Source organism: Streptomyces sp. NA02950 (genome assembly GCF_013364155.1).
In the GTDB taxonomy this organism is placed as follows: Bacteria; Actinomycetota; Actinomycetes; order Streptomycetales; family Streptomycetaceae; genus Streptomyces.
In genome coordinates this window covers 6,954,270-7,155,000 of record NZ_CP054916.1, presented here as the reverse complement: position 1 = coordinate 7,155,000, position 200,731 = coordinate 6,954,270, and the positions used below count along the sequence as shown (strand labels likewise).

At 71.2% G+C, this 200,731-nt stretch carries 181 protein-coding genes, 1 tRNA gene, 2 pseudogenes and 1 riboswitch (2 of these 185 only partly in view); of the genes and pseudogenes, 88 read left to right on the top strand and 96 right to left on the bottom strand.

Going from position 1 to position 200,731, the window contains the following annotated elements:
• Positions 1–20, bottom strand: the 5' portion of a protein-coding gene (locus HUT19_RS31480) for a DNA-3-methyladenine glycosylase (RefSeq protein WP_176183704.1). 643 nt of this gene lie to the left of the window's left edge; the window shows 20 of its 663 coding nt (coding positions 1–20); it begins with the start codon at positions 18–20; its stop codon lies beyond the left edge, outside the window.
• A 168-nt stretch (positions 21–188) separates the two neighbouring features.
• Between HUT19_RS31480 and HUT19_RS31475 the strand changes: the two genes are divergently transcribed.
• Positions 189–971, top strand: a complete 783-nt coding sequence (locus tag HUT19_RS31475; RefSeq protein ID WP_176183703.1) for a sporulation protein — start codon at positions 189–191, stop codon at positions 969–971.
• A 66-nt stretch (positions 972–1,037) separates the two neighbouring features.
• On the opposite strand, the gene HUT19_RS31470 is transcribed toward HUT19_RS31475, so the two are convergent.
• Positions 1,038–1,355 carry a barstar family protein gene (locus tag HUT19_RS31470; protein WP_254885878.1) on the bottom strand — a complete coding sequence of 106 codons (318 nt, stop codon included), beginning with the start codon at positions 1,353–1,355 and terminating at the stop codon, positions 1,038–1,040.
• An 84-nt stretch (positions 1,356–1,439) separates the two neighbouring features.
• On the opposite strand from HUT19_RS31470, the gene HUT19_RS31465 reads away from it, so the two are divergent.
• Both HUT19_RS31465 and HUT19_RS31460 read left to right on the top strand, forming a co-directional pair.
• A complete protein-coding gene (locus HUT19_RS31465) occupies positions 1,440–1,979 on the top strand; it encodes a YbhB/YbcL family Raf kinase inhibitor-like protein (protein WP_176183701.1) in 540 nt (179 codons plus the stop codon).
• Between the two features lie 105 nt (positions 1,980–2,084).
• Complete coding sequence (locus HUT19_RS31460) at positions 2,085–2,588, top strand: HNH endonuclease (protein ID WP_176183700.1); 504 nt, start codon at positions 2,085–2,087, stop codon at positions 2,586–2,588.
• A 113-nt stretch (positions 2,589–2,701) separates the two neighbouring features.
• Here HUT19_RS31460 and HUT19_RS31455 read toward each other — a convergent pair whose 3' ends face one another.
• From HUT19_RS31455 to HUT19_RS31445, 3 genes are all read right to left on the bottom strand, one after another.
• Positions 2,702–3,661: an SPFH domain-containing protein gene (locus tag HUT19_RS31455; protein ID WP_176183699.1), complete on the bottom strand. Its 960-nt coding sequence runs from the start codon at positions 3,659–3,661 to the stop codon at positions 2,702–2,704.
• A 152-nt stretch (positions 3,662–3,813) separates the two neighbouring features.
• Positions 3,814–4,239 (bottom strand): NfeD family protein, encoded by a 426-nt coding sequence (locus tag HUT19_RS31450; protein ID WP_176183698.1) that lies wholly within the window; start codon positions 4,237–4,239, stop codon positions 3,814–3,816.
• 81 nt (positions 4,240–4,320) lie between these two features.
• Positions 4,321–5,112, bottom strand: a complete 792-nt coding sequence (locus HUT19_RS31445; protein WP_176183697.1) for an ABC transporter ATP-binding protein — start codon at positions 5,110–5,112, stop codon at positions 4,321–4,323.
• A 108-nt stretch (positions 5,113–5,220) separates the two neighbouring features.
• Between HUT19_RS31445 and HUT19_RS31440 the strand changes: the two genes are divergently transcribed.
• Positions 5,221–6,024 carry a hypothetical protein gene (locus tag HUT19_RS31440; RefSeq protein WP_176183696.1) on the top strand — a complete coding sequence of 268 codons (804 nt, stop codon included), beginning with the start codon at positions 5,221–5,223 and terminating at the stop codon, positions 6,022–6,024.
• A 104-nt stretch (positions 6,025–6,128) separates the two neighbouring features.
• Here the strand turns inward: HUT19_RS31440 and HUT19_RS31435 are convergent, their stop codons facing one another.
• The 3 genes from HUT19_RS31435 to HUT19_RS31425 all read right to left on the bottom strand — a co-directional run bounded on the left by HUT19_RS31435 (position 6,129) and on the right by HUT19_RS31425 (position 8,388).
• Positions 6,129–6,371 (bottom strand): chaplin, encoded by a 243-nt coding sequence (locus HUT19_RS31435; protein WP_176183695.1) that lies wholly within the window; start codon positions 6,369–6,371, stop codon positions 6,129–6,131.
• A gap of 216 nt (positions 6,372–6,587) precedes the next feature.
• Complete coding sequence (locus HUT19_RS31430) at positions 6,588–7,238, bottom strand: response regulator transcription factor (protein ID WP_176183694.1); 651 nt, start codon at positions 7,236–7,238, stop codon at positions 6,588–6,590.
• Positions 7,231–8,388: a GAF domain-containing sensor histidine kinase gene (locus tag HUT19_RS31425; RefSeq protein WP_176183693.1), complete on the bottom strand. Its 1,158-nt coding sequence runs from the start codon at positions 8,386–8,388 to the stop codon at positions 7,231–7,233. Before HUT19_RS31425 ends, HUT19_RS31430 begins: the two co-directional genes overlap by 8 nt.
• Before the next feature lie 445 nt (positions 8,389–8,833).
• Between HUT19_RS31425 and HUT19_RS31420 the strand changes: the two genes are divergently transcribed.
• Positions 8,834–9,568: a transglycosylase SLT domain-containing protein gene (locus HUT19_RS31420; protein ID WP_176183692.1), complete on the top strand. Its 735-nt coding sequence runs from the start codon at positions 8,834–8,836 to the stop codon at positions 9,566–9,568.
• Between the two features lie 168 nt (positions 9,569–9,736).
• On the opposite strand, the gene HUT19_RS31415 is transcribed toward HUT19_RS31420, so the two are convergent.
• Complete coding sequence (locus HUT19_RS31415) at positions 9,737–12,415, bottom strand: FHA domain-containing protein (RefSeq protein WP_176183691.1); 2,679 nt, start codon at positions 12,413–12,415, stop codon at positions 9,737–9,739.
• A 223-nt stretch (positions 12,416–12,638) separates the two neighbouring features.
• Between HUT19_RS31415 and HUT19_RS31410 the strand changes: the two genes are divergently transcribed.
• Positions 12,639–14,210, top strand: a complete 1,572-nt coding sequence (locus HUT19_RS31410) for a streptophobe family protein (protein ID WP_217712294.1) — start codon at positions 12,639–12,641, stop codon at positions 14,208–14,210.
• Positions 14,211–14,550: 340 nt separating this feature from the next.
• Complete coding sequence (gene serB / locus HUT19_RS31405) at positions 14,551–15,786, top strand: phosphoserine phosphatase SerB (protein ID WP_176183690.1); 1,236 nt, start codon at positions 14,551–14,553, stop codon at positions 15,784–15,786.
• A 144-nt stretch (positions 15,787–15,930) separates the two neighbouring features.
• On the opposite strand, the gene HUT19_RS31400 is transcribed toward serB, so the two are convergent.
• From HUT19_RS31400 to HUT19_RS31390, 4 genes are all read right to left on the bottom strand, one after another.
• Positions 15,931–16,449, bottom strand: a complete 519-nt coding sequence (locus HUT19_RS31400) for a histidine phosphatase family protein (protein ID WP_176183689.1) — start codon at positions 16,447–16,449, stop codon at positions 15,931–15,933.
• 115 nt (positions 16,450–16,564) lie between these two features.
• A complete protein-coding gene (locus HUT19_RS31395) occupies positions 16,565–16,780 on the bottom strand; it encodes a hypothetical protein (protein WP_176183688.1) in 216 nt (71 codons plus the stop codon).
• Positions 16,781–16,980: 200 nt separating this feature from the next.
• Positions 16,981–17,097, bottom strand: coding sequence for an SGM_5486 family transporter-associated protein (locus HUT19_RS43370; RefSeq protein ID WP_254885877.1), 117 nt, complete (start codon positions 17,095–17,097; stop codon positions 16,981–16,983).
• Between the two features lie 72 nt (positions 17,098–17,169).
• The gene (locus tag HUT19_RS31390; RefSeq protein ID WP_176187512.1) at positions 17,170–18,495 is read right to left on the bottom strand and encodes an MFS transporter; all 1,326 of its coding nucleotides are present in this window, start codon (positions 18,493–18,495) and stop codon (positions 17,170–17,172) included.
• Positions 18,496–18,613: 118 nt separating this feature from the next.
• On the opposite strand from HUT19_RS31390, the gene HUT19_RS31385 reads away from it, so the two are divergent.
• Entirely contained in the window at positions 18,614–19,291 is a 678-nt protein-coding gene (locus tag HUT19_RS31385; RefSeq protein WP_176183687.1) for a FadR/GntR family transcriptional regulator, read from the top strand.
• Between the two features lie 171 nt (positions 19,292–19,462).
• On the opposite strand, the gene HUT19_RS31380 is transcribed toward HUT19_RS31385, so the two are convergent.
• From HUT19_RS31380 to HUT19_RS31360, 5 genes are all read right to left on the bottom strand, one after another.
• Entirely contained in the window at positions 19,463–19,786 is a 324-nt protein-coding gene (locus HUT19_RS31380; RefSeq protein ID WP_176183686.1) for a hypothetical protein, read from the bottom strand.
• Positions 19,787–20,000: 214 nt separating this feature from the next.
• Complete coding sequence (gene fabI / locus HUT19_RS31375) at positions 20,001–20,771, bottom strand: enoyl-ACP reductase FabI (protein WP_176183685.1); 771 nt, start codon at positions 20,769–20,771, stop codon at positions 20,001–20,003.
• Positions 20,772–20,776: 5 nt separating this feature from the next.
• Positions 20,777–21,481, bottom strand: a complete 705-nt coding sequence (gene fabG, locus HUT19_RS31370; protein ID WP_176183684.1) for a 3-oxoacyl-[acyl-carrier-protein] reductase — start codon at positions 21,479–21,481, stop codon at positions 20,777–20,779.
• Between the two features lie 343 nt (positions 21,482–21,824).
• Positions 21,825–22,400: a Uma2 family endonuclease gene (locus HUT19_RS31365; RefSeq protein WP_176183683.1), complete on the bottom strand. Its 576-nt coding sequence runs from the start codon at positions 22,398–22,400 to the stop codon at positions 21,825–21,827.
• A gap of 46 nt (positions 22,401–22,446) precedes the next feature.
• Positions 22,447–23,001, bottom strand: coding sequence for an ATP-binding protein (locus HUT19_RS31360; protein WP_254885876.1), 555 nt, complete (start codon positions 22,999–23,001; stop codon positions 22,447–22,449).
• A 151-nt stretch (positions 23,002–23,152) separates the two neighbouring features.
• Here HUT19_RS31360 and HUT19_RS31355 point away from each other — a divergent pair, with 151 nt between their 5' ends.
• The 9 genes from HUT19_RS31355 (at position 23,153) to tyrS (ending at position 34,783) form a co-directional block, all read left to right on the top strand.
• Positions 23,153–23,983 (top strand): helix-turn-helix transcriptional regulator, encoded by an 831-nt coding sequence (locus HUT19_RS31355; RefSeq protein ID WP_176183682.1) that lies wholly within the window; start codon positions 23,153–23,155, stop codon positions 23,981–23,983.
• Positions 23,980–24,198, top strand: coding sequence for a DUF397 domain-containing protein (locus tag HUT19_RS31350; protein WP_176183681.1), 219 nt, complete (start codon positions 23,980–23,982; stop codon positions 24,196–24,198). Before HUT19_RS31355 ends, HUT19_RS31350 begins: the two co-directional genes overlap by 4 nt.
• 132 nt (positions 24,199–24,330) lie before the next feature.
• Entirely contained in the window at positions 24,331–24,738 is a 408-nt protein-coding gene (locus tag HUT19_RS31345) for an SseB family protein (RefSeq protein ID WP_254885875.1), read from the top strand.
• Positions 24,725–25,246: a hypothetical protein gene (locus tag HUT19_RS31340; RefSeq protein WP_176183680.1), complete on the top strand. Its 522-nt coding sequence runs from the start codon at positions 24,725–24,727 to the stop codon at positions 25,244–25,246. Before HUT19_RS31345 ends, HUT19_RS31340 begins: the two co-directional genes overlap by 14 nt.
• Positions 25,246–29,724, top strand: a complete 4,479-nt coding sequence (locus HUT19_RS31335) for a putative T7SS-secreted protein (protein WP_176183679.1) — start codon at positions 25,246–25,248, stop codon at positions 29,722–29,724. Before HUT19_RS31340 ends, HUT19_RS31335 begins: the two co-directional genes overlap by 1 nt.
• A gap of 30 nt (positions 29,725–29,754) precedes the next feature.
• Positions 29,755–30,189 carry an SMI1/KNR4 family protein gene (locus HUT19_RS31330; RefSeq protein WP_176183678.1) on the top strand — a complete coding sequence of 145 codons (435 nt, stop codon included), beginning with the start codon at positions 29,755–29,757 and terminating at the stop codon, positions 30,187–30,189.
• A 162-nt stretch (positions 30,190–30,351) separates the two neighbouring features.
• Positions 30,352–31,893 carry a TldD/PmbA family protein gene (locus tag HUT19_RS31325; RefSeq protein WP_176183677.1) on the top strand — a complete coding sequence of 514 codons (1,542 nt, stop codon included), beginning with the start codon at positions 30,352–30,354 and terminating at the stop codon, positions 31,891–31,893.
• The gene (locus tag HUT19_RS31320) at positions 31,890–33,302 is read left to right on the top strand and encodes a metallopeptidase TldD-related protein (RefSeq protein WP_176183676.1); all 1,413 of its coding nucleotides are present in this window, start codon (positions 31,890–31,892) and stop codon (positions 33,300–33,302) included. The genes HUT19_RS31325 and HUT19_RS31320 overlap by 4 nt, the downstream gene beginning before the upstream one ends.
• A 59-nt stretch (positions 33,303–33,361) precedes the next feature.
• Complete coding sequence (gene tyrS, locus HUT19_RS31315) at positions 33,362–34,783, top strand: tyrosine--tRNA ligase (RefSeq protein WP_176183675.1); 1,422 nt, start codon at positions 33,362–33,364, stop codon at positions 34,781–34,783.
• A 238-nt stretch (positions 34,784–35,021) separates the two neighbouring features.
• On the opposite strand, the gene HUT19_RS31310 is transcribed toward tyrS, so the two are convergent.
• A complete protein-coding gene (locus HUT19_RS31310; RefSeq protein WP_176183674.1) occupies positions 35,022–35,303 on the bottom strand; it encodes a GlsB/YeaQ/YmgE family stress response membrane protein in 282 nt (93 codons plus the stop codon).
• Positions 35,304–35,515: 212 nt separating this feature from the next.
• Here HUT19_RS31310 and HUT19_RS31305 point away from each other — a divergent pair, with 212 nt between their 5' ends.
• Both HUT19_RS31305 and HUT19_RS31300 read left to right on the top strand, forming a co-directional pair.
• A complete protein-coding gene (locus HUT19_RS31305; RefSeq protein WP_176187506.1) occupies positions 35,516–35,920 on the top strand; it encodes a DUF3099 domain-containing protein in 405 nt (134 codons plus the stop codon).
• A gap of 193 nt (positions 35,921–36,113) precedes the next feature.
• Entirely contained in the window at positions 36,114–36,350 is a 237-nt protein-coding gene (locus HUT19_RS31300; RefSeq protein ID WP_176183673.1) for a hypothetical protein, read from the top strand.
• Between the two features lie 34 nt (positions 36,351–36,384).
• On the opposite strand, the gene moaA is transcribed toward HUT19_RS31300, so the two are convergent.
• The 3 genes from moaA to HUT19_RS31285 form a co-directional block, all read right to left on the bottom strand.
• Positions 36,385–37,374: a GTP 3',8-cyclase MoaA gene (gene moaA, locus HUT19_RS31295; RefSeq protein WP_176183672.1), complete on the bottom strand. Its 990-nt coding sequence runs from the start codon at positions 37,372–37,374 to the stop codon at positions 36,385–36,387.
• Positions 37,375–37,721: 347 nt separating this feature from the next.
• Positions 37,722–39,347 (bottom strand): cation acetate symporter, encoded by a 1,626-nt coding sequence (locus HUT19_RS31290; protein WP_176183671.1) that lies wholly within the window; start codon positions 39,345–39,347, stop codon positions 37,722–37,724.
• The gene (locus tag HUT19_RS31285; RefSeq protein WP_254885874.1) at positions 39,344–39,703 is read right to left on the bottom strand and encodes a DUF485 domain-containing protein; all 360 of its coding nucleotides are present in this window, start codon (positions 39,701–39,703) and stop codon (positions 39,344–39,346) included. The genes HUT19_RS31290 and HUT19_RS31285 overlap by 4 nt, the downstream gene beginning before the upstream one ends.
• 561 nt (positions 39,704–40,264) lie before the next feature.
• On the opposite strand from HUT19_RS31285, the gene HUT19_RS31280 reads away from it, so the two are divergent.
• Positions 40,265–41,806, top strand: coding sequence for a S8 family serine peptidase (locus HUT19_RS31280; protein WP_176183669.1), 1,542 nt, complete (start codon positions 40,265–40,267; stop codon positions 41,804–41,806).
• A 40-nt stretch (positions 41,807–41,846) separates the two neighbouring features.
• Here the strand turns inward: HUT19_RS31280 and HUT19_RS31275 are convergent, their stop codons facing one another.
• Positions 41,847–41,993 carry a hypothetical protein gene (locus tag HUT19_RS31275; RefSeq protein ID WP_176183668.1) on the bottom strand — a complete coding sequence of 49 codons (147 nt, stop codon included), beginning with the start codon at positions 41,991–41,993 and terminating at the stop codon, positions 41,847–41,849.
• A gap of 181 nt (positions 41,994–42,174) precedes the next feature.
• Between HUT19_RS31275 and HUT19_RS31270 the strand changes: the two genes are divergently transcribed.
• The 5 genes from HUT19_RS31270 to HUT19_RS31250 all read left to right on the top strand — a co-directional run bounded on the left by HUT19_RS31270 (position 42,175) and on the right by HUT19_RS31250 (position 46,971).
• Complete coding sequence (locus tag HUT19_RS31270; protein ID WP_176183667.1) at positions 42,175–43,170, top strand: DEDDh family exonuclease; 996 nt, start codon at positions 42,175–42,177, stop codon at positions 43,168–43,170.
• A gap of 63 nt (positions 43,171–43,233) precedes the next feature.
• On the top strand, positions 43,234–43,467 hold the full coding sequence (locus HUT19_RS31265) for a hypothetical protein (protein WP_176183666.1): 234 nt from the start codon (positions 43,234–43,236) through the stop codon (positions 43,465–43,467).
• 121 nt (positions 43,468–43,588) lie between these two features.
• On the top strand, positions 43,589–44,395 hold the full coding sequence (locus HUT19_RS31260; RefSeq protein ID WP_176183665.1) for an SURF1 family protein: 807 nt from the start codon (positions 43,589–43,591) through the stop codon (positions 44,393–44,395).
• Positions 44,396–44,423: 28 nt separating this feature from the next.
• On the top strand, positions 44,424–46,211 hold the full coding sequence (locus tag HUT19_RS31255; RefSeq protein WP_176183664.1) for a glycoside hydrolase family 15 protein: 1,788 nt from the start codon (positions 44,424–44,426) through the stop codon (positions 46,209–46,211).
• Positions 46,212–46,215: 4 nt separating this feature from the next.
• Positions 46,216–46,971 carry an SDR family oxidoreductase gene (locus HUT19_RS31250; RefSeq protein ID WP_176183663.1) on the top strand — a complete coding sequence of 252 codons (756 nt, stop codon included), beginning with the start codon at positions 46,216–46,218 and terminating at the stop codon, positions 46,969–46,971.
• A gap of 543 nt (positions 46,972–47,514) precedes the next feature.
• Here the strand turns inward: HUT19_RS31250 and amaP are convergent.
• From amaP to HUT19_RS31225, 5 genes are read right to left on the bottom strand one after another with little or no spacing between them, the layout of a single operon-like run.
• The gene (gene amaP, locus HUT19_RS31245; RefSeq protein WP_176183662.1) at positions 47,515–48,072 is read right to left on the bottom strand and encodes an alkaline shock response membrane anchor protein AmaP; all 558 of its coding nucleotides are present in this window, start codon (positions 48,070–48,072) and stop codon (positions 47,515–47,517) included.
• A 6-nt stretch (positions 48,073–48,078) separates the two neighbouring features.
• Entirely contained in the window at positions 48,079–48,666 is a 588-nt protein-coding gene (locus HUT19_RS31240) for a DUF6286 domain-containing protein (protein ID WP_254886248.1), read from the bottom strand.
• Positions 48,667–48,718: 52 nt separating this feature from the next.
• On the bottom strand, positions 48,719–49,048 hold the full coding sequence (locus tag HUT19_RS31235; protein ID WP_176183660.1) for an Asp23/Gls24 family envelope stress response protein: 330 nt from the start codon (positions 49,046–49,048) through the stop codon (positions 48,719–48,721).
• Positions 49,049–49,057: 9 nt separating this feature from the next.
• Entirely contained in the window at positions 49,058–49,249 is a 192-nt protein-coding gene (locus HUT19_RS31230) for a hypothetical protein (RefSeq protein ID WP_176183659.1), read from the bottom strand.
• A gap of 41 nt (positions 49,250–49,290) precedes the next feature.
• Positions 49,291–49,791 (bottom strand): Asp23/Gls24 family envelope stress response protein, encoded by a 501-nt coding sequence (locus HUT19_RS31225; RefSeq protein ID WP_176183658.1) that lies wholly within the window; start codon positions 49,789–49,791, stop codon positions 49,291–49,293.
• 215 nt (positions 49,792–50,006) lie between these two features.
• Between HUT19_RS31225 and HUT19_RS31220 the strand changes: the two genes are divergently transcribed.
• Positions 50,007–50,720: a hypothetical protein gene (locus HUT19_RS31220; RefSeq protein ID WP_176183657.1), complete on the top strand. Its 714-nt coding sequence runs from the start codon at positions 50,007–50,009 to the stop codon at positions 50,718–50,720.
• 76 nt (positions 50,721–50,796) lie between these two features.
• Here HUT19_RS31220 and HUT19_RS31215 read toward each other — a convergent pair whose 3' ends face one another.
• Both HUT19_RS31215 and HUT19_RS31210 read right to left on the bottom strand, forming a co-directional pair.
• Entirely contained in the window at positions 50,797–51,411 is a 615-nt protein-coding gene (locus tag HUT19_RS31215) for a two-component system response regulator (RefSeq protein WP_176183656.1), read from the bottom strand.
• On the bottom strand, positions 51,408–55,616 hold the full coding sequence (locus HUT19_RS31210; protein ID WP_176187504.1) for a HAMP domain-containing protein: 4,209 nt from the start codon (positions 55,614–55,616) through the stop codon (positions 51,408–51,410). Before HUT19_RS31210 ends, HUT19_RS31215 begins: the two co-directional genes overlap by 4 nt.
• A 234-nt stretch (positions 55,617–55,850) precedes the next feature.
• Between HUT19_RS31210 and HUT19_RS31205 the strand changes: the two genes are divergently transcribed.
• The gene (locus HUT19_RS31205; protein ID WP_176183655.1) at positions 55,851–57,752 is read left to right on the top strand and encodes a SpoIIE family protein phosphatase; all 1,902 of its coding nucleotides are present in this window, start codon (positions 55,851–55,853) and stop codon (positions 57,750–57,752) included.
• Positions 57,753–57,795: 43 nt separating this feature from the next.
• Here the strand turns inward: HUT19_RS31205 and HUT19_RS31200 are convergent, their stop codons facing one another.
• The 3 genes from HUT19_RS31200 to HUT19_RS31190 form a co-directional block, all read right to left on the bottom strand.
• A complete protein-coding gene (locus HUT19_RS31200; protein ID WP_176187502.1) occupies positions 57,796–58,602 on the bottom strand; it encodes an enoyl-CoA hydratase/isomerase family protein in 807 nt (268 codons plus the stop codon).
• An 88-nt stretch (positions 58,603–58,690) separates the two neighbouring features.
• A complete protein-coding gene (locus tag HUT19_RS31195) occupies positions 58,691–58,912 on the bottom strand; it encodes a helix-turn-helix domain-containing protein (RefSeq protein WP_176183654.1) in 222 nt (73 codons plus the stop codon).
• A gap of 365 nt (positions 58,913–59,277) precedes the next feature.
• Positions 59,278–60,876, bottom strand: a complete 1,599-nt coding sequence (locus tag HUT19_RS31190; protein ID WP_176183653.1) for an ABC-F family ATP-binding cassette domain-containing protein — start codon at positions 60,874–60,876, stop codon at positions 59,278–59,280.
• Between the two features lie 306 nt (positions 60,877–61,182).
• Between HUT19_RS31190 and HUT19_RS31185 the strand changes: the two genes are divergently transcribed.
• Positions 61,183–61,596, top strand: coding sequence for a VOC family protein (locus HUT19_RS31185; protein ID WP_176183652.1), 414 nt, complete (start codon positions 61,183–61,185; stop codon positions 61,594–61,596).
• Between the two features lie 45 nt (positions 61,597–61,641).
• Here HUT19_RS31185 and HUT19_RS31180 read toward each other — a convergent pair whose 3' ends face one another.
• From HUT19_RS31180 to HUT19_RS31170, 3 genes are all read right to left on the bottom strand, one after another.
• Positions 61,642–63,057 carry a hypothetical protein gene (locus HUT19_RS31180; protein WP_176183651.1) on the bottom strand — a complete coding sequence of 472 codons (1,416 nt, stop codon included), beginning with the start codon at positions 63,055–63,057 and terminating at the stop codon, positions 61,642–61,644.
• 109 nt (positions 63,058–63,166) lie between these two features.
• On the bottom strand, positions 63,167–64,294 hold the full coding sequence (locus tag HUT19_RS31175) for an alpha/beta hydrolase (RefSeq protein ID WP_176183650.1): 1,128 nt from the start codon (positions 64,292–64,294) through the stop codon (positions 63,167–63,169).
• Positions 64,295–64,413: 119 nt separating this feature from the next.
• Positions 64,414–65,100, bottom strand: coding sequence for a class II aldolase/adducin family protein (locus tag HUT19_RS31170; protein ID WP_176183649.1), 687 nt, complete (start codon positions 65,098–65,100; stop codon positions 64,414–64,416).
• Between the two features lie 994 nt (positions 65,101–66,094).
• On the opposite strand from HUT19_RS31170, the gene HUT19_RS31165 reads away from it, so the two are divergent.
• The 10 genes and pseudogenes from HUT19_RS31165 to cobC all read left to right on the top strand — a co-directional run bounded on the left by HUT19_RS31165 (position 66,095) and on the right by cobC (position 77,773).
• Positions 66,095–67,432 (top strand): inorganic phosphate transporter, encoded by a 1,338-nt coding sequence (locus HUT19_RS31165; protein WP_176183648.1) that lies wholly within the window; start codon positions 66,095–66,097, stop codon positions 67,430–67,432.
• Between the two features lie 13 nt (positions 67,433–67,445).
• Positions 67,446–67,718: a hypothetical protein gene (locus tag HUT19_RS31160; RefSeq protein WP_176183647.1), complete on the top strand. Its 273-nt coding sequence runs from the start codon at positions 67,446–67,448 to the stop codon at positions 67,716–67,718.
• Positions 67,719–67,922: 204 nt separating this feature from the next.
• Positions 67,923–68,075, top strand: a riboswitch (cobalamin riboswitch).
• A 156-nt stretch (positions 68,076–68,231) separates the two neighbouring features.
• Positions 68,232–69,245 carry a cobalamin biosynthesis protein gene (locus HUT19_RS31155; protein ID WP_176183646.1) on the top strand — a complete coding sequence of 338 codons (1,014 nt, stop codon included), beginning with the start codon at positions 68,232–68,234 and terminating at the stop codon, positions 69,243–69,245.
• Positions 69,242–70,774, top strand: a complete 1,533-nt coding sequence (locus HUT19_RS31150; protein WP_176183645.1) for a cobyric acid synthase — start codon at positions 69,242–69,244, stop codon at positions 70,772–70,774. The genes HUT19_RS31155 and HUT19_RS31150 overlap by 4 nt, the downstream gene beginning before the upstream one ends.
• A 46-nt stretch (positions 70,775–70,820) precedes the next feature.
• On the top strand, positions 70,821–72,980 hold the full coding sequence (locus HUT19_RS31145; RefSeq protein WP_176183644.1) for a putative cobaltochelatase: 2,160 nt from the start codon (positions 70,821–70,823) through the stop codon (positions 72,978–72,980).
• Positions 72,980–73,576, top strand: a complete 597-nt coding sequence (gene cobO, locus HUT19_RS31140) for a cob(I)yrinic acid a,c-diamide adenosyltransferase (RefSeq protein ID WP_176183643.1) — start codon at positions 72,980–72,982, stop codon at positions 73,574–73,576. Before HUT19_RS31145 ends, cobO begins: the two co-directional genes overlap by 1 nt.
• On the top strand, positions 73,570–75,036 hold the full coding sequence (locus HUT19_RS31135; RefSeq protein WP_176183642.1) for a cobyrinate a,c-diamide synthase: 1,467 nt from the start codon (positions 73,570–73,572) through the stop codon (positions 75,034–75,036). The genes cobO and HUT19_RS31135 overlap by 7 nt, the downstream gene beginning before the upstream one ends.
• Before the next feature lie 28 nt (positions 75,037–75,064).
• Positions 75,065–75,511 (top strand): annotated as a pseudogene (locus tag HUT19_RS43365) (cobalamin biosynthesis protein); the annotation flags it as partial.
• A gap of 380 nt (positions 75,512–75,891) precedes the next feature.
• Entirely contained in the window at positions 75,892–76,731 is an 840-nt protein-coding gene (locus HUT19_RS31125) for a sirohydrochlorin chelatase (RefSeq protein ID WP_176183640.1), read from the top strand.
• Complete coding sequence (gene cobC, locus HUT19_RS31120; protein ID WP_176183639.1) at positions 76,721–77,773, top strand: Rv2231c family pyridoxal phosphate-dependent protein CobC; 1,053 nt, start codon at positions 76,721–76,723, stop codon at positions 77,771–77,773. Before HUT19_RS31125 ends, cobC begins: the two co-directional genes overlap by 11 nt.
• Before the next feature lie 506 nt (positions 77,774–78,279).
• Here the strand turns inward: cobC and HUT19_RS31115 are convergent.
• Together HUT19_RS31115 and HUT19_RS31110 are read right to left on the bottom strand one after the other, a co-directional pair.
• Positions 78,280–79,197: an SCO1860 family LAETG-anchored protein gene (locus tag HUT19_RS31115; protein WP_176183638.1), complete on the bottom strand. Its 918-nt coding sequence runs from the start codon at positions 79,195–79,197 to the stop codon at positions 78,280–78,282.
• A 317-nt stretch (positions 79,198–79,514) separates the two neighbouring features.
• Positions 79,515–80,687 carry an amidohydrolase family protein gene (locus HUT19_RS31110; protein ID WP_254885873.1) on the bottom strand — a complete coding sequence of 391 codons (1,173 nt, stop codon included), beginning with the start codon at positions 80,685–80,687 and terminating at the stop codon, positions 79,515–79,517.
• A 435-nt stretch (positions 80,688–81,122) separates the two neighbouring features.
• On the opposite strand from HUT19_RS31110, the gene ectA reads away from it, so the two are divergent.
• The 4 genes from ectA (at position 81,123) to thpD (ending at position 84,407) form a co-directional block, all read left to right on the top strand.
• Complete coding sequence (gene ectA, locus HUT19_RS31105; RefSeq protein ID WP_176183637.1) at positions 81,123–81,665, top strand: diaminobutyrate acetyltransferase; 543 nt, start codon at positions 81,123–81,125, stop codon at positions 81,663–81,665.
• A gap of 138 nt (positions 81,666–81,803) precedes the next feature.
• Positions 81,804–83,069, top strand: coding sequence for a diaminobutyrate--2-oxoglutarate transaminase (gene ectB, locus HUT19_RS31100; protein WP_176183636.1), 1,266 nt, complete (start codon positions 81,804–81,806; stop codon positions 83,067–83,069).
• Positions 83,070–83,110: 41 nt separating this feature from the next.
• Positions 83,111–83,515 carry an ectoine synthase gene (locus HUT19_RS31095; RefSeq protein ID WP_176183635.1) on the top strand — a complete coding sequence of 135 codons (405 nt, stop codon included), beginning with the start codon at positions 83,111–83,113 and terminating at the stop codon, positions 83,513–83,515.
• Positions 83,516–83,519: 4 nt separating this feature from the next.
• Entirely contained in the window at positions 83,520–84,407 is an 888-nt protein-coding gene (thpD, locus tag HUT19_RS31090; RefSeq protein ID WP_176183634.1) for an ectoine hydroxylase, read from the top strand.
• Positions 84,408–84,546: 139 nt separating this feature from the next.
• On the opposite strand, the gene HUT19_RS31085 is transcribed toward thpD, so the two are convergent.
• Both HUT19_RS31085 and HUT19_RS31080 read right to left on the bottom strand, forming a co-directional pair.
• A complete protein-coding gene (locus HUT19_RS31085) occupies positions 84,547–85,593 on the bottom strand; it encodes an aminotransferase class V-fold PLP-dependent enzyme (RefSeq protein ID WP_176183633.1) in 1,047 nt (348 codons plus the stop codon).
• 180 nt (positions 85,594–85,773) lie between these two features.
• Positions 85,774–87,303 (bottom strand): aldehyde dehydrogenase (NADP(+)), encoded by a 1,530-nt coding sequence (locus tag HUT19_RS31080; RefSeq protein ID WP_176183632.1) that lies wholly within the window; start codon positions 87,301–87,303, stop codon positions 85,774–85,776.
• Between the two features lie 134 nt (positions 87,304–87,437).
• Here HUT19_RS31080 and HUT19_RS31075 point away from each other — a divergent pair, with 134 nt between their 5' ends.
• The 5 genes from HUT19_RS31075 to HUT19_RS31055 all read left to right on the top strand — a co-directional run bounded on the left by HUT19_RS31075 (position 87,438) and on the right by HUT19_RS31055 (position 92,357).
• A complete protein-coding gene (locus tag HUT19_RS31075) occupies positions 87,438–88,238 on the top strand; it encodes an IclR family transcriptional regulator (protein WP_176183631.1) in 801 nt (266 codons plus the stop codon).
• Between the two features lie 116 nt (positions 88,239–88,354).
• On the top strand, positions 88,355–89,371 hold the full coding sequence (locus HUT19_RS31070; RefSeq protein WP_176183630.1) for a hypothetical protein: 1,017 nt from the start codon (positions 88,355–88,357) through the stop codon (positions 89,369–89,371).
• Positions 89,368–90,639: a sensor histidine kinase gene (locus tag HUT19_RS31065; RefSeq protein WP_254885872.1), complete on the top strand. Its 1,272-nt coding sequence runs from the start codon at positions 89,368–89,370 to the stop codon at positions 90,637–90,639. The genes HUT19_RS31070 and HUT19_RS31065 overlap by 4 nt, the downstream gene beginning before the upstream one ends.
• Positions 90,636–91,313 (top strand): response regulator transcription factor, encoded by a 678-nt coding sequence (locus HUT19_RS31060; protein ID WP_176183629.1) that lies wholly within the window; start codon positions 90,636–90,638, stop codon positions 91,311–91,313. Before HUT19_RS31065 ends, HUT19_RS31060 begins: the two co-directional genes overlap by 4 nt.
• 63 nt (positions 91,314–91,376) lie before the next feature.
• On the top strand, positions 91,377–92,357 hold the full coding sequence (locus tag HUT19_RS31055; RefSeq protein WP_176183628.1) for an aldo/keto reductase: 981 nt from the start codon (positions 91,377–91,379) through the stop codon (positions 92,355–92,357).
• 16 nt (positions 92,358–92,373) lie between these two features.
• Here HUT19_RS31055 and HUT19_RS31050 read toward each other — a convergent pair whose 3' ends face one another.
• The gene (locus HUT19_RS31050; protein WP_176183627.1) at positions 92,374–93,594 is read right to left on the bottom strand and encodes a right-handed parallel beta-helix repeat-containing protein; all 1,221 of its coding nucleotides are present in this window, start codon (positions 93,592–93,594) and stop codon (positions 92,374–92,376) included.
• Positions 93,595–93,714: 120 nt separating this feature from the next.
• Here HUT19_RS31050 and HUT19_RS44380 point away from each other — a divergent pair, with 120 nt between their 5' ends.
• Entirely contained in the window at positions 93,715–94,131 is a 417-nt protein-coding gene (locus HUT19_RS44380; protein ID WP_368661718.1) for a hypothetical protein, read from the top strand.
• Here the strand turns inward: HUT19_RS44380 and HUT19_RS31040 are convergent.
• From HUT19_RS31040 to HUT19_RS31030, 3 genes and pseudogenes are all read right to left on the bottom strand, one after another.
• Positions 94,119–94,922 (bottom strand): polysaccharide deacetylase family protein, encoded by an 804-nt coding sequence (locus HUT19_RS31040; RefSeq protein ID WP_176183625.1) that lies wholly within the window; start codon positions 94,920–94,922, stop codon positions 94,119–94,121. The genes HUT19_RS44380 and HUT19_RS31040 overlap by 13 nt on opposite strands.
• A gap of 221 nt (positions 94,923–95,143) precedes the next feature.
• Positions 95,144–96,115, bottom strand: a pseudogene (locus HUT19_RS31035) (hypothetical protein).
• A complete protein-coding gene (locus tag HUT19_RS31030; protein ID WP_176183624.1) occupies positions 96,112–97,065 on the bottom strand; it encodes a 5-dehydro-4-deoxyglucarate dehydratase in 954 nt (317 codons plus the stop codon). The pseudogene HUT19_RS31035 and the gene HUT19_RS31030 overlap by 4 nt, the downstream one beginning before the upstream one ends.
• 221 nt (positions 97,066–97,286) lie before the next feature.
• On the opposite strand from HUT19_RS31030, the gene HUT19_RS31025 reads away from it, so the two are divergent.
• Positions 97,287–98,102, top strand: a complete 816-nt coding sequence (locus HUT19_RS31025) for an NAD(P)-dependent oxidoreductase (protein ID WP_176183623.1) — start codon at positions 97,287–97,289, stop codon at positions 98,100–98,102.
• Here the strand turns inward: HUT19_RS31025 and HUT19_RS31020 are convergent.
• Together HUT19_RS31020 and HUT19_RS31015 are read right to left on the bottom strand one after the other, a co-directional pair.
• Positions 98,099–98,350 (bottom strand): DUF397 domain-containing protein, encoded by a 252-nt coding sequence (locus tag HUT19_RS31020; protein ID WP_176183622.1) that lies wholly within the window; start codon positions 98,348–98,350, stop codon positions 98,099–98,101. The two genes, HUT19_RS31025 and HUT19_RS31020, sit on opposite strands and share 4 nt — an antisense overlap.
• Positions 98,347–99,156, bottom strand: a complete 810-nt coding sequence (locus HUT19_RS31015) for a helix-turn-helix transcriptional regulator (RefSeq protein ID WP_176183621.1) — start codon at positions 99,154–99,156, stop codon at positions 98,347–98,349. The genes HUT19_RS31020 and HUT19_RS31015 overlap by 4 nt, the downstream gene beginning before the upstream one ends.
• A 101-nt stretch (positions 99,157–99,257) precedes the next feature.
• Between HUT19_RS31015 and HUT19_RS31010 the strand changes: the two genes are divergently transcribed.
• Together HUT19_RS31010 and HUT19_RS31005 are read left to right on the top strand one after the other, a co-directional pair.
• Complete coding sequence (locus HUT19_RS31010) at positions 99,258–99,725, top strand: ATP-binding protein (RefSeq protein ID WP_176183620.1); 468 nt, start codon at positions 99,258–99,260, stop codon at positions 99,723–99,725.
• Positions 99,726–100,510: 785 nt separating this feature from the next.
• The gene (locus tag HUT19_RS31005; RefSeq protein WP_176187496.1) at positions 100,511–101,764 is read left to right on the top strand and encodes a TerD family protein; all 1,254 of its coding nucleotides are present in this window, start codon (positions 100,511–100,513) and stop codon (positions 101,762–101,764) included.
• A 57-nt stretch (positions 101,765–101,821) separates the two neighbouring features.
• Here HUT19_RS31005 and HUT19_RS31000 read toward each other — a convergent pair whose 3' ends face one another.
• The 3 genes from HUT19_RS31000 to HUT19_RS30990 form a co-directional block, all read right to left on the bottom strand.
• The gene (locus HUT19_RS31000; protein ID WP_176183619.1) at positions 101,822–102,904 is read right to left on the bottom strand and encodes an LLM class flavin-dependent oxidoreductase; all 1,083 of its coding nucleotides are present in this window, start codon (positions 102,902–102,904) and stop codon (positions 101,822–101,824) included.
• A gap of 64 nt (positions 102,905–102,968) precedes the next feature.
• On the bottom strand, positions 102,969–104,405 hold the full coding sequence (locus tag HUT19_RS30995; RefSeq protein ID WP_176187494.1) for an alkaline phosphatase PhoX: 1,437 nt from the start codon (positions 104,403–104,405) through the stop codon (positions 102,969–102,971).
• A 1,236-nt stretch (positions 104,406–105,641) separates the two neighbouring features.
• Complete coding sequence (locus tag HUT19_RS30990; protein ID WP_176183618.1) at positions 105,642–107,159, bottom strand: hypothetical protein; 1,518 nt, start codon at positions 107,157–107,159, stop codon at positions 105,642–105,644.
• A gap of 832 nt (positions 107,160–107,991) precedes the next feature.
• On the opposite strand from HUT19_RS30990, the gene HUT19_RS30985 reads away from it, so the two are divergent.
• The 3 genes from HUT19_RS30985 to dapA all read left to right on the top strand — a co-directional run bounded on the left by HUT19_RS30985 (position 107,992) and on the right by dapA (position 111,478).
• The gene (locus tag HUT19_RS30985; protein WP_176183617.1) at positions 107,992–109,842 is read left to right on the top strand and encodes an endonuclease/exonuclease/phosphatase family protein; all 1,851 of its coding nucleotides are present in this window, start codon (positions 107,992–107,994) and stop codon (positions 109,840–109,842) included.
• A gap of 141 nt (positions 109,843–109,983) precedes the next feature.
• The gene (locus tag HUT19_RS30980; RefSeq protein WP_176183616.1) at positions 109,984–110,457 is read left to right on the top strand and encodes a hypothetical protein; all 474 of its coding nucleotides are present in this window, start codon (positions 109,984–109,986) and stop codon (positions 110,455–110,457) included.
• A gap of 88 nt (positions 110,458–110,545) precedes the next feature.
• The gene (gene dapA / locus HUT19_RS30975; RefSeq protein ID WP_176183615.1) at positions 110,546–111,478 is read left to right on the top strand and encodes a 4-hydroxy-tetrahydrodipicolinate synthase; all 933 of its coding nucleotides are present in this window, start codon (positions 110,546–110,548) and stop codon (positions 111,476–111,478) included.
• A gap of 17 nt (positions 111,479–111,495) precedes the next feature.
• On the opposite strand, the gene dapD is transcribed toward dapA, so the two are convergent.
• From dapD to HUT19_RS30920, 11 genes are all read right to left on the bottom strand, one after another.
• Positions 111,496–112,491 carry a 2,3,4,5-tetrahydropyridine-2,6-dicarboxylate N-succinyltransferase gene (gene dapD / locus HUT19_RS30970; RefSeq protein WP_176183614.1) on the bottom strand — a complete coding sequence of 332 codons (996 nt, stop codon included), beginning with the start codon at positions 112,489–112,491 and terminating at the stop codon, positions 111,496–111,498.
• A gap of 181 nt (positions 112,492–112,672) precedes the next feature.
• On the bottom strand, positions 112,673–113,212 hold the full coding sequence (locus tag HUT19_RS30965) for a TetR/AcrR family transcriptional regulator (RefSeq protein WP_176183613.1): 540 nt from the start codon (positions 113,210–113,212) through the stop codon (positions 112,673–112,675).
• Positions 113,212–113,532 carry a multidrug efflux SMR transporter gene (locus tag HUT19_RS30960; RefSeq protein ID WP_176183612.1) on the bottom strand — a complete coding sequence of 107 codons (321 nt, stop codon included), beginning with the start codon at positions 113,530–113,532 and terminating at the stop codon, positions 113,212–113,214. Before HUT19_RS30960 ends, HUT19_RS30965 begins: the two co-directional genes overlap by 1 nt.
• 287 nt (positions 113,533–113,819) lie before the next feature.
• Positions 113,820–114,155: a metal-sulfur cluster assembly factor gene (locus HUT19_RS30955; RefSeq protein ID WP_176183611.1), complete on the bottom strand. Its 336-nt coding sequence runs from the start codon at positions 114,153–114,155 to the stop codon at positions 113,820–113,822.
• Positions 114,152–114,616: a Fe-S cluster assembly sulfur transfer protein SufU gene (gene sufU, locus HUT19_RS30950; RefSeq protein WP_176183610.1), complete on the bottom strand. Its 465-nt coding sequence runs from the start codon at positions 114,614–114,616 to the stop codon at positions 114,152–114,154. Before sufU ends, HUT19_RS30955 begins: the two co-directional genes overlap by 4 nt.
• Positions 114,617–114,626: 10 nt before the next feature.
• Positions 114,627–115,883, bottom strand: coding sequence for a cysteine desulfurase (locus tag HUT19_RS30945; RefSeq protein ID WP_176183609.1), 1,257 nt, complete (start codon positions 115,881–115,883; stop codon positions 114,627–114,629).
• The gene (sufC, locus tag HUT19_RS30940) at positions 115,880–116,644 is read right to left on the bottom strand and encodes a Fe-S cluster assembly ATPase SufC (RefSeq protein ID WP_176183608.1); all 765 of its coding nucleotides are present in this window, start codon (positions 116,642–116,644) and stop codon (positions 115,880–115,882) included. Before sufC ends, HUT19_RS30945 begins: the two co-directional genes overlap by 4 nt.
• A 7-nt stretch (positions 116,645–116,651) precedes the next feature.
• Positions 116,652–116,975 carry a bifunctional 3-phenylpropionate/cinnamic acid dioxygenase ferredoxin subunit gene (locus HUT19_RS30935; protein ID WP_176183607.1) on the bottom strand — a complete coding sequence of 108 codons (324 nt, stop codon included), beginning with the start codon at positions 116,973–116,975 and terminating at the stop codon, positions 116,652–116,654.
• Positions 116,972–118,141: a Fe-S cluster assembly protein SufD gene (gene sufD / locus HUT19_RS30930; RefSeq protein ID WP_176183606.1), complete on the bottom strand. Its 1,170-nt coding sequence runs from the start codon at positions 118,139–118,141 to the stop codon at positions 116,972–116,974. Before sufD ends, HUT19_RS30935 begins: the two co-directional genes overlap by 4 nt.
• 81 nt (positions 118,142–118,222) lie before the next feature.
• Positions 118,223–119,644, bottom strand: a complete 1,422-nt coding sequence (gene sufB, locus HUT19_RS30925; RefSeq protein ID WP_176183605.1) for a Fe-S cluster assembly protein SufB — start codon at positions 119,642–119,644, stop codon at positions 118,223–118,225.
• Positions 119,641–120,390, bottom strand: coding sequence for a metalloregulator ArsR/SmtB family transcription factor (locus tag HUT19_RS30920; protein WP_176183604.1), 750 nt, complete (start codon positions 120,388–120,390; stop codon positions 119,641–119,643). The genes sufB and HUT19_RS30920 overlap by 4 nt, the downstream gene beginning before the upstream one ends.
• A 231-nt stretch (positions 120,391–120,621) precedes the next feature.
• Between HUT19_RS30920 and HUT19_RS30915 the strand changes: the two genes are divergently transcribed.
• From HUT19_RS30915 to HUT19_RS30905, 3 genes are all read left to right on the top strand, one after another.
• On the top strand, positions 120,622–121,548 hold the full coding sequence (locus tag HUT19_RS30915) for an ABC transporter ATP-binding protein (protein ID WP_176183603.1): 927 nt from the start codon (positions 120,622–120,624) through the stop codon (positions 121,546–121,548).
• Positions 121,545–122,318, top strand: a complete 774-nt coding sequence (locus tag HUT19_RS30910; RefSeq protein ID WP_176183602.1) for an ABC transporter permease — start codon at positions 121,545–121,547, stop codon at positions 122,316–122,318. Before HUT19_RS30915 ends, HUT19_RS30910 begins: the two co-directional genes overlap by 4 nt.
• A gap of 258 nt (positions 122,319–122,576) precedes the next feature.
• Complete coding sequence (locus HUT19_RS30905; RefSeq protein ID WP_176183601.1) at positions 122,577–123,593, top strand: heme A synthase; 1,017 nt, start codon at positions 122,577–122,579, stop codon at positions 123,591–123,593.
• Here the strand turns inward: HUT19_RS30905 and HUT19_RS30900 are convergent.
• From HUT19_RS30900 to HUT19_RS30890, 3 genes are all read right to left on the bottom strand, one after another.
• Entirely contained in the window at positions 123,539–124,609 is a 1,071-nt protein-coding gene (locus HUT19_RS30900) for an amidohydrolase (protein WP_176187492.1), read from the bottom strand. The genes HUT19_RS30905 and HUT19_RS30900 overlap by 55 nt on opposite strands.
• 180 nt (positions 124,610–124,789) lie before the next feature.
• On the bottom strand, positions 124,790–125,158 hold the full coding sequence (locus HUT19_RS30895) for a hypothetical protein (RefSeq protein ID WP_176183600.1): 369 nt from the start codon (positions 125,156–125,158) through the stop codon (positions 124,790–124,792).
• 24 nt (positions 125,159–125,182) lie between these two features.
• On the bottom strand, positions 125,183–126,133 hold the full coding sequence (locus HUT19_RS30890) for a heme o synthase (protein WP_176183599.1): 951 nt from the start codon (positions 126,131–126,133) through the stop codon (positions 125,183–125,185).
• A 349-nt stretch (positions 126,134–126,482) separates the two neighbouring features.
• Between HUT19_RS30890 and tkt the strand changes: the two genes are divergently transcribed.
• From tkt to pgl, 5 genes are read left to right on the top strand one after another with little or no spacing between them, the layout of a single operon-like run.
• A complete protein-coding gene (gene tkt / locus HUT19_RS30885; RefSeq protein ID WP_176183598.1) occupies positions 126,483–128,576 on the top strand; it encodes a transketolase in 2,094 nt (697 codons plus the stop codon).
• A gap of 46 nt (positions 128,577–128,622) precedes the next feature.
• Positions 128,623–129,741 carry a transaldolase gene (gene tal / locus HUT19_RS30880; RefSeq protein ID WP_176183597.1) on the top strand — a complete coding sequence of 373 codons (1,119 nt, stop codon included), beginning with the start codon at positions 128,623–128,625 and terminating at the stop codon, positions 129,739–129,741.
• Between the two features lie 5 nt (positions 129,742–129,746).
• On the top strand, positions 129,747–131,273 hold the full coding sequence (gene zwf / locus HUT19_RS30875; RefSeq protein WP_176187490.1) for a glucose-6-phosphate dehydrogenase: 1,527 nt from the start codon (positions 129,747–129,749) through the stop codon (positions 131,271–131,273).
• Complete coding sequence (opcA, locus tag HUT19_RS30870; RefSeq protein WP_176183596.1) at positions 131,270–132,409, top strand: glucose-6-phosphate dehydrogenase assembly protein OpcA; 1,140 nt, start codon at positions 131,270–131,272, stop codon at positions 132,407–132,409. Before zwf ends, opcA begins: the two co-directional genes overlap by 4 nt.
• Positions 132,406–133,188, top strand: a complete 783-nt coding sequence (gene pgl / locus HUT19_RS30865) for a 6-phosphogluconolactonase (RefSeq protein WP_176183595.1) — start codon at positions 132,406–132,408, stop codon at positions 133,186–133,188. The genes opcA and pgl overlap by 4 nt, the downstream gene beginning before the upstream one ends.
• Positions 133,189–133,294: 106 nt before the next feature.
• On the opposite strand, the gene pgi is transcribed toward pgl, so the two are convergent.
• The 13 genes from pgi to HUT19_RS30800 all read right to left on the bottom strand — a co-directional run bounded on the left by pgi (position 133,295) and on the right by HUT19_RS30800 (position 149,365).
• Positions 133,295–134,947 carry a glucose-6-phosphate isomerase gene (pgi, locus tag HUT19_RS30860; RefSeq protein ID WP_176187488.1) on the bottom strand — a complete coding sequence of 551 codons (1,653 nt, stop codon included), beginning with the start codon at positions 134,945–134,947 and terminating at the stop codon, positions 133,295–133,297.
• A gap of 51 nt (positions 134,948–134,998) precedes the next feature.
• Positions 134,999–136,249, bottom strand: coding sequence for an MFS transporter (locus HUT19_RS30855; protein ID WP_176183594.1), 1,251 nt, complete (start codon positions 136,247–136,249; stop codon positions 134,999–135,001).
• Positions 136,250–136,426: 177 nt separating this feature from the next.
• Positions 136,427–136,762 carry an RNA polymerase-binding protein RbpA gene (locus HUT19_RS30850; RefSeq protein ID WP_009718803.1) on the bottom strand — a complete coding sequence of 112 codons (336 nt, stop codon included), beginning with the start codon at positions 136,760–136,762 and terminating at the stop codon, positions 136,427–136,429.
• A 239-nt stretch (positions 136,763–137,001) separates the two neighbouring features.
• Positions 137,002–137,229 carry a preprotein translocase subunit SecG gene (secG, locus tag HUT19_RS30845; protein ID WP_176183593.1) on the bottom strand — a complete coding sequence of 76 codons (228 nt, stop codon included), beginning with the start codon at positions 137,227–137,229 and terminating at the stop codon, positions 137,002–137,004.
• Positions 137,230–137,341: 112 nt separating this feature from the next.
• The gene (gene tpiA, locus HUT19_RS30840; protein ID WP_176183592.1) at positions 137,342–138,118 is read right to left on the bottom strand and encodes a triose-phosphate isomerase; all 777 of its coding nucleotides are present in this window, start codon (positions 138,116–138,118) and stop codon (positions 137,342–137,344) included.
• Between the two features lie 5 nt (positions 138,119–138,123).
• On the bottom strand, positions 138,124–139,326 hold the full coding sequence (gene pgk / locus HUT19_RS30835) for a phosphoglycerate kinase (protein WP_176183591.1): 1,203 nt from the start codon (positions 139,324–139,326) through the stop codon (positions 138,124–138,126).
• A gap of 81 nt (positions 139,327–139,407) precedes the next feature.
• Entirely contained in the window at positions 139,408–140,412 is a 1,005-nt protein-coding gene (gap, locus tag HUT19_RS30830) for a type I glyceraldehyde-3-phosphate dehydrogenase (RefSeq protein ID WP_176183590.1), read from the bottom strand.
• 172 nt (positions 140,413–140,584) lie between these two features.
• Positions 140,585–143,548 (bottom strand): M14 family metallopeptidase, encoded by a 2,964-nt coding sequence (locus HUT19_RS30825; protein WP_176183589.1) that lies wholly within the window; start codon positions 143,546–143,548, stop codon positions 140,585–140,587.
• Positions 143,549–143,713: 165 nt separating this feature from the next.
• The gene (gene whiA / locus HUT19_RS30820) at positions 143,714–144,703 is read right to left on the bottom strand and encodes a DNA-binding protein WhiA (RefSeq protein WP_176183588.1); all 990 of its coding nucleotides are present in this window, start codon (positions 144,701–144,703) and stop codon (positions 143,714–143,716) included.
• The gene (gene yvcK / locus HUT19_RS30815; RefSeq protein ID WP_176183587.1) at positions 144,694–145,713 is read right to left on the bottom strand and encodes a uridine diphosphate-N-acetylglucosamine-binding protein YvcK; all 1,020 of its coding nucleotides are present in this window, start codon (positions 145,711–145,713) and stop codon (positions 144,694–144,696) included. Before yvcK ends, whiA begins: the two co-directional genes overlap by 10 nt.
• The gene (rapZ, locus tag HUT19_RS30810) at positions 145,710–146,663 is read right to left on the bottom strand and encodes an RNase adapter RapZ (RefSeq protein WP_176183586.1); all 954 of its coding nucleotides are present in this window, start codon (positions 146,661–146,663) and stop codon (positions 145,710–145,712) included. The genes yvcK and rapZ overlap by 4 nt, the downstream gene beginning before the upstream one ends.
• Positions 146,660–148,786 (bottom strand): excinuclease ABC subunit UvrC, encoded by a 2,127-nt coding sequence (gene uvrC, locus HUT19_RS30805; RefSeq protein WP_176183585.1) that lies wholly within the window; start codon positions 148,784–148,786, stop codon positions 146,660–146,662. The genes rapZ and uvrC overlap by 4 nt, the downstream gene beginning before the upstream one ends.
• Before the next feature lie 153 nt (positions 148,787–148,939).
• Positions 148,940–149,365, bottom strand: a complete 426-nt coding sequence (locus HUT19_RS30800; protein ID WP_176183584.1) for a Rieske (2Fe-2S) protein — start codon at positions 149,363–149,365, stop codon at positions 148,940–148,942.
• A 267-nt stretch (positions 149,366–149,632) separates the two neighbouring features.
• Here HUT19_RS30800 and HUT19_RS30795 point away from each other — a divergent pair, with 267 nt between their 5' ends.
• Together HUT19_RS30795 and HUT19_RS30790 are read left to right on the top strand one after the other, a co-directional pair.
• Positions 149,633–150,631, top strand: coding sequence for a LacI family DNA-binding transcriptional regulator (locus tag HUT19_RS30795; protein ID WP_176183583.1), 999 nt, complete (start codon positions 149,633–149,635; stop codon positions 150,629–150,631).
• 33 nt (positions 150,632–150,664) lie between these two features.
• Entirely contained in the window at positions 150,665–151,636 is a 972-nt protein-coding gene (locus HUT19_RS30790; RefSeq protein WP_176183582.1) for a carbohydrate kinase, read from the top strand.
• A gap of 196 nt (positions 151,637–151,832) precedes the next feature.
• On the opposite strand, the gene uvrA is transcribed toward HUT19_RS30790, so the two are convergent.
• On the bottom strand, positions 151,833–154,853 hold the full coding sequence (uvrA, locus tag HUT19_RS30785) for an excinuclease ABC subunit UvrA (protein ID WP_176183581.1): 3,021 nt from the start codon (positions 154,851–154,853) through the stop codon (positions 151,833–151,835).
• 436 nt (positions 154,854–155,289) lie between these two features.
• Between uvrA and HUT19_RS30780 the strand changes: the two genes are divergently transcribed.
• Entirely contained in the window at positions 155,290–155,946 is a 657-nt protein-coding gene (locus HUT19_RS30780; protein ID WP_176183580.1) for an MBL fold metallo-hydrolase, read from the top strand.
• Between the two features lie 113 nt (positions 155,947–156,059).
• Positions 156,060–157,370, top strand: a complete 1,311-nt coding sequence (locus tag HUT19_RS30775; RefSeq protein WP_176183579.1) for an MFS transporter — start codon at positions 156,060–156,062, stop codon at positions 157,368–157,370.
• 144 nt (positions 157,371–157,514) lie between these two features.
• On the opposite strand, the gene HUT19_RS30770 is transcribed toward HUT19_RS30775, so the two are convergent.
• From HUT19_RS30770 to uvrB, 4 genes are all read right to left on the bottom strand, one after another.
• Positions 157,515–158,528, bottom strand: a complete 1,014-nt coding sequence (locus tag HUT19_RS30770) for a TerC family protein (protein ID WP_176183578.1) — start codon at positions 158,526–158,528, stop codon at positions 157,515–157,517.
• Positions 158,529–158,844: 316 nt separating this feature from the next.
• A complete protein-coding gene (locus tag HUT19_RS30765; RefSeq protein ID WP_176183577.1) occupies positions 158,845–160,767 on the bottom strand; it encodes a TerD family protein in 1,923 nt (640 codons plus the stop codon).
• 134 nt (positions 160,768–160,901) lie between these two features.
• Positions 160,902–161,480 (bottom strand): TerD family protein, encoded by a 579-nt coding sequence (locus HUT19_RS30760; RefSeq protein WP_176183576.1) that lies wholly within the window; start codon positions 161,478–161,480, stop codon positions 160,902–160,904.
• A 275-nt stretch (positions 161,481–161,755) separates the two neighbouring features.
• Positions 161,756–163,891: an excinuclease ABC subunit UvrB gene (uvrB, locus tag HUT19_RS30755; protein ID WP_176183575.1), complete on the bottom strand. Its 2,136-nt coding sequence runs from the start codon at positions 163,889–163,891 to the stop codon at positions 161,756–161,758.
• A 143-nt stretch (positions 163,892–164,034) separates the two neighbouring features.
• Here uvrB and HUT19_RS30750 point away from each other — a divergent pair, with 143 nt between their 5' ends.
• The 5 genes from HUT19_RS30750 to HUT19_RS30730 all read left to right on the top strand — a co-directional run bounded on the left by HUT19_RS30750 (position 164,035) and on the right by HUT19_RS30730 (position 167,729).
• On the top strand, positions 164,035–164,235 hold the full coding sequence (locus HUT19_RS30750; RefSeq protein WP_176183574.1) for a DUF4177 domain-containing protein: 201 nt from the start codon (positions 164,035–164,037) through the stop codon (positions 164,233–164,235).
• Between the two features lie 114 nt (positions 164,236–164,349).
• Positions 164,350–165,231: a glycerophosphodiester phosphodiesterase family protein gene (locus HUT19_RS30745; protein WP_176183573.1), complete on the top strand. Its 882-nt coding sequence runs from the start codon at positions 164,350–164,352 to the stop codon at positions 165,229–165,231.
• A 187-nt stretch (positions 165,232–165,418) separates the two neighbouring features.
• Positions 165,419–165,955 (top strand): methylated-DNA--[protein]-cysteine S-methyltransferase, encoded by a 537-nt coding sequence (locus HUT19_RS30740; RefSeq protein ID WP_176187486.1) that lies wholly within the window; start codon positions 165,419–165,421, stop codon positions 165,953–165,955.
• A 379-nt stretch (positions 165,956–166,334) separates the two neighbouring features.
• Positions 166,335–166,988, top strand: coding sequence for a DUF4360 domain-containing protein (locus HUT19_RS30735; protein WP_176183572.1), 654 nt, complete (start codon positions 166,335–166,337; stop codon positions 166,986–166,988).
• Between the two features lie 81 nt (positions 166,989–167,069).
• Entirely contained in the window at positions 167,070–167,729 is a 660-nt protein-coding gene (locus HUT19_RS30730) for a DUF4360 domain-containing protein (protein WP_176183571.1), read from the top strand.
• A 33-nt stretch (positions 167,730–167,762) separates the two neighbouring features.
• Here HUT19_RS30730 and HUT19_RS30725 read toward each other — a convergent pair whose 3' ends face one another.
• On the bottom strand, positions 167,763–168,410 hold the full coding sequence (locus HUT19_RS30725; protein WP_176183570.1) for a uridine kinase: 648 nt from the start codon (positions 168,408–168,410) through the stop codon (positions 167,763–167,765).
• A 155-nt stretch (positions 168,411–168,565) separates the two neighbouring features.
• Between HUT19_RS30725 and HUT19_RS30720 the strand changes: the two genes are divergently transcribed.
• Positions 168,566–169,111 (top strand): DUF1697 domain-containing protein, encoded by a 546-nt coding sequence (locus HUT19_RS30720; RefSeq protein WP_176183569.1) that lies wholly within the window; start codon positions 168,566–168,568, stop codon positions 169,109–169,111.
• Between the two features lie 25 nt (positions 169,112–169,136).
• On the opposite strand, the gene HUT19_RS30715 is transcribed toward HUT19_RS30720, so the two are convergent.
• Entirely contained in the window at positions 169,137–169,631 is a 495-nt protein-coding gene (locus HUT19_RS30715; RefSeq protein WP_176183568.1) for a type II toxin-antitoxin system PemK/MazF family toxin, read from the bottom strand.
• A 69-nt stretch (positions 169,632–169,700) separates the two neighbouring features.
• Between HUT19_RS30715 and HUT19_RS30710 the strand changes: the two genes are divergently transcribed.
• Both HUT19_RS30710 and HUT19_RS30705 read left to right on the top strand, forming a co-directional pair.
• On the top strand, positions 169,701–170,924 hold the full coding sequence (locus tag HUT19_RS30710) for an aromatic acid exporter family protein (RefSeq protein WP_217712293.1): 1,224 nt from the start codon (positions 169,701–169,703) through the stop codon (positions 170,922–170,924).
• A 74-nt stretch (positions 170,925–170,998) separates the two neighbouring features.
• Entirely contained in the window at positions 170,999–171,604 is a 606-nt protein-coding gene (locus HUT19_RS30705; protein ID WP_176183566.1) for a TetR/AcrR family transcriptional regulator, read from the top strand.
• 161 nt (positions 171,605–171,765) lie between these two features.
• On the opposite strand, the gene HUT19_RS30700 is transcribed toward HUT19_RS30705, so the two are convergent.
• Positions 171,766–172,974: an ADP-ribosylglycohydrolase family protein gene (locus tag HUT19_RS30700; protein ID WP_176183565.1), complete on the bottom strand. Its 1,209-nt coding sequence runs from the start codon at positions 172,972–172,974 to the stop codon at positions 171,766–171,768.
• A 114-nt stretch (positions 172,975–173,088) separates the two neighbouring features.
• Between HUT19_RS30700 and HUT19_RS30695 the strand changes: the two genes are divergently transcribed.
• Positions 173,089–173,409 (top strand): DUF6343 family protein, encoded by a 321-nt coding sequence (locus HUT19_RS30695; protein ID WP_254886245.1) that lies wholly within the window; start codon positions 173,089–173,091, stop codon positions 173,407–173,409.
• A 61-nt stretch (positions 173,410–173,470) separates the two neighbouring features.
• On the opposite strand, the gene HUT19_RS30690 is transcribed toward HUT19_RS30695, so the two are convergent.
• The 3 genes from HUT19_RS30690 to HUT19_RS30680 all read right to left on the bottom strand — a co-directional run bounded on the left by HUT19_RS30690 (position 173,471) and on the right by HUT19_RS30680 (position 175,562).
• On the bottom strand, positions 173,471–173,869 hold the full coding sequence (locus HUT19_RS30690) for a tetratricopeptide repeat protein (RefSeq protein ID WP_176183563.1): 399 nt from the start codon (positions 173,867–173,869) through the stop codon (positions 173,471–173,473).
• Positions 173,870–173,989: 120 nt separating this feature from the next.
• Positions 173,990–174,592 carry a dephospho-CoA kinase gene (coaE, locus tag HUT19_RS30685; protein ID WP_176183562.1) on the bottom strand — a complete coding sequence of 201 codons (603 nt, stop codon included), beginning with the start codon at positions 174,590–174,592 and terminating at the stop codon, positions 173,990–173,992.
• Between the two features lie 25 nt (positions 174,593–174,617).
• Positions 174,618–175,562 (bottom strand): PAC2 family protein, encoded by a 945-nt coding sequence (locus HUT19_RS30680; RefSeq protein WP_176183561.1) that lies wholly within the window; start codon positions 175,560–175,562, stop codon positions 174,618–174,620.
• A gap of 304 nt (positions 175,563–175,866) precedes the next feature.
• Here HUT19_RS30680 and HUT19_RS30675 point away from each other — a divergent pair, with 304 nt between their 5' ends.
• Positions 175,867–176,406, top strand: a complete 540-nt coding sequence (locus tag HUT19_RS30675) for a hypothetical protein (protein ID WP_254885871.1) — start codon at positions 175,867–175,869, stop codon at positions 176,404–176,406.
• 112 nt (positions 176,407–176,518) lie between these two features.
• Here HUT19_RS30675 and rpsA read toward each other — a convergent pair whose 3' ends face one another.
• On the bottom strand, positions 176,519–178,021 hold the full coding sequence (rpsA, locus tag HUT19_RS30670) for a 30S ribosomal protein S1 (protein WP_176183560.1): 1,503 nt from the start codon (positions 178,019–178,021) through the stop codon (positions 176,519–176,521).
• Positions 178,022–178,373: 352 nt separating this feature from the next.
• Between rpsA and HUT19_RS30665 the strand changes: the two genes are divergently transcribed.
• Positions 178,374–179,255 (top strand): class I SAM-dependent methyltransferase, encoded by an 882-nt coding sequence (locus tag HUT19_RS30665; RefSeq protein WP_176183559.1) that lies wholly within the window; start codon positions 178,374–178,376, stop codon positions 179,253–179,255.
• Positions 179,147–181,927 (top strand): ATP-dependent RNA helicase, encoded by a 2,781-nt coding sequence (locus tag HUT19_RS30660; protein WP_176183558.1) that lies wholly within the window; start codon positions 179,147–179,149, stop codon positions 181,925–181,927. Before HUT19_RS30665 ends, HUT19_RS30660 begins: the two co-directional genes overlap by 109 nt.
• Before the next feature lie 32 nt (positions 181,928–181,959).
• Here the strand turns inward: HUT19_RS30660 and HUT19_RS30655 are convergent, their stop codons facing one another.
• The 7 genes from HUT19_RS30655 to polA form a co-directional block, all read right to left on the bottom strand.
• A complete protein-coding gene (locus tag HUT19_RS30655) occupies positions 181,960–182,337 on the bottom strand; it encodes a hypothetical protein (RefSeq protein ID WP_176183557.1) in 378 nt (125 codons plus the stop codon).
• Complete coding sequence (locus tag HUT19_RS30650; protein WP_176183556.1) at positions 182,334–182,552, bottom strand: hypothetical protein; 219 nt, start codon at positions 182,550–182,552, stop codon at positions 182,334–182,336. The genes HUT19_RS30655 and HUT19_RS30650 overlap by 4 nt, the downstream gene beginning before the upstream one ends.
• A gap of 123 nt (positions 182,553–182,675) precedes the next feature.
• The gene (locus HUT19_RS30645) at positions 182,676–183,302 is read right to left on the bottom strand and encodes a hypothetical protein (RefSeq protein WP_176183555.1); all 627 of its coding nucleotides are present in this window, start codon (positions 183,300–183,302) and stop codon (positions 182,676–182,678) included.
• Between the two features lie 10 nt (positions 183,303–183,312).
• The gene (locus HUT19_RS30640) at positions 183,313–184,314 is read right to left on the bottom strand and encodes a DUF3068 domain-containing protein (RefSeq protein WP_176183554.1); all 1,002 of its coding nucleotides are present in this window, start codon (positions 184,312–184,314) and stop codon (positions 183,313–183,315) included.
• Between the two features lie 15 nt (positions 184,315–184,329).
• Positions 184,330–184,464 carry an SPW_0924 family protein gene (locus tag HUT19_RS30635; protein WP_176183553.1) on the bottom strand — a complete coding sequence of 45 codons (135 nt, stop codon included), beginning with the start codon at positions 184,462–184,464 and terminating at the stop codon, positions 184,330–184,332.
• 153 nt (positions 184,465–184,617) lie between these two features.
• Positions 184,618–186,411, bottom strand: a complete 1,794-nt coding sequence (locus HUT19_RS30630) for a lytic transglycosylase domain-containing protein (RefSeq protein WP_176183552.1) — start codon at positions 186,409–186,411, stop codon at positions 184,618–184,620.
• Between the two features lie 157 nt (positions 186,412–186,568).
• A complete protein-coding gene (gene polA, locus HUT19_RS30625) occupies positions 186,569–189,307 on the bottom strand; it encodes a DNA polymerase I (RefSeq protein WP_176183551.1) in 2,739 nt (912 codons plus the stop codon).
• Positions 189,308–189,577: 270 nt separating this feature from the next.
• Here polA and HUT19_RS30620 point away from each other — a divergent pair, with 270 nt between their 5' ends.
• The 8 genes from HUT19_RS30620 to HUT19_RS30585 all read left to right on the top strand — a co-directional run bounded on the left by HUT19_RS30620 (position 189,578) and on the right by HUT19_RS30585 (position 199,413).
• Positions 189,578–191,857 (top strand): FdhF/YdeP family oxidoreductase, encoded by a 2,280-nt coding sequence (locus HUT19_RS30620; RefSeq protein WP_176183550.1) that lies wholly within the window; start codon positions 189,578–189,580, stop codon positions 191,855–191,857.
• A 61-nt stretch (positions 191,858–191,918) separates the two neighbouring features.
• Complete coding sequence (locus HUT19_RS30615; RefSeq protein WP_176183549.1) at positions 191,919–192,434, top strand: PaaI family thioesterase; 516 nt, start codon at positions 191,919–191,921, stop codon at positions 192,432–192,434.
• A gap of 341 nt (positions 192,435–192,775) precedes the next feature.
• On the top strand, positions 192,776–193,462 hold the full coding sequence (locus HUT19_RS30610; RefSeq protein WP_176183548.1) for a hypothetical protein: 687 nt from the start codon (positions 192,776–192,778) through the stop codon (positions 193,460–193,462).
• Positions 193,463–193,765: 303 nt separating this feature from the next.
• On the top strand, positions 193,766–194,974 hold the full coding sequence (locus HUT19_RS30605; protein WP_254885870.1) for a branched-chain amino acid ABC transporter substrate-binding protein: 1,209 nt from the start codon (positions 193,766–193,768) through the stop codon (positions 194,972–194,974).
• 102 nt (positions 194,975–195,076) lie between these two features.
• Positions 195,077–196,009 (top strand): branched-chain amino acid ABC transporter permease, encoded by a 933-nt coding sequence (locus tag HUT19_RS30600; RefSeq protein ID WP_176183546.1) that lies wholly within the window; start codon positions 195,077–195,079, stop codon positions 196,007–196,009.
• Positions 196,010–196,019: 10 nt separating this feature from the next.
• On the top strand, positions 196,020–197,762 hold the full coding sequence (locus HUT19_RS30595; RefSeq protein ID WP_176183545.1) for a branched-chain amino acid ABC transporter permease: 1,743 nt from the start codon (positions 196,020–196,022) through the stop codon (positions 197,760–197,762).
• Between the two features lie 5 nt (positions 197,763–197,767).
• Complete coding sequence (locus HUT19_RS30590) at positions 197,768–198,700, top strand: ABC transporter ATP-binding protein (protein ID WP_176187484.1); 933 nt, start codon at positions 197,768–197,770, stop codon at positions 198,698–198,700.
• A complete protein-coding gene (locus HUT19_RS30585) occupies positions 198,697–199,413 on the top strand; it encodes an ABC transporter ATP-binding protein (protein ID WP_176183544.1) in 717 nt (238 codons plus the stop codon). Before HUT19_RS30590 ends, HUT19_RS30585 begins: the two co-directional genes overlap by 4 nt.
• Positions 199,414–199,485: 72 nt before the next feature.
• Here the strand turns inward: HUT19_RS30585 and HUT19_RS30580 are convergent, their stop codons facing one another.
• On the bottom strand, positions 199,486–200,121 hold the full coding sequence (locus HUT19_RS30580) for an ANTAR domain-containing response regulator (RefSeq protein WP_176183543.1): 636 nt from the start codon (positions 200,119–200,121) through the stop codon (positions 199,486–199,488).
• A gap of 97 nt (positions 200,122–200,218) precedes the next feature.
• Between HUT19_RS30580 and HUT19_RS30575 the strand changes: the two genes are divergently transcribed.
• Together HUT19_RS30575 and HUT19_RS30570 are read left to right on the top strand one after the other, a co-directional pair.
• A tRNA-Leu gene (locus HUT19_RS30575) sits at positions 200,219–200,301 on the top strand.
• Positions 200,302–200,396: 95 nt separating this feature from the next.
• Positions 200,397–200,731, top strand: the 5' portion of a protein-coding gene (locus tag HUT19_RS30570; protein ID WP_176183542.1) for a helix-turn-helix domain-containing protein. It continues 454 nt past the right edge of the window; 335 of the gene's 789 nt are visible here — the first part of the coding sequence; it begins with the start codon at positions 200,397–200,399; its stop codon lies beyond the right edge, outside the window.

Below are 200,731 nucleotides of genomic sequence, written 5' to 3'. Positions count from 1 at the left end.
CGGTCAGGTCCTGCTGTCACGCGCCCCGAGCGTAGTGGAACAGATATGTGCCGGTGGTTGGAGCCGGACCGGTCCGCTGCGAGGGTAGGTGCGGTGGAACCGCCGTTGGCTGTTTCGCGTTTCTAGGGTTCAACAGGATCGATTGCGATCGAGTGAGGGCGCGGTGAGGCGTCCTTGAGAGGGAGAACATGGGCTTCAAGAAGCTGCTCGCGAGTCTGGGTGCCGGGGGCGCGTCGGTGGAGACGGTGCTGACCGAGGAGAACGTCGTTCCGGGCGGCATCGTGCAGGGCGAGGTCCGGATCCAGGGCGGCTCGGTCGCGCAGCAGATCGAGGGGCTCTCCGTCGGCTTGCAGGCGCGGGTCGAGGTGGAGGGCAACGACCAGGAGTACAAGCAGGACATCGAGTTCACCCGGCAGCAGCTGGGCGGGGCGTTCGAGGTCCAGGCGGGCGCCGTGCACGCGGTGCAGTTCGGCCTGGAGATCCCGTGGGAGACCCCGGTGACCACGTTCCTGGGCCGTCATCTGTCCGGGATGAACGTGGGTGTGACCACCGAGCTGCAGATCGCGCGTGCGGTGGACTCCGGTGACCTGGACCCGGTCAATGTGCATCCGCTCCCGGCCCAGCAGGCGATCCTGGACGCGTTCGGCGCCCTCGGCTTCCGGTTCAAGAGCGCCGACCTGGAGCGCGGTCACATCCGTGGGACCCGTCAGCGGCTGCCGTTCTACCAGGAGATCGAGTTCTATGCGCCGGAGCAGTACCGGGGCCTGAACCAGGTGGAGCTGTCCTTCGTCGCGGACGACCGCGAGATGGACGTCGTGCTGGAGATGGACAAGAAGCCGGGGCTGTTCACCGAGGGCAGCGACTCCTACCGGTCCTTCACGGTGAACCTGTCGTCCTTCCAGGAGACCGACTGGGCCGCCTACTTGAACCAGTGGCTCGCCGAGGTCGGTGGCAAGCGCAGCTGGTTCTGATCCACCGGATCGTTCCCTCTGTACGGGGCGTGCGCCGAACGCGGTTCGGTGCGCGCCCCGCGCGTTTCAAATGGCGTCGGTGCAGTGCACGGTCAGCGGCTTGCCGCGGGAGGCCCAGTACGCCACTGTGTCGGCCAGGATGTCGGAGGCGATGGCGGCGGCCTCGGGGGCCGCGTCACGGAAGGCCGTCCAGCCCCGGACGTGCAGCAGATAGCCACCGGCCTCGCCCCACCAGGACAGATCGGTGAGGCAGTCGGCGAGCGCGTCCCAGTTGTGCCCGAACCAGTCGGGGAACCGCAGGTCATGGGCGCAGCGGGAGAGAAGGCCGTCCTTGTCGGACACACCGTCGAGGTCGAGGGAGAGGGCGGGGGTCGGGCCGGTCATGGCCGCCATGGTGCCAGCCTCGCGGGCGTCGGTCTCGTTAGGCTGGCCGCGCAGCTGATCCAGCGACCATCAGGAGGTTTCGACGTGTCCGAGCAGAAGCGGCGCCCGCTCCCCCATGACTTCCATCCGCAGGTGCCGTCGTTCACGGTGGTGAGTGACGATGTGGAGCCCCAGGGCACCCTGAAGCCGGCTCAGCTGGCGGCGGAGGGGAACACTTCTCCGCACCTTCGCTGGGAGGGGTTCCCGGAGGGGACGAAGAGCTTCGCCGTCACGTGCTTCGACCCGGACGCGCCCACGGGCAGCGGGTTCTGGCACTGGGTGCTCTTCGACATTCCGGCGAACGTCACCGAGCTGCCGGCCGGCGCGGGCAACGGTGGCTTTCCGGGGCTGCCCGCGGGTGCGGTGCATGTGCGCAACGACTACGGCACCCGGGACTTCGGTGGGGCCGCGCCGCCGCCCGGGGACGGTCCGCACCGCTATGTGTTCACGGTCTACGCGGTGGACAGCGAGAAGCTGGGCCCGGACGCCGAGGTGTCGCCCGCGGTGGTCGGCTTCAACCTGCGCTTCCACACCCTGGGGCGTGCTCAGCTGATCGGTGAGTACGAGGTGCCGGCCGCGGGCTAGACGCGGCGAAATTGCGTTGTCCTCGGCCGTGCTCCCGGCCAGAGTTGATCCCGGCCCGCCCGTGTCGGCGGCGGGCCGGGACACCGGGATGCGGGGGTAGTCGGGATGCGCGAGACGCTGGTTCTGAACGCGAGCTTCGAGCCGCTGGCGACGGTGACGCTGCGGCGTGCCGTGGTGCTGGTGCTCCAGGACAAGGCCGTCGTCGAACACGCCCATCCCGGGCTCCGGATCAGGGCCGCTGATGTCGACCTTCCGGTGCCACGGGTGATCCGGCTCTGCCGTTACGTACGGGTGCCGTTCCGAAGACGTGCTCCGTGGTCGCGGCGCGGGGTGCTGGTCCGGGACCAGCACCGGTGCGCGTACTGCGGCCGCCGGGCGACGACCGTGGACCATGTGCTGCCGCGGTCGCGCGGGGGCGGGGACACCTGGCTGAATACGGTGGCCTCGTGTGCCGAGGACAATCACCGCAAGGCGGACCGGACTCCGGAGCAGGCGGGGATGCGGCTGCTCACGACGCCGTTCGAGCCGACGCCTTCGGATGCGCTGCTGCTGGCGCTGGGGGCGGCGGAGCGGGACGGGCTGCCGGAGTGGCTGGCGCTGCCCGCCTGATCGCACCGGTGGGTTCGCGGTGCGATCAGGGGCGTGTGTCCCGCGGCCGTGGGCTCACCGTCGCTGCCGGGGCGTCAATCGTCCGGCCGGGCAGCTGAGTTGGTGCGGACGCCTCACTCGATCGTGGGCTGTTCGCGACGCGGGGCGGGCTCCTTGCCGGTGGCGGCGGGGGCGCCGCCCCCGTTGCCGCCGCCGGTCATCGGGCCGAAGTTGCCGATGGCACCGCCGAGGCCCTTGAGGGCGTCGCCGATCTCGCTGGGCACGATCCAGAGCTTGTTGGCGTCGCCCTCGGCGATCTTCGGCAGCATCTGGAGGTACTGGTAGGAGAGCAGCTTCTGGTCCGGGTCTCCGGCGTGGATGGACTCGAAGACCGTACGGATCGCCTGGGCCTCGCCCTCGGCGCGCAGTGCGGCGGCCTTGGCCTCACCTTCGGCGCGGAGGATGGAGGACTGCTTCTCGCCTTCGGCGCGCAGGATCTCGGACTGCCGGACACCTTCGGCCTGGAGGATCGCGGCACGCTTGTCACGGTCGGCGCGCATCTGCTTCTCCATCGAGTCCTGGATGGAGGTCGGCGGCTCGATCGCCTTGAGCTCGACGCGGTTGACGCGGATGCCCCACTTGCCGGTGGCCTCGTCGAGGACGCCGCGCAGTGCCGCGTTGATCTCCTCACGGGAGGTCAGGGTGCGCTCGAGGTCCATGCCACCGATGATGTTCCGCAGTGTGGTGACGGTCAGCTGCTCGATCGCCTGGATGTAGCTGGCGACTTCGTAGGTGGCGGCGCGGGCGTCGGTCACCTGGTAGTAGATGACGGTGTCGATGTTCACGACCAGGTTGTCCTGGGTGATCACCGGTTGCGGGGGGAACGGCACGACCTGTTCCCGCAGATCGACCCGGTTGCGGATGGAGTCGATGAACGGGACGACGATGTTGAGGCCCGCGTTGAGGGTGCGGGTGTAGCGCCCGAAGCGCTCGACGATGGCGGCACTGGCCTGCGGGATGACCTGGATCGTCTTGATCAGTGCGATGAAGACGAGCACCACCAGGATGATCAGGACGATGATGATCGGTTCCACAGCGGCTCCCCGTGCCCTTCATGCGTGACTCTGGATGGTCGGGATGATCAGGTCTGGTGGTTCTCGAGGGTGGAGTCTGTCAGATCGGTGGTCGAGTCCGCAGCTCAACCGGGTGGTGCTCAGCTCTTGGCGGGACCCGGTGGATACGTCGTCTACATGACGACGGCCGTCGCGCCGTCGATCTCCACCACATCGACCTGCTGGCCGGGTTCGTACGCCTGGTCGGGATCGAGCGAACGGGCCGACCAGATCTCACCGGCCAGCTTGATCCGGCCGTCGCCGCTGCTGTCGACCCGCTCCAGGACCACCGCCTGACGGCCCCTCAGCGCGTCGACACCGCTGCGCAGTCCGGGCTGTTGACGGCGACTGCGGACCGCCATCGGCCGTACTACGGCGACCAGTGCGACCGAGACCGCGCAGAAGACGACGACCTGGAGCACCAGGCCACCGCCGAGCGCGTCGGTGATGGCACCGGCGACCGCGCCGACGGCGACCATCCCGAACTCGGGCATCGCGGTCAGCACGAGCGGAATGCCCAGACCTACGGCGGCGATCAGCCACCACACCCACGGATCCACGTGTTCATGGTAGTTGCCGGGGTCCGCCGGGGACAGGGCACAGATCAATTGCCGGAGGCACTCCCGGCGCGGGGGCGAAGATCAGGCCAGCGGAAGGCCCTGCGCGGTCCAGCGGCCGCCGTTGGTCTCCACGACCAGCGGGAGGCCGAAGCAGCGCGAGAGGTTGCGGGAGGTCAGCTCGGTCTCGACGGGGCCCGCGGTCAGCACCTTGCCCTGGCGGATCATCAGGACGTGGGTGAAGCCCGGGGGGATCTCCTCGACATGGTGGGTGACCATGATCATGGAGGGGGCGTACGGGTCGCGGGCGAGGCGGCCGAGGCGGCGGACGAGGTCCTCGCGACCGCCGAGGTCGAGACCGGCCGCGGGCTCGTCGAGCAGCAGCAGTTCGGGGTCGGTCATCATGGCGCGGGCGATGAGGGTGCGCTTGCGCTCGCCCTCGGAGAGGGTGCCGAACTTCCGGTCGAGGTACTCGGTCATTCCGAGGCGGTCGAGGAAGGCGCGGGCGCGGCTCTCGTCGATGGCGTCGTAGTCCTCGTGCCAGTGGGCGGTCATGCCGTACGCGGCGGTGAGGACGGTCTCCAGGACGGTCTGCTTGCGCGGCAGCTTCTCGGCCATGGCGATGCCCGCCATGCCGATGCGCGGGCGCAGTTCGAAGACGTCGACGCCGCCGAGGCGCTCGCCGAGGATCGTGGCGGTGCCCGAGCTCGGGTAGAGGTAGCTGGAGGCGAGATTGAGGAGGGTGGTCTTGCCGGCGCCGTTGGGGCCGAGGATCACCCAGCGCTCGCCCTCTTTGATCGACCAGGAGACCTCGTCCACCAGAGCCCGACCGTCGCGGACCACGGATACGTCCACCAGCTCCAGAACATCGCTCATGAGCGCGTTGTCTCCCATTGCATCTCGAGTGTCGCGTGCGCCTGTGGGCGCAGCCCCCAGGGAAAACCTACGCCACCCGTTGTCGGTACCAGTCCTTAGGCTGGTGCCATGCTCGATGAACCACGTTCAGGGCGCCTCGCGGCTTGGGGAAATGCCCTTCTTGCCGGACTTGTCTCGCCGGATGAGGCCGCGCACCGGATCGCGGGTGAGGACGCGTCGCACCGAGTCGCCGGACTTCCCGATGAGTCCGGTGCGGTCGGTCTCACACTGGCGCTGGGGCGGCTGCGGGCGCTGGGGGCGAAGGGGCTGCGGGTGGCGCTGCCGATAGCCGGGCATCCGCTGGGGCTGAGCGGTCCGCCGGAGTTCAACGCCCAGGCGCTCGACGCGGGTGAGGCGGTGGTCGCCACCGGGGTGGCGCTCGGCCTGGTGCCCGAGGTGGCCGCGGTCGGTCCCGAGGGTGACCAGCATGTCGAGGTGGTATGGCGCTGTCTGCCGGTGCGCGAGGCGCCGCCCGCGGACGTGCCGTCGCTGGGCGAGGCCGAGCGGGAGCTGGCCGAGGCCCTGCGGGAGGCCACCGAGGTGCTGTCGCGGCTGAATGTGGCCGGGGCGGGTCCGGTCGCCCAGGCGGCGCTGGAGGCGTACCGGGCGCGGGCCGAGCGGGGGCGGGAGGTGCTGGCGCCGGGCTATCCGCCGAGGGCGATCCGGGTGCTGGAGCTGGCGCAGCGGGTGGGAGCGCTGATCGGCATCGCGTATACGGCGGGCGGGGACGGCCAGGAGCACGGCGGGGCGGTGAGCGCGTCGGAGATGGCGGCGCGGACCGAGGCGCTGCGGCCGGTGGAGCGCACCGCGCGGCGGGCGCAGGTGGCCGCGTACAACGCGTATGTGGAGGAGCGGGAGCGGGGCGGTTCCTGACCGTCCCGGTCGGTTCGGGACGGTCAGCGAAGGGACCGGCCCCGGAGGCATCGCCTCCGGGGCCGGTCGTGTGCTGCGTCACATGAATGCGCGGCGCACCGCGCTCAGCTGTTGGCGCAGGGGGTCGGCGAGGTCATGTTCAGCCCCCCGATGACGGTGACGGTGTTGCCGCAGGCGTTCACCGGCACCTTGACCGGAACCTGAACGTTGTTGCCGGAGACAGCTCCGGGGGACATCGTAGCTCCGCCGTTGGCCTGGGGGGTGTCGGCGGAGGCCACACCGGCACCGGCCATGGCGAGACCGCCGGCAGCGATGGTGATGGCCGCGAGCTTCTTGATGTTCTTCACTGTGTAAAACCCTCCATAGCGCGTCACTGCGGTGGAACTCCGCAGTACGCCGTGGAGAACGTTTCGCGGACGATCAAGTTGCGCTGTTCGGGTGACATACACACGACGGTATGAATCCCGCACCAAACGACGGCATTCCTGTATCAGCGTCAGATCAGGCCAGGAGCGATATGAATTCGTAAGCCAATAGCTCGAGTTCAGACAGAAGTGATCTGTTCACGCTTCGATCCCGTGCCGGACTGCCCACAGCGCGGCCTGGGTGCGGTCGGCGAGGTCCAGTTTCATCAGGATGTTGGAGACATGCGTCTTGACGGTTTTCTCGGACAGGACGAGCGCACGAGCGATCTCCCGGTTGGACCGGCCGTCCGCGATCAGCGCGAGCACTTCGCGCTCCCGCTCGGTGAGCGTGCCGCCGCGTCCCTGACCGCCGCCGGACTCCTCCTGGGAGAGCAGCGCGAGCGCCACCTCGGGCTGGAGCAGCACATGCCCGGCGTGCACCGATCGGATGGCGCCCGCGAGCGCCTCGGGGTCCACGTCCTTGTAGACGTAGCCCGCGGCTCCCGCGCGCAGGGCGGGCACCACGGTGCGCTTCTCGGTGAAGCTGGTGACGACCAGCACCCGGGCCGGGTTGCCGAGGTCACGCAGGGTGCGCAGGGCCTGGACACCGTCGGTGCCGGGCATCTTCACGTCCATGAGGACGACGTCGGGGCGCAGCTCCTCGGCGCGGGCGATGCCCTCCTCCCCGTTGGACGCCTCACCCACCACATCGATGTCGTCCTGCACCTCGAGGAAGGTGCGCAGGCCGCGCCGCACGACCTGGTGGTCGTCGACGAGCAGCACCCGAATCGTGCGTGCCGGCTCAGCCACCGGGCACCTCCATCTCGATCACGGTGCCCTTGCCGGGCGCCGAGTCCACCGTCATGGCCCCACCGACCCCGCCGGCGCGGTCGCGCATCGACACCAGGCCGAGGTGGCGTCCGGCGCGGCGGACGGCCCAGGGGTCGAATCCATTGCCGTCGTCACTCACCCGCAGCCGGGCGCCCTGGCCGTGCCGGGTGAGCGAGACTCCGACGTTCTGGGCGTCGGCGTGGCGCAGCGCGTTGTGCAGGGCCTCCTGGGCCACCCGCAGCAGCGCCTCCTCCTGGGCCGCCGGAAGCGCCCGCACTCCCCGTGAGGAGAAGGTGACACGGGCGGAGTGGGCGCGGTCCAGCACCTGCACCTGGGTACGGAGGGTGGCCACCAGGCCGTCCTCGTCGAGACCGGCGGGACGCAGCTCCACGACGGCGGAGCGCAGCTCGTCGGCGGCCTCCGCGGCCAGCAGGGTGATCTGGTGGAGCTCCTCCTTGGCGCGGACCGGGTCCCGGTCGACCAGGGCCGTGGCGGCCTGGGCGGTCAGCCGGAGCGAGAAGAGCTTCTGGGAGACCGCGTCGTGCAGCTCATGGGCGAGCCTGGCGCGCTCCCCGGCGATGGTCAGCTCGCGGCTGCGCTCGTAGAGGCGTGCGTTGGTGAGGGCGATGGCGGCGTGCTGGGCCAGGATGCCGAGCAGTTCCTCGTCATCGCCGGTGAAGCCGCAGCTGCCCTCCGGTTTGGGGCAGCGCTTGTTCGCGAGGAAGAGAGCGCCGAGAACGTCGTCCCCATCCGCAATAGGGAGTCCAATAAAGTCTGACATGTCCGGATGCGCACTAGGCCAGCCCTCAAAACGCGGATCCTGGCGCACATCGGCCAAGCGCTGCGGGGTGGCATCCTTCAGCATCGCGGCGAGGATCCCGTGCTGGCGCGGCAGTGGTCCGATCGCCTTCCACTGCTCTTCACTGACCCCATCTACTACGAACTGGGCAAAACCCCCATGGTCGTCCGGAACCCCCAGTGCCGAGTACTCCGCATTGAGCAGCTCACGCGCGGACACAACGATCGTCTTTAGGACATCTCGGACTTCCAGGTGCCTGCTCATGGCGAGCAGCGCGCCGCTGACACGCGCCAGCCCCGCCCCGGCTCCCCCGCCCGCTCCATCGGTCATGGGCTCACCGTACCGGCGGCCCGCCGAGGGTCGTATCGGCCGCCAGGAGGCCATCGATTACGACCTCGGCCCTAGGGCGAACGGCGCACGGGAAGCCGCCGAAGGGGCTGAAATATGGGGCCGAAAAAGCGAACACCCTGTGCATTTGCGCGGGCACACCGCGCCATATGAGAGGGTCCGCAATGTGAGCCCGGACACAGGACCTATATCACTTACGAACGACGTTAGTGGATGTTTTAAGGCGGCGTGAGCGGGGACTACGGCCGCTCGCCCGGACAGGGAGGGTCTACGTATCCACTAAGCAGCATCGTATGTCACACCTTTGCCACAAGTTTTTGCGACCGCTAAGAATTTCCCAGTCGCGCGGCGCCGTAGATCGAGAAACGGCGCACCAGGCGCCGATTCGGCCTGCGACACAAAGCGATTGGAAGAGGTCTACTCCGCCATGCCCCTCCCCAGCATCCCCGGCTACAACCGACTGACCAAGACGCACAAGTACTCCGCCGCCGGTATTGCCGCCGCGGGTGCCGCAGCGCTCGCCTTCACCGTGGTCCCCGGTGGCGACGCCGACGCCACGACGACCGCCCAGGACCTGCCGGCCAAGTCGGTCTCCTGGAACTCGCACAAGGCCCAGCAGGACACCCTCGAGAAGCAGTCCGCCCTCGCGAGCAAGCAGGCCAAGGACGCTGCCGCCAAGAAGAAGGCCGAAGAGGCTGCTGAGAAGAAGGCCGCGGAAGAGGCTGCCGCGAAGAAGGCCGCCGAGGCCAAGGCCGCCAAGGAGCGCGAGGCCAAGGAGGCCGCGAGCCGTTCCGCCGGGCGCGCCCAGCCGGTCGCCGAGGCCAAGGCGAAGAAGGACTACCCGAACAACCTCGACGGGTGGATCCGGGAGTCCCTCGACATCATGAAGGAGAAGGGCATCCCCGGCACCTACGAGGGCATCCACCGCAACATCATCCGTGAGTCCGGTGGTGACCCGCGCGCCATCAACAACTGGGACATCAACGCCCAGAACGGCGTGCCCTCCAAGGGCCTGCTCCAGGTGATAGCCCCGACCTTCAAGGCGTACCACGTGGAAGGCACCTCCTGGGACGTCTACGACCCGATCGCGAACATCACCGCCGCGTGCAACTACGCGGCCGACCGGTACGGCTCCATGGACAACGTCAACGGCCCGTACTGAGCCGACGGCGCGTACCGAGCCCGGCGCGTGACGCCTGACTCATGACGCCCGGGCGCATGAACGCCGAAGGGCGGCGGCACCCCCTGTGTGCGAGGGGTACCGCCGCCCTTCGGACATGTCCGGGCGCGGTCGCCGGGCCGTCGCGGCCACACGGGCCGCGACGCTCCGTCACTTGCGCATGACCTCCGGCTCATGGCGGCGCAGCAGCCGCGCGACCAGGATGCCGCAGGCGATACCGATGGCGATCAGCACCACCACGTTGATCCCCCACTGCGTGCTGGTGTGCTCCCACAGCGGGTCCAGGTCATTGGGCTTCTTGCTGTCCCACGGCGCCATCATGTGACCGACGCCGGGACCGAGGTCCAAGGTGGCGCCGGCCGCGCCGACGGCCCAGCGGGACGGCATCAGCCAGGCGAACTGCTCGACACCCGGCGAACCGAAGATCTTGAACAGCACACCAGTGAAGACCACCTGCACGATGGCGAACATCACCAGCAGCGGCATGGTCTTCTCGGCGGTCTTCACCAGCGCGGAGATGACCAGACCGAACATCATCGAGGTGAAGCCGATCGCGATCACGGCCACGCATATCTCGGCGGCCGGTGGCATCAGCAGCCCCTCTTCGGGCAGCTTGCGCGTCGACAGGCCGATGGCACAGATGATGACGCCCTGAAGAGCGGTGATCACGCCGAGCACGATCACCTTGGACATCAGATACGCGGAGCGGGAGAGGCCGACGGCCCGTTCCCGTTCGTAGATGACCCGTTCCTTGATCAGTTCTCGTACGGAGTTGGCCGCTCCCGTGAAGCACATGCCGACCACGAGGATCAGCAGAATCGTCCCGGCGGCCTGGTTGAACGAGCCCTTCGGCGCGAACTGGAGCCCGAACTTCGCGGGGATGACGACGCTCACCGAGCCCAGCACGGCGGGCAGGATCACCATCAGTCCCATGAAGCCCTTGTCGGAGGCGATCACCGACAGATAGCGGCGCATCAGCGTCCAGAGCTGGGATCCCCAGCTCTGCGGCTTCTGCATCCGGGCCGGCGGCGGCTGGACGTGGACGGACTGCGGGGCGACCGAGTCGAGGTCGGCGGCGTACATCTGGTAGTGCTGCGAACCGCGCCAGCGGCCCGCCCAGTCGTAGTCGCGGTAGTTCTCGAACGCGGAGAAGACATCCGCCCAGCTGTCGTAGCCGAAGAAGTTGAGCGCCTCGTCCGGCGGACCGAAGTAGGCGACCGAACCGCCGGGCGCCATCACCAGGAGCTTGTCGCACAGCGCCAGCTCGGCGACGGAGTGGGTGACCACCAGCACGGTGCGGCCGTCGTCGGCCAGACCGCGCAGCAGCTGCATCACATCGCGGTCCATGCCCGGGTCGAGGCCCGAGGTCGGCTCGTCCAGGAAGATCAGCGACGGCTTGGTGAGCAGCTCCAGCGCGACCGAGACCCGCTTGCGCTGACCACCGGAGAGCGAGGTGACCTTCTTGTCGCGGTGGATGTCGAGCTTCAGCTCGCGCAGCACCTCGTCGATCCGGGCCTCGCGCTCGGTCTCCGCGGTGTCACCGGGGAACCGCAGCTTGGCCGCGTACCGAAGGGCCTTCTGGACGCTCAGCTCCTTGTGCAGGATGTCGTCCTGCGGCACCAGACCGATGCGCTGGCGCAGCTCGGCGAACTGCTTGTAGAGGTTCCGGTTGTCGTAGAGGACGTCGCCCTGGTTGGCCGGGCGGTAACCGGTGAGCGCCTTGAGCAGCGTGGACTTACCGGAGCCGGACGGGCCGATGACCGCGACGAGCGACTTCTCGGGAACGCTGAAGGAGACGTCCTTGAGGATCTGCTTGCCGCCGTCGACGGTGACCGTCAGGTGGCGGGCCGAGAAGGAGACCTCACCGGTGTCGACGAACTCCTCGAGGCGGTCGCCGACCAGCCGGAAGGTGGAGTGACCGACACCGACGGTGTCGGCCGGGCCGATGATCTGCTGCCGGACCGGCTGGCCGTTGACGTACGTACCGTTGTGGCTGCCGAGGTCGCGGATCTCGAAGCGGCCGTCGGGCAGCGCCCGGAACTCCGCGTGGTGGCGGGAGACCTGGAGGTCGGAGACGACCAGCTCGTTCTCCAGCGCACGGCCGATGCGCATCACCCGGCCGACGGCCAGCTGGTGGAAGGTGGTCGGGCGGTCGCCCTGGGCGGGCGGGGCGCCGACCGGACCGGCGGGGCCGCCCTGCGGGCCCTGGGGCTGCGGCGGCGACTGCTGCGGCTGCGGACCCTGTTGCGGCGGACCCTGTTGCGGCGGAACCTGCTGGTGCGGGGCCTGCGGTGTCTGCTGCTGCGGGATGAACGGCTGCTGCTGAGGCGGCGCCTGAGGATGCTGCGCCTGCTGCTGCCAGCCCTGGGGCGGCTGCTGGGCGCTCTGCTGCGGCCAGCCGGGACCGGGCTGCTGCGGCGGCTGAGCCGGAGGCTGCTGGCCCTGCCGCTGGCCCTGCTGGGGTATGCCCATCGCGGCCTGCCGGCCGTAGGCGCCCGAACCGCCCGCCGGGGCGGCGCCCGCCCCGCCGCCGGAGAGGCTCAGCCGGGGACCGTCGGTCGCGTTGCCCAGATGGATGGCCGCACCGGGGCCGATTTCCATCTGCTGAATGCGCTGGCCCTGCACATAGGTGCCGTTGGTGCTGCCGTGATCCTCAATGACCCAACTACGCCCGCCCCACCGCACGGTGGCATGCCGCCAGGAGACTCTCGCGTCGTCCAGCACCATGTCGCCCTGCGGGTCACGCCCCAGGCTGTACGACCTGGACGGATCAAGTGTCCAGGTCTGTCCGTTCAATTCCAGTACGAGTTCCGGCACTCCATGCCCCACTAGTTGTCCCCCGAGGTACCCCCTGCACTAGGGAGTCTAGGGATGGCGAACATCGTGAGGAACTATTTCAGGCTCAGTCCCTTAACCGGAAGTCGGGTTTTGACAAGACCACATCTCGGGCAGCGTCGTCTCATCCGAAAGGCCCTCGGAAAGTGGTAAGCACTGACGGATAGTGCAGACCATGGGTTATCCGGGCAACCCGCATCGTTCAGGAGTCGAGGGCATGAGCGCGAACGACGGCGGCCGCCTGCCCTGGGGCCATGCGCTGCTCGCCGCCATCGCGGCGGTGAGCTGGGCCTTTCTGGCGATGGCGGGCATCGCTGCGCTCGGTCTGCATCTGCTCGGCGCCGATGGAGCCGGGGCACTCGGTCCCATGACCGCCGCCGCGATGGTGCTGGCGCTGGGCGGCACCGTCACCCCGTCCGGGGATATCGAGACGTTCGGTCTGAAAGGCGCCGAGGCATATAGCGCCATCGATATCGCGCCACTTGGGGTGAGCCTGGTGGGAGCGGTGCTGCTGGGGTGGCTGTTCCTGCGTTCACTGCGCAGGGCGGGGCCGACCGTACGGGGGGCCGAACTCGCCGTGCGGGCGGGCCTGGTGGTCGTGTTCTTCCTGCTGCTGCTCACCGGGCTCACCTGGGTGGGCAACGATACGATCACGATCGACGGCGCGGAGCTCGGTCTGGACGAACTCGGCAGACGCGCGGAGCGGGAGCTGCTGGACCGGCTCCCCGAGGAGCTGGGCGATCTCGGGCAGATCGGCGCCGGACTGCTGCCGGACCGGCTCGCCGGACTCATCGACGCCAAGGCGTCCGTCGGCTTCACCGTCGAGGCCGGACGCTCGCTGCTGGGCGGTGCCGTATGGATCCTGGCCGTCCTGCTGCTCGCGCTGCTCGCCTCGCGCCGTACCCCGCTTCCGCCGGGCGCGGAGGCGCTGCACCGTGCGGTCCGGCCCGCGGTGTCCGCGCTGTGCGGGGTGCTGGTGCTCGCGGTGGTCGCCGGTCTGGCGGCGGCGCTCTACGCGGTGGCCGGTGACGACCACCCCCGGCTGGTGTTCGGCACGGCGCTGCTCGCCGCCCCGAACGGGGTGTGGCTGGGCACCGCGCTGGGGCTGTTCGTGCCCTGGCACGGCAGCGCGACCGGGGCGCTGGTGCGGGTGCTGCCCGACCCCGTCGACGAGTTGCTGACTGGGCGGGGCGATGAGCCGATCACGGTGGGGCGGCTGGCCGAACTGGACGGACGGGTGTGGCTGCTGGTGGTCGCGAGCGTGCTGATGATGCTCGCGGCCGGGGTGCTGACGGCGGTACGTACGCCCACGGAGGGCGCCGCCCGGTCCCGGCCGCCGCTCGGGGCGGCGGCCGGGAGGTGCGCACTGCGGCTCGGCCTGGTGACCGCGCCGGTGCTGGCGCTGCTGGTGTGGCTGACCAGGGTCTCGGCGGGGGCGAGTCTGTCGGTGTTCGGCTTCGACGCCTTCGGCGCCGCGCTCGAACTGCACGGCAGCGTGCCGCCGGCACTGCTGCTGGGCGCGGCGTGGGGCGCCGCGGCGGGAGCCGCCGGAGCGATGATCGCCCGGGCCACCGGAGCGGAGGGGCGGTGGGCCACCCCCCTGGCCCGGGACGTGGCAGGGGGCGAGCCACGGGGCGCTGCCGGTGGCGACGCTGCGGGCGGCGCCGCGCACGGCGGGCACGGCGGGCACGGCACGGGTGGCGCGGGCGGCGGACGGTACGGCGGCACGGATGACGAGCGGGGCTCTGGCACCGATGACGACGGACGCGGTACGGGCGGCGGCGACTGAGGCCCCGCGGGTGGCGGACGCGACGCAGGCAGCGGGCACGGCACGAGCGGCGGACACGGCACGAGCGGCGGCTACAGCGGGCGCGGCGGGCGCGGCACGGGTGACTCGGACGGCACTACGGCGGCGGCACCACGGTGGTGGGTACGGCGAACGCAGTCAGGGCGACGGGCACGGCACGGGTGGCGGACATGGCCCGGGCCAAGGGCCCGGCTCCGGCGGTGTCGGGCATGGACGCGGTGACGGGGCGGCGGCTCGGACATGAACGTTGGCCGCCCGGTGGCTGTCCACGACGCGGGCTGCCGCGCGCGCCCCGCGGGCGGCCGGATACGGTGGGAAGACCATGAGCACATCGCAGATGCCACCTGCCACCGCCGTTCCGGGCGACGATGTCCCCACCCTCCTCGTCAAGATCTTCGGTAAGGACCGCCCCGGTATCACCGCCGGGCTCTGCGACACCCTCGCCGCCTACGACGTGGACATAGTCGATATAGAGCAGGTCGTCACCCGGGGCCGCATCGTGCTGTGCGTGCTGGTGACCGCCCCCACCGCCGGTGACGGCACGGAGGGGGATCTACGGGCCACCGTGCACAGCTGGGCCGAGTCCATGCGGCTCCAGGCGGAGATCATCTCCGGCCGGGGCGACAACCGGCCGCGCGGCACCGGCCGGTCGCATGTCACCGTGCTGGGCCATCCGCTGACCGCCGAGTCCACGGCCGCCATCGCCTCCCGTATCACCGGCACCGGCGGGAACATCGACCGGATCTTCCGGCTGGCGAAGTACCCCGTGACCGCCGTGGAGTTCGAGGTCTCCGGAGCCGAGACGGAGCCGCTGCGCACCGCGCTCGCCACCGAGGCGGCGGACATCGGGGTCGATGTGGCCGTGGTGTCGTCGGGGCTCCAGCGCCGGGCGCAGCGGCTGGTGGTCATGGACGTGGACTCCACCCTCATCCAGGACGAGGTGATCGAGCTCTTCGCGGCGCACGCGGGGTGCGAGGCCGAGGTCGCCGAGGTCACGGCCCGGGCGATGCGTGGTGAGCTGGACTTCGAGCAGTCGCTGCATGCGCGGGTGGCGCTGCTGAAGGGGATCGACGAGTCCGTGGTGGACAAGGTGCGGGCGGAGGTCCGGCTGACCCCCGGCGCCCGTACGCTGATCCGCACCCTGAAGCGGCTCGGCTACCAGGTGGGTGTGGTCTCCGGTGGCTTCACCCAGGTCACCGACGATCTCAAGGAGCGTCTGGGGCTGGACTTCGCCTCCGCCAACACCCTGGAGGTCGTCGACGGCAAGCTGACCGGCCGGGTGGTCGGCGAGGTGGTGGACCGGGCCGGCAAGGCGCGGCTGCTGCGGCGCTTCGCGTCCGAGGCCGGGGTGCCGTTGGTGCAGACCGTCGCGATCGGCGACGGTGCCAACGATCTGGACATGCTGAACGCGGCCGGGCTCGGGGTCGCCTTCAACGCCAAGCCCGTGGTGCGAGAGGCCGCGCACACGGCGGTGAACGTGCCGTTCCTGGACACGGTGCTGTATCTGCTGGGCGTGACCCGCGAAGAGGTCGAGGCGGCCGACGCCCACGTGGACTGACCCGCCCCGGGCGGATGCCGGACGCGCACCGGCCCTCGCCCCGTCCTCCGGCGGCGGGGCGAGGGCCGGTGGTGGCTCACGCGTGGGGTGTGCTCACTCGCGGGGCGCCCTCACTCGATGGGTGCACTCGCTCGTGGGGTGCGCTCACTCGTGCGGCGCCCAGAAGGTGGTGAGGCGGCCGACACCGTGCTCAACGGACTTCCATGAACCGCTGAAGGTCACCACCGCGAACCCGGAGGTGGGGAAGCCGGAGCGGGACATCCGCTCCCGGGTGCCCTCCTCGGCCTCGCCCGCCAGGGCGTCGGCGAGGGCGTGCATCCCGGGGTTGTGCCCGACGACCAGCAGATCGGTGACATCGTCGGAGGTCTCGTTGAGCACCGCCAGCAGCTCGCCGAGCGAGGCGTCGTAAAGCCGCTCCTCGTAGACGGTCTTGGGGCGCTGGGGCAGCTCGTGGACGACCAGCTTCCAGGTCTCCCGGGTGCGTACGGCGGTGGAGCAGAGGGTCAGTTCGGGGGTGAGACCGGCTTCCGCGAGCCGGCGCCCGGCGACCGGGGCGTCCTTGCGACCGCGCTCTGCGAGCGGCCGCTCATGGTCTGCCACCTGGGGCCAATCGGCCTTGGCGTGTCGAAGAAGGACAATCCTGCGGGGCACATCGACGCTCATGCGTCCCAGCTTCGCATGAAACGGTGGTCCAGGCGCAGGGTGCGGGAACGACCTGATCAAAGGTGAGTAACCGCGGGCCGGTGGCGGGCGCGGGAGATCGCCGGGATCGCGGCGATCACGCCCCCTCATGCGTGATGACCTGCCGCACCAGCCCCAGGACCTGCGAGACCGCACCCGAGCCGGTGGCGGCGTGGGCATCGGCGGACCCGGTGAGCAGGAGCAGCAGCGCCGCGAAGGCGATGGCGGGGAGCGCGATGGCCCACCACGGCAGCCGTATCTCCACGCCGCTGTGCGCCGGGGGGACGGGCCGGGGGTGGCTGCGGGGGGACATGGGGATCGCCTCCGGGACAGCGGATCGGGTGGCGGTACATCGGATGCTTCGACCTTACGGAGCGGGCACGGCCGCTCCCATCCGGTGATCCACCCACTTACCCCTGACCCTGTCCCCCTAGGGGATGGTGGTGCTAGCCCCACCCCCGGGTCCCAAAGGCTCCCGGTGCCCCAAAAGCCCCTCCGCCAGGGCGGGACGAGTCAGGGCGAGACGAGGGTGGCGACCACACCGATGACCACCGTGATGCCGAACATCACGCCCAGGATGATCAGCAGCTTCTTCTGGCCGTTCGGGGGGTTCTCATCGAGCACAGGCATGCACCGAGTGTCCCACCCCCGGACCGGAACCCCGGCCCGGGGGCCCTTCGGAGACGTTCAGGGAGCCGCCGGTCAGCTCTCGTCCTCGAGGGTGCGGTTGCGCCCGGCCAGCACGCCCGCCACGATCTGCGGCACCATCAGCGCCGCCATCAGCGCGATCGGCTGTCCCCAGCCGCCGCTGTGCTGGTAGAGCGCGCCGACCAGCAGCGGGCCCGGGATCGAGATCAGATAGCCGGTGCTCTGGGCGAAGGCGGACAGCCGGACCACACCCGCGCTGGTCCGCGCCCGCATGCCGATCATCGTGAGGGCGAGCGGGAAGGCGCAGTTGGCGACGCCGAGCAGCAGGGCCCAGAGCCAGGCGCCCTGCGCCGGGGCCAGATACAGCCCCGCGTAGCCGGTGAGCCCGAAGACCCCGAGGATCACGGCCAGCACGCCCTGATGGCGCAGCCGGGCCGCGATCGGCGGCAGCACGAAGGACAGCGGCACCCCCATGGCCATGATCACGGCCAGCAGCACCCCGGCGGTGGAGGCCGAGACGCCCGCGTCCCGGAAGATCTGCGGCATCCAGCCCATGGTGATGTACGCGGCGGTGGCCTGGAGGCCGAAGAAGACGGCCATCGCCCAGGCGATGGGGCTCCGGGTGATCGGGGCCGTACGCCCGGCGGCGGACCCGGCCGTACCGGGCCGCGGCTCCCCGGCGGACCGACCGCGGGGCCGTTCGTCCTTCGTACGGCCCTCGTCCTTCGTACGGTCACGGGCGAGGAACAGCCAGGGCACCAGGGCGATGGCGGCGAGCAGCGACCACATCCCGAGCCCGGCCCGCCAACTGACGTCCAGCGCACGGGTCATGGGCACGGTGGCCGCCGCGGCGGCCGCGGTGCCGAGCGAGAGGCCCATGGAGTACAGACCGGTCATCGCGCCCACCCGGTCGGGGAACCAGCGCTTGACGATCACGGGCATCAGGACGTTGCCGACGGCTATACCGGCCAGCGCGAGCGCGCTGGCGCCCAGGAAGGCCGGGGTGCCGCCCGCGAGGGGACGCAGTGCCAGGCCCGCGGTGACGGCGGCGAGACCGGCGCAGACGACGGCGCCGGGCCCCCAGCGCCGGGCCAGCCGGGGTGCGGTGAGCCCGAAGAGCGCGAAGCAGACCGCGGGCACCGAGGTGAGGAGTCCGGCGACGGTGCCGCTCATCCCGAGGTCGGCACGGACCTCCTCGAGCAGCGGGCCGAGGCTGGTGACGGCGGGCCGGAGGTTGAGGGCGGCGAGCAGGATTCCGACGACCAGGAGACATCCGCGCCAGGGGAAGCCGGTGGCGCCGGGCCCGGACTCCCGGGTGGCGCTGGGGGAGGCCGGACTGTCGAGTGTCGCGAGGTCGTCGTGTGCTGGCATGCCGACCATCATAGAATGATGGGATGAATAGCTGTCCAGTCGGCCATGACCGCACGGTGACGGCCGGACGGCATCCCGGACGGCATCATGGAAGTGCTCGCTTCCCCGCCCCAGGCACAGGAGAGTCATGCCGCTGACCTCGCCCCAGCGCTCCGTCCTCGCCGACCAGGTGATCTCCCAGCTGCGCGCCCAGATCACCTCGGGCGAATGGCCGGTGGGCTCGCGGATCCCCACCGAACCCGAGCTGGTGGAACAGCTGGGCGTGGCCCGTAACACCGTGCGCGAGGCGGTGCGGGCGCTCGCCCACAACGGTCTGCTGGACATCCGGCAGGGGTCGGGCACCTATGTGCTGGCCACCAGCGAGCTGGCCGGGGTGATGCACCGCCGCTTCGCCGCCGCCGACCCGCGGCATGTGGCCGAGCTGCGCAGCGCCCTGGAGACGAAGGCGGCGCGGCTGGCCGCGGAGCGCCGTACCGAGCAGGAGCTCAAGGGGCTGGACGCCCAGCTGGACCGGCGGGAGCGGGCCTGGGAATCGGGTGATCTGGAGGCGTTCGTCGAGGCGGACGCGACCCTGCACATGGCGGTGGTGGCCGCCTCCCACAACGACGTGCTGGCGGAGCTGTACGCGGACCTCGGCGCTGTGGTGCGGGACTTCCTGCGCGCGGACGTGGACGGCGCGATGCGGCCGGAGCTGCATGTGGACCACGCGCGGATGGTGGACGCGATCCGGGAGCGGGACGGAGAGCGGGCCGCGGCCGAGGCGAGCACGCACCCGTTCGGCTGCCGCCAGGTCACGCGCGGCTGACCCCAGCCGCCCACGGCCAGGCTGCTCCAGCCACCGCAGGGAGGTCCCCAGCGGCCTCGCGCAAGTCCGGTGCGGTTCGGTTGCGCCCCGAAGGGGCGCGGGGAACTGCGCGACCTGCCACGACGCAGCCGCAGCCGCACGACGGCACCTCGCGCACTTCCCGCGGAGCGCTCAGCGGTGGCTCACCCACGCCTTGCGGATCTCCTTCCAGCAGCGTTCGGCGAGCCGTACGTGCTGGGCCGGGCCGACCTCGATCGGACGGGCGTCCATGTCCGGATCCCACCAGCGGGCGCATTCGACGTGCAGCTGCACCCGGTCCGCGCTCGCATTGGGGTTGAAGCAGCTCGCGGTGGCGTGCGAACCGCGCACCCAGGTGCTGCACGCGGCGGTACGGGGGCGGGGGCGCTCCTGGGCCGCGGAGTGGGACACGGCGACGGCGGACCCGGCCATTGCGACGATCAAGCCTGCGGCGGCGACGCGCCGGGTCGTACGCATGGCGGGACCTCCTCGGCCGTGCTGTCGCTCGCGAGTCGGTTCGTCGTACGTCGTCGTCTTACGTACTCCACATTGCGCGGAACACCACCCGTACGCCCGTCCGGCTGGCCCGATCGGGCTAACGCGTCCGTACACCGGACGGCCGCCGCCCCGCCCCCGCGCGGTGCGGGAGGCGGAGCGGCGGCCGTTGTGCCCGTGGCGGCCGTGGAAGGGCTCAGGCGCCCATCATGTGCACACCGCCGTCGACATGCACGATCTCTCCGGTGGTACGCGGGAACCAGTCCGACAGCAGGGCCACGACGCCGCGCCCGGCGGGCTCGGGGTCGGTGAGGTCCCAGCCGATCGGGGCCCGGTGGTTCCACACGTCCGCCAGCTCCTCGAAGCCCGGGATGGACTTCGCGGCCATGGACTTGATCGGCCCGGCCGAGACCAGGTTGCAGCGCACGTTCTGCTCACCCAGGTCGCGGGCGAGGTAGCGGCTGGTCGACTCCAGGGCGGCCTTGGCGACACCCATCCAGTCGTACTTCGGCCAGGCGAACTGCGCGTCGAAGGTCAGGCCGACGATCGAGCCGCCACGCGGCATGACCGGAAGACAGGCCATGGTGAGCGCCTTGAGACTGTACGCCGAGACGTGCACCGCGGTGGAGACGTCCTCCCAGCTGCCCTCGAGGAAGTTGAAGGCGCCCTGGGGGCCGAAGGCGATGGAGTGCACCACACCGTCGAGGTCGACACCCTCGCCGAGGTGCTCGCGCACCTTGTCGGCCAGCCCGTCCAGCTGCTCCTGGTTCTGGACGTCCAGCTCGATCACCGGGGCGGGCTTGGGCAGCCGCTTGGCGATCCGCTCGACGAGGGAGACCCGGCCGAAGCCGGTGAGGATGACCTCGGCACCCTCCTCCTGGGCCAGCTTGGCGGCGTGGAAGGCGATGGACGACTCGGTGATGACGCCCGTGACCAGGATGCGCTTACCGGCGAGAATTCCACTCATGACGTTCAGTGACCCATGCCCAATCCGCCGTCGACAGGGATGACGGCTCCAGTGATGTACGCGGCCTCGTCGGAGGCCAGGAAGCGGACCGCCGCGGCGATCTCCTCGGGCTGCCCGTAGCGCGCGAGCGGCACCTGCTGCACGATGCCCTCGCGCTGCTCGTCGCTGAGCGCGCGCGTCATGTCCGTGTCGATGAAGCCGGGCGCGACCACATTGAAGGTGATGTTGCGCGAGCCCAGCTCACGGGCGAGGGAGCGGGCGAAGCCCACCAGGCCCGCCTTGGAGGCCGCGTAATTGGCCTGCCCCGCCGCGCCCAGCAGCCCGACGACGGAGGAGATCAGCACCACGCGGCCCTTGCGGGCCCGCAGCATGCCGCGGTTGGCCCGCTTCACCACGCGGAAGGTGCCGGTGAGGTTGGTCTCGAGGACGGCGGAGAAGTCCTCCTCCGTCATCCGCATCAGCAGCTGGTCGCGGGTGACGCCGGCGTTGGCGATCAGGACCTCGACCGGGCCGTGCTTCTCCTCGATCTCCTTGTACGCCTGCTCGACCTGCTCGGGCTCGGTGATGTCGCACTTCACCGCGAGGAAGCCGGTCGGCGGCTCACCGGACCGGTAGGTGATGGCGACCTTGTCGCCTGCGTCGGCGAAGGCGCGCGCGATGGCGAGGCCGATGCCGCGGTTGCCTCCGGTGACGAGAACCGAGCGGCTCAAGGGACCACCTTCTCTTGTCGATCTCGTGTCGATTTCGTGCCGGGCGTCACAGTGCGTGCCGACCCCTACCCCCGCAAACTATCGGTCCGAGGCCCTGGAAGAGGAATCGAGCGCCCACAGGGGCGTGTGAGCCCTGCTGTCGAGTTCCTACAGAAGGCCTGTGCAGGAACGGAGCCGGGCAGACCTGCTCGGCGAGCGCGCCACGGCCTTACCCTCTTCACACATCGTGTCACTCGGATGACTGACCGCACCTGCGTTCGCCCTCGGCACGCTGACCGCACGGATCAGGATCCCGCCCATGGGAGACATTCCGAAAACCATCCGGCGCGCGCTTCGCGAGGAGTCAGCGGTCCTCAGGGTAGGTCCGTAGATCCGTGGTCGCGAGGGTCCAGTCACCGATGGTCACCTTGTCACCGAAGACGTAGTCACTGCGCGTCCGATAGCGAGGACCCTCGCCGCCAGGACCGGCGCCGGGGTCGGACAAGGCCGCGATGGTGCCCTTCCGTGGGTCGACGAGAAGGTAGAGGGGGATACCCATCGCCGGATAGTCCTGCATCTTCTCGACGTAGTCGGTGGAGTGATTCGACGGAGAGACGACCTCGGCGACCAAGGCGACATCACGGGGATGGAACGGCGCCATCGTGTTCTCTGCGAAGACCGCGTCGGGGACGACGATCAGATCAGGACGCCGGAGTTTCCCGAGGGAGGCGTCTTCCACCTCTCCGCCGGTGTGCGCGACCAGGAACGACGGGATCTGCCGGTCGAGCTGCTGACGAAGACGCAAGGTGATGAACTCGTGCGGGCGCGAAGGGGACATCATCATGACGATCTCGTCACCGCTGATCTCGTAGCCTCGGAACGGGTCCGGGGCATGCTCAGAGAGCTGCTCCGCGATTTCCCGCAGACGTCCGTACTCCACGGCCAACACTCCTTCACCATGGCGGGCCCGCTCGTCTATGCACCTATCATCGCCCATCGTCGGCTCCGGTGTCCCGTGTGACCCACTCCGGCCATGACCCATCGGACGGCAGGGCATATTCGCACCACACCGTCTTGCCGACGGTGCGGTCCGTCACGCCCCACTTCGAGGCGAGCGCGTCGATGAGCACCAGCCCGCGTCCGTGCTCCTCCTGGTGGGCCGTCCCCCTGGCGGCGTGATCCCGGAGCTCGGGGCGCCGCTCGCCTCGTGCGTCGGACACCTCGATACGGGCGGTGACCGGAGAGCGACGCTCTCCGGGCCCGGGTGGGGGCTGACAGGTGAGGCGGAGGTGGAAGTGCCGACCGGGAACATGCCCGTGACTCACGGCATTCGCCGTGAGCTCACCCGCGAGCAGGGCGAGGCCGTGCGAGGCGTCGCTGTCCCGCGGAACGCCCCATTCCTCCAGTCTGCGGACGACGAGACGCCGGGCGAGCCGGGCGCCGTGCCGGGAGGAGGTGAAGAACATCTCGAACGTGCCGGGCGGGGCCGGGAGTTGCGCGCCGCCGCCGAGCGTACTGCCAGGGGGATTTTCGCCATTCACGTCACCGAGCGTGGCGAAGCGCGCATAGCCTGACCAGGCAGCTCGCGAGTACCCAGGGTCGCTGTACGGGCACGGAAAGTGCGCGTACGGGAGTGATGCCGTGACGCGGGTGGGGAGGCGCGAGGTTCTTGCACACGGGAGGTGGCAGGACATGACAGCCGCGGAGCGGCCGGGACAGAGTGAGAACGGGGCGGACATCCTCAAGTGCTTGGGCAAGCAGGTGAAGCTCTTCCGCGAGCGGGCGGGGCTCACACAGGCGCAGTTGGGCGAAGCGATCGGATACAGCGAGGAGCAGGTGTCCTCGGTGGAGCAGGGACGGCGGGCGCCACAGCCGGAGTTCCTGGATGCGGCAGACGAGGTGCTGGACGCGTTCGGGGTGCTGCGGGCGGCGCGGGATGAGGTGTCCAAGGCGCGGCTTCCGGCGTTCTTTCGCGGGGCGGCGAGGCTGGAGGCGCAGGCGACGGAGTTCCACGCGTACGAGTGCCTGGTAGTCAACGGGTTGCTCCAGACCGAGGACTACGCCCGCGCCGTACTCAACATGCAGCGGCCGCTACTGGAGGAGGAAACCGTCGAGCAGCGGGTGGCCGCCCGACTGGCCCGACAGGAACTCCTCAATCGTCGACCCGCACCCATCATGAGCTTTGTGACCGAAGAGGCGGTGCTACGTCGTCCCTATGGCGGCACTGAGGTGCTGCGCGGGCAGTTGGAACGCCTGCTGCACATCGGGCGAATGCGAAACGTGGAGCTCCAGGTCATGCCCACAACCTTGGAGGATCACGCCGGAACGGCTGGCCCCTTCGCCCTGCTGGAACCGCAGGGGCGGCAGATCATGGCCTACGCCGAGGCCCAGAACGTCAGCAGGTTGCTCACGGACCGAAAATCGGTCCGTGAAATCGAGCAACGGTACGGCATCATCAGGGCACAGGCTCTCAGGCCACGGGAGTCGCTGGAGTTCATCGAGAAGCTGCGGGGAGAACTATGAACATCAAGCAAGAGGGAGCAGGCGCGTCCGAGCTGATGTGGTTCAAGAGCAGCTACAGCAGTAGTGAGGGCGGCATGTGCGTCGAGGTGGCCACCGGCCCCGTCGCCATCCACGTGCGGGACTCCAAGCACGCGCAGGGACCGCAGCTCGCCTTCCACATAGCCGAGTGGGGAGCGTTCATCGGCAGCCTCCGGGCTGGGGAGTTCGGCGCGTAGCCTGCCGTGTCTCCGCCACACCGAACAGGCCGTCCTGGGTCACCAGGGCGGCCACTGTTGTGTGAGCGGTGGCTGCGAAGAGCGGCGTGTCGGTTACCCAAGGTGTCGGACACGTGTGTGAAGATAGCCCGCATGTCTGGGGGAGGGAACCACCGGCCGCCGGATCAGGGCGGCCGAGAGACGCTGGCGGATCTCGTGCGCGCGGAGACCGCTGCGGGGATGTCGGAGCGGGAGAAGTGGGTGGCGCTGCGCGAGGCGCGCTTGTACTTCCAGCGTCCGGAGAAACCGGGCTTCCTGGTCTCGGAGACCGGGGACGCGGGGGCGATCGTGCCTGTGTTCACGTCGATACCTGGTCTCGCGCGCTTCGCGGGTGCGTGCTCATGGGCGTCGACGTCGGTCGAGGATCTGGTGGGGCTACTGCCGGAGGGTGTGCGGGCGTTGGTGGATCCGCTGGGTGAGCGGCCCTTCCTGCTGGATGCGCGGGTGCTGCGCGAGGCGGCGGAGGCTCAGGAGGAGGGGGAGGGCCGTGGGGGATCCTGACGCGAGGAATGTGAACCGCGCGCCCAGTGAGGGTGGTGAGCACGGCAAGTACGGGGGTAACGAGGGCGCCGACGGCTACAAGATCGAGATCGCTTCGGTGAAGAGCGTGATCCTCCCGCTGGAGGAGTCGGTGGCCGGGGCCCGGGCGGTCAAGAACGGGCAGGAGACGCTGACGGCCTATCTCCAGCACTGCGGTGCGCCCGAACTCCTGGCGTCCGGCAAGGAGTTCATCAAGGCGTGGGGCTTTGGCATGGGTGAGCTGGCGGACCATGCGGATGTGGTGGTGGATCGGCTGTACGAGGCGATCGCCGGGTACATGATGGCGGATCTGCTGCGGGTGAAGGACTTCTGGCCCTCGGACGCGAACCTGGCCAAGCTCCCGTCGGGGGCTGCGGGCAAGTGGTCGTGGGAGAACGTGGGCGTGCCGGAGATGGAGAAGCGTCCGGGGAAGTCGGGCTTGCAGAAGTTTGTGGACCCGTTGCTGCGTGAGTACGAGGACGAGTCCTGATGGGCGATCCGGACGCGGGGCGGCCCCCGCAGGTTCGTATACCGGCGGGGGCCAAGGCCAAGGATCTGATACCCGGGAATCCGGGCGATATCGATGACCTGGTGCTGGAGTTGCGGGCGTATGCGGGGGCTTTCCAGGACGGCAAGGACACGCTGCGGCCGCTGGGGCTGACCGATTGGCAGGGCAGGGGCGCGGGTGAGTTCCGCAAGGCGGTCGACCGGCTGCCGAAGGAACTGAAGTCGGGTCACGATGAGTTCACGCATGCGGCCAGTGCGCTGGCGGCATACGCCAGGAAGCTGCGGTCGGTGCAGAAGCGGTGTGAGCCGATCATCGATGCGGCGGACCGGGCGCGGGCGGCCTCCAAAGCGCACAACAAGAAGGTCGAGACGTACAACGACGCTGTCCAGCGCGGCGACGAGCAGCTACCGGAGCGGCCTTCGGAGACCGACCCCGGCGTCTCAGCGATGGACGACTGCGTCAAGCGGCTGGACAAGCTGATCGAAGAGCTTCAGCTGGTCGTCGACGCGTCGAAGAAGAAGATCGACGACGCGACGGGGAAGGCTCCGGACAAGCCGAGCAACTGGGAAAAGCGCGGGGAAAGCCTCAAGGACGGGCTGTGGAAGGCCCATCACAGCATCCTCAGTCTGGCTGAGCTCCCCGCTTCGCTGGTCAAAGGGGACCTGGGCGGATTCTCGATGCAGCTGGCGGGCATGGCGGACGGCGCGGCGTACATAGCCCAGCACCCCCGGGAGTTCGCAAAAGCCATCGAAAACTGGAAGGGGTGGTCCCAGGATCCGCTGCGTACGGCGGGCGAAATCACCCCGACACTGCTGCTGGCCCTGGCCACCGGTGGCGGGAGCGCGCTGCGCAGGGGGCTGAAGTCGGGCAAGAACGCCGCCGCGCGTCTGGCCGCGCGGAGGAAGGCGCTGGGCCGGGACGGCGAGGCAGGCAAGCGGGCGAACAGCAAGGGCGGCCACGACCAGAAGACCGGCGACAGGGACTGCGAGAACGACCCGGTGGACGTCGCCACCGGCGAGATGGTCATGTCGGCCACGGACGTGATCCTGCCCGGGGCGCTGCCGCTGGTCCTGGAGCGCGCCTTCGTCTCCGCCCACACCTGCGGCGGCTGGTTCGGCCGCACCTGGGCCGCCACCCTCGACCAGCGCCTGGAACTGGACGCGGACGGAGTGGTGTTCGTCGCGGCCGACGGCATGGTGTTGCGCTACCCGATCCCCCGCCCCGAGGAGGACACCTCCCCCGTCCGGGGCCCGCGCTGGCCGCTGCGCTGGGACGGCGCGGTCGGCGGCACCATGCGGATCACCATCCCCGAGCAGGCCCGCACCCTCCACTTCACGCCCCTGGAAGGCGCGGAGGGCAACGAGCTTCCCCTCCAGACGATCGAGGACCGCAACGGCCGCTCCATCACCTTCACCTACGACGAGGCGGGCACCCCACGCGAGGTAGTGCATTCCGGCGGCTACCGGATCGCCATCGACACCGATCCGGAACTGCTGCGCATCACCGCGCTGCGCCTGCTGGGCGTCGGCGGCGCCGAGACCGGCACCACACTGGTCTCCTTCGGCTACAACGACGCCGGTGACCTCACCGAGGTCTTCAACTCCGCCGAGACACCGATGCGGTTCACCTACGACGACCAGAACCGCATCACCTCCTGGACCGACCGCAACGGCACCAGCTTCGGATACGTCTACGACCACCGCGGCCGCGTGCTGCGCACCATCGGCTCGGACGACATGATGACCGGCCGCTTCCACTACGACGCGGCCTCGCGCACCACCGTCTACACCGACTCCCTCGGCCACCGCGTCACCTACGTCTTCGACGACGCCCACCGTGCGGTGGCCCGCACCGACGCCCTGGGTCACACCACCCACACCGAGTGGGACCCCGAGGGCCGCCGCCTGCCATTGTCGGTGACCGACCCGCTGGGCCACACCACCCGCTACGCCTACGACGAATCCGGCAACCTGATACGCATCGACCGGCCCGACGGCACGGCGGCCACCGCCACCTACAACGAGTACGGCCAGCCGCTGGAGGTCCGCGAACCGGACGGCGTCGTATGGCGCCACACCTACGACGCGCGGGGCAACCGCACCAGGACAACGGACCCTTCGGGCGCGGAGACCCACTACGTGTATGACGAGGCCGGCAATCTGACCTCGGTCACCGACGGGCTCGGCCACACCACACACGTGGTGTGCAACGAGGCGGGTCTGCCGGTCGAGGTCACCGACGCCCTGGGCAACACCACAGCTGTCCGCAGGGGCACCCACGGCCGTATCACCCGCATCACCGACCCCCTGGGCCATGTCACCCGCCAGGGCTGGACCATCGAAGGCAAACCCGCCTGGCGCACCCGCCCCGACGGCTCCCGCGAGACCTGGACCTGGGACGCCGAGGGCAACCTCCTCGAACACACCGACCCGGCGGGCAACACCACCCGCCACACCCACACCCACTTCGACCTCCCGGCGACTCGGACCGACCCCGACGGGGCGGAGTACGCCTTCACCTACGACACCCAGCTACAGCTGACCCAGGTCACCAACCCCCAGGGTCTGACCTGGACCTACGTCTACGACGGGGCCGGGCGGCTCACCTCCGAAACCGACTTCAACGGTCGCACCCTCATCTACGCCCACGACGAAGCGGGCCGCCTGATATCCCGCACCAACGGTGCGGGCGAAACCCTCACCTACACGCGCGACGCCTTGGGCCGCGCGATCGCCACGCGCGCCGACGACACCGAGACGACGTTCGCCTATGACGCCGCAGGCCGCCTGGCGCAGGCGACGAACTCGGACGCGGAGCTGGCCCGCACCTACGACGCCCTCGGCCGACTCCTGACCGAGACGGTCAACGACCGCACCACGACCTATGAGTACGACTCCATGGGCAACCACGCCGTGCGGACCACCCCGACCGGTGTGCGCTCGCAGTGGACCCACGACGCAGCATCCCGTCCGGTGTCTCTTACGACAGCGGACAATAGTGTGCGCTTCGGCTACGACGCGGCGGGCCGTGAGACGAGCCGCACCTTCGGCGCCGATGTGACACTCACCCAGACCTGGGACAACCTGGATCGCATGACGGGCCAGACCGTCACCGGCCCGGTCGGCAGCCTCATCCAGCACCGCGCGTACGGCTACCGCCTGGACGACCACCTCACCGAGATACGCGAACTCACCTCGGGCACCAGGACCTTCGACCTCGATCCGGTCGGCCGGGTCACCGCCGTGCACGCCAACGGCTGGACCGAGACCTACGCCTACGACACGGCGGGCAACCTCACCACGGCCGAAGCGCCCCAGCACCCATCCCCTGGTCCGCGTGAGTTCAATGGCACCCTCATCCGCACCGCAGGCGGCGACAGCAACCGCACGACCTACGAACACGACACCCAGGGCCGCCTGATCCGCCGCACCCGCCGCCTCCTCAACGGTCAGCGTCGCACCTGGACCTACACCTGGAACGCGGAAGACCGCCTCACCCAGGCCACCACCCCGGACGGCGCCCGCTGGCGCTACACCTACGACCCCCTGGGCCGCCGCACCGCCAAGTACCGCCTGACTGCGGACGACACAGTGGCGGAGCGGATCGACTTCACCTGGGACGGCACGCGGCTCGCCGAAGAGACCACAGCCGACGGACACACCACCACCTGGGACTACGCCCCGGGCACGCACCGCCCGATATCCCAGACCACGACGGCGAAGCTCGCCGGGACCGAGTACGACACCCGCTTCCACGCGATCGTCACCGATCTGGTCGGCACCCCCACCGAACTCATCGCCCCCGACGGCACCCTGGCCTGGCACCCCCGCACCACCCTCTGGGGCACCCCCCTCCCAGCCCCGCCGGGCACCACAGACATCGACTGCCCACTTCGCTTCCCGGGCCAATACGCGGACCCCGAAACGGGCCTGTACTACAACTACTTCCGCTACTACGACCCCGAATGCGCCCTCTACCTCAGCCCCGACCCCCTCGGCCTCATACCAGCCCCCAACCCGGTCGGGTATGCGGACAACCCGCTGACCTGGAGCGACCCGCTCGGATTGTTCCGATGCGGTGTAGACCAGCCGGGCTTGGGCACAGACATTCCGAGCAGACATCCTGCATCCGTTGGCACCGCCACTTCGCACAACTACAAGAAAACGTTTTTCGCGGCCTACCCGCATCTGAAGGGGAAAGTGGTCGTACACCATGCCATCGAGCAGCAGATCCTGAAACGCTATCCAGGACTTTTCAAGCCCGAGGAGATTCATTCTCTCCAGAATCTGCGAGGCATTCCCAAAGGCGCCATCAACGCTTCCATCCACCTGAGTGAGATACGCAAGTCTTGGAACTCGTTCTATGCAACTCACTCATCGCCCACCAGGCAGCAAGTCCTCGACCACGCTACGCATGTCGATGACATGCTCGGACATTGGTTCACTCCCCGCCTGAGATAATGTGCGATGAACCAACAACGAGGAGGAAATATGTGGCGAGACCGTATCACCCGATGGATTGACGAAATTGACCTCGGTGAACCCGCAAGTGAATTTGACATCCGCAGCGCGGAGGATCGTCTCGGACACCCCCTTCCAGGCAATCTGCGGGAACTGCTGACGGAGTTCAACGGCCTGGCAGACGCATACGGGACAGATATTGTCTGGTCCGTGCAGCAAATCGCGGAGTCAAACCTGGAATTCCGAAGCAATCAGTCCTTTGTAGAACTGTACGCACCCTTCGATTCCCTGCTCTTCTTCGGTGATAACGGCGCAGGCGACCAATTCGCCTTCAACTGTGACTCCGCTGACGGCCACGTCCTCGTATGGGACCATGAGACAGACGACAGATCCGTGGTCGCGAAGTCACTAGAGGCATACGTCGTCCGTACCTTGGAGTCTGACGGAGAAGACTGGTACCGCTGACCGACAATCGATGTGCGATCTGCCATAGTGCCCGCCACACGTCACGGCCCGTTCCCCGGCCCGGGCTCGACGGGAAACCAACCCCGCCCGCTGCGTTGCGCCATGGTTCACTGCCGTCGGCCGCAAATCAACCAGACGTACACCGACGAAGAGGAGTCGCCCGTGCCGCACGAGATCGATACGTCATTCCTCGCGCTGCCGCTCAGGGCGCTCGCCGACGCCGCGCTCGCGCGGGCCCGCGCGCTCGGGGCCGAGCACGCCGACTTCCGGTTCGAGCGCGTGCGCGGCGCCTCGTGGCGGTTGCGGGATGCCAGGCCCGCCGGGTCGTCGGACAGCACCGATGTGGGGTACGCGGTGCGGGTGGTGCACGGCGGGGCCTGGGGGTTCGCCTCCGGGGTGGATCTGACCATGGACGCGGCGGCACGGGTGGCCTCGCGGGCGGTGGCGATGGCGAAGCTGTCGGCCAAAGTGATCGAGGCGGCCGGGTCGGACGAGCGGGTGGAGCTGGCCGACGAGCCGGTGCACGCGGACAAGACCTGGGTCTCGTCCTACGAGGTCAACCCGTTCGACGTGCCGGACGCGGAGAAGACCGGGCTGCTGGCCGAGTGGAGCGAGCGGCTGCTGGCGGCCGACGAGGTGGCGCACGTCGACGCGGGTCTGCTGACCATCCAGGACAACAAGTTCTACGCGGACACCGCGGGTACCACGACCACCCAGCAGCGGGTGCGGCTGCATCCGCAGCTCACCGCGTTCGCGGTGGATCCGCAAACCGGTGACTTCGACTCGATGCGCACCACGGCCCCTCCGGTGGGGCGCGGCTGGGAGTATCTGACCGGGACGGGGGCCGGGGCCGGTGTCTGGGACTGGGAGACGGAGCTGGCCGAGATGCCCGCGCTGCTGGCCGAGAAGATGCGGGCGCCGTCGGTGGAGGCCGGGTCGTACGACCTGGTGATCGATCCGTCCAATCTGTGGCTGACCATCCATGAGTCGATCGGTCACGCCACCGAGCTGGACCGGGCGCTGGGGTACGAGGCGGCGTACGCGGGGACCTCGTTCGCCACCTTCGACCAGCTGGGCAAGCTGGCCTACGGCTCGGAGATCATGAACGTCACCGGGGACCGGACGGCGGAGCACGGGCTGGCCACGACCGGCTACGACGACGAGGGGGTGGCCGCGCAGTCCTGGGACCTGGTGCGGGACGGCACGCTCGTCGGCTATCAGATGGACCGCCGGATCGCCCGGCTGACCGGGTTCGAGCGGTCCAACGGCTGTGCGTACGCCGACTCGCCGAGCCATGTGCCGGTGCAGCGGATGGCGAATGTGTCGCTGCAACCCGCGGCCGAGGGAGGGCCCTCGACCGGCGATCTGATCGGCGGCGTCGAGAACGGGCTGTATCTGGTCGGAGACCGTTCCTGGTCGATCGATATGCAGCGCTACAACTTCCAGTTCACGGCGCAGCGGGCGTACCGCATCCGGAACGGCGCCCTGGCCGGGCAGGTGCGCGACTTCGCCTACCAGGCCACCACCACGGACTTCTGGGGCTCGATGTCGGCCGTCGGCGGTCCGCAGACCTATGTGCTGCACGGTGCCTTCAACTGCGGCAAGGCTCAGCCGGGGCAGGTCGCGGCGGTTTCGCACGGCTGCCCGTCCGCGCTGTTCCGCGGCGTGAACATCCTCAACACCACCCAGGAGGCCGGGCGATGACCACGCCGCACGAGATCGTCGAACGCGCCCTGGAGCTGTCCCGCGCGGACGGCTGTGTGGTGATCGCGGACGAGACGTCCACGGCCCATCTGCGCTGGGCGGGCAATGCGCTGACCACCAACGGCGTCACCCGCGGCCGCTCGCTGACCGTGGTGGCCACCGTGGACGGCGCGCAGGGCACCGCCTCCGGTGTGGTGTCCCGGTCCGCCGTCACCGCGGAGGAGCTGGAGCCGCTGGTGCGGGCGGCGGAGGCGGCGGCCCGGGAGGCGGGTCCGGCCGAGGACGCCCAGCCACTGGTCGGGGCGGACGCCTCGCTTCCGGACTCCCCCGGTTTCACCGACTCCCCCGCCGAGACCTCCTCCGAGGTGTTCGCGGCCTTCGCGCCCGCCCTCGGCGACTCCTTCGCACGGGCCCGGGCGGGCGGACGGGAGCTGTACGGCTTCGCCCACCACGAGGTCGTCTCGACCTATCTGGGCACCTCCACCGGGCTGCGGCTGCGCCATGACCAGCCGACCGGCACGCTGGAGATCAACGCCAAGGCCCCGGCCGACGGCGGCGGTGGGCCGCGCTCGGCCTGGGCCGGGCGCGCCACCCGTGACTTCACCGATGTGGACCCGGCCGCGATCGATGCCGAGCTGGCCGGGCGGCTGGCCTGGGCCGAGCGGCGGGTGGAGCTTCCGGCGGGCCGCTACGAGACGCTGCTGCCGCCGTCCGCCGTGGCGGATCTGCTGGTCTACCAGATGTGGTCGTCGGCGGCGCGGGACGCGGCGGAGGGCCGTACGGTCTTCAGCCGCCCCGGTGGCGGCACCCGGGTCGGGGAGAAGCTGTCGCCGCTGCCCATGACCCTGCGCAGCGATCCGCACGCACCGGGTCTCGAGGCGGCACCGTTCGTGATCGCGCACTCCTCGGAGGACGACGCGTCGGTCTTCGACAACGGTCTGCGGCTGTCGGCCACCGACTGGCTGCGCGACGGGGTGCTGAACCAGCTGCTCACCACCCGGCACTCGGCCGCCCTCACCGGGCTGCCGACGGCCCCGGCGATCGACAACCTGATCCTGGAGGCGGACGGCACCCGCTCGCTGGAGGAGATGGTCGCGGCCACCGGCGGCCAGGGCCCGGCGCTGCTGCTGACCTGCCTGTGGTACATCCGCGAGGTCGATCCGGCCACCCTGCTGCTGACCGGGCTGACCCGGGACGGGGTCTATCTCGTCGAGAACGGCGAGGTGATCGGCGAGGTGAACAACTTCCGGTTCAACGAATCGCCGGTCGACCTGCTCTCCCGCGCCACCGAGGCGGGCCGTACCGAGCCGACGCTGCCGCGCGAGTGGGGCGACTGGTTCACCCGGGCCGCGATGCCCGCGCTGCGGATCCCGGACTTCAACATGAGCTCCGTCAGCAAGGGCGTGTGACCGGCCGAATACACTGGTCCCCGCCCATCCGTCCACCCATGACTCACTCCAGGAACCTCATGACACGCCTCGGCGAATCCGTCGCCCGCGCCAGCGAGCTCCTCAGCCAGGACCTCTCCTCCGACCAGACCGTCGAGCGGCTGCTCGCGGAGACGGGCTCGCGGCGCTATCTGGACCTGACGGACCTGTCGCCGAAGGACCAAGCCGAGCTGATCGCGGCCCGCACGGTCGAGGTGCTGCCGGGCGTGGCCGAGCTGGCCGAGCGCATCGAGCGGCGGCGGACCGAGGGCAAGGGGCTGGGGATCAAGCTGGGCATCGACCCGACGGCCGCCGATGTGCACCTCGGCCATGTCGTGCCGATGATCATCCTCAGCCGCTTCCAGCGGATGGGCCATGACGTCACCCTGCTGATCGGTGACTTCACGGCCAAGATCGGGGACCCGTCGGGCCGTACGGCGGAGCGCCCGCCGCTGACCGACGAGGACATCGCGCGGAACCTCGCGGGCTACCAGGAGCAGGTGCGGCCCTTCTTCGACTTCGAGAAGGTCAGCTTCCGGCAGAACAGCGAGTGGCTGGCGCCGTTCACCTTCCCGGAGCTGCTGGCGCTGCTCTCCCAGGTGCCGGTCTCCCAGCTGCTCCAGCGCGAGGACTTCCGCACCCGGCTGGCCGCGGGCTCCGGGCTGACCATGTCGGAGCTGCTGTACCCCATCGCCCAGGGGCTGGACTCGGTGGCGCTGGAGTGCGATGTCGAGCTCGGCGGGGCGGACCAGCTGCTCAACCTCCAGATGGGCCGCAAGCTGATGGAGCTGCGCGGGCAGACCCCGCAGCTGGTCGTCACCATGCCGCTGATCGAGGGCACCGACGGCACCGGCGCCAAGATGTCCAAGTCCAAGGGCAACTACGTGCCGCTGACCGCGACCGCCGACGATGTCTTCGGCAAGATCATGTCGATTCCGGACCGGCTGATGAAGCCGTACCTGGAGGCGTGGACGGAGTGGACGGACGCGGAGATCGCCGCCGCGACCGCCCGGGTGGAGGACCGTTCGCTGCATCCGATGGATCTGAAGAAGGTGCTGGCGGGCGAGGTCGTCGCGGCGCTGTACGGCATCGAGGCGGCCATGAAGGCGCGGGCGGGCTTTGTCGCCCAGTTCTCCAAGAAGAGCTTCGCCGACGTGGGCGCCCTGCCGGTGGTCGACGCCGCCGAGCACGGCTCCGAGACCGTCGCGACCGTGCTCAGCAAGGTCCTGGAGTTCCAGCCCAGTGCCTCGGCCGCCCGCCGGGTCGCCAAGCAGAACGGGCTGCGGCTGGTCGTGGAGACCGAGGGCGGCGACCAGCAGTCGCTGGTGCTCCCCGAGGCCCAGGCGGTACGGCCGCTGGCCGAGGTGGTCGCGGAGACCCTGGCGGAGGCCGGGCTCACCGCCGCCTCCGGCAGCGTCTACCTCAAGGCCGGGCGGAAGATCGCCCACATCCAGGGGCTGTGACCGAGGCGCTGACACCGCCGTTCATGACGGACCGAAGCGGCGGCCGGTGCGCATCCACCACGCGCGCCGGCCGCCGCCGCTCCGGCGGCCTCGCTGAGAAGCCCGGTGCGGTGAGGTCGCGCCCCGAAGGGGCGCGGGGCCGTGTCGATGTGCGGCTCCGCCGCGTGGGCGCGACCCGCCACGGCGCAGCCGCGGACGAACGACCTCACCTCGCGGCACTCCCGCGGTGCGAGAACGCCTAGGCTCGCTCCCGTCTCCCGCCGTGGCGGATGGTCTGCCACAGGGGGGTGCCGAGGGCGACGATGAGGACCGCCCCGGCCAGTTGGAGCAGATGCCGGATCCAGTCGAAGCCTCCGGTGTGCCTGACTCCGATCCAGCCGGCCACCGCGTTGCCCACGATGGCTCCGAGAATGCCGTAGAGGCAGGTCAGCCACAGTGGGATGTCCTGCTTGCCGGGCAAGATCGCCCTGGCAATCACACCGAGGATGATCCCTACGACGATCGCCCACAGCCAGTTCATGTCGCCTCCTGACGCGGTGGGGGATGCGCATTTCCCTCCAGTGTTCGACCGTTTCTGCTACGGCGCATGTCGGAGCGGCGGGTTCATGTCATGGCGTAGTCGGGCGGCCACCCATCGGGGTGCCCCGGTCTCGAACCCCGGGCCTGCGCGGCGTAACGTTGAGTACGTCCCAGAGCGGGGGAGCCTGCTCCTCGATCAGGTGGTGGAACGTGATGCGGAAGCAGGGCGGCCCGGAGGTCTACCGGATCACCGGTGCCCGCCAGGGGCTGGCCGACGACGTACGCGGCCGGCAGCGTCGCTATGTGATCTCGATGTCCGTGCGCACCGTCTCCGTTGTGCTGGCCGCGGTGCTGTGGAACGTGGAGCGCCATGTGGCCATCGTGGCTCTGGTACTGGGCGCGGTGCTGCCGTACATCGCGGTGGTCATCGCCAACGCGGGCCGGGAGAACGCCCCTTCGCTTCCCGCCAGCTTCATCCCGCCCCCGCAGCGGCCGATGCTGAGCTCCGGTCCGCACCAGGACGGCCCGCAGCAGGAGCCGTCGGACGGCCCGCAGGCGGAATCCGTCCCGGAAGACGTCGGACATACCAGCGAGCATGGACGCGGGGGACACGGCTGACCTGCCGTGTTTCCATATGCTCAGGAAAACCTCAGATCAATCGCGCAGTTCCGGTGCACCGCGCCCCATCCCTCGTGACATACTGCGTACGCGCTCCGCATCCCCCGTCGGAGCGACGGACCGACGCCGGGCGGCTCCCCCCGTGGCTGCCCGGCGTCGCCATGTCCGTGGCGGTTTCCGTAGAGTCTGCGGTGTGAACACCCGCGAAACCCCCGCCGAAGACGACGCCGTGATCTGCTCCGCCAAGGGCTGCCGCGCCCCGGCGGTCTGGGTGCTGGCCTGGAACAACCCGAAGATCCACACTCCGGAGCGGCGCAAGACCTGGCTGGCCTGCGAGGAGCACCGTGAGCATCTGTCGCGGTTCCTGGATATGCGGGGTTTTCTGAAGGACGTGGTGACGTTCGAGGAGTGGTCGGCCGCCGAGCACTGATCCGGGCGTGCGGTCGGCCACTCCGGTCTCCCGGTCAGCCGCCGATCGCCGACATCGGGCGGTCCGGCTGGAGGAACGACGGGTCGTCCAGCCCGGACCCCGCCTTCTTGCCCCACATCGCCACCCGCCACAGCCGGGCGATCTCCTCGTCCGGGGCGCCGGAACGCAGCGCGCCGCGCAGATCGGACTCCTCGCGGGCGAACAGACAGGTGCGCACCTGTCCGTCGGCGGTCAGCCGGGTGCGGTCGCAGGCGCGGCAGAACGGGCGGGTGACGGAGGCGATCACGCCGACGCGGGCGGGCCCGCCGTCGACGAGCCAGCGCTCGGCGGGCGCGGAGCCGCGCTGCCCGTCGTCCTCCGGGGTGAGGGTGAAGCGGGTGCGCAGACTGGTCAGGATGTCCCCGGCGGTGATCATGCCGTCGCGCTTCCAGCCGTGCTGGGCGTCCAGCGGCATCTGCTCGATGAACCGCAGTTCGTAGTCGTGCTCCACGGCCCAGGCGAGCAGCTCGGGGGCCTCGTCCTCGTTGAGACCGGGCATCAGCACCGTGTTGACCTTGACCGGGGTGAGCCCGGCGGCGCGGGCCGCCGCCAGCCCGCGCAGTACGTCGCCGTGCCGCTTGCGCCGGGTCAGCGCCTGGAAGACCTCCGGGCGCAGGGTGTCGAGGGAGACATTGACCCGGTCCAGGCCCGCGTCGCGCAGCGCCTCCGCGGTGCGCTCCAGGCCGACGCCGTTGGTGGTCAGCGACATCCGGGGGCGCGGGGCGAGGGCCGCGCAGCGCTCGACGATGGAGACCAGGCCCGGGCGCAGCAGCGGCTCGCCCCCGGTGAAGCGGACCTCGGTGACGCCGAGCTCGGTGACCGCGATGCCGATCAGCCGGACGATCTCGTCATCGGTGAGCAGGTCGGGTTTGGCCAGCCACTGGAGGCCCTCTTCGGGCATGCAGTAGGTGCAGCGCAGATTGCACCGGTCGGTCAGGGAGACACGGAGGTCGGTGGCGACGCGACCGTAGGTGTCGATCAGCATGGCGGCGGCCCCTCCACAGTTCGCGTACGTGTGTGCGCTACGTCAATTGTCCCGCAGCGTACGCGACGCCTGTGACAGTTGGATTTCCGCTGGACCGTGAAAGGGCCGCCCAGGCCCTGTCCGGTGGATCTTTGAGGAGCAGCCCGCGGCGTCTGGTGCGGGGGGCACCTCCCGGCGGTAGCCGGGGGAGCATCGCACGGCGGGGGATCACCCTCGTACTGGGCGTACTCGGGCGACTCCGACAACGCAGCCGGGGGCACCTCCCAGCGGTAGCTGGGGGCGCGGTGCCAGGCGTCGCGGGCCCGATAAGATCCGCCGGGCAGGGCCTGGGGGCTGGTACGGCCGGATCAGTGCGCGCCGTATCCGGTGAGCGAGCGGACCTCCAGCTCCGCGTACTTCTTCGGGTCCGACTCCTCCTTGGAGACCACGGTGCCCAGCCAGCCGAGCAGGAAGCCCAGCGGGATGGAGATCAGGCCGGGGTTCTCCAGCGGGAACCAGTGGAAGTCGACGTCCGGGAACATCGAGGTCTCCTTGCCGGAGACGACCGGCGAGAAGAGCACCAGGAAGACGGAGGAGACCAGCCCGCCGTAGATGGACCACAGGGCGCCCTGGGTGGTGAACCGTTTCCAGAACAGGCTGTAGAGGATGGTGGGGAGGTTCGCGGAGGCGGCGACGGCGAAGGCGAGCGCCACGAGTCCGGCCACATTGAGATCGCGTGCGAAGACCCCGAGGACCACGGCGACGATGCCGATGCCGACGGTGGCCCAGCGGGCGGCCGCGATCTCCTCCTTCTGCGATGCCTGGCCCTTGCGGATGACATTGGCGTACAGGTCGTGGGCGAAGGAGGACGAGGAGGCGAGGGTGAGCCCGGCGACGACGGCGAGGATGGTCGCGAACGCCACCGCGGAGATCACCGCGAGCAGGATGGCGCCCCCGGTGGAGTCCGCTCCGCCGCCGATCTCCTCGGCGAGCAGCGGGGCCGCGGTGTTGCCCGCCTTGTTCGAGGCGATGATGTCGTCGCGGTTCAGCAGCGCGGCGGCGCCGAAGCCGAGCGCGATGGTCATCAGGTAGAAGCCGCCGATGATGCCGATCGCCCAGTTCACCGACTTACGGGCGGCCTTGGCGGTGGGCACGGTGTAGAAGCGGATGAGGATGTGCGGCAGTCCCGCGGTGCCGAGCACCAGGGCGATGCCGAGGGAGATGAAGTCCAGCTTGGTGGTGGCGTTGACGCCGTACTTCTGCCCCGGCTCCAGGAACTCCTTGCCCAGTCCGCTGTTCTTGGCCGCCTCACCCAGCAGGTCGGAGACGTTGAAGTGGAACTTCAGCAGCACCAGGAAGGTGATCAGCAGGGTGCCCGCGATCAGCAGCACGGCCTTGACCATCTGCACCCAGGTGGTGCCCTTCATTCCGCCGATGGAGACGTAGAGGATCATCACCACGCCGACCAGGACGACGATGAGGATCTTCCCGGCCTCGCTGGTGATGCCCAGGAGCAGCGAGACCAGCACACCGGCACCGGCCATCTGGGCCAGCAGATAGAAGATCGAGACGACGATGGTGGAGGTGCCCGCGGCGGTGCGCACCGGGCGCTGGCGCATCCGGTAGGCGAGGACGTCGCCCATCGTGTACCGGCCGGAGTTGCGCAGCGGTTCGGCGACCAGCAGCAGCGCCACCAGCCAGGCGACCAGGAAGCCGATCGAGTACAGGAAGCCGTCGTATCCGGCGAGCGCGATGGCCCCGGCGATGCCCAGGAAGGACGCGGCGGACATGTAGTCGCCGGAGATGGCGAGCCCGTTCTGGAAGCCGGAGAACTGGCGGCCGCCCGCGTAGAAGTCGGTGGCGTCCTTGGTCTGGCGGCCCGCCCACACGGTGATGCCGAGGGTGGCCAGGACGAAGACCGTGAAGAGCGTGATGATCAGCGGCCGGTTGTCCGAGGCGCTCTCGGCGGCCAGGAGGTAGGTCGGGGCACTCATGCGTCGTCCCCCTCCAGGCGGGCCTTGAGGGCGTCGGCGCGCGGGTCCAGCTTGGCGGCGGCGTGCCGGGAGTACCACCAGGCGATCAGGAAGGTGGTCAGGAACTGGGCGAGTCCCAGGACCAGGGCCACGTTGATGTTGCCGACGACCTTGGTGGCCATGAAGCCGTCCGCGTAGTTCGACAGCAGGACGTAGAGCAGGTACCAGCTGACGAACGCGATGGTGAGCGGGAAGGCGAACGAGCGGTGCGCACCGCGCAGTTCGCCGAACTCCGCACTCGCTTGCACCTCGGTGTAAAAAGAGTGATCTTTCTTCAGCTGATCGCCGGGGCGATCGCTGGCCGGTGCGGTATCCACGGTCTCTCCTGGTGGGGGACGGGTACGGCGGCGGTCGTGATCCAGATCACGCATGGTAGGCCGACCTCGAGCCATCCGACAGGGTCCGTGTGGTTGAAAGACGGAGAAGGATCCGGGGGAGCCTTCGACTCCGGGCACTGTGGCGGGTTTTCTTCCGGAATGCATTGATGGCCACGCTTGATCGGCGATAGCTTCCTTCGTCATGTACCCGTCCAGTGCGCAACCGCGCACGGGCGGCCCGTACGGATGATGTGGAGATCCCATGGCTCATCTGAGATCGGCTCCTCCAAGACCCGGACGGCGGGCCGGACACCGCCCGTCGCCGTCGCACCACCGCATCCGCACCACCGCTCTCCACGGCCTCACCCCCGGCCACGCGGCGCACCGGGGCTGTGAGGCGGCGGGCCCGGCCCGCCGGACCGCGGCCCCCGCCGGGCGTACCGGCGTCCCCCGGGTGGCGCGCTGAACGCGCGCCCGCGACACCGGTCCGGAAATCCTGACGATCCGGCCCGGTCCGCCCTCGCCACCGTCCACGTCCGCTCACAGAGAACCGGAGTACCCATGACGTCGCGCCGCCCCTCCCTGCCGCTGCGCACCGCCGCGATACCCGCCGCCATGGCGCTCACCACCGCGCTGGCCTTCCTCCCGGCCACCGCGAACGCCCTCGCGCGGGACGGCCACGCCCCGGCCGCGACCCCGGCCGCCGCCGACGGTCCGTCGATGAGCTATGTCGTCAACACCCGCCCGGGGCACCACGATTCGTCCCGTGTCCGCAAGGCCATCGCCCGGGCCGGGGGCACCGTGGTGGTCGCGTACGACCGGATCGGCGTGCTCGTCGTCCACTCCGCCAACCCCGACTTCGCCAAGACCGTCCGCGCGGTCCGCGGGGTCGCCTCGGCCGGTGCCACCCGCACCGCCCCGCTGACCGCGCAGTCCACCACCGATGTGGGCACCCCGCAGGTACTGACCGAGCGGGAGGAGAAGGCCGCGGCGGCGAAGGCCACGGCCGGTCAGGACCCGCTGGAGCCGCTCCAGTGGGACCTTCCGGCGATCAAGGCGGACAAGGCGCACGAGAAGAGCCTGGGCAGTCCGAAGGTGACCGTCGGGGTCATCGACACCGGAGTGGACGACACCCATCCCGACCTCGCGCCCAACTTCGACCGCAAGGCCTCGGTGAACTGTGTGGGGGGCAAGCCGGACACCTCCGACGGCGCCTGGCGGCCGAGCGCGCAGGAGAGCCCGCACGGCACCCATGTCGCCGGTGAGATCGCGGCCGCGAAGAACGGCGTCGGGGTCACCGGTGTCGCCCCCGGCGTCAAGGTCTCCGGCATCAAGGTGTCCACGACCGCCGGGTTCTTCTACACCGAGGCGGTCGTCTGCGGCTTCATGTGGGCCGCCGAACACGGTGTGGACGTCACCAACAACAGTTATTACACCGACCCGTGGTACTTCAACTGCACCACCGACCCGGACCAGAAGGCGCTGGTGGACGCCATCACCCGGGCGACGCGGTACGCGGAGGGCAAGGGCGTGGTCAACGTGGCCGCGGCGGGCAACGAGAACTACGACCTCACCGCGGACTCGATCACCGACTCCTCCAGCCCGAACGACACCACCCCCGGTGACCGGAATGTGGACCCCGGCGTCTGCCTGGACATCCCGACCCAGCTGCCGGGTGTGGTCACCGTGTCGGCCACCGGCGCCAAGGGGCTGAAGTCCTCGTTCTCCAACTACGGTCTGGGGATCGTCGACATCGCGGCCCCGGGCGGTGACAGCACCGCCTACCAGAGGCCCGAGCCCCCGGCAACCAGCGGTCTGATCTACAACACCCTGCCCGGCGGCAAGTACGGCTACATGGCGGGCACCTCGATGGCCTCCCCGCATGTCGCGGGTGTCGCGGCCCTCATCAAGAGCACCCACCCGTACGCGTCGGCCCGGCAGGTGAAGTCGCTGCTGGCGCACCAGGCCGATGACACCGCCTGCCCGAACCCGTACGACATCGACGGCGACGGCAAGGTCGACGCGGTGTGCGAGGGCGACAAGCGGTACAACGGCTTCTACGGCGCGGGCATCGCCGACGCCCTGGACGCCGTCGAGAAGTGACGGGCTGACCTCGAGCCCCCAACGGGCCGCCGGGCGTATCTCAGCGCCCGGCGGCCCGTGTGCGCTCCGGCACGCGTACGGAGACGGGCACGGACTTGGTCAGCCCGTGGACCGGGCGTTCCGTCTCCGGTGCGAACGACCGGAACAGCCGGGTCGACCGCAGCACGGCATTGGGCAGATGCGGCATATGCGCACGATGGGACCGCCACACCCCGAGTACCGGAGGGGAGTTACCAACTAGTACACTGGGTCGGCTGTGCGCGGTGCCGGCCGTTCCGCGTCCGACGGGCCGTCAACCCGTGGACGTGGCCTGCCGGTACGGGGGCGTTGGTCCGGGCTGTCGGCGCCGGCCCGTATCCTCAGGGACCATGCTCGAGGACCCCACGGAAGCCGCACCGCAGCTCCCATCGCCATCCCTGTGGCCGCCCGGTTATCCGCAGGGGTACGCGGTCGTCGACGTCGAGACCACCGGTCTCGCCCGCGACGATCGGATCGTGTCGGCCGCGGTCTACCGGCTCGACGCCCGGGGCACCGTGGAGGACCACTGGTACACGCTGGTCAACCCGCAGCGCGATCCGGGCCCGGTGTGGATCCACGGGCTGACGCGGGAGACGCTGGCCGACGCCCCGCTCTTCCCGGAGATCGCCGGTGAACTGGCCGAGCGGCTGGACGGCCGGGTGCTGGTCGCGCACAACGCCGTCTTCGACTGGTCGATGCTGGCCCGCGAGTACGCCCGCGCCAAGAGCGCGGCCCCGGTGCGGCAGCGGCTGTGCACCATCGCCCTCTCCAAGGAGCTGGGGCTGCCGCTGCCCAACCACAAGCTGGAGTCACTGGCAGCGCACTACGGGGTGGTGCAGGAGCGCGCCCACCACGCCCTGGACGACGCCCGGGTGCTTGCCGAGGCGTTCCGGCCGAGCCTCCGGCTGGCCGCCGAGGCGGGGCTGCGGCTGCCCCTGCTGGCCTGTCAGCCGCTGACCGAGTGGTCCGACGGACCGTCGGGCGGTATCGGCCGTCAGCGCTCGTACCGGCCCACGAGCTGGCGCCCCAGCCGCAAGCGGCCCGCCTGCCCGTACCCCAACCCGGGGCGCTACGAGCCGGGCGGCGCGCTGGTGCAGGGGATGCGGGTGGCGTTCTCCGGGGACACCTCGGTCGACCGCGAACTGCTGGAGGACCGGGCCGTGGACGCCGGACTGCACGTGGCCACCAGTGTGTCCCGGCTCACCAGCCTGCTGGTCACCAACGATCCGGAGTCGGCCACCTCCAAGACCACCAAGGCCCGGTCCTTCGGCACACCGGTCATCGACGAGGCGGCCTTCATGCAGCTCCTCCAGGACGTCACTCCCGCACCGCCGACAAACAGGTGAAGTCGGCGCGACGCGCCCGCCCGCCGCTAGCCCGCCACCGCGCCGCGCCGCACGCTGTGGCGCATGGCACGTTGTGAGGTCTGCGGAAACGACTACGGCATGACGTTCGAGGTGCATGCGCAGGGCGCCGTCCACGTCTTCGACTGTTTCTCCTGCGCCATCCACCGCATGGCACCCGTCTGCGAGCACTGCCGCTGCCAGATCATCGGGCAGGGCGTCGAGGCGGACGGCGCCTTCTACTGCGGTGCGCACTGCGCCCGCGCGGAGGGGAAGGTGGGCATCGTCGACCACGTATGAGGTCCGTGGGAACCGGACCACGATCCGGACGGGCTCCTGTCCGAACCGGGCCACCCGCGTGGATTGTCGTCCGGTGCCCCCACCGGCCGGGGGACAATCCACGCCGAGTACTGTCAAGGGCGTGTACCGCTTTCTGTTGACCCGGCAGTGGGTGATCCTCACGCTGGTAGGGCTCGTCATGATCCCCACCATGGTCCGGCTGGGGTTCTGGCAGCTCCACCGCCATGAGCACCGGGTCGCGCAGAACCATCTGATCGGGGACAACCTGAAGGCCCCCGCGGTGCCCGTCACCGGCCTCACCGCCCCCGGCCGCACCGTCCCCCGCGAGGACACCTGGCGCACCGTGCGAGCCACCGGCACCTACGACACCGCCCATGAGGTCGTGGTCCGCCAGCGCACCGGCTCCGACGAGCAGTCCATCGGCTACTTCGTCCTCACCCCGCTGACGCTCCCCGGCGGCCGGGCCGTCCTGATCAACCGCGGCTGGATCCCGGCGGGCACGGACCTCACCCGCTACCCCGAGGTCCCCGCCGCCCCCTCCGGCGAGGTCACCGTCACCGGCCGTCTCAAGGCCGACGAGACCACCGCCGGCAGCGGGATCAAGGACAAGCCGGGGCTGCCCGCACGGCAGGTCATGCTGATCAACAGCGAACGGCAGGCCAAGGAGCTGTCCCGGCCGGTGCTGGGCGGCTACATCGAGCTGACCTCGTCCTCCCCCAAGGGCACCAAGCAGCCCGAGCCGGTCGCCGCGCCGGACCACAGCAGCATCGGCCCCCATATGGCCTACGCGATCCAGTGGTGGCTGTTCGCGTCCGGGGTGCCCATCGGCTGGGTGGTCCTGGTCCGGCGTGAGCGCCGGGACCGCGCCGCCGAGAGCGCCTCCAAGGCCCCGTCGGAGAAGATCCCGGCCGCCGCCGGGGCGGAGTAGCTTTCCGCTTCCCGGGAAGATGCCCGATGTGTCTCAGCGCATCGACGACTATGCCCTCATCGGGGACCACCAGACCGCTGCCCTGGTCGGCCGGGACGGCTCGATCGACTGGTTGTGCCTGCCCCGCTTCGACTCGGCGGCCTGTTTCGCCGCGCTCCTCGGCGACCGTGACAACGGCCACTGGCGGCTGGCCCCCCGGGGCGCGGGCGACTGCACCCGCCGGAGCTATCTCGAGGACTCCCTGGCCCTGGAGTCCGTCTGGGAGACGGAGTCCGGCACCGTCAAGGTGATCGACTTCATGCCGCAGCGCGACCGGGCGCCCGATGTGGTCCGTATCGTCGAGGGCGTCTCCGGCAGCGTGGAGATGCACGGCGTCCTCCGGCTGCGGTTCGACTACGGGCATGTGATCCCCTGGGTGCGCCGGGCCGACGGCCACCGGATCGCGGTCGCCGGACCCGACTCGGTCTGGCTGCGCTCGGAGCCGGAGGTGCACACCTACGGCAAGGACTTCAGCACCCGCTCGGAGTTCACCGTCTCCGCCGGGGAGAAGGTGGCCTTCGTACTCACCTGGCACCCCTCCCACGAGCCCCGGCCCCGGCTCGTCGACCCGCACCAGGCGCTGCGCTCCAGCCTCGAGGACTGGCGCTCCTGGGCCGCCCGGTGCGGCTACCGGGGCCCGTACCGGGACGCCGTGATGCGTTCCCTGATCACGCTCAAGGCGCTCACCTACGCGCCCACCGGCGGGATCGTCGCAGCCCCCACCGCCTCCCTGCCCGAGCGGCCGGGCGGAGTACGCAACTGGGACTACCGCTACTGCTGGCTGCGGGACTCCACCCTCACCCTGAACGCGCTGCTGTCCGCCGGATACCGCGACGAGGCCGTCGCCTGGCGCGACTGGCTGCTGCGGGCGGTGGCGGGCGACCCCGCCGAGCTCCAGATCATGTACGGCCTCGGCGGCGAGCGCCGCATACACGAGCACGAGCTCGACTGGCTGGAGGGGTTCGCGCACTCCTCCCCCGTCCGGGTGGGCAACGGCGCGGTGGCACAGCGCCAGCTCGACGTCTACGGCGAGGTCCTGGACACCCTGCACCTGGCGCGGGTCGCCGGGCTGCCCGCCGAACCGCACGCCTGGCGGATCCAGAGCGCGCTGATGGACTTCCTGGAGTCCGCCTGGCGGGACCCCGACGAGGGGCTGTGGGAGGTCCGCGGACCGCGCCGCCACTTCGTCCACTCCAAGGTGATGGCCTGGGTCGCGGCCGACCGCGCGGTGCGCGCCGTCGAGACCCACCCCGACCTGAGCGGGGACGCGAACCGGTGGCGGGCGATGCGCGACGCGGTCCACCGCGAGGTGTGCGAGAAGGGCTACGACCCCGCGCGCGCCACCTTCACCCAGTCCTACGGCTCCACCGAGCTGGACGCGGCGACGCTGCTCATCCCCCGCGTCGGCTTCCTGCCCGCCACCGACCCCCGGGTCACCGGCACCATCGACGCGGTCCGCCGCGAGCTGAGCGAGGACGGTCTGATCCGCCGCTACACCACCGACGGCGACACCAACGTGGACGGGCTCCCCGGCCGCGAGGCCGCCTTCATCGCCTGTTCCTTCTGGCTCGCCGACGCGCTCCAGCTCACCGGCCGCCGCAAGGACGCCCGCGCCCTCTTCGAGCGGCTGCTCGACCTCCGCAACGACGTGGGGCTGCTGGCCGAGGAGTACGACCCGGCCGGCGGCCGGATGCTGGGCAACTTCCCCCAGGCGTTCAGCCATATCGGTCTGGTCGGCACCGCCCTTACTCTCGCCGAGGACACCACGGCAGACTGACCCCATGGATCTTGGACTCAATGACCGGGTGTACCTCGTCACCGGAGCCACCCGCGGGCTGGGCCTGGCCACCGCGCGTGAGCTGGTCGCCGACGGCGCCAAGGTGGTCGTCACCGGGCGCGACGCGGACACCGCGGCCGCCACCGCCGCCGAACTGGGCCCCGGTGCCCTCGGGGTCGGCGCCGACAACGCCGACCCCGCCAGCGCCGAGCGGCTGATCACCACCGCCCGCGATCACTTCGGCCGCTTCGACGGGGTGCTCATCAGCGTCGGCGGGCCCCCGGCCGGGCCCACCGCCGACATCACCGACGCCCAGTGGCGGACCGCGTTCGAGTCGGTCTTCCTCGGCGCGGTCCGGCTGGCGCGCACCGCCGCCGCGGCGCTCTCCCCCGGCGGCGTGATCGGCTTCGTGCTGTCCGGGTCCGTACGGGAGCCGATCCCGGGCCTGACCGTCTCCAACGGGCTGCGCCCGGGGCTGGCCGGGTTCGCCGCGTCGCTCTCGCGGGAGGTCGGCCCGCTGGGCATCCGGGTCGTCGGCCTCCTCCCGGGCCGGATCGACACCGACCGGGTGCGGGAGCTGGACGGCCTGTCGGGGGACGCGGAGGCGGCGCGCGAGCGGAACGCCGCGGCGATCCCGCTGCGGCGGTACGGCACGCCCGAGGAGTTCGGCAGGACGGCGGCGTTCCTGCTCTCCCCCGCGGCCTCCTACGTCAACGGCGTGATGCTCCCGGTGGACGGCGGCGCCCTGCACGGCATCTGACCGACGGCCCGTCCCACCCGGACCGTACGGGGGCGCCCCGAGCTGCCCGGGTACCGGGCCCCGCCCAGACGCACCCGGGGCACTCCCGGCCGTCCGTTGAGCCCGGCTGACCGACACCTGGACGGGCCGGGCCGCGCGAGGCCGCCCCATCGAGGCCCGACCAGACGCGCACCGGCACGCGCCAGGGCGCCGGGCACACCGGCGATCAACACCTGGGGATTCCCGGGCGCCCCCGAGGCCCCGGGCCCCACACCGGGAGGTGTCGGCGGCACCGGCGGCGGCACATCCGGGCGTCCGGCGCCCCGGCGGCGGGTGGGCGGCTCTGCGGCGCACGCTCCGCCAGCGTTCCGAGCCCGAGACGGGTCCCGGCCCACCCGGACGCGCACCGGGCCGTGCCAGGCCGCCGCGTCGAGGCCCGACCAGACGCGCACCGGCACGCGCCAGGGCGCCGGGGCGCTCCCGGCCGGCACCTGGGTGGGTGGCTCCCGGCCGCCACCTGGCCCCGGCCCGGTGGCACCGGCACCCTGGCGGCGGGTGGGCGGCTTACAGCGCCCTTTCCGCCCGGTGCCGGCTGCCTCGCAGACGTACCTCCGCGGGTAGGCGGGCCAGCCCCGCTGAGCCCCGGGCGTGCTCCAGCGCCTCGTCCCTCAGCCGTTCCAGCGTCACCACCGGCTCCGCGCGGGGCTCCAGCACCAGGCCGATCCGGGCCTCGGGGGCGGTGCGGCGCCTGCCGCGCAGGAGCGCGTCGGCGCGCTCGACGCCCTCCAGTGCTTCCGCCTCGGCCGCCAGCACCGCTTCCAGGGCCCGGCCGCGCAGCAGCGCCCCCTCCCCGTCGCCGGTTTCCACCAGCACCTCCGCCAATCTGCGCCGCCGCAGTTGGGCCAGCGCCCACCACACCGCGAGCAGCACGACCAGGGCGAGCACCCCGATGACCACCGGCCACCACCACGAGGCGTCCCGCCAGCGGGCGCGGTCCGCCCGGCTCAGCACCACATCGCCCCGCCCGTCGAACGGCGGCCATCCGGCCAGCGCCAGTGCGCCCACGGCCAGCAGCACCACGCCGACGACCGCCAGCAGCACCCGGTTGACGATCCGCAGCATCGCCGCTCACCCCTTCGCCGGTCGCCGGACCCGGACGGTCAGCCCGGGCCGCCGGGCGAGCCCCAGCTGCCGGATGCCCTCGCCGAGCACCGTGACCAGATCGGCTCGTACGTCGTCCAGATCGCGGAAGTGCGCCTGGGCCCGGGCCCGGACGCGGTGGCGGCCGACCGAGACCCGCACCGAACGCACCCCGGACACCTCCATCGCCCGGTCGCGCAGCACCAGTCCGGCGGCGCCGCGGTCGATCCCGGCGCGGATGCCGTCGGTCTCCCGCATCGGCAGCAGACCGCGCAGCCCCGGCGTCACCGCCAGCACCACCATCCACACGCCCACCACGACCAGGGTGGCGGCCACACCCACCACCCAACCGTCGTCGAGGGGCCGGGTGGCGAGCTGATCGGCGAGCCAGCCCCGCCACTCCATCGCGGTCCGGCCCGCGCGCACCGCCGCCACGTCGTACAACAGCAGCCCGGCCGCGGCGGTGACGGCCAGCGCGACCAGGGCGGCCGGGACCCGCCGCGCGGACCAGAACCGCCCGGTGCGCCGGTGCTCGTCACCGGTGCCCTGGCCCGACTCCGGTTCGTACGCCGCCATCGATGCGGACTGCCGTACCTTGTGCTCCGCGTTCATCGCAACCGGTCCTCGTTCATCGCACCCTCCCCCGCTCCGCGCGGTCCAGCGGCGGCGAGTGCAGCCGCTCCACCGTCACCGCCACCTCGGGCACCTCCATACCCGCCAACGCGCCGATCCGCTCCCTGACCTGACGGCGCACCGCACCGCACTGCGCGCCGATGTCCGACGGGTAGCCGAGTTCGACGGCGACCCGTACCCGTGCGACCCGCTCGTGCACCGCGACGACCGCGTGCGGCGGCAGCGTGTCCGCGCTGTCCAGCGCCTCCCGCGCCGCCTGCGAGGCGATCTTCGCGACCACGCGGTCCGCGATCCGTGTCGCGCCCCGCTCCCCGGGTTCGACCACGACGCCGCCTCACCGGTGCCGTTCGCCGCGGCCGCGGGAGCGGAAGAACTCGCCCGGCTCCAGGTCCCCGTCCAGGAACCGGCCCGCGACGAACCCCACGAACCCCAGTGCGGCCACCAGCAGAAAGGCCCCGAATCCGCCGAAGTATCCGGCGAAGGCCAGCGCCATCCCCGCGATCATCCCGACCACGGCCATGCTCATCGTGTGCTCCCCTACTGGAGCCGACCGGAGCCGTCACCGGCCTACTGGAGCCTGGGCTCCGTCGATTCCTCTGCTTCGTCCGGCAATTTCACATCGCTGACCGCGATGTTGACCTCGACCACCTCGAGCCCCGTCATCCGCTCGACCGCGGAGATCACGTTCTCCCGTACGGCGCGGGCGACATCGGCGATCGAGACGCCGTAATCCACCACGATCTCCAGGTCGAGGGCGGTCTGCACCTCGCCCACCTCGGCCTTCACCCCGCGGGCGACCGACCGGCTCCCTCCCGGCACCCGGTCCCGTACGACCCCGAAGGTCCGCGCGAAACCGCCGCCCATGTCATGGACCCCGACCACATCGCGGGCCGCCATCCCGGCGATCTTCTCCACGACACCGTCGGCGATGGTGGTACGCCCCCGGGATCCGGGGTCGCCCCCTCCGCGCCGGGTGGGGACGGGCCCGCCGCCCAGTGTCCTGGGGGTGGCGGCGGACGGCTCGGTGGCGGGGTTCTCGGGCCGGTTCTGTGGTGCGGTCTCGGACATCACCGATCGTCCCTTCCGAGGAGAAGAGTTCCGCGGCGAAGAGCGTGTTCCTGACGCTGCTCGCCACCTCTACTGCCACAGTAAAGGCGCTTTCCCCGAACCGCCCCGGAGATGCGGCACTCGCGCGATCAGGCGCCGGAAAGTACCGCACCGCCGGGATCTGCGGCAGGCTGAACCCAGTGGCACACAGCGCGTCACACAGGCCGTGAGGGGTGATGACGGTGGTCACGGGCCAGCTCGCACACGCGGTGCGGCAGCAGCTGCGGCTCGGCAGGCTGCTGCCCGTGGGCGGACCGCAGGACGGTACGTGGCTGACCGAGCAGGCGGCGGAGGGGGTGCTGAGGCGGGCCGCCGCCGGGGTGCCCGGGGTCCGGCTGGACAGGCTCCGGATCGGACCGACCGACCCCGACGCGGTGGGCGTGCCCGCCGTACCGTCCCCGCCGAGCGCGCTGCCGCCGGTGCCGCTGCGGATCGACGCGGAGTGCGGGGCCACGGTGGACGAACCACTGCCGGTGGCGGCTGACCGGCTGCGGGCCGCCCTGCTCGGGGCGGCGACGGACCGGCTCGGCCTGGCAGTCGACACGGTGGATCTCCGGGTGGCCGAGGTGCTGGACGGGCCCCCGCCGCCGCTGTCGCCACCCGGGAAGCCGGACGCGGGGCGGCCGGTGTCGCCGGAGACGTCCGGCAGCCGTGAGGCGGTGGCCGCCGCGGCGGCCACGGCGGTGCCCGGGGTGACGCGGCTGGCGCCGGTGCTGGGGTCCTCCCGCGGTGTCCACACCGACGGTGCGCATCTGCGGCTGGAACTGGCGGTGGCGGCCGATCACCACGCGCTGGACGTGGCCCGGCGGGTACGGACGGCCGTGGCGGACGCTGTCCCGCGGCCGGTGACGGTGGCCGTGCTGATCACCGCGGTCGATGTGATCGCGTGACGTCGCGTCCGCCGCGGCGCAACCGGGGCGGCATGACCGCGCGGTCGGTGGCATGCGGGTACGGCGCCGCCGCCGCTCAGCGGTGGGCCTCGGTGCGCAGGCCCTCCACCGCGCGCTCCAGCTCCGAGACCCGGTCGGCCAGCGCGTCCGCCTCGGGGCCGTCGGCGCCGCGCAGCAGCATCTCGGTACTGGCCAGCTGTTCGGCGATGGTCACGAACCGGTCCTCCGAGGGGGTGACCCGGTCGCCGATCAGCCGCCGTCGCAGCTGCTGTGCCTGGGCCTCGAGCTGGCGGTTCTTGCGGTGCAGATCCAGGAAGACATTGACCTTCGTCCGCAGCAGCCACGGGTCGAAGGGTTTGGTGAGGAAGTCGGCGGCGCCGATCGCGTAGCCGCGGTAGGCGTAGTCCGAGTCGGCGTCGGTCCCGGTCAGCAGGATGATCGGAACGTCCTTGGTCTGGTCGAGCCGCTTGATGTTGGCCGCGGTCTCGAAGCCGTCCATGCCCGGCATCAGGACATCGAGGAGCACCACGGCGAAGTCCTGCCGCAGCATCGCCTTCAGCGCCTCCTCACCGGAGTGGGCGCGGACCAGCTGCTGATCGAGCGGGCCGAGCACGGCCTCCAGCGCGATCAGGTTCTCCTCCATGTCGTCGACGATCAGGATTCCGGCCTTGTCGGAGGCGCTGGTGGTCATGACTCCCCCTGCCTCGGCCGGGGCGGACCGGTCTCCCCGAACCCGCTCTCGTCCGGCTCGTTCTCGGTCTCGTCGGCACCCTGGGCCTCGTCCAGGGCGGGGTGGCCGTCGTCCTCCGTCCGTGGCACGTCCGTCGTCTGTGGCATGTCCGTCGGCGGGCCCTCGCCCCCTTCCGGAGCCGCGCCGCCCTCGGGGTCGAGCAGATCGACGATGGCCGACATCAGCCGGTCGACATCCACGGGCTTGGGCACATAGCCGTTGGCACCGCTGTCGATGGCCTTCTCGCGGTCGCCGGGCATGGCCTTGGCGGTCAGCGCGATGATCGGGAGTTCGGCGAGCCGGGGGGTGCTGCGGATGGCGCGGATGGTTTCGTACCCGTCCATCTCCGGCATCATCACGTCCATCAGGACCAGGGAGACGTCCGGGTTGCGGTGCAGCACCTCCAGGCCCTCGCGGCCGTTCTCCGCGTACTTCACGGACACCCCGACCCGGCCCAGCACATGGGTGAGCGCGAAGACGTTCCGGATGTCGTCGTCGACGATGAGGATGCTGCGTCCGGTCAGCACCCGGCCGGGGCGGCCGACCTGCCACTCCTTGAGCCGGGTGGTCTCCGGCCATGCCTCGTCCCGGCCGTCGGGCGTGGCGCTGCCCAGCTCGCCGACATCGCCGAAGACGCCGCTCGGGGCGTGGTCGGCGGTGTCCGGCAGCGGTTCTTCGGGGGCGGGCAGCACCGCCGGGACGGTGGAGCCGGTGGCCCGGGGGTCCGAGGGGTCGGGGGCGGGCCCGACCCCGGTGTAGTGCGAGGGGATGTAGAGGGTGAAGCAGGAGCCGACGCCCAGTTCGCTCTCGGCCACGATCCGGCCGCCGAGCATTCCGGCGATCTCCCGGCTGATGGACAGACCGAGGCCGGTGCCGCCGTACTTGCGGCTGGTGGTGCCGTCGGACTGCTGGAACGCCTCGAAGATCACGGGCAGTTTCTCCGGCGGGATGCCGATCCCGGTGTCGGTGATGGAGAAGGAGACGACGGCGTCGGCGGCCCGCAGCGTCTCCTCTTCGAAGTCGGTCTCGGGCGACCGCTCGACCCGCAGGGTGACACCGCCGGAGGAGGTGAACTTCAGGGCGTTGGAGAGCAGATTGCGCAGGATCTGCTGGAGCCGCTGCTCATCGGAGAACATCTCGCGCGGTACGTCCTCGCCGACCGCGATCTCGAAGGACAGCCCGCGGTCGATGGCGAGCGGCCGGAAGGTGGCGTTGACGTAGTCCAGCAGCTTCACCAGCGGCAGCTTCTTCGGGCGGACGTCCATCCGGCCCGCCTCGATCTTCGACAGATCCAGGATGTCGTTGATCAGCTGGAGGAGGTCGGAGCCGGAGCGGTGGATGGTGGTGGCGAACTGCACCTCCTGGGAGGAGAGCCGCCCGTCGGCGTTGTCGGCGAGCAGCCGGGCCAGGATCAGCAGGGAGTTCAGCGGGGTGCGCAGCTCGTGCGACATGTTGGCCAGGAACTCGGACTTGTACTGCGAGGCGGTGGCCAGCAGCGCGGCCTTCTCCTCCAGCTCCGCGTTGGAGCGCTGGAGCTCGTTCGACCGCTGGCGCAGCTCGGTGGTGAGCCGCTGCGATTCGGACAGCAGCGACTCGGTGCGGGCGTTGGCGATGATGGTGTTGATCGAGACGCCGATGGTGTTGACGAACTGGTCGATGAAGGCGAGGTGGACCTCGCTGAACCGGCTGAAGGAGGCCAGCTCGATCACTCCGAGCAGCTGGTCCTCGTAGAGGATCGGCAGGATGACCACGCTGGCCGGGAGGGCGGATCCGAGGCCGGAGTTGATGGTGATGTAGTCCGGCGGGACGTTGGTGATCAGGATGCGCTTCTTCTCCAGGGCCGCCTGGGCGACCAGGCCCCGGCCGGGGGTTCCGGTCCGCGGCAGCGGGCCGTTGTCCTGGTTGGTGCCGTATCCGGCGATCAGCTCCAGGTCCTCACCGGGTACCGCTCCGGCGGCGCTGAGGAAGAACGCCCCGAACTGCGCGTTGACCAGCGGGGTCAGCTCGCGCAGGATCAGGTCGGCGACCTCGACCAGATCGCGGTGCCCCTGCATCAGGGAGGCGATACGGGCGAGGTTGGACTCCAGCCAGTCCTTGGCGCGGGTGGTCTCGCGGAGGTTGGCGACCATCAGGTTGACGTTGTTCTTCAGCTCGGCGACCTCGCCCTGGGCCTCGACCGAGATGGAGCCGGACAGATCGCCCTGGGCCACGGAGGAGGCGACCTCGGCGATGGCGCGCACCTGGGTGGTGAGGTTGAGGGCGAGGTCATTGACGCTGGTGGTCAGCCGCTTCCAGGTGCCGTAGACCGCCTCGACCCGGGCCTGACCGCCCAGCCGCCCTTCGCTGCCCACCTCGCGGGCCACCCGGGTGACCTCGGAGGAGAAGGCGGAGAGCGTGTCGACCATCGTGTTGATGGTGGTCTTGAGCTCCAGGATCTCACCGCGCGCGTCCACGTCGATCTTCTTGGACAGATCGCCCTGGGCGACGGCGGTGGCGACCTGGGCGATGTTGCGGACCTGGGAGGTCAGGTTCCCGGCCATGAAGTTCACGTTGTCGGTGAGGTCCTTCCAGACTCCGGAGACGCCGGGGACCTGGGCCCGGCCGCCGAGTTCGCCTTCGGTGCCGACGTCGCGGGCCACTCGCGTCACCTCGTCGGCGAAGGCGCGGAGCTGCTGGACCATGGTGTTGACGGTGTCCTTCAGCTCCAGGATCTCGCCCCGGGCATCCACGGTGATCTTCTTCGACAGATCGCCGTTGGCCACCGCGGTGGTCACCTGGGCGATGTTGCGCACCTGGGAGGTCAGGTTCAGGGCCATGAAGTTGACGTTGTCGGTCAGTTCCTTCCAGACCCCGGACACACCGCGCACCTGGGCCTGACCGCCCAGGTTGCCTTCGGTGCCGACCTCACGGGCCACCCGCGTCACCTCGTCGGCGAAGGACGACAGCCGGTCCACCATGGTGTTGATCGTCGACTTCAGCTCCAGGATCTCGCCCTTGGCCTCCACCGTGATCGTCTTGCTGAGATCGCCCTCGGCCACGGCGGTGGCGACCTGGGCGATGTTGCGGACCTGGGAGGTGAGGTTGTCCGCCATGAAGTTCACGTTCTGGGTGAGGTCTTTCCAGACCCCGGAGACCCCGCGGACCTGGGCCCGGCCACCGAGCATGCCCTCGGTGCCGACCTCACGGGCCACCCGCGTCACCTCGTCGGCGAAGGCGGAGAGCTGGTCGACCATGGTGTTGATCGTCGACTTCAGCTGGAGGATCTCGCCCCGGGCGTCCACGGTGATCTTCTGCGAGAGGTCACCGGTGGCGACGGCGGTGGTCACCTGGGCGATGTTGCGCACCTGGGACGTCAGGTTGGACGCCATGAGGTTCACGTTGTCGGTGAGGTCCTTCCAGACCCCGGAGACCCCGCGGACCTGGGCCCGGCCACCGAGTTCGCCCTCGGTGCCGACCTCACGGGCCACCCGCGTCACCTCGTCGGCGAAGGCGCGGAGCTGGTCGACCATGGTGTTCACGGTCAGCTTCAGTTCGAGCAGCTCACCGGTGGCCTCGACGGTCACCTGCTGGGTGAGGTCGCCGCGGGCGACCGCCGTGGTGACCACGGCGATGTCCCGGACCTGGGCGGTCAGCCGCGAGGCCATCGTGTTGACGGCCTCGGTCACATCGCGCCAGTCGCCGGAGAGCCCCTGGACCTTGGCCCGGCCGCCGAGCCGGCCCTCGGTGCCGACCTCGCGGGCGATCCGGGTCAGCTCGCCGGTGAACAGCGAGAGCTGGTCCACGGTGCGGTTCACGCCCCGGCCCAGGCGGCGCAGATCGCCGCGGAGCTGGCGGTTGCCGTCGTGCAGATCGACGCGCTGGGTCAGATCGCCGGCCGCGACCGCGTCCAGTACCCGGGTGGCGTTGGAAACCGGCCCGACCAGCGCGTCCACCAGTTGGTTCGCCGCGTCCACACTGGCCGTCCAGGCCCCTTGGCCGGGGCTGGCGCCGATCCGTTCGTCCAGCCGTCCCTGGCGCAGCACCTCACGGCGTACCCGCTGGAGTTCGTCGGCCAGATGCGCGTTGCGCAGTACCAGTTGGTTGAAGACTCCGGCCATCTCGCCGAGGACACCCTCACCGGAACCGTCCGCACGTACGGTGAAATCGCCGTCGCACAAGGCATTCATGGCCGCCAGCAGGGATCGCAACTCTGCTGAGCGCACGGCCTCCTGTCCCTGGTGCAGTCCGGACGGCGGGGCGGGCCCCGGGTGCTCTTCGGGAGAGAGCCGGGCAGCGGCGGTATCGGTGGGATTCGGGTCGAGGGCCATGGCGTCGCCCCTTAAGATCATTTTATATCCCTATGTCTGTCATAATATGGCACCTAGATGGCCTAATCCGCCCTAAATACCCTGGAGCCGCACGTGGGAGCCTTGCTTCCTCTCTCGCGTGAGTCCGTCTCACGGACGACGCTGCCTGGAAGCGTGCGCTCCCCCGGGGCGGCCCGGGCCTTTGTCCGGACCGCGCTGACCGGGGCGAACACGGCGGAGACCCTGGGGCCGCGCACCCTGGGCGCACGGCTGGTGGACGACGCGGTACTGCTGGTGAGCGAGTTGGTCACCAATGCCGTACTGCACGCGGGCACCCGGGTCGAAGTCGTCTGCCGCATCCAGGCCGGGCACAGGCCGGCCGAGCCCGCCCGGCCCACCGCCCCGGAGGAGCCGACCGTCCGCGAGGACGAGCCGCGGCACCCCGGGATCGTCGTGGAGGTGGCCGACCTCCATCCCGCCAGCGCGGTGTACGGCGGACCGGACTCCCAGCGCCGCGGCCGCGGCCGGGGGCTCCAGCTGATCGGCGCGCTCGCCGAGTCCTGGGGCGTGACCTATCACCGCACCCGGAAGACGGTGTGGTTCCGGCTGGACGCCGAGGAAGCGGAGCCCGAAATCCACGCCGTTCCCACCAGCGCGCTCGGCCGTGAGCTGCGGTTCGCCGAAACGCTGGCCCCCTCCCCGCTGCGCGGACGCCGTGACACCACCGCCGAATGGGTCGACCGCGGCGGGCCGTCGTTCCTGGCCGAGGCCAGTGAGCTGCTGACCGGGCAGCTCGACGAGAACATGGTCGCCGCCCTCGCCGGGCAGCTGCTGGTGCCCCGGCTGGCCGACTGGTGCGCGGTCTGGCTGACCACCGAGGCCGGAGGGCTGGAACTGGCCCGGGTCTGGCACACCGACGAGCGCCGTATCGACGCGCTGCGCGTGGTCCTGGAGCGGCATCCGCCGCCGACCGGGCTCGGCACCGCGGGCACCCCCTGGCCCTGGCCGCAGATCGCCGACACCCATGGCACCGGCGGCTCCGCGCTGGCCTTCCCGCTGACCGCCCACGGCCGCAGCCACGGAGTGCTGCTGCTCGGACGGGCGGGCGTGGCCCAGATGACCGAGGGTGTGGTGCGGCTGTCGGAGGATGTGGCGCGGCGGGTGGCGCAGGCCGTGGCCACCGCCCGGCAGTACACCCGGCAGGCGACGATCAGCAGGGCGCTGCAACGCCGTCAGCTGCCCACCTCACTGGCCCGTATCCCGGGGATCGACACGGCGATCGTCTACGAACCGCACGGCGAGGGCCAGACCGTCGGCGGCGATTTCTACGACCTGTTCCCCATGGGCGAGCGCTGCTGGTGCTTCCTGCTGGGCGATGTCCAGGGCAGTGACCCGGAGGCCATGTCGGTCACCGGTCTGGCCCGCCATCTGGTCCGGCTGCTGGCCCGTGAGGGCCATGGCGTGGAATCGGTGCTCAGCCGGCTGAACCAGGCGCTGGTGGAGGAGGCCACGGAGGCGGTGGCGTTCGGCGGCGAGCAGGCCCGTCCGCGCTTCCTGAGCCTTGTCTACGGGGAGCTGGAGCTTCCCGCGGACGGCGGGAGCGGCGCCCGCTGCACCCTGGCCAGCGCCGGGCACCCGCTGCCGCTGCGGCTGACCCTGGACGGTGCGGTGACGCCCGCGGCCACGCCCCAGATGCTGCTGGGCATCGACGAGAACACCGAGTTCCACGCCGACGCCTTCGACCTGGCGCAGGGCGAGACGCTGCTGTGTGTCACCGACGGGGTGACCGAGCGGCGCAGCGGCAACCGCCAGCTGGACGACGACGACGGCCTCGCCGACATTCTGCGGGGCTGTGTCGGGCTGGGCGCCAAGGCGGTCGCGGAGCGGGTGCGGCGGGCCACCCACGAGTTCAGCCCCGAGCCGATCGACGACGATCTCGCGGTGCTGGTGCTGGAGGCCGTGCCCCCCGTGACGGTGTCGCTGCTGCGGGAGACCGGGGACCCGGGGCGGGCATGACGGGGTGCGGGGGCCGGTCCGTATGACCCCCGCACGCCCCGGGCTACTCCGCCAGGCCCGCCAGTTCGCGCAGCCGACGCGCCTGGGCGGCACGCTCGGCGGCGCGCTGCTCCTCGTAGGTACGGTCGACGGCGCCACGCAGCAGCGTCTTGGTTTCGATCACGGCGTCCCGGTCCGCGGCGAGCAGCGCAGCGGCGAGGTCCTGGACGGCGCCGTCCAGCTCGGCGGCGGGCACGACGAGGTTGGCCAGCCCGGTGCGCTCGGCCTCCTCGGCGTGGACGAACCGCCCGGTGGCACAGATCTCCAGCGCCCGCGCATAGCCCACCAGACCCACCAGCGGATGGGTGCCGGTGAGGTCGGGAACCAGCCCGAGGCTGGTCTCGCGCATCGCGAACTGCACATCGTCCGCGCACACCCGCAGATCGCAGGCGAGCGCGAGCTGGAACCCGGCGCCGATGGCATGCCCCTGGACGGCGGCGACGGACACGATGTCGTTCCTCCGCCACCAGGTGAACCCCTCCTGGTACTCGGCGATGGCGGCGTCCAGCTCGGCGTCCGAACCGCGCGCCAGATCGATGAACGACGGCTCGCCGTCGAAGCCCTCGGGCGTGAACGCCTGGCGGTCCAGGCCCGCCGAGAAGCTCTGGCCCTCGGCGCGCAGCACCACCACCCGCACACTGCCCGGCAGCAGCCGTCCCGCCTCGGCCAGGGCCCGCCACATCGCGGGCGACTGGGCGTTGCGCTTGGCAGGACGGGCCAGGGTCACCGTGGCGACCGCATCATCGACGGTGAGCTGAACGCCGTCCTTGTCGAGCAGGGTCACAGGAAGCCTCCGGTCGGCCGCAGTCAGTACAAGTGACTGCACAGTAACCACCCGGCTGGACCGCCGGTCAACCGGGTGGCACTGCCATACCTGCCGGTGACGACGCAATACGGGATCAGGCCGATTGAGCCTTCTTGCCCCGTGTCGCGCCCCCGCGACCACGTAGGGAAACGCCTGATTCGCTGAGCATCCGGTGAACGAACCCGTAGGAACGGCCGGTCTCTTCGGCCAGCGCCCGGATGCTCGCACCGGAGTCGTACTTCTTCTTCAGGTCTGCCGCGAGCTTTTCGCGCGCGGCGCCGGTCACCCGGCTGCCCTTCTTCAGAGTCTCGGCCACCCGTGCCTCCTCATGGGAAGTGCGCTCTGGACTCTCATGATCACCCCTACTCGGCTTCCTGGCCACCCATTCGGCAAGGTCTGTGGAGGAAGGATTCCGTGAAATCGCGCCATGACGACCTTCGGAAGACAGGATTCCGATGCCGTTCGCCCTGAAACTCCTTCGCGTTTACCGGCGAACGGGCAGGTCAGGGCGTACGTGCAAGAGGTAGGACGCCACACCACCGGCGCACGGCACGCATCGTGCGCCGTGCCATGGCGGCGCGCCGCGATACCAGCCGTTCTCACTCAGATGATGGATCACACCTAGGCCGAATGATCTACAGGAAGTGGATCAGAACGGATCAATCGGGCTGCCCCGGCGGATCAGGCGAGCGCGACCAGATCCGCGTAGTCCTCGCCCCACAGGTCCTCGACACCGTCCGGAAGCAGAATGATCCGCTCCGGCTGGAGGGCGTCGACCGCGCCCTCGTCGTGGGTCACCAGCACCACCGCACCGGCGAAGGTGCGCAGCGCGCCGAGGATCTCCTCGCGGCTGGCCGGGTCGAGGTTGTTGGTGGGCTCGTCGAGCAGAAGCACATTGGCCGAGGAGACCACCAGGGTGGCCAGTGCGAGCCGGGTCTTCTCACCGCCGGAGAGCACTCCGGCGGGCTTGTCCACGTCGTCGCCGGAGAACAGGAACGACCCCAGGGTCTTGCGGATGTCCACCAGGTCGAGGTCGGGCGCGGCCGAACGCATGTTCTCCAGGACGGTGCGGTCCGGGTCGAGCGTCTCGTGCTCCTGCGCGTAGTAGCCCAGCTTCAGCCCGTGGCCCGGGGTCACCTGGCCGGTGTCCGGCTTCTCCACCCCGGCCAGCAGCCGCAGCAGGGTGGTCTTGCCCGCGCCGTTGAGGCCGAGGATGACCACGCGGGAGCCCTTGTCCACGGCCAGGTCGACGTCGGTGAAGATCTCCAGGGAGCCGTACGACTTCGACAGGCCCTCGGCGGTCAGCGGGGTCTTGCCGCACGGGGCCGGGTCCGGGAAGCGCAGCTTGGCCACCTTGTCGGACCGGCGCACGTCGTCCAGACCGGCGAGCAGTCGCTCGGCGCGGCGGGCCATGTTCTGCGCGGCGACCGTCTTGGTGGCCTTGGCGCGCATCTTGTCCGCCTGGGAGTTGAGGGCCGCGGCCTTCTTCTCGGCGTTGGCCCGTTCGCGCTTGCGGCGCTTCTCGTCGGCCTCGCGCTGGGCCTGGTAGAGCTTCCAGCCCATGTTGTAGATGTCGATCACCGAGCGGTTGGCGTCCAGGTAGAACACCTTGTTGACCACCGTCTCGACCAGGTCGACATCGTGGGAGATCACGATGAAGCCGCCGCTGTAGGTCTTCAGGTAGTCCCGCAGCCAGATGATGGAGTCGGCGTCGAGGTGGTTGGTCGGCTCGTCCAGGAGCAGGACGTCGGAGTCCGAGAAGAGGATCCGGGCCAGCTCGACCCGGCGCCGCTGACCGCCGGAGAGGGTGTGCAGCGGCTGGCCGAGCACCCGGTCGGGCAGACCGAGGCTGGCGGCGATGGTCGCGGCCTCCGCCTCGGCGGCGTAACCGCCCTTGGTGAGGAACTCGGTCTCCAGGCGCTCATACTTCTTCATCGCGCGCTCGCGGGTGGCGCCCTTGCCGTTGGCCATCCGGTCCTCGTTCTCGCGCATCTTGCGCAGCACGGCGTCGAGGTCGCGGGCGGAGAGGATGCGGTCACGGGCGAGCACCTCGAGATCGCCGGTGCGCGGGTCCTGCGGGAGGTAGCCGACCTGGCCGGAGCGGGTGATGCTGCCGCCCGCCGGGATGCCCTCACCGGCCAGGCACTTGGTGAGGGTGGTCTTGCCCGCTCCGTTGCGGCCGACCAGACCGACGCGGTCGCCCTTGGCGATACGGAAGCTGGCGGACTCGACGAGAACGCGGGCGCCGGCACGCAACTCGACGCCGGAGGCGGTGATCACGGGAATTACTCCTGGGCAGAACGGGGCGGCGGACGGGACGGGCGAGGGTTGGCCGACGCCGTCTAATGCGCGAGGAGAATTGCCATGCGGCTAGCTTAGCGGGGCGGGCAAGTCGTTTTTCCCACCGGTTTTCCCCTGCGGAGGCCCCGCTTCCCCCGGTGAGGAGCCCGCTGACGCGGCGGCCACGGGCTTTGCGGCGGGCCGCGCCCCGGGCTCTGTCACACCCCGGTGCCAGACTGTGGAGCAGATCACATCCGAGGCGAACGAGGAAGAAGAAGAAAACGAGGAAGAAGTGGAGTGATCGCCATGAGCGCCGCCGCGGGGTCCGGCCCCACCATCTGTCCCACCCTGCTCTACCGCGATGCCAAGGCCGCCATCGCGCTGCTCACGGAGGGCTTCGGCTTCACCGAGGTCGCGGTCCACGAGGACGCGGCGGGAGTGGTCCAGCACGCCGAGCTGGCGTACGGGAACGGGGTGGTGATGCTCGGCTCCGCGGGCCGTGCGGGCGTCTTCGCCCGGGCCATGAAGGACGCGGGCCCCACCGGGATCTATGTGGCCGTCGACGACGTGGACGCGCACCACCGGCGGGCCGAGCGGTACGGCGTGCAGATCCTGATGCCGCCCACCGACCAGGACTACGGTGCCCGTGACTACCTGGCGCGGGACGGTGAGGGCAACCTCTGGAGCTTCGGCACGTACGTCCCGGGGACCGCCGGATAGCCGACGGGGGGGGCGCAGCCCCTGTGCCTCTCAGGCCGGCGTCTGTCAGGCGCCGCCGATGTGCACCTGGAAGGCCGCCCGCCGCACCGCCTTGGCGAGTGCCGGGTCCGGGTGGGCGGCGGCCAGCGCCACCAGCACCTGCACGGTGCGGGGATGGCCCACCGCCCGTACCTCGTCCAGCAGCGCGGGCACCGTGCCCTGCACCGCGGACTCCAGATGACGGACCAGCAGCGCGCTCTCCCCGTGGTCGGAGATGGCCGCGGCGGTGTCCACCCACAGCCAGGTGGCCTCCTCGCGGGTGAGCGCGTCGAGCGCGTCCTCGGGGTCCGCGCCCTCGTGCTCGGCCAGCCACAGCAGGGCGTACGGGCGCAGGCAGGACTCCTCGACGGCGGCCCGCACCGTGGGCTCGGCGGGCGCCCCCACCACCCTCAGCGCCTCGAAGGCGAGCCCGCGCAGCAGCGCGTCGTCCCCGCGGGCCGCGTCGAGCAGTTCGACGACGGCGCTGCCCACGGGCCGGGCGGCCAGCCAGGCCCGGTACTCGGCACGGGCCGGGCCGGGGGTGAGCCCGGCACAGCCGCGCAGCATGTCGGGGGCCGGCTGCTCGATGTTCCCGGCGGGGCTCTGGGCGGCCACACAGATCTGCTCCAGCTTGACCCACACCGCCCAGTTGCCCAGCGCGGTGAGCACGGCCTCGCGGATGCCTCCCGCCGCCCCGTCCCCGGGCCTCACGGTGAGCGCCCCCACGGAGGCGAGCGCGTCCAGGGCCCAGTCGAGCAGCCGCTCGAGCGAGTCCTCGCCTCCGGGCGCCGCCCCGGTGCCGCCGGCGGGCTCCGCCGTCCGTGCGCCCTCGTGCCGCTGGGGCACCTCGCAGCGCTCGGTGCGCAGCTCGGCCACCCGCTGCCGCAGCATGTCCAGCAGCGCGGCGACCTGCACCGGTCCCGCCGACAGCTGGAGCAGGGAGAGCAGTTGCGGTACGGCCTCGACCACCTCGGCCACGGCCGTGGGCTCCGCCGTGGCCGGGGCCGGGCTCACCAGGGACCACGCGTCCAGCAGCGCGACCCAGCCGCGGAGCACCGCGCTGTCGTCGCGGTGCCACGCCTTCAGCCGCCAGCCGAGGCGGGCGGCGCCGCCGTGGATCTCGACCAGGCCGACGAGCCGGGCCCGGTCCCAGTCGGCCCGCACCTCCTCGGGAGTCAGCCGCAGCGCCTCGGCGGCGCGGGCGGCGGCCTTGTCGGAGAGCACGCCGGGCGCGCCGTGCTGGGCCGCGGCCCAGTGGGCCATCTCGACGGCACCGGCCAGTCCCGACCTGGCCTGCCGGGCCAGCTCCGCGGGCGGCGGGGTGCCCTCGGGCGGACGGGGCGCCGGACGGGAGCCGCGGTGCGACGCGGTCCGGCGGTCGGTGGCCATCGGACGCTGGCGGACGAGTCGGAGCCGGGAGTCGCGCGGAGTACGGGACGTCACGGGAGCAGTTTCGCCGTTGACGGCCCGAAAGCCCAATCGGCACCCGTCCGGCGGTCGCCTCCGGCGCGGGGAACGCGCTCTCCGTGCGCCGCGCGAGCGGGGCCGAGCGCTACAGGAGAGGGGTCAGAAAGCGCCGTAGCGCCTCTTCGTAGCCCGGTGGATCGGCGTTCCACATGGCGCCGTGCGGGGCGCCCGCCACGGGGTGAAGGGCGACCAGATCGGATCGGTGTTCGGCCAGTTCGCGGGAGACGGACCAGGGGGCCAGGGCGTCGTCGGGTCCGTGCACGAGGAGCACCGGGACGGTGAGCCGCTCGGGGTCGGCCGCCTCCGCGAGTCTGCTGCCGTGCAGTCCGGTGCGGCCCTCGGCCGCGCGTATGACGAGCGGCATCAGCGCGGCTGGGGTGCCGCGGGCGGTGGCGAGGGCGCGCAGGGTGGCCTGCCAGTCCAGTACCGGGGAGTCCAGGACGACGCCGCTGACGCGGTGGCGCAGGGCGGAGTTGGCGGCGGCGTGCAGGGCCATCGCACCGCCGGTGGACCAGCCGTGCAGCACGACGCTGTGCGCCCCGTACCGCACCGCGTAGCGGATGGCCGCGTCCAGGTCGCGCCATTCGGTGTCGCCGAGGTGGCCTATGCCGTCTTCCGGTGGCGGCGCCCCCGGGTCGCCGCGGTAAGCGAGGTCGAGCACCGGGACCCGCAGCTTCCGCAGGAACGGCATGACGACCATGGGGTGTTCACGGGTGGCGCCCAGGCCGTGGACGGTGATCACCCAGGTGGCGCGTTCGGCGGGGACGAACCAGGCGGGCAGCGGGCCGAGTTCACCGGGTATGTCCACATCGGCGTGTTCGATGCCGAGCGTGTCCCGCGGATTGCCGATGTGCACCTGCGGGGTGAGCCGCACCCGGTCACCGGGGTCGAGGGTGCCGTGGGTCACCCGCTCCAGGCGGCGCACCACGCAGTCGGCGGGGCTCGGCGCGTCCTCCAGCACCGGGCCGATGACGGCGTGGCAGGCCGGGCCCGCCAGTCCGTAGGTGCCGGGGCGCAGCGAGGTGAGGGAGCGAGTCAGGGTGATCCGGCCGGGCTCGGTCGCGTGCACGGTGAGCGGGGGCTCGTTCGGCAGCGGACGGTCGGGAGCGGGCCGGAGCGCAGCGTCGGTGGCGCACCGTCCGGCCGCCACCGCGGCCACGCCGACGCTGAGCAGGGTGCTGGCGGCCGCGACCGCCGCTGTCCGCAGACGCATCCTCCCAGTGTGGGCGGCCGGGCGCCCGCTGGCCAGCGGGCGTACCCGGCGGGGTGATCCGGCGGCTGATCCCGGCGGCTGATCCCGGCGGGGGCGTCAGCGGTCAGCGGGTCAGCGGGTCAGCGGGGCTGGCCGTAGCCGCGCAGCTTGTCGGCGGCGCGCTCCAGTTCGTCCGGCGGGATCAGCGTGGGGGTGCGGCCGGGTACGGCCGAGGCGGCCAGCCAGAGCCGGCACATCCACTCCAGCTGCGCGGTGCGGTCGTACGCCTGGTCCAGGGTGGCGCCGTAGACGACGGTGCCGTGGTTGCGCAGCAGACAGCCGGAGCGGTCGCGCAGCGCCTCGAGCATGCGCTCGGCCAACTCCTCGGTGCCGTAGAGGGCGTAGTCGGCGACGCGGACGGGCCCGCCGAGCGCCGCGGTCATGTAGTGGATCGCCGGGAGCTCGTCGACGAGGGTGGAGACCGCCGTGGCGTGGACGGCGTGGGTGTGGACGATGGCCCGGGCGTCCGTGGCGCGGTAGACGGCCAGGTGCATGGGCAGCTCGCTGGTGGGCTCGAGCGTGCCGAGGACCTGCTCGCCGTCGAGGTCGACGGCGACGGCGTCCCGCGGGCCGAGCCGGTCGTAGGGGACCCCGCTGGGGGTGACCAGGACCGTGTCCCCGACCCGGGCCGAGACATTGCCCGACGTCCCGACGACCAGCCCCTCGGCTGTGGTCCTGCGGGCGGCCCTCACCACCTGCCCCCACGTGTGCCGCAGGGACTGGGTCAGCCGCGGCCGCGGCCGCCGCGCGGATGATTCCTGTGCCATACGCCTCACCTCCGCGCCGATCCTCCCAGCCACCCGCCCACCGATACCGCGCCGGGACCCCGATCCGGCGGCGCGACGGCCGCGCGGCGGGGGGTGGACGGCTGACGGGCCGGGGCCGCCGCGGGCGCGGGGCGCGGCTGAACCACTGACGAGACGGAGGCGCCGGGCCCGCAGGCGCGGCTGAACCACTGACGAGACGGAGGCGCCGGGCCCGCAGGCGCGGCTGAACCACTGACGAGACGGAGGCGCCGGGCCCGCAGGCGCGGCTGAACCACTGACGAGACGGAGGCGCCGGGCCCGCAGGCGCGGCTGAACCACTGACGAGACGGAGGCGCGCCGAGGCCGAGGCCGCGGGCGCGGGCGCGGGCGCGGGCGCGGGCGCGGGCGGAAACGGAACTTCGTGGGCGCACAGCCGCGGGTGGGCGACGGCGGGAGAGCCGGAGACACGGGCTCGGGCGGAAACGGATCTCCACGGGCCGCGACCGAAGGTGAACGGCTGACGAGACGGAGGCGCCGGGCCCGCGGGCACGGATGAACGGCTGACGGGCCGGGGCCGCCGAGGCCGCGCGCGGCAGAGCGGCCTTGGGACCGCGCCGGGGCGGGCGACGGCGGAGCCGAGCGGCAGGCGACGGCCCGGCCGCCGGTGGCCGTAGGGCCCCGGCGGCGGACGGGGTCCCGCGCCCTCCCGCCGCCGGGGCCGAGGGCGCGGGCCCGGGTCCGGGTCCGTTTCGGCTCGGCACGATCGGGGGTCGTAGGGCGGTGTTCACCCGGGCGGGGGCGGGGGGCCGGGCGCGGGTGGGGCATGAGGGGCCGGAGGGGCTGGGTGTACGGTGCCCAAACTCCTTGTGGCGAGGGGGAATACGCCAGGTGGCCGGCCGATGCCGCACCCACCCAGCCACGTCATCCCGATGCCCGCCCTAGTTAACCTCTCGTTCACCCAGTTTCCTTACGTTCACCGTGCCACTACCGACCTTCGAACTGATTGACCGGGTGTATGGAACACATCACGCTTCTCATCGGGATCGTGATCATCACGGCCTTGGTGTTCGACTTCACGAACGGCTTCCACGACACAGCCAATGCCATGGCCACCACCATCTCCACGGGCGCACTCGGTCCCCGGGTGGCGGTGGCGATGTCGGCCGTACTCAATCTCGTCGGCGCCTTCCTCTCCGTGGAGGTCGCCAAGACCATCTCCGGAGGGATCCTCGACGAGGATTCCGGTATCCGGCCCGAAGTGATCTTCGCGGGTCTGGTCGGAGCGATCCTCTGGAACCTGGTGACCTGGCTCGCCGGGCTGCCGTCCAGCTCCTCGCACGCCCTCTTCGGCGGTCTGATCGGCGCCACCGTGGCCTCGGTCGGCTTCGAGGGGGTCAACGGGGACGCGATCGTCATGAAGGTCCTCATCCCGGCCGTCGCCGCTCCGCTGGTGGCGGGCATCGCCACACTGGCCGCGACCCGGCTCACCTACCGGCTCGGCCGCGACCGCGCCCCCGAGGACACCGCGAAGGGCTACCGCGCCGGGCAGATCGCCTCGGCCGCCCTGGTCTCCCTCGCCCACGGCACCAACGACGCGCAGAAGACGATGGGTGTGATCACCCTGGCGCTGGTGACCGGCGGTGTGATCGCGCCGGACTCCGACCCGCCGATGTGGGTCATCGTCTCGGCGGGTCTGGCCATCGCGCTCGGCACCTACCTGGGCGGCTGGCGGATCATCCGCACCATGGGGAAGGGCATCACCGACATCCAGCCGCCGCAGGGCTTCGCGGCCCAGACCGGCGCGGCGACCGTCATCCTCGCCTCCTCGCACATCGGCTTCGCGCTCTCCACCACCCAGGTCTGCTCCGGTGCCGTCATGGGCGCGGGCGTGGGCCGCAAGGGCGGTGTGGTGCGCTGGTCGACCGCGGGCCGCATGGTCATCGCCTGGGCGCTGACCCTTCCCGCCGCGGGTCTGATCGCGGCCGGGTCCGCGCTCCTGGCCGACCAGGGCAACTGGGGTGTCACGGCGGTGGCCGTGCTCGCCGTCGCGGGCTGCGCGGTCATCTGGGCGCTGTCCCGCCGCAAGCCGGTGGACGCCGCCAACGTCAACGAGGTCGGCACCACCGAGCCGGTGGGTGTGATCACCGCCGCCCTCCGGTCGGTCGCCCCGCCCCCGGTGGGTTCCGCCGCCGGATCGGACACGGGCATCGTCACCGGCCCCGACACCACGGCCGAGAGCACCACAGACGCCACGGACACCACGGACACCACCGACACCACGACCGAACAGCCGAAGGCCGTCGCCACGGCCGGCTCTGCCGCCTCCGCGGCGTCGAGCGGCACCAGCAGCTAAAGGGAGCAACGCAATGAGCATCGACTGGGCGGCACTCGGCCAGGTCTTCGGCGTCAGCCTCGCGGTGACGGTCGGAGTGGTGGGCGTCTTCACCATGGGCATCGTCGGCACGTCCCGCAAGGGGCTCCAGCCCGAGGGAGTGGCCGCAGCCACCGGCACCACCGCCGCCACCGGCACGGTCACGGCACAGGGCGGCTCGTCCGCACTCGCCCGCTCCGGCGCGTACGCCTGTTTCACGCTGTGCGCCGCGGTGGTGGCGTACGGCATCTATCTGATCGTCGCCTGAGGGCTCCTCGGCGCCTCTCGGCACCCCTGAACACAACGGCCGCCGGGCGGGAGACGCTGACCAGCGTGTCCCGCCCGGCGGCCGTCCGCCGTGCGCGCCGCGCGGGCTCATGTGGGCCTCGGCACACTCGTGCGTCGCAGGTCATGGGCGAGTTGACGGCCCTTCGCGGGGCATGGTGGACTTCCGGAGCCAAACGGCGGCAGCAGAGGAAGCCGGTGCGAATCCGGCGCGGTCCCGCCACTGTCACCGGGGAGCGCTCTCCCATCGCCTGCACGGGGTCACGGCTCGTCCGTACGGCTGGTCCGTACACGGAGCTGGAAGACCGGGAGAACCGCGGATCCGGGAGCCAGGAGACTCTCACCGCCGGTCACGTCGAGCCAGGGCGCGGACCCTGAGTGAGGACATACCGCCATGCCCGGCACCGCCACGCCACCCGTCCCACCGCTCCGCGGCCCCCTCGGCGGAGGTGTCACGCGGGGGCCCCTCGGCCGAGGCACGACGGCGGGCTGAGGGATGCGTGCCGATCACGCCTCGTTCGCGTGCGGCGCCGCTCTCGGCTTCCTCGGTGACCTCGCCACGGGCGACCCCCGGCGCGGCCATCCGGTGGCCGCGTTCGGGCGGGCCGCCCTGGCCGCCGAGCGCGGGCTGTGGCGCGACCACCGCGGCTACGGGGCCCTGCACACCGCACTGTGCGCGGGCGGCGCGGCCGCCGGTGCCGCGCTCCTGACGCGTGCCGTACGCGCCGTGGTCGGGCGCCGCCGCGCCGACATCGCCCTGACCGCCGCCGCCACCTGGGCCGTACTGGGCGGCACGACGCTGGGGCGCGAGGCCCGGGCCATCGGCGGCGCCCTGGCCGCCGGGGACGTCGAAACCGCCCGGGAGCGGCTGCCGCATCTGTGCGGACGCGACCCGCAGGCGCTGGACGCCCAAGCGATCGCCCGCGCGGTGGTGGAGTCGGTCGCGGAGAACACCTCCGACGCCGTCGTGGGCGCCCTGGTGTGGGGGGCCGTGGGCGGGGTGCCGGGGCTCGTCGCCTTCCGGGCCGTCAACACCCTGGACGCCATGGTGGGCCACAAGTCGCCGCGCTACCGGCGGTTCGGCTGGGCCGCGGCCCGGCTGGACGACGTCGCGGGCTGGCCCGGGGCGCGGCTGACGGCCGCCCTGGCGACCGTCGCGGGCCCCGACCCGCGCGGTGCCCTGCGGGCCTGGCGGCGGGACGGACAGCGCCATCCCAGCCCCAACGCGGGCCCGGTGGAGGCGTCGTTCGCGGGCGCGCTCGGGGTGCGGCTGGGCGGCACCCTCACGTACTCCGGCCGGGTCGAGCACCGGCCGGTGCTGGGCGGCGGCGGACGGCCGGTGCGCGGCGGCGACATCGACCGCGCGGTGCGGCTGTCGCGGCGGGTGGGCGCACTGGCCCTGGTGACCTCGGTGACGGCACGGCTGGTGGTGGGCAGGGTTCTGTCCGACAGGGGCGGGTTTCTGACCGGCAGAGGCGGGGCGCCGGGGAAGCGGAGAGGGAGCCGATGAGCGGAACAGGGGGCGGGCTGCTCGTCGCCGGGACGACCTCGGACGCGGGCAAGAGCGTGGTCACGGCGGGCATCTGCCGGTGGCTGACGCGCAAGGGTGTGAGCGTGGCGCCGTTCAAGGCGCAGAACATGTCGCTCAACTCCTTTGTCACCCGGGACGGGGCGGAGATCGGGCGGGCGCAGGCCATGCAGGCGGCGGCAGCGCGCGTGGAGCCGAGCGCGCTGATGAACCCCGTACTACTGAAGCCGGGAAGCGACCGCAGCAGCCAGGTGGTGCTGCTGGGCAGGCCGGTGGGCGAGATGAGCGCCCGCGGGTACCACGCCGAGCGGCGCGAAGGGCTGCTGGAGACGGTCACCGCGTGCCTGGAGGAGCTGCGGCGCACCCATGACGCGGTGATATGCGAGGGCGCGGGCAGCCCCGCCGAGATCAATCTGCGCCGCACCGACATCGTCAACCTGGGGCTGGCGCGGGCCGCCGGGATCCCGGCGGTGGTGGTCGGGGACATCGACCGCGGCGGGGTGTTCGCGTCGTTCTTCGGCACGACGGCACTGCTGTCCAAGGAGGACCAGCGCCATATCGCCGCCTATATGGTCAACAAGTTCCGCGGCGACGTGACCCTGCTGGAGCCCGGTCTGGAGATGCTGCGCGGGCTCACCGGGCGGCCGACGGTCGGGGTGCTGCCCTTCGCGCACGGCCTCGGCATCGACGAGGAGGACGGGCTGCGGGTGTCGCTGCGCGGCGCGGTGCGCGAGAGCGTCGTCGCGCCGCCCCATGGCGACGATGTACTGCGGGTCGCGGTGGCCGCCGTACCGCTGATGTCCAACTTCACCGATGTGGACGCGCTGGCCGCCGAACCCGGCGTGGTGGTGCGCTTCGTGGACCGTCCCGAGGAGCTGGCCGACGCAGACCTGGTGGTGGTGCCGGGCACCCGCGGCACGGTCCGGGCCCTGGAGTGGCTGCGCGAGCGCGGGCTCGGCCGGGCCCTGGTGCGGCGGGCCGCGGAGGGGCGGCCGGTGCTGGGCATCTGCGGCGGCTTCCAGGTGCTGGGCGGACGCATCGAGGACGAGGTCGAGTCGAAGGCCGGGACGGTCGAGGGCCTGGGGCTGCTGCCGGTGCGGGTGCGGTTCGCGGCGGAGAAGACCCTCGCCCGGCCGGTGGGCGAGGCCCTGGGCGAGCGGGTGGAGGGCTACGAGATCCACCACGGGGTCGCCGAACTGCTCGACGGCGGCGACGAACCCTTCCTCGACGGCTGCCGCGCGGGCTCGGTGTGGGGCACCCACTGGCACGGCTCGCTGGAGAGCGACGGCTTCCGGCGGGCCTTTCTGCGGCGGGTGGCCGACGCGGCGGGCCGGGCGTTCGTTCCCGCGCCCGACACCCGCTTCGGGGAGCTGCGCGAGGAGCAGCTCGACCGCCTGGGCGATCTGATCGAGGAGCACGCCGACACGGACGCGCTGCTGCGGCTGATCGAGGACGGCCTGCCGGACGGGCTGCCCTTCGTACCGCCGGGGGCGCCAGGAGGAACCACATGAGCATCCCGGACCGCGACCGCGTACGCACCGCTGGAGGTACCGCCGCATGACCACCGCCACCTACCCGTTCACCGCGGTCGTCGGGATGGCCGACATGCGGCTGGCCCTGCTGCTCAACGCGGTCTCCCCCGCCGTCGGCGGGGTGCTGGTGCGCGGTGAGAAGGGCACGGCGAAGTCCACGGCCGTCCGTGCCCTGGCCGCGCTGCTGCCGCCGGTCGAGGTGGTCTCGGGCTGCCGGTTCTCCTGCGACCCGGCCGCGCCCGACCCGCAGTGCCCGGACGGGCCGCACGAGCCGGGCACGGGCGCCGTCCGGCCCGCGCGGATGGTCGAACTGCCCGTCGGCGCCGCCGAGGACCGGCTGGTGGGCGCGCTGGACATCGAGCGGGCGCTGTCGGACGGGGTCAAGGCGTTCGAGCCGGGGCTGCTGGCCGACTCGCACCGCGGGGTGCTGTACGTCGACGAGGTCAACCTGCTCCACGACCATCTGATCGACCTGCTGCTCGACGCGGCCGCCATGGGCGCCTCCTATGTGGAGCGCGAGGGCGTGTCCGTCCGGCATGCCGCACGCTTCCTCCTGGTGGGCACCATGAACCCCGAAGAGGGCGAGCTGCGGCCGCAGTTGCTGGACAGGTTCGGGCTGACGGTCGAGGTCACCGCGTCGCGGGACACCGAGGAGCGGGTCGAGGTGGTGCGGCGGCGGCTGGCGTACGACGAGGACCCGGCCGGGTTCGCGGCGCGCTGGGCGGAGGACGAGGGGAGCCTGCGGGAGCGCATCGCGGCGGCGCGCGCCCTGCTGCCGGACGTGGTCCTGGGCGACCGTGCGCTGCGGCAGATCGCGGCGGTCTGCGCCGCGTTCGAGGTGGACGGGATGCGCGCGGACATCGTGACGGCGCGTACGGCGACGGCGCTGGCCGCGTGGGCGGGCCGGACGGACGTACGCACCGAGGACGTGCGCCAGGCGGCGCTGCTGTCGCTCCCCCACCGGCGGCGCCGGGCCCCGTTCGACGCGCCGGGACTGGACGAGGACAAACTCGACGAGGTGCTGCGGCGGTTCGAGGACGAGGAGCCGGAGCCGCCGAAGCCGGACCAGGGCCCCGGACGGGACGAGGGCGACGGTAACGGTGACGGTGACGGCCCGGACGGGGGTCCTGACGGACCGGAGGGCGGGCCCGGCGGCGGACTGCCGCACGACGGCGCGCAGCAGCCGCCGTCGTCGCCCGAGCCGACCGTCCCCGGCCCGCGCGACGGCGAACCCGAGGCGGCCGACGGCCCCGAGGCGCCCCAGGAGTCCGGGACGGGCGGCGGAGCGGGCGCGGGCGGTGGTGGTGAGACGGCGGCCGTGGGCGCCGCCGAGCCGTTCCGGACCCGGCGGCTGGATGTGCCGGGCCTGGGTGAGGGGGCGGCCGGACGGCGGTCGCGCGCCCGCACCGCGCACGGTCGCACCACCGGCGCCCGGCGTCCCCGCGGCACGCTCTCCTCGCTCCATCTGACGGCGACCGTACGGGCCGCGGCACCGCATCAGCACGCGCGCGGGCGCAGCGGTCCGGGGCTGCTGGTGCGCCGTGACGATCTGCGCGAGGCGGTGCGCGAGGGCCGGGAGGGCAATCTCGTGCTGTTCGTGGTGGACGCGTCGGGGTCGATGGCCGCCCGCAAGCGCATGGGCGCGGTCAAGGGAGCGGTGCTGTCCCTGCTGCTGGACGCCTACCAGCGGCGCGACAAGGTCGGCCTGGTCACCTTCCGGGGCACGGACGCGGAGCTGGCGCTGCCGCCCACCTCCTCGGTGGACGCGGCCGCCGCCCGGCTGGAGCGGCTGCCCACCGGCGGCCGGACTCCGCTGGCGGCCGGGCTGTTGAAGGCCCGCGAGGTGCTGCGGGTGGAGCGGCTGCGGGACCCCTCGCGTCGTCCGCTGCTGGTCGTGGTGACCGACGGCCGGGCCACCGAGGCCCGGCGGGACGGCGGAGCACGCCGGGACGGCGCGGCCACGCCGGTCGCACGGGCCGGGCAGGCGGCGCGGCTGCTGGCGGGCGACGGGATCGCCTCGGTGGTCGTGGACTGCGAGGCGGGGCCGGTGCGGCTCGGACTGGCCGGTGCGCTCGCCCGCGAACTGCGGGGTACGCCGGTGACGCTCGACGAACTGCGCGCGGACAGCGTGACCGCGCTGGTCCGCGATGTACGGAACGTTTCGACCACCCGGAGGGCCGCCTGATGCCGCAAGGACAACCGACCGTCGTCCCCGACGACGGGCTGACCACCCGCCAGCGCCGCAACCGTCCGCTGGTGCTCGTGCACACGGGCGTGGGCAAGGGCAAGTCGACGGCGGCGTTCGGGCTGGCGCTGCGGGCGTGGAACCAGAACTGGCCGGTCGGTGTATTTCAATTTGTCAAGTCCGCGAAATGGCGGGTCGGCGAGGAGCGTGCGCTGCGCGTCCTGGGCGACTCGGGCGAAGGGGGGACCGTCGCATGGCACAAGATGGGCGAGGGCTGGTCGTGGGTCCAGCGCGACATCGCTTCCAGCGAGGAGGCGGCGCGCGAGGGCTGGGAGCAGGTCAAGCGCGATCTCGCGGCGGAGACATACCGGCTGTACGTGCTGGACGAGTTCGCGTATCCGATGCACTGGGGCTGGGTGGATCCTGACGAGGTGGTGGCCGTCCTGCGCGACCGGCCGGGGACGCAGCATGTGGTCATCACCGGGCGCAACGCACCCCCGCAGCTGCTGGACTTCGCCGACCTGGTCACCGACATGTCCAAGGTCAAGCACCCGATGGACGCCGGTCAGAAGGGCCAGCGAGGCATCGAGTGGTGAATGTTCCCCGTCTGGTCGTCGCCGCTCCCTCGTCCGGGAGCGGCAAGACGACCGTCGCCGCGGGGCTGATGGCCGCCTTCGCGGAGCGGGGGCTGGATGTGTCCCCGCACAAGGTCGGGCCGGATTACATCGATCCCGGCTATCACGCGCTGGCCGTCTCGCGGTCGGGCCGGTCGGCCCGCTCCGGTGGCGGGTCCGATGGCGGATCAGGTGGCTGGCCCGGTGGCGGGGGCTCGCGCCCCGGCCGGAATCTGGACGCCTATCTCTGCGGTCCGGACCGGATCGCCCCGCTGTTCCTGCATGGCGCGGCGGGCTGCGATCTGGCCCTGGTCGAGGGGGTGATGGGCCTGTTCGACGGTGCGGCCGGACAGGGCGAGCTGGCCTCCACGGCCCATGTGGCCAAGCTGCTGCGCGCCCCGGTGGTGCTGGTGGTGGACGCGTCCTCGCAGTCGCGGTCGGTGGCCGCGCTGGTCCATGGCTTCGCCTCGTGGGATCCCGAGGTGCGGGTCGCGGGGGTGATCCTCAACAAGGTCGGCTCGGACCGGCACGAGACGATGCTGCGCGAGGCGCTGGAGGGGTCGGGGGTCCCGGTGTTCGGCGTGCTGCGCCGTACGGACGCGGTGCGGGCGCCGAGCCGCCATCTGGGCCTGGTGCCGGTGGCCGAGCGGCGTGCGGAGGCGGTGGGCTCGGTGGCCGCCCTCGCCGCGCAGGTGCGCGAGGGATGCGATCTGGACGGCCTGCTGGCGCTGGCGCACAGCGCGCCGCCGCTGTCCGGCCCGGCGTGGGACCCGGTGGCGGAGGTGCGCGCGGCAGTGCGGGGCGCGGGCTCCGTCCCGGCCGAGCAGCCGGTGGTGGCGGTGGCGGGCGGGCCCGCGTTCACCTTCTCCTACGCCGAGCACAGCGAGTTGCTCACCGCCGCCGGGGCGCGGGTCGTGCCGTTCGACCCGCTGCGGGACGAGCGCCTCCCGGACGGCACCGGGGGTCTGGTGATCGGCGGTGGCTTCCCGGAGGTGTATGCGCCCGAACTGTCGGCCAACGAGCCGCTGCGCGCCGCGGTGGCCCGGCTGGCCGCGTCCGGTGCGCCGATCGCGGCCGAGTGCGCCGGGCTGCTGTATCTGGCGAGCTCGCTCGACGGGCAGCCGATGTGCGGGGTGCTTGAGGCGGAAGCACGGATGTCGGATCGGCTGACGCTCGGCTACCGTGAGGCCGTGGCCGTCTCCGACACCGCCCTCGCCGTCGCCGGGACACGGGTGCGCGGCCACGAGTTCCACCGCACCACCATCGAACCGGGCGCGGGCCGGGACCCCGCCTGGGGGGTCGTCCACCCGGAGCGCCGCACCGAGGGGTTCGCCCAGGGCCGGGTGCATGCCTCGTACCTCCATGTGCACTGGGCCGCGGTCCCGGGCGTGGCAGCCCGTTTTGTCGGCGGATGCGTCCCGTATGTGTCCCACGCCGGGTGATCTGACGGGGCGGGCCGAGGTGGAGCCGGTGGCGCCGCCGGAGCCCGCGGCGCCGCCCGAGTCGGTGGAGCCGGTGGCGCCGCCGGAGGTGGTGGTCGGGGTCGGTGCGAGCCGGGGGGTGTCCGCCGGGGAGGTCGCCGGGCTGGTCGAGTCGGTCCTCGCCGCCGAAGGTCTCTCCCCGGGCCGGATCGCCGAGTTGGCGACGGTCGAGGCCAGGGCGGCCGAGCCCGGATTGCTCGAAGCGGCCGCGCGCCTCGGCGTACCGCTGCGCGCCTACCCGGCGTCGGCGCTGGCCACCGTGGAGGTCCCCACTCCGTCCGCGACGACGCTCGCCGCGGTGGGCACACCGGGTGTGGCCGAGTCCGCGGCGCTGCTGGCCGCGGGCCCGGGCGCCGAACTGCTCGTCCGCAAACGCAAGTCGAGCCCGCGGGGCCGGGCGGCGAGGGTCACCTGCGCGGTGGCCCGCCGCCGCCCGGCGCCGGAGGCGGCCCCGGTGCGGGGCGGCGCCCCCGGCCGTGCGGCCACACTCCGGCTGGACGGTGCCGGGCGGGAAGGCGAACGTTCGATGGACACAGGGCCCGCGCAGCGCGGTAACCTCACCGACGCCACACCCGGGCGCCGTGCCACCACCCCCGCGCAGGACGTCGCACCCCTGGGAGGCGGCCCCGCACAGCGCGCCGCGGACCGGCGGGACTCAACGCCGCTCCCGGGCGGCACATCCGCCCGGGGCGGGCAGCGAAGACCTGCTGTCGCGCGCGGCGGCATCCGTCAGTAACGTCTCGGGGGCGAAACGGCCCCCACCGCACTCCCGTTCGCCGTGAGACCCCGCAATACCTGCACCACCAAGGAGAGCTCGTGACGACCCCGCCAGCGCTGCTCATCGCCGGCATCGGCACCCGGGACGACGGGCGCGCCGCCGTCTTCCACAACTTCGTCGAAGAGGTGGCCGCCCGCCACCCGGACCTGCCCGTGGCGGGCGGCCTCACCGGACCGGGCGCCGCCCACCCCCTGTCCGATGCGGTCGGCCGTCTCGTCGAGGCCGGGGTGACCCGTTTCGCCGTCGTACCGCTGACCCTCATACCGGTGGAACACCCCAGGGACGGCATAGCCGCCGCGCTCGCCCAGCAGGCGGAGCGGCACGCCGAGGTGTCGTTCTCCTGCGCCCGTGCGCTGGGCCCGCACCCCACCTTGCTCGACGTACTGGAGCGCCGCCTCGACGAGGCGCTGGGCGGCGGTCGACGGCTGCCCTCGGACCGGGCGGAGACCACCGTGCTGCTGGTGGGCGGCGGATCGCCGCTCCCCGAGGCCAACGCCGAGGTGCACCGGGCGGCGCGGCTGCTGTGGGAGGGCCGCGGCTTCGCGGGGGTGGAGGCCGCCTTCGCCTCCCTCGCCGCGCCGGACGTGCCGTTCGGCCTGGAGCGCTGTGCGCGGCTCGGGGCGCGGCGCGTCGTCGTGCTGCCGTACGCCGTCTTCCCGGGCGACGCGCTGGAGCGGGTGCGGCAGCAGGCGGAGGGCTGGGGGCTGGCCCACCCGGAGGTCGAGGTGATGGCCGCCGACGCCATTGGCCCGACGCGGGCGTTGATGGACCTCGTCCTCATGCGCTACGAGGAGGCGGCGGGGGCGTCCGAGCGGGCGGGCTTCACCGCCGAGGACCACGCCCTGGCCCACCCCGACGCACACGCCGATGTCCGCTGAGTTCGACCTGCGGCACCACGGGGACGCGGAGGTGCGGGGCGCTGACGCCGCGTTGACGGACCTGGCGGTCAACGTCCGGGCCGATACGCCCCCGGACTGGCTCAAGGCCCGCATCGCCGCGTCCCTCGACGGGCTCGCCGCCTATCCCGACGGGCGGGCGGCCCGCGCGGCGGTCGCGGCCCGCCATGGGGTGCCGGCCGGCCGGGTGCTGCTGACGGCGGGGGCCGCGGAGGCGTTCGTCCTGCTGGCGCGGGCCCTTCCGGCGCGGCGCCCGGTCGTGGTGCACCCGCAGTTCACGGAACCGGAGGCCGCGCTGCGGGACGCCGGGCACCGGGTGGAGCGAGTCGTCCTGGACGAGCGGAGCGGCTTCCGGTTGGTCCCGGCGGCGGTCCCGCACGACGCGGATCTGGTGGTGATCGGCAACCCCACCAACCCGACGTCGGTGCTGCATTCGGCCGATGTGCTGGCCGGGTTGGCCCGGCCGGGGCGGACGCTGGTGGTGGACGAGGCGTTCATGGACGCGGTGCCGGGTGAGTCCGAGTCCCTGGCGGCCCGGACCGATGTGCCGGGGCTCGTGGTGCTGCGCAGCCTCACCAAGACGTGGGGCCTGGCGGGGCTGCGCATCGGCTATGTGCTGGCGGAGGAGGAGACGATCGGCGCGCTGGAGCGGGTCCAGCCGTTGTGGCCGGTGTCCACCCCCGCCCTGGTCGCGGCGGAGGCGTGCTGTGCGGCCCCGGCGCTGGCCGAGGCCGCGCGGGCGGCGGAGCGGACGGCCGCCGACCGGGCCCATCTGGCGGCGCGGCTGGCGGAGTTCCCGCAGGTGCGGGTGTGCGGCCCGGCGGCCGGGCCGTTCCTGCTGATCCAGGTACCGGGCGCCGCCGCGGTGCGCACCAGGCTGCGGGAGCTGGGCTTCGCCGTCCGGCGCGGGGACACGTTCCCGGGCCTGGGGCCGGACTGGCTCCGGCTGGCGGTCCGCGACCGCCCCACCACGGACCGCCTCGCCACAGCCCTGTCCAAGGCCCTGCCGGACCACGGCCCTTGACCCTCGGCAGGGCTGGCCGGGAGCCGGAATCCCGGTGCCCCGGGGTGCGGGCCGCGGCCTGTACCGGGGCCGTCCACGGCACGGGGACAGTGCCCGAGCACAGGGCCGCCTGACCCCGAGCCCCTGGTCGGTCCCGGGCAGGGGGCCCTCGCCGGGCCACCGCCCACGCCCCGCGCCGTCACCACGGCGCGGAGGCCACCAGTCCTGGAAGCGGGCAGGGCCGGGAGCCGGAATCCTGGAGCCGCCGGGCTCGACGGGCTCCGGCCTGGGCCCGGCCCCCGGGGCCCCGATGCCACCGGGCCGCCGGGCGCTGGCCCGTACGGCCCCGAGCCCTCGCGGAGCCGTCCACAGCACGGGGCCGCCAGGCCCCGGCCGGCCGGGGCGGCGCCCGGGACACGGAGGCCCTGGCACCCGATCCAGGGCCCCGGCCGGGCCACCGACCCACGGCCCCGGCCCCCGCGCCGTCGTCACGGCGCGGAGGCCGGGGCCTGCGGCCCTGCCGTCGGTCAGGCGTCGGCGTCCGCTCCGGCGCGGCGGCGGCGGGCGACGGTGACGGTGCCGGCGCCCATCACCAGCAGCAGGGCGCCGCCGCCGATCAGGTACGGCGTGGCGGAGCTGCCACCGGTCTCGGCCAGGTTCTCCGGCTTGGGGTCGGGCTTGGCCTGGTTGCCCACCTCCGGGGTCTTCGGCTCGTCCGCGGCCACGGGGGACTCGCAGGTCGCGCGGGCAAGCGTGATCTGGCCGTTGACCTCGGAGACGTTCAGCTTGAGCGGGTTGACCGAGACCTTGAGGTTCAGGGCCGTGGCCGCCGCCGTGCTCGAGGTGACCGAGGTCTTCGACAGGTCGAGCCGGACCGTGCCCACCGACGGCACGTCGACCGTGGTGGTGCCGCCCGCGGTCAGGGTGACCTTCTTGCCGAGCACGGTGGCGGTGCCGAGCACGTTGGAGTCGGCCGTCGGCCGCTTCCCGGCCGCGCAGACCGCCTTCGAGGTCACCTGCTGGACCTGGATGAGCGGCATCGTGGTCAGGCCGGGCACATGGATCTTGGCGTTGACGAGGTTGGAGTAGCCCTCGGCCCGCTGCTTGTCCACGGCCGCGCGGGCGGTGGCCACATCGGCGCTCAGCACGTTGAAGGGCTTGCCGCCGTCGACCCCGTCCAGGGTCGCGGAGAGCGCGGTCTTGCTGGCGGTCTGAGGCGCGTGCACCTCGTTGAGGGCGACGGCGAGCGGTGCGGAGACCGTCTTGTTGAGCAGCGCGACGTCCAGGTCGGTGCGCAGCACGACCGCGTCCGCCTTGCCGGTGGTCTTGCCGGTGGTCTTGCCGGTGGTCTTGCCGGTGTCGGCGTGCGCGGTGACCGCGGGCAGGGCGCCCAGGACGGAGACAGCGGCAGCGGCAGTGGCGGCCGCGAGACGGCGAGCGGGCATGCCGAAGAAGGTGTTACGGGAACAGGACACGTGAGTGGACCCCCACAGGAGACATGGAGCCGCCGGCGCCTGCCGCGGGGGACTCCACGGGCGCCGACGGCCTCGACTCCGCCATATTTGCGCACTGAGGGTAAACAGGCAGACACATGATGTCCGTTCATCCCAATGGGTGGGGTTCTGGCGCTGAGTTCGAACCTTCGGCACTCCCGCGCTCTCCCGCACCCCTACGCCCCCGCGTCCCCCGCGTCCCTCCCGTTCCTCGTGTCCCCTTCGGCACCCCGGCCCCGGATCCCCCAGCCTCCAGTCCTCTCCGTACGTCAGGCCACGATCCGTCCGCGCAGCACCACGCGCCGTGGCGACGTCAGCACCCGCACGTCTTCCCGCGGATCCGTCTCGTACACCACAAAATCCGCGGAGGCCCCCTCCGTGAGGCCCGGCCGCCCGAGCCAGGCCCGGGCGCCCCAGGTGGCCGCCGAGAGAGCGTCCCGGGCCGGGATGCCCGCCTTCACCAGTTCGGCGACCTCCTGGCCGATCAGCCCGTGGGCGAGCGAGCCGCCCGCGTCGGTGCCGGTGAAGATCGGGATGCCCGCGTCGTAGGCCGCGCGCACCGTCTCGTAGCGCCGCGCGTGGAGCTGCCGCATATGGTCCGCCCAGCGCGGGAACTTCGTCTCGCCACCCTGGGCGAGCCGGGGGAAGGTGGCGATGTTGACCAGGGTCGGGACGATGGCGACCCCGCGCTCCGCGAACAGCGGGATGGTCTCCTCGGTCAGCCCGGTGGCGTGCTCGATGCAGTCGATCCCGGCCTCGACCAGCGGGGCGAGCGTCTCCTCGGCGAAGCAGTGGGCGGTGACCCGGGCGCCGAGCCGGTGGGCCTCCGCGATGGCCGCCTCGACCGCGCCGCGCGGCCAGCAGGCCGACAGGTCCCCGGTCTCGCGGTCGATCCAGTCGCCGACCAGCTTCACCCAGCCGTCGCCGCGGCGCGCCTCCGCCGCGACATACGCGACCAGGTCCTCCGGCTCGATCTCATGCGCGTAATTGCGGATGTAGCGCTTGGTGCGGGCGATGTGGCGGCCCGCGCGGATGATGCGCGGCAGGTCCTCGCGGTCGTCGATCCAGCGGGTGTCGGCGGGCGATCCGGCGTCCCGCAGCAGCAGCGCCCCGGCCTCACGGTCGGTGAGGGCCTGCTTCTCGCTGGTGGACTCGTCCACGGCGCCGTGGGCGTCGAGGCCGACATGGCAGTGGGCGTCGACGAGGCCGGGCAGCACCCAGCCCTCGATGAGGCGGACATCACGGGCGCCGGCCGGGCGCTGAAAGGTGATCTTGCCGTCGACCACCCACAGTTCGTCCCGGACACTCTCGGCACTCCCAGTGGCACCGGCGGCCTCGCGGACCCCGGCAGCCCCGGCAGCCCCGCCGCCCCCGGAAGCATGCTCGTCCCCCGGCCCCACCAGGACCCTGCCCTTGATGTGCAGCACCGCGCCATCCCTCATGTCACGCACTGTACGAGACCGGGTACGACCCTCGCCCCGATTACCCCCTGTGCGTTCCGCCCGGCTTCTCTGCGACTTCCCTGTACGTTCCAGCAGACTTCTCCGCGGAGGATTGAATTCAGGGTCGCCAAAAGATAAATTCGTGACGCTTTCCCAGCGCAGCTTCCCACAATCGTCTGCCCCGTCTCCGGGACCTTAAACCCAGATTTTTCCCACGGCCTGGATCCCAGAATTCACGCCCGTCACATGCCGGTTACGCAGATGTGACGGACTCCACACGTCAGGCGATTCGCCCCACTAACTCCCGTACAAATCAACGCTTTTCAGCGATCCGCCGCGCGTACGCACGTGCCCGCGTGATAACACATGAACCCCCCTCCGCGTAACCCCTCCCCACGATGCATTTTCCGATTCCGCTCGGTAAATTTAATTCGCATGACCGCCGCACAAGCAGACCTAGCCCGTAGCGAATTGGATTTGCCGGAGGGACTGACCCTCGACACGCCTCGCGTCGAGGACGGAGCCGCGATCTGGCGAATCGCTCGCGACTCCAAGACCCTGGACCTCAACTCCTCCTACAGCTACCTCCTGTGGTGCCGTGACTTCGCAGCCACCTCCGTGGTGGCCCGCGACGGCGCGGGCGGACCGGTCGCCTTCATCACCGGCTACATCCGCCCCGAGCGCCCCGAGACGCTCGTCGTCTGGCAGGTCGCCGTCGACCACGCCTGGCGCGGCCGCGGACTGGCCGCCACGCTGCTGGACGGGCTGACTCTGCGCGTCGCCGGCATGGGAGTCCGTGGCATCGAGACCACGATCACCCCGGACAACACCGCCTCGAACCGGCTGTTCACCTCGTTCGCCGAACGGCACGGTGCGCCGGTGGAGCGGGAGGTGCTCTTCGACGGCGGACTGTTCCCCGACGGAGGACATGAGCCCGAGGTGCTGTACCGCATCGGGCCCCTCGCGGACCGGCCCTGATCCGGTCCTGGCGAACCGGGTCACCGTCGATCCGGCCCCGCCCCGACCGCGGCCCCTGACCGCGGCCCCTGAACTCTTCATCCCACCCATCACCCCCTCCTCACCCCCCTCGTAAGACTCATCTCCCAGGAGAATGCTGTGACCATCACCCCGCCCGCCCTGAGCGTCTTCGAGGCCCTGGAGTCCGAGGTGCGCAGCTACTGCCGCGGCTGGCCCGCGGTCTTCGACCGCGCCCAGGGCAGCCACATGTACGACGAGGACGGCCACACCTACCTCGACTTCTTCGCCGGTGCCGGGTCACTCAACTACGGCCACAACAATCCGGTGCTGAAACGCGCACTGATCGACTACATCGAGCGCGACGGCGTGACCCACGGACTCGACATGTCCACCACCGCCAAGCGCGCGTTCCTGGAGTCGTTCCAGAACAACATCCTCCGCCCGCGTGACCTGCCCTACAAGGTCATGTTCCCGGGCCCGACGGGCACCAACGCCGTCGAGTCCGCGCTGAAACTGGCCCGTAAGGTCAAGGGCCGCGAGGCGATCGTCTCCTTCACCAACGCCTTCCACGGCATGTCGCTGGGCTCGCTGGCCGTCACCGGCAACGCCTTCAAGCGCGCCGGTGCCGGTATCCCGCTGGTCCACGGCACCCCGATGCCGTTCGACAACTACTTCGACGGCCAGGTTCCGGACTTCCTGTGGTTCGAGCGGCTGCTCGAGGACCAGGGCTCCGGCCTCAACAAGCCCGCCGCCGTGATCGTCGAGACGGTCCAGGGCGAGGGCGGCATCAACGTGGCGCGCCCCGAGTGGCTGCGTGCCCTGGCCGACCTGTGCGAGCGCCAGGACATGCTGCTGATCGTCGACGACATCCAGATGGGCTGCGGCCGCACCGGTGCCTTCTTCTCCTTCGAGGAGGCGGGTATCACCCCGGACATCGTGACCGTCTCGAAGTCCATCAGCGGCTACGGCCTGCCGATGTCGCTGTGCCTGTTCAAGCCCGAGCTGGACATCTGGGAGCCGGGCGAGCACAACGGCACTTTCCGCGGCAACAACCCGGCGTTCGTCACCGCCGCCGCGACCCTGGACACCTACTGGTCCGACGGCCAGATGGAGAAGCAGACGCTGGCCCGCGGCGAGCAGGTCGAGCAGGCGCTGCGCGCCATCTGCGAGGAAGAGCAGACCGGCGCCCAGTTCCGCGGCCGCGGTCTGGTCTGGGGCCTGGAGTTCGACGACAAGGACCGCGCCTCCGCCGTGTGCCGCCGCGCCTTCGAGCTCGGCCTGCTGGTCGAGAGCTCGGGCCCGGAGAGCGAGGTGGTCAAGCTGCTCCCCGCGCTGACCATCTCGCCCGAGGAGCTGGACGAGGGCCTGCGGACCCTCGCCCGCGCGGTCCGCGAGACCGCTTGACCGTTCCGTAACAGCACCACAGAGAAAGGCAGCAACTCACCGTGATCGTCCGATCCTTCAAGGACATCGAGGGCACCGAACGCCATGTGAAGGCGAAGTCCGGCACCTGGGAGAGCAAGCGCATCGTGCTGGCCAGGGAGCGGGTCGGCTTCTCCCTGCACGAGACCGTGCTCTACGCGGGCACCGAGACGTCCATGTGGTACGCCAACCACATCGAGGCCGTCCTCTGCGTCGAGGGCGAGGCGGAGCTCACCAACGACGAGACCGGCGAGAAGCACTGGATCACGCCCGGCACCATGTACCTGCTGGACGGCCATGAGAAGCACACGATGCGGCCGAAGACCGACTTCCGCTGCGTCTGTGTCTTCAACCCCCCGATCACCGGACGGGAGGACCATGATGAGAACGGCGTATACCCGCTGATCACAGAGGACGAGGAGGTCTGATCCGATGACCACGGTCACTGACCTGTACCCGACCCGAGGAACAACCGAGGTGGCCACACCACGGGTGGACCCGGTGGTGTGGTCCGAGCCCGGAGCCCCGGGCCCGATCCCGGAGTCCGAGCTCAGCGACTTCGATCGCGACGGTTTTCTCGCGATCGAGCAGCTGATCACTCCCGACGAGGTCGCGGTCTACCGGGGCGAGCTGAACCGGCTGATCAACGACCCGGAGGTGCGTGCCGACGCGCGCTCGATCATCGAGCCGAAGTCGCAGGACGTGCGGTCGGTGTTCGAGGTCCATCGGATCAGCGAGGTCTTCGCGAAGCTGGTACGTGATGAGCGTGTGGTGGGCCGGGCCCGCCAGATCCTGGGCTCGGACGTGTATGTCCACCAGAGCCGGATCAACGTCAAGCCGGGCTTCGGGGCATCGGGCTTCTACTGGCACTCGGACTTCGAGACCTGGCACGCCGAGGACGGCCTGCCGAACATGCGGACCGTGTCCGTCTCGATCGCGCTGACCGAGAACTTCGACACCAACGGCGGGCTGATGATCATGCCCGGCTCGCACCGCACCTTCCTCGGCTGTGCGGGTGCGACGCCGAAGGACAACTACAAGAAGTCGCTCCAGATGCAGGACGCGGGCACCCCGTCGGACGAGGCGCTCACCGCGTTCGCGGACAAGCACGGCATCAAGCTGTTCACCGGCAAGGCCGGGTCGGCCACCTGGTTCGACTGCAACTGCATGCACGGCTCGGGCGACAACATCACGCCCTACTCGCGCAGCAACGTCTTCATCGTGTTCAACAGCGTGGAGAACACCGCGGTGGAGCCGTTCGCGGCGCCGGTCCGGCGGCCGGAGTACATCGGAGCGCGGGACTTCACCCCGGTGCGGTGAGGTCCCCGGCCGATGTCCGCCGCCGTACGGTGAGTTGACGCGCGCCTGAGCCTGAGGGGAGCCGGGATGTCCCGGCTCCCCTCAGGCTCGTCTGCGTCCGTCCGGCGTGCCCAGCTTTGCGAGCACCCGTCCGGCGTGCTCAGCCCGCCAGCACCGCCAGCAGCCGGTCCACCTCGGCCGCCGTGTTGTACAGGTGGAACGAGGCGCGCAGGTTCCCGGCCCGCGCCGAGACGTAGACGTCCCGCTCGGCCAGCCGGGGCGCCGCGTCCCCGAGCCCCGGCACCGAGACGATCGCCGAGCCCGGCGCGGCCACGCACCGGTGGCCCAGCTCGGTGACCCCGGCGCGGAAGCGGTCGGCGAGCGCGCGGTCGTGGGCGGCGATGGCCTCGACACCCAGCTCCTCGACCAGCGTCAGGGAGTGCTTGGCGGCCACGTAGGAGAACAGGCTGGGGCTCTCGTCGAAGCGGCGGGCGGAGTGGGCCAGCTCGGTCACCGGCCCGTAGCAGCTGTCCCAGGGCTTCTCGCCCGCGACCCAGCCCGCGAAGACCGGGGTGAGCCCGCCCAGGTCCTCGGGCACGGTCAGGAAGGTGACCCCGCGCGGGCACATCAGCCACTTGAAGCCGACGGACACGGTGTAGTCGGCGTCGGCGGCGTTCACCGGCAGCCATCCGGCGGCCTGGCTGGCGTCCACCAGGGTGCGGGCACCATGGGCGCGGGCCGCCGTAAGGACGGCGTCGAGGTCGGCGATCCGGCCGTCCGCCGACTGGGTGGCGCTGACGGCGACCAGCGCGGTGCCGGGCCGCACGGCGTCCGCGATCTCCTCCAGCGGGACGGTGCGCAGCTTGAGGTCGCGGCGGACGGCGAAGGGGTTGACCAGGGAGCTGAAGTCGCCCTCGGCGGCCAGGACTTCGGCGCCGGAGGGCAGCGAGGCGGCGATCATTCCGGCGAAGACGGCGACCGAGCCACCGGTGGCGACCCGGCTCGCCGGTACTCCGACCAGCCGGGCGTAGGCGGCGCGGGTCTCCTCGACGGCCTCGAAGGCCACATCGGCGGCGGGGCCTCCGGCCGCCGCTTCGTCGAGGGCCGCCTTCATGGCGGTCACGGAGCGTGCGGGGATCAGACCGCTGGACGCGGTGTTGAGATACGTCGTCTGTGGCGCGAACTCCGCGCCGGCCAGGCTCTCCATGTCCATCAACTATGGGACGGGCCCGCCCCCGCGTCCATTGCGCATCTGTGACGCATGCCTTCAAGTGACCCTTATGGATCCCCTCTGACCTGCGACGTTTCTGCGGCGCGACGGGACGCGGGGGTCAGAACCGGGGGTGTGGACATCAGCCGGTCGGACGTTTGTCCGGACGCACCGGTCTCACCGCTCCCGGACGCCGTCGACCCGGCGGGGCAGCCCGAGCGGGTTGTCCTCGCGCAGCTCCGGCGGCAGCAGTGCGGACGGCGTGTCCTGGTAGGTGACCGGCCGCAGCCAGCGCTCGACGGCGGTGCCGCCGACGGAGGTGGAGGTGGACGTGGTCGCCGGGTAGGGGCCGCCGTGGTGCTGGGCGGGGGCGACGGCCACACCGGTCGGCCAGCCGTTGACCAGGACCCGCCCCGCGAGCGGGGTCAGCTCGGCGAGGAGGGCGGCGGCCCGGCCGCCTTCGTCCTCGGCCTCGGCGGCGGAGATCTGGACGGTGGCGGTGAGGTTGCCGGGGAGCCGCCTGAGGACGGCGGTGATGTCGGCGTCGCCCTCGTAGCGGGCGACCACGGTCACCGGGCCGAAGCACTCCTCCAGCAGGACGTCGTGCGGCCCCTCCTCGGCGAGGAGGCGTGCCGGGACGGTCAGGAAGCCCGCGCTGACCGTGTGCTCACTGCCCGCGCCCGGGGTGACCGGGGCCTTCACCTCCGGCAGCTCGGCGCGCTCGAGGATCCCGGCGAGGAAGGCGTCGCGCATCCGGTGGTCGAGCAGCACACCGGGGTCGGTGTTGCTGACCGCGTCGGTGAGGGCGGTGACCAGCCGGTCGCCCGTCTCCCCCGCGGGCGCGAGGACGAAGCCGGGCTTGGTGCAGAACTGGCCGACGCCCAGGGTCATCGAGCCCGCGAGGCCCGCGCCGATCTGCTCGGCCCGCTCGGCGGCGGCGGCCTCGGTGACCACCACCGGGTTGAGGCTGCCCAGTTCGCCGTGGAAGGGGATCGGCACCGGCCGGGCGGCCGCGGCGTCGAACAGGGCGCGGCCGCCCCGGATCGAGCCGGTGAAGCCCGCGGCGGCGACCAGCGGATGCCGGACGAGGTCCAGGCCCGCGTCGAAGCCGTGCACCACAGCGATCAGCTCGGTGGGCAGTCCGACCCGCTCCGCGGCGCGGCGCAGGGTGGCGGCGGCCAGTTCGGAGGTCACGGGGTGGTCGGGGTGGGCCTTCACCACGACCGGGCAGCCCGCGGCCAGGGCGCTGGCGGTGTCACCGCCGGGTACGGAGAAGGCGAGCGGGAAGTTGCTGGCGGCGTAGACGGCGACGACGCCCAGCGGGACCTTGTGGCGGCGCAGATCGGGCCAGGGCGGGGTCTGCGCGGGGTCGGCGTGGTCGATGCGGATGTCGAGGAAGCCGCCCTCGTCCACCACGTCCGCGAAGGACCGCAGCTGGTAGGTGGTGCGGGCGAGTTCACCCGTGAGCCGGGCGGGGCCGAGCGCGGTCTCCGCGTCGGCGGCCTCGACCAGCAGATCGCGCGAGGAGTCGAGGAGGTCGGCGGCGGTGCGCAGCAGCGCGGCGCGCAGCGTACGGTCCGCGAGGGCGCCGCGTGCGGCGTGGGCGGCCGACACCACGCGGTCCACCTCGTCCGCGGTGGCTTCGACAGCGACCTGTTCGCGCTGCTTTCCGGTTCGGGGGTCGACGCTCCACACTGGTGCTGACACCGCGGATTCCTCCTGCTGTGTATCCACTGCTTGCGTCTCGCATCTCGACCGTTGTTCGATACGCTGAACGCTGTCCCGGATGGTGAATTTCCCCCTCGGGACTCTATGGCTGGCCGAACAGAGGGGTCAAGGCGATGTCTGCTACCGCGTCGGGCGGAGCTGCCGAGTCGGGCGCGGCCCAGGGCGGGGGTCCGGTCAAGTCCGCGGTGCGCACCGTCGAACTGCTGGAGTTCTTCGCCGGACGCCCCGGTATGCACAGCCTGGCCGCGGTGCAGGAGGCCGTGGGCTACCCCAAGTCGAGCCTGTACATGCTGCTGCGCACCCTGGTGGAGCTGGGCTGGGTGGAGACCGACGCCACCGGCACCCGCTACGGCATCGGGGTGCGCGCGCTGCTCGTCGGCACCTCCTACATCGACGGCGACGAGGTGGTGGCGGCGGCCCGCCCCACCCTGGACCGGCTCTCGGACGACACCACCGAGACCATCCACCTCGCCCGGCTCGACGGCACCAACGTGGTCTATCTCGCCACCCGCCAGTCGCAGCACTATCTGCGCCCCTTCACCCGCGTCGGCCGCCGGCTGCCCGCCCACTCCACCGCGCTGGGCAAGGCGCTGCTGGCCACCTTCTCCGACGAGCAGGTGCGCTCGATGCTGCCGGAGACGCTGAACCCGCTGACCGAGAACACCATCACCGACCGCGAGAAGCTCATCGAGGAGCTGCACACCATCCGCGAACAGGGCTATGCGGTGGACCGTGAGGAGAACACCCTTGGCCTGCGCTGCTTCGGCGTCGCCATCCCCTACCGCACCCCGGCGCGGGACGCGATCAGCTGCTCGGTGCCGGTGGCCCGGCTGACCCCCACCCATGAGCAGATGATCAAGGACGCGCTGTTCGACGCCCGCGACCGGCTGACCCTCGCCACCCGCCGTCTGTAGCCCCGCGGGCAGGACGGCGGTCCCGCCGGGAGGACGGCCGCCTCCGCCGCGCGGCGGAGGCGGATCATCGGCCGGGCCGAGGCGCGAAGGGGCGGCGGCCCGGGACCCTGAAGGACATGACCGATTCCCGACCTGTCCTGCGGGCCGTCGCCATCGTCTCCGTTCTGCCGTACATCGCCCTCAAGTCGGCCTGGATGGCGGGCAGTCACCTCGGCATCCCCGAGGGGAGCACCCTGCTCGAGCCCGGCCGGCGCACGTCGATGCTCGTCATCAACGGCGTCACCCTCCTCATGGACGCCGCCGTCGTGGTGCTCGCCCTGCTGCTCACCCGCCCCTGGGGCAGGCGGGTCCCCGCCTGGCTGCCGGCCCTGCCGGCATGGACCGCCTGCGGGCTGCTCGCCCCGATCATGACCGGCTTCCCGGCCCAACTGGTGACCAGGGCGCTCGGCTTCGGCGGAAGCGGCGACGACCACGCCGAGGAGCGGGGACGGTTCCTGGCCGATTGGGTCTACGGCGTCGTCTACGGCGGATTCATCGTCCAAGGGCTCGCCCTGGGCGCCCTGTTCGTGCTGTACGCCCGTGAACGCTGGGGCCATCTGTGGCGCGGCCGGATCGCCGATCTGCCCGCGTGGACCCCGGCCCGCGCGGCGCACCGCCTCACCGCCGTGATCATCGGCGTACTCGCCGCGCTGCCCGCCGCCACCCATCTGCTGTGGGCCGGGGGTTCGGCCGCCGGGCTGAGCGAGGACCGGGCCGCGGGCCGCACCGGCGACTTCTACGTCCTGGAGGCGCTGTACGCCCTGTTCGCCGCCGCCACCGTCGTCGGCGTGGTCATGCTCGCCTTCCGCACCGGGCGCCGGGCCCGGCCGGCCCTGCCGCTGGCGCTGGCCTGGGTCGGCTCCGGGGCGCTGGCCTGCTGGGGCGCCTGGCTGACCCTGGCCGGGCTCACCGCCGACGAGGAGGCGGAGGCCCCGACGGCGCTGATGGATGTGACCTACGCTGTGCAGATGATCGTCGGGCTGCTGGTCCTCACGGCCGGTGCGTACTTCTTCAGCGGGAAGGGCCACGACACCCGTGGCCGGCGGCGCCAAAGGGTCCGTGCGGGCCGCGCCGCGGAGTGCCGCACACCGTGACCGGCGCGTGGTGGCGGCGGGCGGCCCGTACGGCGCTGGGGCGGCGCACCCGGCTCCGCTGGGTCCATCTGGTGCTCGGCGGCGCCCTGTTGATGCCGTACTTCCTGCTGACCACCGTGATCCTTTCCGTGGTCGTGCCGCGTGCACATCCCTTCAGTTCGCTGGGCTGGCAGCTCGTCACCTTCGTCGCCGCGCTGCCGCTCACCGCGGTCACCGCGCTCTTTCCGCTGGTGCGGCCCCTGGAGGCCACCGCGGCGCGCTCGCTGTGCGGGCTCCCGGATTCCGCTGAACTGGCCGCCGGGCCCGCCACCTCGTGGGACGCGCGCACCCGCACCTCCCTCTGGTACGCCCTGCACCTGGCGGTCGGCGGGGTGGTCAGCGGGGTGACCCTGTCCCTGCCGCCCGCCGCGCTGCTGCTGTTCACGCTGCCGTTCACCGGGGCCTCGAACGCCCGGGAGCTGGGCTGGCCGACCGAGTTCACCGGGGCCCGTACGGTGGTCGCCCCGATCGCCGCGACCGCGCTGCTGGCCGGGGTGGTGGCCGTCGCCGTGGGCGCCGGGGCGCTGCTGGCCCGCTGTGCGCCCGCGCTGCTCGGCCCGGCCCCGGCCGAACGGCTGGCCGCCGCCGAGGAGCGGGCGGCCCGGCTGGCCTCCCGCAACCGCCTCGCCCGTGAACTCCATGACTCGGTGGGCCACGCCCTCAGCGCGGTGACCCTCCAGGCGAGCGCCGCCCGCAAGGTGCTGGACGCCGACCCGGAGTTCGCCCGGCAGGCCCTGGCCGCCATCGAGGAGACCAGCCGCGATGCCGTCGGTGAACTCGACAGCGTCCTGGGGCTGTTGCGCGAGGGCGAGGACCGGGCGGCCACCGCCCCCTCCCCCACCCTCGCCGATCTGGCCGGGCTGCTGGACCGTACCCGCGCCGCGGGCGTCACCGTCGAGCTGACGGCGCCCAGCCCGCTCGGCGCGCTGCCGCCGGTGGTCTCCCGCGAGGCGTACCGGATCGTGCAGGAGGGCCTGAGCAACACACTGCGCCATGCCGGCCCGGTGCCGGTGCGGCTGCGCATCGGCGAGGACGAGCAACGGAAGGAACTGGAGATCAGCATGGAGAACCCGGTGGACGCCACCGTCCGGGGACACCGCACCGACGGCGGCCGGGGCCTGCGCGGGATCGCCGAGCGGACGACACTGCTGCGCGGCGCCTGCGACTGGGGACCGGCCGGTGACGTCTGGCGGCTGACGGTCCGGCTCCCCCTGGAGGTCTCCCGGTGACCGCCCCGCTGTCCACCCTGCGGGTGCTGCTGGCCGACGACGAGCGGATGGTGCGCACCGCACTGCGCGCGATCCTGTCCAGCGAACCGGATCTGGAGGTCGTCGGCGAGGCGGGCAGCGGCGCCGAGACCGTCCCGCTGGTCCGCCGACTGCGGCCGGACGTGGTCCTGATGGACGTCCGGATGCCCGATGGGGACGGCATCAGCGCCACCGAGGAGATCCTGCGCACCGTCCCCGGGCCGCCGCGCATCATCGTGGTGACGACCTTCGAGAACGACAGCTATGTGTACGACGCGCTGCGCGCCGGGGCCAGCGCCTTCCTGCTCAAGCGGTCCCGCGCGGAGGAACTGGTGCGGGCGGTGCGGCTGGTGGCGCGGAGCGATTCGCTGCTGTTCCCGGCCGCGGTCCGGGCGCTGGCCGCCGCGCACGCGGCCCCCCGCGCGGACGGCCGCGGGGAAGCGCGGCGGCTGCGCGACCGGCTCTCCGAGCGGGAGGCGGCGGTGCTGCGGCTGATGACCTGCGGGCTGACCAATGCCGAGATCGCCGAGCGGCTGGCGGTGGGACCGGCCACGGTCAAGACGCATGTGGCGTCCGTCCTCGCCAAGCTGGGCGTCCGGGACCGCACCCAGGCGGTGATCGCGGCGTACGAGTGCGGGTTCGTCACCCCGGGCTGACATCCGGCCTCCGTGGTGGTCTGCTGGGAGGCGAGGGGCGGGGACGGTGAGAAGGGAAGCGACATGGAGTACGCGCGGCTGGGCACCTCCGGCGTCAAGGTGTCCCGGATCTGCCTGGGCATGATGAGCTACGGCAGCCCCGAGCACCGCCCGTGGCAGCTCGACATCGACGCGGCGCGGCCGATCGTGCGCCGGGCGGTGGAGGGCGGGGTGACCTTCTTCGACACCGCCGACATGTACGCCATGGGCCGCAGCGAGGAGATCACCGGCGAGCTGCTGCGCGAGCTGTTCCCCCGCCGCGAGGACTATGTGCTCGCCACCAAGGTGTACTCCCCGATGGGCCCCGGCCCCAACGACCGTGGGTTGTCGCGCAAGCACATCATGGCGGGCATCGACGCCTCACTGCGGCGGCTGGGCACCGACCACGTGGACCTCTACCAGATCCACCGCTTCGACCCCGAGACCCCGGTCGAGGAGACCATGGAGGCGCTGCACGACGTGGTGCGGGCGGGGAAGGCGCGGTACATCGGGGCGTCGTCGATGTACGCGTGGCAGTTCGCCAAGTCCCAGCACACGGCCGCGGCCCACGGCTGGACCCGGTTCGTCTCCATGCAGAACCACTACAACCTGCTGTACCGGGAGGAGGAGCGGGAGATGAACCCGCTCTGTCTGGACCAGGGGGTGGGGGTCATCCCCTGGAGCCCGCTGGCGCGCGGTCTGCTCGCGGGCAACCGCGACCGGGACCGCTCCGGCCCCACCACCCGGGCGCGGAACGACGCCATGGTCGAGAAGTGGTACGCGGACGCCGAGTTCGACATCGTGGACGCCACCCGCGCGGTGGCCGCCGAGCGCGGGGTGGCACCGGCGCGAGTCGCCCTGGCCTGGCTGCTGGGCAGCCCCGCGGTGACGGCGCCGGTCGTGGGCGCCACGAAGACCGCGCATCTGGACGACGCGGTGGCGGCGGTGGAGCTGGAGCTCGACGAGGCCGAGGTGGCCCGGTTGGAAGCCCCCTACCGGCCGCGCCCGATCATGGGCCACCACTGACGGCCGGACGCCGCGGTCACTTCATCGGCGAGCCGGTCGGCGTGCCGTCCATCACCACCAGGAAGCTGGTGACGGGCAGCGATCCGTCCTGCCGCCGGGAGCCGTAGGCCGTCGTGGCGTCGGTGGTGACGAAGGGCGGCGAAGGGAGGGCGCCCGGTGTCCAGTTGTCGCCCTGGGAGACCGCGGAGCGCCCCATGTCGGCCTTGGCCCGGCCGTTGGAGACGGAGAGGTTGGACCGCAGCCGGGCGTGGGAGCCGTCGAGGTCGTAGCCGTCGCCCCGGTTGCCGAAGGCGGTGGTGCGCTGGATGCGGAGGTCGCCCTTGTTGCCGCCCGCGGCGAAGCCGCTCTTGCTGTTGCTCCAGGCGGCCGAGGTCCGTACGACGTGGGCGGGCGAGGGGGCGGGGACGCGGTCGGCGCCGAGCTGGAAGCCGCTGCCGTCGCCCGTGAAGCCGGGGATCTGCCAGCGGTTCTCGCCGTTTCCGTACGCCCAGGAGTGCTCGATGGTGACGGGGCTGGCCCACATCCACAGATCCACGCCGTCGTCGCTGTTGTGGTAGAGCCGGGACCCGGTGATCACATTGCCGGTGCCGGAGCCGTGGGTGATGGCGACGCCGTCGGCTCTCTGCCCGCCGGTGGCGTCGTCGTGGTTGTTGTACGAGTCCAGGTTCCGGATGACGTTGTCGGTGGTGTTCGCACCGCGCAGGGTCAGTCCGGTGTCGCCGTTGCCCCGGGTGGTCAGGTTCTTGAAGACGTCCTGGGAACAGGAGACGCACACCAGCCCGCCGCCGGGGGCGTTGCGCAGTTCGAGGCCGGAGACGGTCCAGAAGTCGCCGCTGAGCGCGACCAGGGCGGAGCCGGGACGGAGCCGGGAGCCGTCAATCCGGACCTTCTCGCCTTCGTACGGCCGCAGTTCGACCCGCTCGCGTTTGGTGCCGTCGACCGAACTGCGCAGGGTCCGGGCCGGGTAGTAGGTGCCGCCGCGGACCTCGATGGTGGTGCCCGCCTCGGCGACCGAGAACGCCTTCTCCAGCGTCCGGAAGGGCGACGCGAGCGTGCCCGACTCGCTGTCGTCGCCGCCCGGGGAGACATAGACGGTGCTGGGCACGGCCTGCGCACCGTCCGGGGATGCGGTGAGATACACCCCCGCCACAGCCGATGCCACGATGACCGCGCTGCCCAGCGGCAGCGTGCGGTCCTTGCGGCGGCGATGGCGGCCCCGCTTGCGTCTCACCCTCATGGCAACTCCTGTTCTGCGTCGGGAGAACGGGCCGGGGGATCAGGACCGGCCGTTCCGTGCCGTAGTTGCCGCCAGTCCAGACTAGGTTGCCGCCGTCTCGAGGATTCTTAGATTACGAAAATGGACCTCCCTGGCGATAGGGTCCGACAACTCTTGATCGCTTTGTGGCCAACCCTGATCGGCGCGCCCGGCCGCCATGGCCGATATCCGCCGGGGTGGCGCGCCGAACCGCCGCCTGCGCGGCGCGCTCATGGGTCTGGATGGAGACGCTCTCGCGACGATGAGGTCGGTGAGCCGGAACCAGGGCCGCGGCTGCGCGAAGAGCTGACGCGGACGATGAACGCGACCCTCGGGGACAACATCCGCTTCCACCTGGACGCGGGGCCACCGGACGACGAGCCGACGGTCGTGCCGCTCCATCTGGCGATGACCGGCCTGGTCATCGAACACCTCACACCGCCGGAGGCATTGGCCCCGCTCACCCCGGACGGGGTGAGCGGGGCGCCGGCGTCCCGGGCGCTGCCTCAGGGCTTGTAGACCTTGCCCGGCTCCGCCGTGGCCGGAGCCATCAGCCGGCCCACGGTCACCACCGTGTAGCCCCGCTTCTTCAGCTCCTCGAGGATCTCCGGCACCGCCGGGACCGTGCCCTGGTAGATGTCGTGCAGCAGGATGACGCCGTCGCGGTCGGTCTGGTCGAGGACCCGCTCCTTGATCAGGGCGGAGTCGTTGGTCTGGTAGTCCTTCGCGGTGACGCTCCACAGCACCTGCGCCACCCCCAGCTCCCGGCTGATCTTCGAGACCCGCTCATCGGTGCGGCCCTGCGGCGGACGCATCAGCAGGGGCGTCCGGCCGGTCAGCTTCTTCACGGCCGTCTGCACCCGGGAGATCTCCGAACGGACGACATCGTCGTCGGACTTGGTCAGGATCTTGTGCGACCAGGTGTGGTTGGCCAGTTCGTGCCCCTCGTCGGCGATCCGCCGCACCAGGTCGGGGTGTTTCTCGATGTGGTTCTTGCCGAGCATGAAGAAGGTCGCGTGGACGTGGTTCTTCTTCAGGATCTCCAGCAGCCGCGGGGTGTTCTCACTCGGGCCCGCGTCGAAGGTCAGGGCGACGCACTTGGCCTGGGCGCAGTCGACGGACTCCGCGTCGTCGTCCTTCGAGCCCCGCGGCGCGTTCTTCGCCTTCCCCGTCGTGTGCTGCCCGCCCTTCACCGCGTCCTCCCTGGCACCGCGCGGCGAGGTGGTGTCGTAGGAGGCGCCGCAGCCCGTAAGGCTCAACGCCAGGGTCACGGCCGTCACCAGCCCGGATATGCGGCCTATTCGCCTCATGAAGAACCCCGTTTGAGGAAGTTGTGCGGCGTATGCCGGTTCCGCCCTGGTCAGGTCGTTCAGCGGTCTCATAACGGCACATGCACGCTCTAGTGGTCTGTATGCCGTCAACAGACGTCGAAAACCGTATAGTTGACAACACGGTCGCTCACTATACACCCCACGTATACACCGGGTGTATAGAGGGGTGCGGGTGGCTGAGTGAGCGGAAAGGTGCGAGGTCAGGCGGGTGAGCGCAGGTGCGTCAGCACCTCGCGGACCAGGGCGAGATCCGCGTCGGAGGCCAGTCCAGCGTGGTAGAGCCGGAGTTCATCGGTGCCGAGGGCCCGCGCGTGCGCGGCGTCCTCGGCGAGCGTCGCCGGGCTTCCGCCCACCCCCTTCACCACGGTGAAGTTGGCGGCCACCAGGGCCCGGGAGGCGCCCCGATGCGCGGCGAACGGCTCCAGCACGGCCGATCGGGCCGCCTCGCCCCCGGTGCACGGCAGCACCACCCCGTCCGCCCGCGCCGGCAGCTCCGCCGGGTCCCCACCGGCGTTGGCGCCCAGCCGGTGCGGAGCCGGATCGGCACCCAGTCCGGCGTACCCCGCCCGGCAGAGGCCGCAGAAGCACAGCGACATCAGATACCCGGCGGTCCCGCCCGGCGGCACCCCGCCGGTCTTGTCGCGCCCGTGCGGATGGGCGAGCCCGTACCAGCCACAGGACTCCAGCACGGTGCCCCGGGTGCCGGGGCGTACGGCCGCCTCCGCGACCAGGTCCAGCAGATAGCCGCGCACCTCGGGCCGGGCGATACAAGGGGCCCACGGCTAGCGGTCGCCGTACGCGTTGCACACGGACGTCGGCGGACGCTTCTCCCCCAGACCGGAGTTGTGCGCCGGCACCACCCACGAGCGCACCTCGAGACCGGCGTCCGTGAGCGCCTGCGCCGCGGCGCCGTACGGGTCCGGGCCCGGCACCCAGGACTGCGGATACGGGCGCACGGCGCACCCCCACCAGCGGCCCTCGTCCGGCGGGTACAGCACGGCCGAGTACCGGGCGGTGACCAGCCGGTGCCGCGGATGGCGCGGGGTCAGCGCGCGGGTGGAGTGGTAGGCCGAGGCCAGGGTGACCTGCTGAACCCCGAGATCGGCGATCCGCCGGGCCGCGTCCGGATCGCCGACGACCTCCCAGGGATAGACGAAGGCGGCGGTCTTCACCGCCCGCCCCCACCGCCGTCGCCATCGCCCAAGAGGGCGAGACCGCGCTCGATCAGCCCCTCCAGCTCCTTCACATGGGCGGCGCTCGGCTCGCTCAGAGGTGACCGCACCTCCCCCACGTCCAGCCCGCGCAGCCGTACGCCCGCCTTCACCAGCGAGACCGCGTAGCCCCTCCCCTTGTTGCGCAGTTCGACCAGCGGTCGGTAGAAGCCGTCCACCAGCCGGGCGGCGGTCGCGTCGTCCCCGGTGGTCAGCGCCTCGTGGAAGGCGAGCGCGACCTCGGGCGCGAAGCAGAAGACGGCCGAGGAGTAGAGCAGCACCCCGATGCCCCGGTAGGCGAGCCCGGTCAGCTCGGCGGTCGGCAGCCCGTTGAAGTAGCGGAACTCCTCCTCGGGCGCCTCCTCCCGCACCGCGCTCACGATGCGCTGCATCAGATCGAGGTCACCGAGGCCGTCCTTCAGCCCGATGATCCCGGGCACCCTCGCGAGCCGGGCCACCGTGCGCGGCGCGAACACCGCGTTGTCCCGCTGATAGACGATCACCTCGAGCCCGGTCGCCTCCGCGATCGTCCGGTAGTGCCGCACCAGCCCCTCCTGGTCCGCCACCACCAGATACGGCGGCATCGCGAGCAGACCGTCCGCCCCCGCCCGCTCGGCCAGTTCGGCGAACCGGACCGCGAGTGCCGTGCCGTACCCCGTCCCCGCCACCACCGGCACCCGGCCGTCGGCCTCCTCCACGGCGGCGGCGACGCAGGCGTGGAACTCCTCGGGCGCGAGGGCGTGGAACTCCCCCGTGCCACAGCACGCGAAGACCGCCCCCGCCCCCGCCTCGATCCCCGCGCGCACATGCACCCGGTAGACCTCGAGATTCACGGCACCGTCCGGCCCGAAGGCGGTCACAGGGAAGAACAGCAGTCCATCAAGGCGCTCGGCGAGTGAGGCTGAGGTCACGGGCTCCCCTTAGGCGTGCACGTTTCTGATCGGCATCTATATTCATGAACGCCGTCACCGTAGGACAGCCGCGCGGGGCCGGTCAAGGCTCACGGCATCACATCGCTGGACGTCACCTCCGCCTCGACGACATCCTTGACGGACCGGCGGCCGCTCCCTAGGTTGTCCATGTATCTGAACTGTATACATGGACAAGAATGCGCTCCCGGGAGGATCCGCCCATGCCCGCTCCCCGCACCGTCCTTCTCACCGGCGCCGCCGGCGGTATGGGCACCCTGATGCGCGAACTGCTGCCGCAGCACGGCTACGAGCTGCGGCTGCTGGACCTCGTCCCCATCGAGGGCGAGCCGGACGCCATCACCGCGGACCTGGCGGACAAGGACGCGCTGCGCGAGGCCGTACGGGGCGTGGACGCGATCGTCCACCTCGCGGGCATCTCGGTGGAGTCGACGTTCGAGAAGATCCTGCGCGCCAACTTCGAGGGCACGCACAACGTGTACGAGGCGGCCCGGGAGGCGGGCGTCCGCCGCGTGGTCTTCGCCTCCAGCAACCACGCCGTGGGCTTCACCCCGCGCCCGGTGGCTGACAGCGATCCGCTGATCCCCATCGATGTCCGGCACCGCCCCGACACGTTCTACGGGCTGTCGAAGGCGTTCGGCGAAGACCTCGGCTCGTACTACTGGGACAAGTACGGCATCGAGTCCGTCGCCATCCGCATCGGCTCCTGCACCCCGGAGCCCCACACGGTGCGCATGCTGTCGACCTGGCTGAGCCCGGCCGACGCCGCCCGCCTGCTGCACGCTTCGCTGAGTGCGGAGGGGGTGGGCTTCCGGGTGGTCTACGGCAGCTCAGCCAACACCCGTCTGTGGTGGGACCTTTCGTCCGCCCGCGAGCTGGGGTACGAGCCGCGGGACAACGCGGAGGTGTACGCGGCGAAGCTGATCGCGGAGCAGGGCGAGCTGGTACCGGGAGACCCTGACACCAAGCACCTCGGCGGCGACTTCTGCACCAACCCGCCCTTGTGGGACCGCTTTTAGCCGTTGGCCGCGAACCCTACGAACGCGGCCCACTCGTCGGCCGTGAACGTGAGGACCGGGCCGGTGGTGTCCTTGGAGTCCCGGACGTGGATGGTGCCGGGGCATGCGGCGACCTCGACGCAGTCGCCGCCCTCGCCGCCGCTGTAGCTGCTCTTACGCCAGTCCATGGCGACCTCGACGCACTCGCCGCCCTGGGCGCCGCTGTAGCTGCTCTTGAACCAGACCAGTTCGCCTATGCCGTCACTCATAGCTCTCCCAGCACCTTCTCAATGAAGATCGATGACTCCCGTGGGTTGAGAGCCTGCGCCCGGATGATCCCATACCGTGCAGCGATAGGGCGGACCTCTTCTCGGTCAGTGAGCAGTGTGCTGTGCCCTTGACATTCCAGGTAAGCAAGTTGTTCGCCGCCCTTGGGCGTCATGAGGGTCAGCGGCCCATCGCCGCCAGCGTTGTCCTCCCGACTGGTGGGCATCACCTGGATCTCCACGTTGCGCTTCTCACCAATGAGGAGCAGTTGCTCAAGTTGTCCACGCAGCACCTGTTTTCCACCGAACGGCTTGCGCAGAACAGATTCCTCAAGAACGAAGCCCAGCAACGGCGCGGGGCGCACGTTAAAGATCGCCTGACGTTCCATCCGTGCGGCGACCCGTTGATCAACGGTTTCCTCATCCAGCAAAGGGCGCCGCATGGTGAACATGGCTCGTGCGTAGTCCTCCGTCTGCAAGAGCCCCTTGATCACATGGGTGTCATAGGCGTACAGCTCAACCGCTTCGGCTTCCAGGCGCGCGGCATCGCGGAAGAACGCCGGATACCGCGCCAGTGCGGCTTCCTCCTTCATCGCCTTCAGGAGGCCCCCGGCCTCCAGAACCTCATCCGCCTTGTCGATCAGCTCCGGCTTCGGAATGCGGCGCCCGCACTCCACCGAGGCCACCTGTTCCGTGCTGTACCCGAGGCGCGACGCCAGCTCCGCCTGGGTGAGTCCGGCACGTTCGCGTAAGAGCTTCAGTTGTTTGCCGAAGCCCTTCAGGAACGCCGACCTTTCCGTCCCCGCCATCGCCATCTCCCTCCCTCCGCACTTCGCGTGTCCGTACAGGGACTGTCCGTACACGCGCGCTTCCTGGTCAGGCTAGGCAGGGCACCGCAAGGCTCGTACCCATGACGACCGAAAAAGCCCCCACACGAGGGACGGGAGGCGGACATTCCCCCTCTGCCCCCGGCGAGTTCGCCATGCGCTTCACCTCGACCGCGCGGGGTGCGCGGCTCGCGCGGCGACTCGTATCGCACCGGCTGGCCCAGTGGGGGTACCCGTACGACTCCGGTCTTAACGAGACCGCGACACTCATCGCCGGCGAGCTGGCGGCCAACGCCGTACGCCATGGGCGCATCCCGGGGCGGGACTTCCATCTGCGGCTGACCGCACCGCCGTTCACGCCCGGTCCGATCCGGATCGAGGTGTCGGACACCCGGGCCGAGAAGCGCCCGACCCTGCACCCGGCGAATCCCGAGGCCGAGAGCGGGCGCGGGCTGTTCCTCGTCTCGCAGCTCGCCGAGCGCTGGGCGGTGGTGCCCCGGTCCGGCGATGCCCCGGGGAAGACCGTCTGGGCGGAGATCGCGGCGGACTGAGGTCATCAGCCTGGGACCGGCAGAGGGGGATGGGCCGGCACCCGCCCATCCCCCTCTCGCGCACCACTACCGGCGCGCGGTCAGCACGAGCCGGGACCCACCTCCCGGGATCCCGTAGCCGGGTGATCGCCGGTGACGTCGATGGTCCGGCCCGGCTTCCCTCTTCCCCGCGCAACCTACGGCCCACCGCCCACACGTCATCGGCGGCGAGCGCGGTGACGTCCGACAAGGACCAGCCGTTGTACCCCTTGCCGATATCCGGGAGCCTCTGCGCCGTCCAGCGGCTGCCGTCCCAGTGCTGGAGCAGCCCACAAGTACGGGCTCGGTCGGAGGATGTGCGCCATGAGGCGTCATCCGCTCCCCAGGCATCGCCGGGAGCGCGGGTGTCGACGGCCCAGAATCGGCCTTCCTCGGTCTCTCGGGGCACCGGAGCGACAGCGGACTGCCACGCCTTGCCGTTCCAGCTCTGCGCCACCACACCGCCGACTTGCTTGGCGTAGTCACCGACCACCAGGCCGTCGCGCGGCGAAGAAGCGTCGACGTCGTTGAACCGGACGAAAGCCGGACGAAAGCACTGAACAATGACAAAAGCGCTGATGGTCGGCGGGCGGGCCGCTTCCCTCACTGCCGGTGGCGTTGGCGTACGCCGAAGCCCGCGGCGGGGACCGGGCGGAGTGGGAGGAGCGCTGAAGCGGCGGTGGCGCCCCGTCGCGACGCCCGTCCGGGGACGGAGCAGGTCAAGGAACCGTAAAGCGAGGATGTTCGTTACCCCAGTCATGACCGCAATGACTCCCGGCTCGAACCTCCCCCTCCCCGTCGCCCGAGTGGCGGTGGACGTCACCGCCCCGGTGCGGCTCGACGTGTCGGGCCTGCTGCTCACCGCCCATGGCAAGGTGCGCTCCGACGACGACTTCGTCTTCTACAACCAGCCGTCCGGCCCCGGTGTGACCCACCGCGCGGGCGCCGGGGGCGCGGGCGACACCATCACCGTCGACACCGCCGCCGTCCCCGCCGACATCGAGAAGATCGTGGTGACCGCGAGCCTGGACCAGCCGGGTGCGACGTTCTCGGGCACCGAGCCCACCGCCACCGTCCGCGGCGCCGATGACGGTGCCGTGATCGCCTCCTTCACCCCGCCCCGGCTCGGCACCGAGACCGCGCTCGTGGTCGTGGAGGTCTACCGGCGGAACGGTGCGTGGAAGGTCCGCGCGGTGGGCCAGGGTTACGCCAACGGGCTGGCGGGGATCGCCACCGACTTCGGCGTCTCGGTCGAGGAGCCCGCCACACCCGCCGCTCCGGCCACGGCCCCGGCCCCGGCCGCGCCCGCCGCGCCACCGGTGCAGGCGCCGCCGCCGTCCGGTCCGCCCGCCGGTTTCCAGGCCCCGCCGCCGCCCACGCCGAGCGCCGCGCCGCCCGCTCCCCCGGCCGCCGCGCCCGCCGCTGTCGGTGCACCGTCCAGCGGCAAGATCAACCTCGACAAGGGGCGGGTCAGCCTCCAGAAGAACCAGACCGTCTCACTGGTCAAGGGCGGCCGTCCGCTGCTCAGCTCGGTGAAGATGGGCCTCGGCTGGGAGCCCGCCTTCCGCAGCAAGGACATCGACCTCGACGCGTCGGTCATCGCCTTCGGTGTCGACCGCAAGAAGATCGACGCCTGCTTCTTCGGCAAGCTGGCGATTCTCAACGGCGCGATCCAGCACTCCGGTGACAACCTCACCGGTGAGGGCGGGGGCGACGACGAGACCATCACCGTCCACCTGGGCGGACTGCCGCCGGAGGTCACCGGGCTGGTCTTCACGGTCAACTCCTTCTCCGGCCAGAAGTTCACCGATGTGGCGAAGGCGTACTGCCGCCTGGTCGACGGCCAGACCGGGGAGGAGCTGGTCCGCTTCGACATCACGCACGCCGAGCCGCGCACGGGCGTGATGATGGCGAAGCTGATCAAGCAGTTCTCGGGTGAGTGGGAGATGACAGCGATGGGTGAGTACGTGGACTCACGGACCGTGCGCGGCATGGTCAAGCCCGCCGGAAAGGCCCTCTGAGGGCTGGGCGGTGAGCCGCGGCGGAGGAGCGTGCCGCGGTCGGTACCGCCGCGCAGATCAAGCGGCGTCCGCCGACCGCGTCGGCTCGGACGACTCCGACGGCACCGACGGCTCAGTCAGGCCCGCCAGCCGGGCGAGCCGCCGGTAGGAGTCGAGCTGGGCCCCACGGTCGTACGTACTGGTGGTGACCAGCACTTCATCCGCGCCGCTGCGCCCGATCAACCCGTCGAGCGCGGCGGCGACTTCGTTCTCGGTGCCGTGGAGCCCGGCGCTCAGGCCCCGTTCGCAGAAGCCGCGTTCCTTCTCGCTCATCCTCCCGCTCATCGCCAGATCCTCGATCTCCTCGGGCGGGGTGAGCGGCGGGAAGACGCCGTGGGTGCGGGAGTAGGCCATCGCCCAGGCCTCGGGGACGAGCAAGCGGCGGGCCTCCTCGGTCGTTTCGGCGACCGCGACATTGCCCGAGACGATCACATAGGGCTCGGCCGACCACCCCGAGGGGCGGAAGCCGCTCCGGTAGCGCTCGATCGCGCGCAGCATGGTGTCCTCGCCGCGGAAGTCGCCGATCACGAGGGAGAGTCCGGCGGCCGCGGCCACATCCGCCCCGGCGCCGGTGGCCAGGACGAACGCCGGGAGGGTCAGCCCCTCGGCGGGGTGGGCGTGGACCTGGGGGTGGGCGCGCTGGTCCCCGGTGAAATAGCCGAGCAGCTCGCCCAGCCGGGTGCCGAAGTCGTCGGCGGCGTCCTTGCCGGCGCCCAGGGCGCGCCGTATGCCGTCGGTGAAGCCGACGGAACGGCCGAGGCCCATGTCGATCCGGCCCGGGTAGAGGGACTCCAGCACCCCGAACTGCTCCGCCACCACCAGCGGGCGGTGGTTCGGCAGCATCACCCCGCCGGTGCCCACCCGGATGCGGGTGGTCGCCCCGGCCACGGCCGCCGCCAGCACGGTGGGCGCCGAACCGGCCACGCCGGGCACGCTGTGGTGCTCCGAGACCCAGAAGCGGTGGTAGCCGAGGGCTTCGGCCTGCCGCGCGAACCGCACGGTGTCGCGCAGCTCCCGTGACCGGTCCCGGCCCTGGCGGGTGCGGGAGCGGTCCAGGACGGAGAAGCGGGTGGTGCGGACGCGATCGGAACTCACTCTCACGTCAACGCGAACGGGGCCGGAGGATTCCCGGCCCCGTTCGCGTCGAGGGTGGAGCGTGAGCGGGTCAGCGCTGGCGGCGCCAGGGCCCGGTGATCGCGAGCATGATGCCCGGGTCCTGGATGTTGGCGTAGAGGGTGTGGCCGTCGGGCGAGAAGACCACACCGGTGAACTCGCTGAACTCCGGCTCCTCCGCGCTGCCGATGTTCAGCTCGTTCCGGGCGATCGGGTACGTCCGGCCGTCCTCGGTGGCGCCGAACAGGTGCTGGATGCCCTCGCCGTCCTCGGCGATCACCAGTCCGCCGTAGGGCGAGACGGTGATGTTGTCCGGGCCGTCGAAGGCGCCGTCCTCGGCGGGGTCGGGGTTGACGCCCAGCAGCACCTTGAGGGTGAGGGTGCGGCGCTTGGGGTCGTAGAACCACACCTGGCCGTCGTGCTGGACCGGGCTCTCTTCACGGGCGAACGAGGAGACGATGTACGCGCCGCCGTCGGCCCACCACATGCCCTCCAGCTTGCGGGCGCGGGTGATCCGGCCGTCGGTGAACTGCTTGCGGACCGGCGTCGACTTCGCGTCGCGGTCCGGGACGTCCACCCAGTCCACGCCGTAGACCGTGCCGGTCTTCGTGGCGCGGGACAGGTCGTCGACGAACCGGCCGCCGGAGTCGTAGCACACGGGTGCGCGGAGCGCACCCGCGTCGTCGGCGAGCGTGCGGAGCTTGCCGCGGCCGTGCTCGAAGCCGCGCGGCGGGGTCCAGCGGTAGAAGAGGCCGTTCGGTCCGGAGGCGTCTTCGGTGAGGTAGAGGTCGCCGCGCTTGGGATCCACGACCACGGCCTCGTGGGCGTACCGGCCCAGGGCTTTGATCGGCTTGGGATCGCGGTTGGCGCGGCGGTCGTGCGGGTCGACCTCGAAGACGTAGCCGTGGTCCTTGGTCATCCCGTGCTGACCGGCCTTGTCCTCGGTCTCCTCGCAGGTCAGCCAGGTGCCCCAGGGGGTGCGTCCGCCCGCGCAGTTGGTGGAGGTGCCCGCGATGCCGACCCACTCGCTGACGTGGTCGCCGTGCTTGGACACCTCGACGACGGTGCAGCCGCCGGACGCCGCCGGGTCGTAGACCAGCCCCTCGGTGAGCGGCACGGGGTGCGGCCAGCCCGAACGGGGGCCCTTCAGCTCGTGGTTGTTGACCAGCAGGGTCGCGCCGCGGGTCCCAGGGAAGGTGGCGGTGCCGTCGTGGTTGGAGGGGGTGGACTCGCCGGTCTCGAGGGTGGTCTCACCGGTGCGGGTGATGATGCGGTACCGGAAGCCCTTGGGGAGGGCGAGGATCCCCTTGGGGTCGGAGACGAGCGGCCCGTATCCAAGCCGGGCCGCGTCCGCCGCGTCCGCGCCGTGGATGTCCTCCGCGCCGACGGCGCCGGGCGCGGTGGCGAGCACCCCGGCACTGCCGACGAGGGCGACCCCGGCCCCGGTGTACGCGGAACGCTTCGCGAAATCTCTTCGGGTGAACGGCATCTTCATCTCCTGAGCGGCAGACATCTCCTCCGGACTGCCCGCCCACGCTCCCGCCCCCGCCCGAACACCAGTTGAACGGCACGCGACATCACCGCGCCGAATTACCGGGTGGCCTCCCGGCCGGGGTTGGGTCGCCTCCTGGCCGGGGGGTGGGTGGCCTCCTGGCCGGGGTCGGTGGCTTCCCGGCCGGGGGTCGGTGGCCTCCTGGCCGGGGGCGGGCGGCCTCCCAGCCGGGGGTCGGTGGTGGGTGGCCTCCCGCCGGGGGTGGGCGGCCTCCCATCCGGAGGTGGACGGCCTTGCAGCCGGAGGTGGACGGTTGATGGCCTCTCGACCGGGGGTCGGTGGCCTCCCGGCCGAAGGTGGAGGGCCTCCCGGCCGGGGGTCGGTGGCTTCCCGGCCGGGGGTCGGTGGCTTCCCGGCCGGGGGTCGGTGGCTTCCCGGCCGGGGGTCGGTGGCCTCCTGGCCGGGGGCGGGCGGCCTCCCAGCCGGGGGTCGGTGGTGGGTGGCCTCCCGCCGGGGGTGGGCGGCCTCCCAGCCGGAGGTGGACGGTTGATGGCCTCTCGACCGGGGGTCGGTGGCCTCCCAGCCGGAGGTGGACGGTTGATGGCCTCTCGACCGGGGGTCGGTGGCCTCCTGGCCGGCGGGCGGCTTCCCGGCCGGGGGTCGGCGGCCTCCTGGCCGGGGGTCGGTGGCCTCCTGGCCGGGGGCGGGCGGCTTCCCGGCCGGGGGTCGGCGGCCTCCTGGCCGGGGGTCGGTGGCCTCCTGGCCGGGGGTCGGTGGTGGATGGCCTCCCGGCCGGGGGTCGGTGGATGGCCTCGGGCCGCGAGGTGGTGGACCGTGCGAGCCACCGATCGCGGGCGGCGGCGAACCGAGGTGAGGGCCTCGCGCTGCGGAGGCGGGGTGGGGCCGCCGGACCATGTGCCGCTGGCGCGGGCCGCGGGGCGGGACGCCGGACCCCCGGCACGCGAAAGCCGCGTTCGGGCGCGGGACCGGGGGTGGCCATCGCCAAGCCCGCTCTGATGCCCGCGCACCCGCGCGGTCGGACGACGCGGAGCGCGAGCTGCGCCCTCGCTGGGCGCGGGGGCGGGAAACCCGGCGGGCGGGCGGCGTTTCGTCGGGCATCTGGGCACCGGGGCACCGGAAGTCGCTCGGCCCGCCGCCAGGCGTAGCTCGGCCCGCCGCCAGGCGTAGCTCGGCCCGCCGCCAGGCGTAGCTCGGCCCGCCGCCAGGCGTAGCTCAGCTCCGCCGGGAGCGGGCTTTGAAGGCTGCCTTGCGGGCTTCCTTGGCGGCCTTCTTGTCCGGATGCAGACGGCCCATCGCCTCCAGCACATCCGCCGTGGCCGGGTGGTCCACCCGCCACGCCGAGTCGAAGAAGCTCCCGGACTGGTCGACCAGTCCGCGCACCAGCTCCCGCAGTTCCTCGGAGTCGCCCTCGCTCGAGAGCTGCGCGGCCAGCGTGTCCACCGTCAGCCAGAAGACCATCTCCTCCGACGGCTCGGGCACCCCCGGTGCGCCGTGCTCGGCCAGCCATACCCGGGCCAGCCCGCCCAAGTGGCGGTCGTCGAGCACCTCGCGCAGCGCGGGCTCGGCGGCGGCCCCGACCAGCGACAGCGTCTGCTGGCAGGTGAGGCGGCGCAGCGGGGCGGCCTCGTCGTCGCCGCGGGCGGCGGCCAGCAGTTCGCGGGCGGCCTCCTCCGGCGTACGACGACCGAGCCACTGCTCGGCCTCGGTCTGCGCGGCGGGCTCGGGGTGGCCGGGCAGGGCGTCCAGCAGCACGTCCGCGCCCTTGTCGGCCAGATCGCCGACGACCGGGGCGTCGATGCCCGCCTCCACCATGCGGGACCGCATGCCGTAGACGCCGAGCGGGGTGAGCCGGACCATGCCGTAGCGGGAGACGTCCTCCTCTTCGTCGTCGGCACGGGCCGCGTCGGAGCCCTGGATGCGGCCCTCGCCGTCGACCTCCTCGATGAGCGCCTCGTCCACCGGCTGGTAGTCGATCATGCCGGTCGGTGCGAGCAGCCGGAACTGGTCGTCCAGCCGCATCATCGCGTCGGAGACCTCTTCGAGAATGTCGTCCGTGGGCTCGTCCATGTCCTCGGGGACGATCACGGAGGCGGCGAGGGCGGGAAGCGGGACGAAGCCGGTGGCGGCGTCCTCGTCGAGGGCGGTGAGCATGTACAGGTTGCCCAGGATCCCGTCGAGGAACTCGGCCTCTTCCTCCGGGTTCCAGTCGATCGCGTCGAGGTCGAGCTGGCCGCCCTCGCTGATCTGGTCGACGATGTCGCCGAGGTCGGGGGCTGCGGCGTCGGCGAGGACGGTCTCGAAGCCGTCGAGCCAGATGTCCAGGACGTCCTGGGGGCTGCCCTGGGTGAGCAGGCGCAGTTCCTCACCGCTGACGGCGGTGGCGTGGGTGCCGTCGTCGTCAGCGCCCGCCGCGCTCTCCGCGTCCCCCGCGTCCTCGTCGCCCTCGTCGTCGCTCTCCTGGATCTCCACGAGTCCGGTGTCGACGGCGAGCTGCCAGGCCTGGGCGGTGTACTCAGGACCGTTCTCGTCGGCGGTGAGGTCGAGCAGCTCGACGGCGGCGCGCAGATCGTCCCCCGGCAGGACGCCGCCCGAGCCGACCGGCTTCCCCGGCTCGACCCAGCGGGCGAGCCGCACCGCGCGGGCGAGGAGCGGCGCGGCGAGCGCGTCCCGCGCGAGTTCCGCGTCGGTGCGCAGCCGCACGGGCGGCATGGTGGGGCGGTCTCCGGGCATGGGCGGAGTCATCTCCTCGGGGATGCGGATGTCGCGGGCACGGTATGGACACGCGGCCGACCCCAGCGTAGACGGAACGTGCGGGCAGTTTCGTCCCGATGTGGCCCTGCGCCCCGGCAACCGGATGATTCGGCCACGACGACGCGGCGCGAGGCCCGTCCGGCCCGCCCGCGCGGCGCGCTGTTGACCGCGTCCCGAGGGACCCGGTCAACACCCGACCGGGGCCCGGCCACACCTCCACCAATGCCCCACCGTGACACCGCCGAACCGCTACCACCGCTCCCCGGAGCCCGCGAGGACCGGCCGACCCGGTCCACCCGACGTCGCCCCCCGACCGAGCCGAAGCCCCCGTGTTACACCGGCTCCGGCCGTACAGGCCCGGGGCACCCGCGCGGCGCACCGGCATACGTCCGCCGCGGCGCGGTCAACCCCGACCGACGGCCCGGCCGTACTCCACCGAGCCCCGAGGCCGGGCGCTACCACCGCTCCCCGGAGCCCGGCCCGCGCCATCACCCCGATGTGGTTTCCGCGGCCGGGGGCGGTCACGGCCGTTCCCGGGCTCGCGCGGCGCGCGAGGCGGTCGCGCCCGGCGCACGGGCGGAGGCGCCTCCGGCTACCGCGGCGCGCACAGCACACGCACGCCCCGCCGGACCGGCCCAAGCGCCCGACGGCCGACGGCCGACGGCCCGTACCCGTCCACGATCCGCGGATTCACCCACGCGTCCCGCCCCATACATCCTTCATCCCTTGACAACTGCCCTGGCCAGGGCCGAGATTGACGCGCGTAGAGGCCCATTTTCCCTCTGTTCACTCCTTTCCGGAGGCCATCACCATGTCCCCACGCGCCCTGCGCGCACCTCTCACCGTCACCGCCGCCGTCGCCTCCGCGCTCGCGGCCGGGCTGGTCGTCGTGCCGTCGTCGGCTTCCGCCGCCGAGGTACGGATACATGACATCCAGGGCAGCACCCGGATATCCCCGCTGGCCGGGCAGAAGGTGACCGACGTTCCCGGCACGGTTACGGCGATACGTTCCTTCGGCTCCGCGCGCGGGTTCTGGATGCAGGACGCCAGCCCCGACAAGGACCGGACCACCAGTGAGGCGATCTTCGTGTTCACCGGGTCGACGACGCCGTCGGTCACCGTCGGCGACGCGGTCACGGTCTCCGGCACGGTGAGCGAGTACTACCCGGGCGGTGCCGACGCCGGGCTTCAGTCGATGACCGAGATCACCAAGGCGACCTGGACGGTCGGATCCTCCGGCAACGCGCTGCCCGCCGCGTTCCGGCTCAACGCCTCCACCGTCCCCGACCGGTACGCCCCGGACGGCAACGGCGACGGCGACGGCGACACCGCGGACGGCTCCATCGAAGGGCTGCCGCTGCGGCCCCGCTCGTACGCGCTGGACCGGTACGAGTCGCTGGAGGGGATGCGGGTCTCGGTCGCGAACGCTCCCGTCGTCGGGGCGACCAACACCTACAAGGAGCTGTGGGTCACCGCCGAGCCACGTCACCACCGCACCGCACGCGGCGGGGCGCTCTACGACTCCTACCGCGACCCGAACTCCGGGCGGCTGAAGGTGGCGTCCCTCCTCCCGTACGCCCAGCACCCCTTCCCCGTGGCGGACGTCGGCGACGAGCTGACCGGCACCACCGAGGGCCCGCTCGACTACGACAACTTCGGCGGCTACACGATCGCGGCCACCGCGCTCGGCGAACTCGCCGACCACGGGCCGGAGCGCGAGCGGACCCGGCCGCAGACGTCGGACGAACTCTCCATCGCCACCTACAACGTGGAGAACCTCTCCCCCAAGACCGCGCAGGCGAAGTTCGACCGCCTCGCCGCCGCCCTGGTCGGCAATCTCGCCTCGCCGGACATCGTCGCCCTGGAGGAGGTCCAGGACGACAACGGCCCGACCAACGACGGCGTCGTCGGCGCGAACGCCACCCTGAAGAAGCTGACCGACGCGATCGCGGCGGCCGGTGGCCCCTCGTACGAGTGGCGGCAGATCGACCCGGTTGACGACCAGGACGGCGGGCAGCCGGGCGGCAACATCCGGGTCGCGTTCCTCTACAACCCGAAGCGGGTCTCGTTCACCGACGTCCCGGGCGGGGACTCCACCACCCCGGTGCGGGTGGTGAAGAAGGACGGCAGGGCCGCACTGTCGGCCTCCCCGGGCCGTATCGCCCCGGGCGAGGAGGTGTGGAAGGACAGCCGCAAGCCGCTGGCCGGGCAGTTCTCCTTCCGTGGCCGTCCGGTGTTCGTGGTCGCCAACCACTTCAACTCCAAGGGCGGCGACCAGGGTCTCGACAGCCGCTTCCAGCCCCCGGCCCGCTCCTCGGAGACCCAGCGCACCGGACAGGCCAAGGCGGTGAACGGCTTCGTCAAGGAGCTGCTGGCCGCCGACCCGAAGGCCTCCGTCGTGGTCGCGGGAGACCTCAACGACTACCAGTTCTCGCCCGCGCTGGGCGCGCTCACCAAGGGCGGGGTCCTCACCGACCTGGTGACGCGGCTGCCGCGCGCCGAGCGCTACGGCTATGTCTACAACGGCAATGCGCAGGTGCTGGACCACATCCTCACCAGCCGCGCGCTGCGCCGCCCGGACTACGACATCGTGCACATCAACTCCGAGTTCGCGGACCAGTCCAGCGACCACGACCCGCAGGTCGTCCGTGTGCGCCCCTAGAGATCCTGTGGAACGCACCTGATTAGAGTGCTCCGGAGTCCGGCATCCCGCCGGACTCCGGAGCACTGTGCGTCAGGGGGCCGCATGTCACCGTCACCCACCGGGCCCGCGACCCGATCCGGGCGATACCGGGCGGGCTGGATGATCCCGCTGGGAGTCCTGGGCCTGACGCTGCTCCTGCTCGGTGCCCTGGGCATGTGGTTCTTCCTCGGGCCGGACAGCGACGCGCGCCCCTCGATGACCGACCGGGCCGAGCGACTGGCCCGTTTCGCGCCCGAACAGAATCCGCACGCGGGCCGCTTCTACGTACCGGTCGAGGGCCGTACCGCCGGGCACACCGCCTATCTGCGCTACCGGGTGCTCGGCGGCCAGGACAGCAGCGTCAAGGACTTCCGCGCCACCTACCGGATCGGCGGCCCCGGCCGCGTCAACGCCGTCATCCCCCGCGAGGTCGCGGACGGCCTCACCAGCCATGTGCCCTCCCACGCGGACCTGGCCTTCACCGATCTCGACGGGGGTGTACGTCGGGATGTGTACGTGGTCTACGACGGTCCTGGCGAGGGCAGCCCCACCGAGTCGGGCGCCCGAGTGTACGTCCTCGCCCAGAGTCCGTAGCCCACGCACTCACCCGACAGTAATGCTGCACGGTAGGGTGAAGAACTCTGAAGTGGACCTACAGGACAGTGGATATGAGACTTCCCCCATGTCCACACACCACCGCCGCACCGGCGGCCCCTCCGGCCGTACCGCCTGCGCCATGATCACGCCCTTCGCCGCCGACGGCTCGCTCGACCTCGACGGCACCCAACTGCTCGCCACCCGCCTCGTCGACGAGGGCGGCTGCGACGGACTGGTGGTGAACGGCACCAGCGGTGAGGCACCCACCACCAGCGACGCCGAACAGGAGGCGGTCATCCGGGCGGTGGCAGAGGCGGTCGGCGACCGGGCACGGATCACGGCGGGGGTCGGCAGCAACAACACCCGGCACGCGGTCGAGCTGGCGCGGGCGGCCGAACGGGCGGGCGCCCACGCGCTGTTGGTGGTCACCCCGTACTACAGCCGCCCGCCGCAGGAGGCGGTCCGGGCGCACTTCCGCACCGTCGCGGACGCGGCCGGGCTGCCCGTCGTGCTGTACGACATCCCGGGCCGGACCGGCACCGCGCTCTCCCACGACACCCTGCTGCGGCTCGCCGAGCATCCGCGGGTGACGGGGGTGAAGGACTGCGCGTACGACCTGATGAAGTCGGCGAAGGTGCTGGCGGCGACCGGTCTCGCCTACTACTCCGGCTGCGACGAGCAGAATCTGCCGCTGCGGGCGATCGGCGCCGACGGGTACATCAGCACGGTCGCCAACGTGGCGCCGCGCCGGGTGCGCGCCGTGGTGGACGCGTACGACGCGGGCGAGCCGGGCACCGCGGCCCGCCGCCATCTCGCGCTGACGCCGCTGATCGACGCGATGATGTCGCGGCTGCCCGGCGCGGTCACCGCCAAGGCGCTGCTCGACGCGCTGGGACTGCCCGGGGGCCCGGTCCGGGCACCGCTGCTCCCGGCCGACGCCGACACCACGGCCGGCCTGACCGACACCTACAAGCGGGCGACGACCGGGCCGGCCTGGGACGGGACCGATCCGCTCTGAGCGAGCGGTCAGCCGTGTCAGTTGTGGCTGTGCAGCGCTTCGTTGAGCCCGCCCCAGGAGCCGGAGCGCGGCAGCGCCTCGACCGCACCGGTGGTGGAGTTGCGGCGGAAGAGGAGGTTGCGGGCGCCGGACAGCTCCAGCGCCTTGACGATCTTGCCGTCGGGCAGGGTGACGCGGGTGCCCGCGGTCACGTAGAGACCCGCCTCCACGATGCAGTCGTCGCCGAGCGAGATGCCGATGCCCGCCTGGGCACCCAGCAGGCAGCGCTCGCCGATGGCGATGGTCTGCTTGCCGCCGCCGGAGAGGGTGCCCATGATCGACGCGCCGCCACCGATGTCCGAGCCGTCGCCGACCACGACGCCCGCGCTGATCCGGCCCTCGACCATGGAGGTGCCGAGGGTGCCCGCGTTGAAGTTGACGAAGCCCTCGTGCATCACGGTGGTCCCGGCGGCGAGGTGCGCACCGAGCCGTACGCGGTCGGCGTCGCCGATGCGGACCCCGGCGGGGACCACGTAGTCGGTCATCCGCGGGAACTTGTCGACACTGGTCACGGTGAGCTGGAGGCCCTCGGCGCGAGCGGCGAGCCGGGCGCGCTCCAGCTGGTCGACGGCGACCGGCCCCAGCGAGGTCCACGCCACGTTGGCCAGCACGCCGAACATCCCGTCGAGGTTCTGGCCGTGCGGCGCGACGAGCCGGTGGCTGAGCAGATGCAGCCGGAGGTAGACGTCGTGGGCGTCCAGCGGCTTGTCGTCGAACGAGGCGATGACCGTACGGACGGCCACGATCTCGACCCCGCGGCGCGGGTCCGGGCCCAGCGCCTTGACGGCGTTGTCGCCCAGCAGCGCCGCGGTCTGCTCGGCGTCGAGCCGCTCGGTCCCGGCCGGACCGGGCGCCTCGGCCAGCTCGGGGGACGGGAACCAGGTGTCCAGAACGGTGCCGTCCTCGGTGAGGGTGGCGAGGCCGGCGGCAACGGCGCCGGAGCGGACGGTACGGGTGGTGGCTGCGTCGGTCATGGTCAGAACGCTAACCGGAGCCGGGCCCGGGAGGCGAACCGGTCTCATGAACCGGTCCGGAGGCCGACCCCGAGCCGGTCGCTCGCGCACACCGGCAGCCGCCTCCGGCGGGTGGTCCGGTCGCCCGGTGGTCCGGTCGCCCGATGGTCTGGCGTCCGTGCTCCGGCCGCCCGGTGTCCGGTCAGCCGGTGAGCCGTTCCAGCGCCGCCCGTACCTCGGTCCGCTCCAGCGGTCTGCCCGTCAGCAGGACCTGGAGGATCACTCCGTCCAGCAGCGCCGCCACCGCCCGTGCGGTGCCCAGGTCGCCGGTGCGACGGGCCAGCAGGGCGGCCATCTCGTCCAGGCAGGCGGCGGCCATGGGCCGGACCGCCTCCCGGCGCAGCGCGGTGAGATACAGCTCGTACTCCAGCGCCAGCCGGACGCGCTCCCCGTCCAGCAGCGTCTCGATCAGCCGCAGCAGTTCGCCGGCGAGCGGACGATCGGGGTCGACGCCGCGCTCCCAGCGCTCCAGTTCGGCCAGCCAGTCGGCGTTGACCTGGCGGAGGGCGGCGACCAGCAGATCGTCGAGGGTGGCGAAGTGGTACGTGGTCGAGCCGAGCGGGACGTCCGCCTCGGCCGCCACCGTGCGATGGCTCAGTCCGCCGATGCCGCGTTCGCCGACCACGGTGATCGCCGCGTCGATGATCCGCTGCCGTCGCCCGGGGTCGTAGCGGCGCGGCATCAGTGCGCCCCGCCGAGGTTGAGCACCACGACCCCGGCGATGACCAGCAGGATGCCGATCACCCTGGCGGCGGTCGCGGCCTCCCCGAGGAAGGTCATGCCGATGACGGCGATGACGGCGGTCCCGGCCCCGGCCCATATGGCATAGGCGGTGCCGACGGAGACAGTCTTGAGCGTCTGGGCGAGCAGGGCGAAGGCGAGCAGATAGCCGGTGACGGTCGCCGCGGAGGGCCACAGCCGGGTGAGGCCGTCGCTGTACTTCATCGAGGTCGTGGCCAGGACCTCGGCCAGGATCGCGCCGGAGAGCATCAGATACCCCATACGTACGAGCGTACACAACGATGCGTACGGCCGTACACAACCACGGACGGCCCAGGACGGCTACGGCGGAGCCGTCATGATCGAGGGCTGCGGTACGACGGGGCGGGCGACGGGCCGGACGGCGGGTCCGGCGCCTCCGCCGCCGAGCGGCCCGCGCCCTGGCCCGGCTCCGCCACCGGCTCGGAAGGTGACCGCGAGCGCCCGGACCGGCACCGGTGCACACGCGAAGGACCCGTGACCACAACGGTCACGGGTCCCTGCGAACGGTGCGGCGAAGCCGCTCAGGATCAGACGTTGAAGCCGAGGGCGCGGAGCTGCTCACGGCCATCGTCGGTGATCTTGTCAGGGCCCCACGGCGGCATCCAGACCCAGTTGATCCGCAGCTCGTTGACGATGCCGTCGGTCGCGGACTTCGCCTGGTCCTCGATGACATCGGTCAGCGGACAGGCCGCGGACGTCAGTGTCATGTCGATGGTGGCGATATTGGCGTCGTCGATGTGAATGCCGTAGATCAGCCCGAGGTTGACCACGTCGATCCCCAGCTCGGGGTCGACGACGTCGTACAGCGCCTCGCGGACCTCTTCCTCGCTGGCGGGCTTGGTCGTCGTCACATCGTCACTCATGCGGTCTTCCCTCCAGCGGTTTCGCCGAGCGCCTGCGTGGTGGCGTCCTTCCACGCCATCCAGCTGAGCAGGGCGCACTTCACTCGGGCCGGGTACTTGGAGACACCGGCGAACGCGACCGCGTCCTCCAGCACCTCCTCCATGGCGTCATCCGGAACGGTCTGCCCCTTGGACTGCATCAGCTCCAGAAACGTCTCCTGGATCCTGCGAGCCTCGCTCAGCTCCTTGCCCACCAGCAATTCATTGAGCACGGACGCGCTGGCCTGGCTGATCGAACAGCCCTGTCCCTCGTAGCTGACGTCCTCGATCGTCTCGCCGTCGAGCCGCACCCGCAGGGTGATCTCGTCACCGCAGGTGGGATTGACGTGGTGTACCTCTGCGTCGCCGTCCCTCAGCCCCCGTCCGTGGGGGTGCTTGTAGTGGTCCAGGATGACGTCCTGGTACATCGAATCCAGTTTCACGCGGTCGCCCCTACCCGAAGAAGTTCCGTACGTGCTCCAGGCCCTCCACCAAGGCATCGACCTCGGCCGGCGTGGAGTACAGATAGAACGACGCCCGCGTGGTCGCGGGAATTCCGTAGCGCAGGCAGACGGGGCGGGCACAGTGGTGGCCGACCCGGACCGCGACGCCCTGCTCGTCGAGCACCTGACCCACGTCGTGGGGGTGGATGTCGCCAAGGGTGAAGGAGATCGCGGCACCGCGCTCCTCGGCCGTGGTGGGGCCGATGATGCGCAGCTCGGGGACCTCCAGGAGCCTGCCGACCGCGTAGTGGGTGAGGGCGTGCTCATGGCGGGCGATGTTGTCCATGCCGACCGAGGTCAGATAGTCCACCGCCGCGCCGAGGCCGACGGCCTGGGCGATCGGGGGCGTACCGGCCTCGAACTTGTGCGGTGCGGGGGCGTAGGTCGAGGAGTGCATCGAGACGGTCTCGATCATCTCGCCGCCGCCGAGGAACGGGGGCAGGTCCTCCAGCAGCTCCTGGCGGCCCCACAGCACCCCGACCCCGTCCGGGCCGCACATCTTGTGGCCGGTGAAGGCCACGAAGTCGGCCTGGAGGGCCTGAACGTCCAGGGGCATGTGCGGAGCGGCCTGGGAGGCGTCGACGACGACCAGGGCACCCACGTCCTGGGCGCGGCGGACGATCGCCTCGACCGGGTTGACCGTGCCCAGGATGTTGGAGACCAGGACGAACGAGACGACCTTGGTCTTCTCGGTGATGACCTGCTCGATCTCCGACAGGTCCAGACGGCCGTCGTCGGTGAGCCCGAACCACTTCAGCTTCGCGCCGGTGCGCTGCGAGAGCAGCTGCCACGGAACGATGTTGGAGTGGTGCTCCATCTCGGTGATGACGATCTCGGTCTCGCGGTCCACCCGGTAGGGCTCATCCGCCCAGCCGAGCATGTTGGCCACGAGGTTCAGCGACTCCGAGGCGTTCTTGGTGAAGATCACCTCGTCGCGGCTGGGCGCGTTGATGAAGCCGGCGACCTTGTCGCGGGCGCCCTCGTACAGCGCCGTGGCCTCTTCGGCGAGCACATGGACACCACGGTGCACATTGGCGTTGGAGCGCTCGTAGTAGGTGTTCAGCGCGTCCAGGACCTGGCGCGGCTTCTGGGAAGTGGCCGCGTTGTCCAGGTAGACGAGCTTCTTCCCGTCATGGACCACGCGGTCCAGGATGGGGAAGTCCTTGCGGATCGCCTCGGTGTCGAGGAGGCCCGGCAGCTGTGTCACGTGGACGCGCCTCCCTTCACGTACTCCTCGTAGCCCTCTTCCTCCAGCTTGTCGGCCAGCTCCGGGCCGCCGGACTCGGCGATCCGGCCCGCGGCGAACACGTGGACGTGGTCGGGCTTGATGTACCGCAGGATGCGGGTGTAGTGGGTGATCAGCAGGGTGCCGACCTGGCCGGACTCCCGGACGCGGTTGACGCCCTCGGAGACCACCCGCAGGGCGTCCACGTCGAGGCCGGAGTCGGTCTCGTCGAGGATCGCGATGGCGGGCTTCAGCAGCTCCAGCTGAAGGATCTCGTGACGCTTCTTCTCACCACCGGAGAAGCCCTCGTTGACATTGCGCTCGGCGAAGGAGGGGTCGATCTGGAGGCGCTCCATGGCCTCCTTGACCTCCTTGACCCAGGTGCGCAGCTTGGGGGCCTCACCGCGGATGGCGGTGGCGGAGGTGCGCAGGAAGTTGGAGACGGAGACGCCGGGCACCTCGACCGGGTACTGCATGGCGAGGAAGACACCGGCGCGGGCGCGCTCGTCGACGGACATCTCCAGCACGTTCTCACCGTCGAGGGTGACGGTGCCGCCGGTGATGGTGTACTTCGGGTGACCGGCCAGCGAGTAGGCCAGGGTGGACTTGCCGGAGCCGTTGGGGCCCATGATGGCGTGCGTCTCGCCCTGCTTCACGGTCAGGTCGACGCCGCGCAGGATCTCGCGGGGGCCGCCCTCGGCCTCGACGGAGACGTGCAGGTCGTGAATCTCAAGCGTTGCCATGGGTGCCTCAGGACTCCTGGGTGACGGAGACGAGCACGTCGTCCCCTTCGATCTTTACGGGGTATACGGGGACGGGGCGCGTGGCGGGAAGCCCGGACGGCTTGCCGGTGCGCAGATCGAAGCTGGAGCCGTGCAGCCAGCACTCGATCTGACAGTCCTCGACCTCGCCTTCGGACAGCGAGACGTTCGCGTGCGTGCAGATGTCGTTGACCGCGAACACCTCGCCCTCGGTGCGGACGAGCGCGATCGGTACGCCCTCGAGCTCGACCCGCTTGGGGGTGTCCTCCTCGAGCTCGGCCAGGGCGCAGGCGCGTACGAAGATCTCGGTCATCCTACGGACGCCTCCAGCTCTGCCTCGATCTTGGCGATCAGGCGCTCCTCCAGCTCGGGGATGCCGATCTGCTGGACGAGCTCGGCGAAGAAGCCGCGGACCACCAGACGGCGGGCCTCGTCGGCCGGGATGCCGCGCGCCATCAGGTAGAACAGCTGCTCGTCCTCGAAGCGGCCGGTGGCGCTGGCGTGGCCGGCACCGACGATCTCGCCGGTCTCGATCTCCAGGTTGGGCACCGAGTCGACGCGGGCGCCGTCGGTGAGGACCAGGTTGCGGTTGAGCTCGTAGGTGTCGGTGCCCTCGGCCTCGGCGCGGATCAGTACGTCGCCGATCCAGACCGCGTGGGCGTCCTTGCCCTGGAGCGCGCCCTTGTAGGCCACGTTGCTCCGGCAGTGCGGGGTGTCGTGGTCGATGAAGAGCCGGTGCTCCTGGTGCTGGCCGTTGTCGGTGAAGTACAGGCCGTAGAGCTCGGCCTCACCGCCGGGGGCGCCGTAGATCACCCGCGGGTGGAGCCGCACCAGGTCGCCGCCGAAGGTGACGACCACGGACTTGAAGCTCGCGTCCCGGCCGACCAGCGCGGTGTGCTGGCCGGCGTGGACGGCGGCGTCGTCCCAGTCCTGGACGGAGACCACGGTGAGCTTGGCGCCGTCGCCGAGCACGTACTCGACGTTGGCGGCGAGGGTGGCGTCACCGGTGTGGTCGATGACCACCACGGCCTCGGCGAAGGCGTCGAGCTCGATGAGCTGGTGGCCGAAGGCGGTGCCGCCCTCGCCGTGCACGGAGATCCGCACCGGCTCGGTGAGCACCGTCTCCTTGGGCACCGAGACGACCGACGCCTTCTCGAAGGAGCTGTACGCCTGGGCCGCCACCCGGTCCACCGGCTTGCCGGCCTTGCCCAGGCGCGCGTCGTCACGGCCCACGGTCTCGACGGTGACGCCCTCGGGGGCGCTCACCTCGACCTTGACGCCGCCGTCGGCGACAGCGGTGCCGTCGTGGAGGCCGCGCAGCCGCTCCAGCGGGGTGAACCGCCAGTCCTCCTCCCGGCCGTGGGGCACGGGGAAGTCGGCCACGTCGTACGACGCGGGGGCGCTGACCCGCGCATCGGTGGGCTGGCCCACCTGGATGACACCGTCCGTAGTGGATCCGGCGGGAATGGTTTCAGCCATGGCTGTCGTACTGCTCGCTTTCTGCCTTCTGTGGCTCTCACGGGGGTGCCCCGGTGCGGCGGGGCGGGAAGGGCGGTGGCGTCAGCCGACCGCGCCCTCCATCTGCAGCTCGATCAGCCGGTTGAGCTCCAGCGCGTACTCCATGGGCAGCTCGCGCGCGATCGGCTCGACGAAGCCGCGGACGATCATCGCCATGGCCTCGTCCTCCGACAGACCACGGCTCATCAGGTAGAAGAGCTGGTCGTCACTGACCTTGGAGACGGTCGCCTCGTGGCCCATGGACACATCGTCCTCGCGGACGTCCACATACGGGTAGGTGTCGGACCGGGAGACGGTGTCCACCAGCAGGGCGTCACAGAGGACATTGGACTTGGAGCCCTCCGCGCCCTCGCCGATCTCGATCAGCCCGCGGTAGGAGGTACGGCCACCACCGCGCGCCACCGACTTGGAGACGATGTTGGACGAGGTGTGCGGCGCCATGTGGACCATCTTGGCTCCGGCGTCCTGGTGCTGGCCCTCGCCCGCGAAGGCGATGGACAGGGTCTCGCCCTTGGCGTGCTCGCCCATCAGGTAGACGGCGGGGTACTTCATGGTCACCTTGGAGCCGATGTTGCCGTCGACCCACTCCATGGTGGCGCCCTCGTAGGCGACGGCGCGCTTGGTGACCAGGTTGTAGACGTTGTTCGACCAGTTCTGGATGGTCGTGTAGCGGCAGCGGGCGCCCTTCTTGACGATGATCTCGACGACCGCGGAGTGCAGCGAGTCCGACTTGTAGATCGGCGCGGTGCAGCCTTCGACGTAGTGGACGTAGGCGTCCTCGTCGACGATGATCAGGGTCCGCTCGAACTGGCCCATGTTCTCCGTGTTGATCCGGAAGTAGGCCTGGAGCGGGATCTCCACATGGACGCCCTTGGGCACGTAGATGAACGAGCCGCCGGACCACACCGCCGTGTTCAGCGAGGCGAACTTGTTGTCGCCCGCCGGGATCACCGAGCCGAAGTACTCCTTGAACAGCTCCGGGTGCTCCCGCAGACCGGTGTCGGTGTCGAGGAAGATGACGCCCTGCTCCTCGAGGTCCTCACGGATCTTGTGGTAGACGACCTCGGACTCGTACTGGGCGGCGACACCGGCGACCAGGCGCTGCTTCTCGGCCTCCGGGATGCCCAGCTTGTCGTAGGTGTTCTTGATGTCCTCGGGCAGCTCCTCCCAGGAGGCGGCCTGCTGCTCCGTGGAACGCACGAAGTACTTGATGTTGTCGAAGTCGATCCCGGACAGGTCCGAGCCCCAGGTGGGCATGGGCTTCTTGTCGAAGAGCTTCAGGCCCTTCAGCCGGAGCTTGAGCATCCACTCCGGCTCGGACTTCTTCCCCGAGATGTCGCGCACGACGTCCTCGGAGAGGCCACGCTTGGCCGAAGCGCCGGCCACGTCGGAGTCGGCCCAGCCGTACTCGTAGTTGCCCAGGCCCTCGAGCTCGGGGTGAGCGGTCTCCGTGGGGAGAGTCATTCGGGGTTCCTCCCGGCCGTGCTGGCAGATGCGGTGGTGGTCTTGGTGGTACGGGGATCGGCCTGCGCGGCCGAATCGGTTCTGTCGGTCTTCGGAATGAACGTCGTGCACACTCCGTCGCCATGGGCGATGGTGGCCAGACGCTGCACATGAGTCCCGAGCAGCTGGGAGAAGACCTCGGTCTCCGCCTCGCACAGCTGCGGATATCGCTCGGCTGCGTGGGCGACCGGGCAGTGGTGCTGGCAGAGCTGTTCGCCGACCGGCGCGCTGCGCGCCGTAGCAGCGTACCCGTCGGCGGACAGCGCGCCCGCCAGGGCCTGGGTACGGCCGCTGGGGTCGGCGGCCTCGACGGCACCGCGGTATACCTCGGCCTGAGCGGCCAGCCGGGCGCGGGCGAACGCCGCGACGGCGGCCCGCCCGGCCTCGCCGCCCCCGGCGCTCTGCTCGATCCAGCGCAGGGCGTCGACGGCCAGCGTGTCGTAGGCCTGGTCGAAGGCGTCACGGCCGCAGTCGGTGAGTGCGAAGACCTTGGCCGGGCGGCCGCGCCCCCGCGCCCCGTACACCCTCTTCTCCCGGGGCTCGACGACGCCGTCGGCGACAAGGGTGTCGAGGTGGCGGCGGACGGCCGCCTGGGTCAGCTCCAGCCGCAGCGCGAGCTCGGCCGCGGTGGAGGGGCCGTGATCGAGGATGGAGCGGGCCACCTTGTTACGGGTGCCGTGCTGCTCATCGGACGCGGACACAGGCATGCCAGACCGCGCGGCCGTCTCGGCCGCGCGTGCCTTCGGAGCCTCGCTCGCGTATTTCACAACGCCATTGTTGCGTAATTCCCGGGTGACATACAAGCGAGGGCGGAGGCACCCTTCGGTGGAGTGCATCACTTAGGCACACCTAAGTTCACCTGCGGCGATGCGGTTCCGGGGAGTCCCACTTCCGCCCTGCCGCCCACGGCGCCCCCGGCGATTCGTAGACTGCCCGGCATGCGAGAAGAGCCCGCGGTCGAGGTCGTCGGCCTGGTCAAACGGTACGGCTCGAAGACCGCCGTCGACGGGCTCGACCTGTCCGTCCCGCGCGGCGGCGTCAGCGCCGTTCTCGGGCCCAACGGGGCCGGCAAGACCACCACCGTCGAGACCTGCGAGGGGTACCGCCGCCCCGACGCCGGGACGGTGCGCATATTCGGCCTGGACCCGGTCCGGCACGCGGCGGCACTGCGGCCGCGGATCGGTGTGATGCTCCAGTCCGGAGGCGTTTATTCCGGCGCGCGCGCAGAAGAGATGCTGCGGCACACCGCCTCCCTGCACGCCAACCCGGTGGACGTGGATCTGCTGATCGAGCGGCTGGGCCTCGGCTCCTGCGGCCGCACCACCTACCGCAGGCTCTCCGGCGGCCAGCAGCAGCGGCTCGCCCTCGCCATGGCCGTCGTCGGCCGCCCCGAGCTGGTCTTCCTCGACGAGCCGACCGCCGGTCTCGACCCGCAGGCCCGCCGCGCCACCTGGGACCTCATCCGCGAGCTGCGCCAGGACGGGGTCACCCTCGTGCTGACCACGCACTACATGGACGAGGCCGAACAGCTCGCCGACCACGTCGCGATCATCGACGGCGGCAAGGTGATCGCCGACGGCAGCCCCGAGGAGCTGTGCCGCGGCGGCGCCGAGAACACCCTGCGCTTCACCGGCCGCCCCGCGCTCGACCTGGCCTCGCTGCTCAAGGCGCTGCCCGCCGACAGCTCGGCCGACGAGCTGACCCCCGGCGGCTACCGCGTCACCGGCAAGGTCAACCCGCAGCTGCTGGCCACCGTCACCTCGTGGTGTGCGCAGAACGGGGTGATGCCGGACCGGATCTCGGTCGAGCGGCACACCCTCGAGGACGTCTTCCTGGAGCTCACCGGTAAGGAGCTGCGCGCGTGACCGCCACCGGTACTTTCCGCCCCGACCCGGGGGCCGCGCCGCTGCTGCGGATGATCCGGGCGCAGGCCGCCCTGGAGACCCGGATGCTGCTGCGCAACGGTGAGCAGCTGCTGCTGACCGTGGTCATCCCGTCCCTGGTGCTGGTGCTGTTCAGCAGCGTCGACATCGTGGACACCGGTGCCCACGGCGAGACCGTGGACTTCCTCGCCCCCGGTGTGCTGGCGCTGGCCGTGCTGTCCACGGCGTTCACCGGACAGGCCATCGCCACCGGCTTCGAGCGGCGGTACGGCGTACTCAAGCGGCTCGCCGTCTCCCCGCTGCCCCGGTGGGGGCTGATGACCGCCAAGACCTGCTCGGTGCTGGTCACCGAGATCCTCCAGATCGCGCTGCTGACCGCGATCGCGCTGGCACTGGGCTGGTCGCCGCACGGCAACCCGGCGGCGGTCGCGCTGCTGCTGATCCTCGGCACCGCGGCGTTCTCCGGTCTCGGACTGCTGATGGCGGGCACCCTCAAGGCCGAGGCGACCCTCGCCGCCGCCAACCTGGTCTTCCTGCTGCTGCTCGTCGCGGGCGGGGTGATCGTCTCGCTGGACAAGTTCCCGGACGCCGTCCGGGGCGTGCTGGAGCTGCTGCCGATCTCCGCGCTGTCGGGCGGCCTGCGGGAGGTCCTCCAGGACGGGGGCCCGGCACCCTGGCGGGAGCTGGGGATCCTGGCGGTGTGGTCGGTGCTGGGCCTCGGCGCGGCGGCACGGTTCTTCCGCTGGGAATGAGCCCCTTGGTTTAGGCCCTGTCCGGTGGATCTTATCGGGCCCGCGACGCCTGGCACCGCACCTCGCTGCGTTGTCGGAGTCGCCCGAGTACGCCCAGTACGAGGGCGACCCTCCGCCGTGCGATGCACGGCACCAAACGCCGCGGGCAGCCTCCTCGGAGATCCACCGGACAGGGCCTGGGCGAGCCCGAGAGACTGGGCTCTCCTGACGGCGACCCCCTCGTGAAAAGCTGCACAAGCGGCCGCCTACGATAGGTCCGTGCCGAATTCGCTGAATCCGTTCGAGCTCATCGCCCGGCGCTGGCAGCCCTCCGCGCGCTTTGTGCGGCGGGCCGCGCTGGCCACCGTGGTGATGGCCGTGGTCATCGTCGTCACCGGTGGCGCGGTGCGGCTCACCGAGTCCGGGCTCGGTTGCGACACCTGGCCCAAGTGCACCTCCGGGAGCCTGACGCCCACCTCCGACATGGGCATCCACGGCGCCATCGAATTCGGCAACCGCATGCTGACGTATGTGCTGTGCGTGTTCATCGGACTGCTGATCATCGCCGCCCGGGCCCGTACGCCGGTGCGCCGCTCCCTCACCCGGCTGGGCTGGGCCCAGTTCTGGCTGGTGATGAGCAATGCCGTCATCGGCGGCATCATCGTGCTCACCGGACTCAACCCGTACATCGTCAGCTCGCACTTCCTGCTGGCCACCGCGCTCCTCACGGTCGCGATGGCGGTCTGGCAGCGGTCGCGGGAGGGTGACGGCGAGCCGCGCGCCCTCGTGGCCCGCCCGGTGCGCCAGCTCACCGGGCTGCTGGTCGGCTCGACCCTGGCGCTGATCCTGATCGGCACGGTGGTCACCGGATCCGGTCCGCACGCCGGTGACGCCCGCGAGGTGCACCGGATCCCACTGGACTGGCAGGAGATCACCCAGCTGCATGTGGACTTCGTCTACATCGTGCTCGGCCTGACGGTCGCCCTGTGGTTCACCCTGCGCGCCGTGAAGGCCCCGGCGGCCCAGCGCCGTACGGTGCTCGACCTGCTGGCCGTGCTGCTCCTCCAGGGCCTGATCGGGTACGTCCAGTACTTCACGCACCTGCCCGAAGTGATCGTCGGCATCCACATGTTCGGGTCCTGTCTGGTGTGGATCGCGGCCCTGCGGGTGCTCTTCGCGCAGCGCGAGCGCCCCGCACTCGCCGCGCCGGCCGCCGGCCCCACGGGCGACGACGAGGCGGTTCAGCCGGAGACCTCGCCGGCCCCGGAGCCCGAGCCCGCCGCCTCCAGCCGGTAGACCCGGCGCGCGGTCCCGGCCGCGACGAGCCCGGTGATCCGCCGCGCCTCGGTGCGGGTGCAGACCCCGTCGGCGATCCACTCGGCGGTCAGCCGCGCCATGGAGTGGGCGAACAGCCGCGCGGCGGTCACATAGAGCTCGGGCAGCGCCCGCGCGCCGGTGGAGAACAGCAGCTTGCCGAACGGCGCCTCGCCCAGGGTCTCCTCCGGCCGTGGCCCGGCGTCCGCGTAGACATGCGGGAAGGCCGCGGCGAGCTGGGCCGCCCGCCGGTGGTACGGCCGCTCGGGCAGCAGCACCAGATCGGTGCCGAACCCGGCCGTGGCACGCAGAAAGCCCAGGAGCGGCTGCGGATCGGCGCAGTGCAGCTGCACCGGCAGTCCGGTGGCCACCGCGCTCCACAGCAGGTGCTGGGCGAGCGCCGGGTCGAACGGACGGGCCCGGGCCGGTCCTCCGGCGAGCCGGCGGGCGGCGGCGCGGCGCACCTCGCGCGGATCCGGCGGGGCCTCGTCGCAGTAGGCGATGCCCATGGCGAAGGCGGTGGCGTGCTGGGCGGCGGCGTAGAGCGCCTCGGCGGTGTTGCCGGTGAACGCGTCGACCGTGCCGGAGGTGTCGGCGACCTGTTCGGCCAGCGGCTCCAGACGGACCACCTCGTGGACCCGGCCGTCGGCGGCGGCGGCCAGTTCGGCGGGTGAGGTGAGGTCGCTGGGGGCGCCGGACTCCAGCAGGAAGGTGCCGATGCCCGCACCGCGCAGCAGCAGCCGGGCGGCCCGGTAGGCGCCCAGTTCACGGCGGCGGGCGAGATAGCTGACCGGGGCGCAGTGGGGGTCCATGCCCAGCAGCGGAGGGCACCAGCGGCGCACCGCGAGCCCGGCCCAGCTGTCGAAGAAGGTGGTGCCCGCGGGAGCGGCGCCCGATCCGGCGGCGGAGGCCAGATGGGTTTCGAAGGAGCCGAGGCCCAGCTCGCCGTGGACCGTGCCGTGGCTGTACTGGTCGACCAGGGGCGGCAGCGCGGGCAGGCCCGCCACCGGACCCGGCCCGGCCCGTGGGACCGGGCCGGTCGGCGGGCCCAGGGTGTACGGGGAGTCCGTCGCCTCATCCATCGCCGCCGCCTCCTCACCCTCGGGCTTCGATGGGCTTAACGGGCGAAAGGGGCGCGAGGTGTCGGGAGCCCGGCTCAGGGGTTGGCCGGCTGCGGCTCAGGGGTTGGCGGGGCCGCCGATCTGGAGGCCCGCCATGCGCGTCCACTCGTACGGACCGGTGCGGACCTTGGCGGCCATGTCACCGTCGAACTCGTCGTGGAGGCTGAGCCCGGCGAGCTCGGCGGCGCGGCGGGCGCTGTCGTGCGAGGGGGCGACCAGAACGCCCCACTCCCCGTTGGCCCCCACCAGGGCGATCCGGGTGGCGCCGCGGCCGATGTGGGCGAGCTGGCCCTCGGCGCTGCCGCCGTGGCTCTCGGCGAAGGCCGTGATCTGGTGGGCGAGCCGCTGGGCCCGCTTCTCGTCCTTGGAGGGCTTGGCGGGCCGGGCGCTCCCGACCGTCTCCGCCGCCTGGGTGCTGTCTGCCATACCGACAATCCTACCCGTCGGTAATCAACGCAGGAAGGGGTCCACGGCAACGGCGACGAAGAGCAGCGACACATAGGTGATGGACCAGTGGAAGAGCCGCATCTCCTTGAGCTTGGCCCCGGTGATCCCGGCCCGGGCGCGCGCCTGGAGCGCATGCGCCTCCTTGAGCCAGAACCCGCCCAGCACCGCCGCGACGGCCGGGTAGAACCAGCCGGTGTAGCCCAGCGGCCACAGCAGCAGGGAGACGCCGACCATGGCCCAGCTGTAGAGGACGATCTGACGCGCGACCGCCTTGTTGCCCGCGATCACCGGCAGCATCGGCACGCTGGCCCGCTCGTAGTCGTCCTTGACCTTCATCGACAGCGGCCAGTAGTGCGGCGGCGTCCAGAAGAAGATGACGAGGAAGAGGATGACGGCGGCCCAGGAGAGCTCGCCGGTCACCGACGACCAGCCGATGAGCACGGGCATACAGCCGGCGATACCGCCCCAGACGATGTTCTGCGAGGTGCGCCGCTTGAGCAGCATCGTGTAGACGACGACGTAGAAGACCAGCGCCCCGAGTGACAGCATCGCGGACAGCGGGTTGACCAGCGCCCAGAACCAGGCCGTGGAGCCGACCGTGAGCGCCGAGGCGAAGACCAGGCACTCGCCCGGCGAGACCATCCCGGTCACCAGCGGGCGCTGCGCGGTGCGGTCCATGAGGGCGTCGATGTCACGGTCGAGGTACATGTTGAACGCGGCCGCGCCGCCCGCCGACAGATAGCCGCCGACGCACGTGGCCAGCACCAGCCACAGGTCCGGTACGCCCTCGGCGGCCAGGAACATGACCGGCACCGTGGTCATCAGCAGCAGTTCGATGACGCGCGGCTTGGTCAGCGCGACGAACGCCATGACACGGGCCCCGAGCGGCCGGTGGCCGGAGCCCGTTTCGCTCGTCTCCAGCACCCCCGCAGGACGGGATTCGACGGCCGTCACGCACACCCCTGGTGGAAGCAAGAACCAGCAAGCACCGGACATGAAGAGCCGGTAAAGACTTGCGCGTACCACGCCACTCTAGACGTAGCGGATGTGCCGCTCGCCGCCGGGGTCCGCTCGTGTTGGCGGCGCACGTGGACCGGGGCGCGCAGGGCGCGCGCGGCCCGGAACAACTCCCTCCGATCACCCCGCGCAACCGGGAGAGGGAATGCGCCGAGCCCCCCGATTCGTTCCCTGACCGTCGAGTGGAACTCGAAAAAATGACCGTCGTTCCAGGGGTAGGCTCGACAGCGCCGGTGTGCACACGGTCACCGGATAGCGACAGTGTGGAGAGGAGCCCTGACTCAGGGTGAGCACGAAGCCGACTACCGCAGACCTCGAATGGACCGATCTGGACCAGCGGGCCGTTGACACCGCCCGCGTCCTGGCCATGGACTCCGTGCAGAAGGTCGGTAACGGCCACCCCGGTACGGCCATGAGTCTCGCGCCCGCCGCGTACCTGCTCTTCCAGAAGCTGATGCGGCACGACCCCTCCGACGCCGACTGGGCGGGCCGTGACCGGTTCGTACTGTCCCCGGGCCACACCAGCCTCACTCTCTACATCCAGCTGTACCTGGCGGGCTTCGGTCTGGAGCTCGACGATCTGAAGGCGTTCCGCACCTGGGGCAGCCTCACCCCGGGCCACCCCGAGTTCGGCCACACCACCGGTGTGGAGACCACCACCGGTCCGCTGGGCCAGGGCATCGCCAACGCGGTGGGCATGGCGATGGCCGCACGCTACGAGCGCGGTCTGTTCGACCCGGAGGCGCCCGAGGGCGCCTCTCCCTTCGACCACACCATCTGGGCGATCGTCTCCGACGGCGACCTGGAGGAGGGCATCTCCGCCGAGGCGTCCTCGCTGGCCGGTCACCAGAAGCTGGGCAACATCGTCGCCCTGTACGACGACAACCACATCTCGATCGAGGGCGACACGGCCACCGCGCTCTCCGAGGACGTGCTCCAGCGCTACGAGGCGTACGGCTGGCACGTCCAGCGCATCGAGCAGGCGCCCAGCGGCGACTTCGACATCCACCAGCTGCACGCGGCGCTGAAGGCGGCGCAGGCCGAGACCGAGCGCCCCTCGATCATCGCGGCCCGCACCATCATCGCCTGGCCCGCGCCCAACGCGCAGAACACCGAGGCGTCGCACGGCTCGGCGCTCGGCGCGGAGGAGGTCGCGGCCACCAAGCGGGTCCTCGGCTTCGACCCCGAGCAGCACTTCCAGGTGGACACCGACGTCATCAACCACACCCGGGAGCTGGTCGACCGCGGCCGCCAGGCGCACGCCGCCTGGGACAAGCAGCTCCAGGAGTGGCGCAACAACAACGCCGAGCGGGCCGCCGAGTTCGACCGGATCACCGCGGGCGAGCTGCCCGAGGGCTGGGAGAGCGCGCTGCCGGTCTTCGAGGCGGGCAAGGACGTCGCCACCCGCAAGGCGTCCGGCCAGGTGCTCAAGGCGCTCGGCGGGGTGCTCCCCGAACTGTGGGGCGGCTCCGCCGACCTCGCGGGCTCCAACAACACCACCATCGACGCCTCGTCGTCCTTCCTGCCGAAGGGCAACCCGCTGCCGGAGGCCAACCCCTACGGCCGCACGATCCACTTCGGCATCCGCGAGCACGCCATGGGCTCGACCATGAACGGCATCGCGCTGCACGGCAACACCCGGGTCTACGGCGGCACCTTCCTGGTGTTCTCCGACTACATGCGCCCGGCCGTCCGGCTCGCCGCGCTGATGAAGCTGCCGGTCACCTACGTGTGGACGCACGACTCCATCGGCCTCGGCGAGGACGGCCCGACCCACCAGCCGGTCGAGCACCTGTCCGCGCTGCGCGCCATCCCGGGCCTGAACATCGTCCGCCCGGCCGACGCCAATGAGACGGCCATCGCCTGGCGCGAGATCACCCGTCGCCACACGGCCCGGCCGGCGCCGCACGGCATCGCGCTCACCCGGCAGAACGTGCCGACCTACGAGGCCAACGAGGGCGCCGCCAAGGGTGGTTACGTCCTGTTCGAGGCCGAAGGGCCCGAAGGGCAGAGCGCGGCACCGAAGGTCATCCTGATCGCCACCGGTTCCGAGGTGCAGCTCGCGGTGGAGGCGCGTGAGCAGCTCCAGACCGCCGGGGTGCCCACCCGGGTCGTGTCGATGCCGTCGGTCGAGTGGTTCGAGGAGCAGGACAAGGGGTACCGCGACAGCGTGCTGCCGCCGTCCGTGAAGGCGCGCGTGGCAGTCGAGGCCGGTATCGGGCTGACCTGGTACCGCTACGTCGGCGAGGCCGGCCGCATCGTCTCGCTGGAGCACTTCGGCGCCTCCGCCGACTACCAGGTGCTCTACCGGGAGTTCGGTCTGACCTCCGAGGCCGTGGTCACCGCCGCCCACGAGTCCCTCGACGCCGCCGGGGCCTGAGCCCGTCACCGACTTGACTAGTAGCGACGAGTAGGAGACATAACTCATGACAGACGCACTCAAGCGGCTGGCCGACGAAGGCGTCGCGATCTGGCTCGACGACCTCTCGCGCAAGCGGATCACGTCCGGCAATCTGGCGGAACTGATCGACCAGCAGCATGTCGTCGGTGTCACCACCAACCCGTCGATCTTCCAGAAGGCGATCTCCGGCGGCGACGGCTACGAGCAGCAGCTCGCCGACCTCGCGGCTCGCAAGGTCACCGTCGAGGAAGCGGTCCGCATGATCACCACTGCGGACGTCCGGGACGCCGCCGACATCCTGCGGCCGGTGCACGACGCCACCGGCGGCCAGGACGGCCGGGTCTCCATCGAGGTCGACCCGCGGCTGGCGCACAACACGGCGGCCACCGTCGCCGAGGCCAAGCAGCTGGCCTGGCTGGTGGACCGGCCCAACACCTTCATCAAGATCCCGGCCACCAAGGCGGGGCTCCCGGCGATCACCGAGGTGATCGGGCGGGGCATCAGCGTCAACGTCACGCTGATCTTCTCCCTGGAGCGCTACCGCGCGGTCATGGACGCCTTCCTGGCCGGTCTGGAGAAGGCCAAGGCCGCGGGTCTGGACCTGTCCAAGATCCACTCGGTCGCGTCCTTCTTCGTCTCCCGGGTGGACACCGAGATCGACAAGCGGATCGACAAGATCGGCACCGATGGGGCCAAGGCACTGCGCGGCAAGGCCGCCGTGGCCAACGCCCGTCTCGCCTACGAGGCGTACGAGGAGGTCTTCAGCTCGGAGCGCTGGGCCGCCCTGGACCGCGCCAACGCCAACAAGCAGCGTCCGCTGTGGGCCTCGACCGGCGTCAAGGACCCGGCGTACAAGGACACCCTGTACGTCGATGACCTGGTCGCCCCGGGCACCGTGAACACCATGCCGGAGGCCACCCTGGAGGCCGTGGCCGACCACGGCGGGATCACCGGTGACACGGTGCGCGGCACCTACGAGCAGGCCAAGGCCGACCTGGACGCGCTGGCCGGTATCGGGATCTCGTACGACGAGGTCGTACAGCTCCTGGAGGACGAGGGCGTCGAGAAGTTCGAGGCGTCCTGGATCGACCTGCTGAAGTCCACGGAGGCGGAGCTCAACCGTCTCGCACCTTCGGAGGCGTGAAGACCTTGACCACCAGCAGCAATCCGCTGCGTGACCCGAGGGACCGGCGGCTCCCGCGTATCGCGGGGCCGTCCGGCCTGGTCATCTTCGGCGTCACGGGCGATTTGTCCCGGAAAAAGCTGATGCCGGCGGTCTATGACCTGGCCAATCGCGGACTGCTGCCGCCGGGCTTCTCGCTCGTCGGCTTCGCCCGCCGCGACTGGGAGCACGAGGACTTCGCCCAGGTCGTCCACGACGCCGTCAAAGAGCATGCGCGGACCCCGTTCCGCGAGGAGGTCTGGCAGCAGCTCGCCGAGGGCTTCCGCTTCGTCCCCGGTGACTTCTCCGACGACGAGGCGTTCAAGTCGCTGCGGACGACCATAGAGGAGCTGGACAAGGCGCGGGGCACCGGCGGCAACTTCGCGTTCTACCTGTCCGTGCCGCCGAAGTTCTTCCCCACCGTGGTGCAGCAGCTCAAGAAGCACGGGCTGTCCAACGGACAGGGCGACTCCTGGCGCCGCGCGGTCATCGAGAAGCCCTTCGGCCACGACCTGGAGAGCGCACAGGAGCTCAACCAGGTCGTCCACGAGGTCTTCCGCCCCAGCGACGTCTTCCGGATCGACCACTACCTGGGCAAGGAGACGGTCCAGAACATCCTGGCGCTGCGCTTCGCCAACACGATGTTCGAGCCGATCTGGAACCGCAGCTATGTGGACCATGTGCAGATCACCATGGCCGAGGACATCGGCATCGGCGGCCGCGCGGGCTACTACGACGGCATCGGCTCCGCCCGTGACGTCATCCAGAACCATCTGCTCCAACTGCTCGCCCTGACCGCCATGGAGGAGCCCGCCTCCTTCGAGGCGGACGCCCTGGTCACCGAGAAGCTCAAGGCGCTCAGGGCCGTCAAGCTGCCCCGGGAGCTGGGCAAGCACACCGTGCGCGGCCAGTACGCCCACGGCTGGCAGGGCGGCGAGGAGGTGCTCGGCTATCTCGAGGAGGAGGGCATCGACCCGCACTCCAAGACCGACACCTTTGCCGCGATCAAGCTGGAGATCGACAACCGCCGCTGGGCGGGCGTCCCCTTCTACCTGCGCACCGGCAAGCGGCTGGGGCGGCGGGTCACCGAGATCGCCGTGGTCTTCCAGCGCGCCCCGCACTCCCCCTTCGGCACCACCGACACCCAGGAACTCGGGCAGAACGCCCTGGTCATCCGGGTGCAGCCGGACGAGGGCATCACCATCCGGTTCGGTTCCAAGGTGCCCGGCACCTCCATGGAGATCCGGGACGTGACGATGGACTTCGCCTACGGCGAGTCCTTCACCGAATCCAGCCCCGAGGCGTACGAGCGGCTGCTGCTCGATGTGCTGCTCGGCGACGCCAACCTCTTCCCCCGCCATCAGGAGGTGGAGCAGTCCTGGCGGATCCTCGACCCGATCGAGGTGTACTGGGACAAGCACGGCAAGCCGGAGCAGTACACGGCCGGGACCTGGGGTCCGAAGGCCGCGGACGAGATGCTCGCACGAGACGGACGGAGCTGGCGGCGGCCATGAACATCGATCTCACGGACACCACGTCCGCCCGGATCAACTCCGCTCTGGTCCAGGCGCGCCGGTCCACCGGCACCCCCGCCACGGGCATGGTGCTGACCCTGGTGATCGTCACCGACGAGGGCAATCACTACGACGCCCTCAAGGCGGCCAGCGAGGCGTCCAAGGAGCACCCGTCGCGGAATCTGGTCGTCATCAAGCGGCCGGGGCGCTCGCCCCGCGACCGCAAGATGGCCCGGCTGGACGCCGAGGTGCGGATCGGCGGCGAGACCGGCACCGGTGAGACGGTGCTGCTGCGGCTCCACGGCGAACTGGCCAACCACGCCCATTCGGTGGTGCTGCCGCTGCTGCTGCCGGACGCCCCGGTGGTGGTGTGGTGGCCCGAGGACGCCCCGGAGAACCCCAGCGAGGACCTGCTCGGGCAGCTCGCCCAGCGGCGGATCACCGACGCCCAGGCCACCGAGGACCCGGTCGCCACGCTCGGGCTGCGGGCCGACACCTACACCCCGGGCGACACCGATCTGGCCTGGACGCGGATCACCCCGTGGCGCAGTGTGCTCGCGGCCGCGCTGGACCAGAAGCACTCCCCCATCACCTCCGCGACCGTGGAGGGCGAGGCGTACAACCCGAGCAGTGAGCTGCTCGCGCTGTGGCTCGCCGAGCGGCTGCGGGTACCGGTGGACCGCCAGGTCTCCGACGGCCCGGGGCTGACCGCGGTCCGGCTGGAGACCGCCGACGGCGTGATCTGCCTGGACCGGGCCAATGGTTCGCTGGCCGAGCTGGCGATGCCGGGCCAGCCGGACCGCCATGTGGCGCTCCAGCGGCGGGAGATGTCGGAGCTGATCGCCGAGGAGCTGCGCCGGCTGGACCCGGACGAGATGTACGCCTCGGCGGTGAAGTTCGGGGTGAACAAGCTGGGCAAGGCCGCCACCGCGACCCCTGCGTCGGCGCCCAAGCCCGGCCACGACAATGGCCAGGGCAATGGCCAGGGCAATGGCCAGGCCCGCCCGGTCCCGGCTCCGCCGAAGCACGCCCCGGCGGCGCGGACGGCCTCATCGGCCGAGGAGAAGTCCGGGAAGGCGGCGGACGGGAAGGCGGCGGACGGGAACACCGCGGACGGGAAGGCGGCGGACGCATGACGGCTCCGCAGGTCGTCGTCCACCGCGACAAGGAGCTGATGGCCCAGGCCGCGGCGGCCCGGCTGCTCACGAAGATCGTGGACGCCCAGGCCGCCCGCGGCGCCGCGTCGGTGGTCCTCACCGGCGGCCGCAACGGCAACGGCCTGCTGGCCGCGCTCGCCTCCTCCCCCGCCCGCGACGCGGTGGACTGGTCACGGCTGGACCTGTGGTGGGGCGACGAGCGCTTCCTGCCCGAGGGCCATCCGGAGCGCAATGTCACCCAGGCGCGGGAAGCGCTGCTGGACGCGGTGCCGGTGGACCCCGCACGGGTGCACGCCATGCCCGCGTCCGACGGTCCGCACGGCGGCGATGTGGAGGCTGCGGCCGAGGCATACGCCGTCGAGCTGGCGCAGGCCGCACGGCCGGAGAACCACGGCGCGGCGCCGTCCTTCGACGTCCTGCTGCTGGGGGTCGGACCGGACACCCATGTGGCCTCGCTCTTCCCCGAACTGCCCGCCGTCCGGGAGACCGAGCGGACGGTGGTCGGGGTACGCGGTGCGCCCAAACCGCCGCCCACCCGGATCACCCTGACCCTGCCCGCGATCCGCGCGGCACGGGAGGTGTGGCTGCTCGCGGCCGGGGAGGACAAGGCGAAGGCGGTCACCATCGCGCTGTCGGGCGCCGGGGAGCTCCAGGCCCCGGCGGCGGGGGCGTACGGCCGAGGCCGCACACTGTGGCTGCTGGACCGGACCGCGGCGGCCGGGCTGCCGCGCGAGCTGTATCCCCCGGCCTCGCCGTGAATCCGTCATCCCGGCACCGATCCGGAGACGACCGATCCCCCGGGCGTGCCGCGCACGGGGGATCGCCGTATATCAATCGCCGTATATCAGGGGGTCACCGAAGGGCTCAACGGCCGCGCAGCGCGCGGTAGGTGGCGACGAGCTCCTCGGTGGACGGGTCGAGTCCCTCGACCTCCGCTCCCTCGGTCAGGGCGGGCTCCACCCGCTTGGCCAGCGCCTTGCCCAGCTCCACGCCCCACTGGTCGAAGGAGTCGATGTCCCACACGGCGCCCTGGACGAACACCTTGTGCTCGTAGAGGGCGATGAGCTGGCCGAGCACCGACGGGGTCAGCTCGGAGGCGAGGATGGTGGTGGTGGGGCGGTTGCCGCGGAAGGTCTTGTGCGACACCAGCTCCGGGGCCACCCCCTCGGCGGCGACCTCCTCCGGGGTCTTGCCGAAGGCCAGCGCCTGACCCTGGGCGAAGAGATTGGCCATCAGCAGATCGTGCTGGGCGACCAGTCCGGGCTGGAGGCCGTCCACCGGCCGGGCGAAGCCGAGCAGATCGGCGGGGATCAGCTTGGTGCCCTGGTGGAGCAACTGGTAGTAGGCGTGCTGACCGTTGGTGCCGGGGGTGCCCCAGACCACCGGGCCGGTCTGCCAGCTGACCGGCTCGCCCTGGCGGTCCACCGACTTGCCGTTGGACTCCATGTCCAGCTGCTGGAGGTAGGCGGTGAACTTGGACAGGTAGTGGCTGTAGGGCAGTACGGCATGGGACTGGGCGTCGTGGAAGTTGTTGTACCAGATGCCCAGCAGGCCCATCAGCAGCGGTGCGTTCTCCTCCGGCGGGGCCGTGGTGAAGTGCTCGTCCATCAGGTGGAACCCGGCCAGCATCTCGCGGAAGTGGTCCGGGCCGATGGCGATCATCAGGGAGAGGCCGATCGCCGAGGCGTAGGAGTAGCGCCCGCCGACCCAGTCCCAGAACTCGAACATGTTGGCCGTGTCGATACCGAACTCGGAGACCTTCTCCGCGTTCGTCGACAGCGCCACGAAGTGCTTGGCGACGGCCTCCGGACCGGCCCGCAGCCCGGTCAGCAGCCAGTCGCGGGCGGAGGTGGCGTTGGTGATGGTCTCGATGGTGGTGAAGGTCTTGGACGCGACGATGAACAGCGTCTCGGCCGGGTCCAGATCGTGCACCGCCTCATGGAGGTCGGCGCCGTCCACATTGGAGACGAACCGGAACGTCAGCGAGCGGTCGGTGTAGGCGCGCAGCGCCTCGAACGCCATCGCGGGGCCCAGATCAGAGCCACCGATGCCGATGTTGACGATGTTCTTGATGCGCCTGCCGGTGTGCCCGGTCCAGTCGCCGGACCGGATCCGGTCGGTGAAGATGGCCATCTTGGCGAGCACCGCGTGCACATCCGGGACGACATCCTTGCCATCGACCCTGATGACGGCGGAGCGGGGCGCCCGCAGCGCGATATGCAGCACCGCCCGGTTCTCGGTGGTGTTGATCTTCGCACCGCGGAACATCGCGTCCCGCAGTTCGGCCACCTTGGTGGCGCGGGCCAGCTCGCGCAACAGCCGCAACGTCTCATCGGTGACCAGATGCTTGGAGTAGTCCACATGGAGGTCGCCGACCTGGAGGGTGAGCCGGCGCCCGCGCCCGGGGTCGCCTGCGAACAGCTCGCGCAACTGCGCGTCGCCCAGCTCCTTGCGGTGTGCGACCAGCGCCTGCCACTCGGGCAGCTGGTCGAGCCTGCCGCGGCCTTCTGCGTTCATCTCGGACATCAGCCCACTTCTCGTCGGTCCTGTACCCCGCCGGCCACCAACCTAATTGATGCCGGACCGCATTCCCGGAACGAGGGCCACCAGGCCGCAGGCGAACAGCGCCGCGGCCGCCAGCGCCGGGGTGTTCAGCCCCCAGGCCGCGGCGGTCACCCCGCCGAGCAGGGCACCGAGCGGGGTACCGGCGACGGTCAGGGTGCGGAACGCCGCGCTCACCCGGCCCACCATCTCGGCGGGGCTGCGCTGCTGCATCATCGTCACCTCGGTGACGTTCCAGACCATTCCGGAGAAGCCGAACAGGCCCATGGCGGCGACGGCGACCGGCAGACCGCGGAGCGTGCCGAGGGCGAGCAGGGCGGCGAGCTGCGCCGTGCCGCACACCACCAGGGAGCGGACCCGGCCCAGCCGGTCGGTGATCCACCCGGCCACCAGACCGCCGGCCACGCTGCCGATCCCGTAGACGGTCACCACGACGGCATAGCCGGTGTTCCCGGCGTGCAGCCAGCCGGTGACGATCAGCACCAGGGTGGCGATGAGCGCGCCGATGCCGATGTTGACCAGCATGGTGCAGCCGCACAGCGCCTTCAGCACCCGGTCCCGCCGCAGCAGCCGGATGCCCTCGGCGATGTCATGGCGCAGCGTCCGGCCCGCCGGGCGCGGAGGGCGCTCGGGGGCCGCCACCCCGAGCGAGGCGACCAGGAGGGCGGCGACGAGATAGGTGGCCGCGTCCGCCCAGAAGGGCACCGCGGCGCCGAGTCCCAGCAGCACCGGCAGCAGCGGGGCGCCCACGAACCGGCCCATCACCTCCTGCCCGGTCATCAGCCGGGCGTTGGCCCGGCCCAGCGCCTCCTGGCCCACCACCGACGGCAGCAGGGCGGTGGCGGCGTTGTCGAACAGGGTCTGGAGGGTGGTCAGGGCGAAGCCGAGCGCGAGCAGCAGCCCGATGGTGGCGTGGTCCAGCCATACGGCGACGGCGAACGCCGCCATCAGGGCGGCTCGTACCGCGTCCACCGCCCACATCGCCCGCCGCTGGTCCACCCGGTCCGCGATCGCCCCGCCGATCAGCCCGAACAGCAGCCAGGGCAGAAAGCCGCAGGCGGTCACCAGCGACACCAGCACCGGTGAATCGGTCAGGGAGACCGCCAGCAGCGGCAGCGCCGCCCCGCGCAGCGCGTCCCCGAAGCGGGAGACCACGGCGGCCGTCCACAGCCGCCCGAACCCCCCGCGCCAGGCGGGCGCCGCCGGTTTCTCGCCGCCCCGCTCCCCCTCGAGCTCCCCCGCTTCCACCGCGCTCATCGGCGCCCTCCCCCCCCCGGCGAGGCCCCGGCCGCCGAGCCTCCGTGAATCAGCACCCCCGACCGTAGTGCCGGCCACTGACAACGGCCCCGGACATGGACGACGGCCCGGCCGCGCACCCCCTTGGGAGGGTGCCCGGCCGGGCCGTCGTACGCGCCGCTCGGTTCGGCGTGCCGCCTAGATCTCGCCCCGGAGCTTGGCCAGCGCCTCGGCGAGGATCGCCTCGCCGTCGGCATCGCTGCGCCGCTCGCGCACATACGCCAGATGCGTCTTGTACGGCTCGGTGCGTGGCGGGTCCGGCGGGTTGTCCCGGTCCTTGCCGGCGGGGAAGCCGCAGCGGGGGCAGTCCCACGTGTCCGGGATCTGCGCGTCGCTGGCGAAGCTCGGCACGGTCTCGTGTCCGTTCGAGCACCAGAAGGAGATGCGCAGGCGCGGTGCCGATTCGCCTCGCTCGGCTTCTCCCATCGGCCCCGCTCCGACCCGGCTTCCACGGATCGCGTTGCCACTTGCCACGGTTGTAACTCCCTGCGTGATGGTGCCGCGAAGTATCGATGGTCGGCTTCGCTGCCCGGCGCCCCAGTCTACGTAAGGCCCAACGCGCGTCCAGTGAGTGGAGTTACACCCGCCACCGAGGACGCCACCCCCATGATAAGCCGCCCTTGGCCCGCTGACGGACGGAACGTCAGATATCGGATCCCGGTCGGCGGACGAACGACCCCCGGTCGAAGCCCGGCTCGAACCTCATGCGAGCGTCAGTCGAGCTTCATCAGGAGGCCGAGGACAACGATGCAGACGAACCACAGCAGCCCGACCACCAGGGTGATCCGGTCGAGGTTGCGCTCGGCGACCGAGGAGCCGCCCACCGAGGACTGCATACCGCCACCGAACATGTCGGACAGGCCGCCGCCCTTCCCCTTGTGCATGAGCACCAGCATCATCATCAAAAGGCTGAAGATGATGAGGGCGATCGAGAACCCCATGATCACAGCTGGACCAACTCTCTCGGGCAGTTACGGACGTCGGGGGCCGGATGGCGCGATCGCACCACCACGACCCCCGACAGGGTACGACGACCCGTGCGCTACGGCATACTCACTGGTCGCGGAAACGGACGATCTTGACGAATTCGTCGGCGTCCAGCGCGGCACCGCCGATCAGCGCGCCGTCCACATCCGGCTGGGCCATGATCGCGGCGACGTTCCCGGACTTCACCGAGCCGCCGTACTGGATCCGGACCTTGTCGGCCAGCTCCTGGCTGTACAGCTCGGCCAGCCGGGCGCGGATCGCCCCGCAGACCTCCTGGGCGTCCTCGGGGGTCGCCACCTCGCCGGTGCCGATCGCCCAGACCGGCTCGTAGGCGATCACGATCGTCTCGGCCTGCTCGGCCGGGACGTCCGCCAGACCGCCGTCGACCTGCGCGAGGGTGTGAGCGACCTGGTTGCCCGCCTTGCGGACCTCCAGGCCCTCGCCCACGCACAGGATGGGGGTGAGATCGTTCCGGAAGGCGGCCTTGACCTTGCCGTTGCAGATCTCGTCGGTCTCGGCGTGGTACTGGCGGCGCTCCGAGTGGCCGATGGCCACGTAGGTGCACTTCAGCTTGGAGAGCATCGGGCCGGCGATCTCGCCGGTGTACGCGCCGGAGTCGTGCGCGGAGATGTCCTGGGCGCCGTACTTGATCTTCAGCTTGTCGCCGTCGACCAGCGTCTGCACCGACCGCAGATCGGTGAAGGGCGGCAGGACCGCGACCTCGACGGCCTCGTAGTCCTTGTCGGCGAGGGCGAAGGCGAGCTTCTGGACGTGGGCGATGGCCTCGAGGTGGTTGAGGTTCATCTTCCAGTTGCCCGCCATCAGCGGAATGCGGTCACTCACGGTGTTCAGTCCTCCAGTGCGGCGAGGCCGGGGAGAGTCTTGCCCTCGAGGTATTCGAGGCTTGCGCCGCCGCCGGTCGAGATATGGCCGAAAGCGGATTCATCGAATCCCAGGATGCGGACGGCCGCTGCCGAGTCGCCGCCGCCGACCACGGTGAAGGCGGGGCTGTCGATCAGGGCCTGGGCGACGGCCCTGGTGCCGTCGGCGTAGTCGGGGTGCTCGAAGACACCCATGGGGCCGTTCCAGAAGACGGTGGCGGTGTCGGCCAGCTTGGTGGCGTAGAGCTTGCGGGTCTCCGGGCCGATGTCCAGGCCCTGCCGGTCGGCCGGGATGGCGTCGGCGGCCAGCACCTCGGGGTTGGCCGGGGCCTTCGTCTTCAGGTCCGGGAACTCGGCCGCGGCCAGCACGTCGACCGGGAGCACGAACTCCACACCGCGCTCCTCGGCCCGCCGCAGGTACTCCCGCACTGTCGGGACCTGGTCCTCCTGGAGCAGCGAGCCGCCGACCTCGTGGCCCTGGGCCTTGAGGAAGGTATAGGCCATACCGCCGCCGATCAGGATGCGGTCGGCCTTCTCCAGCAGGTGGTCGATCACGCCCAGCTTGTCGGAGACCTTGGCGCCGCCGAGGACCACCGCGTACGGCCGCTTGACGTCCTCGGTGAGCTTCTTCAGGACGGTCAGCTCGGCGGCGATCAGATCGCCCGCGGCGTGCGGCAGCCGTGCCGGAAGGTCGTAGACGGAGGCGTGCTTGCGGTGGACCGCGCCGAAGCCGTCGCCCACATAGAGGTCGGCGAGGGCGGCGAGCCGGTCGGCGAACGCGCCGCGCTCGGCGTCGTCCTTGCTGGTCTCACCGGCGTTGAAGCGCAGGTTCTCCAGCAGCGCGACCTGACCATCGGCGAGCCCCCCGACGGTGGTGCGCGCGCTGTCGTCCACGGTGTCGGTCGCGAAGGCGACCGGCTTGCCGAGGAGTTCCCCGAGCCGCCGCGCCACGGGGGCCAGCGAGTACTGCGGGTCCGGGGCACCCTTGGGGCGGCCGAGGTGCGAGGCGACGATGACCTTGGCACCCCGGTCCAGGAGCTTGGTGATCGTCGGAACGGCGGCGCGGATCCGGCCGTCGTCGGTGATCGTCTCGCCGTCGAGCGGGACGTTCAGGTCGGCACGGACGAACACCCGCTGCCCGCTGACCTGGAGATCGTCAATCGTCTTCACAGAATGGCTCCTTGATCATGGGAAAGGGGCCCGCTGCGACAGCGTCGTAGCGGGCCCCTTTCCTCGCTCATCGCGACAGCGTCAGAGCTTGCCGCCGACGAAAACGGTCAGGTCGACCAGGCGGTTGGAGTAGCCCCACTCGTTGTCGTACCAGCCGACGACCTTGACCTGCTTGCCCTGGACCATGGTCAGGGAGGAGTCGAAGGTACAGGAAGCCGGCCAGTTGACGATGTCCGAGGAGACGATCGGGTCCTCGGTGTACTCCAGGATGCCCTTGAGCTGGCCCTCGGCGGCCTTCTGGAAGGCGGTGTTGATCTCGTCCTTGGTGACCTCGCGGTCGAGCTCGAGAACGAGGTCGGTGACCGAGCCGGTCGGGACCGGGACGCGCATCGCGATGCCGTCCAGCTTGCCCTTGAGCTGCGGCAGGACCAGGGCGGTGGCCTTGGCGGCGCCGGTGGAGGTCGGAATGATGTTCTCCGCGGCGGCGCGGGCGCGGCGCAGGTCCTTGTGCGGGAAGTCCAGGATGCGCTGGTCGTTGGTGTAGGCGTGGACCGTCGTCATCATGCCCTTGACGATGCCGAAGTTCTCGTCGAGGACCTTGGCCATCGGCGCCACACAGTTGGTGGTGCAGGAGGCGTTGGAGATGACGTCGTGCTGGGACGGGTCGTACTTGTCCTGGTTGACGCCCATCACGATCGTGATGTCCTCGTCCTTGGCGGGCGCGGAGATCAGGACCTTCTTGGCGCCCGCGGCCAGGTGCTTGGCGGCGTCCTCGCGCTTGGTGAAGATGCCGGTGGACTCGACGACGATGTCGGCCCCGAGCTCTCCCCACGGGAGGGCGGCCGGGTCACGCTCGGCCATGGTCTTGAACGTCTGGTTGCCCACCGTGATGGTGTCCTCGGTGTGGCTGACCTCCTGCTTCAGCCGTCCCAGGATGCTGTCGTACTTCAGCAGGTGCACCAGCGTTGCGTTGTCGGTCAGGTCGTTGACACCGACGATTTCGATGTCCGCGCCCTGCTCCAGGAGCGCGCGGAAGTAGTTGCGGCCGATGCGACCGAAGCCGTTGATGCCTACGCGGATCGTCACGAACCGATCTCCTCGTTAGGTGTGCCGGGCTGCCCGGCGAGCTTGTGTGGATGTCCCCGACCGCCTCCGACCCTACCGCTATCACGAGACGTACGTGACATTGGCATCGGCGGCCCATGACCACCTGAACGTGGTATGGGCCGCCGATTCAGTCACGAGTCGTCACGATCTGTCAACGGCGCAGCGCACGGAGTGCGCCACCGACGAGCTTCGCCCGCTGGGCCGCGCTGGGTACGTGCTCCAGGCCGAAGCCGAGCAGCACGGTGTCCCGGGTGGTGACCCCCGCGGAGGTGTGGAAGAGCTCCTGGGACCGGGTCCAGTTCGCGGGATTCGCCGGGCTGCCCTCCGGCGGCCCGGCAGCGGACCACGGTCCGAGCGCCGTCTCGAATCCCTCGGTGTCCTGGGTGGCGCCGCCGACGACCAGCGCGGTGCTGTCGACGAAGGCGCCGCGGCCGCCGGTGCCCGGGTCGGTCACGTACGAGACCGATAGCTCGACCTTCTTGCCCGCGTAGCCGCTCAGGTCGAGCGAGACCGGCCGCCAGCCCTCGGAGGAGCCGGTGAAGCTGTTCCAGGCGCCGGTGGTGCCGGTGGCCTTGCAGCCGTCGTCCCCGGGGGTGAGGTAGTGCTTGAGGAACGGGTGGAGGTTGAGCAGGAAGCCCGCCTCGCACTCGGTGGGCACCTTGGCGGAGCTGCCGCCGCCCGCGTCGGGCAGCGTGGTCCAGTCCTCCTGGCCCACGGTGTGCGCCTCGACGATCACATGGTCGTAGCCGGGCTCGGTGTCATGGCTGAGCCGGAAGGTCAGACTCGGCTTGTCGGCCGCGTTCACCCCGGTCAGATCGACGGTGCGGGCGAGCCGGTTCCAGGAGTTGTCGTGGTGGCCGGCGGCCGCCATCCAGTCGCCCTCGTACGGCTGGTACGGCGAGCGGGCCCCCGGGTACTCGCCCGCGCCCGCGCTGCGGAACTGCGGGAAGTCCTTCGGCGGCAGCACATCGGAGGTGACGGTGTAGCCGCCCGCGCTGTCCAGCGGGTTGCCGGGGGCGTCGGCCAGGGTGGCCGCGGTGCCCTTGAGCGCGCCGCCGCCCTGGTAGGCGGGGGGCGACGGGAGCGTGATCCGGCTGTCGGCGCCCAGGTAGTACTGGCTGAAGTCGTCGGTGTCGGCCGGGCCCACCTCGGAACTGCCCCCGGCCCGCTCACCGGTGGTGATCAGCTTGCCGCCCTCGTTGAGGAAGTCGCGCACGGCCAGCAGGGTCGGCCCGCCGGGCCGCTCGGCGCCGGTGTACCAGAGCACGGTGCGGAAGTGGCTGAGCACCCCGAGTGCGGAGGGCGCGCCCTTGGCGGCGACGTCCCAGACGGCGGCCTTGCGGCCGTTGTCGGCGAGCGCCTTGGTGTAGGCGGCGGTGTGCCGGGCCGGGGTGCTGCCGCCCTCCTCGGCGATCACCAGGGTGTCGGCGCGGGGCCGGGAGGCGACGGTGTAGGTGAAGGGTTCGCTGGCGGTCCGCTTGCCGCTCTTGGTGCGGCCGGTGTACCAGACCTGGACCTTCTCACCGGTGTCCGCGCCCTCGACGGTGGCGCGGTACTGGTCGAAGCGGATGTTGTCCTCGCCGCCGTAGGTCTCACCGCCCTTCCAGGGCCTGAGCGCCGCGGTGCGGGTGCGGCCGCCGTCCACGCGGTAGTTGAGCCGCTTGTCGCGGACGCTCTTGCGCACGGTGACGGAGACCTCCTGGTCGCCGCCGCGGGCGTAGGAGGTGGTGAAGGTGTCCGGGGTGAAGTCGGGCGCGTCGATGCCGACCGACGAGGAGGGCCGGTCGGGGTGGGCGGCGGTCTCGGCGACCGAGAGCGCGAACGGGATGTTCTTGGTGAACTCCTGCTGGATCAGCTTCTTGTCGTCCGGGAAGGTGAAGACGGACGCGCAGTCGCCGGGCTTCCAGGCGTCGTCGGGGTCGACGGCGGACGCGGTCTGACAGGTCGACATCTCCGGGGTGAACATCATCATCCCGTTGACGTTGGCCGCGTGGCCGTCGGCCTCGCCGTTGGTGGTGTACAGCTCGGAGGAGACCTGCGGGTGGTAGCCGGGGATCGCCGAGTTCTCCGGGGTCCCGGCGAGCGACTTGTAGAGGACGTCGTCGGGGGTCGGGGTGGCGACCTGCCAGCCGACGCCGTAGAGCAGCAGTTCGGCGGCGGAGTGGTAGTTGATGCCGTAGTCGAACCCGATGCGCTTCTCGAAGGAGTCCAGCGCCTTGGTCTCGGGTTCGGAGCCGGGGGCGGGACCCCGGTAGGTCTCGTCGGCGGGGTCGGCCGACGAACCCTCGTTGTCGTAGCCCCACTTGTAGGGGAAGTTGCGGTTCGGGTCGACACCGTCGCCGGGGGTGATCTTGCCGTCGCCGTTGTTGTCGCGCAGGTTCTTGCGCCACTGGCGGTTGGCGGGGCTCTGGTGGGTGTAGTCGTAGCCGTCCGGGTTGGCGGAGAGGACGAACCACAGTTCGGTGCGGTCGACGATCCGGGTGACGCGGTCGTCCTTGCCGTAGTTGTCGAGGTAGTAGTGCATCAGACGCCGGGTCATCTCCGGCGTGATCCACTCCCGGGCGTGCTGGTTGGACATGTACAGCACCGACGGCCTGCTGCCGTCGCGGGACTTCGCGGCGCCCTTGGTGAGCTTGAGGGCGAGGATGTCCTTGCCCTGGGTGGTCTTGCCGATGCTGACGACCTTGGTGAGACCGGGATGGGCCCGGCCGGTCTCGACGATCTCCTGTTTCAGCCCGCCGGCGCCGCTGTAGGGGCGGAACACCCCGTCGCCCGCGGCCTTGAGACGGTTGCGGGCCTGTGCGGAGACCTTCTTCTCGGTGAGCCGCACCCCCTTGCCGCGCAGCTTCGCGGCCTGCTTCCGCGTGAGGTAGAGCTCGACCGCTCCGCGGCCCTTCTCGGGCACCTGGCGCCCGAGTTCATGCCCGTCCGCGCCGGAGCGCAGCAGCAGCGGAATCTGGTCCCTGCTCACCTCGGCCGTCCAGACGGACAGTCCGTCGGCCGAGGTGTCCGCGGTGGGCCGAGCCTGTGCGGCGGGTACCGCGGCCAGTCCCCCCAGGAGCAGTGAAGCCACCGCGACAAGCGATCTGATCGATCTCGCCTTGCGTCTGTGCATGAGCCCCCCTGGTTGTCGTCCGACGCATTGGGTTGCGCAGGCGCACTCAGACTGATGTCGGCCCATGGCCATGTCAACAGTGGGGTGAAAGGTGTTCCCCCCGGGCCCAGTTGGCGGGGTCCGGGGGCGGAAGATCCGGGGAACGGGACGGTGCGGGCGGGCCGGTCAGCCGACCATGCCCTCGGCCATCTCGTCGGTCAGGCTCGACTCGGTGCCGGGGATGCCCAGGTCCTGGGCGCGCTTGTCGGCCATGGCCAGCAGCCGGCGGATCCGGCCCGCGACCGCGTCCTTGGTCAGCGGCGGGTCGGCGAGCGCGCCCAGCTCCTCCAGCGACGCCTGCTTGTGCTCCATGCGCAGCCGCCCGGCGGCGGCGAGGTGCTCGGGCACCTCCTCGCCGAGGATCTCCAGGGCACGCTGCACCCGGGCCCCGGCGGCGACGGCGGCGCGGGCCGAACGGCGCAGATTGGCGTCGTCGAAGTTGGCCAGCCGGTTGGCGGTGGCCCGGACCTCGCGGCGCATCCGCCGCTCCTCCCAGGCGAGCACCGATTCATGCGCCCCCAGCCGCGTCAACAGCGCGCCGATGGCATCACCGTCCCGGACGACAACCCGGTCCACGCCGCGCACCTCGCGGGCCTTCGCGGCGATCTGGAGCCGACGGGCGGCACCGACCAGCGCCAGCGCGGCCTCCGGACCGGGGCAGGTCACCTCCAGCGAGGAGGAACGGCCCGGCTCGGTGAGCGAGCCATGGGCGAGGAAGGCCCCGCGCCAGGCGGCCTCGGCGTCACAGGTGGCACCGGAGACGACCTGCGGCGGCAGCCCGCGGATCGGCCGGCCGCGGCCGTCGACCAGGCCGGTCTGCCGGGCCAGCTGGTCACCGCCCGCCACCACCCGCACCACGTACCGGCTGCCGCGGCGCAGGCCGCCGGGTGCCATCACCACCAGATCCGAGGAGTGACCGAAGATCTCCAGGATGTCCTTGCGGACTCTGCGGGCGGCGATGCCCGTGTCCAGCTCCGCTTCGATCACGATGCGCCCGCTGACCAGGTGCAGACCGCCCGCGAACCGCAGGATCGCCGAGACCTCCGCTTTCCGGCAGCAGGTGCGGGTGACGGGGAGCCGGGAGATTTCGTCCTTCACCGCTGCCGTCATCGCCATGGGCCGATCCTTCCATGCATCCGAAAAATACGGTCGTACGCGGCCGCCAGAAGCTCCGGGTCGTGCTTCGGGGCACCGTCGGTCGCGGCCACCGGCACCAGCTCGACCGTGCCGCCCAGCCGCTTCGCGGCGTCGCACAGACTGCTCTGGTCGGGAACGGCGGCCTCGTCGGCCAGCACCACGTCGAAGGCGAGTTTAGGGGCGTGTCGGGCCAAAACCTCCAAATGACGCTGCGGGGAGAAGCCATCGGTTTCGCCCGGCTGGGGGGCGAGGTTCAGCGAGAGCACCCGGCGGGCCTTGGTTTCGGTGAGCGCCTGGAGCAGGTCCGGAACCAGCAGGTGCGGGATGACGGAGGAGAACCAGGAACCGGGCCCCAGGACCACCCAGTCGGCGTCCATGACCGCCTCGACGGCCTCGGGCACGGCGGGCGGGTCGTGCGGCACCAGATGCACCGACTGGACCTCGCCCGGGGTGAGCGCCACGGTCGCCTGTCCCGCGACCGTGGAGACCTCCTCCGGGCGGGCCGGGTCATGGCCGCGCACATATGCCTGGAGCTCCAGCGGCACGGCCGACATCGGCAGCACCCGGCCGTGCGCGCCCAGCAGCTTGCCCACCAGGTCCAGCGCCTTCACATGGTCGCCCAGCTGCTCCCAGAGGGCGACGATCAGCAGATTGCCGACCGCGTGGCCGTGCAGCTCGCCCTCGCTGATGAAGCGGTGCTGGATCACCCGGGCCCAGGTCTGGCCCCAGTCGTCGTCCCCGCAGAGCGCGGCCAGCGCCTTGCGCAGATCGCCGGGCGGCAGCACGCCCAGCTCGTCGCGGAGCCGTCCGCTGGAGCCCCCGTCGTCGGCCACGGTGACGACCGCGGTGAGATCGCCGGTGATCCGGCGCAGTGCGGCGAGCGACGCGGACAGGCCCATACCGCCGCCGAGCGCCACGACCTTGGGCTGGGCGCCCCGGGTCGTGCGGGCGCCGACCAGCCGTCGCAGCCGCCTGGTTCGGATCGTCACTCGCGCCCCATGTCACGGTGGACGATCACGGTCTCCACGCCCTCGGCCGCCAGCCGGGGGGCGAGCCGCTCGGACATCGCGACACTGCGGTGCTTGCCGCCGGTGCAGCCGATGGCGATGGTCACATAGCGCTTGCCCTCGCGGCGGTAGCCCGCGGCGATCAGCTGGAGCAGCTCGGCGTAGCGGTCGAGGAACTCCTTGGCGCCCGGCTGGTTGAACACATAGCCGGACACCTCCTCGTTGAGCCCGGTGAAGGGGCGCAGCTCGGGGACCCAGTGCGGATTGGGCAGGAAGCGGCAGTCCACCACCAGGTCGGCGTCGACGGGCAGCCCGTACTTGTAGCCGAAGGACATCACGGTGGCCCGCAGCTCGGGCTCCTCCTCGCCCGCGAACTGGGCGTCCATCTTGGCGCGCAGCTCGTGCACGTTCAGGCTGGAGGTGTCGATCACCAGATCGGCGTCGCCGCGCAGCTCACGCAGCAGATCGCGCTCGGCGGCGATACCGTCCACGATCCGGCCGTCGCCCTGGAGCGGATGCGGACGGCGCACGGACTCGAAACGGCGCACCAGCGCCTCGTCGGACGCCTCCAGGAACAGCACGCGCCGCTTGACGTTCTTGGCGGCCAGGTCCGCGAGGGACTCGCGGAGGTTGTCGAAGAAACGGCGGCCGCGGACGTCCACCACCACGGCGATCCGGGCCACATTGCCCTGGGAGCGGGCGCCGAGGTCGACCATGGTGGGGATCAGCGCGGGCGGCAGGTTGTCCACGACGAACCAGCCGAGGTCCTCCAGACACTTGGCGGCGGTGCTGCGGCCCGCGCCGGACATGCCAGAGATGATCACCAGCTCGGGGATGGCTGCCGCATCGGCGGCCTCTCCCGTCGTGCCCGTCTTCACCTGCGCTCCGTCTCCGTGGTTCTCGTGCTCTGTTGTGCTCGTGTGCTCTGTCATGATCCCGTCCCCCGATTCGCCGACGGCGCCGCGTTCGCGGCCTCGTCCTCAATGATCTCTCCTGTGGCGGTGTTCACCGCCGGGGCGGCCGGGGCCGCCTGGGTGAGGGCGGCGGCCACCGTCTCCGCCGTCTTGCGGCCCACGCCGGGCACCTCGCAGATCTGCTCGACGGTGGCGGCGCGCAGCCGTTTGAGGGACCCGAAGTGCTTCAGCAGCGCCTGCTTGCGGCTCTCGCCCAGCCCCGGCACGGCGTCCAGCGGTCCGGCCTTCAGGGACTTGGCGCGCTTGCTGCGCTGGTAGGAGATGGCGAAGCGGTGGGCCTCGTCACGGATCCGCTGCAACAGATAGAGCCCCTCGCTGCTGCGGGGCAGCACCACCGGGTCGTCATCGCCGGGAAGCCAGACCTCCTCCAGCCGCTTGGCGAGGCCGCAGACGGCCACGTCGTCGATGCCCAGCTCGTCCAGGGCCCGCCGGGCGGCGGCGACCTGCGGCTGTCCGCCGTCGACCACGACGAGCTGCGGAGGGTAGGCGAACCGCTTGGGGCGGCCGTTGTCGTCGGTGGGGCCGGAGGATTCCTCGACGCCGTCCGGAGCCGGGGCCGCTCCTTCGGGGGCGGAGGCGCCGTCCGCGGGGGCATGGGTGCCGTTCATGGGGGCGGCGGGCGCCTCCCGGGGCTCCTCGCGGGGCGCCTCCCGGGGCTCCTCCTCCCACTCCCCCGTCCGCTGCTTCTCCTGGAGATAGCGGCGGAAGCGGCGGCCGACCACCTCGTGCATGGAACGCACGTCGTCCTGCCCGGCGAAGCTCTTGATCTGGAAGCGGCGGTATTCGCTCTTCCGGGCGAGCCCGTCTTCAAAGACCACCATGGAGGCCACCACGTCATCGCCCTGGAAATGGGAGATGTCGAAGCACTCGATGCGCAGCGGCGCCGAGTCCAGGTCCAGGGCGCGCGCGATCTCCTCCAGCGCCCGGGAACGGGTGGTCAGATCGGAGGCCCGCTTGGTCTTGTGCAGCGCCAGCGCCTGCTGGGCGTTCCGCTGCACGGTGGCCATCAGGTCCTTCTTGTCGCCGCGCTGCGGGATGCGCAGATCGACCCGGGAGCCCCTGCGGTCGGTGAGCCACTGGGTCACCGGCTCGGCGGGGTCCGGCACGGCGGGCACCAGCACCTCCTTGGGCACCGCGTCGCCCCGCTCCTCGCCGTAGAGCTGTTGCAGGGCGTGCTCGACGAGATCGGCGGTGTCCACGGCCTCGACCTTGTCGGTGACCCAGCCGCGCTGACCGCGCACCCGGCCGCCGCGCACATGGAAGATCTGGACGGCCGCCTCCAGCTCGTCCTCGGCGACCGCTATGAGATCGGCGTCGGTCGCGTCGGCGAGCACCACCGCGTTCTTCTCCATGGCGCGCCTGAGCGCCCCTATGTCGTCACGCAGCCGGGCGGCCTTCTCGTACTCCATCTCCTCGGCCGCCTCCTGCATCCGCTGCTCCAGGCGGCGCAGATAGGTGCCGGTGCGCCCGGCCATGAAGTCGCAGAACTCCTCGGCCAGTTCCCGGTGCTCCTCGGCGCTGACCCGGCCGACGCAGGGGGCCGAGCACTTGCCGATGTAACCGAGCAGACAGGGGCGGCCGATCTGGGCGGAGCGCTTGAACACCCCCGCGGAGCAGGTGCGGACGGGGAACACCCGCAGCATCAGATCAACGGTCTCGCGGATCGCCCAGGCATGGGCGTACGGGCCGAAATAGCGCACGCCCTTCTTCTTGGGGCCGCGCATGACCTGGACCCGGGGGAATTCCTCGTTGAGCGTGACGGCGAGGGAGGGATAGCTCTTGTCGTCACGGTATTTGACGTTGAACCGGGGATCGAACTCCTTGATCCACGAATACTCGAGCTGTAGCGCCTCGACCTCGGTGGAGACCACGGTCCACTCGACCGCAGCGGCCGTGGTGACCATGGTGCGGGTGCGCGGGTGGAGATTGGCGAGGTCCTGGAAGTACGAGGAGAGCCGCTGGCGCAGGCTCTTCGCCTTTCCGACGTAGATCACCCGGCCGTGCTCATCGCGGAACTTGTACACCCCCGGCGAGTCGGGGATCTGTCCCGGCTTGGGGCGGTAGCTGCTCGGGTCGGCCATGGTCACCACCCTACTGGCGGGGAGTGACAGTTCCGGTGCCCTCCGGCCGCGGGTCCGGGGGCGTACGGGACGCGTGGGGCGTCAGGCCGGCAGGGGGCCGGGCGTGCGGCAGGGGGGGCCGGCGGACAGGGGGCGGGCGTACGGCCGGAGGGGTCAGGCGTCCGGGCCCGCGACCAGCTTCCCGCCCTTGGCCGTGACCGGCACGGAGGGCAGCGGCCGGGTGGCGGGGCCCTCAAGGACCTTGCCGGTCCGGGCGTCGAACTGGCTGCCGTGGCAGGAGCAGGTGATCTTCCCGTCCTCGACCGCGTCCACGACGCATCCGGCATGTGTGCACACCGCGCTGAACGCCGTGTACGCACCGTCCGCGTCCCGGGCGACCACCACCCGGTCCTCGCGGTAGATCTTGGTGCCACCGGCCGGGACGGCGTCCGCCGCGCCGAGGTCGACCGGGGCGGTGGGCGTGACGGGGGCCTTCGCGCCCGCGCCGCCCGCGGAGCAGGCGGTGGCTCCGAGGCCAGCGGCACCGGCCAGTGCCGCGCCGCACAGCACGGTTCGTCGGGAGGCGGGCTGGCTGCTCATAAACGGGCTCCGGGCTCCTGGTGAGGGTCGTGGCGTCATGACGATACCGGCACAGATCCCTCCGGCCGCCACCGCGGGCGCCCCGTGTGCCGCCTTGTCGGCGGTCGGGACGTAAACGCTTGCGCAAACGTTTACGTCGTGCCCAGGAGTGGTGTACGTTCCCGGCGGGACCAGTGGGAACGGCGGACGCGGCGTGGCGGCAAGCGGCACAGCGGCAAGCGGCGCGGATGGCGGAAACAGGCGCCGGGACGGCGAAAGGGACGGCGGATGACGACCATGGCGGATGTGGCCCGGCGCGCGGGCGTGTCCGTGGCCACCGTCTCGCATGTGCTCAACGAGACCCGGCCGGTGCGCCCGGACACCCGCCGGGCGGTCCTGGACGCGATCGACACCCTCGGCTACACCCCGAACACGCTCGCGCGCTCCCTGGTCACCTCGCGCACCCGGTCGATCGGACTGGCCGTCTCGGCGATCAGCAACCCGTATTTCACCGAGATTCTGCAAGGAGTCGAGTCCCGTGCCCTGGAACACGGCTACAGCCTGCTGATCGCCGATCCGCACGACGATCCCGTGCATGAGCGCAAGGTGGTCCAACTGCTTCATGAGCGGCGGGTGGACGGGGTGATCGTGGCCCCGTCCGCCGAGCCCTCGGCGCTGGTGGACTATCTGACCCGGCGCGAGGTGCCCGCGGTCTTCCTCGACCGGCTGGTGGGCGACGGCCACGACCAGGTGTGTGCCGAGAACACCGCCCCGGTCGAGCAGTTGGTCCTCCATCTCGCCGACCTCGGCCACACCCGGATCGGCCTGGTCGCCGGGGAGCCTGGGCTGAGCACCACCACCGAGCGGATCGCCGGTTACCGGGCCGGACTGCTGCTGCGCGGGCTGCCGTTCGCACCGGAGCTGCTGGCGGGCGGCCACTCCGAGGCGCAGGGCGCCGAGGAGGCCACGCACCGGCTGCTCGCCCTCCCCGAACCACCCACCGCGATCATCACCGCGAACAACACGATGACCATCGGCGCGCTGCGCGCCCTGCGGGCGGCGGGGCTCGCCGTACCGGACGACATCGCGCTCGTCTGCTTCGACGACTTCTCCTGGGCCGATGTGTTCTCCCCCGGACTCACCGCGATCGCCCAGCCCAGCCGGGAGATCGGCAGTACCGCGCTGGGGCTGCTGCTCGAACGGCTGGCGGACCCGGCACGGCCACCCCGGACCGTCCGGCTGCCCTGTTCCTTTGTTCATCGCACCTCCTGCGGCTGTGCCGCCTGAGACCCCGGTCCGCACCAGGAAAGGATCCGTCCCGTGATCGTCGTCGCCGGAGAAGCCCTGATCGACCTCGTGCCCGGTGGTACGTCCGGTAGTACGCCCGGTAGTACGACGCCGCCGGGTCCCTCGGCGGGTGGTGAACTGCCCGCGCTGCTGCCCCGCCGCGGCGGTGGCCCGTACAACACCGCGATGGCGCTGGCCCGGCTGGGTTCGCCCACCGCGTTCTGCTCACGGGTGTCCACCGACAGCTTCGGCGAGGCGCTGCTGTCCGGGCTGCGCGCGGACGGTGTGGACACCGCGCTGGTGCAGCGAGGCCCGGAGCCCACCACGCTCGCGGTCGCGTCCATCGGCGCCGATGGTTCGGCGGGCTACGGCTTCTATGTCCAGGGCACCGCGGACCGGCTCTTCGAACTGCCCGGCGCGCTGCCCGACGGGGTCACCGCCCTGTCGCTGGGCACCTGTTCCCTGGTGCTGGAGCCGGGCGCCAGTGCGTACGAGGCACTGCTGCGGCGTGAGGCGGGGCGCGGGGTCTTCACCGCGCTGGACCCCAATATCCGCACCGGGCTGATCGCGGACGCGGACGCCTACCGGGCCCGCTTCCGCGGCTGGCTGCCGGATGTCGGGCTGCTGAAGCTGTCGGTCGAGGACGCGGCCTGGCTGGCGGGCTCCGATGAGCCGGACACGGCCATACGGGAGTGGCTGGCGGCGGGTCCGGCGGCGGTGGTGCTCACCCATGGCGGGGACGGGATGAGTGTGCGGTGCCAGGACGGCACCGGCTGTGCGGTGCCGGGCGAGCCGGTGGAGATCGTGGACACCATCGGCGCGGGCGACACCGTGAACGCCGCGCTGCTGCACCGGCTCGCGGCGCATGGCGCGCTGTCGGCGTCCGCGCTCGCCAAGCTGGACGAGGCGGCGTGGCGGGATGTGCTGGGCTTCGCGGCGCGGGCCGCCGCGCTCACCTGCTCGCGCGCGGGTGCCGAACCGCCCTACGCCGCCGAGCTGGACTGACGCCGCCGGGCGAGCCCGCCCGCGGTGGCCGACCGGCCGGCAAGCGCTCCGCGGGACGTGGTGCCGCGAGGTGCCGTCATGCGTCCGCGGCTGCGTCGGGGCCCCTCGCGCAGTTCCCCGCGCCTCTGCGGGGCGCCCCCAACCCCTGTCCCCGGGCCGCCGTTCGGCACGGCGGCCCGGGGCACGGCTCATGGCGCTACGCGCCCGCCGCCTTCTTCGCCGCCACCGTCTTCTTGGTGACGGTCTTCTTGGCGGTCTTGGCGGCGGCCGTCTTCTTCGCCGCGGTCTTGGCGGGCGCCTTCTTGGCCGCGGTCTTCTTGGCGGTACCGCTGCTCTTGCCGCCGTTGCGCGCCGCGGGCACCACCGCGTCGCTCACCCGGTCGCCCAGCATGTCCCGCAGGAACTTCCCGGTGTGGCTGGCCGGAACGGAGGCCACGTTCTCCGGGGTGCCCTCGGCGATCACCAGTCCACCGCCGCTGCCGCCCTCGGGGCCCATGTCCACGACCCAGTCGGCCGTCTTGATCACATCGAGGTTGTGCTCGATGACGATCACCGTATTGCCCTTGTCGACCAGTCCGGAGAGCACGCTGATCAGCTTGCTGATGTCCTCGAAGTGCAGACCTGTGGTCGGCTCGTCGAGCACATAGACGGTGCGCCCGGTGGACCGCTTCTGGAGCTCGCTGGCCAGCTTGACCCGCTGGGCCTCACCACCGGAGAGGGTCGGCGCGGGCTGCCCCAGCCGGACGTAGCCGAGCCCCACCTCGTTGAGCGTCCGTAGATGGCGGCTGATCGTGGGCACCGCCTCGAAGAAGTCCAGCGCCTCCTCGATGGGCATGTCCAGCACCTCGGCGATGGACTTGCCCTTGTAGTGCACCTCGAGGGTCTCCCGGTTGTAGCGCGCGCCGTGGCAGACCTCGCACGGCACATACACATCCGGCAGGAAGTTCATCTCGATCTTGATGGTGCCGTCACCCGAGCAGTTCTCGCAGCGGCCGCCCTTGACGTTGAAGGAGAAGCGGCCCGGCAGATAGCCGCGCACCTTCGCCTCCATCGTCTCGGCGAACAGCTTGCGCACATGGTCGAAGACACCGGTGTAGGTGGCCGGGTTGGACCGCGGGGTGCGGCCGATCGGCGACTGGTCGACATGCACCACCTTGTCGACCAGATCGTCACCGGCGACCCGGGTGTGGCGCCCGGGGACCGCCCGCGCACCGTTCAGCTCACGGGCCAGATGGGTGTAGAGGATGTCGTTGACCAGGGTGGACTTACCCGAGCCCGAGACACCGGTGACCGCGGTGAGCACACCGAGGGGGAAGGACACATCGATGTCCTGGAGGTTGTTCTCCCGGGCGCCGTGGACCGTCAACTGCCGCTTGGCGTCCACCGGCCGCCGCAGCGCGGGCAGCGCGATGGCCTTCTTGCCGGACAGATAGTGCCCGGTCATCGACTCCTTGTTGACCAGCAGCTCGCTCAAGGGCCCGCTGTGGACCACCTTGCCGCCGTGCTCACCGGCGCCCGGGCCGATGTCCACCACCCAGTCCGAGGTCTTGATGGTGTCCTCGTCGTGCTCCACCACGATCAGGGTGTTGCCGAGGTCGCGCAGCCGCACCAGCGTCTCGATCAGCCGGTGGTTGTCGCGCTGGTGCAGCCCGATCGACGGCTCGTCCAGCACATAGAGCACACCGACCAGACCGGAGCCGATCTGGGTGGCCAGCCGGATGCGCTGGGCCTCGCCGCCGGAGAGGGTGCCCGCCGCGCGGTTGAGCGAGAGGTAGTCCAGGCCGACGTCGACCAGGAACCGCAGCCGCTCGTTGACCTCCTTGAGCACCCGCTCGGCGATGGTCTTCTCGCGGTCGGTGAGCTTCATGTCCCGCAGGAACTCGGCGCAGTCGCTGATCGACATCGCGGAGACCTCCGCGATGGACCGGCCCTGCACGGTGACCGCGAGGACGATCGGCTTGAGCCGGGTGCCCTCACAGGTGGGGCAGGGCACCTCGCGCATATAGCCCTCGAAGCGCTCCCGGCTGGAGTCGCTCTCCGCCTCGGAGTGGCGCCGCTTGACGAAGGGCAGCGCCCCTTCGAAGGCGGTGGTGTAGGCGCGCTGGCGGCCGTAACGATTGCGGTAGCGCACCTCGATCTGGGTCTTGTGCCCGTTGAGCAGTGCCTTCTTGGCCCGCTGCGGCAGCCCGGCCCAGGGGATGTCGGTACGGAAGCCGAGCGCGTCGGCGAGCGCGCCGACCAGCCGTCCGAAATAGTCCTTGGTGTGGCCGTGGGACCAGGGGTGGATGGCGCCCTCGTCGAGCGACTTCTCCTCGTCCGGGACGATCAGCTCGGGGTCGACCTCCATCCGGGTCCCGATACCGGTGCACTCCGAGCAGGCGCCGAACGGCGAGTTGAAGGAGAAGGAGCGCGGCTCCAGCTCCTCGAACGACAGGTCGTCGTACGGGCAGTAGAGGTGCTCGGAGAACATCCGCTCACGCTGCGGGTCGTCCTCGTCGAGATCCACGAAGTCGAGGATCACCATGCCGCCGGAGAGCCCGAGCGCGGTCTCCACCGAGTCCGTCAGCCGCCGCTTGGCGCTGTCCTTGACGGTGAGGCGGTCGACGACCACCTCGATGGTGTGCTTCTCCTGCTTCTTCAGCTTCGGCGGGTCGGACAGCTGGACGGTGGTGCCGTCCACCCGGGCCCGGCTGTATCCCTTGGACTGGAGGTCGGAGAAGAGGTCGACGAACTCCCCCTTGCGCTCGCGCACCAGCGGGGAGAGCACCTGGAAGCGGCTGCCCTCGGGCAGCTCCAGCACCCGGTCCACGATCGCCTGCGGCGACTGGCGGGCGATCGGGCGGCCGCACTCGGGGCAGTGCGGCTTGCCGATCCGGGCGAACAGCAGCCGGAGGTAGTCGTAGACCTCGGTGATGGTGCCGACCGTGGAGCGCGGATTGCGCGAGGTGGACTTCTGGTCGATGGAGACCGCCGGGGACAGGCCCTCGATGAAGTCCACATCGGGCTTGTCCATCTGGCCCAGGAACTGACGGGCGTAGGAGGAGAGCGACTCGACGTAGCGGCGCTGCCCCTCGGCGAAGATCGTGTCGAACGCGAGGGAGGACTTGCCCGACCCGGACAGACCGGTGAAGACGATGAGGGAGTCACGCGGGAGGTCGAGCGAGACATTCTTGAGGTTGTGCTCGCGAGCGCCACGGACGATGAGACGGTCGGCCACGCCGGTCGGCACCTTTCTTGAGAGAGGTGGGTGCGCCGGGCCCGCTCCCGAGGCCCCCTGCCGGATGAGCGGGGACGGAGCGGAGCGAAGCCCCCAGACCAAGAGTATGGGGGCGCCACGGCGGTGTCTTAAGGATGCAGCACACCGAGCCTATAGCACGCACATTCGATTTGTGGGGGGAGTGAGCCGGGTTCACCCGATCGTGTAGCGCACACTACGGTCGGGACATGGGCGGCTACGCATGAGACGCGGCCGCCGTCACAGAGGCGATGGACGGCCCGACGTCCTCACCTCTTCAAGGTTCGCGGGGCACCCCGGTATTCCCCCGCTGCGGCTGACCGCCCCGGTACGCCGCCGGGCGGCTCACCGGACGCACGGACGGATCCGGGCTGCCCCAGCGGCCCGCCGCCGGTGCTCCCGCCGGTAGGCTGAGGCCATGACCTACAGCGGAGCGGTGACGGTCGGCGGACCGGCGGACGTGCACGAACTGACCGATCTCATGATCTCGAAGGTCGCGGTCGGACCCATGCACAACAACGCCTATCTGCTGCGCTGCCGGGCCACCGACGAGCAGTTGCTGATCGACGCCGCCGCCGAGCCGCACACACTGCTCTCCCTCATCGGCGACAGCGGGGTCGCGTCCGTGGTCACCACCCACCGCCACCAGGACCACTGGGGCGCGCTGCGCGAGGTGGCGGAGGCCACCGGCGCCCGTACCTACGCGGGCCGCTACGACGCGGAGGGCATCCCGGTGCCCACCGATGTCCTGGTGGAGGACGGCGACACCCTGCGCGTCGGCCGGGTCGAGCTGACCGCCCGCCATCTGGTCGGCCACACCCCGGGCAGCATCGCGCTGGTCTACGACGACCCGCACGGCCATCCCCATGTGTTCACCGGCGACTGCCTCTTCCCCGGCGGGGTCGGCAACACCTTCAAGGACCCCGAGGCGTTCGAGAGCCTCATCAACGACGTCGAGGCCAAGCTCTTCGACCGGCTGCCGGACGAGACCTGGGTCTACCCCGGCCACGGCGACGACACCACGCTCGGCGCCGAGCGCCCGCAGCTCGGCGAATGGCGCAAGCGCGGCTGGTAGCGACCCCCGCGCGCCGCCGGTCCCCCCGGCTCCTCCACACGCCTGCCGGAGGCCCGTAACCGGTGGCGGGTGACGGCGGTTGGCGCGGCATGCACGCTGACCGATCCCCGTCCATGGCCCGACTCGCGGCCGCGTCCCTGGCCGGTACCGCGATCGAGTTCTACGACTTCTTCGCCTACGGCACGGCCGCGGCGCTCGTCCTCGGCCCGCTGTTCTTCCCCACCTTCTCCCCGCTCGCCGGGACCCTGGCCGCCTTCTCCACCTTCGCCGTCGGCTTCGTCGCACGGCCGCTCGGCTCCCTGCTCTTCGGACCGCTCGGCGACCGCCACGGCCGGCGGCCGGTGCTGATCGCCTCACTGCTGCTGACCGGTCTTGCCACGGTCGCGGTGGGCTTCGTGCCCACGTACGACTCCATCGGGATCGCCGCCCCCGTACTGCTGCTGGTGCTGCGCTTCCTCCAGGGGCTCGGCGTCGGCGGTGAGTGGGGTGGTGCGGTGCTGCTGACCGCCGAGCACGCGCCCGCGCGGCGGCGCGGGCTGTGGTCGGGCTTTCCGCAGATCGGCCCGGCCATCGGGTTTCTGCTGGCCAACGGCATCATGCTGGTCCTGTCGGCGGCCCTGAGCGACGCCGAGTTCCGCTCCTGGGGGTGGCGGGTGCCGTTCTGGGCCGCGGGGGTGCTGGCGGGTGCCGGGCTGCTGCTGCGGACCCGGCTGACCGAGACCCCGCGCTTCCGGGAGCTGGCCGAGCACGGTGAACGGGCCACCGCACCGCTGGCCGAGGTGGTGCGCGGCCACTGGCGGCTGGTGCTGCTCACCGCGGGCGGGCTCGCGGTCGGCTACGCCGTCTTCTACGCGGTCAGCACCTGGGCCCTGGCATACGGCACGGAAGAGCTCGCAGTGGACCGCACGGTGATGCTGGGCTGCATCATGGGGGCGGTGGCGGTGAAGGGCGCCGTGACCCCGCTGGCGGCCCATCTCGGCGACCGTTTCGGGCGGCGGCCGATGTGTCTGGCGGGCTGCGCGGCCACGGTGGTGTGGATGTTCCCGATGATCGCGCTGCTGCGCACCGGGGAGCCGCCGCTGATGTTCCTGGCCTTCACGGTGGCGCTGCTCGGCTTCATCACCATGTTCGCCGTGATCTCGGCGTATCTGCCGGAGCTGTACGAGGCGCGGGTGCGCTGCACGGGAGCTGCGGTCGGCTACAACCTCGGGGGGGTGCTGGGCGGTGCGCTCACCCCGGTGGTGGCGACGGCGGTGTCGCACGGCGGCGGTCCGCCGTGGGGTGTGGCCGCGTATCTGACCGCGGTCGCGCTGCTCAGCCTGGGCTGTTTCGCGCTGCTGCCCGAGACCCGGCCGACGGCCGACCGGCCCCTGGAGGGGCGGCCGGCCGTACGGCCCCTGGAGACAGGAGAGGCGCCCGCCTGATGAGGGGGCGCCTTCCCGGGCGCGCGCACCGGGTGCGTCGGAGTGGGCGCCGGGCGGGGCGCCCGCACCGGGTGCGTCGGAGTTGCGCGCCTGGCGGGGGAGTCGGACGGGGCGTGCGGGGATGGCGCACGCCCCTCGCATGGGTCAGACGTCCACGCTGTCCTTCTCCCGCTCCGGGTCTTCGCCCGCGGCCGTGGCTCCTGCCTCCGCCGCCGCCTGCTTCTTCGAGGCGCGGAGGCTGGTGACCGTGGTGACCGCGAGCACGGTGCAGATGACGCCGAGCGAGACCGGGATGCTGATCTCGGGGACGTGCACCCCGGACTCGTGCAGCGCGTGCAGCACCAGCTTCACGCCGATGAAGCCGAGGATGACCGACAGTCCGTACGAGAGGTGGACCAGCTTCTTGAGCAGTCCGCCGATGAGGAAGTACAGCTGTCGCAGACCCATCAGCGCGAAGGCGTTGGCGGTGAAGACGATGTACGGGTCCTGGGTGAGGCCGAAGATCGCGGGGATCGAGTCCAGCGCGAACAGGACGTCCGTGGTGCCGATCGCCAGCATGACGATCAGCATCGGGGTCATCAGCCGCTTGCCGTTCTCCACGATGAACAGCTTGGTGCCGTGGTACTTGTCGGTGGACGGGACGCGCCGCTCGACCGCCTTGAGCAGGCGGTTCTCCTCGAACTCCTCGTCCTCCTCACCGGCTCGCGCCTCCTGGATGAGCTTCCAGGCCGTCCAGATGAGGAACGCGCCGAACAGGTAGAAGACCCAGGAGAAGGTCGAGATGATCGCCGCGCCTCCGGCGATGAAGATCGCCCGCAGCACCAGCGCGATGAGCACGCCGATCATCAGCACGCGCTGCTGGTAGATCGTGGGCACCGCGAACTTCGCCATGATCAGGACGAAGACGAAGAGGTTGTCGACGCTCAGCGACTTCTCGGTGATGAAGCCCGCGAAGAACTCCCCGGAGGGCTGGCCGCCCGCGAAGAGCAGCAGGCCCGCGCCGAAGAGCCCGGCGAGAACGATCCAGACGGTGGTCCAGATCCCGGCCTCCTTGAGGGAGACCTCGTGCGGCTTGCGGCCGCCGATGAAGAAGTCGACGGCGATGAGGGCACTGAGACCGGCGATGGTCAGTGCCCACATGGTCAGGGAAACATCCACGGTTCCTCCGGCATGTGTGCGGCAGTTTCAGCGTGTCGCTGCCGGAGGTCTCTTCCGCCCGCGCATACGCACGGGCCGGTGCCCCGGGATCCCGCCCGGCCTCATAGGAAGCCGGTCGCGATCCGTCGTGACGGGAACACCGCTACAGGAGTACTCCCCTCCGCGGAAAAGAGAGTACAGGAATACCCATGTAAGAGTAAAGAAGAATACAAAAGACCAGGTCAGAAGGGTTACCAATTCCTGGCGCAACCCAAAGAACACCCGCGGTGACCGGATGACCGGCCATCGCGGGGGTCCTGGTGGAGCACTGTTCGGACTACCTGCCGTATGCCTCCCGGGCGCGGGCCACCTGCCCCATCACCTGCCACAGCACCTGGCTGCCCGCCGGGGCGAGCGACGGCTCGTAGGTCCAGGCGTGCCCGACCCACGGGTCGGCGAGATGGTCGTCGGCGACCGGGGTGAGCCGCAGCAGCGAACGCCACAGCGGGTCCAGCACCGGCCCGTAACCCCGTGCGTCGTCACGGTCGGCGACCATCATCAGATGCACGCCCACCGAGGGCCCCTCGTCCGCCAGATAGCGCAGCTGGGTGACGGCCCGGTCGTCGAAGCCGTGCGGGAAGTCATGGACGATCAGCAGCTGCTCGGCGGTGTCCACATCCGGCGGCAGCGCGTCCGCTGCACCGCTGCGGACCGCCATCTGCACCAGGTCCACCCGCCGGGTCAGCGCGGCGAGCGCCGAGGTCACGCCCTGGGCCCCGGCCTCCGGCGCCCGCAGCGCGCCCGACTCCAGCAGCGGGGCGTACGAGGCAGAAGCCGAACCGGCCGGGTCGATCACCTTCAGCTGGAACTCCCCCACCGGATAGACGGCCAGCAGCCGGGCGGCGATGGCGACCGCGGTGTCCGAGGCCAGCTTGCGCAGGCCCCCGGAGTCCAGCATCGCCCCCTCGGCCGAGCCGGACCGCCCGGCGTCTATCCACAGCCCGCGCTCCAGCGGCAGCCGCACCAGCATCGGGATCCGCAGATCGGTGCCCTCGGGGAGATGCAGATCGCCCAGGCGCAGCGCCATCGGGATCTCCATCGGCACCTGGTAGCCCTGCCAGACCGGGCTGTCCCAGCGGGCGTACGCGGGCGGCAGCGCGGGCTCGACCACCTCGGCCTCGGCGGTGAGCTGCGCCAGGTCGCGGTCGAGGGCGGCGCGGGCCTGATCCACCAGGGCGGTGTGCTTGGCGCGGGCCTCCGCGCGGGCGGTGTCGGCGGCGGCGCCGATCCGGGAGCGCGGATCGGAGAGCACCCGGTCCAGCTCCTGTTCCATCCGGGAGTCCGCGAAGTCCACGGCGCTGCGGTAGGCGGCGGTGGTGCGGGCCAGATCCTCGAACATCCCCCAGACCTGGTTGTAGAGCCGCTCGTCCATGGTCCAGCCGGAGGCGTCGCCCGCGACCGGCTGCGCGGGCCGGCCGGGCGCGGCGGGCGGCACGACCGGGGGCGGGGTGGGCGGAGTGGCCGTACGGCGGCCGGGGTGCTGGTAGTTGACCGGCCCTCCGGAACCGGACGCGGCGGGAGTTGGGGGCTCGGCCGGGCTCTGCGGCTGGGCGGGGACCGGTCCGGGCTCGGAGCTGCCGCCCGCGGTGGCGGTCCGCACCCGTCCGTCGTCCCCGGAGCGGGGCGGGGGCTGGGCGACCGAACGGGCCATGCCCCGGGCCACCGCCTCGTTGATCTCCGCGGCGAGCTCGGCGGCCTGCGGCAGCCCCTGGTCCTGGAGCATCGCGGCGAGCCCGCCCGCGTACCCCTGGCCGACGGCGCGCACCTTCCAGGCGCCCTGCCTGCGGTACAGCTCCAGCGCGGTGACCGCGGACTCCGCGTCCAGACCGGTGATGGTGTAGCTGGCCACCTCGGCGCCGTCGAGCCCGGTGACGGCCGCGAACGGGGCAGCCAGGGAGCCGAACCGGACCGGGCCGCCGACACCGGTCGGCAGCGCGAGCAGCACGGTGACCCGGTGGACGCTCTCGGGGAGCGCGCCGAGGTCGACGGCGAGCCGGTGGTCCGCCGCGGCCTGCTTGGACACTTCGATACCGGGCAGTTGCGGCGCGGCGGGATGGGCGACCCATTCCGCCCCGTGCACCGTGCCCTGTTCATCACCGAGTGTCGCCCCGGCCACGATCGGTTTGCCCGCCGAGATCCGGATCTCCAAACGGGTCTGGGGCAGAGGGTGGTTCTGCCCCCGCACCAGCTCGGCCGTCATCGCTGCGTCCCCTCGTTGTGTTCCGTCGTGTGCGTCGTGCGTACGGAAGTGTGTGGTGCGGTGGTGTGTGCCGTGGCCCCGAACACATCGGCCCGGCGGGCGGATGCGCCACCGGGCCGACGGACAGCGGCGCCTTACAGGTGCGGAAGGATGTGCGGCATCAGGTCCTGGAAGGTACGGCCGTTGGCCGGCTCACCCACGGCCTTCATCTCCCAGCCGTTGCCCGTGCGCTGCACCTTGGCCATGATCTGCGCGGTGTACTGACCGCCGCCGGTGAGCGTGTAGCGCGCCAGCTCCTGGCCGTTGGTCTCGTCCACCAGACGGCAGAACGCGTTCTGCACCTCGGCGAAGGTCTGGCCGGTGAAGGAGTTCACGGTGAAGATGATCTGGTTGATGTGCACCGGAACGCGCTGGAGGTCGACCAGGATGGCTTCGTCGTCGCCGCCCTGACCCGCGCCGCCGACCAGGTTGTCACCGGTGTGGCGCACCGAGCCGTCGTCGCTCACCAGGTGACGGAAGAACACCACGTCGGTGGGCTGCTGGTCGGCGAAGAGCACCGCCGACGCGTCGAGGTCGATCTCCCGCGTACGTGATCCGAACAGCCCGCGGCGGGGCGCCGCCTGCCAGCCCAGCCCCATCCGCACCGCGGTCAGGGTGCCCCCGTCGGCCTTCTGCAGGCTGATGGCCTGACCCTTGGACATGTTGACCGTCACGTGCTGTCCCTACTCTCGTCTCTCGAATTTCCCCGTGGCTCGCGCATGGCGCGGCCCTGGTCCGCCCGTCTGCGCGGTCCTGCGAAAACCCTATGCACTGGTGCCGGGACTCCAGCCCGGCGAGCGGCTTTTGTGTCGCTCTTGCAACACAGCGGAGGCACGGCGGGGACGAGGCACCGGACGGCGCGGAGCGGCGCGGTGTGGTGCAGCCAGGACGGGACTGGGAACGGCCGGGGCACGCCCGACGTCCGGCGTGCCCCCGGGGGCCGGGACGGTCAGGAGAGCCCGGCCTCCTTCATCTGCCGCAGCTCCCTCTTCAACTCCCCCACCTCGTCCCGCAGCCGGGCCGCCACCTCGAACTGGAGCTCCGCCGCCGCGGCCCGCATCCGGTCGGTCATCTCCTCGATCAGCTCGGCCAGTTCGGCGGCCGGACGGTCGGTCAGCGCCCCGTCCTTGCCCGCGGCCGCCTTGCCGCCCTTCCGGCCCGCCTTCTGCGACCCCAGGGCGGGCACCGGCGCCTTGCCCTTGCCCTGGTCCGCCTGGCGGTAGCCGGTGCCCAGCAGTTCCTTGGTGTCGATCTCCTCGCGGGCGAGGGTGGCCACGATGTCGCCGATCCTCTTGCGCAGCGGCTGGGGGTCGATCCCGCGCTCGGTGTTGTACGCGATCTGCTTCTCGCGGCGGCGGTTGGTCTCCTCGATGGCCTTCTCCATCGCGGGGGTGACCTTGTCGGCGTACATATGGACCTGGCCCGAGACATTGCGCGCGGCCCGGCCGATGGTCTGGATCAGCGAGGTGCCGGAGCGCAGGAAGCCCTCCTTGTCGGCGTCGAGGATGGCGACCAGCGACACCTCCGGCAGGTCCAGGCCCTCCCGCAGCAGGTTGATGCCCACCAGTACGTCGTACTCGCCCGCGCGCAGCTCGCGCAGCAGCTCCACCCGGCGCAGGGTGTCCACGTCGCTGTGCAGATACCGCACCTGGATGCCCAGTTCGAGCATGTAGTCGGTGAGGTCCTCGGCCATCTTCTTGGTGAGGGTGGTGACGAGGACTCGCTCGTCCTTCTCGGTGCGGGTGCGGATCTCGTGGATCAGGTCGTCGATCTGTCCGTCGGTGGGCTTGACGACTACCTCGGGGTCGACCAGACCGGTCGGCCGGATGATCTGCTCCACGAAGCCGTCGGAGCGGGAGAGCTCGTACGGGCCGGGGGTGGCGGAGAGATAGACCGTCTGCCCCACCCGCTCGAGGAACTCCTCCCACTTCAGAGGGCGGTTGTCGAGCGCGGAGGGCAGCCGGAAGCCGTGCTCGATCAGGGTGCGCTTACGGGAGGCGTCGCCCTCGTACATCGCGCCGATCTGCGGCACGGTGACATGGGACTCGTCGATGACCAGGAGGAAGTCGTCCGGGAAGTAGTCGAGCAGGGTGTGCGGCGGGGATCCGGACTCACGGCCGTCGATGTGCAGCGAGTAGTTCTCGATACCGGAGCAGGTCCCGATCTGGCGCATCATCTCGATGTCGTAGGTGGTGCGCATCCGCAGCCGCTGGGCCTCCAGCAGCTTGCCCTGCTTCTCCAGCCGGGCGAGGGTCTCCTCCAGCTCGGTCTCGATCCCGGAGATGGCCTTCTCCATACGCTCGGGACCGGCCACGTAGTGGCTGGCCGGGAAGACGTACAGCTCCTGATCGTCGGTGATGACCTCGCCGGTGAGCGGGTGGAGGGTGGACAGCGCCTCGATCTCGTCGCCGAACATCTCGATCCGGACCGCGAGCTCCTCGTAGACCGGGAAGATCTCGATGGTGTCGCCGCGGACCCGGAAGGTGCCCCGGGTGAACGCCATGTCATTGCGTGTGTACTGGATGTCGACGAAGCGGCGCAGCATCTGGTCGCGGTCGATCTCCTGGCCGACCTTGAGCGGCACCATGCGGTCCACGTACTCCTGCGGCGTACCCAGGCCGTAGATGCAGGAGACGGAGGCGACGACCACCACATCGCGCCGGGTGAGCAGCGAGTTGGTGGCGGAGTGGCGCAGCCGCTCCACCTCCTCGTTGATCGAGGAGTCCTTCTCGATGTAGGTGTCCGACTGCGGAACGTACGCCTCGGGCTGGTAGTAGTCGTAGTACGAGACGAAGTACTCGACGGCGTTGTTCGGCAGGAGCTCGCGGAACTCATTGGCGAGCTGGGCGGCCAGTGTCTTGTTGGGCGCCATGACGAGTGTCGGCCGCTGGAGCTTCTCGATCATCCACGCGGTGGTGGCGGACTTTCCGGTGCCGGTCGCGCCGAGGAGCACGACATCCTTCTCACCGGCCCGGATGCGCCGGTCGAGGTCGGCGATGGCCGTGGGCTGGTCACCACTGGGCTGGTACGGGCTGACGACCTCGAAGGGCGCCACCTTGCGTTCGATCTGGGTTACGGGCCGCATGTCACCCACCGTACGACTCGCCACTGACAACGGAGGGGCGATCGCCCCGGCAGCCGCCCCGTAGCCTGGCCCGGACGGGCCGCCGGGCGGTTTCCACGGCCTCCGGGCGGCCCCTGACCACCCCGGAACGAAGGGAACCGATCATGTACGAGTACAAGGTGATCCAGATCCGTGAGGGTCTGATCGGCGGGAAGATGTCGGCCGACAAGGTCGAGGACCTGCTGAACAAGTACGCGGCCGACGGCTGGCGGGTGAAGACGATAACGAGCGCGGATGTGAAGGGCCGGGTCGGACCGGGCGCGGTGGAGGGCCTGCTCGTCACCTTCGAGCGTCCGCGGGGCTGATCCGCACGGGACGGACCGATTCCCCCGTCCGATACCTATCCCGAGGTACGGACCATCTGGGACCCTCTGGCCGTTCGCGAGCCATTCGCGAGTCATACGACGCGAGGAGTCCGTATGCAGATCCGTCCTGCCGCCGCGTTGACCGGCGCGCTCCTGGGTATGTCCGCGCTCTTCCTCCTCCCCGTGACCGCGGCCGGGGCCGCCGGTCATCCGCACCACCACACGATCACCGTGGCGCATCGGGGCGCCTCCGCCTACGCCCCCGAGAACACCCTCGCCGCCGTCGACGCGGCCGACGAGCTCGGCATCGACTGGGTGGAGAACGACGTCCAGCGCACCAGGGACGGCGAGCTGATCATCATGCACGACACCACGCTCGACCGGACCACGAACGTCGAGGAGGTCTTCCCGGACCGCGCGCCCTGGAAGATCTCCGACTTCACCCTCGACGAGATCGAGAAGCTGGACGCCGGAAGCTGGTTCAGCCCCGAGTTCGCGGGCGAGACCGTGCCGACCCTCGAGGAGTACCTGGACCGGGTTTCCGACAACCACCAAAGGCTTCTGATGGAGCTCAAGGCCCCCGAGCTCTACCCCGGCATCGAGCGCCAGTCCCTGCGCGAGCTGCGCCGGGAGGGCTGGCTCAAGGGCAAGTACAAGCACCGGCTGATCATCCAGAGCTTCAACGCGACCTCCATGCGCACGGTCCACCAGCTGCGGCCGGACGTCACGACCGGCTATCTGGGCACCCCCGCCGCCGACGACCTTCCGCAGTACGCGGAGTTCGCCGACCAGATCAACCCCAGCTACCGGACCATCGACAGCGGGTACGTGGCCGCGGTCCACGCGGTGCGCGGCGCGCACGGGCGTCCGCTGGAGGTCTTCACCTGGACCGTGAACGACGGCCCGGCGGCGGTCTCGGTCGCGCGGATGGGGGTGGACGGCATCATCACCAACAAACCCGATGTGGTCCGGGACGCCCTGGACGACCTCGACTGACCTGTCCGGTACGGGCCCTTGGGCGGGGCCTGGCGTGCGAGGGAGCGCCCCGGTGGCCGACGGCCGCCGGGGCGCTGTCGGTGCCCGCGCCTAGGCTGGAACCGTGACGATCGCAGAGCGGCAGGACCCGGAGCGGGACACCCCGGAGCAGCAGGCCCCCGAGCAGGGCACCCCGGGACGGCCGGAGATACGCGCCTGGTCCTGGGAGGTGCTGGACACCCCCATCGGCCCGCTGCTGCTCGCGGCCACCGACCAGGGGCTGGCCCTGGTGGTCTTCCACGCCGACGGGAAAACGGCGGCGGAGGCGGTCTCCCGGCTCACCCGCCGTCTGGGCACCGGACCCGCGCCCGCGCCGCACCGGGCCGGGACCCTCGCCGCGGCGACCGGGCAGCTGACGGGCTACTTCGCCGGTGGCCTCAAGGAGTTCACCGTCCCCCTGGACTGGTCGCTGACCACCGGCTTCAACCGCCGGGTGCTGCGCGAACTGGCCGACGGCGTCCCGTACGGCACGGTGGTGGGCTATCAGGACCTCGCGAACCGGGTCGGTGAACCGGGCGCCGCCCGTGCCGTGGGTATGGCCATGGGCGGCAATCCGCTGCCGGTCGTGGTCGCGTGCCACCGCGTCGTCGAGAGCGACGGCGGTATCGGCGGCTTCGGTGGCGGGCTGGAGACCAAGCGTGCCCTTCTGGCGCTGGAAGGCGTTCTTCCGCAGCCGCTGTTCTGACCGGGGCCGCTGTTCCGTTCCGATTCCCTCTCCGGTCCGCCTCTTCGCCGGTGCGGCGGGCCGGAAAATATCTTGCCCGGGAAATACCCGTTCCACTTGTCGTGGATGGCGCCCGCCCTTATCTTAGGAGCGCTCGCGGACCCGCACCGGGCAAGAATGCGTCGGGCGCACATTTCTGACGCTCACTGCCCTGGCATTCTGCCATCCGCTGGGCACCTCTCGCGCAGCTGTTCCGCTCAACAGCTCTTCCGCACCGCGCTCTTCGTACGGCGTTCTTGTACCGCGTTGTCCGTACCGCGTTCTTCCGCACTCCCTCGAAACACCTGCGCGTCCCCTCACGGCTCAACCACGTCCCCGTCAATGATCGAATTGGAGTGCCATGTCCGGTGTACTGCTCGCCGGTGGCGCGGCCGCTGCGTTATTCGCCTCGGCCCTTTCCACCCAAGGCGTTTCCCCGGCCCCCGACGTCCCCCCGGAAAAGATCCAGGTGAACGTCAGGACCGTGAACGGATCGGGTTGCCCGAAAGGGACCGCGGCCGTCGCGGTGGCCGGCGACAACACGGCGTTCACCGTCACCTACAGCGACTACCTCGCCCAGGTGGGCCCCGATGCGGACCCGACCGACATCCGGAAGAACTGCCAGCTCAACCTGGATGTACATATCCCGCAGGGCTTCACCTACGCCATCGCCGAGGTCGACTACCGCGGCTATGCCTCGCTACAGAGGGGCGCCCGCGGGACCGAGAAAGCGAGTTACTACTTCCAGGGTTCGGCGGACACCGCCTCGCGGACCCATGACTTCAACGGTCCGTACCGCGACAACTGGCAGACCACCGACAGCACCGACTACAGCGCACTGGTCTGGGCCCCCTGCGGCCAGGACCGGAACCTCAACATCAACTCCGAACTCCGGGTGAACGCCGGTTCCTCACCGGCGGGCAGCACCAGCTTCATGGCCATGGACTCCACCGACGGCGGGGTCAACACCATTTACCACCTCGCCTGGAAGGAATGTCCTTCCTCCTCCCGGTAGTGCAGCAATCCAACTGCCACGACGGCTTCGGCCCCCACCCGGATCCCCGCCGCCGTCAGCCCGATGATTGAATGGAGAATCATGCCCGGTGTTCTCTACACAAGCGGTGTGATCACGGCGTTATTCGCCTCGACGATGGCCTCTCAGGGTCCCGCACAACCACCGTTCGGCACCGTGCCACCCGACAAGATCGTGATCACCGTGGCGACGGTGAACGGATCGGGCTGTCCGGCGGGTACGGCGGCGGTGGCCGTCTCCGAGGACAATACGGCGTTCACCGTCACCTACAGCGACTATCTCGCCCAGGTGGGCAAGGGCGCCAAGCCGACCGACTTCCGGAAGAACTGTCAGCTGAGCCTGATCACCCATGTTCCGCAGGGCTTCAGCTACGCGATCGCCAGCGTCGACTACCGCGGCTTCGCACATCTGGAAAAGGGCGCCTCCAGCGTGGAGAAAGCCTCGTACTACTTCCAGGGCCAGTCGCAGACCACGTCCAACGCCCATGATTTCAACGGGCCGTACGACGACAACTGGCAGACGACCGACACCGCCGATATCGCCACCGTGGTGTGGTCGCCCTGTGGTGAACTGCGGAACTTCAACATCAACACGGAGCTGCGGGTCAACGCGGGTACCTCCAACACTCGTGACACCACCAGCTTCATGACGATGGACTCCACCGACGGCGATGTGAGCACCACCTATCACTTCGCCTGGAAGGAGTGCCCGGAGCGGAAGTAGGGCCACCTGTCGCACGCCGCCCGGAGTCGGGATTCATGCCTCCGGGCGGCGCCATGCCGGATGCCGGGGGTCGTCCACCCGCACCACGACGTCCGCCGTCTCGTCGGGCCGCACCTCGTCCTCGTAGCGCGCGAACGCGGGCAGGGTCCACCGTTCGTCCTCGCCGGTGCGGCGGGCGAGGGCGGCCGGGGACAGCCGCAGATGCACCGACAGATCGAACGGGAACCAGTGCCCCAGCAGCAGCGAGCCATGGAGCAGCAGCACCCCGCCCGGCGGCAGTTCGGTGTACGGGGAGCGGGTGGCCCGGTCGGTCACCGGATCCCACAGATCGGGCAGCACCCGGCCGGTCGCGTCCGGCCCAGCCTCCAGCGGGGTGAAGACCTCCCGCCACAGCGCCCCGGTGTCGAGCCAGCGGTCGTAGTACGCGTCCGGGTCCCGTCGCCCCCACTCCAGACGCAGTGAGGCGGGCCGCCAGAACCCGGCCGCGGCGACCACGAGCACCGGGCGCCCGCGCAGCCGCAGGCCCTCGGCGAGCTCACCGGCCAGCCGCCCGGTGTCCGCCGCCGGAGCGCCGTCGACCGCCACCCTGAGCCAGGGGCCGCCGTCCGCCGCCGTCAGCCCGGCGATCCGGTCGGCGGTGGTGTCGGTCAGCCGTTCCCAGGTGATCGCTTCCAGCCGCACGCCCCCATCATGCCCCGGACCCGCAACCCTGCCGCGGGCCCGGGGCCGCCGTCGGGCCGGGGCCGCCGTCGGGCCGGGGCCGCTGTCGGACCCGGGTCGTACGATCGGAGCGTCCGGTCCACGAGCGCAGACCGGTGCACGAGGAGAGTACGGCCATGGCATCCCAGATAGCGCTGCTCCGCGGCATCAACGTGGGCGGCAACAAGAAGTTCCCGATGGCTCGGCAGCGCGAGCTGATGGCCGGCCTCGGGTTCAAGGACGTCACCGTCCACCTCCAGACCGGCAATATCGTGTTCGCCGACCCCGGCACCCCGCCCGAGGAGACGGCCCGCGCCCTGGAGGAGTGCTTCGCCGCCGACCTCGGCTTCCCGGTGCCGGTGATGGTCCGCACCCGGGACGAGCTGGCCGCCGCCGTGGCGGCCAATCCGTACCCCGGGGCCACGGCCGAGCCCAAGACGCTGCATGTGGTGTTCCTGTCGGACGTACCGGCGGACACCGCCCCCCTCGACGCCCTGGACCAGCCCGGCCACGCCCCCGACAGCTTCCGCCTCGTCGGGCGCGAGATCTATCTGCACTGCCCGGACGGGCTCGGGCGCTCCAAGCTGGCCGCGAAGGTCACCGGCATCCGGCTCGGTGTGCTGCTGACCGCCCGCAACTGGAACACGGTCACCAAGCTGCTGGCCCTCGCCGACGCGGTCTGACGCCCGGCCCGGCGCGCCCGGCCGCTCAGCTCCAGCCGTAGCGCTGCCGCAGCCGCACCACGACCCGGTCGAAGCGCGGCCGGTCCAGCGCACACGCCTCCCGGCGCATGCCCTCCGGGTGCACCCGCAGCACCCGGTCCAGATCCACCCAGGACTCCCGCCCGGCCCGGTCCCACGGCCCGGAGCCTATCGGCACCCACTCGCGGTCCTCGTCGTGCCGTTTGCTGGACAACTGGACGGCCAGCAGAGTGCCGCCCCGCTCCCGCGCCACCACCAGCACCGGACGGTCCTTGCCGCGCCCGTCGTTCTCCTCGTACGGCACCCAGGTCCAGACGATCTCCCCGGGGTCCGGATCGCCGTCCGGGTCCGGTGCGTACTCCGTGCGCACCCGGCCGACCTGGCGCGGATGGGCCTCGACCGTGGCGGCGGTGCCGGTGCTCCCCGGGAGCGCGGTGCCGTCGCCCTCCTCGGTCGCGCGGGTTCCGCTCGTGGCGTGATTCCGATGGAATGGCCTGATCATCCCCACACGTTAGCCCGTCCGCGAAAGCGGATGTCATGCCAGGTCCCCCCGGGTGGAAGGGGCAGTAACGTGCCAGAAGTTTTCGATCCGGTGGCGGACCTCGTCAAACGGCGCAGTGACCCGGTCGTCGTGCAGACGCTGCGTTCCGCGGCGGCCGCGACCATCGCCTACATCGTCGCGCTGGAGCTCAGCAGCGAGCCCGCCCCGCTGACCGCGCCGCTCACCGCCCTCCTCGTTGTCCAGGTCACCCTGTACGCGACCCTCACCACCGGGATCCGCAGGGTCAACGCGGTGGTCGTGGGCGTGCTGATCGCCATCGCCTTCAGCGTGCTGATGGGGCTGTCCTGGTGGAGCCTGGGACTGATCATCCTGGCCTCGCTGACGGCCGGCCACTTCGCGCGGGTGAGCGAGTTCGTGCCCGAGGTGGCGATCAGCGCGATGCTCGTCCTCGGCGTGACCCAGGTGACCAACACCGCCTGGGACCGGGTGCTGGAGACACTGATCGGCGCCGTGGTCGGACTGCTCTTCAACTTCCTGCTCGCGCCCCCGGTCTGGGTGGAGTCGGCCGGCAAGTCCATCGAGGACCTGGCCCGGCGGATGCGTCAGCTGCTGCTGCACATGGCCGAGGAGCTCGGCAGTCCCACCCCGGTGGAACGCGCCGCCGCCCGGCTCCACGAGGCCCGCCGCCTCGACCACGACATCACCCAGGTGGACGCCGCCCTGCGGCAGGCGGAGGACAGCGTACGGCTCAACCCCCGCGTCAAGGAGGGAGTGCTGCACCGCGTGGTGCTGCGCACCGGACTGGACACGCTGGAGATCTGCACGGTCGTCCTGCGGGTGCTCACCCGCACCCTGACCGACCTGGCCAAGGAGCGGGTCGAGGAGCCGCTCTTCCCGCCGGACGTGGCGGACGAGTTGTACGGCCTCTTCGTCCATATGGCCTCGGCCGTCGAGAGCTTCGCGGTACTGGTCACCAGCCCCATCAGCGCCAACGCCGAGGAGGCCGAGTCCCGGCTGGCGAACGAGCTGGCCAAGGCGCACACCAGCCGTGACCACGTCGCCCGCATCCTGCTGCGGCGCGTCCAGGAGCACCCCCGGCAGTGGCAGCTCCAAGGGGCCCTGCTCGCGGAGACCGACCGCATCCTCGCCGAGCTGGACATGGAACAGCGCTCCAAGCGGCTGATGGAGGAGCTGGACCGCAGCGCCCGGGAGAAGCACGAGCGCTTCCCCTTCCTGAGCAGGATCCAGCGCTGGTTCGGCCGCGGCCGCTCGGAGCGCTCGTCGGCGAGCTGAGCACCCGGCGTGGATCAACGCGTCTGCGGCACCACGCCATTGACACTCTGACACTATCGACTCATTCTGTCAGAATGCCACGTGACGCAACCGCCAAACGCGACCAGATCCTCGACGCGGCCCTCGGTGTCTTCGGCCGCTACGGCTACCGGCTCACCTCCATGGACCTCCTGGCCCAGGCGTCGTCCATGTCCCGCCCCGCCCTCTACCAGCACTTCGGCGGTAAGGAGGACATCTTCCGGACCGTGGGGACCCGGCTGGTCGACCAGATGATCCGCACCGCTGAGAAGGCGGCCGAAGCCGAAGGCAGTACGGCGGACCGGCTGTTCGGCGTGCTGACGGTGAAGCTGGAGCTCTCCGCCGGAACCCTCGACGCGAACGCGCGCAAGGAGCTGTTCGCCGAGTCCGCCGCGCTCGGCGACGCCACCGGGGCGGCCGGAAACCTCTCCGCCGCCCTGAGAACCCGTCTGATCGCCGTGGTCGCGGCCGTACTGGACTCCGCAGCGGCGGACCTCGACCTCCTGGACGACGTCCTCTCCGCCCAGGACGCCGCCGCCCTGCTGGTGGACGCCCTCACCGGTCTCGCCCAGGAGCCCGACCCGCCGGCCGTCCTCAGCGAGCGCCTGCGCCGGCTCATCGGCCTCACCCTGCGCGGTCTGTCCACGGGGGCGGGCACATGACCGACCCCCGGCGCACACCCCGACCATGTCCTCCGAACAGGCCGACCGCATCCGCCGGTGGCTCGTGGCCGAAGCGGGCTTCGGCTCAAAGGTCGTGGCCGGGCGGGAGCTGGTCCGGGACGGGCAGCGGGTGGAGTACACCACCTACCGGCTGAGCTCACTCAGCCGACGGGGTAGCGGTCCCGGGGGAAGACCAGGTCCTCGTAGGGCTCGTAGAGCTCGACCGAGCGGTGGAACTCGAAGGCCACGTCGTCGGCGAGTTCGGCGATCACCCCGCGGCCCTCGATCCGGGCCAGCCAGGCCGGCGGAAGGCGATGGTCGCCGTGCTGGGCGCCGAGGAGATTGCCGCAGATGGAGCCGGTCGAATCGCTGTCGCCGGAGTGGTTCACCGACAGCAGCAGGGCGGCCTGGAGCGGGGTGCGCGGCGGCATCGGGTCATAGCTGATCAAGCCGCCGGGGCCGTAGGAGATCTGCTGGTCCGGGGTCCGGGCCAGGGCGCAGTACACGCCGATGGCGAGCGCCTCCTCGGCGATCCAGCCGCCGCCCAGCGATTCGGTCTTCTCCGGGGACGGCTCGCCCTCGGCGGCCAGGTCGATCGCCTTGCGCAGCGCGGCGGTGGTCTCCTCGTGGCGCGGGTAGCGGGCGAGGATCTCCAGGGTACGCAGGGCGGCGCCCTCGAGGGATTCACCGTCGAGCAGGCACGCGATCATCGCGGCCAGGGCGCCCGCGGCGTAGTAGCCCGTGGGGTGGCCGTGGGTGATCTGGGCGCAGTGGGCGGCGAGTTCGAAGGAGCCGCGGGGGTCCAGGCCGACCAGCCCGAACGGGGCCGAGCGCATGACGGTGCCACAGCCCTTGGAGCCGGAGTTCACCGGGCCGGGGCGGCCGTCGAGCGGATCGTGCGGGGCGGGGATGTGCTCCTCCGCCAGCCCGGAGAGGCAGGCGTTGCCGGGGGCGCGGCGGGCGTACAGCCAGGGCTCGTGGCGCAGCCAGCCGGAGCGGACCGGGTCGAACGCGTCCTGGGCGGGCGGCGGCGCGGGGTGGTTCTGGGTGTCGAGCCAGCGCAGATAGGCATTGCGGACGAGGGCGGTCTCGGCGCCGCCGATGCCCTTGGACATGGCCCTGGCGTGCGCCCGTATCAGGCCCTCGGCGGTGAACAGGGTCATCTGGGTGTCGTCGGTGACCCGGCCCACGGCGCCGCTGCCGTCCGGGACGAGCGTGGTGACACCCGCGGCCCCGTGGGTCTCGCGGATCGCCCGCAGGGAGAGGAACTCGACCGGGTTGCCCAGGGCATCGCCGATCGCGCCGCCCAGCAGACAGCCCCGGATCCGGGCCCGCCGGGCGGCCGATTCGTCCCATGACTGGCGGATCACTGGCGGCTCCTCATCCGGTGCGATGTGCTCACGGACATGATCGCAGGTCTCCGCGACGGGCCGGGCGGCGTTAGATTCGAAGAGGGAGAACCTGGGAGGTGCATGACCGTGTCGATGCGCTTCATCCGGACGGGTGATGAGCCCCTGCACGCGCGCAGCCCGCTGCGGATGCGGTTCTGGCTCGCCGCATGGGGGCTGCTCTGGACCCTCGGGGGCACGGTGGCCTTCGCGGTCACCGGCCGGCCCGGCTGGGCGGCCGCCTGTGCGGTGCTCACCGCCCTCACCCTCACCGATCTCGCCCTGGTCATCCGGCACATCCGGCAGGGGCCGCACTACCAGCCCGGACGAGACGTACCGCCGTACGCCCCGGCCAGGGGGCGCGGCCGGTGGATGGCCGGGGACCACGGACGGGGTGCGCGGGGTCGCCGAGGGTGAGACCCCCGGCCGCCCCCCGACCTCCGTCGCTCGCGCCCCGGCCTCCGTCGCTCGCGCCCCGTTACTCGCCCTGCGTGCCCCGGTCGCCCCGGGCGCCCCGCTCGCCGAACCGCGCCGCCTCGACGAAGTCCGGGCGCGGGTCCAGCGCCGCCGCCAGCCGGAAGTGGCGGGTGGCCTCCTCCGGCCGGTTGGCCCGCTCCAGGGTGCGGGCCAGGGCGAAATGGGCGAAGGCATTGTCCGGCTCGCGCTCCAGCACCAACTGGAACTCCAGCTCCGCCGAGCGCAGCTGGGCCGCGCCGAAAAAGGCACGGGCCCGCAGCAGCCGGGCCGCGGTGTTCTCCGGGTGGGCGGTGATCACCGAGTCGAGCAGCTTGACGGCACCGCGCGGGTCCCGGGCGGCGAGCAGCTGCTCCGCGGCGCGGAAGTCGATGACATGGGTCTCGGGCGTGGGCTGGGGCACGGCGGTTTCCTTCCCCCGGGCACGGACAACGATGATCGGCGGCGGAACGGCAATCGGTACGGGCAGCACAACAACCGCCCCGCCCACCTCATTCCCCGTCGGGCCCCCCGCCAGACCCGATCAGCTCCCGGCCGCCCGCTCCACCAGCTCCGTCCAGACCGTGCGGACCTGTGGCTCCAGCGCCTCCAGCGGGCCGTCGTTGTCGATGACCACATCGGCGACGGCCAGCCGCTCGGCGCGCGTCGCCTGCGCCGCCATCCGGGCCCGCGCCTCGTCCTCGGCCATACCGCGCAGCCGGACCAGCCGGTCGAGCTGGGTCTCGGGCGAGGCGTCGACGACCACCACGACGTCGTAGAGCGGGGCCAGACCGTTCTCGGTGAGGAGCGGGACGTCATGGACCACCACGGCGTCGGATCCGGCGGCGTCCTCGAGCTCGGCGGAGCGCTCGCGGACCAGCGGGTGCACGATCGCGTTCAGGGCGCGCAGCCGCTCGGAGTCACTGAAGACGATCCCGCCCAGCGCGGGCCGGTCCAGGCTGCCGTCGGCGGTGAGCACCTCGGGCCCGAACTCGGCGACGACCGCAGCGAGTCCGGGAGTACCCGGCTCGACCACCTCACGGGCGATCCGGTCCGAGTCGATCAGCACCGCTCCGTACGAGGACAGAATGCGTGACACTTCGCTCTTGCCCGCGCCGATTCCACCCGTGAGCCCCAGCTTCAGCATGGGGCCACGCTATACGGGGCCCCGGTCAGCCACCGCCCTCGCCCTCCCGCTCGGCGAGGAAGCGCTCGAACTCGGCGCCCAGCTCCTCCGCCGAGGGCAGCTCGGCCGGTTCCGCGACCAGATTGCCGCGGGTCTCGGCCCCGGCCACCGCGTCGTACTGGTGCTCAAGCCCCCGTACCAGCGCGACCAGTTCCTCATCGCCCTCGGAGATCTGCCGCTCGATCTCCTCCTGCGCCTTCAGCGCCTCGGTGCGCAGCGCGTGGGCGGCGCCCGGCAGCACCAGACCGGTGGCCGCGGTGACCGTCTCGAGCGCGGTGAGCGCCGCGTCCGGATAGGCGGAGCGGGCCAGGTAGTGCGGTACGTGCGCGGCGACGCCGAGCACATCGTGACCCGCCTCGACGAGCCGGTACTCGATCAGCGCCGCGGCGCTCCCGGGCACCTGGGCCTCCTCGAAAACCCCTCGGTGGCCGGGCGTCAGATCGGTGCGGTTGCCGTGCGGGGTGATCCCGACCGGGCGGGTGTGCGGAACGCCCATGGGTATGCCGTGGAAGTTCACCGCGAGGCGCACCCCGAGCCGCTCCACCAACTGGCGTACGGCCGCCGCGAACAGCTCCCACTCCACATCCGGCTCGGGGCCGGTGAGCAGCAGGAAGGGCGCCGCGGTCGCGTCCCGCACCAGGTGGAGCTCGATGGCCGGGACCTCGTAGTCGGTCCAGCGGTCGCGCTGGAAGGTCAGCAGGGGGCGCCGGGCCCGGTAGTCGACCAGCCGGTCGTGGTCGAAGCGGGCGACGACCTGGTGCGGCAGCCCGTCCAGCAGTCGCTCGACGATCTGGTCACCGGTCTCCCCGGCGTCGATGTAGCCGTCGAAGTGGTAGAGCAGCACCAGCCCGGCCGAGTCCCGGGAGGCAATCGCGTCGACCTCCGCGAGTCCGCTCGACTCCCATGCGTACAAATCCTGCGGATCTAGCACTGTGACCGCTCCTCCTCGTGTTCCACATCCAAGAACACCGAACAGGGGCGGGAGCATTCCCGGCCGGGTCCGAACTGCTGTCGCGGCCACCACCGTTGCGCTCCGCCCGTCCGATTCCGGTCGCGCACATGCCAGGCGGGGTTGACGCACCGATACGCGGACCCTATCTTCGCGAGCCGTCAGCGGTTCACTATGTCGTCCAATGTTCACTTATCAGAACCTGGAATGTACCCCTGGGGTACATCGCCCCCTCCCGACCCCGGAACCCGCGCGTCCCCTGGCCACGGCAGGAAGGCAGCCTCGTATGCAGCCACACGGCCCCTCCCGGTTACGCACCCTGACCAACTCCTGCGCCGCCGCCGTGATCGCCACGGGCGGACTGGTCGCCGCGGGCTCGATCCCACGGGAGGCCACCGGGGTCACGGCCGCGCCGATTCGGGTCTCCGACACCGGCGGACTCAAGGACGCCCTGGCCGCCGCCCGGCCCGGCGATACGATCCGGCTCGCCGACGGGACCTACCGCGGCAGCTTCGAGATCACCGCGTCCGGCACCTCCGGCTCGCGGATCACCCTCACCGGCTCCCCCAGGGCCGTGCTCGCCGCGCACCGCGGCTACGGGCTGCATCTGAACGGGGCCTCGTACTGGACGGTCAGAGGGATCACGGTCAGCGGCGACCGGGCAGGCATCAAGATCGACAGCGCGGAGAGCGTCACCGTCGACTCGGTGTCCGGCTCGGTCTCGGTCTCGGTCGCAGCCCGGCGGCACGCGGGAGCCATGGCCCCGCCGGTCGTGCGTAAGGCCCAGGGCGTAAGCCCCTTGCGCGAACCCCGCGGGCATGCGTAAGGCCCGCTCCCCAGGGGGAACGGGCCTTACGCGACGATCGAACGATCAGGCGATCGAGCTGTCAGCCGGTGCGGTCGGCGGCGCGTCCGCCACCGACCGCCTCAGCCGATGATCAGCTCTGGCCGCCGGCCAGCTTCTCGCGGAGCGCGGCCAGGGCCTCGTCCGAGGCGAGGGCGCCGGAGTTGTCGGCCGACTCCGAGGAGTACGAACCGCCACCGGAGGCCTGACCGCCCGGCGCCGGAGCGGCGGCGCCGGCCTCGGCGGCAGCCTGCTCGTCGGCCTCGCGGGACTTGATGACCTGCGCCTGGTGCTGCTCGAAGCGCTGCTGCGCCTCGGCGTACTGGCGCTCCCACTCCTCGCGCTGCTTCTCGTAGCCCTCGAGCCAGTCGTTGGCCTCGGGGTCGAAGCCCTCGGGGTAGATGTAGTTGCCCTGGTCGTCGTAGGACGCGGCCATGCCGTACAGGGTCGGGTCGAACTCGACCGCGGACGGGTCGGCACCGAAGGACTCGTTGGCCTGCTTCAGCGAGAGGCTGATGCGACGGCGCTCAAGGTCGATGTCGATGACCTTGACGAAGATCTCGTCGTTGACCTGGACGACCTGCTCCGGGATCTCCACGTGGCGCTCGGCCAGCTCGGAGATGTGGACCAGGCCCTCGATGCCCTCGTCCACGCGGACGAACGCACCGAACGGAACGAGCTTGGTGACCTTACCCGGGACGACCTGACCGATCTGGTGGGTCCGGGCGAACTGCTGCCACGGGTCTTCCTGGGTCGCCTTGAGCGACAGGGACACGCGCTCGCGGTCCATGTCGACGTCCAGGACCTCGACCGTGACCTCCTGGCCGACCTCGACGACCTCGGACGGGTGGTCGATGTGCTTCCAGGACAGCTCGGAGACGTGAACCAGACCGTCGACGCCACCCAGGTCCACGAAGGCACCGAAGTTGACGATGGAGGAGACGACGCCGGAGCGCACCTGGCCCTTCTGGAGGGTGGTGAGGAAGGTCTGACGGACCTCGCTCTGGGTCTGCTCCAGCCAGGCACGGCGGGACAGGACCACGTTGTTGCGGTTCTTGTCCAGCTCGATGATCTTGGCCTCGAGCTCCTTGCCCACGTAGGGCTGGAGGTCGCGGACACGGCGCATCTCCACCAGGGAAGCGGGGAGGAAGCCGCGGAGGCCGATGTCGAGGATGAGACCACCCTTGACGACCTCGATGACGGTACCGGTGACGATCCCGTCCTCTTCCTTGATCTTCTCGATGGTGCCCCAGGCGCGCTCGTACTGGGCGCGCTTCTTCGAGAGGATCAGGCGGCCTTCCTTGTCCTCCTTCTGGAGAACCAGGGCCTCGATCTCGTCGCCGACGGCCACGACCTCATTGGGGTCGACGTCGTGCTTGATCGAAAGCTCGCGAGAAGGGATGACGCCTTCGGTCTTGTAACCAATGTCGAGCAGGACCTCGTCCCGGTCGACCTTCACGATGACGCCGTCGACGATGTCGCCGTCGTTGAAGTACTTGATCGTCTCGTCGATCGCGGCGAGGAAGGCTTCCTCGGAACCGATGTCGTTGACCGCCACCTGCGGGGTGGTGCGGGTTGCCTCGGTGCTGCTCGTCATGTGGGAATGGGCTCCGGTACGGACATTGAGTCGTAGGTACTGCTACGCCGGGGACCCGTATCGCACTGCCGAAGCCGGACAGCCTGGAGGCGGACCTTTCCGAGGATTTCGAAAAGCGCCTCGACAACCGAGGGGACATACAACAGATGCGAGCGCGGCCTGCTCCGTCCGAGGCGCGCAAGCCCGCAGCGCAACTTGTAGCATACGGGGGCAGCCGGGCATGGTCAATGCACGAAGAGCACACGCGGGGCTTATCGCCCCGAACCCGGCAATTTGCATGGTCCGTACTGCGACGCGGTCACGCCGTGCCCCGCAGCCACAGGTCGATACAGAGAGTACGACGACGCGCGCGATGGTCCAAGAACACGAGTCCAACGGCCACCTCGGGGCAGCGGCGGAGCCGACGGCCACCCGGCGGACCGCCGACGACGCGGAGAGCAGCCGGGCGAGCCGCGGGTGGTGGGACCGCAACGCGGACGAGTACCAGGAGGAGCACGGCCGCTTCCTCGGCGACGACCGCTTCATATGGGGCCCGGAAGGGCTCGACGAGGCCGAGGCCGGGTTGCTCGGCCCGGCGGACGGGCTCGAGGGGCTGGCCGTCCTGGAGGTGGGGGCGGGCGCCGCGCAGTGCGCGCGCTGGCTGGCGGCGCAGGGCGCCCGGCCGGTCGCCCTCGACCTCTCCAGCCGGCAGCTCCGGCACGCTCGGCGGATCGACGCCGAGGCCCGGGGCGGGACCGGCGCGGCGGGGCGGGAGCCGGTGGCCCTGGTGCAGGCCGACGCCACGGCGCTGCCCTTCCGGGACGGCTCCTTCGACCTGGCCTGCTCGGCCTACGGGGGGGTGCCGTTCGTCGCCGATCCGGTGCGGGTGATGAGGGAGGTCCACCGGGTGTTGCGGCCGGGCGGGCGCTGGGTCTTCTCGGTGACCCATCCGATCCGCTGGGCGTTCCCCGACGAGCCGGGCCCCGAGGGGCTGTCGGTCGCCGCCTCCTACTTCGACCGCACGCCCTATGTGGAACAGGACGAGCAGGGCCGAGCCGTCTATGTGGAGCACCATCGCACCCTGGGTGACCGGGTACGGGACGTAGTGACAGCGGGATTCCGGCTGATCGATCTCATTGAACCGGAATGGCCCGACTGGAATCACCAGGAGTGGGGCGGCTGGTCCCCGCTGCGCGGTGGACTGATCCCGGGCACGGCGATCTTCGTCTGCGAGCGGGACCGGGCCGCCCGGTGACCCGGCGCTCCGGCCCCGCCGGCACCACCGCCACCGCCGACGCCTTGGACCGGCTTCCCGTACGTGCCGCCGTACCGGAGCTGCTGCGCGCCCTCGACGAGCGGGGCGCGGCGGTGCTGTGCGCGCCGCCGGGCACCGGCAAGACCACCCTGGTGCCGCTGGTGCTCGCCGGGCTGGTGGACGACGGGCCGCCGGTGCGCCGGGTGCTGGTCGCCGAGCCGCGGCGGATCGCGGCCCGCGCCGCGGCACGGCGGATGGCGTGGCTGCTGGGTGAGCGGGTCGGCGGGCGGGTCGGCTTCACCGTGCGCGGAGAACGGCAGGTGGGCCGCGAAACCGTGGTCGAGGTGGTCACCACCGGAGTACTGCTGCAACGGCTGCAACGTGATCAGGAGCTGGCCGGGGTCGACACGGTCGTCCTCGACGAGTGCCATGAACGCCATCTGGACGCGGATACGGCCGCCGCCTTCCTGCTGGACGTCCGGGCGGCGCTCCGCCCCGAACTGCGGCTGGTCGCCGCGTCGGCCACCACGGACGCGGAAGGCTGGGCGCGGCTGCTCGGCGACGGCGACGGTGCCGCCGCGCCGGTGGTGTCGGCCCCCGGGGTGTCCCACCCGGTGGAGGTCGTATGGGCGCCACCGGCCCGCCCGGTCCGCCCGCCGCACGGGATGCGGGTGGATCCCGCCCTGCTGGAGCACGTCGCGTCGGTGGTGCGGCGGGCGCTGGGCGAGCGTGACGGCGATGTGCTGTGTTTCCTGCCGGGCGTCGGGGAGATCGCGCGGGTGACCGGGATGCTGGGCGGTCTGGACGGGGCCGAGGTGCTCCAGGTGCACGGCCGGGCCCCGGCGGCCGTCCAGGAGGCGGTGCTCGCCGGGGCGGACGGCGGCCCGCGGCGGGTGGTGCTCGCGACCTCCGTCGCCGAGTCCAGCCTGACCGTGCCGGGCGTACGGGTGGTGGTGGACTGCGGGCTGGCCCGCGAGCCGCGGATGGACCACGCGCGGGGCCTGAGCGCGCTGACGACCGTACGCGCCTCCCGCGCGGCCGCCCGCCAGCGCGCGGGGCGTGCCGGGCGCGAGGCGCCGGGCGCGGTCTACCGCTGCTGGCCGGAGGCGGAGGACGCCCGGCTGCCGCGCTTCCCGTCCCCGGAGATCGCCGGTGCCGATCTGACGGCGTTCGCGCTGCAAGCGGCGTGCTGGGGCGATCCGGACACCTCCGGCCTCGCCCTGCTCGATCCGCCGCCCGCCGGGGCGCTGACGGCCGCCCGCGAGGTGCTGGCCGCGATCGGCGCCGCGGACGCGGCCGGGCGGGCCACCGGGCGCGGCGCCCGGATGGCCCGGCTGGGCCTCCACCCCCGGCTTGCGCGAGCGCTGCTGGACGGGGCGCGGGAGGTCGGCGCACGCCGGGCGGCCGAGGTGGTGGCGCTGCTGAGCGAGGAGCCGCCGCGGGAGTACGGCGACGATCTGGCGGGCGCCTGGCGTACCGCCCGCCGCGGCGGCGACCCCTACGCCGCCCGCTGGCGGCAGGAGGTCCGCCGTCTGGAACGCGCCGTGACGGCGGAGGACACGGCGGACGTCATCGGGTCCGGTGCCTCGGCAGCCGCCCCGGACCGCGCGGACGCCGGGACGCGGGCCGCGGGCCGGGCCGGGGAGGCGCGGGGCCCGGCCACCGGCCACCGGGGCCGGACCGGCGCGGGCGCCCGGAGCGATGACGCCGTGGCGGGGCTGGTGGCCGCGCTGGCGTTCCCCGAGCGGGTGGCCCGGCGGCGCGGGGAGCGGGCGTATCTGATGGCGGCCGGAACCGGCGCGGAGCTGGGCGACGGGTCGCGGCTCGGTGGATCGGACTGGCTCGCGGTGGCCGTCGCCGACCGGCCGGTGACCTCCGCGTCCGCGCGGGTACGGCTCGCGGCCGTGACCGACGAGGACACCGCGCGCACGGCGGCGGCGGCGCTCGGCTCGGACGCCGAGGAGGTGCGCTGGGCCGAGGGCGAGGTGATCGCCCGGCGGGTGTCGCGGCTCGGCGCGATCGAGCTGGTGGCCCGTCCGCTGACCGCCCCCGATCCGGAGCTGGTGCGGGACGCCTTGCTGGAGGGGTTGCGCCGGGAGGGCCCGGGACTGCTGCGCTGGTCGGCCGGCGCCGCCTCGCTGCGGCAGCGGCTGGCCTTTCTGCACCGGGAGCTGGGGGCGCCCTGGCCGGACGTCTCCGACGCGGCGCTGGTGGCACGGGCGGACGACTGGCTCGGGGTGGAGCTGGGCCGGGCGCGCCGGCGGGCCGATCTGGAGCGGGTGGACGCCGGGCAGGCACTGTCGCGGCTGCTGCCATGGGCCACGGGTGACGCCGCGCGGTTCGAGGAGCTGGCGCCGGAGCGGGTCGAGGTGCCGAGCGGATCGCGGGTGCGGGTCGACTACGGCGAGGGCCAGCCGGTGCTGGCGGTGAAGCTCCAGGAGCTGTTCGGCTGGCAGCAGACCCCGCGGATCGCGGGCGGGCGGGTACCGCTGCTGGTGCATCTGCTGTCCCCGGCGGGGCGTCCGGCGGCGGTGACCGCCGATCTGGCGTCCTTCTGGAAGGACGGCTACCGGTCCGTGCGGGCGGAGCTGCGCGGTCGCTACCCCAAGCATCCGTGGCCGGAGGACCCGGCCACGGCCGAGCCCACCCGCCGCACCAACACCCGCCGCTGAGCCGGGAGTGCGGGCCGGCCCCGCGGGCGCGGTCAGTCGGCCCAGTCGCGGAGCCGGCGGGCGGTTTCGCTCAGACGGAGTCCGGTGGTCTTCCGTATGTCGCGGACCAGTTCGACCATGGCGCCCGGCGGCGGGGTGATGCGTTCTCCGGATTCCTCCATGTACATCTGCGCGCAGGCCGCGCCGATCGTGGCGTTGTAGTCGGAGAACGGTTCGAGGATCAGGGAGGTGTGCAGAAAGGTGGCAGCGCGGGCGGCGGCCTCCTCGTAGTACGGCTCGCCCGCGAACCGCTCGTAGCGGTGCCGTTCGGTCATGCAGTGCAGTGCGCCCCAGTCCCGCACCGGTGTGTTCACCGGGGAGACCGCGACCTGGACGTTCAGCACCCAGCCGGCATCGACGTACAGGATCACCGCATGCCGTGCGGGAACTCCCGCTCGAATTCCGTCTTGTACTCCAGCGCGAACCTCACGGCGCCCTCGACGAAGCGCTGCTTCTGCCGCCGCCGCACCACGTCCTCGGTCAGTATGTCGTGCGCCAGCCGCTTGATCGCGACGCCCTTCTCCTTGGCCTCGGCACGCAGCTCGGCCAGCTCCTGCTCGGTGAATTCAATCGTGATGCCCGGCATGGGCGGAATGCTAGCCATGCCCCCACCCTGATCACTACCGGCTTCGCTACCTCGAGCGAATATCAGGACGGAAGTTGACGACCCCGGACATCGGCCCGGACATCGGCCCGGCCCACCGCGCGGTCAGCACTCCAGCCGCACGGAGAACTGCTCCGCCGACGGCATCGGCTCGTCCACCGGATGCGGGCCCACCCATATCAGCGCCTGCTCGAAGGTGCCGTACGAGCCGTTGTCCACGGTCTGGCCGACCACCAGCGCGTTGCCGCCGCAGCGCCAGGCCGCGTAGTGCCACGCGCGGCCGCCGCCCGTGTCATGGCTGACCACCGTCCCCGGCTCCCCCAGCCGCTCGCCGAACGCCTCGACGGCGGCGCGCCACTGGGCGTCGAAGACGGAGCGGCCGGCCTCGCGGTGGAAGACCCAGGAGGGCTCCTCGTCGTAGTACGTGGCGAGCCAGTCGACGTTGCTCGTGAGGCCGTCCGCCTGGAGCTCGGCATCGAAGTCGTCGGGCTCGTAGTAGTAGCAGAACGGGATCAGGCATTCGGTGTCGGCCGTATCCCCAGGGCCGCCGAAGCACTCGGGATGGACATGGTGACCCGTCCCGGTGTTGAACGAGGACATACGGGATCCGTCGGGCACCCAGCCGAAGCGCTCGACGGCGGCCCCGGTGGCGCCCGGCTTCCATTCCAGACGCGCCAATTCGGCGATGCGGCCGATGAGTTCCGGGCCGGGGACACAGGTGGTGACGGGCATGTCCCCCACGCTACGAGGAGCCACTGACAACCGGCTCGGCCGCCGCGGTTCCGGCCGCGGCGGCCGGTCGCGGGCGGCGGACGCGGGCCTCCATCCACAGCGCGAGGGCGAACAGCCCGGTTCCGAGGGTGAGCAGACCCCACGGCAGATAGCTGGTGAGCAGGAGGATCAGCTGCCGCTGGGAGGAGACCAGGTCCACGGTGTGCTCGACGTAGTCCTCGCGCATCTTCACATGGCCGGAGAAGACGGTCACCTTCTCCCGGTCGCCGAGCAGGGTGCCGCCGCGCAGCTCCTCGCGGTGGATCTCCTCACCGTTGACGGGCGCGCCGGTGGTGGGCTCGACCCAGAACATGCGCTTGGTGGTGTACCAGCGGGAGGTGCCGGCCTGACGCACGGTCTCGGGGGTGACGCCGTCGACCGGCATGGTCTTGGGCAGCGGCACCTTGGTCCAGGGGACGGTCTGCTCGAAGTAGTAGACCTCCAGCCCGCGGAAGGTGCGGGCGCCCTTGTAGTGGATGGGGGCGGACGTGCGGGTCTGGGCGTCGAAGTAGCGGTAGTCGCGCTTCTCGGTGAGGAACGGCCATTTGAACTCGATGCCGTCGCGGCGCACCGCGTCCCCGTCGACGTGTTCACCGCCGGAGTGCACCGGGTCCTGGGAGTGGGCGTCGAAGACATAGCGTTCGGGGATCCGGGAGACCATCTTCCCGTCGGGCCCCTCGATGTACGACAGCGCGTCCCAGACCACCACATCGCGGCCGGTGGTCCTGCCGACCTCCTCGGCGACCGCCACGTTTCCGCGCAGGGTCTGCACGATGCTGACCCTGGGGACCGTGCGGGGCTTCATGGTCCCGTAGTCGAGGAGGGTGGCGGGGGCGGCTTCGAGTACGGCCGTCTGGTACTCGTCGGGCGGGATCTTGGCCAGCCGGGGGAACGCGTACCAGCGCAGCAGCGGTGAGAGGGCGGCGCAGAACACGGCGAAGGCGAGCAGCACCAGGCTGGTCGTGCGGCGCATGACGGTCCGCCTCCCTCAGGGGTGTTCGGGGACGGTGGTGAGCAGGGGCTCGGGGGAGGTCGTGCCGCTGGGGGCGCCGATGGCGGAGATGGTGAGGACGAGCGCGAGGGCGGCGGTGAGCCCGATCGCGGCGGCGGCGAGGGCACGCATGCTGGGCCTCCCGTTGCTCCGGGTGACGAGCGGGAGCTGACGTAGCGTCAGTTCGGGGGCACCGTAGCAACGGGGAGCGCAGAGGGGAACACGACGACGGGAACGAGACGGGCGGTGCGGTGTGCGGTACGCGGCCTGCCGGCGGCCCGGCCGTCAGGAGGCGGCGGCCTGGGTGACCGTCAGCTCCACGGTGAGCACGGCGCCGTCGGCCGTGGTCAGCCGGAGCAGATAGGTGCCCGTGTGCTCGTCGGCGAGGATCTTCGGCAGGGTGAGCTGCCCCAGGGCGTTGGTCTTCAGACCGGTCAGGGTGCGGACCGGCTTGCCCTTCTCGTCCAGGAAGTACGGGCCCTTGTCGTTCTGCACGGGCTTCTTGGGATCGGCGGTGACCATGGTCGCGGTGACCGGGACACCCGCCGCCACCTTGCCCTTGTAGGTGGCCTTGACGGTGAGCGGGTCGGCGAAGGCGCCGCCGGTCTCGGCCTTGAGGGCCTTGTCGCCGATCCGGGCCAGCACATCGGCCCGCGGGGCGGGGCGGGCCTTGACGGTGGCCTTGAACTCCACCGGGGTGAGCTTGCCGCCGTCGGCCGTGGCGCGCACGGTGAAGGAGCCGGTCTGCTCGCCCGCGGTGAGCTTGGGCGCGGTGGCGGTGCCGTCGGAACGGGTGAGCACCACGGCGGACTTGACCAGACCGAGGAAGCGCGCGCCGGTCTCCCCGCGGATCTCGTACAGGATCTTCGCCTTGGCCACCGGCTTGCCCTTGGCGTCCACCGCGCGGACGCGGGGCGGCTGGGCGAACTCGGTGCCCGCGGTGGCGGACAGTTCCTTCGCGCCGACGGAGGCAAGGGCGGTGGGCCGGCTGGGTGCGGGAGTCGTGGGCGGCTTCGGTGAGGGGGGGCCGGGCGTCTCGCCGCCGTGCGAGGGGGGCTTGGGGGTGGAGTCGGGGTCGGGGTCGGGCTTGGGGAGGGTGTGCGGACGGCCGGGGTCCTTGCCCGTGTCCTTCCCTCCGTGGCCCTTTCCACCGTGGCCCTTCCCTCCGTGGCCCTTTCCACCGCCGTGGCCCTTGTGCGAGCCCTTGCCGCCGGTGCCCGGTCCGGAGCCGCCCGAGCGGTTGTCGGAGGGCAGCACTCCGGTGCCGTCGGGGACCTCGTGGGTGCCGCTCTTGTAGTACTCGAACCACGACAGGACCGTGTTCAGATACTCCTGCGAGTGGTTGTAGCCCAGGATCGCCTGGTGCAGAGAGCGCTCGGAGGACAGGTCCCGGCCGCTCGCGCACAGGTAGTGTCCGGCGGCGAGGGCCGCGTCGTAGATGTTGTTGGGGTCGCGGTCGCCGTCGCCATTGCCGTCCCGGCCCCAGTTGGCCCAGGTGGACGGGATGAACTGCATGGGACCGACGGCCCGGTCATGGCCGGAGTCCCCGTCGAAGGCACCGTTGTCGGTGTCCTTGATCATGGCGAAGCCCTTGCCGTTGAGCACCGGGCCGAGGATGGGGCTGGGGGTGGTGCCCTCAGCGTCCACATTGCCGCCGCGGGCCTGGCCGGACTCGACCTTGCCGATCGCGGCCAGCAGCTGCCAGGGCAGATTGCAGCCGGGGCGGGACTCCTTGAGGGCGGCTTCCGCCTTCTTGTACGCGGCGAGGACGGTCGCGGGGATACCCGCCTCGGCCTTGGCACCCCCGCCGGGGATACCGGGCAGATCGGCCGACGACCCCGGTTTGTCGGGCGTCTTCAGGGGCGGCAGATCGGTGTGGTACGACGAACCGCCGTCAATGGGGGTGTCGTCCACCGCCGGTGATTCGCTCGCCTGCCGCTCCCGGTTGCGGTCCCGGTCGCCGTCCGACGTGCTGGCGAATCCCGGTGCCTGTGAGGCGGTGAGGGCGGCCATCGCGGCCGCCGCCACCGCCGTCGTGGCCGCCCCCTTGCGCAGTCGCCGGCTGATAAGCGGTGCCATCCGTGTGTCCCTCCCGTCGAACACAATGCGCTCCCCCGCGCGTCAACCCTCGTGACACTACGACAACTTATGGCCCGCAGCCAGCGATGCACACCTCGCGTCCGCGCTTCTCCGAGCTTCTCTGATAAGGGTTGCCTTACTGGCCCTAAGGGTTACCTCAGTGAGCGGCCGACTCCCAGTCCGCACCGGAACCGACCGATACATCCAGCGGAGCCCGGAGTTGGAAGGCGTCCGCCATCTCACGGCGCACCAGCTCCTCGACCCGCTCCCGCTCACCGGGCGCGACCTCGAGCACGATTTCGTCGTGGACCTGCAACAGCATCCGCGACGAGAGTTTCTCCTTCGTCAACGCCGCGTCCACCTTGAGCATCGCGATCTTCACGATGTCGGCGGCGGTCCCCTGGATCGGGGCGTTGAGCGCCATCCGCTCGGCCATCTCGCGGCGCTGACGGTTGTCGCTGGTGAGGTCGGGCAGATAGCGGCGGCGGCCGAGCATGGTCTCGGTGTAGCCGGTGGCCCGCGCCTCCTCCACGACCCGCTGGAGATAGTCGCGCACCCCGCCGAACCGCTCGAAGAAGTTCTCCATCAGCTTGCGGGCCTCATCCGGGGTGATGCCCAGCTGCTGGGAGAGGCCGAACGCCGACAGACCGTACGCCAGACCGTAGGACATCGCCTTGATCTTGCGGCGCATCTCCGGGTCCACCTCGGACTTGGCGACGCCGAAGACCTGGGAGGCGACGGTGGTGTGCAGGTCCTCACCGGAGGTGAACGCCTCGATCAGGCCCTCGTCCTCGGAGAGATGGGCCATGACGCGCAGCTCGATCTGGCTGTAGTCGGCCGTCATCAGCGACTCGAAGCCGTCGCCGACCACAAAGCCGCGCCGGATGGCCCGGCCCTCGTCGGTGCGCACCGGGATGTTCTGGAGGTTGGGGTCGGTGGAGGACAGCCGGCCGGTGGCGGCCACCGTCTGGTTGAAGCTGGTGTGGATCCGGCCGCCGGGCGCGATGGTCTTGATCAGCCCCTCGACGGTGGAACGCAGCCGGGCCTGCTCACGGTGGCGCAGCATGATCACCGGGAGCTCGTGGTCGGTCTGCGCGGCGAGCCAGGCGAGCGCGTCGGCGTCCGTGGTGTAACCGGTCTTGGTCTTCTTGGTCTTGGGCAGGCCCAGCTCGCCGAAGAGCACTTCCTGGAGCTGCTTGGGCGAGCCGAGGTTGAACTCATGGCCCACCGCGGCATGGGCCTCCTGCACGGCCTGCTGCACGGCGGCCGCGAACTGCTCCTCCATGCGGTCCAGCCAGGCGCGGTCGGCGGCGATGCCCGCACGCTCCATCCGGGCCAGCAGCTCGGAGGTGGGCAGCTCCACATCGTGCAGCAGCCCGGCGGCGCCGACGGCCTCGAGCCGGTCGCCGAACGCCTCGCCGAGGTCGAGGATGGTCCGCGCCTTGATCATCAGGGCGTCCTGCTCGGCCTCTTCGTCGGTGCCGAAGGCGAGCTGTCCGCTCTCCGCGGCGGAGGCCGGGGACAGCTCACGGCCCAGGTACTCCACCGACAGCGCGTCCAGCTCGAAGGAACGGCGGCCGGGCTTGACCAGATAGGCGGCCAGGGCGGTGTCCATGGTGACGCCCGCGACGGACCAGCCGTGCTCGGCGAAGACCCGCATGATCCCCTTGGCGTTGTGCATGACCTTGGGGCGGCCGGTGTCGGCGAGCCAGCCGGCGAAGGCCCGCTCATCGGCCTCGTCCAGCCGCGCGGGGTCGAAACAGACGGCCGGTCCCCCGGCGGTGGCCAGCGCGATCTCACTGACACTGCCGCTGCCCAGGGCCCAGCTGTCGACGGTGGCCAGGCCCAGCGCCGCACCGCCGTGGATCGCGAGCCAGGGGGCGAGTTCGCCCTCGCCCAGCGTGACTCCCTCGACCTCGACACCGGGGCCCGCGGCCACCGGCTCCTCCTCGGCGGCGCCGGGGTCGACGGCCATGAGGCGGTCGCGGAAGTTCTGGTGGCGGAACTCCAGGGCGTCCAGGATCACCGAGAGCGCTTCCCTGTTGTACGGAGCGCGCTTGAGACCGTCCGGGCCGGTGCCCAGCTCCACATCCCGCACCAGCTCGGTGAGCTGCCGGTTGAGCTTGACGGCCTCCAGATGCTCGCGGAGCTTCTCGCCGACCTTCCCCTTGACCTCCTCGACCCGGTCCACCAGCTCCTGGAAGGAGCCGAACTGGTTGATCCACTTCGCGGCGGTCTTCTCGCCGACGCCCGGGATACCGGGGAGGTTGTCCGACGGGTCGCCGCGCAGCGCCGCGAAGTCCGGGTACTGGCGCGGGGTGAGGCCGTACTTCTCCTGGACCTTCTCCGGGGTGAAGCGGGTCAGCTCGGAGACGCCCTTGGTCGGGTAGAGCACGGTGACATGGTCACTGACCAGTTGGAAGGTGTCGCGGTCGCCGGTGACGATCAGCACCTCGAACCCCTCGGCCTCGGCCTGGGTGGCAAGGGTGGCGATCACGTCGTCGGCCTCGAAACCGTCGATCGCGAAGCGGATGACGCTCATGGCGTCGAGCAGCTCGCCGATCAGCTCGACCTGGCCCTTGAACTCATCCGGGGTCTTGGAGCGGTTCGCCTTGTAGTCGGTGAACTGCTCGGAGCGCCAGGTCTTGCGCGAGACGTCGAACGCCACCGCCAGGTGCGTAGGCCGCTCATCACGGAGCGTGTTCGCCAGCATCGAGGTGAAGCCGTAGATCGCGTTGGTGGTCTGGCCGGTGGTCGTGTTGAAGTTCTCCGCCGGCAGCGCGAAGAATGCCCGGTATGCCAGGGAATGCCCGTCCAGCAGGAGCAGGCGGGGACGGTCCTCCCCCGTGCGGTCGGGCGCGGGCGCTGCGGTCTTCTTCGATGCTTTCTCTGCCACGTCCCCGATCCTGCCACGCCCCACCGACAATGCTTCCCGCTCCGGCACCGGACCGGCCGGCGGGATCGCGGCGCGATGAGGACGAGACCGCGGAGCGATAAAGGGGACAGGAAGGAGACAGGAAGGGACAGGAAGGAGACAGGAGGCCAGGACAACAAGGGAGGAGAACAGGGGAGACCGCCCGGTCCCGGATGTCGGTGCCGCATGACAGGATCGTTGGCAGCAGATTCCTGCACAGGACACGCACCGCAGAGCTCAAAGGGGAGCGACATGGCAGCCAAGCCGCCCGCAGGCGACCCGGTCCAGGACGCACCCGAGGTCACACCCCCGCCGCACGCCGCCGTCGGGCTGCCCGCCGTCGGCCACTCCCTGCGGATCGCCCAGCAGCAGATGGGCGTGCGCCGCACCGCTCTCACCCTCCTCCGGGTCAACCAGAAGGACGGCTTCGACTGTCCGGGGTGCGCCTGGCCCGAGCCGGACAAGCGGCACAAGGCCGAGTTCTGTGAGAACGGCGCGAAGGCCGTCGCCGAAGAGGCCACGCTGCGCCGGGTCACCCCCGAGTTCTTCGCCGCCCACCCGGTGGCCGACCTCGCCACCCGCAGCGGTTACTGGCTCGGTCAGCAGGGGCGGCTCACCCACCCCATGTATCTGCCCGAGGGCGCCACCTCCTACGAGCCGGTCTCCTGGGACCGTGCCTTCGGCATCATCGCCGAGGAACTGGGCGCCCTGGCCTCTCCCGACGAGGCCGTGTTCTACACCTCGGGCCGCACCAGCAACGAGGCGGCCTTCCTCTACCAGCTCTTCGCCCGCGAGTTCGGCACCAACAACCTGCCGGACTGCTCCAACATGTGCCACGAGTCCTCGGGCTCGGCGCTCACCGAGACCCTGGGAGTCGGCAAGGGCAGTGTGCTGCTCGACGACCTCCACAGGTCCGACCTGATCATCGTGGCCGGGCAGAACCCGGGCACCAACCATCCGCGGATGCTCGCCGCCCTGGAGAAGGCCAAGGCCAACGGCGCGAAGATCATCTCCATCAATCCGCTGCCCGAAGCGGGTCTGGAGCGGTTCAAGAACCCGCAGACCCCGCGCGGTCTCACCCGTGGCGTCGCGCTCACCGATCTCTTCCTCCAGATCAGGCTGGGCGGTGACCAGGCCCTCTTCCGGCTGCTCAACCGGCTGATCCTGGAGACCGACGGCGCGGTGGACGAGGAGTTCGTCCGCGAGCACACCCATGGCTTCGAGGAGTTCAGCGCGGCGGCCCGCGCCGCCGACTGGGACGAGACGCTGCGCGCCACCGGCCTGGACCGGGCCGATATCGACCGCGCGCTGGACATGGTCCTCGCCTCCCGGCGCACCATCGTCTGCTGGGCGATGGGGCTCACCCAGCACAAGCACTCGGTGCCCACCATCCAGGAAGTGGTCAACTTCCTGCTGCTGCGGGGGAACGTCGGCCGTCCCGGCGCCGGGGTGTGCCCGGTGCGCGGCCACAGCAATGTGCAGGGCGACCGCACCATGGGGATCTTCGAGCGGCCCGCCCCGGCCTTCCTGGACGCCCTGGAGCGCGAGTTCGGCTTCGCGCCGCCGCGTGCGCACGGCTTCGACGTGGTCCGCGCCATCCGCGCCCTGCGGGACGGCCAGGCCAAGGTCTTCTTCGCCATGGGCGGCAACTTCGTGGCGGCCTCGCCCGACACCGAGGTCACCGAGGACGCGATGCGCACCGCGCGGCTGACCGTCCACGTCTCCACCAAGCTCAACCGCTCGCACGTGGTCACCGGCGCCCGGGCACTGATCCTGCCCACCCTCGGCCGCACCGAGCGGGACCTCCAGGCCGGCGGTCCGCAGTTCGTCACCGTCGAGGACTCCATGGGCATGGTGCACGCCTCGCGCGGGCGCCTTGAGCCCGCGAGCCCCCAGCTGCTCTCCGAGCCCGCGATCGTCGCCCGGCTGGCCCGCCGGGTGCTGGGGCCCGGCAGCCGCACCCCCTGGGAGGATTTCGAGAAGGACTACGCGTCGATCCGGGACCGCATCGCCGCCGTGATCCCCGGTTTCGAGGACTTCAACACCAGGGTGAGCAACCCCTCCGGTTTCGCCCTGCCGCACGCCCCGCGCGACACCCGCACCTTCCCCACCGCCACCGGCAAGGCCAACTTCACCGCCGCCCCGGTGGAGTACCCGGCGGCGCCCGAGGGCCGTCTGCTGCTCCAGACCCTCCGCTCCCACGATCAGTACAACACCACGATCTACGGCCTGGACGACCGCTACCGCGGGATCAAGAACGGCCGCCGGGTGGTGCTGGTCCACCCCGAGGACGCCCGGGGGCTGGGGCTCGACGACGGCTCCTACGCCGATCTGATCAGCGAGTGGACCGACGGCAGCGAGCGGCGTGCCACCGGCTTCCGCGTGGTCCACTACCCGACCGCGCGCGGCTGCGCCGCCTCCTACTACCCGGAGACCAATGTCCTGGTGCCGCTGGACGCCACCGCCGACACCAGCAACACCCCCGCCAGCAAGTCGGTGGTGATCCGCCTGGAACGGAGCGACCCGGCCTAAGCGTTTGCTCAGCCACCTGATAGGAAGATGGCCACGACAAGCACACGAACGGAGCCGGTCCATGGGCGAGCAGTCCAGCGTGAAGTTCCCGCAAGAGGTCCTCGACGAGTACGCGGCGCTCGGCGTCGACCTTCCCGCGCTGTTCTCCGCCGGTCACCTCGGCACCCGCATGGGCGTGCAGGTCCAGGAAGCCTCCGCCGAGCGTGTGGTGGGCACCATGCCCGTGGAGGGCAACACCCAGCCGTACGGTCTGCTGCACGGCGGCGCCTCCGCGGTGCTGGCCGAGACCCTCGGCTCGATCGGCTCGATGCTCCACGGGGGCAGTGGACGGATCGCGGTCGGGGTGGACCTCAACTGCACCCATCACCGCGGGGTCCGCTCCGGCCTGGTCACCGGGGTGGCGACCCCCGTCCACCGGGGCCGCTCCACCGCCACCTACGAGGTCGTGATCAGCGATGAGCAGGACCGCCGGGTGTGCACCGCCCGGCTCACCTGCCTGCTGCGCGAGGTCGACGAGGCCGGTCGGTCCAAGACCGTCACCGAGATCCAGGAGGCGAAGGAGCGCGCCGCGCAGTGACACCCGGCCGGTGACCGCCTGGTGAGCCCCGGCCGGTGACCGCTCAGCGTGACACCCCGGCCGATAATCGCTCACTGTGACGCCCGGCCGGTGATCGCCCAGTGCTGCGCCGGGGTGGTGCGGTGCGGAGCCCCCGGGCGAGGGGCTCCGCACCGCACCACCGGCCGCTCGCGCACGGCCGTTGCCTCCCCCTCGGGCGCGTTCTAACGTTTCTCCATGAGGGCATCGACCCATGTGCACACGGCCCGTGCCGCACAGGAGTTGATCAAACATCAGGCGAAGCGGCGCCGTGCGCCCGCGAGCCCTGCCAACCGCCGCCCTGAGCCCCGGCGGCCTTCGGCATGAGCGGCATCGGGCCGGTCGAGCCGGCCGCCCCCGGCGGCGATCCGCACCCCGCGCCCCCCATCGCAGAGGCGCCCGCCACAGGCCCCGCCCCCGAAACCCTCACCAGCCGCGCCGGTGATCCCGACTCCCCCGGCGTGTACGGGCGTTGGGCGGCGCTGCCCCGGCGCACGCGCCGTACCGCCCTCACCCTCGCGGGTGCCGTCGCGGCCATCGCGACGGGCTGCTCTCTGCTACTGAGCCGCCCCGCTCCGCCCGCGTCCCCGCCGCCCCCGTGGCCCGCCCAGGCCGTGGAGGTGAGCTATGCGGGCACAACTGACCTGGACGGTGCGGCGAACGATGGTGTCTTCACATTCCGGATACGCGTCGCCGCGGTCCGGAACACCGCTGTGACCGTGGAGAACATCGCCCAGCCCTACCCCGCGTTGAGCCTCATCACCAGCCCTCGCACCCCGGTCACGATCCGCAGCGGGACCAGCCGTGACCTCACCGTGCGCATCTCGGTGCGGCACTGTTCGGGGATTCCGCTCGGCGTTGAGCTGCCTCCGCTCGACGTCACGCTCCGTAACATTCGCGCAATAAAGGATCAGACTTTTCTGATCGGCGACGCCTACGCAAATGATCTTTCCGCCGCGCTGCGCGCACGCTGCCCCGCACATCGCTCGCGAGTTCCCCACACTCCTTAGCGGAACTGCAACTTCTCAGCATCCGGACCAAATATTTAATCCGGTTTTGCCCGATTCATTCTTTCTGTTCCGCTACACGAACGCCCCCCGGTGACGCGCGTCATAACAAGACAGTCACATCATGGCCTGCACCTCTGCCACCCGCGACGCCCCACGCTTAGAGTCACAGCCAGTCACGACCCCGTCGGGTGTACGCCGCACCTGCACGGCAACAACAGGTCCAATCGGCGAGGACACGGCACCTCATGAGAAGGGTGCCGGGCCAGGAAAGGATTCCTCGTGCGACACCGTTCCTTGCTCATCATGACGACCGCGATCACTGCGGGAGCCCTCACCCTCACTGCCTGCGGGTCGCGCGACGGCAAAGACTCAAGCGGGGACAAGGACAAGAAGACGACCGTGGTCATCGGTGTCGATGCCCCGCTGACCGGTTCGCTGTCCGCCCTCGGCCAGGGCATCAAGAACTCCGTCGACCTCGCGACGCGGATAGCCAACAAGAACAACGAGGTGGAGGGCGTCACCTTCAAGGTCAAGTCCTTCGACGACCAGGCCGTGCCGTCCTCCGGCAAGCAGAACGCCACCTCGATGGTCGACGACGAGGAGATCCTCGGCATGGTCGGCCCGCTGAACTCGGGCGTCGCCCAGTCCATGCAGGGTGTCTTCAACAAGGCCGACCTCGCGCAGGTCTCCCCGGCCAACACCAACCCGGCGCTGAGCCAGGGTGACAACTGGGCCTCGGGCAAGAAGGAACGCCCCTTCCAGACCTACTTCCGCACCGCGACCACCGACATCATCCAGGGTCGCTTCGCCGCGCAGTACTACTACAACGACGCCAAGAAGCGGAAGGTCTTCGTCGTCGACGACAAGCAGGCGTACGGCGCCGGTCTTGCCAAGATCTTCGCCGCCGAGTTCAAGCGGCTGGGCGGCACGGTCGTCGGCACCGACCACCTGACCGTCAAGGAGACCGACTTCTCCGGTATCGCCAGCAAGGTCAAGTCCGCCAAGGCCGACTCGGTCTACTTCGGCGGCCAGTATCCCGAGGGCGGCCTCCTCTCCGACCAGATCAAGCAGGCCGGGGCGGACGTCCCGGTCATGGGCGGCGACGGCGTCTACGACCCCGCCTTCATCAAGGCGTCGGGCACCAGCAACGACGGTGACCTCGCCACCTCCGTCGGCTACCCGGTCGAGCAGCTCGACTCCGCCAAGACCTTCGTGAAGAACTACCAGGCCCAGGGCTACAAGGACCCGTACGCGGCCTACGGCGGCTACTCCTACGACGCCGCCTGGTCGATCATCCAGGCCGTCAAGCAGGTCGCCAAGGACAACGACGGCGAGCTCCCGGACGACGCACGCGCCAAGATCACCGAGGCGCTCGGCAAGGTCTCGTTCGACGGCGTCACCGGCAAGGTCTCCTTCGACCAGTACGGCGACACCACCAACAAGCAGCTCACCGTCTACGAGGTCAAGAAGGGCGCCTGGAAGTCCGTGAAGAGCGCCACCTTCAAGGACTGACCCGGCAACTGCCCCGCACTTCACCCAACGAAACCGCGCGAGGGCGCACACCAGCGCCCTCGCGCGGCGTCATAATCCGACACGCTCATCGGAGGCCCTGCGGTGCACGAACTGCCGCAAACGCTGGTCAACGGCCTGACCCTCGGTGCTCTCTACGGCTTGATCGCCATCGGGTACACCATGGTCTACGGCATCGTCCAGCTCATCAACTTCGCCCATGGCGAGATCTTCATGATCGGGGGCTTCGGCGCCCTCACCATCTACATCTGGCTGCCCAGCGGCACCGCGCTCTCCCTCGCCCTGCCACTGATGCTCGTGGGCGGTGTTGTCGCCTCGGTCGGCATCGCCACCGCAGCCGAACGTTTCGCCTACCGACCTCTGCGTGGCGGACCACGACTCGCTCCACTGATCACCGCGATCGGCCTGTCCATCGCGTTGCAGCAGGCCGTCTGGGCCTTCTACCCGGACGCCAAGAAGCCCCGCAGCTTCCCGCAGTTCGAGGGCAAGTCCTTTGAGCTCCTGGACAATCTGCACATCCAGCGAGGCGACGCGTTCCTGCTGATAGCCGCCCCGATGTGCATGCTCGCCCTGGGCCTGTTCGTCTCCAAGAGCCGGGCCGGCCGCGCCATGCAGGCCACCGCCCAGGACCCCGACACCGCCAAGCTGATGGGCATCAACACCGACCGCATCATCGTGATGGCCTTCGCCATCGGCGGTGCGTTCGCGGCCGTCGCCGCCCTCTCCCACGGGCTCAAGTACGGCCAGATCAACTTCGAGATGGGCTTCATCGCCGGTCTCAAGGCGTTCACCGCCGCCGTCCTCGGCGGCATCGGCAACATCTACGGCGCCATGCTCGGCGGTGTTGTCCTCGGCATCGCCGAGGCCCTGGCCATCAAGTACATCCAGGACATCCCCGGGATGGACCAGCTCGGCGGCGGTGCCTGGAAGGACGTCTGGGCGTTCGCCCTGCTCATCCTCGTCCTGCTGGTCAGACCACAGGGTCTGCTCGGCGAACGCGTAGCGGACCGGGCGTGAGGGAGTGACCATGAGCACCGACACCACCAAGAACACCGCCCGGAACACCGGCGCCGCCCCCCGCACCACCCTGCTGCGCGCACTCACCGCGGCCGGCGGGCTCGCCGGGGTCGTCTCCACCTTCCTCGCCTGGACCTGGACGGCCGAGTTCCCCGGGGACCTCACCGTCTACGGCTATCCCGGCGGACTCCAGCTCCTCACCCTCGTCCTGGCCCTGACCACCACCGCGTTCGCGGCCGCCGCCCTGGACATCCGGGGTCTGCGCTGGCTCACCCCGGCCGGTTCCACCGCGGCCCTGCGCGCGGCGGCCCTCGGCACCTTCGCCGTCACCTGGTTCACGGTCATCTCCATCGCCGTCGACCTCGACGGCCTGGTCAACCTGGAGCCCGGCGGCTTCGTCGCCGCCCTGGCCACGGCCGTCCCGGTCGCCACCACCTTCCTGCTGCCGGACGACACCCGGCCGATCTGCCGCCCCAAGGCGCTCCCCTCCTGGGCCGAGATCCTGATCATCGCGGGTGCCTTCGCGGTCGGTCTGTACGTCCTCAACTACGGCATCCAGACCGACGCCGACCACCCCGAGCCGTTCATCGGCTACCTCATCGCGGTGATCTTCGGTGCCCTCGCCCTGGTCAAGTCGGGGCTCATCACCCGGATCAGCGCGCTGACCACCACCCACCGCTCCACCACCCTGGTCGCGGCGCTGGTCACGGCGCTCGTCTTCCCCTTCTTCCAGGAGAAGGCCAGCTTCACCGAACTCGGCGTCAACATCGCTATCTTCGCGACCGTCGCCCTCGGCCTGAACATCGTCGTCGGCCTGGCCGGACTCCTCGACCTCGGTTATGTCGCCTTCCTCGGCGTCGGCGCGTACACCGCCGCCCTGGTCTCCGGAGCCACCGCCTCCACCATCGACGTCCACTTCCCGTTCTGGGCCGCCGTGATCACCGGAGGCGTGGTCTCACTGATCTTCGGCGTCGTCATCGGCGCCCCGACCCTGCGGCTGCGCGGCGACTACCTCGCCATCGTCACCCTGGGCTTCGGAGAGATCTTCCGGATCGCCGTGCTCAATCTCGACGGCACCTCCGGGCCCTCGGTCACCAACGGTCCCAACGGCATCCCCAACATCCCGCCGCTGGAGATCTTCGGCTTCAACTTCGACGACGAGCACACCTTCGCGGGGCTCACGCTCGACTCCAACGGCAACTACTACCTGCTGATGCTGCTCGTCACGATCCTCGTGGTGCTCGTCTTCAGCCGGGCGGGCAACTCCCGTATCGGGCGCGCCTGGGTGGCCATCCGCGAGGACGAGACGGCCGCCACCGCCATGGGCATCAACGGCTTCCGCGTCAAGCTCATCGCCTTCGCGCTGGGCGCCACCCTCGCCGGTGTCGCGGGCACCGTATGGGCCCACTTCCAGACCACCGTCGTCCCCGAGCAGTACGTCTTCGCCGGCCCCGTGCCGCCGAACTCCACCTTCCTGCTCGCCGCCGTCATCCTCGGCGGTATGGGCACCATCGGCGGTCCGCTGCTGGGCGCCACCCTGCTCTTCCTCATCCCCAAGAAGCTGGAATTCCTCCAGGACTACCAGCTCCTCGCCTTCGGTATCGCGCTGATCCTGCTGATGCGCTTCCGCCCCGAAGGAATCATCCCCAACCGGCGGCAGCAGCTCGAATACCACGAGACCGGCCAGCTCGACGTGCCCGACGACGCCGGGCTCCAGAACAGCACCGTCGGCGTCACCAAGGCGGAGGCGTGACCGAGATGACGACCACCACCACGACCGCTCCCGTGCTCACCGCCACCGGCGTCACCATGCGCTTCGGCGGACTGACGGCCGTACGCTCGGTCGACCTCGCCGTCCACCCCGGCGAGATCGTCGGCCTCATCGGCCCCAACGGCGCGGGCAAGACCACCTTCTTCAACTGCCTCACCGGCCTGTACGTGCCCACCGAAGGCACCGTGTCCTACCAGGGCACCGTGCTGCCGCCCAAGCCGCACCTGGTCACCCAGGCCGGTGTCGCCCGCACCTTCCAGAACATCCGGCTCTTCGCCAATATGACGGTGCTGGAGAACGTCCTCGTCGGCCGCCACACCCGCACCAGGGAGGGCCTGTGGTCCGCCCTGCTGCGCGGCCCCGGCTTCAAGCGCGCCGAGGCCGCGTCCAAGGAACGGGCCATGGAACTCCTGGAGTTCACCGGCCTCGCCGACAAGGCCGACCACCTCTCCCGTAACCTCCCCTACGGTGAACAGCGCAAGCTGGAGATCGCCCGGGCCCTCGCCAGCGACCCCGGGCTGCTCCTCCTCGACGAGCCCACCGCGGGCATGAACCCGCAGGAGACCCGGGCCACCGAGGAACTGGTCTTCGCCATCCGGGACCAGGGCACCGCCGTGCTCGTCATCGAGCACGACATGCGCTTCATCTTCAACCTGTGCGACCGGGTCGCCGTACTCGTCCAGGGTCAGAAGCTCGTCGAGGGCACCTCGGACGTCGTCCAGAGCGACGAGCGCGTGGTCGCCGCCTACCTCGGCACCCCCTTCGAGGGCGACCCGGGCGAGGAGGAGGTCGCCGAGGTCGAGGCCGCGGAGGCCGGAGCCGACACGGCCACCGGAGGCACCGGCGGCGCGGGCCTGACGAAGACGGGCCCCACCGGGGACGCGGAGAGCACCACAGCACGTACGGAGGACGAACAGTGACCGCACTGCTCGAGGTCGAAGACCTGCGGGTCGCCTACGGCAAGATCGAAGCCGTCAAGGGCATCTCGTTCAGCGTCGAGGCCGGCCAGGTCGTCACCCTCATCGGCACCAACGGCGCCGGTAAGACGACCACCCTGCGCACCCTGTCCGGCCTCCTGGAACCCCTCGGCGGCTCCATCCGCTTCGACGGCAAGCCGCTCAAGGGCATCCCCGCCCACAAGATCGTCGCACTGGGCCTGGCCCACTCGCCCGAGGGACGGCATATCTTCCCCCGGCTGACGATCGCCGAGAACCTCCAGCTCGGAGCGTTTCTCCGGAAGGACACGGACGGGGTCGCCGCCGATATCCAGAAGGCGTACGACCTCTTCCCCATCCTCGGCGAACGCCGCACCCAGGCCGCGGGCACCCTCTCCGGCGGTGAGCAGCAGATGCTCGCCATGGGCCGCGCGCTGATGTCCCGCCCCAAGCTGCTGATGCTCGACGAGCCGTCGATGGGGCTCTCGCCGATCATGATGCAGAAGATCATGCAGACGATCGCCGAACTGAAGGCGCAGGGCACCACCATCCTGCTGGTGGAGCAGAACGCCCAGGCGGCACTGTCGCTGGCCGATCAGGGCCATGTGATGGAGATCGGCAAGATCGTGCTGTCGGGGACCGGGGAGTCGCTGCTGCACGACGAGTCGGTGCGGAAGGCGTACCTCGGCGAGGACTGAGCGCCCCGCACGACGAACGGGGAGAGGCCCGCACCGATGTGTGGTGCGGGCCTCTCCCTTTGTGCCTTGCGCCTACTGCTCCTTGGCCTTCTTCTCCTCCGCGTCCTCGATGACGGCCTCGGCCACCTGCTGCATCGACAGCCGGCGGTCCATCGAGGTCTTCTGGATCCAGCGGAACGCGGCGGGCTCGGTCAGCCCGTACTGGGTCTGGAGAATGCTCTTGGCCCGGTCCACCAGCTTGCGGGTCTCCAGCCGCTGGGAGAGATCGGCGACCTCCTGCTCCAGCGTCTTCAGCTCGGTGAAACGGGAGACGGCCATCTCGATGGCGGGCACCACATCGCTCTTGCTGAACGGCTTCACCAGATACGCCATCGCCCCCGCGTCCCGCGCCCGCTCCACCAGCTCGCGCTGCGAGAAGGCGGTGAGCATCAGCACGGGCGCGATCCGCTCACCCGCGATCCGCTCGGCGGCGGAGATCCCGTCCAGAACGGGCATCTTCACATCGAGGATGACGAGGTCGGGGTGGTGCTCCTGAGCGAGCGCAATGGCCGTCTCGCCATCGCCCGCCTCGCCGACGACGGAGTACCCCTCCTCCTCGAGCATCTCCTTGAGGTCGAGGCGGATCAGCGCCTCGTCCTCGGCGATGACGACGCGGGTGGTCTGCGGGGGGATGTGCGACTGCTCGTCGACGGGCTCGCTGGCGCTCACGGGGCTCCTCGTTCATGGCAGGTGCTGCACGTCGAGCCTACCTGCGAGACGAGTTCGTCTTTCACACGGTAAGCTGTGCGCGCGCTCCAAACACCTTGCCGGGTTGGTGGAAGGGTATACACGGAGGTCTCAAACACCTCTGCCCGAGAGGGCTTGCGGGTTCGAATCCCGCACCCGGTACCTCGTCTTCGGAGGTCTCCCAGCGGACCTTCACGTTCTCGTGAAATCACCGTCGTTCTGCCCTGCGCCTCGCCTTCTTGGCGCAGGGTTATCACATGCACACGCATGGCACTGATGTGCGACAGAAGGCAATCAAGCTGCTCCGCTCCGGAGTGAGGAACGCGGACGTCTCTCGAATGCTCGGCGTACCCGTAGGGACCGTCGGTTATTGGCTCCACCTCGATCGCGCTCAGCAGGGCACACTCCCCGGCAGGGCTCATCGGCCTTGCCCGCGCTGCGACGGCCGCGAACTTGATCATGCGGCCTATGCCTACTTACTCGGCCTGTACCTCGGTGACGGGCACATCATTCAGTACTCCCAACATCGGGCACCGAGCCTCATGATCGCCTGTGACGAAGCTTGGCCTGGGTTGCTGGACGAATGCCAGGC

Bases quoted from the DNA above. Each gene is read 5' to 3' on its own strand.
- sufB (WP_176183605.1), bottom strand. From the start codon at position 119,644: ATGACTCTCCCCACGGAGACCGCTCACCCCGAGCTCGAGGGCCTGGGC.
- HUT19_RS31310 (WP_176183674.1), bottom strand. From the start codon at position 35,303: ATGAACTGGCTGTGGGCGATCGTCGTAGGGATCATCCTCGGTGTGATT.
- uvrC (WP_176183585.1), bottom strand. From the start codon at position 148,786: ATGGCCGACCCGAGCAGCTACCGCCCCAAGCCGGGACAGATCCCCGAC.
- HUT19_RS30895 (WP_176183600.1), bottom strand. From the start codon at position 125,158: ATGGCAGACAGCACCCAGGCGGCGGAGACGGTCGGGAGCGCCCGGCCC.
- HUT19_RS31145 (WP_176183644.1), top strand. From the start codon at position 70,821: ATGACCACCGCCACCTACCCGTTCACCGCGGTCGTCGGGATGGCCGAC.
- HUT19_RS30590 (WP_176187484.1), top strand. From the start codon at position 197,768: ATGACGACCACCACCACGACCGCTCCCGTGCTCACCGCCACCGGCGTC.
- serB (WP_176183690.1), top strand. From the start codon at position 14,551: ATGAGCACATCGCAGATGCCACCTGCCACCGCCGTTCCGGGCGACGAT.
- HUT19_RS31275 (WP_176183668.1), bottom strand. From the start codon at position 41,993: ATGCCGCATCTGCCCAATGCCGTGCTGCGGTCGACCCGGCTGTTCCGG.
- HUT19_RS30750 (WP_176183574.1), top strand. From the start codon at position 164,035: ATGTACGAGTACAAGGTGATCCAGATCCGTGAGGGTCTGATCGGCGGG.
- HUT19_RS30605 (WP_254885870.1), top strand. From the start codon at position 193,766: ATGACGACCGCGATCACTGCGGGAGCCCTCACCCTCACTGCCTGCGGG.
- HUT19_RS30965 (WP_176183613.1), bottom strand. From the start codon at position 113,212: ATGCCGCGCCGCTACGACCCCGGGCGACGGCAGCGGATCATCGACGCG.
- HUT19_RS31050 (WP_176183627.1), bottom strand. From the start codon at position 93,594: ATGAGGGTGAGACGCAAGCGGGGCCGCCATCGCCGCCGCAAGGACCGC.
- uvrB (WP_176183575.1), bottom strand. From the start codon at position 163,891: ATGCGGCCCGTAACCCAGATCGAACGCAAGGTGGCGCCCTTCGAGGTC.
- HUT19_RS30615 (WP_176183549.1), top strand. From the start codon at position 191,919: ATGGGCGAGCAGTCCAGCGTGAAGTTCCCGCAAGAGGTCCTCGACGAG.
- HUT19_RS31380 (WP_176183686.1), bottom strand. From the start codon at position 19,786: ATGCGTACGACCCGGCGCGTCGCCGCCGCAGGCTTGATCGTCGCAATG.
- HUT19_RS31010 (WP_176183620.1), top strand. From the start codon at position 99,258: ATGACGACCGAAAAAGCCCCCACACGAGGGACGGGAGGCGGACATTCC.
- HUT19_RS30595 (WP_176183545.1), top strand. From the start codon at position 196,020: ATGAGCACCGACACCACCAAGAACACCGCCCGGAACACCGGCGCCGCC.
- HUT19_RS30920 (WP_176183604.1), bottom strand. From the start codon at position 120,390: ATGCCTGTGTCCGCGTCCGATGAGCAGCACGGCACCCGTAACAAGGTG.
- moaA (WP_176183672.1), bottom strand. From the start codon at position 37,374: ATGCTGATCGACACCTACGGTCGCGTCGCCACCGACCTCCGTGTCTCC.
- HUT19_RS31155 (WP_176183646.1), top strand. From the start codon at position 68,232: ATGCGTGCCGATCACGCCTCGTTCGCGTGCGGCGCCGCTCTCGGCTTC.
- rpsA (WP_176183560.1), bottom strand. From the start codon at position 178,021: ATGACGAGCAGCACCGAGGCAACCCGCACCACCCCGCAGGTGGCGGTC.
- HUT19_RS30995 (WP_176187494.1), bottom strand. From the start codon at position 104,405: ATGCCGTTCACCCGAAGAGATTTCGCGAAGCGTTCCGCGTACACCGGG.
- HUT19_RS30635 (WP_176183553.1), bottom strand. From the start codon at position 184,464: ATGCGTGCCCTCGCCGCCGCCGCGATCGGGCTCACCGCCGCCCTCGCG.
- HUT19_RS31305 (WP_176187506.1), top strand. From the start codon at position 35,516: ATGCGGAAGCAGGGCGGCCCGGAGGTCTACCGGATCACCGGTGCCCGC.
- HUT19_RS31230 (WP_176183659.1), bottom strand. From the start codon at position 49,249: ATGAGCATGGCCGTGGTCGGGATGATCGCGGGGATGGCGCTGGCCTTC.
- HUT19_RS31025 (WP_176183623.1), top strand. From the start codon at position 97,287: ATGCCCGCTCCCCGCACCGTCCTTCTCACCGGCGCCGCCGGCGGTATG.
- HUT19_RS43370 (WP_254885877.1), bottom strand. From the start codon at position 17,097: ATGCCTGTGCTCGATGAGAACCCCCCGAACGGCCAGAAGAAGCTGCTG.
- HUT19_RS31175 (WP_176183650.1), bottom strand. From the start codon at position 64,294: ATGCGTCTGCGGACAGCGGCGGTCGCGGCCGCCAGCACCCTGCTCAGC.
- HUT19_RS31240 (WP_254886248.1), bottom strand. From the start codon at position 48,666: ATGGCGGCGTACGAACCGGAGTCGGGCCAGGGCACCGGTGACGAGCAC.
- HUT19_RS30915 (WP_176183603.1), top strand. From the start codon at position 120,622: ATGCGAGAAGAGCCCGCGGTCGAGGTCGTCGGCCTGGTCAAACGGTAC.
- HUT19_RS31290 (WP_176183671.1), bottom strand. From the start codon at position 39,347: ATGAGTGCCCCGACCTACCTCCTGGCCGCCGAGAGCGCCTCGGACAAC.
- HUT19_RS30675 (WP_254885871.1), top strand. From the start codon at position 175,867: ATGCAGCCACACGGCCCCTCCCGGTTACGCACCCTGACCAACTCCTGC.
- ectA (WP_176183637.1), top strand. From the start codon at position 81,123: ATGACCGCCGCACAAGCAGACCTAGCCCGTAGCGAATTGGATTTGCCG.
- HUT19_RS31420 (WP_176183692.1), top strand. From the start codon at position 8,834: ATGCCCCTCCCCAGCATCCCCGGCTACAACCGACTGACCAAGACGCAC.
- HUT19_RS30955 (WP_176183611.1), bottom strand. From the start codon at position 114,155: ATGAGTGACGATGTGACGACGACCAAGCCCGCCAGCGAGGAAGAGGTC.
- HUT19_RS30640 (WP_176183554.1), bottom strand. From the start codon at position 184,314: ATGCGCCGCACGACCAGCCTGGTGCTGCTCGCCTTCGCCGTGTTCTGC.
- HUT19_RS31040 (WP_176183625.1), bottom strand. From the start codon at position 94,922: ATGAGGCGAATAGGCCGCATATCCGGGCTGGTGACGGCCGTGACCCTG.
- HUT19_RS30645 (WP_176183555.1), bottom strand. From the start codon at position 183,302: ATGCCCGTCACCACCTGTGTCCCCGGCCCGGAACTCATCGGCCGCATC.
- sufD (WP_176183606.1), bottom strand. From the start codon at position 118,141: ATGGCTGAAACCATTCCCGCCGGATCCACTACGGACGGTGTCATCCAG.
- HUT19_RS31085 (WP_176183633.1), bottom strand. From the start codon at position 85,593: ATGGAGAGCCTGGCCGGCGCGGAGTTCGCGCCACAGACGACGTATCTC.
- HUT19_RS30990 (WP_176183618.1), bottom strand. From the start codon at position 107,159: ATGCCCGGAGACCGCCCCACCATGCCGCCCGTGCGGCTGCGCACCGAC.
- HUT19_RS30735 (WP_176183572.1), top strand. From the start codon at position 166,335: ATGTCCGGTGTACTGCTCGCCGGTGGCGCGGCCGCTGCGTTATTCGCC.
- HUT19_RS30730 (WP_176183571.1), top strand. From the start codon at position 167,070: ATGCCCGGTGTTCTCTACACAAGCGGTGTGATCACGGCGTTATTCGCC.
- HUT19_RS30825 (WP_176183589.1), bottom strand. From the start codon at position 143,548: ATGCACAGACGCAAGGCGAGATCGATCAGATCGCTTGTCGCGGTGGCT.
- HUT19_RS31355 (WP_176183682.1), top strand. From the start codon at position 23,153: ATGACAGCCGCGGAGCGGCCGGGACAGAGTGAGAACGGGGCGGACATC.
- HUT19_RS30620 (WP_176183550.1), top strand. From the start codon at position 189,578: ATGGCAGCCAAGCCGCCCGCAGGCGACCCGGTCCAGGACGCACCCGAG.
- coaE (WP_176183562.1), bottom strand. From the start codon at position 174,592: ATGCTGAAGCTGGGGCTCACGGGTGGAATCGGCGCGGGCAAGAGCGAA.
- HUT19_RS31385 (WP_176183687.1), top strand. From the start codon at position 18,614: ATGCCGCTGACCTCGCCCCAGCGCTCCGTCCTCGCCGACCAGGTGATC.
- fabI (WP_176183685.1), bottom strand. From the start codon at position 20,771: ATGAGTGGAATTCTCGCCGGTAAGCGCATCCTGGTCACGGGCGTCATC.
- HUT19_RS30800 (WP_176183584.1), bottom strand. From the start codon at position 149,365: ATGAGCAGCCAGCCCGCCTCCCGACGAACCGTGCTGTGCGGCGCGGCA.
- HUT19_RS30715 (WP_176183568.1), bottom strand. From the start codon at position 169,631: ATGATCAGGCCATTCCATCGGAATCACGCCACGAGCGGAACCCGCGCG.
- HUT19_RS31410 (WP_217712294.1), top strand. From the start codon at position 12,639: ATGAGCGCGAACGACGGCGGCCGCCTGCCCTGGGGCCATGCGCTGCTC.
- HUT19_RS31150 (WP_176183645.1), top strand. From the start codon at position 69,242: ATGAGCGGAACAGGGGGCGGGCTGCTCGTCGCCGGGACGACCTCGGAC.
- HUT19_RS30985 (WP_176183617.1), top strand. From the start codon at position 107,992: ATGTCCCCACGCGCCCTGCGCGCACCTCTCACCGTCACCGCCGCCGTC.
- secG (WP_176183593.1), bottom strand. From the start codon at position 137,229: ATGGGGTTCTCGATCGCCCTCATCATCTTCAGCCTTTTGATGATGATG.
- HUT19_RS30720 (WP_176183569.1), top strand. From the start codon at position 168,566: ATGGCATCCCAGATAGCGCTGCTCCGCGGCATCAACGTGGGCGGCAAC.
- HUT19_RS30980 (WP_176183616.1), top strand. From the start codon at position 109,984: ATGATCCCGCTGGGAGTCCTGGGCCTGACGCTGCTCCTGCTCGGTGCC.
- HUT19_RS30855 (WP_176183594.1), bottom strand. From the start codon at position 136,249: ATGAGCGCGGTGGAAGCGGGGGAGCTCGAGGGGGAGCGGGGCGGCGAG.
- HUT19_RS30610 (WP_176183548.1), top strand. From the start codon at position 192,776: ATGAGCGGCATCGGGCCGGTCGAGCCGGCCGCCCCCGGCGGCGATCCG.
- HUT19_RS31075 (WP_176183631.1), top strand. From the start codon at position 87,438: ATGTCTGCTACCGCGTCGGGCGGAGCTGCCGAGTCGGGCGCGGCCCAG.
- HUT19_RS30745 (WP_176183573.1), top strand. From the start codon at position 164,350: ATGCAGATCCGTCCTGCCGCCGCGTTGACCGGCGCGCTCCTGGGTATG.
- HUT19_RS31165 (WP_176183648.1), top strand. From the start codon at position 66,095: ATGGAACACATCACGCTTCTCATCGGGATCGTGATCATCACGGCCTTG.
- HUT19_RS31335 (WP_176183679.1), top strand. From the start codon at position 25,246: ATGGGCGATCCGGACGCGGGGCGGCCCCCGCAGGTTCGTATACCGGCG.
- HUT19_RS30705 (WP_176183566.1), top strand. From the start codon at position 170,999: ATGCCACGTGACGCAACCGCCAAACGCGACCAGATCCTCGACGCGGCC.
- pgi (WP_176187488.1), bottom strand. From the start codon at position 134,947: ATGAACGCAGAAGGCCGCGGCAGGCTCGACCAGCTGCCCGAGTGGCAG.
- HUT19_RS30665 (WP_176183559.1), top strand. From the start codon at position 178,374: ATGGTCCAAGAACACGAGTCCAACGGCCACCTCGGGGCAGCGGCGGAG.
- HUT19_RS31215 (WP_176183656.1), bottom strand. From the start codon at position 51,411: ATGACCACCAGCGCCTCCGACAAGGCCGGAATCCTGATCGTCGACGAC.
- thpD (WP_176183634.1), top strand. From the start codon at position 83,520: ATGACCACGGTCACTGACCTGTACCCGACCCGAGGAACAACCGAGGTG.
- HUT19_RS31320 (WP_176183676.1), top strand. From the start codon at position 31,890: ATGACCACGCCGCACGAGATCGTCGAACGCGCCCTGGAGCTGTCCCGC.
- HUT19_RS31390 (WP_176187512.1), bottom strand. From the start codon at position 18,495: ATGGTCGGCATGCCAGCACACGACGACCTCGCGACACTCGACAGTCCG.
- HUT19_RS31005 (WP_176187496.1), top strand. From the start codon at position 100,511: ATGACTCCCGGCTCGAACCTCCCCCTCCCCGTCGCCCGAGTGGCGGTG.
- HUT19_RS31395 (WP_176183688.1), bottom strand. From the start codon at position 16,780: ATGTCCCCCCGCAGCCACCCCCGGCCCGTCCCCCCGGCGCACAGCGGC.
- HUT19_RS31250 (WP_176183663.1), top strand. From the start codon at position 46,216: ATGGATCTTGGACTCAATGACCGGGTGTACCTCGTCACCGGAGCCACC.
- HUT19_RS30795 (WP_176183583.1), top strand. From the start codon at position 149,633: ATGACGACCATGGCGGATGTGGCCCGGCGCGCGGGCGTGTCCGTGGCC.
- HUT19_RS31400 (WP_176183689.1), bottom strand. From the start codon at position 16,449: ATGAGCGTCGATGTGCCCCGCAGGATTGTCCTTCTTCGACACGCCAAG.
- HUT19_RS31225 (WP_176183658.1), bottom strand. From the start codon at position 49,791: ATGTCCGAGACCGCACCACAGAACCGGCCCGAGAACCCCGCCACCGAG.
- tyrS (WP_176183675.1), top strand. From the start codon at position 33,362: ATGACACGCCTCGGCGAATCCGTCGCCCGCGCCAGCGAGCTCCTCAGC.
- HUT19_RS31015 (WP_176183621.1), bottom strand. From the start codon at position 99,156: ATGGCGGGGACGGAAAGGTCGGCGTTCCTGAAGGGCTTCGGCAAACAA.
- HUT19_RS31070 (WP_176183630.1), top strand. From the start codon at position 88,355: ATGACCGATTCCCGACCTGTCCTGCGGGCCGTCGCCATCGTCTCCGTT.
- dapA (WP_176183615.1), top strand. From the start codon at position 110,546: ATGTCCACACACCACCGCCGCACCGGCGGCCCCTCCGGCCGTACCGCC.
- HUT19_RS31265 (WP_176183666.1), top strand. From the start codon at position 43,234: ATGGCACGTTGTGAGGTCTGCGGAAACGACTACGGCATGACGTTCGAG.
- HUT19_RS31160 (WP_176183647.1), top strand. From the start codon at position 67,446: ATGAGCATCGACTGGGCGGCACTCGGCCAGGTCTTCGGCGTCAGCCTC.
- HUT19_RS31425 (WP_176183693.1), bottom strand. From the start codon at position 8,388: ATGACCGATGGAGCGGGCGGGGGAGCCGGGGCGGGGCTGGCGCGTGTC.
- tal (WP_176183597.1), top strand. From the start codon at position 128,623: ATGACAGACGCACTCAAGCGGCTGGCCGACGAAGGCGTCGCGATCTGG.
- HUT19_RS31470 (WP_254885878.1), bottom strand. From the start codon at position 1,355: ATGACCGGCCCGACCCCCGCCCTCTCCCTCGACCTCGACGGTGTGTCC.
- HUT19_RS30765 (WP_176183577.1), bottom strand. From the start codon at position 160,767: ATGACGGCCGAGCTGGTGCGGGGGCAGAACCACCCTCTGCCCCAGACC.
- rapZ (WP_176183586.1), bottom strand. From the start codon at position 146,663: ATGACAGAGCACACGAGCACAACAGAGCACGAGAACCACGGAGACGGA.
- HUT19_RS30960 (WP_176183612.1), bottom strand. From the start codon at position 113,532: ATGGGGTATCTGATGCTCTCCGGCGCGATCCTGGCCGAGGTCCTGGCC.
- HUT19_RS30650 (WP_176183556.1), bottom strand. From the start codon at position 182,552: ATGCCGGGCATCACGATTGAATTCACCGAGCAGGAGCTGGCCGAGCTG.
- HUT19_RS31270 (WP_176183667.1), top strand. From the start codon at position 42,175: ATGCTCGAGGACCCCACGGAAGCCGCACCGCAGCTCCCATCGCCATCC.
- HUT19_RS31345 (WP_254885875.1), top strand. From the start codon at position 24,331: ATGTCTGGGGGAGGGAACCACCGGCCGCCGGATCAGGGCGGCCGAGAG.
- HUT19_RS31055 (WP_176183628.1), top strand. From the start codon at position 91,377: ATGGAGTACGCGCGGCTGGGCACCTCCGGCGTCAAGGTGTCCCGGATC.
- HUT19_RS31460 (WP_176183700.1), top strand. From the start codon at position 2,085: ATGCGCGAGACGCTGGTTCTGAACGCGAGCTTCGAGCCGCTGGCGACG.
- HUT19_RS30630 (WP_176183552.1), bottom strand. From the start codon at position 186,411: ATGGCACCGCTTATCAGCCGGCGACTGCGCAAGGGGGCGGCCACGACG.
- whiA (WP_176183588.1), bottom strand. From the start codon at position 144,703: ATGGCGATGACGGCAGCGGTGAAGGACGAAATCTCCCGGCTCCCCGTC.
- opcA (WP_176183596.1), top strand. From the start codon at position 131,270: ATGAACATCGATCTCACGGACACCACGTCCGCCCGGATCAACTCCGCT.
- HUT19_RS31110 (WP_254885873.1), bottom strand. From the start codon at position 80,687: ATGAGGGATGGCGCGGTGCTGCACATCAAGGGCAGGGTCCTGGTGGGG.
- HUT19_RS31280 (WP_176183669.1), top strand. From the start codon at position 40,265: ATGACGTCGCGCCGCCCCTCCCTGCCGCTGCGCACCGCCGCGATACCC.
- sufC (WP_176183608.1), bottom strand. From the start codon at position 116,644: ATGGCAACGCTTGAGATTCACGACCTGCACGTCTCCGTCGAGGCCGAG.
- HUT19_RS31115 (WP_176183638.1), bottom strand. From the start codon at position 79,197: ATGCCCGCTCGCCGTCTCGCGGCCGCCACTGCCGCTGCCGCTGTCTCC.
- pgl (WP_176183595.1), top strand. From the start codon at position 132,406: ATGACGGCTCCGCAGGTCGTCGTCCACCGCGACAAGGAGCTGATGGCC.
- HUT19_RS31330 (WP_176183678.1), top strand. From the start codon at position 29,755: ATGTGGCGAGACCGTATCACCCGATGGATTGACGAAATTGACCTCGGT.
- HUT19_RS31020 (WP_176183622.1), bottom strand. From the start codon at position 98,350: ATGAGTGACGGCATAGGCGAACTGGTCTGGTTCAAGAGCAGCTACAGC.
- cobC (WP_176183639.1), top strand. From the start codon at position 76,721: ATGTCCGCTGAGTTCGACCTGCGGCACCACGGGGACGCGGAGGTGCGG.
- HUT19_RS31475 (WP_176183703.1), top strand. From the start codon at position 189: ATGGGCTTCAAGAAGCTGCTCGCGAGTCTGGGTGCCGGGGGCGCGTCG.
- HUT19_RS31170 (WP_176183649.1), bottom strand. From the start codon at position 65,100: ATGGCACAGGAATCATCCGCGCGGCGGCCGCGGCCGCGGCTGACCCAG.
- HUT19_RS31445 (WP_176183697.1), bottom strand. From the start codon at position 5,112: ATGAGCGATGTTCTGGAGCTGGTGGACGTATCCGTGGTCCGCGACGGT.
- dapD (WP_176183614.1), bottom strand. From the start codon at position 112,491: ATGACCGACGCAGCCACCACCCGTACCGTCCGCTCCGGCGCCGTTGCC.
- HUT19_RS30775 (WP_176183579.1), top strand. From the start codon at position 156,060: ATGGCCCGACTCGCGGCCGCGTCCCTGGCCGGTACCGCGATCGAGTTC.
- HUT19_RS31220 (WP_176183657.1), top strand. From the start codon at position 50,007: ATGACGGTGGTCACGGGCCAGCTCGCACACGCGGTGCGGCAGCAGCTG.
- HUT19_RS31210 (WP_176187504.1), bottom strand. From the start codon at position 55,616: ATGAATGCCTTGTGCGACGGCGATTTCACCGTACGTGCGGACGGTTCC.
- cobO (WP_176183643.1), top strand. From the start codon at position 72,980: ATGCCGCAAGGACAACCGACCGTCGTCCCCGACGACGGGCTGACCACC.
- HUT19_RS31185 (WP_176183652.1), top strand. From the start codon at position 61,183: ATGAGCGCCGCCGCGGGGTCCGGCCCCACCATCTGTCCCACCCTGCTC.
- HUT19_RS31350 (WP_176183681.1), top strand. From the start codon at position 23,980: ATGAACATCAAGCAAGAGGGAGCAGGCGCGTCCGAGCTGATGTGGTTC.
- HUT19_RS30780 (WP_176183580.1), top strand. From the start codon at position 155,290: ATGACCTACAGCGGAGCGGTGACGGTCGGCGGACCGGCGGACGTGCAC.
- HUT19_RS30695 (WP_254886245.1), top strand. From the start codon at position 173,089: ATGCGCTTCATCCGGACGGGTGATGAGCCCCTGCACGCGCGCAGCCCG.
- HUT19_RS44380 (WP_368661718.1), top strand. From the start codon at position 93,715: ATGGACCTCCCTGGCGATAGGGTCCGACAACTCTTGATCGCTTTGTGG.
- amaP (WP_176183662.1), bottom strand. From the start codon at position 48,072: ATGCTGCGGATCGTCAACCGGGTGCTGCTGGCGGTCGTCGGCGTGGTG.
- HUT19_RS30935 (WP_176183607.1), bottom strand. From the start codon at position 116,975: ATGACCGAGATCTTCGTACGCGCCTGCGCCCTGGCCGAGCTCGAGGAG.
- HUT19_RS30660 (WP_176183558.1), top strand. From the start codon at position 179,147: ATGGCCCGACTGGAATCACCAGGAGTGGGGCGGCTGGTCCCCGCTGCG.
- HUT19_RS31440 (WP_176183696.1), top strand. From the start codon at position 5,221: ATGCTCGATGAACCACGTTCAGGGCGCCTCGCGGCTTGGGGAAATGCC.